This is a genomic window from Maribacter sp. MAR_2009_72 (assembly GCF_007827235.1).
GTDB lineage: Bacteria > Bacteroidota > Bacteroidia > Flavobacteriales > Flavobacteriaceae > Maribacter > Maribacter sedimenticola.
This window is the reverse complement of the sequence record NZ_VISB01000001.1, coordinates 346,028-576,713: the sequence shown is the minus strand read 5'-3', so window position 1 is coordinate 576,713 and position 230,686 is coordinate 346,028. Positions and strand designations below refer to the sequence as shown.

Annotated in this window: 213 protein-coding genes and 2 tRNA genes (2 of these 215 cut by a window edge); 104 read left to right on the top strand and 111 right to left on the bottom strand. The window is 37.1% G+C overall.

Annotated features, from left to right (window positions below; translation table 11 throughout):
* The 9 genes from JM81_RS02360 to JM81_RS02320 all read right to left on the bottom strand — a co-directional run.
* Positions 1 to 687 carry the 5' end (the start) of a hypothetical protein gene (locus JM81_RS02360; RefSeq protein ID WP_144800529.1) on the bottom strand. 1,143 nt of this gene lie to the left of the window's left edge, so only the first 687 of its 1,830 coding nucleotides appear in the window; its start codon is at positions 685 to 687; its stop codon lies off the left edge, out of view.
* Between the two features lie 250 nt (positions 688 to 937).
* Complete coding sequence (locus JM81_RS02355) at positions 938 to 2,488, bottom strand: SDR family NAD(P)-dependent oxidoreductase (RefSeq protein ID WP_144800528.1); 1,551 nt, start codon at positions 2,486 to 2,488, stop codon at positions 938 to 940.
* A gap of 37 nt (positions 2,489 to 2,525) precedes the next feature.
* Positions 2,526 to 3,827: a DEAD/DEAH box helicase gene (locus JM81_RS02350; protein WP_144800527.1), complete on the bottom strand. Its 1,302-nt coding sequence runs from the start codon at positions 3,825 to 3,827 to the stop codon at positions 2,526 to 2,528.
* 27 nt (positions 3,828 to 3,854) lie between these two features.
* On the bottom strand, positions 3,855 to 4,301 hold the full coding sequence (locus tag JM81_RS02345; RefSeq protein WP_058102736.1) for a KTSC domain-containing protein: 447 nt from the start codon (positions 4,299 to 4,301) through the stop codon (positions 3,855 to 3,857).
* Positions 4,302 to 4,397: 96 nt separating this feature from the next.
* On the bottom strand, positions 4,398 to 9,287 hold the full coding sequence (locus tag JM81_RS02340) for a DNA repair ATPase (protein ID WP_144800526.1): 4,890 nt from the start codon (positions 9,285 to 9,287) through the stop codon (positions 4,398 to 4,400).
* Positions 9,288 to 9,346: 59 nt separating this feature from the next.
* Positions 9,347 to 11,413: an SPFH domain-containing protein gene (locus JM81_RS02335; RefSeq protein ID WP_144800525.1), complete on the bottom strand. Its 2,067-nt coding sequence runs from the start codon at positions 11,411 to 11,413 to the stop codon at positions 9,347 to 9,349.
* Between the two features lie 14 nt (positions 11,414 to 11,427).
* Positions 11,428 to 12,132, bottom strand: coding sequence for an OB-fold-containig protein (locus JM81_RS02330; protein ID WP_089260377.1), 705 nt, complete (start codon positions 12,130 to 12,132; stop codon positions 11,428 to 11,430).
* A 4-nt stretch (positions 12,133 to 12,136) separates the two neighbouring features.
* Positions 12,137 to 12,850: a PspA/IM30 family protein gene (locus JM81_RS02325; protein ID WP_089260378.1), complete on the bottom strand. Its 714-nt coding sequence runs from the start codon at positions 12,848 to 12,850 to the stop codon at positions 12,137 to 12,139.
* Between the two features lie 12 nt (positions 12,851 to 12,862).
* Positions 12,863 to 13,258, bottom strand: coding sequence for a molecular chaperone Tir (locus tag JM81_RS02320; RefSeq protein ID WP_089260379.1), 396 nt, complete (start codon positions 13,256 to 13,258; stop codon positions 12,863 to 12,865).
* A gap of 232 nt (positions 13,259 to 13,490) precedes the next feature.
* Here JM81_RS02320 and JM81_RS02315 point away from each other — a divergent pair, with 232 nt between their 5' ends.
* A complete protein-coding gene (locus JM81_RS02315) occupies positions 13,491 to 14,246 on the top strand; it encodes a helix-turn-helix domain-containing protein (protein ID WP_144800524.1) in 756 nt (251 codons plus the stop codon).
* A 55-nt stretch (positions 14,247 to 14,301) separates the two neighbouring features.
* Here JM81_RS02315 and JM81_RS02310 read toward each other — a convergent pair whose 3' ends face one another.
* Complete coding sequence (locus JM81_RS02310; protein ID WP_027075965.1) at positions 14,302 to 14,493, bottom strand: cold-shock protein; 192 nt, start codon at positions 14,491 to 14,493, stop codon at positions 14,302 to 14,304.
* 379 nt (positions 14,494 to 14,872) lie between these two features.
* Between JM81_RS02310 and JM81_RS02305 the strand changes: the two genes are divergently transcribed.
* Positions 14,873 to 15,619, top strand: coding sequence for a hypothetical protein (locus JM81_RS02305; protein WP_144800523.1), 747 nt, complete (start codon positions 14,873 to 14,875; stop codon positions 15,617 to 15,619).
* A 5-nt stretch (positions 15,620 to 15,624) separates the two neighbouring features.
* Here JM81_RS02305 and JM81_RS02300 read toward each other — a convergent pair whose 3' ends face one another.
* The 6 genes from JM81_RS02300 to JM81_RS02275 form a co-directional block, all read right to left on the bottom strand.
* The gene (locus JM81_RS02300; protein ID WP_144800522.1) at positions 15,625 to 16,464 is read right to left on the bottom strand and encodes an aminotransferase class IV; all 840 of its coding nucleotides are present in this window, start codon (positions 16,462 to 16,464) and stop codon (positions 15,625 to 15,627) included.
* 3 nt (positions 16,465 to 16,467) lie between these two features.
* Entirely contained in the window at positions 16,468 to 17,367 is a 900-nt protein-coding gene (locus tag JM81_RS02295; protein ID WP_222430282.1) for a sugar phosphate isomerase/epimerase family protein, read from the bottom strand.
* Positions 17,368 to 17,490: 123 nt separating this feature from the next.
* Positions 17,491 to 18,678 carry a PQQ-dependent sugar dehydrogenase gene (locus tag JM81_RS02290; RefSeq protein WP_144800521.1) on the bottom strand — a complete coding sequence of 396 codons (1,188 nt, stop codon included), beginning with the start codon at positions 18,676 to 18,678 and terminating at the stop codon, positions 17,491 to 17,493.
* A gap of 164 nt (positions 18,679 to 18,842) precedes the next feature.
* Positions 18,843 to 19,478, bottom strand: a complete 636-nt coding sequence (locus tag JM81_RS02285; protein WP_144800520.1) for an SDR family oxidoreductase — start codon at positions 19,476 to 19,478, stop codon at positions 18,843 to 18,845.
* 145 nt (positions 19,479 to 19,623) lie between these two features.
* A complete protein-coding gene (locus JM81_RS02280) occupies positions 19,624 to 20,040 on the bottom strand; it encodes an OsmC family protein (protein ID WP_144800519.1) in 417 nt (138 codons plus the stop codon).
* A gap of 64 nt (positions 20,041 to 20,104) precedes the next feature.
* Positions 20,105 to 21,214, bottom strand: a complete 1,110-nt coding sequence (locus tag JM81_RS02275; protein ID WP_144800518.1) for an alkene reductase — start codon at positions 21,212 to 21,214, stop codon at positions 20,105 to 20,107.
* A 283-nt stretch (positions 21,215 to 21,497) separates the two neighbouring features.
* Here JM81_RS02275 and JM81_RS02270 point away from each other — a divergent pair, with 283 nt between their 5' ends.
* Entirely contained in the window at positions 21,498 to 23,750 is a 2,253-nt protein-coding gene (locus JM81_RS02270) for a TonB-dependent receptor (RefSeq protein WP_144800517.1), read from the top strand.
* A gap of 57 nt (positions 23,751 to 23,807) precedes the next feature.
* On the opposite strand, the gene JM81_RS02265 is transcribed toward JM81_RS02270, so the two are convergent.
* Positions 23,808 to 25,361 (bottom strand): DEAD/DEAH box helicase, encoded by a 1,554-nt coding sequence (locus JM81_RS02265; RefSeq protein ID WP_144800516.1) that lies wholly within the window; start codon positions 25,359 to 25,361, stop codon positions 23,808 to 23,810.
* Positions 25,362 to 25,480: 119 nt separating this feature from the next.
* On the opposite strand from JM81_RS02265, the gene JM81_RS02260 reads away from it, so the two are divergent.
* Positions 25,481 to 26,065: a pseudouridine synthase gene (locus JM81_RS02260; RefSeq protein ID WP_144800515.1), complete on the top strand. Its 585-nt coding sequence runs from the start codon at positions 25,481 to 25,483 to the stop codon at positions 26,063 to 26,065.
* Here the strand turns inward: JM81_RS02260 and JM81_RS02255 are convergent.
* The 3 genes from JM81_RS02255 to JM81_RS02245 all read right to left on the bottom strand — a co-directional run bounded on the left by JM81_RS02255 (position 26,058) and on the right by JM81_RS02245 (position 28,611).
* Positions 26,058 to 26,993 carry an EamA family transporter gene (locus JM81_RS02255; RefSeq protein WP_144800514.1) on the bottom strand — a complete coding sequence of 312 codons (936 nt, stop codon included), beginning with the start codon at positions 26,991 to 26,993 and terminating at the stop codon, positions 26,058 to 26,060. The genes JM81_RS02260 and JM81_RS02255 overlap by 8 nt on opposite strands.
* Before the next feature lie 15 nt (positions 26,994 to 27,008).
* Positions 27,009 to 27,467, bottom strand: a complete 459-nt coding sequence (locus tag JM81_RS02250) for a cold-shock protein (protein ID WP_089260394.1) — start codon at positions 27,465 to 27,467, stop codon at positions 27,009 to 27,011.
* 361 nt (positions 27,468 to 27,828) lie between these two features.
* Positions 27,829 to 28,611, bottom strand: coding sequence for a hypothetical protein (locus JM81_RS02245; RefSeq protein WP_144800513.1), 783 nt, complete (start codon positions 28,609 to 28,611; stop codon positions 27,829 to 27,831).
* 161 nt (positions 28,612 to 28,772) lie between these two features.
* Between JM81_RS02245 and JM81_RS02240 the strand changes: the two genes are divergently transcribed.
* Positions 28,773 to 29,402, top strand: a complete 630-nt coding sequence (locus tag JM81_RS02240) for a GntR family transcriptional regulator (protein ID WP_144800512.1) — start codon at positions 28,773 to 28,775, stop codon at positions 29,400 to 29,402.
* Here JM81_RS02240 and JM81_RS02235 read toward each other — a convergent pair whose 3' ends face one another.
* Positions 29,403 to 30,002 carry a hypothetical protein gene (locus JM81_RS02235; protein WP_144800511.1) on the bottom strand — a complete coding sequence of 200 codons (600 nt, stop codon included), beginning with the start codon at positions 30,000 to 30,002 and terminating at the stop codon, positions 29,403 to 29,405.
* 3 nt (positions 30,003 to 30,005) lie between these two features.
* On the bottom strand, positions 30,006 to 30,497 hold the full coding sequence (locus JM81_RS02230; RefSeq protein ID WP_089260398.1) for an RNA polymerase sigma factor: 492 nt from the start codon (positions 30,495 to 30,497) through the stop codon (positions 30,006 to 30,008).
* A gap of 209 nt (positions 30,498 to 30,706) precedes the next feature.
* On the opposite strand from JM81_RS02230, the gene JM81_RS18365 reads away from it, so the two are divergent.
* Complete coding sequence (locus JM81_RS18365; protein ID WP_179213167.1) at positions 30,707 to 30,853, top strand: hypothetical protein; 147 nt, start codon at positions 30,707 to 30,709, stop codon at positions 30,851 to 30,853.
* Between the two features lie 2 nt (positions 30,854 to 30,855).
* Here the strand turns inward: JM81_RS18365 and JM81_RS02225 are convergent, their stop codons facing one another.
* Genes JM81_RS02225 through JM81_RS02215 form a run of 3 tightly spaced genes read right to left on the bottom strand, consistent with a single transcriptional unit; the run spans position 30,856 to position 33,586 of the window.
* A complete protein-coding gene (locus JM81_RS02225; RefSeq protein ID WP_261374938.1) occupies positions 30,856 to 31,950 on the bottom strand; it encodes an amidohydrolase family protein in 1,095 nt (364 codons plus the stop codon).
* 17 nt (positions 31,951 to 31,967) lie between these two features.
* Positions 31,968 to 32,579 carry a nucleotidyltransferase family protein gene (locus tag JM81_RS02220; protein ID WP_144800510.1) on the bottom strand — a complete coding sequence of 204 codons (612 nt, stop codon included), beginning with the start codon at positions 32,577 to 32,579 and terminating at the stop codon, positions 31,968 to 31,970.
* On the bottom strand, positions 32,579 to 33,586 hold the full coding sequence (locus JM81_RS02215; protein WP_144800509.1) for an XdhC family protein: 1,008 nt from the start codon (positions 33,584 to 33,586) through the stop codon (positions 32,579 to 32,581). The genes JM81_RS02220 and JM81_RS02215 overlap by 1 nt, the downstream gene beginning before the upstream one ends.
* A 203-nt stretch (positions 33,587 to 33,789) precedes the next feature.
* On the opposite strand from JM81_RS02215, the gene JM81_RS02210 reads away from it, so the two are divergent.
* Positions 33,790 to 34,881, top strand: coding sequence for a vWA domain-containing protein (locus tag JM81_RS02210; RefSeq protein ID WP_144800508.1), 1,092 nt, complete (start codon positions 33,790 to 33,792; stop codon positions 34,879 to 34,881).
* A 206-nt stretch (positions 34,882 to 35,087) separates the two neighbouring features.
* Positions 35,088 to 35,909, top strand: a complete 822-nt coding sequence (locus JM81_RS02205; protein WP_144800507.1) for a flagellar motor protein MotB — start codon at positions 35,088 to 35,090, stop codon at positions 35,907 to 35,909.
* A gap of 75 nt (positions 35,910 to 35,984) precedes the next feature.
* Here the strand turns inward: JM81_RS02205 and JM81_RS02200 are convergent, their stop codons facing one another.
* The 4 genes from JM81_RS02200 to JM81_RS02185 are packed head-to-tail and all read right to left on the bottom strand — an operon-like array spanning position 35,985 to position 40,095.
* Complete coding sequence (locus JM81_RS02200) at positions 35,985 to 37,448, bottom strand: M14 metallopeptidase family protein (protein WP_144800506.1); 1,464 nt, start codon at positions 37,446 to 37,448, stop codon at positions 35,985 to 35,987.
* Positions 37,449 to 37,499: 51 nt separating this feature from the next.
* Positions 37,500 to 38,159 (bottom strand): N-acetylmuramoyl-L-alanine amidase, encoded by a 660-nt coding sequence (locus JM81_RS02195; RefSeq protein WP_144800505.1) that lies wholly within the window; start codon positions 38,157 to 38,159, stop codon positions 37,500 to 37,502.
* Positions 38,156 to 38,578: a 3D domain-containing protein gene (locus JM81_RS02190; RefSeq protein ID WP_315897737.1), complete on the bottom strand. Its 423-nt coding sequence runs from the start codon at positions 38,576 to 38,578 to the stop codon at positions 38,156 to 38,158. Before JM81_RS02190 ends, JM81_RS02195 begins: the two co-directional genes overlap by 4 nt.
* Before the next feature lie 5 nt (positions 38,579 to 38,583).
* Entirely contained in the window at positions 38,584 to 40,095 is a 1,512-nt protein-coding gene (locus JM81_RS02185; protein ID WP_144800504.1) for an FG-GAP repeat domain-containing protein, read from the bottom strand.
* A 105-nt stretch (positions 40,096 to 40,200) separates the two neighbouring features.
* Between JM81_RS02185 and JM81_RS02180 the strand changes: the two genes are divergently transcribed.
* Positions 40,201 to 40,602 (top strand): DUF2452 domain-containing protein, encoded by a 402-nt coding sequence (locus JM81_RS02180; RefSeq protein ID WP_144800503.1) that lies wholly within the window; start codon positions 40,201 to 40,203, stop codon positions 40,600 to 40,602.
* Here JM81_RS02180 and JM81_RS02175 read toward each other — a convergent pair.
* Positions 40,597 to 41,472, bottom strand: coding sequence for a pirin family protein (locus JM81_RS02175; RefSeq protein WP_144800502.1), 876 nt, complete (start codon positions 41,470 to 41,472; stop codon positions 40,597 to 40,599). The genes JM81_RS02180 and JM81_RS02175 overlap by 6 nt on opposite strands.
* 42 nt (positions 41,473 to 41,514) lie before the next feature.
* On the opposite strand from JM81_RS02175, the gene JM81_RS02170 reads away from it, so the two are divergent.
* Positions 41,515 to 42,846 (top strand): serine hydrolase domain-containing protein, encoded by a 1,332-nt coding sequence (locus tag JM81_RS02170; protein WP_144800501.1) that lies wholly within the window; start codon positions 41,515 to 41,517, stop codon positions 42,844 to 42,846.
* A 402-nt stretch (positions 42,847 to 43,248) separates the two neighbouring features.
* On the opposite strand, the gene JM81_RS02165 is transcribed toward JM81_RS02170, so the two are convergent.
* Positions 43,249 to 44,091, bottom strand: a complete 843-nt coding sequence (locus JM81_RS02165) for a 1,4-dihydroxy-2-naphthoyl-CoA synthase (protein WP_144800500.1) — start codon at positions 44,089 to 44,091, stop codon at positions 43,249 to 43,251.
* Positions 44,092 to 44,272: 181 nt separating this feature from the next.
* Between JM81_RS02165 and JM81_RS02160 the strand changes: the two genes are divergently transcribed.
* Together JM81_RS02160 and JM81_RS02155 are read left to right on the top strand one after the other, a co-directional pair.
* Complete coding sequence (locus JM81_RS02160) at positions 44,273 to 45,001, top strand: phosphatase PAP2 family protein (RefSeq protein ID WP_089260411.1); 729 nt, start codon at positions 44,273 to 44,275, stop codon at positions 44,999 to 45,001.
* 68 nt (positions 45,002 to 45,069) lie between these two features.
* Positions 45,070 to 45,831, top strand: a complete 762-nt coding sequence (locus JM81_RS02155) for an SDR family NAD(P)-dependent oxidoreductase (protein WP_144800499.1) — start codon at positions 45,070 to 45,072, stop codon at positions 45,829 to 45,831.
* A gap of 45 nt (positions 45,832 to 45,876) precedes the next feature.
* On the opposite strand, the gene JM81_RS02150 is transcribed toward JM81_RS02155, so the two are convergent.
* Together JM81_RS02150 and JM81_RS02145 are read right to left on the bottom strand one after the other, a co-directional pair.
* Positions 45,877 to 46,572: a LytR/AlgR family response regulator transcription factor gene (locus JM81_RS02150; protein ID WP_315897736.1), complete on the bottom strand. Its 696-nt coding sequence runs from the start codon at positions 46,570 to 46,572 to the stop codon at positions 45,877 to 45,879.
* The gene (locus JM81_RS02145; RefSeq protein ID WP_144800497.1) at positions 46,572 to 47,387 is read right to left on the bottom strand and encodes a sensor histidine kinase; all 816 of its coding nucleotides are present in this window, start codon (positions 47,385 to 47,387) and stop codon (positions 46,572 to 46,574) included. The genes JM81_RS02150 and JM81_RS02145 overlap by 1 nt, the downstream gene beginning before the upstream one ends.
* Before the next feature lie 219 nt (positions 47,388 to 47,606).
* Between JM81_RS02145 and JM81_RS02140 the strand changes: the two genes are divergently transcribed.
* Complete coding sequence (locus JM81_RS02140) at positions 47,607 to 48,779, top strand: metallophosphoesterase (RefSeq protein ID WP_144800496.1); 1,173 nt, start codon at positions 47,607 to 47,609, stop codon at positions 48,777 to 48,779.
* 178 nt (positions 48,780 to 48,957) lie between these two features.
* Positions 48,958 to 49,287, top strand: coding sequence for a DMT family transporter (locus JM81_RS02135; RefSeq protein ID WP_144800495.1), 330 nt, complete (start codon positions 48,958 to 48,960; stop codon positions 49,285 to 49,287).
* A 188-nt stretch (positions 49,288 to 49,475) separates the two neighbouring features.
* Here the strand turns inward: JM81_RS02135 and JM81_RS02130 are convergent, their stop codons facing one another.
* The 4 genes from JM81_RS02130 to JM81_RS02115 form a co-directional block, all read right to left on the bottom strand.
* Complete coding sequence (locus JM81_RS02130; RefSeq protein ID WP_261374937.1) at positions 49,476 to 50,714, bottom strand: glycosyltransferase; 1,239 nt, start codon at positions 50,712 to 50,714, stop codon at positions 49,476 to 49,478.
* A gap of 105 nt (positions 50,715 to 50,819) precedes the next feature.
* The gene (locus JM81_RS02125) at positions 50,820 to 52,331 is read right to left on the bottom strand and encodes a DEAD/DEAH box helicase (RefSeq protein WP_089260420.1); all 1,512 of its coding nucleotides are present in this window, start codon (positions 52,329 to 52,331) and stop codon (positions 50,820 to 50,822) included.
* 97 nt (positions 52,332 to 52,428) lie between these two features.
* The gene (locus JM81_RS02120) at positions 52,429 to 53,358 is read right to left on the bottom strand and encodes a 2-hydroxyacid dehydrogenase (protein ID WP_144800494.1); all 930 of its coding nucleotides are present in this window, start codon (positions 53,356 to 53,358) and stop codon (positions 52,429 to 52,431) included.
* A 3-nt stretch (positions 53,359 to 53,361) separates the two neighbouring features.
* Entirely contained in the window at positions 53,362 to 53,871 is a 510-nt protein-coding gene (locus JM81_RS02115) for a DUF6155 family protein (RefSeq protein ID WP_089260422.1), read from the bottom strand.
* 172 nt (positions 53,872 to 54,043) lie between these two features.
* Between JM81_RS02115 and JM81_RS02110 the strand changes: the two genes are divergently transcribed.
* Together JM81_RS02110 and JM81_RS02105 are read left to right on the top strand one after the other, a co-directional pair.
* A complete protein-coding gene (locus JM81_RS02110) occupies positions 54,044 to 54,907 on the top strand; it encodes an RNA polymerase sigma factor RpoD/SigA (protein ID WP_089260423.1) in 864 nt (287 codons plus the stop codon).
* A gap of 759 nt (positions 54,908 to 55,666) precedes the next feature.
* Positions 55,667 to 56,962, top strand: a complete 1,296-nt coding sequence (locus JM81_RS02105) for a hypothetical protein (protein ID WP_144800493.1) — start codon at positions 55,667 to 55,669, stop codon at positions 56,960 to 56,962.
* 57 nt (positions 56,963 to 57,019) lie between these two features.
* Here JM81_RS02105 and JM81_RS02100 read toward each other — a convergent pair whose 3' ends face one another.
* From JM81_RS02100 to JM81_RS02075, 6 genes are read right to left on the bottom strand one after another with little or no spacing between them, the layout of a single operon-like run.
* The gene (locus JM81_RS02100) at positions 57,020 to 58,357 is read right to left on the bottom strand and encodes a YaiO family outer membrane beta-barrel protein (RefSeq protein WP_144800492.1); all 1,338 of its coding nucleotides are present in this window, start codon (positions 58,355 to 58,357) and stop codon (positions 57,020 to 57,022) included.
* Positions 58,357 to 60,741, bottom strand: coding sequence for an LTA synthase family protein (locus JM81_RS02095; RefSeq protein ID WP_089260426.1), 2,385 nt, complete (start codon positions 60,739 to 60,741; stop codon positions 58,357 to 58,359). Before JM81_RS02095 ends, JM81_RS02100 begins: the two co-directional genes overlap by 1 nt.
* Positions 60,742 to 60,749: 8 nt before the next feature.
* The gene (locus tag JM81_RS02090; RefSeq protein WP_089260427.1) at positions 60,750 to 62,180 is read right to left on the bottom strand and encodes a glycosyltransferase family 2 protein; all 1,431 of its coding nucleotides are present in this window, start codon (positions 62,178 to 62,180) and stop codon (positions 60,750 to 60,752) included.
* Positions 62,173 to 64,470: a hypothetical protein gene (locus tag JM81_RS02085; protein ID WP_144800491.1), complete on the bottom strand. Its 2,298-nt coding sequence runs from the start codon at positions 64,468 to 64,470 to the stop codon at positions 62,173 to 62,175. The genes JM81_RS02090 and JM81_RS02085 overlap by 8 nt, the downstream gene beginning before the upstream one ends.
* Positions 64,471 to 64,485: 15 nt before the next feature.
* A complete protein-coding gene (locus tag JM81_RS02080) occupies positions 64,486 to 64,851 on the bottom strand; it encodes a PleD family two-component system response regulator (protein WP_089260429.1) in 366 nt (121 codons plus the stop codon).
* Positions 64,851 to 66,623: an ATP-binding protein gene (locus JM81_RS02075; RefSeq protein WP_144800490.1), complete on the bottom strand. Its 1,773-nt coding sequence runs from the start codon at positions 66,621 to 66,623 to the stop codon at positions 64,851 to 64,853. Before JM81_RS02075 ends, JM81_RS02080 begins: the two co-directional genes overlap by 1 nt.
* A 143-nt stretch (positions 66,624 to 66,766) precedes the next feature.
* Here JM81_RS02075 and JM81_RS02070 point away from each other — a divergent pair, with 143 nt between their 5' ends.
* Positions 66,767 to 68,056, top strand: coding sequence for a dipeptidase (locus tag JM81_RS02070; RefSeq protein ID WP_144800489.1), 1,290 nt, complete (start codon positions 66,767 to 66,769; stop codon positions 68,054 to 68,056).
* Here the strand turns inward: JM81_RS02070 and JM81_RS02065 are convergent.
* Positions 68,053 to 68,457 (bottom strand): acyl-CoA thioesterase, encoded by a 405-nt coding sequence (locus JM81_RS02065; RefSeq protein WP_089260432.1) that lies wholly within the window; start codon positions 68,455 to 68,457, stop codon positions 68,053 to 68,055. The two genes, JM81_RS02070 and JM81_RS02065, sit on opposite strands and share 4 nt — an antisense overlap.
* A 274-nt stretch (positions 68,458 to 68,731) precedes the next feature.
* On the opposite strand from JM81_RS02065, the gene JM81_RS02060 reads away from it, so the two are divergent.
* Positions 68,732 to 69,139 carry a glyoxalase gene (locus JM81_RS02060; RefSeq protein ID WP_089260433.1) on the top strand — a complete coding sequence of 136 codons (408 nt, stop codon included), beginning with the start codon at positions 68,732 to 68,734 and terminating at the stop codon, positions 69,137 to 69,139.
* Here the strand turns inward: JM81_RS02060 and JM81_RS02055 are convergent.
* Entirely contained in the window at positions 69,128 to 69,808 is a 681-nt protein-coding gene (locus tag JM81_RS02055; protein WP_144800488.1) for a DUF2461 domain-containing protein, read from the bottom strand. The two genes, JM81_RS02060 and JM81_RS02055, sit on opposite strands and share 12 nt — an antisense overlap.
* Before the next feature lie 94 nt (positions 69,809 to 69,902).
* On the opposite strand from JM81_RS02055, the gene epsC reads away from it, so the two are divergent.
* Together epsC and cysM are read left to right on the top strand one after the other, a co-directional pair.
* On the top strand, positions 69,903 to 70,694 hold the full coding sequence (epsC, locus tag JM81_RS02050) for a serine O-acetyltransferase EpsC (protein ID WP_144800487.1): 792 nt from the start codon (positions 69,903 to 69,905) through the stop codon (positions 70,692 to 70,694).
* A complete protein-coding gene (gene cysM, locus JM81_RS02045; protein ID WP_144800486.1) occupies positions 70,687 to 71,571 on the top strand; it encodes a cysteine synthase CysM in 885 nt (294 codons plus the stop codon). Before epsC ends, cysM begins: the two co-directional genes overlap by 8 nt.
* A 71-nt stretch (positions 71,572 to 71,642) precedes the next feature.
* Here cysM and JM81_RS02040 read toward each other — a convergent pair whose 3' ends face one another.
* The 5 genes from JM81_RS02040 to JM81_RS02020 form a co-directional block, all read right to left on the bottom strand.
* The gene (locus JM81_RS02040; protein ID WP_144800485.1) at positions 71,643 to 72,182 is read right to left on the bottom strand and encodes a hypothetical protein; all 540 of its coding nucleotides are present in this window, start codon (positions 72,180 to 72,182) and stop codon (positions 71,643 to 71,645) included.
* A 197-nt stretch (positions 72,183 to 72,379) separates the two neighbouring features.
* Positions 72,380 to 73,474: a magnesium/cobalt transporter CorA gene (gene corA / locus JM81_RS02035; RefSeq protein ID WP_144800484.1), complete on the bottom strand. Its 1,095-nt coding sequence runs from the start codon at positions 73,472 to 73,474 to the stop codon at positions 72,380 to 72,382.
* Between the two features lie 36 nt (positions 73,475 to 73,510).
* On the bottom strand, positions 73,511 to 74,296 hold the full coding sequence (gene truA / locus JM81_RS02030) for a tRNA pseudouridine(38-40) synthase TruA (protein WP_144800483.1): 786 nt from the start codon (positions 74,294 to 74,296) through the stop codon (positions 73,511 to 73,513).
* A 214-nt stretch (positions 74,297 to 74,510) separates the two neighbouring features.
* Complete coding sequence (locus JM81_RS02025) at positions 74,511 to 75,974, bottom strand: magnesium chelatase (protein ID WP_144800482.1); 1,464 nt, start codon at positions 75,972 to 75,974, stop codon at positions 74,511 to 74,513.
* A 145-nt stretch (positions 75,975 to 76,119) separates the two neighbouring features.
* Positions 76,120 to 77,271, bottom strand: a complete 1,152-nt coding sequence (locus tag JM81_RS02020; RefSeq protein WP_144800481.1) for a vWA domain-containing protein — start codon at positions 77,269 to 77,271, stop codon at positions 76,120 to 76,122.
* Between the two features lie 582 nt (positions 77,272 to 77,853).
* On the opposite strand from JM81_RS02020, the gene JM81_RS02015 reads away from it, so the two are divergent.
* From JM81_RS02015 to JM81_RS01990, 6 genes are all read left to right on the top strand, one after another.
* Positions 77,854 to 78,603: a DUF1853 family protein gene (locus JM81_RS02015; protein ID WP_144800480.1), complete on the top strand. Its 750-nt coding sequence runs from the start codon at positions 77,854 to 77,856 to the stop codon at positions 78,601 to 78,603.
* Between the two features lie 154 nt (positions 78,604 to 78,757).
* A complete protein-coding gene (locus JM81_RS02010; RefSeq protein ID WP_144800479.1) occupies positions 78,758 to 79,792 on the top strand; it encodes a DUF4198 domain-containing protein in 1,035 nt (344 codons plus the stop codon).
* 6 nt (positions 79,793 to 79,798) lie between these two features.
* Positions 79,799 to 80,470 (top strand): HupE/UreJ family protein, encoded by a 672-nt coding sequence (locus tag JM81_RS02005; RefSeq protein ID WP_144800478.1) that lies wholly within the window; start codon positions 79,799 to 79,801, stop codon positions 80,468 to 80,470.
* Between the two features lie 312 nt (positions 80,471 to 80,782).
* Positions 80,783 to 81,130: a hypothetical protein gene (locus tag JM81_RS02000; RefSeq protein WP_144800477.1), complete on the top strand. Its 348-nt coding sequence runs from the start codon at positions 80,783 to 80,785 to the stop codon at positions 81,128 to 81,130.
* 286 nt (positions 81,131 to 81,416) lie between these two features.
* Positions 81,417 to 82,232: a DUF6597 domain-containing transcriptional factor gene (locus JM81_RS01995; RefSeq protein WP_144800476.1), complete on the top strand. Its 816-nt coding sequence runs from the start codon at positions 81,417 to 81,419 to the stop codon at positions 82,230 to 82,232.
* Positions 82,233 to 82,306: 74 nt separating this feature from the next.
* On the top strand, positions 82,307 to 82,783 hold the full coding sequence (locus JM81_RS01990) for a VOC family protein (RefSeq protein ID WP_261374936.1): 477 nt from the start codon (positions 82,307 to 82,309) through the stop codon (positions 82,781 to 82,783).
* A gap of 58 nt (positions 82,784 to 82,841) precedes the next feature.
* Here the strand turns inward: JM81_RS01990 and JM81_RS01985 are convergent, their stop codons facing one another.
* Both JM81_RS01985 and JM81_RS01980 read right to left on the bottom strand, forming a co-directional pair.
* Positions 82,842 to 83,681, bottom strand: coding sequence for a DUF4249 family protein (locus tag JM81_RS01985; RefSeq protein ID WP_144800475.1), 840 nt, complete (start codon positions 83,679 to 83,681; stop codon positions 82,842 to 82,844).
* 4 nt (positions 83,682 to 83,685) lie between these two features.
* Positions 83,686 to 86,094 carry a TonB-dependent receptor gene (locus JM81_RS01980; RefSeq protein ID WP_144800474.1) on the bottom strand — a complete coding sequence of 803 codons (2,409 nt, stop codon included), beginning with the start codon at positions 86,092 to 86,094 and terminating at the stop codon, positions 83,686 to 83,688.
* Positions 86,095 to 86,319: 225 nt separating this feature from the next.
* Here JM81_RS01980 and JM81_RS01975 point away from each other — a divergent pair, with 225 nt between their 5' ends.
* The 3 genes from JM81_RS01975 to JM81_RS01965 are packed head-to-tail and all read left to right on the top strand — an operon-like array spanning position 86,320 to position 88,482.
* Complete coding sequence (locus tag JM81_RS01975; RefSeq protein ID WP_261374935.1) at positions 86,320 to 86,871, top strand: RNA polymerase sigma factor; 552 nt, start codon at positions 86,320 to 86,322, stop codon at positions 86,869 to 86,871.
* Positions 86,871 to 87,410, top strand: a complete 540-nt coding sequence (locus tag JM81_RS01970; protein ID WP_144800473.1) for a hypothetical protein — start codon at positions 86,871 to 86,873, stop codon at positions 87,408 to 87,410. Before JM81_RS01975 ends, JM81_RS01970 begins: the two co-directional genes overlap by 1 nt.
* Complete coding sequence (locus tag JM81_RS01965; protein ID WP_144800472.1) at positions 87,394 to 88,482, top strand: hypothetical protein; 1,089 nt, start codon at positions 87,394 to 87,396, stop codon at positions 88,480 to 88,482. Before JM81_RS01970 ends, JM81_RS01965 begins: the two co-directional genes overlap by 17 nt.
* Before the next feature lie 66 nt (positions 88,483 to 88,548).
* On the opposite strand, the gene JM81_RS01960 is transcribed toward JM81_RS01965, so the two are convergent.
* Together JM81_RS01960 and JM81_RS01955 are read right to left on the bottom strand one after the other, a co-directional pair.
* Complete coding sequence (locus JM81_RS01960; RefSeq protein ID WP_144800471.1) at positions 88,549 to 89,556, bottom strand: hypothetical protein; 1,008 nt, start codon at positions 89,554 to 89,556, stop codon at positions 88,549 to 88,551.
* A 109-nt stretch (positions 89,557 to 89,665) separates the two neighbouring features.
* Positions 89,666 to 90,178: a VOC family protein gene (locus JM81_RS01955; protein ID WP_144800470.1), complete on the bottom strand. Its 513-nt coding sequence runs from the start codon at positions 90,176 to 90,178 to the stop codon at positions 89,666 to 89,668.
* Positions 90,179 to 90,294: 116 nt separating this feature from the next.
* Between JM81_RS01955 and JM81_RS01950 the strand changes: the two genes are divergently transcribed.
* From JM81_RS01950 to JM81_RS01930, 5 genes are all read left to right on the top strand, one after another.
* Positions 90,295 to 90,615, top strand: coding sequence for a winged helix-turn-helix transcriptional regulator (locus JM81_RS01950; RefSeq protein ID WP_089260453.1), 321 nt, complete (start codon positions 90,295 to 90,297; stop codon positions 90,613 to 90,615).
* Between the two features lie 130 nt (positions 90,616 to 90,745).
* Positions 90,746 to 91,414 (top strand): hypothetical protein, encoded by a 669-nt coding sequence (locus JM81_RS01945; protein ID WP_144800469.1) that lies wholly within the window; start codon positions 90,746 to 90,748, stop codon positions 91,412 to 91,414.
* A complete protein-coding gene (locus JM81_RS01940; protein ID WP_144800468.1) occupies positions 91,414 to 91,602 on the top strand; it encodes a hypothetical protein in 189 nt (62 codons plus the stop codon). Before JM81_RS01945 ends, JM81_RS01940 begins: the two co-directional genes overlap by 1 nt.
* 29 nt (positions 91,603 to 91,631) lie before the next feature.
* Complete coding sequence (locus JM81_RS01935; protein WP_261374934.1) at positions 91,632 to 92,048, top strand: GNAT family N-acetyltransferase; 417 nt, start codon at positions 91,632 to 91,634, stop codon at positions 92,046 to 92,048.
* Positions 92,049 to 92,155: 107 nt separating this feature from the next.
* Complete coding sequence (locus JM81_RS01930; RefSeq protein ID WP_222430281.1) at positions 92,156 to 92,863, top strand: DJ-1/PfpI family protein; 708 nt, start codon at positions 92,156 to 92,158, stop codon at positions 92,861 to 92,863.
* 60 nt (positions 92,864 to 92,923) lie between these two features.
* Here JM81_RS01930 and hisIE read toward each other — a convergent pair whose 3' ends face one another.
* The 22 genes from hisIE to JM81_RS01820 form a co-directional block, all read right to left on the bottom strand.
* On the bottom strand, positions 92,924 to 93,532 hold the full coding sequence (gene hisIE, locus JM81_RS01925; protein ID WP_144800467.1) for a bifunctional phosphoribosyl-AMP cyclohydrolase/phosphoribosyl-ATP diphosphatase HisIE: 609 nt from the start codon (positions 93,530 to 93,532) through the stop codon (positions 92,924 to 92,926).
* A 96-nt stretch (positions 93,533 to 93,628) separates the two neighbouring features.
* Complete coding sequence (locus tag JM81_RS01920) at positions 93,629 to 94,321, bottom strand: aspartate/glutamate racemase family protein (RefSeq protein ID WP_144800466.1); 693 nt, start codon at positions 94,319 to 94,321, stop codon at positions 93,629 to 93,631.
* 174 nt (positions 94,322 to 94,495) lie between these two features.
* On the bottom strand, positions 94,496 to 95,251 hold the full coding sequence (gene hisF, locus JM81_RS01915; RefSeq protein WP_144800465.1) for an imidazole glycerol phosphate synthase subunit HisF: 756 nt from the start codon (positions 95,249 to 95,251) through the stop codon (positions 94,496 to 94,498).
* Positions 95,252 to 95,446: 195 nt separating this feature from the next.
* Positions 95,447 to 95,962: a DinB family protein gene (locus JM81_RS01910; RefSeq protein ID WP_144800464.1), complete on the bottom strand. Its 516-nt coding sequence runs from the start codon at positions 95,960 to 95,962 to the stop codon at positions 95,447 to 95,449.
* The gene (gene hisA / locus JM81_RS01905) at positions 95,955 to 96,686 is read right to left on the bottom strand and encodes a 1-(5-phosphoribosyl)-5-[(5-phosphoribosylamino)methylideneamino]imidazole-4-carboxamide isomerase (RefSeq protein WP_144800463.1); all 732 of its coding nucleotides are present in this window, start codon (positions 96,684 to 96,686) and stop codon (positions 95,955 to 95,957) included. Before hisA ends, JM81_RS01910 begins: the two co-directional genes overlap by 8 nt.
* Positions 96,687 to 96,742: 56 nt before the next feature.
* Entirely contained in the window at positions 96,743 to 97,096 is a 354-nt protein-coding gene (locus JM81_RS01900; RefSeq protein WP_144800462.1) for a four helix bundle protein, read from the bottom strand.
* A gap of 73 nt (positions 97,097 to 97,169) precedes the next feature.
* Complete coding sequence (gene hisH / locus JM81_RS01895) at positions 97,170 to 97,751, bottom strand: imidazole glycerol phosphate synthase subunit HisH (protein WP_144800461.1); 582 nt, start codon at positions 97,749 to 97,751, stop codon at positions 97,170 to 97,172.
* A gap of 83 nt (positions 97,752 to 97,834) precedes the next feature.
* Positions 97,835 to 98,971, bottom strand: coding sequence for a bifunctional histidinol-phosphatase/imidazoleglycerol-phosphate dehydratase HisB (gene hisB / locus JM81_RS01890; RefSeq protein WP_144800460.1), 1,137 nt, complete (start codon positions 98,969 to 98,971; stop codon positions 97,835 to 97,837).
* 26 nt (positions 98,972 to 98,997) lie between these two features.
* Positions 98,998 to 99,966: a DUF2167 domain-containing protein gene (locus JM81_RS01885; RefSeq protein ID WP_144800459.1), complete on the bottom strand. Its 969-nt coding sequence runs from the start codon at positions 99,964 to 99,966 to the stop codon at positions 98,998 to 99,000.
* Positions 99,967 to 99,984: 18 nt separating this feature from the next.
* Positions 99,985 to 101,025, bottom strand: a complete 1,041-nt coding sequence (hisC, locus tag JM81_RS01880; protein WP_144800458.1) for a histidinol-phosphate transaminase — start codon at positions 101,023 to 101,025, stop codon at positions 99,985 to 99,987.
* A gap of 43 nt (positions 101,026 to 101,068) precedes the next feature.
* Positions 101,069 to 102,352, bottom strand: coding sequence for a histidinol dehydrogenase (gene hisD, locus JM81_RS01875; protein ID WP_144800457.1), 1,284 nt, complete (start codon positions 102,350 to 102,352; stop codon positions 101,069 to 101,071).
* Between the two features lie 119 nt (positions 102,353 to 102,471).
* Positions 102,472 to 103,329, bottom strand: coding sequence for an ATP phosphoribosyltransferase (gene hisG / locus JM81_RS01870; RefSeq protein WP_058102627.1), 858 nt, complete (start codon positions 103,327 to 103,329; stop codon positions 102,472 to 102,474).
* Between the two features lie 234 nt (positions 103,330 to 103,563).
* Entirely contained in the window at positions 103,564 to 104,379 is an 816-nt protein-coding gene (locus JM81_RS01865; RefSeq protein ID WP_144800456.1) for a prohibitin family protein, read from the bottom strand.
* 10 nt (positions 104,380 to 104,389) lie between these two features.
* Positions 104,390 to 106,417: a VWA domain-containing protein gene (locus JM81_RS01860; RefSeq protein WP_144800455.1), complete on the bottom strand. Its 2,028-nt coding sequence runs from the start codon at positions 106,415 to 106,417 to the stop codon at positions 104,390 to 104,392.
* A 67-nt stretch (positions 106,418 to 106,484) separates the two neighbouring features.
* Entirely contained in the window at positions 106,485 to 107,234 is a 750-nt protein-coding gene (fabG, locus tag JM81_RS01855; RefSeq protein ID WP_144800454.1) for a 3-oxoacyl-[acyl-carrier-protein] reductase, read from the bottom strand.
* Between the two features lie 106 nt (positions 107,235 to 107,340).
* A complete protein-coding gene (sucD, locus tag JM81_RS01850; RefSeq protein WP_089260468.1) occupies positions 107,341 to 108,213 on the bottom strand; it encodes a succinate--CoA ligase subunit alpha in 873 nt (290 codons plus the stop codon).
* 71 nt (positions 108,214 to 108,284) lie between these two features.
* Entirely contained in the window at positions 108,285 to 109,220 is a 936-nt protein-coding gene (locus tag JM81_RS01845; RefSeq protein WP_089260469.1) for a UDP-3-O-(3-hydroxymyristoyl)glucosamine N-acyltransferase, read from the bottom strand.
* A gap of 42 nt (positions 109,221 to 109,262) precedes the next feature.
* The gene (gene efp / locus JM81_RS01840) at positions 109,263 to 109,829 is read right to left on the bottom strand and encodes an elongation factor P (protein WP_089260470.1); all 567 of its coding nucleotides are present in this window, start codon (positions 109,827 to 109,829) and stop codon (positions 109,263 to 109,265) included.
* A 43-nt stretch (positions 109,830 to 109,872) separates the two neighbouring features.
* Complete coding sequence (lpxA, locus tag JM81_RS01835; RefSeq protein WP_089260471.1) at positions 109,873 to 110,658, bottom strand: acyl-ACP--UDP-N-acetylglucosamine O-acyltransferase; 786 nt, start codon at positions 110,656 to 110,658, stop codon at positions 109,873 to 109,875.
* A gap of 1 nt (position 110,659) precedes the next feature.
* Positions 110,660 to 112,060, bottom strand: coding sequence for a bifunctional UDP-3-O-[3-hydroxymyristoyl] N-acetylglucosamine deacetylase/3-hydroxyacyl-ACP dehydratase (locus JM81_RS01830; protein ID WP_089260472.1), 1,401 nt, complete (start codon positions 112,058 to 112,060; stop codon positions 110,660 to 110,662).
* A 2-nt stretch (positions 112,061 to 112,062) separates the two neighbouring features.
* The gene (gene lpxD / locus JM81_RS01825; RefSeq protein WP_144800453.1) at positions 112,063 to 113,079 is read right to left on the bottom strand and encodes a UDP-3-O-(3-hydroxymyristoyl)glucosamine N-acyltransferase; all 1,017 of its coding nucleotides are present in this window, start codon (positions 113,077 to 113,079) and stop codon (positions 112,063 to 112,065) included.
* Between the two features lie 23 nt (positions 113,080 to 113,102).
* The gene (locus JM81_RS01820) at positions 113,103 to 114,332 is read right to left on the bottom strand and encodes an HD domain-containing protein (RefSeq protein WP_144800452.1); all 1,230 of its coding nucleotides are present in this window, start codon (positions 114,330 to 114,332) and stop codon (positions 113,103 to 113,105) included.
* Between the two features lie 86 nt (positions 114,333 to 114,418).
* Here JM81_RS01820 and JM81_RS01815 point away from each other — a divergent pair, with 86 nt between their 5' ends.
* The 6 genes from JM81_RS01815 (at position 114,419) to JM81_RS01795 (ending at position 119,276) form a co-directional block, all read left to right on the top strand.
* Positions 114,419 to 115,963, top strand: a complete 1,545-nt coding sequence (locus tag JM81_RS01815) for a PglZ domain-containing protein (RefSeq protein WP_144800451.1) — start codon at positions 114,419 to 114,421, stop codon at positions 115,961 to 115,963.
* Positions 115,964 to 115,973: 10 nt separating this feature from the next.
* Positions 115,974 to 116,384 carry a tRNA (adenosine(37)-N6)-threonylcarbamoyltransferase complex ATPase subunit type 1 TsaE gene (gene tsaE / locus JM81_RS01810; protein WP_144800450.1) on the top strand — a complete coding sequence of 137 codons (411 nt, stop codon included), beginning with the start codon at positions 115,974 to 115,976 and terminating at the stop codon, positions 116,382 to 116,384.
* 240 nt (positions 116,385 to 116,624) lie between these two features.
* Entirely contained in the window at positions 116,625 to 116,756 is a 132-nt protein-coding gene (locus tag JM81_RS18560) for a hypothetical protein (protein WP_261374933.1), read from the top strand.
* Positions 116,757 to 116,857: 101 nt separating this feature from the next.
* Positions 116,858 to 117,520 (top strand): hypothetical protein, encoded by a 663-nt coding sequence (locus JM81_RS01805; RefSeq protein WP_144800449.1) that lies wholly within the window; start codon positions 116,858 to 116,860, stop codon positions 117,518 to 117,520.
* Between the two features lie 93 nt (positions 117,521 to 117,613).
* Positions 117,614 to 118,813: an alanine dehydrogenase gene (locus JM81_RS01800; protein ID WP_089260479.1), complete on the top strand. Its 1,200-nt coding sequence runs from the start codon at positions 117,614 to 117,616 to the stop codon at positions 118,811 to 118,813.
* A 79-nt stretch (positions 118,814 to 118,892) separates the two neighbouring features.
* Entirely contained in the window at positions 118,893 to 119,276 is a 384-nt protein-coding gene (locus JM81_RS01795; RefSeq protein WP_144800448.1) for a DUF4258 domain-containing protein, read from the top strand.
* A gap of 1 nt (position 119,277) precedes the next feature.
* On the opposite strand, the gene JM81_RS01790 is transcribed toward JM81_RS01795, so the two are convergent.
* The gene (locus tag JM81_RS01790; RefSeq protein WP_144800447.1) at positions 119,278 to 120,444 is read right to left on the bottom strand and encodes a proline dehydrogenase family protein; all 1,167 of its coding nucleotides are present in this window, start codon (positions 120,442 to 120,444) and stop codon (positions 119,278 to 119,280) included.
* Between the two features lie 111 nt (positions 120,445 to 120,555).
* Between JM81_RS01790 and aroB the strand changes: the two genes are divergently transcribed.
* Together aroB and JM81_RS01780 are read left to right on the top strand one after the other, a co-directional pair.
* On the top strand, positions 120,556 to 121,617 hold the full coding sequence (aroB, locus tag JM81_RS01785; protein WP_144800446.1) for a 3-dehydroquinate synthase: 1,062 nt from the start codon (positions 120,556 to 120,558) through the stop codon (positions 121,615 to 121,617).
* 109 nt (positions 121,618 to 121,726) lie between these two features.
* The gene (locus tag JM81_RS01780) at positions 121,727 to 122,068 is read left to right on the top strand and encodes a hypothetical protein (protein WP_089260483.1); all 342 of its coding nucleotides are present in this window, start codon (positions 121,727 to 121,729) and stop codon (positions 122,066 to 122,068) included.
* Here the strand turns inward: JM81_RS01780 and JM81_RS01775 are convergent.
* From JM81_RS01775 to JM81_RS01765, 3 genes are all read right to left on the bottom strand, one after another.
* Positions 122,065 to 122,589: a DinB family protein gene (locus JM81_RS01775; protein ID WP_089260484.1), complete on the bottom strand. Its 525-nt coding sequence runs from the start codon at positions 122,587 to 122,589 to the stop codon at positions 122,065 to 122,067. The genes JM81_RS01780 and JM81_RS01775 overlap by 4 nt on opposite strands.
* Before the next feature lie 86 nt (positions 122,590 to 122,675).
* On the bottom strand, positions 122,676 to 123,155 hold the full coding sequence (locus JM81_RS01770; protein WP_027066901.1) for an Lrp/AsnC family transcriptional regulator: 480 nt from the start codon (positions 123,153 to 123,155) through the stop codon (positions 122,676 to 122,678).
* 116 nt (positions 123,156 to 123,271) lie between these two features.
* Positions 123,272 to 124,372 carry a M14 metallopeptidase family protein gene (locus JM81_RS01765; protein ID WP_144800445.1) on the bottom strand — a complete coding sequence of 367 codons (1,101 nt, stop codon included), beginning with the start codon at positions 124,370 to 124,372 and terminating at the stop codon, positions 123,272 to 123,274.
* Between the two features lie 254 nt (positions 124,373 to 124,626).
* Here JM81_RS01765 and JM81_RS01760 point away from each other — a divergent pair, with 254 nt between their 5' ends.
* The 4 genes from JM81_RS01760 to JM81_RS01745 all read left to right on the top strand — a co-directional run bounded on the left by JM81_RS01760 (position 124,627) and on the right by JM81_RS01745 (position 127,806).
* On the top strand, positions 124,627 to 124,989 hold the full coding sequence (locus JM81_RS01760; protein ID WP_089260486.1) for a helix-turn-helix domain-containing protein: 363 nt from the start codon (positions 124,627 to 124,629) through the stop codon (positions 124,987 to 124,989).
* A 50-nt stretch (positions 124,990 to 125,039) separates the two neighbouring features.
* A complete protein-coding gene (locus JM81_RS01755) occupies positions 125,040 to 125,417 on the top strand; it encodes a hypothetical protein (protein WP_089260487.1) in 378 nt (125 codons plus the stop codon).
* Between the two features lie 2 nt (positions 125,418 to 125,419).
* Positions 125,420 to 126,226, top strand: a complete 807-nt coding sequence (locus JM81_RS01750; RefSeq protein WP_144800444.1) for a TerC family protein — start codon at positions 125,420 to 125,422, stop codon at positions 126,224 to 126,226.
* A gap of 110 nt (positions 126,227 to 126,336) precedes the next feature.
* Entirely contained in the window at positions 126,337 to 127,806 is a 1,470-nt protein-coding gene (locus JM81_RS01745; protein ID WP_089260489.1) for a Gfo/Idh/MocA family protein, read from the top strand.
* 69 nt (positions 127,807 to 127,875) lie between these two features.
* Here the strand turns inward: JM81_RS01745 and JM81_RS01740 are convergent, their stop codons facing one another.
* The 4 genes from JM81_RS01740 to JM81_RS01725 all read right to left on the bottom strand — a co-directional run bounded on the left by JM81_RS01740 (position 127,876) and on the right by JM81_RS01725 (position 133,932).
* A complete protein-coding gene (locus tag JM81_RS01740; protein WP_144800443.1) occupies positions 127,876 to 128,832 on the bottom strand; it encodes a sterol desaturase family protein in 957 nt (318 codons plus the stop codon).
* A gap of 108 nt (positions 128,833 to 128,940) precedes the next feature.
* The gene (mscL, locus tag JM81_RS01735; RefSeq protein ID WP_144800442.1) at positions 128,941 to 129,369 is read right to left on the bottom strand and encodes a large-conductance mechanosensitive channel protein MscL; all 429 of its coding nucleotides are present in this window, start codon (positions 129,367 to 129,369) and stop codon (positions 128,941 to 128,943) included.
* An 8-nt stretch (positions 129,370 to 129,377) separates the two neighbouring features.
* Entirely contained in the window at positions 129,378 to 132,041 is a 2,664-nt protein-coding gene (locus JM81_RS01730) for a DNA gyrase/topoisomerase IV subunit A (protein WP_144800441.1), read from the bottom strand.
* A gap of 25 nt (positions 132,042 to 132,066) precedes the next feature.
* Positions 132,067 to 133,932 carry a DNA topoisomerase IV subunit B gene (locus JM81_RS01725; RefSeq protein WP_089260493.1) on the bottom strand — a complete coding sequence of 622 codons (1,866 nt, stop codon included), beginning with the start codon at positions 133,930 to 133,932 and terminating at the stop codon, positions 132,067 to 132,069.
* Positions 133,933 to 134,170: 238 nt separating this feature from the next.
* Between JM81_RS01725 and JM81_RS01720 the strand changes: the two genes are divergently transcribed.
* Positions 134,171 to 135,070 (top strand): DnaJ C-terminal domain-containing protein, encoded by a 900-nt coding sequence (locus tag JM81_RS01720; RefSeq protein ID WP_144800440.1) that lies wholly within the window; start codon positions 134,171 to 134,173, stop codon positions 135,068 to 135,070.
* 1 nt (position 135,071) lies between these two features.
* Complete coding sequence (locus tag JM81_RS01715) at positions 135,072 to 135,365, top strand: chaperone modulator CbpM (protein WP_144800439.1); 294 nt, start codon at positions 135,072 to 135,074, stop codon at positions 135,363 to 135,365.
* On the opposite strand, the gene ychF is transcribed toward JM81_RS01715, so the two are convergent.
* The gene (gene ychF / locus JM81_RS01710; RefSeq protein WP_144800438.1) at positions 135,362 to 136,456 is read right to left on the bottom strand and encodes a redox-regulated ATPase YchF; all 1,095 of its coding nucleotides are present in this window, start codon (positions 136,454 to 136,456) and stop codon (positions 135,362 to 135,364) included. The two genes, JM81_RS01715 and ychF, sit on opposite strands and share 4 nt — an antisense overlap.
* A gap of 201 nt (positions 136,457 to 136,657) precedes the next feature.
* Between ychF and JM81_RS01705 the strand changes: the two genes are divergently transcribed.
* Genes JM81_RS01705 through JM81_RS01695 form a run of 3 tightly spaced genes read left to right on the top strand, consistent with a single transcriptional unit; the run spans position 136,658 to position 141,421 of the window.
* Positions 136,658 to 137,236 (top strand): RNA polymerase sigma factor, encoded by a 579-nt coding sequence (locus JM81_RS01705; protein ID WP_089260497.1) that lies wholly within the window; start codon positions 136,658 to 136,660, stop codon positions 137,234 to 137,236.
* Positions 137,237 to 137,292: 56 nt separating this feature from the next.
* Entirely contained in the window at positions 137,293 to 138,306 is a 1,014-nt protein-coding gene (locus JM81_RS01700; RefSeq protein ID WP_089260498.1) for a FecR family protein, read from the top strand.
* Between the two features lie 13 nt (positions 138,307 to 138,319).
* Positions 138,320 to 141,421 (top strand): TonB-dependent receptor, encoded by a 3,102-nt coding sequence (locus JM81_RS01695; protein WP_261374932.1) that lies wholly within the window; start codon positions 138,320 to 138,322, stop codon positions 141,419 to 141,421.
* Between the two features lie 209 nt (positions 141,422 to 141,630).
* On the opposite strand, the gene JM81_RS01690 is transcribed toward JM81_RS01695, so the two are convergent.
* On the bottom strand, positions 141,631 to 141,984 hold the full coding sequence (locus JM81_RS01690) for a 4Fe-4S dicluster domain-containing protein (RefSeq protein WP_089260499.1): 354 nt from the start codon (positions 141,982 to 141,984) through the stop codon (positions 141,631 to 141,633).
* An 89-nt stretch (positions 141,985 to 142,073) separates the two neighbouring features.
* On the opposite strand from JM81_RS01690, the gene JM81_RS01685 reads away from it, so the two are divergent.
* The 7 genes from JM81_RS01685 (at position 142,074) to JM81_RS01650 (ending at position 149,598) form a co-directional block, all read left to right on the top strand.
* Entirely contained in the window at positions 142,074 to 143,135 is a 1,062-nt protein-coding gene (locus JM81_RS01685) for an acyl-CoA reductase (RefSeq protein WP_144800437.1), read from the top strand.
* Between the two features lie 73 nt (positions 143,136 to 143,208).
* Positions 143,209 to 144,273, top strand: a complete 1,065-nt coding sequence (gene serC / locus JM81_RS01680) for a 3-phosphoserine/phosphohydroxythreonine transaminase (protein WP_144800436.1) — start codon at positions 143,209 to 143,211, stop codon at positions 144,271 to 144,273.
* Between the two features lie 68 nt (positions 144,274 to 144,341).
* A complete protein-coding gene (locus JM81_RS01675) occupies positions 144,342 to 145,292 on the top strand; it encodes a D-2-hydroxyacid dehydrogenase (protein WP_089260502.1) in 951 nt (316 codons plus the stop codon).
* 68 nt (positions 145,293 to 145,360) lie between these two features.
* Entirely contained in the window at positions 145,361 to 145,993 is a 633-nt protein-coding gene (locus JM81_RS01670) for a DUF937 domain-containing protein (RefSeq protein WP_144800435.1), read from the top strand.
* Positions 145,994 to 146,058: 65 nt separating this feature from the next.
* The gene (locus JM81_RS01665) at positions 146,059 to 146,526 is read left to right on the top strand and encodes a DUF6146 family protein (protein ID WP_144800434.1); all 468 of its coding nucleotides are present in this window, start codon (positions 146,059 to 146,061) and stop codon (positions 146,524 to 146,526) included.
* A 30-nt stretch (positions 146,527 to 146,556) separates the two neighbouring features.
* Complete coding sequence (locus JM81_RS01660) at positions 146,557 to 146,874, top strand: DUF6787 family protein (protein ID WP_089260504.1); 318 nt, start codon at positions 146,557 to 146,559, stop codon at positions 146,872 to 146,874.
* Positions 146,875 to 147,306: 432 nt separating this feature from the next.
* Positions 147,307 to 149,598 carry a TonB-dependent receptor gene (locus JM81_RS01650; RefSeq protein WP_144800432.1) on the top strand — a complete coding sequence of 764 codons (2,292 nt, stop codon included), beginning with the start codon at positions 147,307 to 147,309 and terminating at the stop codon, positions 149,596 to 149,598.
* Between the two features lie 73 nt (positions 149,599 to 149,671).
* Here the strand turns inward: JM81_RS01650 and JM81_RS01645 are convergent, their stop codons facing one another.
* The 4 genes from JM81_RS01645 to folE all read right to left on the bottom strand — a co-directional run bounded on the left by JM81_RS01645 (position 149,672) and on the right by folE (position 152,370).
* On the bottom strand, positions 149,672 to 150,118 hold the full coding sequence (locus tag JM81_RS01645; RefSeq protein ID WP_144800431.1) for a monoheme cytochrome C: 447 nt from the start codon (positions 150,116 to 150,118) through the stop codon (positions 149,672 to 149,674).
* Positions 150,118 to 151,338: a sulfite oxidase gene (locus JM81_RS01640; protein ID WP_144800430.1), complete on the bottom strand. Its 1,221-nt coding sequence runs from the start codon at positions 151,336 to 151,338 to the stop codon at positions 150,118 to 150,120. The genes JM81_RS01645 and JM81_RS01640 overlap by 1 nt, the downstream gene beginning before the upstream one ends.
* A 54-nt stretch (positions 151,339 to 151,392) precedes the next feature.
* A complete protein-coding gene (locus JM81_RS01635) occupies positions 151,393 to 151,692 on the bottom strand; it encodes a hypothetical protein (protein WP_089260509.1) in 300 nt (99 codons plus the stop codon).
* A 78-nt stretch (positions 151,693 to 151,770) separates the two neighbouring features.
* Positions 151,771 to 152,370, bottom strand: coding sequence for a GTP cyclohydrolase I FolE (folE, locus tag JM81_RS01630; protein WP_089260510.1), 600 nt, complete (start codon positions 152,368 to 152,370; stop codon positions 151,771 to 151,773).
* 217 nt (positions 152,371 to 152,587) lie between these two features.
* On the opposite strand from folE, the gene JM81_RS01625 reads away from it, so the two are divergent.
* Genes JM81_RS01625 through JM81_RS01615 form a run of 3 tightly spaced genes read left to right on the top strand, consistent with a single transcriptional unit; the run spans position 152,588 to position 154,596 of the window.
* Positions 152,588 to 153,268 carry an ABC transporter ATP-binding protein gene (locus JM81_RS01625; RefSeq protein WP_144800429.1) on the top strand — a complete coding sequence of 227 codons (681 nt, stop codon included), beginning with the start codon at positions 152,588 to 152,590 and terminating at the stop codon, positions 153,266 to 153,268.
* A gap of 9 nt (positions 153,269 to 153,277) precedes the next feature.
* Positions 153,278 to 153,835, top strand: a complete 558-nt coding sequence (locus JM81_RS01620; protein WP_144800428.1) for a CPBP family intramembrane glutamic endopeptidase — start codon at positions 153,278 to 153,280, stop codon at positions 153,833 to 153,835.
* Positions 153,832 to 154,596 (top strand): TIGR02757 family protein, encoded by a 765-nt coding sequence (locus tag JM81_RS01615; RefSeq protein ID WP_144800427.1) that lies wholly within the window; start codon positions 153,832 to 153,834, stop codon positions 154,594 to 154,596. The genes JM81_RS01620 and JM81_RS01615 overlap by 4 nt, the downstream gene beginning before the upstream one ends.
* Here JM81_RS01615 and JM81_RS01610 read toward each other — a convergent pair.
* The 3 genes from JM81_RS01610 to JM81_RS01600 all read right to left on the bottom strand — a co-directional run bounded on the left by JM81_RS01610 (position 154,593) and on the right by JM81_RS01600 (position 159,397).
* Complete coding sequence (locus tag JM81_RS01610) at positions 154,593 to 156,413, bottom strand: cytochrome-c peroxidase (RefSeq protein ID WP_144800426.1); 1,821 nt, start codon at positions 156,411 to 156,413, stop codon at positions 154,593 to 154,595. The genes JM81_RS01615 and JM81_RS01610 overlap by 4 nt on opposite strands.
* A 68-nt stretch (positions 156,414 to 156,481) precedes the next feature.
* Positions 156,482 to 158,059, bottom strand: coding sequence for a hypothetical protein (locus tag JM81_RS01605; protein ID WP_144800425.1), 1,578 nt, complete (start codon positions 158,057 to 158,059; stop codon positions 156,482 to 156,484).
* 201 nt (positions 158,060 to 158,260) lie between these two features.
* On the bottom strand, positions 158,261 to 159,397 hold the full coding sequence (locus JM81_RS01600) for a Gfo/Idh/MocA family protein (protein WP_144800424.1): 1,137 nt from the start codon (positions 159,395 to 159,397) through the stop codon (positions 158,261 to 158,263).
* A 202-nt stretch (positions 159,398 to 159,599) separates the two neighbouring features.
* On the opposite strand from JM81_RS01600, the gene JM81_RS01595 reads away from it, so the two are divergent.
* Positions 159,600 to 161,084, top strand: coding sequence for a S10 family peptidase (locus JM81_RS01595; protein ID WP_144800423.1), 1,485 nt, complete (start codon positions 159,600 to 159,602; stop codon positions 161,082 to 161,084).
* A gap of 3 nt (positions 161,085 to 161,087) precedes the next feature.
* Here JM81_RS01595 and JM81_RS01590 read toward each other — a convergent pair whose 3' ends face one another.
* Positions 161,088 to 161,543: a hypothetical protein gene (locus JM81_RS01590; RefSeq protein ID WP_186435512.1), complete on the bottom strand. Its 456-nt coding sequence runs from the start codon at positions 161,541 to 161,543 to the stop codon at positions 161,088 to 161,090.
* A gap of 149 nt (positions 161,544 to 161,692) precedes the next feature.
* On the opposite strand from JM81_RS01590, the gene JM81_RS01585 reads away from it, so the two are divergent.
* From JM81_RS01585 to JM81_RS01570, 4 genes are read left to right on the top strand one after another with little or no spacing between them, the layout of a single operon-like run.
* Positions 161,693 to 162,115 (top strand): hypothetical protein, encoded by a 423-nt coding sequence (locus JM81_RS01585; RefSeq protein ID WP_143815189.1) that lies wholly within the window; start codon positions 161,693 to 161,695, stop codon positions 162,113 to 162,115.
* A gap of 9 nt (positions 162,116 to 162,124) precedes the next feature.
* Entirely contained in the window at positions 162,125 to 162,814 is a 690-nt protein-coding gene (locus JM81_RS01580) for an SGNH/GDSL hydrolase family protein (protein ID WP_144800422.1), read from the top strand.
* Between the two features lie 24 nt (positions 162,815 to 162,838).
* Positions 162,839 to 163,273, top strand: coding sequence for a YybH family protein (locus JM81_RS01575; RefSeq protein WP_144800421.1), 435 nt, complete (start codon positions 162,839 to 162,841; stop codon positions 163,271 to 163,273).
* 59 nt (positions 163,274 to 163,332) lie between these two features.
* Positions 163,333 to 164,898 carry a M28 family peptidase gene (locus JM81_RS01570; protein ID WP_144800420.1) on the top strand — a complete coding sequence of 522 codons (1,566 nt, stop codon included), beginning with the start codon at positions 163,333 to 163,335 and terminating at the stop codon, positions 164,896 to 164,898.
* Positions 164,899 to 165,028: 130 nt separating this feature from the next.
* Here JM81_RS01570 and JM81_RS01565 read toward each other — a convergent pair.
* Positions 165,029 to 165,104 (bottom strand) — tRNA-His (locus JM81_RS01565).
* A 153-nt stretch (positions 165,105 to 165,257) separates the two neighbouring features.
* On the opposite strand from JM81_RS01565, the gene JM81_RS01560 reads away from it, so the two are divergent.
* Positions 165,258 to 167,303, top strand: coding sequence for a tetratricopeptide repeat-containing sensor histidine kinase (locus JM81_RS01560; protein WP_144800419.1), 2,046 nt, complete (start codon positions 165,258 to 165,260; stop codon positions 167,301 to 167,303).
* Between the two features lie 250 nt (positions 167,304 to 167,553).
* Positions 167,554 to 169,641, top strand: coding sequence for a tetratricopeptide repeat-containing sensor histidine kinase (locus JM81_RS01555; RefSeq protein ID WP_261374931.1), 2,088 nt, complete (start codon positions 167,554 to 167,556; stop codon positions 169,639 to 169,641).
* On the opposite strand, the gene bshB1 is transcribed toward JM81_RS01555, so the two are convergent.
* Together bshB1 and JM81_RS01545 are read right to left on the bottom strand one after the other, a co-directional pair.
* Entirely contained in the window at positions 169,638 to 170,354 is a 717-nt protein-coding gene (gene bshB1, locus JM81_RS01550; RefSeq protein WP_144800418.1) for a bacillithiol biosynthesis deacetylase BshB1, read from the bottom strand. The genes JM81_RS01555 and bshB1 overlap by 4 nt on opposite strands.
* 28 nt (positions 170,355 to 170,382) lie before the next feature.
* Complete coding sequence (locus tag JM81_RS01545; protein WP_144800417.1) at positions 170,383 to 171,534, bottom strand: trans-sulfuration enzyme family protein; 1,152 nt, start codon at positions 171,532 to 171,534, stop codon at positions 170,383 to 170,385.
* A 186-nt stretch (positions 171,535 to 171,720) separates the two neighbouring features.
* Here JM81_RS01545 and JM81_RS01540 point away from each other — a divergent pair, with 186 nt between their 5' ends.
* Positions 171,721 to 172,989 carry a M14 family metallopeptidase gene (locus JM81_RS01540; RefSeq protein ID WP_144800416.1) on the top strand — a complete coding sequence of 423 codons (1,269 nt, stop codon included), beginning with the start codon at positions 171,721 to 171,723 and terminating at the stop codon, positions 172,987 to 172,989.
* A 1-nt stretch (position 172,990) separates the two neighbouring features.
* Here JM81_RS01540 and ccsA read toward each other — a convergent pair whose 3' ends face one another.
* On the bottom strand, positions 172,991 to 176,170 hold the full coding sequence (gene ccsA, locus JM81_RS01535) for a cytochrome c biogenesis protein CcsA (RefSeq protein WP_144805547.1): 3,180 nt from the start codon (positions 176,168 to 176,170) through the stop codon (positions 172,991 to 172,993).
* Between the two features lie 138 nt (positions 176,171 to 176,308).
* Between ccsA and JM81_RS01530 the strand changes: the two genes are divergently transcribed.
* The 8 genes from JM81_RS01530 to galK all read left to right on the top strand — a co-directional run bounded on the left by JM81_RS01530 (position 176,309) and on the right by galK (position 185,383).
* The gene (locus tag JM81_RS01530) at positions 176,309 to 177,073 is read left to right on the top strand and encodes a Rossmann-like and DUF2520 domain-containing protein (protein ID WP_144800415.1); all 765 of its coding nucleotides are present in this window, start codon (positions 176,309 to 176,311) and stop codon (positions 177,071 to 177,073) included.
* Entirely contained in the window at positions 177,057 to 177,584 is a 528-nt protein-coding gene (locus JM81_RS01525; protein WP_144800414.1) for a KdsC family phosphatase, read from the top strand. The genes JM81_RS01530 and JM81_RS01525 overlap by 17 nt, the downstream gene beginning before the upstream one ends.
* 12 nt (positions 177,585 to 177,596) lie before the next feature.
* Positions 177,597 to 178,184: a Maf family nucleotide pyrophosphatase gene (locus tag JM81_RS01520; RefSeq protein WP_089260530.1), complete on the top strand. Its 588-nt coding sequence runs from the start codon at positions 177,597 to 177,599 to the stop codon at positions 178,182 to 178,184.
* Positions 178,185 to 178,214: 30 nt separating this feature from the next.
* A complete protein-coding gene (locus JM81_RS01515; protein ID WP_144800413.1) occupies positions 178,215 to 179,165 on the top strand; it encodes a septum formation inhibitor Maf in 951 nt (316 codons plus the stop codon).
* A 4-nt stretch (positions 179,166 to 179,169) separates the two neighbouring features.
* Positions 179,170 to 179,739: a mechanosensitive ion channel domain-containing protein gene (locus JM81_RS01510; protein ID WP_089260532.1), complete on the top strand. Its 570-nt coding sequence runs from the start codon at positions 179,170 to 179,172 to the stop codon at positions 179,737 to 179,739.
* A gap of 80 nt (positions 179,740 to 179,819) precedes the next feature.
* Entirely contained in the window at positions 179,820 to 182,351 is a 2,532-nt protein-coding gene (locus JM81_RS01505; RefSeq protein WP_144800412.1) for a PIG-L family deacetylase, read from the top strand.
* A gap of 111 nt (positions 182,352 to 182,462) precedes the next feature.
* Positions 182,463 to 184,196: a sodium:solute symporter gene (locus JM81_RS01500; protein WP_144800411.1), complete on the top strand. Its 1,734-nt coding sequence runs from the start codon at positions 182,463 to 182,465 to the stop codon at positions 184,194 to 184,196.
* 29 nt (positions 184,197 to 184,225) lie between these two features.
* Positions 184,226 to 185,383 carry a galactokinase gene (gene galK / locus JM81_RS01495; protein ID WP_144800410.1) on the top strand — a complete coding sequence of 386 codons (1,158 nt, stop codon included), beginning with the start codon at positions 184,226 to 184,228 and terminating at the stop codon, positions 185,381 to 185,383.
* Positions 185,384 to 185,458: 75 nt separating this feature from the next.
* Here galK and JM81_RS01490 read toward each other — a convergent pair whose 3' ends face one another.
* A complete protein-coding gene (locus JM81_RS01490) occupies positions 185,459 to 186,304 on the bottom strand; it encodes a DUF2911 domain-containing protein (RefSeq protein WP_144800409.1) in 846 nt (281 codons plus the stop codon).
* An 89-nt stretch (positions 186,305 to 186,393) separates the two neighbouring features.
* On the bottom strand, positions 186,394 to 187,593 hold the full coding sequence (locus tag JM81_RS01485; RefSeq protein ID WP_144800408.1) for a hypothetical protein: 1,200 nt from the start codon (positions 187,591 to 187,593) through the stop codon (positions 186,394 to 186,396).
* A gap of 174 nt (positions 187,594 to 187,767) precedes the next feature.
* On the opposite strand from JM81_RS01485, the gene JM81_RS01480 reads away from it, so the two are divergent.
* Genes JM81_RS01480 through JM81_RS01470 form a run of 3 tightly spaced genes read left to right on the top strand, consistent with a single transcriptional unit; the run spans position 187,768 to position 190,268 of the window.
* Positions 187,768 to 188,265 carry an SRPBCC family protein gene (locus tag JM81_RS01480; RefSeq protein ID WP_144800407.1) on the top strand — a complete coding sequence of 166 codons (498 nt, stop codon included), beginning with the start codon at positions 187,768 to 187,770 and terminating at the stop codon, positions 188,263 to 188,265.
* Entirely contained in the window at positions 188,266 to 188,955 is a 690-nt protein-coding gene (locus JM81_RS01475; RefSeq protein WP_144800406.1) for an SDR family NAD(P)-dependent oxidoreductase, read from the top strand.
* A complete protein-coding gene (locus tag JM81_RS01470) occupies positions 188,955 to 190,268 on the top strand; it encodes a cryptochrome/photolyase family protein (RefSeq protein ID WP_144800405.1) in 1,314 nt (437 codons plus the stop codon). Before JM81_RS01475 ends, JM81_RS01470 begins: the two co-directional genes overlap by 1 nt.
* 2 nt (positions 190,269 to 190,270) lie before the next feature.
* Here JM81_RS01470 and JM81_RS01465 read toward each other — a convergent pair whose 3' ends face one another.
* Positions 190,271 to 191,320 (bottom strand): DUF6340 family protein, encoded by a 1,050-nt coding sequence (locus tag JM81_RS01465; RefSeq protein ID WP_144800404.1) that lies wholly within the window; start codon positions 191,318 to 191,320, stop codon positions 190,271 to 190,273.
* A 249-nt stretch (positions 191,321 to 191,569) separates the two neighbouring features.
* On the opposite strand from JM81_RS01465, the gene JM81_RS01460 reads away from it, so the two are divergent.
* The 3 genes from JM81_RS01460 (at position 191,570) to JM81_RS01450 (ending at position 194,521) form a co-directional block, all read left to right on the top strand.
* Positions 191,570 to 192,997 carry an amidohydrolase gene (locus JM81_RS01460; protein WP_144800403.1) on the top strand — a complete coding sequence of 476 codons (1,428 nt, stop codon included), beginning with the start codon at positions 191,570 to 191,572 and terminating at the stop codon, positions 192,995 to 192,997.
* 82 nt (positions 192,998 to 193,079) lie between these two features.
* Positions 193,080 to 193,523 (top strand): VOC family protein, encoded by a 444-nt coding sequence (locus tag JM81_RS01455; RefSeq protein WP_144800402.1) that lies wholly within the window; start codon positions 193,080 to 193,082, stop codon positions 193,521 to 193,523.
* 14 nt (positions 193,524 to 193,537) lie between these two features.
* Positions 193,538 to 194,521: a pirin family protein gene (locus JM81_RS01450; protein ID WP_144800401.1), complete on the top strand. Its 984-nt coding sequence runs from the start codon at positions 193,538 to 193,540 to the stop codon at positions 194,519 to 194,521.
* 402 nt (positions 194,522 to 194,923) lie between these two features.
* Here JM81_RS01450 and murA read toward each other — a convergent pair whose 3' ends face one another.
* From murA to JM81_RS01430, 3 genes are all read right to left on the bottom strand, one after another.
* Positions 194,924 to 196,231: a UDP-N-acetylglucosamine 1-carboxyvinyltransferase gene (murA, locus tag JM81_RS01440; protein WP_144800400.1), complete on the bottom strand. Its 1,308-nt coding sequence runs from the start codon at positions 196,229 to 196,231 to the stop codon at positions 194,924 to 194,926.
* Between the two features lie 16 nt (positions 196,232 to 196,247).
* Positions 196,248 to 196,907: a DUF4290 domain-containing protein gene (locus tag JM81_RS01435; protein WP_089260547.1), complete on the bottom strand. Its 660-nt coding sequence runs from the start codon at positions 196,905 to 196,907 to the stop codon at positions 196,248 to 196,250.
* Between the two features lie 81 nt (positions 196,908 to 196,988).
* Complete coding sequence (locus tag JM81_RS01430; protein ID WP_144800399.1) at positions 196,989 to 197,276, bottom strand: DUF493 family protein; 288 nt, start codon at positions 197,274 to 197,276, stop codon at positions 196,989 to 196,991.
* An 87-nt stretch (positions 197,277 to 197,363) separates the two neighbouring features.
* On the opposite strand from JM81_RS01430, the gene JM81_RS01425 reads away from it, so the two are divergent.
* The 5 genes from JM81_RS01425 (at position 197,364) to JM81_RS01405 (ending at position 201,892) form a co-directional block, all read left to right on the top strand.
* Positions 197,364 to 197,930 carry an AAA family ATPase gene (locus JM81_RS01425; RefSeq protein WP_144800398.1) on the top strand — a complete coding sequence of 189 codons (567 nt, stop codon included), beginning with the start codon at positions 197,364 to 197,366 and terminating at the stop codon, positions 197,928 to 197,930.
* Positions 197,927 to 199,822, top strand: a complete 1,896-nt coding sequence (locus tag JM81_RS01420) for a RecQ family ATP-dependent DNA helicase (RefSeq protein ID WP_144800397.1) — start codon at positions 197,927 to 197,929, stop codon at positions 199,820 to 199,822. The genes JM81_RS01425 and JM81_RS01420 overlap by 4 nt, the downstream gene beginning before the upstream one ends.
* Before the next feature lies 1 nt (position 199,823).
* Positions 199,824 to 200,771 carry a methionyl-tRNA formyltransferase gene (gene fmt / locus JM81_RS01415; protein WP_144805545.1) on the top strand — a complete coding sequence of 316 codons (948 nt, stop codon included), beginning with the start codon at positions 199,824 to 199,826 and terminating at the stop codon, positions 200,769 to 200,771.
* Between the two features lie 177 nt (positions 200,772 to 200,948).
* On the top strand, positions 200,949 to 201,221 hold the full coding sequence (locus tag JM81_RS01410) for an HU family DNA-binding protein (RefSeq protein WP_089260551.1): 273 nt from the start codon (positions 200,949 to 200,951) through the stop codon (positions 201,219 to 201,221).
* Between the two features lie 110 nt (positions 201,222 to 201,331).
* Complete coding sequence (locus JM81_RS01405) at positions 201,332 to 201,892, top strand: YqgE/AlgH family protein (protein WP_089260552.1); 561 nt, start codon at positions 201,332 to 201,334, stop codon at positions 201,890 to 201,892.
* On the opposite strand, the gene JM81_RS01400 is transcribed toward JM81_RS01405, so the two are convergent.
* Together JM81_RS01400 and JM81_RS01395 are read right to left on the bottom strand one after the other, a co-directional pair.
* Positions 201,889 to 202,746, bottom strand: coding sequence for an aminotransferase class IV (locus tag JM81_RS01400; protein ID WP_144800396.1), 858 nt, complete (start codon positions 202,744 to 202,746; stop codon positions 201,889 to 201,891). The two genes, JM81_RS01405 and JM81_RS01400, sit on opposite strands and share 4 nt — an antisense overlap.
* A gap of 53 nt (positions 202,747 to 202,799) precedes the next feature.
* A complete protein-coding gene (locus JM81_RS01395; protein WP_089260554.1) occupies positions 202,800 to 203,183 on the bottom strand; it encodes an START-like domain-containing protein in 384 nt (127 codons plus the stop codon).
* 138 nt (positions 203,184 to 203,321) lie between these two features.
* On the opposite strand from JM81_RS01395, the gene JM81_RS01390 reads away from it, so the two are divergent.
* The 16 genes from JM81_RS01390 (at position 203,322) to JM81_RS01320 (ending at position 225,252) form a co-directional block, all read left to right on the top strand.
* Positions 203,322 to 203,395: transfer RNA gene (locus JM81_RS01390), tRNA-Met, on the top strand.
* A 338-nt stretch (positions 203,396 to 203,733) separates the two neighbouring features.
* Positions 203,734 to 204,627 carry a hypothetical protein gene (locus JM81_RS01385; protein WP_144800395.1) on the top strand — a complete coding sequence of 298 codons (894 nt, stop codon included), beginning with the start codon at positions 203,734 to 203,736 and terminating at the stop codon, positions 204,625 to 204,627.
* 383 nt (positions 204,628 to 205,010) lie between these two features.
* On the top strand, positions 205,011 to 205,784 hold the full coding sequence (locus JM81_RS01380) for a DUF6090 family protein (protein ID WP_144800394.1): 774 nt from the start codon (positions 205,011 to 205,013) through the stop codon (positions 205,782 to 205,784).
* A gap of 235 nt (positions 205,785 to 206,019) precedes the next feature.
* Positions 206,020 to 206,349: a CCC motif membrane protein gene (locus tag JM81_RS01375; RefSeq protein ID WP_144800393.1), complete on the top strand. Its 330-nt coding sequence runs from the start codon at positions 206,020 to 206,022 to the stop codon at positions 206,347 to 206,349.
* A gap of 141 nt (positions 206,350 to 206,490) precedes the next feature.
* Positions 206,491 to 206,853: a hypothetical protein gene (locus JM81_RS01370; RefSeq protein ID WP_144800392.1), complete on the top strand. Its 363-nt coding sequence runs from the start codon at positions 206,491 to 206,493 to the stop codon at positions 206,851 to 206,853.
* Positions 206,854 to 207,214: 361 nt separating this feature from the next.
* Positions 207,215 to 209,971 (top strand): LuxR C-terminal-related transcriptional regulator, encoded by a 2,757-nt coding sequence (locus JM81_RS01365; RefSeq protein WP_144800391.1) that lies wholly within the window; start codon positions 207,215 to 207,217, stop codon positions 209,969 to 209,971.
* A 263-nt stretch (positions 209,972 to 210,234) separates the two neighbouring features.
* Complete coding sequence (locus JM81_RS01360) at positions 210,235 to 213,273, top strand: SusC/RagA family TonB-linked outer membrane protein (RefSeq protein ID WP_144800390.1); 3,039 nt, start codon at positions 210,235 to 210,237, stop codon at positions 213,271 to 213,273.
* 10 nt (positions 213,274 to 213,283) lie between these two features.
* The gene (locus JM81_RS01355; RefSeq protein ID WP_144800389.1) at positions 213,284 to 214,831 is read left to right on the top strand and encodes a RagB/SusD family nutrient uptake outer membrane protein; all 1,548 of its coding nucleotides are present in this window, start codon (positions 213,284 to 213,286) and stop codon (positions 214,829 to 214,831) included.
* 11 nt (positions 214,832 to 214,842) lie between these two features.
* On the top strand, positions 214,843 to 215,904 hold the full coding sequence (locus tag JM81_RS18555) for a LamG-like jellyroll fold domain-containing protein (protein WP_261374930.1): 1,062 nt from the start codon (positions 214,843 to 214,845) through the stop codon (positions 215,902 to 215,904).
* Between the two features lie 6 nt (positions 215,905 to 215,910).
* Positions 215,911 to 216,642 (top strand): LamG domain-containing protein, encoded by a 732-nt coding sequence (locus tag JM81_RS18550; protein ID WP_261374929.1) that lies wholly within the window; start codon positions 215,911 to 215,913, stop codon positions 216,640 to 216,642.
* A gap of 40 nt (positions 216,643 to 216,682) precedes the next feature.
* Entirely contained in the window at positions 216,683 to 218,041 is a 1,359-nt protein-coding gene (locus JM81_RS01345; protein WP_144800388.1) for a glucoamylase family protein, read from the top strand.
* Complete coding sequence (locus tag JM81_RS01340; protein WP_261374928.1) at positions 218,038 to 219,468, top strand: glucoamylase family protein; 1,431 nt, start codon at positions 218,038 to 218,040, stop codon at positions 219,466 to 219,468. Before JM81_RS01345 ends, JM81_RS01340 begins: the two co-directional genes overlap by 4 nt.
* A complete protein-coding gene (locus JM81_RS01335) occupies positions 219,458 to 220,252 on the top strand; it encodes a prolyl oligopeptidase family serine peptidase (RefSeq protein WP_144800387.1) in 795 nt (264 codons plus the stop codon). Before JM81_RS01340 ends, JM81_RS01335 begins: the two co-directional genes overlap by 11 nt.
* A gap of 22 nt (positions 220,253 to 220,274) precedes the next feature.
* Positions 220,275 to 222,545: a beta-glucosidase BglX gene (bglX, locus tag JM81_RS01330; protein ID WP_144800386.1), complete on the top strand. Its 2,271-nt coding sequence runs from the start codon at positions 220,275 to 220,277 to the stop codon at positions 222,543 to 222,545.
* 39 nt (positions 222,546 to 222,584) lie between these two features.
* A complete protein-coding gene (locus JM81_RS01325) occupies positions 222,585 to 224,216 on the top strand; it encodes a sulfatase (RefSeq protein ID WP_144800385.1) in 1,632 nt (543 codons plus the stop codon).
* A 247-nt stretch (positions 224,217 to 224,463) separates the two neighbouring features.
* Positions 224,464 to 225,252 carry a DUF6090 family protein gene (locus JM81_RS01320; RefSeq protein WP_144800384.1) on the top strand — a complete coding sequence of 263 codons (789 nt, stop codon included), beginning with the start codon at positions 224,464 to 224,466 and terminating at the stop codon, positions 225,250 to 225,252.
* A gap of 37 nt (positions 225,253 to 225,289) precedes the next feature.
* Here the strand turns inward: JM81_RS01320 and JM81_RS01315 are convergent, their stop codons facing one another.
* From JM81_RS01315 to JM81_RS01295, 5 genes are all read right to left on the bottom strand, one after another.
* The gene (locus tag JM81_RS01315; RefSeq protein ID WP_144800383.1) at positions 225,290 to 227,497 is read right to left on the bottom strand and encodes a xanthine dehydrogenase family protein molybdopterin-binding subunit; all 2,208 of its coding nucleotides are present in this window, start codon (positions 227,495 to 227,497) and stop codon (positions 225,290 to 225,292) included.
* Positions 227,498 to 227,508: 11 nt separating this feature from the next.
* On the bottom strand, positions 227,509 to 228,492 hold the full coding sequence (locus JM81_RS01310) for an FAD binding domain-containing protein (RefSeq protein ID WP_144800382.1): 984 nt from the start codon (positions 228,490 to 228,492) through the stop codon (positions 227,509 to 227,511).
* A 1-nt stretch (position 228,493) separates the two neighbouring features.
* The gene (locus JM81_RS01305; RefSeq protein WP_089261314.1) at positions 228,494 to 228,973 is read right to left on the bottom strand and encodes a (2Fe-2S)-binding protein; all 480 of its coding nucleotides are present in this window, start codon (positions 228,971 to 228,973) and stop codon (positions 228,494 to 228,496) included.
* 256 nt (positions 228,974 to 229,229) lie between these two features.
* Positions 229,230 to 230,504 carry a Y-family DNA polymerase gene (locus JM81_RS01300; RefSeq protein WP_144805543.1) on the bottom strand — a complete coding sequence of 425 codons (1,275 nt, stop codon included), beginning with the start codon at positions 230,502 to 230,504 and terminating at the stop codon, positions 229,230 to 229,232.
* Positions 230,501 to 230,686 carry the 3' portion of a S24 family peptidase gene (locus JM81_RS01295; RefSeq protein ID WP_089261316.1) on the bottom strand. The gene runs 177 nt beyond the window's last position, so only the last 186 of its 363 coding nucleotides appear in the window; the start codon falls outside the window, past its right edge; the stop codon is at positions 230,501 to 230,503. The genes JM81_RS01300 and JM81_RS01295 overlap by 4 nt, the downstream gene beginning before the upstream one ends.

The window sequence follows — 230,686 nt, the reverse complement described above, 5'->3', positions numbered from 1 at the left end:
TAATCGAGGTAAGGATTTATCTTGTAAAATTTCTATATTTTCTTGTGAAAGTTGTATTTCCAATGCTTTGATATAACTTTCATTTAAGTTAATAGTCTGGGTTTTGCCATTATAATCATTGTATGCCTGTATAGTTTTATGATCGTTGTCATCATCTACCCGAATAGACATTAATAAACCGTCCCTAAAAAACCAACTTTCAGATTGATCTATACCGTTTACGGGAAACAGGGACCACTCATCATGGGCCAGGCCATCCCGTAAGAATCTACCAATTAAGGTATAATCCTCATTATTGATACTAAAGTTTTGTTGTGGAACGCCATTATCAAAAGAAATGACACTTTTAAAAAGGGTATTGACTATTTCAGAATTTTCTATTTGCTCCTCCAAAATGGTCCATTTGCCATTAGGTTTACCCATATTTATTTTTCCGGAAGCAGATTTTTGAATACCACTTACCAAAACCCTATATTGATAATCTATAATTTCTGACTGACTTTCGGAATTAAATTCCCCGAATTGAAATTTCCAAGGGCCATTGGCCGTACCCTCCACAAAGCTGCCTTTAAATTGAAAAGAGTAATCCTGCTTTTGTAACAATTCTTGAAGATTGGAACGCACCACTAAAAAGTCGCCTTCCAAAACCGTGTCGTTATCAACAATTTTATACGTGTATTTTGCCATACCGTTGTATTTGCCAATCTGTAACGGACCGTTGTAATTTTTGACCTCTTGGGCATTCAGCGAATTTGTAATACCGATACAACAGCATACAACAAAAAATAGTAAAGGGTTGATAGTTAGCCTAATCATGCCGCAAAAAAACGAAAATAGATTCAGACTAGTAAATTAGAAGAGTATGATTTTTAACTTTTTATTAAAAGTTTTTAATCAATTCAGAATGAAGCAATAAAAGCTATTAAAGTTTGTGAAATTACCAATCAATTGGGAAATAATCCTTCAAAAATTTGCCGCACCAATGCTTACCGGTATTTATACCATCGAATAATGGATCCATAACCCTGGCTGCACCATCAACAATATCCAAAGGGGGCTGAAAATCATGTACTTCTTGTTTCTTTTTCGCTAATTCCGCAGGGTCCTCATCGGTAACCCAGCCGGTATCCACAGCGTTCATAAAAATACCATCTTTTGCAAGTTCGCCAGCTGCGGTATGCGTTAACATATTCAATGCGGCTTTCGCCATATTGGTATGCGGATGGCGCGACTCTTTAAAGAAACGGTGGAATTTACCTTCCATGGCCGTAACATTGATAATATGTTTTTGACCGGTGTTTTCTTTTTTCATCATTTCCGCCAAACGATTACACAGTACAAAAGGTGCAACGGAGTTGACCAATTGAACCTCGATCATTTCGGTAGTTTCTATCTCCCCTAATTTAAGTCGCCAACTGTTGGTTTTACGTAAATCTACTTGTTGAAGATCGGCATCTAATTCGCCCGTAGGGAAAACCTCTTGGGCAACCAATGCATTGTCAAAACTATACGGTATTTGTGATAGTTGAGCAGAAGCTCTCAAGCCAATACCGGGTTCTGGTCCGTGCCATGTAACCGGCATGTTTTGGTTTGGTGATGCTTTTGAGCTGAATGTTTTAAGCTCTTCCAAACAGCTTTCATGGTCGCTTAAAACCATTTGGGCAAATTTTGGCAACGACGAGAAATCGCGTTCTTCGTTCTCCATTAAGTGATGGTAGAATCCTGCCGGTCTACGCACTGTTTGCGCAGCATTATTGATCAAGATATCAAGTTTATCATATTGCTGTTCTACAAAATTGCAGAAGATTTCTACACTGGGTATATGACGCAAGTCTAGACCATGAATTTTAAGTCGGTGCCCCCACTCCATAAAATCTTCCTCCTTAGAAAAACGTAATGCAGAATCTACAGGAAAACGTGTGGTAGCAATAACCGTTGCACCTCCACGAAGTAACATTAAGGTAATATGATAACCAATTTTTAAACGTGAACCGGTAATCACCGCTACCTGACCTTTAACATTTGCAGTCTGAAATCTTTTGGCGTAGTTGAAATCCCCACAATCTGTACACATGGTATCATAAAAATGGTGAAGCTTTGTAAACTCGGCCTTACACACATAACAGTTGCGAGGGGTAGTAAGCTCCGGCAAATCTTTACTGGCCAATTCGGCTGCAGGTAGTAATTTTGGCGCAACAAAGACATGTGCTTCACGCGCACTACGAATTCCGGTTTCTTTACGGGCATGTTTGTCACGAACAGCCTGCTTTCTTTTTTCATTTCTTTTGGCGTCCTTTACCCGTTTAGCAAATTCTTGTTTGCTAGGGCGAGATAATTGACCGGCAACTTTAATTAAGGCAATACGTCTATCTTCAGGAATTTCAAAAATCTGGTTGGTGTCGTTTACCAAACGATTTAAAATATCAATACAACTTTCAATCTCGTTTAAGTCGATTTCTGTTTCTTTATACTGCTGTTCTTCCTTCATGATACTACCTTAATAAGGGCAAAAATACTAACAATGCTTAAAGTACGGTAATGCGTACTTTCTTCTTTTTTAATCGGGTGTTGTTCAATTTATTCGCAAGTTCTTTTGATAGACTTTTAGGTACCGCAACAAAAGCGCAATCTTGCTTTAGTTCTATATCTCCCAATTGGTCTCTATTTAAGTCGCCTTGCTTAAAGAAAAGTCCCGCAATATCACCTTTGGATATTTTATCTTTTCTTCCGCCGGAAATAAATAAGGTTTCCCAAAACGGATCGCCTAATCTTTTTGAGGAATTGATTTTAATTGGGGTCGATGCTTCAATAAACTCGGGTAATTTTTCCTTATCCCATTTTAAAACATAGGCTGTTCCCAATTCATTTACACGCGCAGTTCTACCATTACGGTGGGTAAACTCTTCTATACGATGCGGTAATTCGTAATGAATGATGAATTTTAATTCGGTAATGTCAATGCCCCTAGCAGCAAGATCAGTTGCCACTAAAATTCTGCTACTACCAATTCTGAATTTAATAAGCGCACGTTCGCGATCTCGCTGTTCCATACCACCGGAAAAGCATTCGTGCAATATACCTTGTTCGCTTAAAAAAGTGCTTACACTCTCAATACTATCCTTGTAATTACAGAAAATAATGCCGGGTTCTTCACCAATAAATTCAAGTAACTGAACCAAAGTGTTCAGTTTGTTTTTTTCTTTGGAAACAACAGTACTAATGGTTAATTGTGATGGAATTTCCTTTTTTAGAAAATTAATTCTTCTTGGATTTTCCATACCCACAAATTTTGGAATTTTAACGCCCTCGGTCGCAGAGGTGAGAATGCGCTTTTTAAGGTTTGGCAATTCTAGCAAAATTTCTGTCATCTGCTCTTCAAAACCAACTTCGAGCGATTTATCAAACTCATCAAGTACAAGCGTATTAATATGGTCTTTGGTGAAACGATCTGCCATAAAATGATCTAAAATTCTACCAGGTGTACCAATTAAAATGGCAGGTGTATGTTTTAGTTCAATCTTGTCCTTGGACATTGCCCTACCGCCATAAATAGCATTTACCTTAAAACCGGAACCCATATCACGCAGCACTTGTTCTATTTGTATGGCCAGCTCACGAGATGGCACTAAAATGAGCACTTGCACTTCAGGATTGTTTGAATCCAAAAGGTCTAGGACCGGTAATAGAAACGCCAAGGTTTTACCAGTACCCGTGGGTGAAAGTAATATGGTGTTGTTAGACGAAGAAATGGTTTCTAACGCCAATTCTTGCATAGGATTTAACGCATTGATATTCAATTTTGATAAAATATCCTTTTGATTTTTCATGCGTTATAACCCTTTGAAAATATTATATTATGCTTCTTGAAGATCTCGTTTAGATTTTCTATATAAGTAATTTGGAAAAATACTTCTTTTGGCAAATCTGTTTAATTTGTTGGCATTGATCATCTTTTGGAAGATAGGTTTTGTTACCCCAAAATATTCGTATGTAGCACCATCAACAAAAGTAACTTCTAAAACAAGACCGTTATGTTGAAAATCTGCAATGCCAGAAGTAATGCTTTCTTCGTAAGCTTCTTTATTAGCTTCTTTGGTTTCTGGAGCAATACTTACTAGAAAATGGTAGCCGTCAATAATTCTACGACTTTGCACTTCTGCCTCTTCCCTCTTTTCATCACCCTCTTGAAATTTATCTGGATGCCATTCTTTAACCAAGTTTCTGTACTTGGTTTTTAAGGCTTTAAGTTCAATTTCCTTCTCTACCCCAAAAAGTTTTTTGTATTCGTTGATACGTTTCATAACACAGCTTTTTTGCGGCTGCGAAACTACGTCATATTTTTATGTGAACACCTATAAGATCTTGAAATAACGAAAAATAGAAGGGTTTTAATTCAACTAATCTTTTTTAAGTCCGTTTTGTAATACCGACTTAATACCGGCAAGATTTTCTGAAAACTCCATCATTTGCGATAAAACTTGTGCCATTTCGTTGGCATTGCCAAAACCTTTGATCTTATTATTCTTTACAAACTGCTCTTTTATGGCAGACCATCTTTCATTTTCATCTGTAGAAAGTTGTCCAATTAATTCATTATATTTCAATAAATTAGCCTCTGCTGACCCGGTAAGTGTCTGTGCTTCGTTTTCATAATGAGATCGTAATAAGGTGTTTAGCTCCTTATCGTTCATTATTGGAACAATTTGGGCAACAAGTTTGTTCATATCCCTATATGAACCTTGTAGTTTAAAAGCAGGCTCGGTTCGGTATTCATCTTGCATGGCTGCACTTTTAATATAGGTGGCATTTACCTTTAAAAGCACATCTCTAACCTTAAGGACCTTTTCCAATACTTTTTTGTATTCCTCAACCTCTTGACTAGAATGGTTTCCTATTAACTGACCTTCATCTGTTTTAGATTCTATTTGGTTGACCAAGGTATAGACATCTTCAAACTCCTTGCTTGCCAATTGTTGCAAAATAGGGTTTGCAGTGAGCGAGTTTTCAATTAAACTCAATCTGAACAGATGTTCGGTTTCTCCAATAATATCACCAAGGTTATAGATATCTGCACGGTTTGCCAACATATCTGGAATCTTAAATTTCTCTCCACTTTCGGTATAAGGGTTACCCGCCATAATCACACAGAACTTTTTGCCCCTTAAATCATAAGTTTTAGGTTCATTGTCATAAACCCCTTCTATTTTACGGGTACCATCTGATAGTGAGATGAATTTTTGAAGAAACTCTGGATTACAGTGTTGAATGTCATCTAAATATAACATAACATTGTTTCCCATTTCAAAAGCCAAGTTCAGCTTTTTTAGTTCTTCCCTTGCCGCACTATTATTTGCAGATGCGGGGTCTACATTGGTGACTTCATGACCAATTGCCGGACCGTTGATTTTTACGAATATTAAGCCCAATCTGTTGGCTATATATTCCATTAACGTGGTTTTTCCATAACCAGGTGGAGATATTAAAAGCAACATACCCATTCTATCGGTACGTTTATTGGCTCCTACAGTACCTAGTTGTTTTGCCAGGTTATTACCGAAAATGGGGAAATACACTTGGTCTATCAACTTATTACGAACAAAAGAGGTAAGAACCCTAGGTTTAAACTCTTCCAGTTTTAAATCGTTTTTAAGTTGCTCCGTTATTTCTAATTTGGTTTTTTTAAATTTTTGAAATGCCGGAACCTCGCTGGTTACGAATAATCTCATTCTAGAAATAAAATCATGGTAATTAAAGATATACGTACCATTGTTTATGGTAGTATGAGAACCTCTTAACTCCTTAATGGTTTCGTTAGGTGAAACGGATTTAATTTTTGAGGCAGATTCATCTCTGAACAATAAAGCTCCAACAATTTCATGCGTATACCTTTTAAGGTCTATTCCTTGGCTTTCTTTTTCTTTGGTTTTCAAGAATGCAGCCACCCATTGTTTAGCTAAACGAACTTTGTCCTCTAAACTAACAGTATCTTCAATGCTCTTTTTAAATTTTAAATCTGCCTGATGTGATTTTAGGAATTTTATAAAGTCTTCTTTCAATTGTATTGCCACACTGCTGTAAACAAACTCAGAATCAGATTTAAGTTCTTCAAATATATAGGAAGCAACATCTTCACTCAGCAATGGGTCATATAGGGTAGTATTTTCTCCAAATTGAGCTACTAAACCCTGTATTTTTTCAACAACAGAAGCATATTCATTAGATGTTGGAAAGAACTGCAGAACCTCCCCTGCTGTTTTTAGACTTTTATCCAACTCGTTTTTCACCTCTTCATTTAAACTGTTCCAGAAAAATTGGGCGTATCCTCTTATTTCTGGTCGGTAAGTAAGCAAACCTAATTCATGATGTTTGTGAACCAATAGCTTTAATAATCTTGATGCATCTACATCATGAACACCTTTTACATAACCTTCAGAATAGTCATTTCTACTCTGTTCTTGAACTACCTTCAATAACTCATCGTCATTTAGCGATAGTAACTCATCTTCGCTAAAGTTGGAAAACAATTTATAGGCTAAGTAGGCACCTCTATAGATTTCATCGGTTTCAGATACATACTCTTGGTTCCATAAATGTCTATTGTTTACAAACTCCTCATTATCCAATTGTTTGTAGAAATCGGTCCCCGTTAAATGATAATTTAGTTCATTGTCATGAAAAACAATGGTTAAATCCAATTGCTGCTTGTTAACACCAAATTTGTGCTTTCCTAACCTAATGACACTGTCGCCATCTTCATAAAGATCAAGTTTATCCTTTAACTTTCTAAGTGCATCCTCTCGGGCAGTTTTAAGTTGGGTCTCTATCTCTTCAGCCTTTCCGCTATCATCTAACTCTTGTAGTTGGGTAATGATGTCACGAAGCTTATTGATCATTAGGTCCGATGCAAAATACCCATTGATTTCAACCGCGGTATTAAAACTCTGTGCCTTCTTTTGTACTCCTTTTAAAATACGTTTAGAAGCATTGGTCAATGCGCTTGACTTCTTATTTCGTTTTTCAATCAAGGAATTTTTTCGGGCATCAAAAGCAGCATATACCTCTTCTCTTTTTTCAATGATGATTTCAATAAATTCTTCAAAATCCGTGAATTTGCCCTCAAGCTCCTCGAGTTGAATAGATGTTTTCGTTTGATATTCATCGCACTTCTCAGGAGTAGTTGCCATATCAATATAATTGATGATACTTTGATCAATCAACTTTAATTGAGCGGCAAATTCTGCCTTTGCCTCAGATATGCCCAAAGAATTTCTTTTGTTCTTTAAAGCCGCCTTTAGCTCATTTATCGTGGAAAAAATCAACGATATATCATCTATTATTTTGGTGGAATGTGCAGTATCCTCTATATCTAAATTTGAAACAATATCAATCAACATTTCAAGATCGGTACTGATTTCATTGATTTCCTCTTCCTTTTTCTTGGCTTCTATTACCTTATCAACGGTATCTATAAAACTCTTTTTTTCTTCTAAAGCTTTATGGTAAGGTTGTAAGGCATTCGGATTCAATAAAAACTGTACGCAGCGCTCAGATATTTTTTTAGTTTGAGCTTCAATTTCTTCTTCTAATGATTTAAGAAATTCCAGGTCAATATATCTAACCTCTTTTAGCGAAATGACCTCACCCCTAGTGGATCGTAAACGTGTTAAAAGTGCTACGAATTCATCAATACTTTTAAAAGATGTACTCTTAATTTTATTGAATAGTTCCGATGAGTTTTTTTGAATTTTCTTAGATTGATTTTGAGCGTTTTTACGAAGCTGTACAACCTTCTCAAATTCATCTATAGCGGCATTGGACGCTTTATTGATTTCCTCTATAGGAACATTAAGCTGATGCGTTTCCGGTTCTGGCAACCAGTAATATGCATCTATAATATCTTTTGAAAACTTGGCGATATCACTGTAGAGACCCGCATAGTTGTCATTTTTGTTCAATAAGGTAATTAAGCTGTTTACTTCAGCCATTGCCCGCACAATGTCCTTATTGCCAATTTTGTACAACAAAGTATCTTCATGTTGCGATGGCATATAATCACCTTTCAAATAAGGAGTTTGCCAAATTTGTACTACGTGGTGTTTGGTCTGCTCCTGCTCTGTCTTAAAATAGCATAGTTCACCATTTTCTAAAATGGTAAATCCGTTACAAATTATTGGTGTTTTTATAACTTGACTAATGATGTTGAAGGACATAAGATTATAGAGTCCTTCATTAGCTGCATAAAACACGTAAAGAAAATCTTCACCGTTAGGCGATACAATGCGTTGCTGAAATTTTACATTCGGTATAGCATTGTCAAAAATGTGATATTCTCCGGTTTGTAAATAATATCCGGTTGGGAAAATGATTCCTTGATCATCGGGAAGAAGAATACAGGCATCTTTTACAGAATCAATTTTCTGTACTTCTTTCATTTTATCGTTAAAAACAAAGTAACGAGGCGACTCTTGAAATGGTTTTATTTCTAGAACCAACAAGTTTCCTAAATCTCCAAAACGATACTGACCATCATCTAAAGTCTGGTCTACATACTCAACCGGTTCATCAAAAATACCTTTGCCTTCTTCGGTATTATCTTCAATTTTTATGGTTAGGTCACCACCAATGGTTTCAACAAATACACGATCTTTAATAGAAACATGTGAGTGCACACCATAGCGGTGCATATCCCTACTTGCCTCTTGCCACTTAAATTCTTGCTGAACAGGAAATTTATATTCATGTTCACTTCTGTTGTCAACATATTTTAAAGTGTTGTTAACCAATAACCATTTAAAGGTTTTTATATCTGTAGGGCTATCGCTTAAACGAAAGACCATATGCAGATAATTACCAATGATGGCAAAATTGGAGAATATAGTATTTCTGTAATACTTGTACAGATTGGTAAAATCTGTTTTAAAAGTATCATCCTCTAAAAGACCAAGGTCTATTGCCTTAAAGCTATTGTCCTCAAAGTGATAACAACTAAAAACATCTTTAATGTTGATGTCCGTCCTTAGCCCAAAATGAACATTATAACCAAACAGACACGTATTGCCAAAAGAAACAATATCCCGTGCAATACAGTTGTTCTCCGTATTGATGCGGTCATTAGCAATAAGCTTGGTCTCCAATGAACCAAAAACTGTTTTTCTGTCGTTGTTAAGGTCAATTAACTTGTTCTGTAACAGCTCTTTTTGCTTCTGTAATCTATTTTTGATAACATCATATGTGCCACCGTCCAATACATGCTCTTCCGTAGTGTCTGTTTGGGTATGCTCTGCCATAAAAATTCTTAGGCTTTTAAATCACATTATTAATTTAGTTGAAGTAATAAGCTTTGGTGTTAACGCAATTTCTTATCACTCATTCCCAAACCTTTGGCAAGGTTGAATAAATTGCTGAACAAGGTTTGCTCATCATTATCGCTGGACTTAGATTTTAGGTCCATCAATAAATTTGCAATGGTTAAATTCTTAAGATCATCTGAAGAAATGCCATATTTATCAGCGAATTCTTTCACCTTTTCCAATAGGTTGCCCTTTACGTCATCACTACCTAAAATAGCATCTTTTATATCTTGTATGTTGGTACTGTTAGCTACGAGCCTGTCATAACCTTTACCTTTGGTAATTTGCCCAATAATCTGGTCAAAGAACATTGTTTCACCACCAACAATATCAATTTTAGCAGCTTTTAACGCATCTCCAATAACTTGAGCTTGAGCATCGGCAATATCTTTCTGGATATTAATTTGAGCCAGGTCAATTTGTAATTCTTTGTCTAAACGCAGCTTAAACTCTTCATGCTCTTTACCAACGCCATCTAATTTTTTCATGGCATTCGCTTTTTCTTCTATACCGGCAGCATCTGCTAAGGCTTTCTCTTTAATTACATCGGCTTCTGCCAATCCATCCTTACGTTTTGCTTCGGCTTTAGCTTCAATACCTGCAGCTTCAGCTTTTGCTTTTTTCTCAATGATAAGCGCCTGTACAACACCTTCACGCTCATAGGCATCTGCTTTGGCATGCATTACTTGTGCTTCGGACATACCAACGGTAGCTTCCTCTTTAGCTTGAGCTTCAGCCAAAATCTTACGTGCTTCGGCTTCTTTCTCACTAGCTTCTTTATGTGCTAGTGCTTCAATATTGATTTCCTCCGCTTTTTGCTTGGCCGCTTCTTTTTGAGCTTCTGCCGCTTTGATTGTTTTGATCAAATCTTCTTGTGCATTAGCCTCTGCAATGGTAATCTTAACTTGTTTTTCACGATCTGCAGTCTTGAAAGCCTCAATGTCTTTCATGTTCTCCTGCTCTTCCACTACTCCTTTTTCTAGGGTAACACGATCACGAATAACATCTTGAATGTTCTTCTTTTCTATTTCTACTACCTTTTCTTTTTCAATTTGCGCAAGTGTAACAACTCGCTCTCTTTCCGTAGCCTCTAATAAACGGTCTTTTTCAACTCTTTCGGTTTCAACAGCATCTGTACGTTGTTTATTTTTCAACGCTACAATGATTTGTCGCTCCATATTCTCTTCGGCAACCTTCACCTTTTCCTGTGTTGCAATACGTGCGGTTTCAGACTTTAAACGCTCCTCTTCGGCTACTTTTAAAGTTTCTGCTTCTTCGCGAGACTTTATGTTAGAGATTTCTCTTTTTTGTTGCTCCTCTTTTTCCGCTAACTGCTTGTCCAGCTCAAGAATGGCCTCACGAGCTTCAACATCTTGTTTGCGGATTATTTTCTCCTCATCGCGCTTAATAAGGTTTGCTTTAATGTTTTGTGCAGCGGTTAGATCGGTAATTTTTTTGATACCTTCAGCATCTAAAATATTATCGGCCTTTAAATGGGCAACAGCAGTTTGTTCCAAGTAATCAATGGCACAATCTTCTAAAGTATAGCCGTTTAGGTCAATACCAATAATATCAACAATTTCATCTCTAAACTCTCTACGGGCTTCATATAATTGAATAAAATCGAATTTTTTACCCACGGTTTTTAAAGCTTCAGAGAATTTGGCTTCAAAAAGTTCTTCTAATGTTTCTTGTCTAGACGCTCTTTGTACACCAATAGTCTGCGCTACCTTTTTAATAAGGTCAACCTCATTGTTTACCCTAACAAAGAATGCCACTTTAATATCTGCACGCATATTATCCTTACAGATAAGACCTTCTGTAGCCAGTCTTTCTATTTGAATTTTTTTTACCGAGATATCCATTACCTCTACACGGTGAAAAACAGGAACCACATATAGACCTTTATCGGTGGCTACCTTTGTGCCACCAAAACCAGTTCTTACCAAGGCTTGACCTTGATGAACCTTTTTGTAGAACATGGCAATAATTGCAAAATAAACGATGATAAGGAAAAGAAGAACTCCTAGACCTATACCAATAATTGAAAAGATGGATTCCATAAATGATTTAAGATTTATTGATTATAAGATTGAACTAAAAAGTGTGTGTGATCCGCAGATCTTTTAATAATAAGTACAGAACTGCCATAGGACAAAGGTTTACGGTCTAACGATTTTACGTAAATAGAATGACTGTTACCATCTGCTTTTACTTCTGCATTACCCAGTTTATCTTCACTAATACTGGATAACATAATTGCTTGTCTCCCCAAAAAATCTACCGGGGCGTCACCATCCTTATTCAATTGCTTAAAAAATCCTTTAAACGGAGTGGTAAGAATTTTATTGATAAACAAAGCAGGAATAAGAACCGCAATCATTATGATAAAACCAATGTAGTTTTCATAGGTACCTGTAAGTGTTGTAAGCATGGTAGTAGCAAACCACCAAACGAAAATCCAGAAGGTAAAGGTGAACATGAACGGCAAGCCAACAAAGTTGAAATAAATGAGAAATATTTGCCACTTTTTTAAGGGTTTACGTTTCTTACCTATAACATCGTCTTTATTGACTTCTGCATTTGAAATGTCCTCAAAATCTAGATTTCCGCCTTCAATACCGGCATCAAAATCTATATCTGCATCTACCTCTATATCTACATCAAGGTCATAATCAAGACCACCGATCATGGTAATGATCCAGTAGATAATTAGAAGTATCAACAGTACGGTCAGCGTAATGTTTACTTCAGAAAATAATATGTCGGTTAGTTGATTCAAGTTCTTATTTTTTGGATTTTGTGAACCCTAATTGTTCTTTTAATTTTTGAAGTTCGTCATCTGCAGCAGCTTCTGTGGTATCTGCAGCTTTATCTAGTTCTTCATCAATAGATTTACTAGCATTGGCAATATCACCATACGCTTCGGCCAAGGCCTCTTCTTGCGCTATTTTTTCTTTCATACGCTCAAGCATAGAAACCGTACCACTACTGTCCAGCTCTGCCATTTGCTTGTTTAAATTTTTGGTAGCATTACTTACTTTAACACGCGCTTTTAACGTTTTAAGTTCGTTTTCCCAATTATTTATATTCGCCTTTAATGCTTCAACGTTGCCTTGCATTTGACTTACATTGGCTTCGAACTTTTCAGTTTCTACCTTTGTAGCCTCTAGTTGTTTCTCATTGGTCTCTTTTTGAATTAAAGCTTCTTTTGCCAACCTGTCCGCCTCATTAACATTTAATTCTTTCTTCTGTGCCTTTTTAAGTATTATGATTGCTTTATCTTGATATTCTTTAGCTTTGTTTTTAAAGATATCCTGGTCATTTTTTGAACGAATTGCCAAGGCTTTGACTTGGGCCAAGGCTTCTAGACTTTTTTCCAAATCTAGTTTCATATCCCTTATTCCCTGCTCCGTCATTTTTATGGGATCTTCCATTTTGTCTATTGCTGAATTTGTTTCAGCTTCTCCAATTTTAAATAGTCTTTTAAATATATTCATGATGTTATTATTTTAATATTTAGAAAATTCAATTATTTGTTCAGAGTATTCACTCATTAAAAGGCTTAAAGAATTTAAACTAGCTTCAAATTCGTTTAAATCCATATTTTCAATTTGAAGTGTATCCCTAAAAATAACTTTGCTTGCAGATTCATCTAAGACAAAAGCACCATGTATGATGTCACGGTTCTTTTGAAGTAAGCTTTTAAAAACCTTTTCAGATTGATTATGAACGGAAAAAATAAATTGTTCCATAATCAATATTGGAGGGGAAACTCCCAAAATCAAATTTTTGATTCCGAAATCTTCTTTTTCCACGACCATGATACCATCTAGCCTATTCTCTTTAACGATGCTAAAATTTAGTTCTAGAAGATAATCTCTAGTTATATTATAGTGATTTTTCATATTGTTGGTTTTGTAGGTGGTTTCTTTATTATCAATAATACAAAATTTAATTGGTGTCCTTTATGAAATTGACAGTAGGAACGCTAAAACGTAAATTAAGACGATGAACATAATATTGATTTTAAATAATGTTAATATTGGCTCAAAACAATAGCAATTAAAATATTATTGCTAATATTGTTAGACAAATATAATACAATATTTGTAAATTGCAAATTATATTAGCAATATTATGTCGTATTTTGGAAAAAACATTCGGAAGATTAGAAGTTTAAAAAGTTTGAGTCAACAGGCATTCGCCGAGCTTTTCGACTTAAAGAGAGGTACCTTAGGCGCATACGAAGAAGGTAGAAGTGAGCCTAAATTGGAAACACTGATAAAAATTGCTAATTATTTTAGCATACCTATAGATGATTTATTAACATCAGAGTTAACGGTTAATAATTTATTGAAGTTTAAAGGTAATCTTACCATAGAGCAAAATATTGGTGAGCAAGAATATTTTACTAAAGTACCCTGTATAACTACTTTAAATTTAAATGATTATGTAAAATATGCCGATAAAGAATCTTTTGTTCAAGAATTACCCTATTTAACCCTACCTATTAATTTAGATAAAAAATTTAGGGCTTTTACAGTTCAAAATTTGGAAATGAGTAAAAATGACTTGGGTATGTTTCCCAAGGATATAGTAATTGGTGAACTTACACCCTTAGAAGTGCATTCCAAACTAAATAATGGTACATTAGTTTTTATTGTAACGCAAGATGATATTATTTTAAGACGATTATTTATTAGTAGTGGAGCAATAGTACTAAGGGCGGATCATAAGAATGTTGAAGATATCGTACTTACATTAAAAGATATAAAGGAGATATGGCGTGTTAGGTATGTGTTTTATCATAGAATTCCAGAAACAAACTTTAGTCTTGAAGAGAAATTGGAACAACTGGAAAAGGATTTTGATATATTGAAAAATAATAAATAATAAAAAAGCCCTTCACATTGTGAGGGCTTTTTCTTAAACTAGAATGTATATATGTTTAAATAACTTTTACGTTCACTGCGTTTAATCCTTTGTTTCCTTCTTGAAGATCAAATTCAACTTCATCTCCTTCACGAATTTCGTCTACTAATCCAGAAATGTGTACAAAGTGGTCTTTTTCAACTCCTTCTTCAGTGATAAAACCGAATCCTTTTGTGTCGTTGAAAAATTTTACTGTTCCTTTACTCATTGTAATGTATTTTAATTTTTATTACTTATTGTTGCGCAAAGATGACGCCAATAGTTGACATAGGACCCCTTATTTACATTTATATGCATTAATTGTGATATATTTATGAGTTTATATCTCTAAAACATTGAAATTGAGATTAATTCATTGTTTTTACTTTCATTTTTTTTTGGAATCATTCTTCCAAATCCATAAAATTCTCACACCTATTTAATACAATTCCTCAATTATAGTAGTGTATTTTATAATACTTTAGTAGCAACAACTAAATCACTTTAACAACATGACAAATTCTTTAGCGACAGTACGTACGCTGTATTTTCTTTTCTGCGCCATCCTCGTTAACTGCAACGTAATGGCGCAACAAAAAAATTTTGATATGTCCAAAGATTTACTTTTGGTCCAAATGGATTGTAAGACGGATATAGATGACTTGCATACCGCAGCTGGTTTAGCAACCTTGGTGCATCATGTTAAATATGCAGAATTAAATTATTTGCCAATTGTAGGTACATATGGTATACAGGAAGGATTATATGTTCCTCCAAACGAATTGATGCAACTAGCCTTTGAAAAAAATTGGTTGGATGCCCATAAAAATTGGAAAAAAGCAGTTAAAAAAGTCGTCAATGAAGTTCATAAAATAATTGCCAAAGGGGGTGATGTATGGGTGGCAGAAGCTGGCCAATCAGAATTTACCGCAGACTGGGTTCAATTACTTATGGAAAAAAATCCTGATATTGAAATTAGTAATAGGATTCATGTGGTACAGCATAGTGATTGGAACGAGTCAGCTACAGACCCCGATAAATTGGCCTATGTTCAAAAAACTACCGATTATCATAAGATTGCAGATGGTAATGCCGAAGGTAACGGTACACCTGGACTTAAATCTGAAGGTGAAATTGATTGGCAGTCCTATATTAACGATACCCATTTAATCGATATTTGGAATACTTCTATACGATTGGGCAATCAATACAATGGAAAAGATGGAAGATATTTGAACGAAAGCGTCGCTGATGGTGGTTTGGATTTCTCCGATTTGTCAGAAGTGTGCTATATACTTGGTGAAATGAAAATTGTAAATGCAGTTGATTTCTTTAAAGATTTCAAGGTTAAATAACTATTTTATTTAAGATTAAAAAAGGCCTCTTGCAATTTTTTTGTAATGGGGCCTTTTTCATTTCCCATATACAAGCAATGATTGTCTATTTGACTAATGGCCGCAATTTGCGTGCTCGTGCCCGTTAAAAATGCCTCATCCAATAAAGCAAGTTCCTTTAATTGATATGGAATTTCTTTTAGCGCTATTCCAAGGGATGTACATAGATCTTTAACGATTGCTCCGGTAATGCCGTTCAATATGTATTCATTTGCCGGATGTGTATACACTACTTGATCCCTGACAAAAAATACGTTACAATGGGATGCTTCGGTAAAAAGGCCATTACGGTACAGCAAGGTTTCAAAACTACCATGTTGCATAGCTTCTTCGTTCAACATGACATTACCCAAAAGTGAGGTCATCTTTATATCGCATCTAGACCACCTAAAATCTTCTCTGGTAATAACTTTGGTATTTGCCTGATTGATAGCGGGCAATATTTTAGGCAATGCATACATCATCACCGTTGGGTGTATATCTGCAGGATATGAATGTTGTCTTGGAGCAACCCCCCTGGTTATTTGCATATAAAGTAAACAGTCCTTATCCGTTAAAGAGCTTGCTTTGAGTAGCTTAGGTATTTCTGTTGTCAGTGACCCTACATCAAAATTGATGTTAATTTTATCCAGTCCTTCCTGCAATCGATCCAAATGTTTCTGACCATAAAAAAAAGAACCATTGATCTGTACCATGACCTCATAAATTCCATCGCCAAAAATAAATCCGCGGTCAAATACTGATATAGTGGCCTCTTGCGCATTTACAATCTTACCGTTTAGATATACTTTTTCAGGGTAAGACATAAGTTATAAATAACGTTGAAGATGTTTTTTAAAATACTGGGCACTATCCGTTATGCTTTGCATGGAATTCTTTGCAAAATTACCGCCTTGTTCTAAATAATAATACTGTAAATCCTCTTTATTGATATTGGCCAAGATTTGTTTATAGTCAATTGATCCATTTCCCATTTCAGAATAATCCCGCGTAATCTTATCCATATCCTTAATATGCCACATAACATATCGTTTCGGATTTTCCCGTATTAAATCATGAATGCTTTTGGTGGAAGAATGCTCAACCCAATACATGTCCATTTGTAATTTTACCAAATTGGGGTCGGTTTCCGCTAAGATTATAGCATTCCCTTGTTCGCCGTTATGATCGGTAAATTCAAAATCATGATTATGGTAGGCAAACTGCAGTCCGGCATTGTTGACCTGCTCCCCTATTTTATTTAATTTATAGGTCAATATTTTAAAATGTTCTATAGTTCGGTATTCAGGTGCCAACCATGGCCAGGTTATATATGTGCTTTGTAAGGTTTTTGCACCTTTTATGCATTGGTCCACATAACGCATAAGTACATCTTCCGGTTCATTGAATAGATTAGAAAAATTATAGTGGCCGCTAGATATCGTAAAATCCAGGTCATCTAATTGCTTTTTAAATTCTTTGGAAGGTATACCATAATAGCTATCATTTTCCCCATCATAACCATATATTTCCCCATCCTCATATCCCAGCCCTCTTGCATAAGCTATGCTACCAATAGGATCGTTTGCCATAGCATCACGAATAGTAAATAATTGTAATCCCATTTTATATTTATAATCCAATGGCAATACCGATAGCGGTAACATGGAACTTACGGACAATACACCTGTTTTTTTCAAAAAGGTCCTGCGAGAATTGGGATTATTCATACGTATAGATTTAAAGCTGTACTTGTGATTAATAAATATAAACCATAGTCATTAAAATTAATATGATACGCATAAAAAAAGCGACCATATTGATCGCTTTTTATATTTACTTCAACATTACGTTTACTTTTGTGCTAGCGCACTTTCGCTATAGGTGACTCGGTAAATGGCATCTCCAAAATCATCAGAAATCAACATGGAGCCATCCTTTAGCATCAACATATCTACTGGTCTTCCAGATGCTTTTTGCTCTACATCATCTAACCAGCCATCTATAAATACTTCGTTGCCTATAACCTCCCCTTCTTCTATATCTACCATCATTATCCTATATCCTACTTTTTTGCTTCTGTTCCAAGAACCGTGCTCTGCAATAAATGCCCTGCCCTTATATTCTTGGGGAAACATGGTGCCGGTATAAAATTTGATACCTAAGGGAGCCACATGAGCTCCAAGTTGAAGTGCCGGCGAAACAAAATCCGAACACTGACGTTCGTCACCAAATTCCGGATCTTTTACAATACCACCATGACAAAACGGATACCCAAAATGCTGACCAGCTTCGGTCACCTTGTTCAGTTCACAAGGAGGTATGTCATCACCGAGCATATCCCTGCCATTATCCGTAAACCACATTTCCTTGGTTTCTGGGTGCCAAGTAAAACCAACGGAGTTTCTAACGCCACGGGCATAAATTTCACGATTGCTACCATCAGGGTCCATTCTGGAAATGGTCGCAAAACGTTCATCTTCATTGGTACGGTTGCAAATGTTACAAGGTGCACCTACCGGCACGTATAATTTATCATCCGGTCCAAAAGCAATATATTTCCAACCATGATGAAATTCAGTTGGGAAATCATCATATACCAATTCTTTCTCCACAGATTTGCCCAATTGGTCTTCTATACTGGGATATTTCCAAAGACTACCTACCTGCGCAACATACAGATCCCCATTTCTAATGGCTATACCGTTTGGAACTTCCATGGTATCCAGTATAATAACATTGTCCGCTTTAAAGTCGCCATCATTATCCTGTATGGCATACACCGTGTTTTCATTCCTAGTGCCAACAAAAAGGGTACCGTTATCACCCATAGCCATTGAGCGCGCACCATCTATTCCTCTAGCATACACTTCTATATTAAATCCTTCTGGTAGGTTTAATTCTAGCAAAGCTAAGTCTGTACTGTCCATTACTACTTCATTGGCTACCTCTGTAGCCTCTTTCTGTTTTTTATCCTTGCAGGATAAAATTGCAATGATCAAAATGGCCAGCGATATAATGTTATAAATTTTAGTTGTCATAAGGGTTCGTTTTTGTTTATACGAAGATACATAACCATAGGTTGTTTTAAAACAAGGCACTCTAGTCAATTAAAAGCTGTTTTGAGAAAATGATAAACGAATATAAAAAAAGCTAAGTTCCGTCAAGAAATTAGCCTTAATTGTAAACTAATCAATAAATAGGTTTATTGAGCGGAAACGGCATCCAGTGCCTTACCGATCAGGGTTTCCCCATTGATAATTTCAAATGTTTCGTTCTTGGCAGAATCATCATGTAAAGAGCTCACCAAAGTTTGGGCAACATCATCTCTGGTAATAGAACCTTTTTCCCCAAGCTTGGACTGTAATTTGATTTTTCCTGTACCCTTATCATTTGTTAAGGATCCTGGTCTTACTATGGCATGTACAAGTTCTGTAGATTTTAAATATTCGTCCGCATTATGTTTAGCTTTTAAATACTCCTGTAAATCTTCCGCTTCTTCTGGACTGTCTGCCCCCATTGAGCTGAGCATTACAAATTTTTTGATATTTGCTTTTTTAGCCTCATCGATCAATCTCTTTGCACCTTCTTGATCTACTTCCACTACTTTTTTTCCACCTGACCCAGCAGCGAATATGACCTTATCAATATCCTTGACCGCATGTGAAATATCCTTTTCCAAATCACCTAATACGGTCTTAATATTCTCTTTTTTAAATTGGTCTTGTTGTTCTTCTTTTCTAACCATGGCCACTGGAACAAAATACTGTGAAGCTTTTAAAAGGTTTACAATTTTTTTTCCCGTAGTACCATTGGCACCGGCAACTAATACATTTTCCATTTTCCTATTGTTTTTTATGCAAGTTCATGATTGTCATTGGTATTGATCAATGCAAATACCTATTTAATTGACCTGAATCATATAGGGACTATAGTGCATAAAAAAAGGCGGCCATGTGGCCGCCTTATAAAATCTATTTTAAAATTTAAGATAAACTGGCATTAAGAACTACTTCGGCCTTTAGTAATTTGGAAACAGGACATACTTCTTTAGCCTTATGGGCAATTTTCTTGAATTGTTCTTCCTTAATTTCAGGTACGTCACCTACGAGGTCCAAAGTTACTTTCACGATCTCGCCATCCTTGAACGCTACTTTTGCCGCTAAGTCCAGTGTGGTTGGCGTAAAGCCTTCCTCACCCAATAAAAAACTCAATTGCATGGAGAAGCAACCTGCATGGGCCGCTCCAATAAGTTCTTCGGGGTTTGTACCCTTTTCATCTTCAAATCTTGTATTAAAGGCATAAGGGGTATTGTCTAAAACGGTACTTTCAGTGGACAACGTTCCTTTGCCCTCTTTGCCACTACCTTTCCATTGTGCCTTAGCATTTCTTGTAAAATTCATTTTCTTATATTTTAATTAATAATGTAGTTTATCTGATTTAAGTGCTATTCCCCAATACTATGTATTAGACAATTTGCGCTTTTTCTTGATATGTGGGATAATCCAAGTACCCTTCTTTTCCAGGTGTGTAAAAGGTATCCTCGTCCCATTTAGATAATTCATGGCCGTTTTTAAAACGTTCCACCAAATCCGGATTTGAAATATAAAGTTTACCATAGGCCACCAAATCTGCATTGCCCTCTTCAATTACCTTATTGCCGCTTTCTTGGTCAAATCCTGCATTTATCATTAGAGTACCATTATACAATGGTCTAAAGTGTTTTGCAATATGCTGCACAGCATAAGGTATATCGGAAACATCGGTGAATGGTTCTGACATATGAATATAGGCCAAATTGTAGTCGTTCAATTTTTTAATGATATATTCAAAAGTAGGAATGGTCTCCTCGTCCATAGTCATACCAAATAAACCATTTAGAGAGGGATTAAAGCGCACGCCTATCTTTTCTTGTGGAATTACCTCTTTAACGGCATCAAGCACTTCAAAGAAAAAACGAGTTCTGTTTTCAATAGAACCACCGTACTCATCTGTCCTTGTATTTGACGTGGCGTTAAAAAATTGATGAAACAGATATCCGTTTGAGGAATGGATTTCTACGCCGTCAAATCCGGCCTCTACCGCATTTTTTGCCGCATTGACAAAATCTGTTACGGTTGCCTTGATTTCTTCCTTGCTCATTGCCTTAGGGGTAACGGTATCCTTGAAACCCTCTGAGGTAAACGATTTTGCATTAGGGTTGATGGCTGATGGTGCTAAAGGTAAATTACCATTATGAAAATCTGGATGAGACATTCTGCCAACATGCCAAAGCTGTATAAAAATGGTACCTCCTGCATCATGTACCGATTCTGTAACTTTTTTCCACCCTTCTACCTGGGCCTTGGAATGTATTCCAGCAGTGTTTACATAACCTACTGCAGCTTTAGAAACTTGGGAACCTTCAGTAATGATAAGTCCCGCAGAAGCCCTTTGCGTATAATAAGGTACGTGTAAATCCTCCGTAGGGGCATTCTCTTCATTAGCCGCCCTACTCCTGGTCATGGGTGCCATAACGACCCTATTTTTAAGTTGAATGTTTTTATGATATGGTGTTAATAATATTTCTGTATTCATAGTTATCATTTGTTATTTGAGAGTTCACAAAAGTCTAACATTATCGGCATGATTATTAACTCGTCTCAATAAAAACTTATCATATATGAAAAAAGGACACTGCAAATCTTTACTAGGTTTTACCATAAATTAATGCTATTGGGAATACTAAATAAGGGTGGAAAAAATAATTGCTGAGGATGTGAAATTTAGGTGTCTACTATAAATTTGCAGATTTACAAAACCTTATTATTTTTTTGTCGTAGGTACGTTAAAGACATTCTTTAACCTAAAAAATATAAAAATGAACTATAGCTACAAGTGGGCACTTAGGCTGTTACAAGTATTAACCATAATTTTAATATCCACTTCAGTAAAAGCACAGAACATTAAAGGTAAGGTTACCGATTATAATGGCACGGCCTTGGAAAATGTCGGTATTTTCAACCAGACTTCAGGCCAACATAGCCATACCAACTTATCTGGGGCATTTTCACTTCCTGCTACCCATATAAACGATTCCGTATACTTTTCCAATTTGGGCTATAAAACTTTTGTTCTAGTCATAGAACCTAAACATTTTAATGAGCAGGTACAGATTACCTTGGAGGAGTCCAGCATAAACTTAGATCAAGTTGTTGTGGTGTCCAAGGTAGATGCAATGAGTAAAGTTGTGAATATAGATGTACAAAATGATCCGGTAAAATCTTCCCAGGAAATTTTACGAAAAGTACCAGGGCTTTTAATTGGCCAACATGCAGGCGGCGGTAAGGCAGAACAGATTTTTTTAAGAGGTTTTGATATTGACCATGGTACGGATGTAGCCATTAGTGTAGATGGTATGCCGGTGAATATGGTATCTCATGCGCATGGACAGGGCTATGCAGATCTACACTTTGTGATACCGGAAACAATAGAACATATAAATTTTGGAAAAGGATTGTATTATGCCGATAAGGGAAATTTTAACACCGCTGGGTACGTTGACCTTGGCTTGAAAAAAAATATTGACAAAAGTATGGTATCCTATGAAACCGGACAGTTCAATACCAATAGATTTGTGGGACTTTTTAAGTTATTGGAAGGAAATAAAAGTGATGCTTATTTTGCTTCGGAAATTTATCTTACCGACGGACCGTTTGATTCCCCACAAAATTTCAATAGGATAAATATTTTAGGACGTTATAATTATAAGGACCTTGGTAAGGAAGAGCTTACCTTGACCGCCTCTCATTTTCAAAGCAAATGGGATGCCTCGGGACAAATTCCTCAAAGGGCGGTTGATCAAAACATTATTGGCAGGTTTGGCGCCATAGATGATACCGAAGGAGGACAAACCAGTAGAACAAATTTAATGTTGAACCATACCAGATTTTTGGGCGATGACCAGTTTTTAAAGACGAGGGCATTTGTAAGCAAATATGATTTTGAATTATTCTCAAACTTTACATTCTTTTTAGAAGATCCGGTAAACGGAGATCAAATTCGTCAATTTGAGGATAGGACGGTTATGGGTGCTGAAACAGCTTTTGAGCAAATCAATATTACGGTTGGTGAAAATGATATGGTTGGGTACAAAGCAGGAATAGGTTTTAGAAATGATAATGTAGATGATGTGTCCCTATCACATACCTTAAACAGGAAGACCACTTTAGAGCAGTATGCATTTGGGGATGTCGATGAAACCAATATATACGGATTTTTGGATGGCACTTATAAAACCGGGAATTGGACTTTTAATCCCTCTGTACGTTTAGATTATTTTAAGTTCGATTATGAAAATAAATTAAGCGAAGCTTACGATAGCAGAAGTGAAAACAAAGCAAAAGTTAGTCCAAAACTTAATACGTTATATACGGTAAACCGCAATTGGCAAATGTTCTTAAAAACAGGTTTAGGATTTCATTCTAACGATACACGTGTTGTAACCGCGAATGAAGGTAGGGATATATTGCCAACAGCGTATGGAGCAGATTTGGGTACTATAGTAAAACCTGTGGATAAACTTGTATTGAACGCTACGTTATGGGGACTTTTATTAGATCAGGAATTTGTGTACGTAGGTGATGCCGGTATTGTTGAACCTAGTGGAAAGACACGTAGGTTAGGAATTGAACTAGGAGCCCGTTATCAATTATTGGACTGGTTATATGCATATAATGATATTAATTATACCTACGCCAGAAGTACGGAGGAATTAGACGGAGAGGATTATATTCCACTTGCGCCGGATCTTACCTCGGTTGGTGGCTTATCCATAAGTGATTTAGGTAACTTTTCCGGGTCATTGAACTACCGTTATTTAGGGGATAGGGCTGCAAACGAAGATAATAGTATAGTAGCGGAAGGTTATTTTGTAACCGATTTAAACTTGAATTATCATATTAAAAATTGGACATTGGGTCTGATAATTGAGAATTTATTTGATACGGAGTGGAACGAGACCCAATTTGCTACAGAAAGCAGATTGTTTAATGAAACCGCATCTGTTGAGGAAATTCACTTTACTCCCGGAACACCATTCTATCTTAGAGGCAAAGTATCGGTAAGGTTTTAGGAATTTTGCAAGTATCTACAAGTAATAAAAAAATTGAACGTATAAGTTAATCGAAATTTAATCCTCTGGCGGATATCCATGAATGTCTTCAAATACGGTATCGAAATTTTCTCTTAGGTATGCGTTCAATTTCTTTTGGTAGTCGTCCTTTAACCAGCTTAGAAAGTTATAGGTACTTTTACTTATACATTTTCCGTACACATGTATACGATTATCAATATCTTCTTTCAGCAATTTGGCCAATGCAAGTGCATCATAAACATCTTCACTGTTTTCAATACACATATGGGCATGTTGGGCTATGGAACGCTCTAGAACCACTTTAGATGATTCTCCTGCAAACGTAGCGGTTTCATACGTTTCCTTGATATCAAAATAGGTCTCCTTTGAGTTTTTGAATTCTGCTTTGACCTCTTCGGACAAATCCAGTTTAAAATCACTTTCAATATCCTCATCATCCCTAATACGATCCATGTAGAAATTAGGTGATTTGAAAATAGCGCCCCAATCTAGGTCCGCACCCCAAGGACCAAAACGATAAAGGTTGTTCCCTAGGTCAATTACGGTGAATTTGGATTTATTGTTCAATACCCTAGAGCCCCTTCCGATCATTTGATAGTACAGGGTAAGTGATTTTGTTGCCCTATTAAGGATAATGGTGTCAATGGTTGGTTCATCAAAACCGGTTGTTAAGATACTTACGGATGTTAAGATGGCATCTGGCGTTTCCCTAAACCACCTTAATATTTGTTTACGTTGTTTTTTGGTCGCCGTGTTGTCCAAATGCATAATGGGTAATCCTACGGCTTTGAATGTATGGTATACTTGTATGGACGTTTCTATACCATTATTGAAAATTAAAGTTTTTTTACCTTTGGAGTGTTTTGAATAAGCTTCTAATAGCTTGTTCAGCATAGCCGGGCTAGTATAAAGATCGGCAGATGATTTTACGGTATAATCACCATTAGAGCCTACTTCTAACGAAGTTAGCCCCATATCATAATGAAACACCTCTGCCCTAGCCAAGAAATCGTTCTCTATAAGGTTTTCAATACTTTCCCCGGGTATAAGTTCATCATAATTCTTGTTCATGGGCAAGTCCTTATTGGAACTTAAAGGAGTGGCCGTTACACCAAGAACAAATGAATTTTCAAAAAATTTGAACAGTTTGGTAAATGAATTGTAATGCGCCTCATCTATGATGACCAGGCCAACATCTGAAATATCCAGCTGGTCGTCGTTTAGACGATTGTTCAAGGTTTCTACCATGGCCACATAACAACTGTAACGTTCTTGGTCATCCAAATTTGCCTTACTGTTAACCACTTTGTTAACGACGCCAAAATTGGTGAGCATTTCAGAAGTTTGATTACAAAGTTCTATACGGTGGGTCATCACCAAAACTTTCTTGCTATGGTTTTTAAGGTACTGTCTTACTATTTCGGAGAAAATAACAGTTTTACCACCACCGGTTGGCAATTGATATAAAAGATGGTAATCTTCACGTTCAGAATCGAACTTGTCAAAAATTTGTTGAATAGCACCCTGTTGGTAGCTATATAGTTCCTTATCGGTTTTCTTATCCTGTAGTTCAAAAACTGTCTCTTGCATAAAATCTTTTCTGGAAGTTGCAAAGGTAACATTATCAATAGTAGATTACTAATTCATGGGTTAAAAAGGGTATCTTTTGCGACCATTGGTAAGCAATTTTTTACAGACCATACAAAATAATGAAACATTGCCATTTTAAAGTGTATAAACCATTTGGAATGTTGAGTCAATTGACTTCCAACGAAGAACGGCAGTTACGCAAGAAAAAGTTTTTAAGTGAACTTTATCCGTTCAATTCTGAAATTATGCCTATTGGTAGGTTGGACGAGAAGTCAGAAGGTCTTTTACTCATGACAACGGATGGTAAATTAAGCGATATCATAAATCGTAAAGGAGTAGAAAAAGAGTATCTGGCACAGTTAGATGGACTAATTAGTACACAAGCCATTATAGAACTAAGTAGCGGGGTAAATATTGGACTTTTTGGCACTACCTATGGTACAAAACCCTGTACGGTAGAGCAATTAATGACTAACCCCACATTACCCGAACCCAACGCTAAGCTCCGTATTGGAAGGCATAGACCAACTTCATGGATACGAATTATACTGACCGAAGGTAAATTTAGGCAAATACGCAAAATGACGGCTGCGGTCGGTTATCCTACCATACGACTTGTACGTGTACGTATAGGAAATATCTATTTGGGACACATGCAACCCGGACAAGTGGAGCCAATAACCTTAAATACGGATATTATTTAGAAATTCTTTTACCTGAAAACCTAGAGAAAATCGTTAAACTCTTTTTGGTATTGATAAAATAGACCCCGGTCAAAAGCACTATTGAGGCAACTATGGATTGTAATGTAATCTGTTCATTTAAGAAATACCAGCCTAATACCATAGCAATGATCGGGTTAACGTACGAAGAAGTGGCCACCTTTTCTGGAGAAACAAACCGTAACAGATAATTAAAGGCCGTAAAGGTTACAATACTGCCAAAAATAATAAGTAATAACATAGACCAAAGTACCGGTATACTCCATTGTGATGGCCAAGACCAAGTCTCTCCAAGTAAAAAGCTAATAATAATGAGGGAAAAACCACTGGTCAACATTTGATAGCCGGTATTGACAAAAAAGTTTTGTGGTAAATCTGCCTTACCGACAAATAAACTTCCATAGGACCAACTCAACATACAGATAAAGATGAGGAACATTCCCAATAATGCACCTTCTTGGGTTATTATTTGCTTTTGCCCAACCAATAGAAAAATACCGGTAATACCCAATATTACACCTATTACGGACATGGGTTGAATTTTTTTACCTTGCAACACACGCATCATCAATAAAACTACCAAGGGCTGTGCGGATACCTCCAAGGCCGCAAAACCGCTATCTACGAATTTCAAGGCCCATACCACTACCCCATTTCCAAAAGTTAAAAAAAGAAACCCTGCAATAAACGTATTCTTAAATTGTGTTTTTGTAATGCCTAAGGGTAGACCCAAAATTTTGGATATGATGAAAATTAAACTACCGGCCGTTAAAAAACGAATACCTGCCAGCATAAAGGCAGGTAATTCCGTTACCGCAATTTTGTTCCATAAATAAGTAGATCCCCAGATGAAGTAAATGGCAAAGAAAGACAATACTACCAGAACGGTATTGCGTTGCAGTTTTGCCATAGGGAAATGTGTTGGCTATATTTTTTTGACACGAACGGCATTCATACCCTTCATTCCTTTTTCAAGCTCGTACGAAACCTTGTCATTTTCCATGATTTCATCGATAAGACCGCTCACATGAACAAAATATTTTTCATTGTTTTCAGAGTCTATTATAAAACCAAAACCTTTAGAAGTATCAAAAAATGAAACCTTACCGTTTCTTACCGGATCAAATTCCTCAACATCACCTTCTTCTTTTTTAGGAATACCCAAAACAATATCCTCAGCTTCTATCTCTACCTTCATGGCAGGATCTGGCGGTGTATCTACCAAATTGCCATTGAAGTCCACATAGGCCAATGGTATGCCAGAAGTTCCACTTTCCTTCGCCGCTGCCTTGCGCGCGAGCATTTTTTTCTTTTTCTCTTCTCGCTTTTTTAAGCGTTTTTTTTCTTTTTCAGTTTTATTAAATGTCTGTTGTGATTTTGCCATTCGAAATTTTAATGATAATACTTGAATTTTACTGTAAAGGAATTGAAATACGTGGTGACGTATAGAACCAATGGTAAGTTTTTTGAGTAAACTATGCTGCCATTTGTTGTAAGGCCATTGCAAGAATCATCTGCACCCCTTTAAAGTCCAACAAAGATATGATTTGTATTTCAATTATTTAGCATTACGGGGCATCAAACTATTAAACTTTTAGAAGAGTTTACCATTATTTAATAGATAGCCAAGAAATATGGATTGTAAGATGTCATAATACAGGAAATAATAGTCCTGAAAATGAAAAGAGGAGTTTAAACTACTGTCGTTTAAACCCCTCTTTTAAAAAATTAATATGATATATACCCTAATCCTTTAGGGTAATTTCTTCTTGAACGCCGTTAGGATAGGTCATAGTGGCACTATCATCACAAGTACCATCACCAAATGCTACATTAACGGTAAGTCCATTTTTGGAGATATCCAAATCACCTGCAGCAATATAGGTACAGCCTAAGTCGCTTTTTAAGGGGGAATTTACCTCAATTTTATACGTGTTTCCTTCATATACCACGGTCCACTCCCCTGTTACACTATATGAAGCCGTTTCATCAAAAGTAATGGTCGTACTTTTTGTTCCGTTATCGGATATTATTGAGCCATCTTCCATTTCTACAGTTATATCGCTTGTAACCTCAAAAGTTATGGCACTTTCGTTATCATTACCACTGAACACATAAGATCTGGAACCGTTGACCTTGATTTCCCCAATATAAAAATCCACATAGCTTGCGGTAAAGGAACCTTCTTCTCCCTGAAGGTCATAGGTCACGGTCAACGTACCGTTTACTTGATCCGTTCCGTTCAATACACAATTGTTGAATACCGCTGTGTAGCCGGTATCCGTATATTCTGCGGTATAGCATTCTTCATTAGATGATTTTCCCGAAGAACCTTGGGCAGATGACATGTTGTAAAGTGCAAGGTCCACACCGTCCAAATAATCATCGGTGGTTAAAACTGCTTGCAATTCTGTTTCTGTAATAACTACTTCTTCATCCATAGCATTATCATCGCTACAGCTATAGGCAATGAATAATACCGGAAGTACGGCAGATAATTTTCTTAAAATTAATGTTACTTTTTTCATATTGTTTGCTTGTAGGGTTGTGCTATAAAAACGTACAAAAACACCATTAATTATAAAGACCGTCAATTTTATGCCGTGTTCTCAGAATATAAAAACCACAACGTATACGAAAACATGAAAATATTCGCTTATAATCATATACGATATACTATTTTTGACTCATGTTGGTAAAAGTAAACTTAAGGGACCAAGTAAGGGATTACCTTCTTTCTCAGATGATTACCGGAAATCTAAAAACGGGCAAAACCATTAATTTGGCGGCCCTTTCGCGCGATTTAGATGTTAGTGTAACCCCAATTAGGGAAGCGTTGGCACAATTGCAGCAGGCACATATCATCAAGGCCGTACCTAACAGAGGGTTCATCATTGCCGAACTGGATGTTAAAGAAGCCGAGGACCTTTATGGCCTAGTGGCCAATCTAGAAGTAATGGCCATTGAAAACACGGAGTTTACCCAAGAAGACATTGAACAACTAAAAATGCAGCAAGAAGTATTTGAAAATGCCAAAGATGCCATTTCCCGGATACAAGCGGATTTGGAATTTCATAGGCTACTAACCAAGGGCTATGAGAACGATTTGGCCTTACAGATACTAAACGACCTTAAAACCCGTATTTTCTTTTATGAAAGGGCCTTTACCAATGATGACTCCTTCTATAACAAATCCGATAACCAACATGAATCCATAATAGCCGCCATTGCCGATAATAACGTTCCTACGGCATCACTGCTATTGAAAATGAACTGGATGCTTATCTTAAACTACATCCAGAAAAAATTGACCGAATAATTAATCCAGTTCTTTCAAAATTTCTTGTGCAGATTTGGTCAATCGCATATATCCTCTATAACCCCATAAGCAAAAAATAAGGGTAATCACTAAAGTAATAGTTAGGAATATCCATTGTGTAGATCGTAAACCTTCCATAAAGATATCCTTGCCTGAACTAATTTTTGAAAAAGTAGGTAAAATAAATACCATACCAGCCATTCCAATACCCATAGCTATCTGCTGTATGCGCAATAGGCGATTTTTAGATTTTAAATAATGGGTAAGATTGGCTTTATAGCTACCGTTTAGAAGGTCTAAATTTTTAATCCTACGCAAGGCATACAATACCAGAACTGGAAAAATAACCATATAGCCTATGGTCAAAATTCCACATAAACGTAAGTACCAAGTATCCAAAACATTGAATTTATATAAGAAAAGTAAAGCCAGTGCAAAGCATACTATAGCACCTATTGTTTCTAGGGTTAGTGCGCTTTTAAATTTATTTTGATATTTCGCTTTGGTCATGTTCAAGATAATTGTATTCGTCAATTTTTTCTGCCGTTCCAGTTCGTTGCCCATTTGCACCCAGGCAGATTGTAATTCCTCCAGTTCCATAGATTATGATTTTATCATGTTAGATTTTAATTTTTGTTTGATTCTTGAGATTCGCGTTCCCACATTACTGGCCTGTAACCCTGTTATTTCTGCTATTTCCTTATAGCTTTTTGCCTCTAGTAGAAGAAAAATCAAGGTTTTGTCCAAATGATTTAAATGCTTTAAATGTGCATATAACAACCGTAATCGCTCTTCATATACGTCATCATTGCCAGGTTCCATAATTTGTGAAACTGTATCTGCCATAGAAACGGAATCCGGTCTTCTTTTATCTTTTTTTAAAAAAGTAATGGCCGTATTCATGGCAACTTTATACATCCAAGTGGTAATTTTAGACTCATTCCTGAACGAATCAAAGTACTTCCATAACTGAAATACCACTTCTTGAAAAAGGTCTTCTTGGTCTTGTTTGGTATCGGTATATATAGAGGTAACCTTAAACAACAAACCTTGGTGATCTCTTATCAAATTGGTAAATTCAACTTCTTTGGACATGTACAACCGTTATTTTCCCTATTGGTATATGAACAAACCTTTTTGTCACAGATAATTATTATTTTTTTGTTATTTGCTATCGTTTGGTTCGTATATAATGACTATCCCATTATGTGTAGAATAAAGATAACCAGCTGTTTAGCATATATTTAAAACTATCTATGCAACATAGGGCACAAATGTTCGTTTTATTTAAAAATTATTAGGTTATGCAATTTTTAAACAAGGAAATTGAGGCTTTGACTAAACGTAAAAAAACCGCTGCACTAGCCAAAAAGCAAATATCATGTGGTATTTTTCAAGATACTAAGGATATCCCTGTCAAAGCAGAGGATGTAGTATTGAAAAAAGTGTAATCTTATTCCTGAAACAAGGATTTATCCAGTCCTGGAATGAGATTTAGCGCATTTTTATAATATACTTTCTTCAACACATCGTCGGGTAGATCAAGCCCGTACATTGCCCAAAAGGCATGATATTTCTTGTAATAAGGAAAGTATTCATCATTGCTCTCCAACACCCTAAAATATGTCGGAAATTCCTCTGGTTTCCAACTATCCTTACCAAATAGGATACGGTCTTGATATTTAATAAAAAATGCCCTTGCATGCTGTGGTTGTCTACCCAACTCCGCAATAACGGCAGATATACCTACATTCATATTGGGCATTGCATCAAGTAACTCGCCTAGCTTTTCCAAATTATTGGCATGCCATCCCATATGTGCATTAATAAACTTGGTCTTAGGATGTTTTTTAAAAACGTTATGCTGCTCCTGTATAATTTGTTCAAAAGGTGCCGGATCTCTGTCAGACCTTTTTCTTCTAGGATGTGTTTTTAATTCTAGCCAACGCTCGTTTTCCGCATTCATTTCGTCCCAAAATGATTTGGGGTCAGCTGCATGAATCAATACTGGGACGCCCATTTCAGCACATTTTTCCCAAATAGGATTTAATCTGTAATCGTCAATAGCCAAACGATTTCCATCGGCATCTTTATTACGCAAACCTAGACTCTTAAAAATCTTTAAGCCTTTAGCCCCGTTCTTGATATCCAGTTCCAACTGGGCGGCAGCCTTTTTGCCCCACTCCAAATCTTTTGCTCCCTCAAAATCCACATTAGCAAAAACAACAAACCTATTGGGATAACTTTTGTTGATATTGTCAACTTTGTCTTTAAGACTTTCACCTGAACGACCACTTAAGTTCACCATTATGGCTTCGTTCATGGCGTTCATATCCTTTACCAATGCCGTAAGTGCTTGTACTGACATATCCCTTTGGTGGCTATGCACATCAATAAATGGAAATTTGGCCGTTTTAATTTCTTTGCCCGGTATGACCAATGTTGAAATAGGGTTATACTCTTCAAATCCCATTTCTTGGGAATATGCAAAATTAACTAGAATAAGGAAAACACTGGAGATTAGTATTGCTTTAAGGTGGTACATCATATTAATTATTATGTTGGTTATTGGGTATCTATAATTAGTTGTTCGTATGCCGCTTTAGTGTCTATATCAATAATTCCTTTTCCTGCATTTAGGCCAATGGTCTCTTTTCTATAACGTTTCAATATTTCTTTGGCCCCATAATCATCTTTAAGCTGGGAAAGTTTTTCATAAAAGGTAATAGGAAACAAAGCCGGTACACCCGTTTTTTGGGTATAATTGGTAGCAATTATTCTATTTGGATTTTGTATAAAATTTTCCACCATTAAATTTAAATAATCGGATGTCATTAATGGTTGGTCCGCAAGACAAATTAAAATACCTTGCGGTCTGGATGCCAATGAAAGTAAATGGTTTATACCATATGCTATACTATTTCCCAAACCCATTTGCCAATTGGGGTTTATCATATAATCAACATGGAGGTCGTTGAGGGAACATTTATCCACAATACGCTCTGCATGAGCGCCCAAAACAAGTTGTACCGAGCCTACCCTACTATTTTTGGCTGTTTTTATGATTTCTAATAAGAAATTGGAATCTTTCCACGGTAAAAGTTGTTTAATATCCTGCATGCGTTTAGATTCCCCTGCGGCCATTATTAAAACGGTTATGTCTTTTCCAGAAATCATTAAACCGGTTTTTGTGCCCTGTTTTTTAGCATCATGGGTTCGGTTTTCCTAATAACCGTTAGTATTTCCGCTAAAATTGAAATTGCAATTTCCTGAGGGGTTTCTGCACCAATATTTAATCCGGCAGGACCATGAATAGATTCAAGGAAATCTACAGAAATGTCCATATCCTGTTCCAATAGATGGTCCAGTAATTTTTCCCTCCTTTTAATAGGTCCTAAAACACCTAAGTACATAGGCTTTACATTTTTTAAGGCCATTAGATATTTTAAATCCTTGGCAAAGCTATGCGTCATAAGTACCACAGCCGTTTCTTCATCTATTTGTTCAACGGGGAATAGTTCGGGTTCATAATTCAATAATTCATCTATACCCTTAAAATCCAATATGGACTTGTTCTCTTGTGGAGTCACGGCCACCCTTACTTCCCAACCCATACCAACTCCAAAATGAGCTAGCTGAACCGCGTCATGTTCTCCACCTATAAGTAATAACCGTTTGCAAGGAGGCATTGTTTGTTCAAAGGAATGTGCGTTAGACTGTTGCTTGGTATAAGGATTTAAAGGATATGTTTTTGCACCTAGTGTTATAAAGGTGCCATAACCATTTAATTGCCCATATTCTTTCTCATATGTTGTTGATAAAGTAAAGTCCGTTCTATTCTCTATTACCTTTTTAAAGGCATGTACAAGGGATTCGTTGGGAGAGAAAATTTCCAACATAATGTACAAGATACCTTCGCACCCTAAACGAAAGCGACCGTCATAGGTCATTAATTTGGCAGAATGGTCCTTAAAGACGGACTGTGACTGAAAAAGTACTTCTTTTTCCACACAACCACCACTGACTGCTCCGATCATTGTATCATCTTCACGAATCAGCATACGGACACCTGGTTTTCTATACGAAGAACCTTCAAGAAAAACTACGGTTGCCAAAACACAACTTACATTTTCCTCCTTTGCCAATTCGTACGCATTAAAAATGGTCTTAAGTTCGTGGGTCATTTATTGTATTATGTTTAAAAGTACCATTTTATATAGCTTAGGACTCTATTAGATTTGCTATAAAGCTACTAAAATTATAGGCTTTTAATTTTTCAATATAAACAGGCAATTCACCTTTAACAATCTTTAACATTAATTTTAAAATCTTCTATAATTTAAATACACTTTGTCCGTTCTGCTAGTTGAACGTATAAATATTGAATATGAAAAATTTTTTAAAGACCTTCAGTGTGTTTTTTGTACTGTCTTTACTGGTTTCGTGTGGTAATGCAGATGATGATGTAAGTTTGGATCTGAACCTTGGGGATGGTCTAGGGAAAGGAGAGCCGGTAGATGATTGCTTAGGATTGGAAGAGGGCGAGTTGGTGCTTTCCATTCAGGAACAGTATACCACATTGCCGGGAAAAGTGTCCGTTTTCTTTAGAGTATCCGATACTAGCGGAAATCCCGTTCCAGGCTTAACGGCAAATCAATTTACCATTTATGAGCAAGGACGTAATGATGATTGTTTCAAAACCATTTCTACCTCTGAGTCTTCTGCAAGAATTTCTCCCAATTCCCAAATATTCTCTAACAATACCTTATTGGTGTTAGATTTAAGTAATAGCGTGTTGAGCAGTAGCTTGCAGGAATTAAAATTGGCCTCAACCAGTTTTATTGACGCCGTAATGCCATCTACCACCCAAGAGTCCGTAAAAATGGCTATCTATTGGTTTGATGGTGAAGATGAACTTCACCTCTTGAACGCTTTGACCCCTTCTAAAGATGAACTTATCGCATCTATAGATGGTATAACCGATGATATCAGTAACGATCCATCTACAGATTTATATGGTGCGGTAATTAAATCTACCGATATAGCATCGGATTTGGTAAAAACTTCTACCGCAGGCGGTAAAATTGGAGCTGCCTCCGTTGTTTTATTTACGGATGGTACGGATCAAGCATCTCGTTATACCGAAAGCGCCGCCCTTAAAAAAGTGAACGAAGCAAATGCCAACATTTCTTTCTTCAGTATAGGATTAGGTGGTGAGATCGATACAGAGGTATTGACGGATATAGGTAAGACCGCCAGCGTATTTGCACAGAACAAAGATGAACTGGAACGTACGTTCAGGGATATTTCAGAAAAAGTATCCGAAAGGGCCAATAGCTATTATTTATTTGAATACTGTAGCCCTAAACGAGATGGTAGCGGTGATAATAATCTGGCCATAGAACTTAATACCGGAGCCAGAAAAGGTGCGGTACAGACCAAGTTCAGTGCCAACGGATTTACTGGAGGTTGTGAATAAGTTTAATATGAAATGATAAGGAAAGAAGCGTATTTACGCTTCTTTTTTTTTGTTTTATTCCAGCACCAACAACATGTTGATACTCATTTTGTTGACGTTAAAATCACACTTAATTTTAAGGTAGGTGCATGGATACAAAACGTCCGTTTACCGATTTGCCCCGTATATAAAACCGATTACACAATTATTAATTTAAAATATATAAAATGAAAAGATTATCCTTGGTTACTATATTTTCGGTAGCATTGCTTACTTCATGTGTTTCTAAGAAGAAATATGTTGCCTTAGAAGACAACCTTTCACAGACACAGAGCACGCTTCAAAAAACACAGGTTGAAAAAGAAGAATTAGAGGCTCAAATGTCAAAAATAGAAGCCCGTGTAGAAGAGTACAACGCTAAGATCAATTCATTGAAAGAAATGAACGATAGCCAATTTACCAGCGTTGACGATGTTACCGTAATGAGTAACAACACCAAAGCCAAAATGAGAAATACGTTGAAGAATGTAGACCCGGCAAAATTGGCAGGCGCAAAAACACTACAGGATTCTATGAACTTGGCGGTGTCCTATAAACTAAAACAATCCATATCAGATGAGGATGAGGATGTAAACGTAAGTATTGATAAGACGGTAGTGATGATCAATATTTCTGATGAACTTTTGTTCAATACGGCCAGTTATAATGTAAGCAGCAAGGCAAACTCTATTTTAAAGAAATTGGCAGATGTCATTAAATCAGAGCCAAGTATGGAAGTAATGGTTGAAGGCCATACGGATTCTAGAACTATTAATACCCCAATGGTTACGGATAACTGGGATTTAAGTGTAAAACGTGCCACCTCTATCGTACGTAAATTACAGAAGGAATATGGTGTTGACCCATCTCAATTAATTGCATCGGGTAGAAGTAGCTATTTGCCATTGGTAGAAAACAATTCTAAGGAAAACATGGCAAAAAACAGAAGAACCAAAATTATTATTCTTCCTAATTTGGATAAGTTCTTTGCATTGTTAGATGCGGAGTAATCTTCTTATTAGGTTTTAAATTTAAAAGGGATGGTTAAACCATCCCTTTTTTTATATTCAATATTTTTTGAGCAATCATTTATAGATCATGCCATTGGGCACCTCAATATTTGATTGTGATAGATTGACCAAAAAGCCGTTAATAACCGCATACTCCAAACGGCCATCTTTTTCCAGAAAAAAGGTTGGGTTTATACCTGGTTGTAGTTTAAGTTCCGGTATTTTATAATTGGCACCAATTAAATGAACCGGAAAAGGCGAGTTAAGTTGTTTGGCCGGTATTGTGGACATACGAACATAAGCGTGGCCATCTTTCAATAACTGACCAAAGTCCAAACTTTGTACCTCGTTGAGGGTATTTAGGGTTTTTGGATACGCTGTAGCTTGTTTTATGGTGTAACCGGTAGCATCCAGGGTTTCATAACCATAATAGGTAGAAAGATCTCCCTGATCAAGAATTCGGCTACTGTACCAGAAAGAATTATGGTCTGCATAATCCACTTCAACCTGATGGATGCCTACATCAATTTTATATGAATTCCCCATTAAGTTATAACTGGCATTGGTTATTTTTAAATCGAAGAGTTTACGGTCGTTTTCCGGAATTTTTTCATATTCACCTATAGCTATTTCTTTATAGTTCTGTTTGGCAATGGTATATATTGCGGAAAGAATGGACACATAGTTAAGTTTTCTTATTTCCTGTTTTTCGGTATCGTTAGGATAGCCTCCAGATTCTATTAAAATAGTACTTGTACCCCATTTTTGAATATTGTCACCAAAGGCACGTGGTTCAAAATCATCATTGTAGCGACCAACTTGTCCCGGAGTATATTTTTGAAGGATGGAATTCATGAAAACTATTATTTTCATGGCATTGCCACGTACTTCGTTGATATCCTTTTCATAGTTGTAAGCTGGTGCCAAATAGGATATCGTTGCCGGTTTGTCGGTCCGTTCGGCATTGTAGTAGGTACTTTGGTCATGAAGGTTAAAGCCAAAATCCGCCGCTAGACTATCCCGAACCCTTTTTAAGGTTTTTGATTCGGGCGATTGTAACCTAAGCGCATCACGGTTTATATCTATGCCCAACAAATTACGTCGTTGAAAAAGTTCAGCTCCATCAGGATTTAGCATTGGTAAAAAATGGATGCTGAGATTGGATAAAATGGCCTCTTTTTCTTCTTTAAAATCCTTACTGTCAAAAAAATTCAGAATATCGAATATAGCCTGTGTCGCGGTAGGCTCATCACCATGCATTTGTGACCAAAGAAAAACATTGACGTCTCCCGTACCCAAACTAATTAAGCTTAACTCCTTCCCTCCTATTGATCGGCCCACGGTAGAAACCTTGAATTTGGGGTTGCTACGATACGTAGCTATTAGTGGCTGTATATCGGCTCTTTTGATCCTTCTCTTCCCAATTGAACCCTCTTTATAATTTTCGTAGGTATCATATAATTGGGTGGTCAATGCGGATGATTGACCAAGACCTAGCATGGGTAATGCGCATAAAAGTGCCAGTGCTATTTGTTTCATATGTTTTATTATTTGTTCTTATTGATTAATAGGATAAAAATACGATTTGCTTTACTGTGCCGGCAAAGGTTTAAAATCTAAATCCCTGACCGCTCTGCGCACTTTTTTCATAAAGTCATCACCCGGATCGGTTTTTATAGTCCTGTACCCCTCATCTTTTTCTAGCCACAACGGATGATTTTCAAAACGGGTATATTCATAATGGCCTATTAAATAATCAATATCATATTTCTTCTTCAGATAACCTACCAGCCATATATTGGCTTTTAATTGGGCCTTGGTCAACGGCAATTCATTTGTTCCGCCTACATTTTCAATACCTATCGCACAATGGTTAAGGCCAATGACATGACGTGCCATGGTAGTTTCCGGTAATAGTTGATAAATGGTACCGTCCCTATCTACCATAAATTGTGAAGACACGTTCAACCCACTTATATCCTTAATATCCGGACGCCAATTAGGCAGTATTTCCAGGTCAAAAGCTTCAAATGATTCCTTAAAAGTGGGAATTACCGTCCAATGCAAAACGATCATCCTTGGTATTATTTTAGGAGTTTCTTGTATGAGGCCATACCTATCTTTTAAATAATTTAACGTCAGTTGTTCACGCTGTTCCTTGAAAGTAATGGGATGCTCCAAAATGGTTTTGCTCGTTGAGCAGGATGCAAATAGTAGAAATAGGGCTAATAGGATAAAAAGACGTTTCATGGATTGGTATTGTTAATAGTGTCCTTTAATACGGCATAGGTAATGGTAATTTTTCGTTTTCCCCATTCTTTGGCTTTTTTTACATCTTCGTCCATATAGATATCTATGCGGTTTCGCCAACGGGAATGCATTTTATCCTTTACAAGGTAAATACCTTCCAAAGTATCTATTTTCACCATGGTATTATACGCTAGGCCTTTTTTCAATAAATCCCTAGATACGGCAATCCATTTTACACCTGGTTTTATGGAATCTCCCCACGCAGTTATTGCCGGATGCTCGTATGAGGTCTGGTTTGGTAAGGAATTATAGGCCGTAGCCGTAACCTCTAAAGGTATCCATTCATATTTTTCTACCACTTTTGGACTACATCCCAAAGCGAGTAAAAAAATGGATATAACGAATACCTTGTACTTCACAAGCTCTAATGTAATTTATTTTCCAGAATTAGTAGATCGGTATAGCTTTCTTTCCAAACCTTGTTCAAGGTTTCTGTTGCCGGGGTAAACCCAAACGACATAGCACTCAGTACAATATCAATATCACCATCGGCATCTGTGTCCGCGGCATCCATCAAGAACCATCTTCCCAAGGCTATATTGGCCAAATGTTGCTGCTTAAATGCTATGCTTTTACCGTTCATATTTTCCAAATAAACAAAATTATAATCCGGATAGTTTTCATAATCTGGAAATGTTGCCAGTAGAGCCATATCTATATCCCCGTCTTCATCAAAATCTTTTGCAATTACCCGGGTGGCCCCGTTTAAAGGATGAAAATAGTGTTCCTTAAAATTATTTTTTCCATCATTGATATGAATGCGCATGCCGTGATACGGTTTGCTAACAAATGACTTATCCGCATTATCCCCGTTAACGGTAATAATGTCATCAAAACCGTCCCCGTTAAAATCGACCAGCTCAAACCAACTGGAGCCATATACGGGACTAAACCTAATTATCTTTTTCGCTTTAAATTGTAAGGCTTCCTGCTGATAAAATATATACATTGCTTCATCACCTTGTGCCATCAATACCACTAAATCATCCTTACCATCCTTATCCATATCCCTTACAACAACACGCAAGGCACCAGGGAGGTTCAATAGAATGTTCTTGGAATAAAAACCGTATTTGTCCTTTACCAAAACGGAAAGATTACCGGTAAGGTCTCCAAATTCGCAAAGTAGAATTTCTTCCGTACCGTTATCATCTAAATCTGCATAAATGGTCTGCACCGGTCTGTGTAAGGAATCCTGTAAGATAGCCGTGGCTTGCCCATGTCTTAATACCGTGCTTCCCCTAGGTATTTCATTAGGATCCATAACGCCCATATTGGTTACATAAATACTATCCCCCACAAATCTGGCCGTAGTAATAGCCTTATCAAAATATCCGACATTTTGGGCTGTATGTGTGCTTAGGTCATACGTCATTAACTCACCAAACCTAGATCCCGTAACAATCTGTTTTCGTAATGTATCTACTTCCAAAAATGTTAAATAGCTGCCCTTTACGCTATCCAGAGTAACCGGTTGTTCATTGAACTGCGTAAGGGGTATACTATGGATAGTATCTGATCTTGAAGGCAAATTTTCCGGAGCAAGCTCAATAATATAATTTTTTAAAAGTTCCCAGTCCTTTAAATCGATTATAGGTTGATAAGGATAAATACCTGTTTTAATAATGGCAGATTGTTCATTGAACGGAAGTTTATAATAAGGATGGTTTTCTTGGGTTATAATACCCATACGCGCAGCCATAGCCGGTAGTACGTTATCCTCCCAAATATGTTTTGGTAAATCTTGAATATCTGGCGCCATATGACAGCTGGCACAATAGTTTTCATATAATACCACTTCCTTAGGTTTGTTTTCTGTATTGCATGAAAACAGGGCAGCAAAAAATAGAAAGAAAAGTGTTTTTTTAAGGATCATTAGCAAGGAATATGTTACCTAAAGGTTCAATTAAGAATGGAAGATACCTATACCCTAATAATCTAACAAGGGATAAATGCAGGCTTTTCTTAAATTTGTACTGCTATGAAAAAAGATATAAAACCGGACTATGTAGTCTACAATGAGGAAACACAGGAATATCATGGAAAATTACTGCCATTTGCATCTGGTGTTTCCGCACCAAAAATAACCCCGCCAGACGTAACTTCGTGGAAAAACAGCCACATTATCAGTGCCAATAACCAAATTAAGGCACAATATGAAGAGCTGGAAAAAGCCTATAGGGTATTAATGGAAAATTATGAATACAATAATTTGGTCTATAGTGCAAAGTTCAATTTTGAACCTATAGTGGGAAAAACCTACCACCTATATAAATCTAATGATGAGAGTACATTCTTATCCTTAATTCAACCGCACGAGTGTAATTTTGACCATTTGGGCAACTTTAGGCTAACGGCCGATAAGATTTGGGAGAAACTATAGACCGGGCAATGGAATATAACTTTGCTCACCTTTCATCATAGGGAACGATCTTTGTGCCCATTGTTCCTTAATTTTCTCTAGGTTGGCCTTATCATGGGAAACAAAGTTCCAAAATATATGGCGCTCTTCCGGGAAAGGTTCCCCACCAAATAAAAGAATATGGCTACCTGCACGAATACGCGTTTTGCAGGTGTCCGATACTTTTGCTACAAGTATGTTACCTTTTCCTATTTCTTCCCCACAGGCTTCAATACTTCCTTCTACAATACAAATACCAATTTCACCGCTTAGGTTGTTCATGGTGTCCAATTCATACGGCTCATCGGTCTTTATTTCTATCATGAACAAAGGGGAATGTACCGGTACGGGAGATGTACGCCCATAACCTGAGCCCGCAATCAATTTAAATGAAGCGGTATGGTCTGTCCATTGTGGCAATTCCTGCGCTGTAAAATGATGGAACTCAGGTGCTATTTGCTCCTTATTCTTAGGTAATGCTACCCAAATCTGGTAACCGTGGGCAATAAATTCATTGCCCTTTCGTAGGCTTTCCGGTGTACGTTCCGTATGGGTTGCCCCTCTACCGGCAACCATCCAATTTACTGCACCGGGACTTATAACCTGCTCAGTACCCAAACTGTCTTTATGAAGAATTTCACCCTCGAGCATAAAAGTAAGGGTAGATAGGCCATAATGTGGATGCTGGTCTACATCCATATAGTGGTGCGGACCTAATTGCGTAGGGCCCATATGGTCTATAAAGATAAAAGGGCCTATCATTCTCTTCTTTCTAAATGGTAACAATCTACCCACAAGAAAGTCACCAATATCCCTACTTCTTTCCTCAATTATTAATCCGATGTTAGACATACGCTTGCTTTTGATAAATTTACATAAAATGAAAAGTTGCGCATGAGAAAAATAAAATTACTTCTGGGTATTATACTTGTAGGGGTCGTAGTACTGGTTTATTTTAATTATCCCAAACTGAACCTTATTTCTGGTTATGCGGCAAAAAATATGGCATCTAGCGTGTACGTAGCCGATAGAAGTACTGAGGATGTGCAATTTTATGATCATGACATGCCCTTGATAAAATTAGCCAATGCAACGGTTTCAGATCAAGCACATACGGCCAGTGCCAAAGTCTACGGATTAATGGAAAGAACGGCATTTTATAAAGAGGGATTGGGTGCGGTATTGACCAATGAAGAATATAGCCAACATGCGTTCAATACGGTTCCTCACAGAAAAACAAAAAAAGATACCTTACCTTTTCCCTATGGAAACAATGGCCTGACCGATACCCTATTGCCCAATGTTGATTATGATCAGGTGGAGGTGGCGCTAAACAATGCCTTTCAACATCCCGAGGAAAAAACTAGAACATTATTGGTAGTCTATAAAGACCAGATTATAGGTGAACGGTATATTAATGGATTTACGGAGGATACTCCAATTCTAGGGTGGTCCATGACAAAAAGCGTTTTGGCAACATTATACGGGATATTGCAATACCAAGGACAAATTGATGTAACTGCTCCAGCTCCCATTAAGGAATGGCAAAATGACGGGAGAAAAGCCATTACCATTAACAATTTGCTACGTATGCAAAGCGGATTGGCATGGGAAGAGGATTATTTTAAAATATCCGATGTTACGAAAATGCTGTTTTTAGATTCTGATATGACCCTTGCACAACGCAAGAACGAAATGATTGCCCCACCCGGTGAAATCTGGAACTATTCCTCGGGCTCCAGTAATCTTTTATCGGGTATTCTTCGCAATCAGCTTGGTAGCCATCAAACGTATTTAGATTTTCCATACAAAGAACTTATTGATAGAATTGGAATGCATTCCATGTTACTGGAAACAGACTTGGTGGGAAACTATGTTGGCTCTTCTTACGCTTGGGCCACTACGCGAGATTGGGCCAAATTTGGACTTTTGTATTTACATAACGGTAACTGGAACGGTGACCAACTGTTTTCAAAGGAGTGGGTGGACTATATCACTACACCAACACAAAATTCCGACGGTAAATATGGTGGACATTTTTGGTTGAATGCCGGTGGAATTTTTCCGGATATACCAACCAATGTATATTCTGCGAACGGATTTCAAGGTCAGCGTGTTTTTATCATTCCCTCAAAAGATATGGTTGTGGTTCGTACCGGCTTGGAAGAACAAACCGATGAACAATACAATACCTTACTGTCCGAAATTTTATTGGCTATTCAATAAAAAACAAAAACTTTAGCTTTTTTCCTACAAAACCACATTTTTGAGCCCTTTCACAACAGAATCCTCTAATGTGGCAACAATAGTTTCACAAAACTAAGGATCATTTCTACATTTACAGTGTTATAAAAAACGAATTAAATTTTTTCATTTTCATATAGTGTTCTCGTAAAAGAGTCTGACCTTCAAATGGTTAGACTCTTTTTAGTTTAGGGTAATTCAGTTTCCAGTAGCAGTAGTCAGTTTTTGGAGACATAAATGATGTACTCGGTATTATGTATCACTTAAAGTGTACAAAAACGCGAAGCGTTTTATACTAGCAACCATTAACGGACAACCATCAACGGACAACCATCAACGGACAACCATCAACGGACAACCATCAACGGACAACCATCAACCAACCTACGGTAGCCAATTGTCTTTTCCAAAATCAGGTTTACGCTTTTCCAAAAATGCGTTTCTACCTTCTTTGGCCTCTTCCGTCATATATGCCAAACGGGTTGCTTCACCCGCAAATACTTGCTGGCCTACCATACCATCATCTGTGAGGTTCATGGAGAATTTCAACATTTTAATTGAGGTAGGCGATTTTTCCAATACTTCTTGGGCCCACTGAAAAGCGGTGTCTTCCAATTCTTCATGGGGTATAACGGCATTTACCATACCCATTTCAAAGGCATCTTGGGCAGAATAGTTTCTTCCTAAAAAGAAAATTTCACGTGCCTTTTTTTGTCCCACCATCTTTGCGAGGTAAGCAGAGCCATATCCGCCATCAAAACTGGTAACATCGGCATCGGTTTGTTTAAATATGGCATGCTCCTTACTGGCTAATGTCATATCACATACAACATGCAGGCTATGTCCACCACCAACGGCCCATCCCGGTACTACGGCAATGACCACCTTTGGCATAAAACGGATCATACGCTGTACTTCTAAAATATTAAGACGGTGTTGCCCATCAGCACCCACATATCCTTTTTCTCCCCTAGCCTTTTGATCACCACCACTACAAAAAGACCAGATTCCGTCTTTCGTGGAAGGTCCTTCCGCAGATAAGAGTACCACACCAATTGACGTATCTTCCTGCGCATCATAAAAGGCCTTGATCAGCTCGCTTGTAGTGTGCGGTCTAAACGCATTACGAACATTGGGTCGGTTAAAAGCAATACGGGCTACACCATTACATTTTTTATAGGTAATATCATCAAATTCAATAGCAGTTTTCCAATTGGGTGAATTCATAGTCTATAACAGGTTTTTTAAGGTATAAAGATACGGTTTAGGCGCTTACCCAACCAAAAATACCTATATCGCCAAACTATTAAAATTTCAAAATAACACGTAAAAGAGTCATTTATCCAATGCATTGTACTATTAGATTTAAGCAAATACCGCTAAGTTTACGGTCTTATTATTGTTGATTATGAAGCAATCACTTTTTACGTTTATAAAGAAACTACGGGAGTTTTTAGAAAAAAAATTACATCAGTACAATACAACCTTACCGTATGTCATTACGGTTGTCGTTGCCTTAATTTTAGTAGTAGGTGGAATAAACCTGTTTATTGAACTTACGGATACCTTAAAGACCGAGACCTTGGCCATGTACGATACTCAGATTACCGATTATATAATTTCATACCGTACACCGGCATTGACAAAATATTTTATATTCATGACAGATGTAGGGGATTTTCACGGTTATTTAATTGTTCTTGCAATTTTTTTGTTACTGTCACTTTTGGTTTTTAGGCGGTGGAAATACGTAGTACAGGCTACGTTAGTGTTAGGTTTGGCAACAGTTTCCAATATGATGTTGAAACGATTTATTGACCGTGCGCGCCCTGGAATTGAACATTTGGTCTCCGTAGAAACATTAAGTTACCCCAGTGGTCATGCCATGAGTGCCATGGCATTTTATGGTTTTCTAATGTTTTTGATGTATAAATTCAACATACAAAAAGTGGCAAAGGTTTTACTTATGTTTCTTTTGGCACTTATAATTCTAAGTATTGGCATCAGTAGAATCTATTTAGGTGTCCATTTTCCATCTGATATTGCCGGTGGTTTTATAGCCGGTGCCATTTGGGTAATTTTTTGTGTTTTAGTTTTCGATTTGATCGAGCTGTTTAGAAGAGATCCAAAGACCTGAAATCCATAATCCGGGAGAGGGCATATTTGATAACTATTTTTAACTTTGATACCATAAACTATTGAAACATGGAAAAGCGAAAAATAGCATTGGTAACAGGAGGTAGTAGAGGGTTGGGAAAAGAAATGGCACTGCGCATTGCGGAAAAAGGTTTGGATGTCATACTTACCTTCCATTCCAATGAAGATGCCGCAAAAGATACGGTGCGTTCTATTGAAGATATGGGGCAAAAAGCAATAGCCTTACAATTGGATACGCGCAAAGTAGCGGAATTTGACACTTTCTTCAAGAACATATCTACGCACCTAAAGGATACGTTCCAGCAAAATACGTTCGATTACTTGATCAATAATGCGGGAACGGGTATCTATAAGCCATTTTTGGATACCACCGAAAGTGATTTTGATGAGATGATGAACATTCATATAAAGGGTGTATATTTCCTTACCCAGCATGCCGTACCCTTGTTGACCGATGGCGGGGGAATCATAAATATTTCTTCAGGATTGGCACGTTTTTCATTGCCTGGCTCGTCTGCATATGCCAGTATGAAAGGTGCGGTCGATGTATTTACAAGATACTTGGCAAAAGAATTAAGCAATAGAAAAATCAGGGCCAATGTTGTTGCTCCAGGTGCTGTGGCCACAGACTTTGGCGGTGGCGAAAATAAAGAGAACGATAAAAAAAGAGCCTTAATTAGTCAAAATACTGCATTGGGCCGCGTTGGCGAACCAGAGGATATAGGTGGTATTGTAGCATTTCTATGCACCGAAGATAGCTGTTGGATCAACGGACAACGTATTGAGGCCTCTGGAGGAATCATGTTGTAATACTTACTTAAACAAGAGAAAAAATCCGAGTATTTTCAACAATAGTCACAATTTTAGACTAGTCTTTAAATTATCTTTATAATGTTTCCCAATGGGGATTATAATATCATTTATAAGTATTCTGTTTCCTTCAATCGTTTGTAAATGATTCTTAGATATTATAAAAGATTTATGTACTTGTATAAATTGGCTTGAAGGAAGCAGTTCCAGAACATCTGATATTTTTTCTCTAATTACTATGGTGCTCCCTGTTAAAACTACTTTCGCATAATTGCCTGCGGCCTCAACATATAAAAGGTCTGCAAGCTTAACGTGCACATGTTTCTTATCACTATACAGAAATATGCTATTTTTTAATGATGCATGTATTGAATTGGTAGTTGAGCTAGCCGTGGGCGACAATGCCACTTTGTTCACCGCCTTTAAAAATCGTTCAAAACTGAACGGTTTTAATAAATAATCGGTAATGTTTAATTCATACCCTTCAAGAGCATGTTCTTGATATGCGGTCGTAACAATAACATGTGGTGGCTCGCTCAAGGTTTTTAAAAACTCAAAACCCTTTAATTTGGGCATGTTCAAATCTAAAAAAAGCAAGTCTACCGTATGCTCACGTAAATAGTCGAGCGCCTCCAACGCATCATAACAATTCTTCATGAGTTCCATATGCGGTAATAGGTCACAATATTCTTTAATAATATCATGTGCAATGTGCTCATCGTCTATAATTAAGTACCGCATTATAAAAGTAATTCAAGTTTAGCGTTATAGATACCGTTTGTAGAAGTAATTGAAAAATTATGCTTCTTAGGATACACCAAATATAACCTTAGTTTCAAATTCTTTAGACCTATCCCCTCTTTTGTTGATGTATTCTTAGCATCAAAATTATTTTCAATTTCAAAAACCACTCTTTGTGCATTACCTGTAAGGTTAATATGAACATACCCATGTTCGGTTAAATTCTCAACACCATGCTTAAATGCGTTTTCTACCAGAATTATGAATAACAAGGGCATAATACTAGCATTTACTTTAATAGCTTTTTTAAATTGAATGTCGATGGGCTTATGATATCTAATTTTTTGTAAATCGATAAAGTTTTGAATATAAGCGGCCTCTTCGTCTAACGTAACCGTAGTCCGTTCCCCTTCATAGATACTATACCGCATAAGTTCAGATAGCTTAAGAATTAACTTCTTGGTCTTTTCGGCATCTTTATCTACCATTCCATATATATTGTTGAGCATATTGAAGAAAAAATGCGGATTTACCTGTTGTTGTAAATGCATGATTTCATTCTTCTTGGTCTCATTACGTAAGGTCAACAAAGACGATAATTGAGAAAGTATCCAAAGTATACCTAGTACTAAAAGAATGGTGTAATATATAATAATTAGAATACCGATGGCAATTGGGTAATCTTCTAAAAACACAACAGATTCATTACCGAGAATAATAAACTCATAGGCCATAATCCCTAATGGGAAGGCGATAGAAACAAGTGCAATAATCTTTACAGCAAGCCAATTCCTTTTTTTAAGTATCGAAATCATAGTACAAAAGTAATAGAATCTATAAGGTCTACTTGTAATTGTGATGAACGTACTTCTTTGAAGGACATACATCGTTTAGCATCCTATAAATAAACTTTACGGACCAATTTTTTTATGTGTCCCTCAAATGCGACTACTCATCACAAAAATTTAAGTATACAGGTTTGTCCCTTCATCTTTGTCATCATCAAAAAACGAACAGTTATTAAATAAATCCACATGAAAAAACAAATTCTCCGCTATTTTAAACACATTTTCGCAACCATTTTTATAGTATTAGTAATCGGTATCATTGTCGTCATATCTATGCACGGTAGTATCGGATACGGCACCAATTCACAAAGTACACACCTAGATAAAGAAGGGCCTTATGTATTCTATGAGAATGACAGTACAATGGCCGTCAACTATATAAAAGGAAACAAGAATGATGGTTTTTATTTGGATGAGCAACAGTACGCATCAACCCAAGAAATAAAGGCTAGTTGTTTTTTTCCATTGGATTCAACCACGTTTCGGTTCATTATAAAATCGGAATTTAAAATCCCACAAAGTACCTATTATGATGATGAACCCATTTTAGCAATTTCAGATATAGAAAGCGGATACAAGACCTTTCGTGATTTTCTTATTCAAAATAAAGTGATCAATAGTCAATTAGATTGGACTTTCGGCAAAGGGCATCTGGTTTTAGTTGGTGATTTTGTAGACCGTGGGTTTTCGACCACTCAAGTATTATGGTTCATTTATAAGCTAGAACAGGATGCTAAAAAACAAGGTGGCAACGTTCATTTTATTTTAGGCAATCATGAGCTGTACAATTTACAGGGTAAGTATACATCGGCATCATATAAGTTTTACGGAGTTGCCTCTATATTAGGCAAGCAGCACCACGATTTGTATAATGAACAATCATTTTTAGGTAGGTGGATGGCAAGTAAAAATACCTTAGAACGTATTAATGGCGTATTGTTCGCACATGGGGGTATAGATCCAGAAATCGCTAATCATGATATAACTATCGAGCAGGTAAATACTATTAATCGTGCGTACTACCGGAAATCTTACTTTCCAAAACCCGAAGAAAATATTGCGCAATTAATAATTTCAAGTAAGACGGGAATATGTTGGTATCGCGGTTATTTTAAAGATGCTATATCGCAGGAAGAAGTTGAAAAAGGCATTCGAAAATTTGGTGGAAAAGCCATTGTAGTAGGACATACGATTCAATGGAAACCAAAAAAATATTTTGAAGGAAAAGTTTTGGCCATAGATGTAAAACACCCTAAAGATTATAATAAAAACTGGCCCTCTAAAAGTTCTGAAGGCCTATATATTCATAAGGGCACTTACGCAAGAGCTTTGGCTGACGGAACTAGAAAAGAACTTTAATACGAAAATCTCATTCAAAAATAATACTATCATGTGGCTACTTGTACTCCTTATATTGAGCATATTACTGTGATTATAACGTACTTCATTTGTTACGTAAAGATTAAAGCATTTTTTAACCGTTTTAAATTTTTTAATCCATTGTAATTTCGACCTTTGCTGTATAATCATTTGATGAATGAACTGGATTATCTTAATTATTGCCGGCCTGTTTGAAGTAGCATTCGCTTTTTGTTTAGGAAAAGCAAAATTAGCCACTGGAAACGAAATGTATATGTGGTACGGCGGTTTTTTGGTTTGTTTGTTGGCAAGTATGACCTTACTGATAAAAGCAACGGAAAGCTTGCCGTTAGGTACTGCTTATGCCGTATGGACAGGTATTGGTGCCGTAGGCACGGTGTTATTGGGCATTTTAGTGTTTAAAGAACCGGCAAGCTTTTGGAGAATCTTTTTTATCGTGACGTTAATAAGCTCCATCATTGGGCTTAAGGTGGTTTCGCATACTTAGTTTTCACACAAGACCTTACTAGCTTTATATTAGTATTAGTTAATAACTTCTTACAAAACAGATTACTAGGCACTTGACCAACAATTTCAAAAAAGCGATTTTCGTTATCAACCGCTAAAAGGACTATGTACTGAGCTTGCCGAAGTATTGAAACTACCCTTAGCCTTGACGATAACCAATCCCAACCATCAACCCTTATTCTTCTCTTCTATCCATTTGCCCATAAACTTTGTTGCGCTCATGGTCTGGTGCTGTAAAAGGCCACCGATAAAATTTTGTGTTCGGTGATGTTGTAAACCTGTTTGGAGTTCCGTTACTTTCTGTAGTAGTAGATGTGCTAGGCTCGCCTCTGAATATAAAGTGTTTACAAGGGTCTTGCCCTGTTCTTGTGCTTTGTTCCAAGCAGTGGGTATGGTATATAAACGTACTGCCGCTTCTACAAATGCGGTATGGTCATTTTCTATATAGCCGTTCCATTCCAAAATACCGTACATGCCTTCGGCACCAATGGTAGTCGTTACACTTGGCGTACCATTTGCCATAGCGGCTACTAATTTTCCTTTGATTCCAGCTCCAAATCGTAGCGGTGCCAAACAAACTTTTGCAGCAGCCATTACCTTATTTACATCGGCTGCCCTACCCTTTACCAAAAACCTTTCTTTGGGGTTATGCATTTCAACAATTTGTTGGGGTAAATAAGCGCCATAAATATGCAATTTTGCCTCTGGTAATCGTTCTTGTAACAAAGGCCAAATGGTATGTTTAAGACATTTAATGGCATCTATATTGGGAGCATGTTTTCCGCCACCAATAAAAAGGAAATCCGTTCGTTGTTCAAAGGGTTTCAAACTAGGATTTTCCGGTATTTCCGGCAACATAAAAGGGAGTAACAAAAGTAGACTATTGTCTATTTTAATAATATCGGTCAACAATTCTAGTTCATAGCTAGAAATAATCAATGAAAGGTCGCACCGATATATACTTGCAATTTCCCGCTTTGTTTTATCGTCCTGTAACCAGGCATCGGTCGTAAATTCAACATCCTTTTTAAAACAGGTTTCCCGTACATGACGCAGTGAATGTAAGTCTTCGGTATCCAGAATTCGCATTACGTTTGGGCACTGTTTTGCCACACGCCATCCAAATTGTTCTTCGGTCAAAAATCTGTCGAACAACACCGCATCGGGATTCAATTCCGCCACAAAAGCATCAAACGAGCTATCGTTCATTTGTATAGCCTTCGTTTTATATCCGCAGGACCCTAAATCTGCCGAATGTTCAGACGTAGTTGCGGCCGAAGCAATGGTAATTGAATATCCGTCTCGTTTAAATACATCTAATAATTGCATCATACGCACTCCCGCTGCCGTAGAAGAAGGTTCCGGCCATACAAGGGCAATTACGAGTAAAGATTTAGAATGATTCAAGGAGCTGATTTTTCGAATTGATTATGCGTGCTTTTTAAGAAATACAAAATACGTGAAACAATAATCAAATAGCAATTTACAGTTAACGATGACGATAATCAAATACTACATTTTAGCAGCAAACTTTTTGGAGATTTTTGAACGTAATTTACGCTCATAATCTTCCTCTAGCCACTCTTTATAATTCTTGGTATTGTTCATGATGCAGTATGAATACTGACGAACACGGTATTTGATTTCCTCTTTGAGCTTTTTCGCAAGAATACGGGCATCAAATACATCCTCAGAATTTTCTACACAAATTTTTGCGTGCTGTTCAATACTTTTCTCTAATACCAGTTTTGATTTTTCACCGTTGGCAAAACTCTTTTTGTATTCTGCCTTGATGTCAAAATCTATATCTGTCGATTTGGCAAACTCCGCCCGTAGATCCGCCGGCATTTCATATACGAACTCACGTTCAATCTCTTCATCGTTCTTGATGTTCTCCAAATAAAAATCCGGAAAATGAAATATTTCCTGCCAATCTATCCCGGCATTCCACAATCCAAAACGGGCCACATTGTTACCCATATCAATAACGTTGAACTCCTCTTTGTTGGGTAAATAGCGCGAACCACGACCGATCATCTGAAAATACAGTGTCAACGATCTTGTGGCCCTGTTCAGTATGATGGTTTCTACACTGGGTTCGTCAAAACCAGTTGTCAGGATACTCACGGAGGTTAAAATGGCGTCCGGTGTTTCTTTGAACCATTGTAGAATTTCACGACGTTCGCTGGCACTGTTCTTGTTGTCCAAATGCCTAATGTTATACCCAGCCTTTTTAAACGTTTCGCAAACATATCTAGAGGTATTGATACCGTTGTTGAATATCAATGTCTTTGTACCTTTTGCAATATCATTATAAGCCGATACCAGTTTGTTGAGCATATTATGGTTCCCGTACAGCTCATCTGATGATTTCACGGTATAGTCACCACTAATACCCAATTTAAGGGTCTGGAGGCTTACATCGTAATTATACATATTGGCCTTGGCCAGAAACTTTTTCTGAATCAAGGATTCTATGGACTCCCCAACGATCAACTTCTTATAGTTGTCCTTCATGGGCAATTTAATATTTGAGCTAAGCGGTGTGGCGGTAACCCCAATGATCACACTTTCCTCAAAATATTTAAATAGTTTTCTAAACGAATTGTAGTGGGCCTCATCTATGATGACCAGTCCAATATTATTGATTTCAATTTTTTCTTCCTGTAGCCTATTGTTCAAGGTTTCTACCATGGCCACAAAACACATGTATTCGTTCTGGTCCTGCCATTCCTTGACTTCACTGTTAATAATTTTGTTCTTGACCCCAAAACCTTTTAGCATTCTAGAGGTCTGTAGGCTCAGTTCAATACGGTGTGTAAGGACAATGACCTTTTTTTTGGTTTTCTCTATATATCTTTTGGCAATCTCTGAAAACACGACAGTCTTACCTCCGCCCGTGGGCAATTGATATAATAAGTTGGAATTATCCTTGTTCTCGTCTAAAAACTTAAAAATGCTGTTTAGATCGTCCTCTTGATAATCGTACAAGGTTTTTTCCGTAGTTTCTTTTTGTAGCTTCAAAAGGGTTGTAGGCGTTAATAGGTTAATAATGCAAAAACCTTATAAAATTATGTGATTTTTATGGGTAAAAGAAATATAAATCCTGAATTAAGAAATATTAATAGCCCTTGTCCATATCTATCTTGTTTTTTAGCTCCTCCCCGTTTTCCAATCGATAATAGTTCTCTATCAGTTGCGGGACTACGGAATCTGTATCTGACACACTTGCATAATGCGGGGTCATATGAACCTTTTTATGGTTCCAGAAAGGATGTGCCGTTGGTAAGGGCTCTTTATGGTAAACATCTAGGTACGCACCGGATAAATGTCCGTTATCCAATAGCATTAATAGGTCTCCATCAACCAAATGTCCGCCACGTGCCACATTGATAAGATAGGCTCCTTTGGGAAGTTGTTCCAAGAGCGATTTGTTTAAAAAACCTTCCGTTTCCGGAGTCAATGGTAACAAGCATACCAATAGTTGTGTAGAAGTAAGGAAAACGTTGAGTTCGTCTTTCCCGGCATAAGTGGTCACATGGTCAATAGTTTTCCTGCCCCTGCTCCAACCTTGGACCTTAAATCCTACTTTGGCCAAATCCTTCGCGGTTAGTGCCCCTAGTTCCCCAAGACCTAAAATACCTACGGTGGTATCCTTGATCCGTGTATACTCCACGGGCTGCCACAAATTGGCCACTTGTTGCTGTTTGTAAAGATTTAAATTTTTAATGTGTGCCAAAATTACAGCAAGCACATGTTCAGACATATCACTGGCCAATAAGGGATCAACGATACGGGTAATTGGAATGTGCCGTGGACGTGTTGGATCCTCAAATATATAATCTACCCCTGCACCGGCAGAGGCTATACATTTTAAGTTAGGATAACCTTTGAGCGAACCGGCAGGATGCTTCCAGATGACCGCCATAGTAATTTCCTCCTTAGGATGCTCTTCCAGATAGCTATACACTTTTAACGAACTGTCATCTTTAAGGAGAGCATTCTTCCAAAGTGCTATTTTTTGGTCTTGACGAATGATAACTATTGCCATATACTATTCTATTATATCCAAGGCCTTTGAGAAATCTTCCTCTAACGGCCAACGCTGTTGTTGGGTTTCTTTATAAATCTTTACTATTCTAGTCTTAAAATCAGGGAAAACACCTTGGTTTACCGTAAACTGTATTACTTCATTAAAGGAATTGAGCATACTTTTATAAAAGGAATCCGCTACATTTCTTTCCATGGAAAATGTTTGTGCGATTTCCAAATTATAGCACATTACATCTGCAATTAAATTGGGTTCTACCCCTAATTTTATAAAATGTTTAATGAATTTTTGGGCTACGGAACGCCGTGCCCTTGGGCGCTTTCTTCTAACAGGAAAATATTCATTGGATATTTTGGCCTTGGCCTCCTGTATCAATTTGTCCTCTTTAGGATTAAAGGCAAAATCGTAATAGGTCTTTACCGCAGGAAATTTTGTATACAGTTCCAGAATCTGTTCTTCCAACGCTTTTTTTGGCATTTTGGAGAGGTATGTCTTTAAGGCCCTTTTACTCATAAAATACGTCTGTAAAACATCAAAAATACACCATACACGGCTAAAGACCTAAATACCTAAATCTTTGTTAAAGCTAATAAATCCTGTAGAACTATAATGAAGTTTCCTTGGTAAAGACAATAAATTGTGGTATACTGTAAACTTGTATAACTTCTAAATTCCATACACACATATGAGGCAACTAAAGATTATTAAGCAGGTAACGAACCGTGAATCAAAATCACTAGACAAGTACTTGCAAGATATCAGTAAAATAGATTTGATTACCGCAAATGAAGAAGTAGAGTTAGCACAAAAGATAAGGGAAGGTAGTCAAGCAGCTTTGGAAAAGTTAACGACAGCGAATTTAAGGTTCGTAGTATCCGTTGCAAAGCAATATCAAAATCAAGGTTTAAAATTACCCGATTTAATTAACGAAGGAAATTTAGGATTAGTAAAGGCGGCGAAAAGATTTGATGAAACAAGAGGTTTTAAATTTATCTCTTATGCGGTATGGTGGATCAGGCAATCTATTCTACAGGCCTTGGCAGAGCAATCAAGAGTTGTACGTTTACCATTGAACAAGATAGGTTCTATCAATAAGATCAAAAAGACATTTTCTTATTTGGAACAGGCGCATGAACGTCCGCCATCTCCAGAAGAAATTGCAAAAGAACTTGAAATGACCGTTTCCGAGGTGAAACAAAGTCTTAAGAACTCTGGCAGGCACGTATCTATGGACGCACCGTTACGAGAAGGGGAAGATTCCAACCTTTATGATGTTTTGCGCTCAGGCGAATCTCCTAGGCCAGATAATTCCTTATTGCAGCAATCCCTAAATACCGAAATTAATAGAGCTTTGGATACCTTGTCCCCAAGAGAGGCAGATGTTGTAAAACTATATTACGGTATTGGTGACCAACAGTCCATGACATTGGCAGAGATTGGGCAAACGTTTGATCTGACCAGGGAACGAGTTCGTCAGATTCGTGAAAAGGCAATCCGTAAATTGCGTCATGCCTCAAGAAGCAAATTACTGAAGACCTATTTAGGCTAATAACAACCTATTACCACAAATAAAAAAAGCGTCCATTATAGAATGGACGCTTTTTTAGTTAACAGGGATATAAACCTACGAATAGGTTAATTTACTGATATTAAAATTTACTAGAATGTCATTTAAATCCTGAATAAAATTCTGATAGGATGAAAAATCTTGGTTTTGATGTGCCATAGGTTTGTTTTTTGGTTGATTCAATTGGAAAACATTCTACATGTAATCCAATTCGGCTAATTCGTTTAAACTTAAAATTTCATTTAAATCTTGAAGAAACACTAAGTATTCTTCACCGTAGGTGTCATAAAGCATGTGCGTAGGTTTAATTAATATTAATTTGGGTCATTAATTTCAATGAAGTAAATATAATTGTAAGACCATGCTGCGACAATTAATTGTGGTGAACTATTTTAATTTTGTTGTAAAACCTACAAAAAAGTGATGTTTGAGTTTTTAAAATCGCCTTGAACCCTTATAAAATAGGGGTTTTGAGGGGTACCGTTTATCTATGATATTGGTTTTTTATCGATATTCCATCGCATTGGCGGCGATATATTTCATTATTAAATATGTACTTGAACCACCAAATAATTAAAAATAACATACTTAATCCATTTATTGTCCTAAGTTTTTGCAGGTAAAAGGTACGTAATGCACGAATAATATAATGGCTTGTATTACAACAATATGAACCCCTATTTTCCGTTAATTATATAATCATTTTACCTAAAATATAGAAGTAAACAATTCCGTATATCAATGAAAAAATTATCCCCTACCCCTATCCATTTTATACGATTTACATTGGTGTTACAAGTTGTAATGTTATGCGCTTTTTTTCAAGGATGGGCCAATGTAATTGAACCTTCGCAAAAAGAAGGTATTTCATTTGCAACCTTAGAATTGAACAGTCATAGTTTTAATGCCAAAAAAAGAAGCTCGTTTAATTATTTATCCCAACAGGAGCATTTGGAACGTGGTCTTACCATTATTCATTTTATAAATGCCGACCAACTTGAATACAAAACATTTGACACCTATGGAAGTAAGGACGAGGCGCAAGAATTTATAACAGTCTTAGGCACTATGATTGCAGATGACGCAAATATGGCCATTTTAGCACATGATTCCGCTGCAGCCAGTCTAGGTGATATTACTAAGGCCTTACAGGACTTGGCGTTCGTACAACTAAGTAATTTAAAGGGCAGACAAGCATATATCATGCATAATTTTAATGCAACGATTACAGAAGAAATTCATGATACCAGCATTATTAAAACAGTTGAAATACCTTCAAGTATTGGTAATCAAAAGGAATATTTCCCTAAGATCAAATATGAATTTGAACCCAATATAAATCGATATATTGCCCATGCAGGTGGTGAGGTCAATGGGGTAAAATCCACGAACACCAAAGATGCCCTAGATCAAAACTACAAAAGAGGGTTCCGCTTATTTGAATTGGATATTATTACCACTTCGGACGGGCATTTGGTGGCTGCACACGATTGGAACATGTGGGCCAGGTTTACAGATTATACAGGTAGCCTACCTCCTACACATGAACAGTTTATGAAACAAAAAATTTATGGGGACTATACTACCATGGATATGCATGGCATCAACGCATGGTTTAAGTCACATCCAGATGCAATTCTGGTTACGGACAAGGTAAATGACCCCATTGCTTTTGCCGATGCCTTTATTGACAAGGACCGTCTTATTATGGAACTTTTCAGCGTTATGTCCGTTGAAAAAGCTTCTGAACATGGTATCCAAGCCATGATATCCCAAGAACCGCTGCTTGCCATTAAGGGAGACAAGATTAATTTTCTAAAAGTAAACAATGTTAAATATGTGGGCCTATCCAGAAGAATGATAGCCAGTCAAAATAAACTGTTATTGAAATTAAAGGAAGCCGGCATAAAGGTTTATGTATACAACGTAAACTTTGATCCCGGCAAGGATGAGCAATATGTTCAGGATAATGAATTGGGATTGGTCTATGGTATGTATGCAGATAAGTGGATTACCGATATGAAAATCCCTAAATAGAGTCTTTTTCATACAAGATTTTTGACTTAAAGTAGGATTGATAAAAAGGATAACCTATTAAAAATTAAATTGATAGGTCAATCCTGCAGAAAAGGAATAAAAATAGGTACCTGGTGCAAATGATTGCTCTTGTCTAAGCACTCCTACGTTGGTACGGTAGGCGCTAAGATTGTTCTTGCTCGTAAATTGATATTCAAAGCTCAACCGTTGAGATTCAATATATAGCAAGGTTTCTGCCAATAACTGATCTCCTGAAGAGAATTGTCTTAATTCCGGTGAAAAACCAATACCAAAATTAAGACCCATGTAATTTTCCGCATCCTTTAAATATTTACGGACCAAAATATTTCCTGAGGCTTTGGTCAGCTCAGCTTCCTCTCCGGGCGTAATAAAGGAACGTAATGAAAAATAATAGTTGCCCCTATAATACCCTAGTGAATTGGTAATCGATTTTACATTTCTGGTGGCAAAGTTGATAAAGCGCCCACCACCGGAAAATTCTACACCACTCTTATGGTTGTAATATACATCTCCTCCTACCTTGTGATTGGGGAATAGTTCTGAATTTGAATACCCGTAATTAACATAGGCATAGAATCCTTTGGCAATTTTGGGGTATATATCAATATCATATTGAAGGCCGTTCTTTCCTTGACGGCTACTAAAGTTTAATCGTGGAATTATACTGCCAAATTCGGTTTGCCGTTTAAAGGAGATACTTGAGGAAGTAATGGGGTCAAAACGCTGGTCAAATACGGTAACCGAACTATTTACCGCTACCCTATTTTTCTCTACTTCTTCCGTCACAGGAGTTTTTCTGATACTATTCTCCTTGTTTTGCGAGGCTACCTCATTTTTTGGTTTACCAGCATTATCCATTTTCTTTTTAGCTTTCCCAAAAGTGGTGATTTTACTATCCACATTATACCACCCATTTTCTGGATACGAAGTTCCTTGGACATTTTGAAAGGCTAAATCCTTGAGTCGGACAAGTTCGGTATCATCATTTATGTTCACCAATGCCTTGTTGGCCAATCCTAAGGCCGTGGCATAATTTTTGGCGTAAAGTTCATTTTTAATAGCGGAAATCCATGCTTCTCTATTTTTCTTGTCCGCACTTAGCACTTTGTTGAACTCGTTGCGAGCTTGGTCATAACTCCCCTTCCAGCTTAACGTACTGGCCCAAAGAGCGGTCACTTTCGTATTTTGGGGCTGTTCCTTGGCCAAATTGCCCAATATGGTATTGGCCTTGGATGTTTTGCCTGCAAACGCCAAGTCATAGGCACTATCATAAGTAAGGGAATACCCGGTTGAATTTTCTTGAGATTGCGCATAAATGCCTCCTAAGCATAGGATGAAAAACCAAAGAACGATATGTTTCTTACTGCTATTCATTATTTAGTTGCTGCCAAGGAATTAGATGCCGTTAATTTGGTTTTAGAAGCAATCTTAATACCCGCTTTTCTTGCCAATACTCTTGCACGATCGATCTTGTCCTTGATTTCATGGGCGCTGGCACTATTTTCCTCAACGATGTACGTTAATTCCAGTCCTTCCTTATAATGGTCTGACCAGTAATAAATATCAAATAGAGCTGCATAGGAGTCTATATAATTGGGATTTACTTCAATACATTCCTTTAAGATCTTAATGGCTTCCTTATGGTTGCCTTTCCAAGAATTGACCCTTCCCATAAGGATTTTGGTGTCAATATGGCTAGGCGCTTCTGAGAGATTATAACGACATAACAAAAGTGCTTGGTCCCATTTTTTGTTCCATGCCAAATCCCTGGCCTTAAAGTAACCCTTGTCAGAATCTTTTCCGTCATAAACACTATTGAGCCATACCGTTTCGCTATCCGTAAATTTTTCTTTTTGTATCGTAAAAATGGCCAAACTGTCGGGGATAATTTTATTTTCGCTCGTAACGTAATGGTTCATGGATTTGAAGGATTCTAGTTGCGATTCTATCTTGGACCCACTACTGAACGAAGAACTTACGTTCATATTATCCTCCAGCTCCACTACATCGCCATCCGTGTAAAGATTATCGCCACTTATATATTCCTTCAATTCATTCTTATTACGCATTAAGGGAATATTTTTGGTTGATCTGAATGAAGTTTCCATATCAATGGCACCGCCCATCCAAGCTACTTTTTTGGGCATTTTTAATTCATAACGATTTTTGAGCATGGATAAAATAGTTGGCGTCACATCAAAATGAGAAGAAACCGAACTCATCTTGCGCGTACGCTTTAACATAGGGCTGTACATGATCAGCGGTACGTGAAAACGGCTTATGTTATTTCGTTGCGGAATAGGAATTAGCCTATGGTCTCCTGTGATTACGAAAATGGTATTCTCATAATTAGGTTGTGATTTATAGGCGTCCATGAACCATTTTATGGACTCATCTGTATATAAAAGGGTTGCGAATACATTATCGTTCTTTTCAATAACATTTTCTACCCTGGAGTCATAATTTCCTTTTTTCAATAACTTGGCGACTTCCTGCTCATAATAGGCTTGGTTTGGCGGAATAAAAGGCTCATGGGTACTAATGGTCATATAGACCTCTAGCCTTGGCTGTTTTTCCGCTCTAGGTAAACTGATGCTTTTCTTGAACAGTTCCTTATCAGGATACCCCCATGAAGAACCGGCGGCATCCTCTGCCTGTTGTTGGTAATTGACCCCAAAACCAGATTTGTCCAGCACAAAGTCTATGTTTTCACTCTTAAGAAACCGGTCTACCTTATCAAAAGAACTATTGGTTCCTTGATAGAACGAGGTATGGTATCCATTGTTCTTAAGGACACTAAAAAGGGTCAACTTATTTGGAAATTCATCCAGTTCCATAAAACCACTTTTACCGAACGGCAAGGAACCCAATAAGGATGGCAATACGCCAAAGGTTCTTCCGGTATTGCTCAAGAAGTTCTCCCAATAGAGCGACTGTGTGCTCAAGGAATCCAAGAAAGGTGTAAAGCCACCATATTCTGCCCCTTCACCCATAAAATCACGCCCAAGACCTTCTACCATTATAAAAACGATATTTGGTTTTTCCTCTTTCAATTCAAAATATTCACCAAGTACGTTCTCTACCGTAGGGTTTTTAATAAGTGGATATTCTTCATTTGAAGTGTAGGTATTGTCCTCCGTACTACTGTTATAGAGGTTTATTGCCAAATACTGTGTTTTATTTTGGTTAATGGGTTTACCATCTGTAAACAATGATCCTAAAAATAAACTGAACAGAATGATCGTAAAAGGATACATGCTGCTTATACGGTGATAAAATTTGGAAGTGACCCTATACAATCCTAAAAATATACCGATTAGGATAACTATACCAATAAATAGGTAAATGGAAAGCATTAATCCGCCAGAATTGGCAATGGTGATTTTAATGTCGGAATAGCTATACCCCAGAAGATCAGATCCCAATGGAACCAATGTGGTACAATAATACCCTATAAGCATGGCTTCAATTATAAGCACAATGCCCAATAACACAAAGACCAGGTTAAAACCATATCTAGGCCTTAAATTTTCCCAGAAATTAAAAGGAAATACCATAATGATGCCCATTAGCGCGGTAAACCCTATTTGGTGAATAATCGCTTTCAACAAGCTGGTAGACCAAATGGTATCCAAAACACCCTTAAAATAGAGTATGCCGTACTGAAAAAGCGTTAATACGAGCAAGCATCCAAAAAAGGATATCATAAGCCTGGTGTATTGCTTTAAGGTATATCTATCTAACTGACTTGTATTCATTTATTCGCTTAACTAGCTTTTGCAAATCCTTTGCGAACCTGTGAGCCCCATCCGGATTTAACTTTAAACAATTTTTTATAATTACCTCTAACCGCTGCATAGACCACAATGGGGTGGAATATGAAAGGCTCTAAAAGGGCAAGGCCCATAAGAATCAAAATATCCTTTGTTTTCTTGTATTGGTTATAGGAATATACATCCCATAATATGGCATAAAAGGAGATCATTATGGAAAAAAGATATATGGCCAAGGATATGGAGATAAAAAATTTCCAATTCAATATGCCCAAATAGGCAAACATAATCACCGTGAAAAATCCAAAGAATTCCAATAATGGGGACAGCCATTCGTAAAAGAACCAGTATGGATAGCTTAAGAGGCCCAATCTACCAAACTTGGAATTGAACAACATGTCCTTATGTTTGAACAGTGTCTCTAAATTGCCACGTGCCCAACGATCGCGTTGGTTGACCAAAATTTTTAAATCTTCCGGTACCTCTGTCCAACATAATGGATCCGGTATATATTCAATGGTGTAGGGCTCCTTACGTTCGTGCATATAACGGCGCATCTTAAAGATAATTTCCATGTCCTCCCCTACGGTCTTAGTATCATAACCGTCTACGGCCAGGGCGATCTCACGTTCAAAAAAACCAAATGCACCGGAAATGATCAATAAACTATCTATTCTTCCCCAGGCCATTCTGCCTAGAATAAAAGAGCGTGTATATTCCAGTAATTGAAATCTAGCCAACCAATTTGTAGGTAATCTTATTTCTTCCAATTGCCCACCGTCTATAATACAGGAATTGGCAACCCTGATTACGCCACCAACCGCAATCACTCGTTTTTGGGAGCGTTGAAAAAAAGATTTTACCACATGCAGCAAGGCATCCGGTTGTAAGAGACAATCTACATCTATACAGCCTACATACTTGCTTGTGGACAATGAAATACCCGTATTGAGCGCATCGGATTTTCCTCCGTTCATTTTATCCACTACGGTCAATTTGGAAAATGCCCTATTGTTGGATCTATAAATTGCCTTTACAGGTTTACTTTTCCAGTCAGGATCCATTTCCACATCGATCTTTACAAGGTCATAGGCATCCTTTAATTTTTGTAAAGTGTCATCCTTGCTACCGTCATTGACCACCATTACATCATAGTTTACATATTGTAAGGACAATAAGGAACGTATATTCTCAACAATAGTCAATCCTTCATTATATGCCGGAGCAATAATGGTAATTGTCGGCGCCAAGGGAGAGGCCATAATTTTGGAAACATCCGTGAAACTGTTCTTGTTTCTATAGTGAATGGAATTTCTTGTGGAAAAATAAGCCATGGCAGAGAACATGATAAACAAGATCATGGTAAACATGAAGAATACAAAATTGATGTATTCCAGTACTATGCCAAATAATTCACTATCCATTCTTTTTAGTATAAAAGCTGCTAGACATTGCACACAGATGGTCAAACAAGGTTGAACCACCTTCTTTTAACGAATTAGCGCTATTACTTTTAGTTGCCGATTCCAGTTCCAATTCAAAATCCAATTGAAACAAATTATTCTCCATTTCATCATCGCCACGTTTTTCGGTTTTCGCCAAATTATCCGTTACGACCTGTAAAACTTCTTCCGCTTTTTTGGCTAAAGCTTCATTGTTTCCGTTTATCAGGCTTTGTAAGAGTGCCATTTCTTTTTCATCACCTATCTTTTTTATTTCATCTAGAAGTATGAATTGGGTTTCTATATCCGATAGATGGAAAATTTCGGCAAACACACTTTCCGATAATGCGTTGTCCGGGGCAAATAGTTCTGCCGGTCTAGGCATTTCATAGCTGAATTTCTGAATAAGTTCATTGGCCCGATCGGCAATAATTGTTGAAATACTATTGTCCAGTATGTTCTGTAGTACCGGAAGTTCCCTATTATCGCCCATATCGGCTATATTTTCAAGAAGTACCATTGTTTCAAGCTCCTCATCATCAAGAAAGTCTGCACTTAAGCTGAGTACATTGGTTCTAGATGTATTATTAAAAACTATGGCATCAGTAGTTTCTTGCATGGGTAATTCACTGACATCTTCAGTTAACGCTACCCAATCAATTTCCTTAAAGTCCAAAAGTGATTTGTTCAACACCTGTTGTACTGTAAGCTCCTCCTCTTGCAGTGGACTATCTTCAAGGGCAAAATCAAAATCCGGTTCATCAATTCCTTCATTTAATAGAACCGGTTCTTCTTGTGGCTCATCAATGACCAAGGGCAGAAAATCCAAAACCAGCTCTGTTTCAATATTTTCCTCTAAGTCTTCTATAGGTTCCTCAGTGTTTTCTTGTGGTAAATCGATTAACTGATTTTCCATTTCGGTAAGTTCATTCCCCATTGTTTCCATCGGCATCAAGTCATCCAAAACCAAAATTTCCTCATCCATGTCATGCGTTTCTGGCGTAATTTCCTGAACATCCTTTATTTCTGGGATTGTAAGTTCTTCATATTCAGAAGTTTCCTTCTTCTCTGAAATCAATTCCACAGGTTTATTTACCTGTTCCGTCTCATCTAACTGGGTGGCCAATTGTTCTATTTCCTCTTCTTGTTGAACTATGATCGTTGGTTCAATATCCTCCTCAATATCTGATGTGAAAAATGCAGTTTTCTTGATATTACTTGTTGGCAGTATACTTTCCGGATCGATCTTGTTAATGGTTCCAATGACCTTACTCTTAATATTAAAATTTCGTTCCTTGGAATGCCAATGCTGTAAGAACTGTAACTCGTTCTTGGTGCCAATTTCACCAATAGCATCTAAAATGGCAATCTTTACGTCATTGCCTGCTTTTGGGTAAACTAATTTTAAAGTGGGTATGGCATTTATAAAATAGAATTCCTTGATACAATCAATGGCCTCTAATTGTATAACTTTCTTTTTATGCTTTAAAAGGGTGATGATAGACTTTTCGGCATTATTCTGTTTAAAATATTTTATGAGTCGCAAGGAAAAAAGTACTACATCCACATTGGTAGAAGTCAACCACAAACTAAATTGGGGAGGTACAAAATCACTCTTATGTCTTAAAATATCTAACAATTTAAGCTGTTGCCATTCAGAAATCCTATACTTGGTATTGTCCAAGAAATAGCAAATTCCTTCTTCTTTAAGGCTTACCACCGCCCTTTCTGCCTGTTTACGGATAGTACTCTGCCTATGGTTTATGAATTTAATGATTAGCGTATACCCCTCGTGCACCTCCATGGCCGTTAGTTCCAAAATTCCACTGGATATGATTTGCCACCTTCTGCTTGAAAGTTTGTCGTATGCCGTAATATGCAATCCTAAGTCCTTGTACAATGCCATTAACACATCTTGGGATTGACCTGAAAGATCTTTACGTAAATCTAATAGGACTTCTGTCAAAACGTTTCTATCAAAATTATTCTTAATGGATTCCCTTATTTGGACCTTTAAGTTGAGGTATGTTTTCTTTTCCTCCTTGGTGTTGGAATCCTCGTAGAACAAAAATTCACTGATCATAGGTGAAAACTCCATTTTTTTGTCTTTGGTAAGTGCACCCTGAGAGCCCAATTTATTACGGATCAAAAACGTTCCCAAAAAATACAAAACCGCTAAAACCAAAAATACCACGGTCAGCCACCCTAAAAATTCAGCATTGAATTCCGGGGCCTTGATCAGCGGATATATGATTTGTTTAGGGGGAGTCAACAAAACAGTTTTTATTTATTTATTTAATTCTCTTGCAACACGTACCAATAATTCTGTGGGACTAACCGGTTTAGTGATAAAATCATTTGCGCCTAGTTCAAAGGCACTAAGAACGTTCTGTTCGTTACCTGCGGAGGATATGATGATGATCGGGGTACTTAGTTTTAAGTCGTTCCTCACAAAATCTATAAGCTCTATACCAGAAAAATAGGGCATCATGATATCGCTTACGATAATATCCGGTCTTTGTTTGGTAAGGTATTCCTTTACCTCCCTACCGTTAGAGGAATGGTGCACCTCATAACCGCCTTTTTTGAGCCTAAAATTCAACAATGAGGCCAATAATTGGTCGTCATCTGCCAACAGCACGTGTTTACCCATTATTTTTTATTTAGCATGGTTAGGTGGTAATCTATATTCTCTTCCAATCTTGGATAATCCAACAAAAACATCTGGTATAAATTCTTAACCTTTTCCAGGTTCCCGGCCTTAGAGTTTGCTTCAAGGTCAACGATCAATTGTCGCATGCCATTAGCCTTAAGCATGGCGAATCCGGCCTTTAGTTTATGGGCGGACAATGCTATTTCTTGCAAATTTTCCGTTTTAAGATGCATCTTAACATTTCCAATGAATTCCAGAGCGTTCAATTTAAACAGCTTAACGAGTTCGTTAAGCATATCCAATTCTCCAAAACAATCGCTTAACAAGTTGTCAAGGTCTACTTTTGTGGTTTCCTTAGGTTCTATCATTTGTTTCTCAAGCATTTTTTTTATCGTTGTTCTTTTCGTCTTTTCTCTTTTATTGTTGAGGATGACGGTCATCAATTCATTTAATGTGTACGGTTTTAACAGAAAATCATTAATGCCAATATCCTTACAGTCCTTACTATCCTGTTCGGTAAAATCTGCACTGAATGCTACAATGGGCACTGTGTTTATTTGAGGGTTTTTATTTTGGCGTATGGCACTGGACATTTCAAAACCGTTTATGTTAGGCATTTTTAAATCCATCAGGACCAAATCAATTTTTTTGTTCGCCAATACGGCCAGCCCTTTATTAAGGTTAACGTGGGTGTGCACTTTACAATCCCACTTCATCAACTGTTCCTTGATCAAATGCTGATTCATTAAATTATCCTCAAATACTAAAATTTCTGTTCCGGCAAGTAATTTTTTGCCATTTTCAATATTGGAACTTTCAATTAGGTTTGAGGGAATGTTTTTTGCATTTCCAACCGCATAGGGAATGGTAAAGCTAATTATGGTGCCCTTACCTTCTTTACTCTCAATGGTTATTGAGCCTTTTTGCTTTTCTACGATTTCTTTGGTTATGGACAAACCAAGTCCCGTACCACCATATTTTATAGCCGTGTCTTCTTCTGCTTGGGCATATCGCTTAAATACTTTTTTAAGTTTTTCCTTTGATATACCAATACCCGTATCCGTTACGGTAAACTTCAATTCATGATGGTCCTTGTGCGCTTTTTTTACAGAAACCGATAATTTTATAAATCCCTTATTGATGAATTTTATGGAATTGCCCAATAAGTTCAACAATACTTGGGATAATTTGGTTGGATCACCCTTAATAATGCTTGGAACGTCATCATCGACATCAACGATCATTTTTATGTTATTATCCAACATGAGGGTCTGACAGAGAAACATTACATCATTGATCAAGGATGATAAATTAAAATCAATGGTCTCAAAATTGATATTTCCCGATGATATTTTGGAATACTCCAAAACCTCGTTAATGATTTTCAATAAAGAAGTTGATGCAAATTGTATGGCCTGTACCTTTTTATCTTGACTTTCATTAAGATTTTCTTCCTTCAATAAATTCGCAAAACCAATAATACTGTTCAAAGGAGTCCGTATTTCATGGCTAACATGTGCAATAAATTGATTTTGGTTCAATAGTTTTTTTTCTATTTCCTCTTTCTCCTTGTTCTTGATCTCACTACCATTGGTTTTTTTGCCGGTTTTTGGCGTGTATATGTGATGCTCTATGCTATTTCTAAAGCTATTAAATGACAACTGAAGTTCTTTGGCATCTTCAGCACTCAATTCCTCAAATGAAAATTCACTTACCGCTCGCTCCAAATTAGATAGTTGACCAATTAAATCCTTAGTTTTTGAAATGGACATGACTAATGGTTCTTTAATTATTTATGCTCAATTAGTTATTTAATTTAAAAATGGGCCTTTATACCCTTGTCGGCAATAAAATGTTTCCTAGGGGTGGTTATTTGTTGTGAATACTCTTAAATTGTAGGTCTAAAAAATAATCAATGAGACCGATCATCTATTTTATTTGCTTGCTAACGATTTTTTCCTGTGCAGAAAAAGCTGAAAAACCTATTGAAAACACCTTGAAAAAAGCAAAACGAATACATGAAGAAGTAATTACGATTGATACCCATAACGACATCAATATCAAGAACTTCACGGACAGCGTCAATTATACGCAACGTCTTAAAACCCAGGTAAATTTGCCAAAGATGAAAGAAGGAGGCCTGGATGTATCTTGGTTAATCGTTTATACGGGACAGGACAGTTTAACGGAAATAGGCTATCAAAATGCAAAAACCAATGCCATGCAAAAGTTTGAGGCCATTCATAAACTGACAGAAACTATAGCACCTAACGACATATCAATGGCATTAAACTCCAGCGATGTCAGGAAAATAATAGCTTCTGGAAAGAAGGTTGCCATGATCGGAGTAGAAAATGCCTATCCTATGGGTACTGATTTGGGCGAATTTAAACGATACCATGACCTAGGCGCCAGATATATTTCGTTGGCCCATAACGGCCATAGTCAATTCTCTGATTCCAATACGGGAGAAGCAGATGGTATATGGTTAAATAATGGTTTAAGTGAATTGGGCAAACAAGCTGTTAATGAAATGAATAGATTGGGAATTATGATAGATATTTCTCATCCTTCCAAAGAAGCCATTAAGCAAATGCTTGCCCTTTCAAAGGCACCTATCATAGCATCACATTCCTCTGCAAGAGCACTTTGTGATCACAGTAGAAATTTGGATGACGAATTATTATTGAAATTAAAAGAGAACGGTGGTGTGGTACAGACCGTTGCTTTTAGTTCGTATCTAAATACCGAAAAGCATAACGCAAGATCGGAATACATGAAGGCTATTTATGTAACTGTAGCCGATTCCTTGGGGATTGAATGGTATGAACGTTCACAATTTTCTACACTTAGCGACGAACAGAAAGAAGCATTTATGGAAAATTATCCTAAAGTGATGCAAATAGGAAAGGAATTGGCCAAAAACCGTCCCGATGCACCAGAAGCCGTCAACGTAAAGGATTTTGTGGACCATATTGATTACATGGTCAAACTTATGGGAATAGACCATGTGGGTATTAGTTCAGATTTTGATGGCGGAGGTGGTATTGAAGGTTGGAGCGATGCGTCCGAAACCTTAAACGTAACCTTAGAACTGGTTGAACGGGGCTATACCCAAGAACAAATAGCCAAACTATGGGGAGAGAACCTTTTAAGGGTACTGGACGAAGTACAAGAAGTGTCCCAAGAACTTAACAAAGCTTAATCTTCTTCTCCAAGGGCGGCCAAACGGTCTTTTACAAACTCTATCTTAGTTTTTCCATGTGGCTTGGGCTTACCGTTTTCCCCTAAATTTACCATGATGATATTGTCTACCGTAACAATGGTTTCATGGTTCATTTTATTACGCACTTCACAATTTAGGGTCAAGGACGTTTTGCCAAACTTTACGACCTCTATTCCAATTTCAATAACATCCCCTTTTTTTGCTGCGCTCATAAAGTTGATTTCGGACATATATTTGGTAACAATCTTACCGTTCTCCAATTGTATAATGGTATAAAGTGCTGCTTCCTCATCTATCCAAGCCAAAAGTCTTCCTCCAAATAGGGTTCCGTTAGAATTTAAATCGCCAGGCTTCACCAATTTTCTAGTATGAAATCTCATGTCGTAGTGTTTTACTTTTTACGAGTACAAAGTTATACGTAAAAATAAGAATACATCTACTTAATTCATTCTGGACATCAGAATTGTCAATACCAAAATGGGCTCTAAGGTAATTTTAGATTATGATAATTAGCCAAAGAAGAAATTGGATTAAACCTAAAATATCAATATAAATACTACTATATAATGTTGTTCATAACAGGTTTAAAACTTCTACAACGTCTCCGTCAATAGCCTAAACTAATATGTACCTTTAAGTAAATTCTATAATGTTATGGAAAGAACCCAGAAATTACTCAATATTCGCCCCACTATTCCCTCGGCCCAAATTCTTCCCAACATGAGTGTAGAAGAACGATTTCAGAACCAAACCTTACGGCCCATATTAAAATTACAGAACGATCTGTTCCTCATATCCTTTCAAAATTATATTAAAAAAATGAAGAACACATTTTACGAATATGGTCTAGAAAAGCAGATGAACTACATTGCAAACGCCATTCAAAAAGACATCAAGTATCGTAATGCGTTAAAGGGAATGATCATTGGTCAATTTACCCAAGATGAATATGAAACGTATATCCTGAATTCATCTGCGTACAATAAGCGTATGATGAATATGGTCATAAAACGTTTACAGGACCAGATTCAATATTTTGACAAACTGCAATTAATCCAATAAGGATTCCCCATTAAGATTCGTAGTTAAAATTGAGCTCATTAAATCAAAATACGGGCGAATGATTTTGAAACTTGTATTGATTTCTTGAGCAAAATTGTTGGAAAGCACTTCTGCGTCGGTAAATTTTCTGGTAAATACAAACTGTTTTTTTCTAATATAATCAATATTGGGGTCTTCCTTGTCAAACCCTTTGGGTGCGGTTTTTAGTTCATCGCCTGTCAATGGGCCCCACACTTTTTTAAATTGAGGTTCGTTGATGATTTGCTCAAGTTCAGAAACATCCAGTTCCCATTCCTTTCTAATACGCAACAAATCGTCCTTTTCCGGATTCCAGAATCCGGTAGCAATAAAGCTGTTTCCTGGTTCTAAGTGCACATAATATCCCCCACGGCGGTGAAGACCCGCTCTAGCATAAGATGCTGAAAAGCTATTTTTATAAGGCGTTTTATTCTTGGAAAAACGAACATCCCTATATATCCTGAACACTTTTAACCGCTCTATTTCATCATGGGCGCTTAACAGTTCCAAAAGATGGCCAAAGAAACTTTTAGTAGCCTCATTTTCTGCATTAAATTGTTTCTTATGTTCAGCAAACCAGTCCCTATTATTATTCTTTTGTAGTGATTTTAAAAATTGAAAGGTACTCTTTGTAATATTTGTTTCTAACATACGACCTAGCTCTTGTGATTTTAAGCTAAAGTTAACCAATAGACAGGAAGTCCTTTTATTTATTTGGTTAATTTTGGGGAACTAATGCATAACCATGGACCATCGATCAATAATCGAAAAAATAAACGCCCACAAAAAGCAACCTAATTTAAGGTTTCGTCTAAAAAGAAATGTAGAGGAATTTACGGATTTACTTTTTTATACGCTTTTTGATATAGAAACCCCGGTTGCCGACAATTTGGGTAAGTTACAATCCCAGTTTGATGACCTTGTGGAATTGGCCTGTTGGGAAAGTGACAAACCCTGTAAAAAAGTTTGGGAGAATTATGTAGAGCAGTTGCCTAATATCTTGGAGAGCTTGAATTTGGATGCGGAAGCGACCGTAAATTGCGATCCTGCATCATTATCCATAGAAGAGGTATATATGGCCTACCCCGGATTCTATGCCATATCCGTATATAGATTGGCACATGAGCTTTACAAATCTGGCTTTCCTTTGGTACCCCGACTAATGACGGAGTATGCCCATAGGCAAACCGGTGTAGACATCAATCCTGGGGCACAAATCGGCAAATCGTTCCACATAGATCATGGTACCGGTGTAGTAATTGGTGAAACCGCCATTATTAAGAATGATGTTAAAATTTATCAAGGGGTAACCCTTGGCGGCTTATTTGTTGCCAAGAACCTACAAAAGACCAAGCGGCACCCAACAATAGAAAACAATGTAACTATTTATGCAAATGCCACTATATTAGGAGGTGATACCATAATTGGCGCCAATAGTGTTATTGGAGGAAATGCTTGGATAACCGCTTCCGTTCCACCCCATTCTACTGTTTTCCACACGCCTGAAATAAAAATTAAAACCTTACCAAATGTCTAATACCATAGAAGCATTAATCGGTAATACACCGTTGGTGAAGTCAAGGGTACTTAACACTAACCCCAATGTAAGCCTATATTTTAAAATGGAAGGTCATAATCCCGGAGGCAGTGTAAAGGACAGGGCAGCCTATAATATGATTAAAATGGGCTTGGAGCGCGGTGATTTTAACGAAAACAGCAAATTGATCGAGGCAACAAGTGGCAATACCGGTATTGCATTGGCCATGATCGCAGGTATATACGGATTGGATATTGAATTGGTCATGCCAGAGAATGCGACCAAAGAACGGGTACAGACCATGCGCGCCTATGGAGCAAAAGTTACCCTTACCCCAGCAAATATTGGTATTGAAGGAGCGCGTGATTATGCTGAGGACAAGGTACGGAACGAAGGATTTATAATGATGAACCAATTTGGAAATAATGACAATTGGCAGGCACACTATAAATCTACCGGTCCAGAAATTTGGAACGATACCCAAGGTAAAGTTACCCATTTTGTTTCTGCTATGGGTACTACCGGTACCATTATGGGAACATCTACCTATTTAAAGGAAATGAACCATCAAATTCAAATAGTAGGCGTACAGCCTACGGATGAGTCTAGCATACCGGGCATACGAAAATGGCCAAAAGAATATCTGCCCAAAATTTTTGATAGTTCCAAAGTAGACCGAGTTATGGAAGTAAGTGAGGGTGAAGCTAAGGAAATGGCGAAACGTTTAGCCAAGGAAGAGGGTATTTTTTCAGGTATGAGCAGTGGTGGCGCCGCTACAGTAGCCTTAAGACTGGCAAACGAACTTAAAGAAGGAACTATAGTATCCATTGTGTGCGACCGTGGGGACCGTTATCTTTCCTCTGATCTTTTCGGTTAATAACAACTCCATAATTTGAATAAAAAAAAGAGCCATTATAGGCTCTTTTTAAATTTTGGTAATAGAATTGTTTATCTACTGGAAGTGCTTGTATAAGATCTATTATATTCTTCCACTAAAAATTCGATATTTTCACCTTGCTCGTTGGTAAAAATATAAGTAGCCTTATCATTATCCATTTTCTTGGATTTTAAATTTAGGTTCTCTACGATTTTTAGATTTTCACCATCGTCCATGGCAACGACCAGTTCATCGTCTTTAGAGACCAACACAAAATCCTCTGGCGTTTTAGATTCATAACTGAACACAATTTTCTCATCAAAATCATCGTCCTCATCATTGTCTATTCTAACCGTTTTTACAATTGTGGCAATACTATCCACTACCCTGGCCTGATCTATTTTCCCTTCGTCCTTTTCGTCCCTTTCTATAGTATTTAGTCGCTTTGTGGTAATTTCAACGGTGTTTTTAATGAGTTTTTTACCATCGTTAATCGTATACGATTTAGATATTTTCGTATCAAGAACCTCTGGGTCAACTTCTTGGGCCGTTACATGTATACTCGTTAATAATAGCCCGGTCATACAAAGTGTAAGAATTATCTTTTTCATAGCAATATTCATTTTTTAGTTCTACGTATACCAATATGGTATACCCAAGACTATTTGCCAATGACATAGCATAAAATTCAGAAGAATCTTACCATATAGTTTCTATGTCAGCATAGCCTACGTGCAAGATATGGTGCAACGAGCGTATGGGCTGACCCAAATGAACAAACCTTTAATTGAATAGAATTTTAGGTGGCCTATAGCCATTTCTTTTTTTTGAAATATATAATCATACCAATAAAAAGAACAATCATTACTGCCCAAACGGCATGGTAGCCATATTTGTAGTGAAGTTCCGGCATATGGTCAAAATTCATACCGTAGATACCTGCAATAAAGGTAAGGGGTATAAAAATGGAAGCCATTATGGTCAATACCTTCATGACTTCGTTCATTTTATTACTCATATTGCTCATATACATTTCCATTAAACTCATGGACATTTCACGATAAATTTGCAAACTCTCGTTAATCTCTATGGTATGATCCTGTACATCGCGTAAAAATAACTTTGTATCTTTTTTTATTAGATTGTTTTCCGTGTCAATAAGCCTACTGATCAATTCCTTTACCGGATAGATCCACCTTCTTACCTGAAGTATCTCTTTTTTAAGCAATTGAATATTCTTGGCAACATCCGGTGCCGGGTTATTGTATACTTCGTCTTCTAATTGCTCTATCCTATGGTTTAGATTTTCTATGACAAGAAAATAATTGTCTACAATGGCATCCAACAAAGCAAAGAAAAGATAATCTGCCCCCCTACTTCTAATACGGCCCAATTTACCCGTAATACGGTCCCGAAGCCCGTTGAATACATCTTCCTTAACTTCTTGGAATACCAGTACAGTATTTTCCAACAGTACCAAGGCAATATGCTCCCCCACTACTTTTTCCTCTTCTGAGATATATAACATTTTGAATACCCCAAAAATATAATCCTCGTATTCATCTATTTTTGGTCTTTGTTCCGTATTCACTACATCTTCAAGTACCAAAGGGTTTAAATTAAAGTGTTTGCCCAATTGTTCTATGAAAGGCTCATCTGATATACCTACAATATTGACCCATGAAATTTTTTCGCTACGATTAGAAGCCAAAAAATCATCTAGAATGTTGAATTCCTGTTGTTCAAAACCCGATGGATTGTATAAAATATTGAAGATGGTACTGTCCGATCGCTCTTTATTGCCCATATAGCTCACCGTACCGGGAGCCTTGCCCATTTTATTATATACACGGGATTTTTTCTTTTTTCTCTTGGGGAATGCTAACTTTTTACGAAGCGCCATCTAATTTAATTTTCTTAAATATACTAAAACTGAAATCTACCCTTTAAAATTTACTTGGTTTAATAACAAACCAGAACCAGGGGCAATACTGGTAAGTTTATGCTCGCTACCCGGTTGTAAGGCCGACTTAATTTGGTCAAGAGTCAGTTCGTTTCTGCCCAATTGTACCAATGCGCCCATGATCAGTCGTATTTGGTAACGCATAAATCCTTCACCATGAATTTTTAATATGTAACTATTATCCGGAAAAAAATTGGCCTCTAAAAGGGTGTTTTTAATAATACTACATGAAGTTATAGTCCTTATTTTTTTATGCTTGGGCTTATCTGCCGTTGTAAAGACCGAAAAATCATGTTTCCCTTGAAACAAGGTAGCACCCTCTTTCATTAGATCAAGGTTTAATGGTTCTACATAATTGGTAATAAATGGAGCACTGAACGGATGATTTTTAGTCCCGAACGAAAAGAAATAGAGATATTCCTTGATTTTGCTGTCCTTGATAATATTAAAATCCTCACCTACAGGTTCTATGGAAACCAATCTGATATCCGAGGGTAAATTCTTATTGAAGTCTTCAAGAAATATCCCCAAATCTGGTAATTCATTGATTAAAAAAAGCTCAAAAGCGGCATCTAAGGCAGAAACCTTGGCATCCGTACGGCCTGCTCCCAATATTTTAAAATCTTGGTCGGGAAAAAGAAACACAAAGGTTTTTTCAAGCATTCCTGAAATTGTTTTGTGCTTGGGCTGAATTTGCCAGCCACTATATCTAAACCCTAAGTATTGTAACCGGACAATATAACGATAACGGTACTTGCTCATAGGTGTAAATGTATATACAAAAAGTAGATTTTTGAACGAAGGGGCCGTACAAAACTTAAAGGAAACAAGTTTTACCTTAAAGAGTATACGGGTTTAGAAACAATACCATTTAAAAATTGATAATGCTAAGAACTACTATAATCCAACAAATGTACGATATATTACATGGCCCTTTCATTAATGAAAGGGCCGTATAGATTTTGAAATCTTGTTATTAAATACCCTTTAAAAAACTACTGTACAGGTCCTTGAACTCATAACCGTCCGTAAAACGTTGCTTGTTTAATTTCTTATGGGATACAAGGCCCCATAACAAAAGTTCCTTTAGAAAATACACATCTTTTTCTGGGTATTCAGGTTGATGGTCCTTGATCAATTGGTTTAATGCAGGTATACTGTCCAAGGCGCGTTTGTATTCCTCATCGGTAAAATCATCTAACAGTTCAAACCCCTCTCCTTGAAAAAACCAATGCAGCAACTCGTCATATACGGTTTCTTCGTCTTTACGTTCTAATTTATTGATTTTTGGGAAATACTGTGGAAAAAGGGATTTTACGGCATCATCTATTAATATTTCGGCTACACCGTCCGCACCCTCCTGTTCACCTTCATAAACCAATTCTATCTTCCCTGTAATTGCAGGAATAATTCCCGTAAAATCACTTAACCGTACCATGGTCGTATCGGCTCCGTTCAATAAGGTTCTACGTTCGGCCGTACTGAGCAAATTTTCAAATGCCGTTATACTGGTACGTGCACTGACCCCACTTTTGGCATCTACATATTCACTCTCACGAGCCTCAAAACTTACCTGCTCCAATAAATCCTTGGCCAGGCTGGGCACATAAATACTTTCTGACTGACGCGCATCCAATTTTGCCTCTTGCTCGGTAATTTTACGAGCCGTTTCTATATCCTCAGGGTAATGTGTTAGAATCTGCGACCCAATTCTATCTTTCAATGGGGTAACAATACTACCTCTGTTGGTATAATCTTCCGGGTTTGCCGTAAAAACAAATTGAAGGTCTAACGGTAATCGCAACTTGAATCCCCTAATCTGAATATCACCTTCCTGTAAAATATTAAAAAGCGATACTTGTATACGTGCCTGTAAATCGGGCAATTCGTTAATGACGAAAATACAGCGGTTGGCACGGGGAATCATTCCAAAATGAATAACACGATCATCTGCATAGGACAACTTTAGATTAGCAGCTTTAATAGGATCTACATCACCAATTAAATCGGCCACGGTAACATCTGGAGTAGCCAGTTTTTCATAAAAGCGGTCTTCTCTATGTAACCATGAAATAGGTGTATCATCCCCTTTTTCAGCTATCAGTTCTAACGCATAGCGAGACATGGGCAACATGGGGTCATCATTAATTTCAGAACCTTCTACAACGGGAATCCATTCATCCAACAGATTGACCATTAATCTGGCCAAACGAGTTTTTGCCTGACCCCGTAATCCCAATAGGTTAATGTTATGGCGGGAAAGAATGGCACGCTCCAATTCCGGAATAACAGAATCCTCATATCCCCAAACTCCTTCAAAGCTATCTTTTCCTGCTTTTATATTTTCACGAAGGTTATCACGTAATTCGTCCTTTATTTTTTTGGATTGATATCCGGACTTGACCAATTGGCCCAAAGTTTTTATTTCTGTATGCTTCATATATTTGTTAATGGTTGATAGTTGGTTGTTGACGGTATCACCGAACCAGTTTCAACCTTTGAATGTTATATTATTTTCCTTTTACTTTTAAATCTTATCTGTTCAATACTTTTATATAATTCTACTATTAGCCGACAACGAACAATTATTTAAGTCGCTTTTTCCTGTTCGCCTCATAATCCTCAAAAATCATTTCCCCCAAGCCTTTCAGTCCCGTAAAAAACGCTTTTCCCTTGTTCGCTTCCGTAAAATGACGAATAAACTGCATTAAATACGGGTCTTGCGCAATCATAAAAGTAGTAATGGGAATATGTAATTTACGCGCTTCCCTGGCTTTATTGTAACATTTTTCCACAATAAAGTCATCTAGACCCACACTGTTCTTATAATAGGTACCGTCTGGCATGCGCAGGCAACTAGGCTTTCCGTCGGTAATCATAAAAATCTGTTTGTTAGTATTCCGTTTTCTACGTAGCATATCCATCGCCAATTGTAGACCGGCCACGGTATTGGTATGGTACGGACCCACTTTTAAATACGGTAAGTCTTTAATGGGTATGGGCCACGCATCGTTACCGAACACCAAAATATCCAGTGTATCCTTTGGGTAACGCGTGGTAATCAGCTCGGCCAATGCCATTGCCACTTTTTTTGCGGGCGTAATGCGGTCTTCGCCATAGAGAATCATACTATGGCTAATATCGATCATGAGTACGGTACTCATCTGCGCTTTGTACTGCGTATCCTCTACCACTAAATCCTCCTCACTCAATTGAAAACTGCCTATACCGTGATTAATTTGGGCATTTTTAAGGCTCTCGGTCATCGAAATATTATCTAGACCATCACCATAACGGTACTCCCTAAAATCGCCCGTATGTTCGTCTCCTTGCCCGGATTTACCGGTCTTATGGTTGCCAGCACCACTTCGCTTTAGTTTTCCAAAAATTTGGTCCAAGGCACGCTGACGAATAATACGCTCCATTTTAGCGGTAATAGAAATGTTTCCGCCATCACCGTTATCCGTACCTTTTTCACCGTCACCACCACCATCTTCAAATTCTTCGCGTATGTAGCCTTTTTGCTTAAGCTCCTCTATAAAATCGTCTATAGTGTAGTCTTCGGTGGTCAGTTCATATTCCTTGTCCAACTCGCGAAGCCAATCGATAGCCTCGTCAAAATCACCTGAAGTATGTGTGATCAGCTCTTGAAAAACATCAAATAGCCGCTCAAAAATTGATTGTTCGGGTGCTTCGTATTTCTGAAACCGATACCCTTTTCTTACGTTCATAGCCATACTATAAAATTAACACTTTTACCTTGGATGCCCTCGGCTTTTGGGAAATGTTAACGTTGTTGTTTAAGATTGGTTGTTGGTTATTGGTTGTCAGTTGATGGTTGTCAGTTGATGGTTGTCAGTTGATGGTTGATGGTTGTTCGTGTTGAGTTGAACGCTGGTCGCCGAACGCAATACGCTGTTAGCTTCTCTCTTTAGGATAGTTGCTGACGAAAAGCGAAAGGCGAACCGCGATTAGCGCTTGGCAAAAAAGAATTCGTATTTATGAGGAGCTTTTTAGCGTATAAACAATCTATTTGTTTCGTGGACTCAAGGTTCAATTATTATGCAGGTAAGCGATATGTGTATAGCGCGTAGCGAAAAGCGACAGGCGAAAAGCGTATAGCGTATAGCATGCAACGTTTTGTGCGTAGCGTTTTAAAAAGTAACTTCGGCTACGCTCAGTTACCGGTATTCAGCAACACTATTTACAAAAAACGGACAACCAAGAACCAACAGTTAAAAAGATAAACCATCGACCAACAAGCAACAATCATCAAACAAATACAAGGATTTTTAAGCACTCCACCACTTTGGGAAGGTGTGCAGTTTGGTGTATCTCAGTTTCAATTTCCTGATGTGGCGGCAGACAGTTTTGTGGTAAATGGAATACCGGAGAAATTGCGTTTGGGACATCAAATGGAATTTGTGTGCAAACAGTTGTTAGAAGCTAGTAATGCGTATGATGTTCTCCTGCACAATTTGCCCATACGGGAAGAAAAACGGACTATTGGTGAAATAGATTTTATTGTTCAGGAAACCGCTACAAAGCAGCTAATTCACATAGAATTGACCTATAAATTCTATCTGATCGACACCCATGTTAAAGAACCCATACACCAATTGGTAGGTCCTAACCGGCGCGATGCCTTTTATGCCAAGCTAGAAAAGATAAAGAACAACCAATTTTCATTGATTCACACGCCTATTGGGCGCTCCGCATTGTTGGAAAAAGGAATTGATACCGGAAACATGACGCAGCAAGTTTGCTACAAAGCCCAGTTATTTCAACCTTATTCAAGTGACACATTATCCATTGCACCGTTAAACAACAATTGTATTATAGGCTATTGGTTACGCTTGGCAGCATTTCATACGGCTGACTTTACACCACATGCATTCTATATCCCTACCAAAAGCGAATGGGTTTTGCACCCCATGGACACCGTAGCATGGCGCTCACACAAAGAAATTATTATAGCTATTATAGAACGCTTAAAAAACAACAGTGCACCCATGGTTTGGATGAAGAAAAACAATTTGTTTGAGAAATTCTTTGTGGTATGGTGGTGAGAGATATTTTTAAGGATAACTATGGTATTTAGCATTCCACAATAGTAAAATCTCGCAAATACTTCTTTTTAGATTATCATTTTTTCTATTCATTTCATAGATATTAAAACCCTAAGTACATTTACTTCGTAAATTTTAAAAAAAATCCAAACCAATGCGAAAAATAACTTATCTATTAGCTCTTGTTCTACTCTGCAGTCATAACCTATATATCAAAATTGATAGCTACTTTTTACAACCGGACCAAGAGGCAACTTTAAGTCTTTTTAACGGCTCTTTTGATAAAAGCGAAAATATTATAACCCGTGACCGATTCATAGATGCGTCTATTTTAGCGAACGGTAAAAGAATAGCCATAGATACGGCTCAATGGAAAGATAAGGACAGCACCATTACCCAATTAAAATTTAGCACTGACAAAGAAGGTACATATGTAGCAGGGGCCTCAACCAAAGCAAGAAATATTGAACTTGCCGCCGAAAAATTCAACAGTTATCTCATAAATGACGGTATTGTGGATATGATGGAAAAACGGACCAGTAAAGGCTTATTGAAGCAGGATGCGGTTGAAAGTTATCAAAAGCATGTTAAAGCTATCTACCAAGTTGGAAATACTAAAACCAAAGATTGGGAAACCCCGTTAGGATACCCTATTGAGTTTATTCCACAAGAGAATCCCTATGAAAAATACAGTGGGGAAAACCTAAAGGTAAAATTACTATTAAATAGTGAACCTTTAACCAACCAAGTAGTATATGCCAATGTAGAAAGTAATGACCACACACATACTTCCAATGGCGAAAAACACGAACATAATAATAATCATAACGATGAACATGCCACTGATGGACATTCCCATGATACCGAATCAAATAGTATAAGCGATGAAGGGCACACCCATGATTTAGGTCAAAAACTACGCACCGATGATGATGGTATTGTAACCATTGATTTGCCAAAAGATGGAATTTACTATCTACGAACTATATATATGACCGAAGTAGAAAACAGCGATGTCTTGACCCATGAATCTAATTGGGCGACAATGTCTTTTGGTGTAACCCATAAACATGGTGCCGATACTCATGTGCATGGAGAAGAACATGAGGAAGGTATACCTACCTGGGTTTTTATTCTTGGTAGTATATGTTGTATCGTAGTTTTGTTTTTTGTCTTCAGAAAAAAATAAATAAAAATGAAGCGAAAACATGTATTGCCACTATTGCTATTATTTCTACCCATAATGGCTTCTGCACATAATGTTACAAGTGCCGATCAAGAAGTATTACGCAATGGTGGTCTATGGTCTTATATTCGTGTAGGGGCAACACACATGCTTACAGGATATGATCACTTACTATTCCTAGTGGGTGTCATTTTCTATTTAAATAGTTTTAAGGATATATTAAAATTTATTACTGTATTCACAATAGGACATTGTATAACCCTCATTGGCGCTACCTATTTAGGAATTACCGCCAATGAACACCTGGTAGATGCCGTAATTGCGCTTAGCGTGTTTTATAAAGGTTTTGAAAATTTAGGTGGTTTTAAAAAATTTCAATTAAAATCACCTAATCTACTGTTTATGGTAGGGATATTTGGACTAATACACGGTTTTGGATTATCTACAAGGCTACAATCATTTGATATTGGTGAAGGCCAGTTTATTGCAAAAATTTTGTCATTTAATATTGGGGTTGAAGTGGGTCAAGTATTGGCGTTGATTCCCATTGTTTTTGTTATTACCGCTATGAAAAAAAGCAAAAATTATACTCCCTTTTATAAGGCTGTAAATTCCTATTTGATCATGGCAGGCCTGGCTTTGTTTGTATATCAACTATATGGCTATTGTACCGGTCATTAATAACTTGTGTTTTATAAATGCCGTAATATACTTCGGCACCATTGAATTCTGCATACAGCTTAGTGTAACTCGTACACAAGAAAATTACTATAAGATTTAATTGAACAGCGATACACCCATGGTTTGGATGAAGAAAAACAATACGTTTGAGAAGTTCTTTGTAGTATGGTGGTAAGCATTATTTCTTAGTTTAAATACCACAAATACCTGTTAATAACTGTTGATAGGTCTTTTTTCATGTGGGTGGGAATTAGATTACTTTTATAGATGGAATATGTGCAATTGTGTACATATACAATTATCGTAGCAAATATGAAAAAACTAGATTTCGATTTTATACCATTAGGAATTTCCATAATTCTAATTCTAGTTTCATTAGTGGTAATTGCTACCTCCAATTATGCTCTAAGCTTAAAAAACTATATAGGCATTGGATGTGTGGTGCTTTCAATCTATTTCTACATTAAAAATAGAATGACTTACTACGTACTTTATGGACTAACTCTTCTGATTGGGATATTCGGGCTTCTTGACTTTTACTATTCAACTTTCAAAGTTGGATTTGGAAGCTTCGGAATTAACCCGATTTTGGCTGGCCTTTTAATATTACATATTGCGCTAGTATATCAAATTGTGGATAAATTCGATAGAGATAAATAATCCTGTTTAACTTTTAAAAGCTCTAATTTGCGTATAAATAATACTTGCTATAAACAACCTAAACGTAATGCGGACTTATGGTCTAATTCGAAAGGTCTGTGTATATTTATGCAGTTGCTAATTATTATGGAGTTAGCTTTGTGCAAGGAAAAACTAAACTAAACCTGCCTGCTTGTACACAGGCAATAAGCTCTAGCTTCCTGCTAAAACGGTAACTAAAGGTTTCCTTATTACCGCACTACGCTTACCCAACAGCTACATTCCAAACCAATATCATCCTAAAACAATGAACTACCAAACATTTCAACCACATCAAGATCTGGAAGCTTTGGTAAGCTGTTATTGGACTTTGGAAATTCCTGCTGAATATAGTGCAGAAAGACAGCGCATAGTACCAGACGGTTGCATTGAAATGGCGTTTATTCTTGGGGATGATATTAAACGCTATACTTCGCAAGATGAATTTATATTACAACCACGTGCCATGGTACTGGGGCAAACCCTAGCACCATTTTGTATTGAACCTACGGGCTATGTAAACACTTTTGCCATACGTTTCTACCCTTATGGCTTTGCCAATTTTGTTACTACACCCATTGAACAGTTGGCAAATAAAGAAACCCCGCTAACCTCACTTTTTGATGCTTCAATTGTCAATGAACTGGAGCGCAGCATTATTAATGCAGAAGACACAAAACAACGCATTGCAGTTATTGAAAAATTCCTTTTAGAAAGGTTGAATGAACAATCTACCATTGATACTATTGTAAAGCAAACCGTAGATGCCCTTTTAACCTCAAACGGTACTGCGACTATTACCACCATTCTTAAAGAAGATTTGTCTAAAAGAAGACAATTGGAAAGGAATTTTAAAAAGCAGATTGGCGTTAGCCCTAAACAATTGGGCAGGGTCATACGATTGCAATCGGCATTAAAAATGCTACTGAACAAAGAAACGGACAGCCTTACCAAAATTGCCTATGAAAGCGACTACTTTGACCAAGCCCATTTTAATAAGGATTTTAAGGAATTTACCGGCATTAGTCCCACAGCATTCTTAAGCAATGAACAAATGGCACTCTCTACCTTGTTCTATAAATAGCCTGCGTGTCGCATTTTTACAATTTATTAGTTGAATACTATTCCATATTTGTATTTTACATGTAAACACTACAAATGAAAAAGGCAATACTATTAAGTGCGGTATTATTTTCTTTTTGGGGAATTGAGTGTAATGCTCAAGATAAAGTAATGGATACGCATACCACTGAAAACAAAAGCAATATGAAAAGTTTTATTTCCATTTTTGAAATTCCGGCTACGGATATTACAAGGGCGGTAAATTTTTACCAAGCTATTTTGGACATAGAAATTGAAAAAATGGAATTTCCGGAAATGCAAATGGGTATATTCCCCTATGAAAACCAAATGGTCACGGGTGTTATCATGAAAGCGGAAGGGTATACGCCTTCTGCAAACGGAATAACCATTTATTTAAATGGCGGAGATAACTTACAATCTATACTCGGCAAAGTCGAAATCAATGGTGGCGAAGTTATGGTTCCAAAATCACTTCATGCAGACGAAAGCGGTTATTACGCTATATTCCTGGACTCTGAAGGCAATAAAATGGGTCTGCATTCACCAAACTAAATGAAAAACCAAGCACTAATTGCTTTAGCGCTTGGTTTTCTGTTCTTAAAAATATCTTCTACTCTACCGTATAACTTACCTTATTGGTTTCCGTTACCCTAAAATAGCCATGGGCATAATTATCTGGGTTGGTCGTATTAATGCAATTACCGCGAACATCTACCGGTGTAGCCTCAAAAATACCTACGCCGCCCATTTGGTCTATAACAATATCCATGTAATTATAGTAAGCTCTAGAAATACCGTGCATACTAATATTTACTACATCACCAGGTAATAACGGTTTTATTTCTTCGTCCTCATCATCATCGAGCTCATACCACCAGTCCACTTCGTTCCCGTTTATAAACTCATCATCGCCCGTTTCCAAAGTAGGTAACAGGTCTTGTGGTCTTTCGAACTTAAAAAGGTAATTATCGCCCTCTTCCTCAAAATCGTTAAATACAATATGCAACTCAATGGTTTCATCATCAAATCCGTCTTCCGTATCCTGGTAAATATCGGTAATATCAGGCACGGGGTTCATGGTGTCTTCGGCAACATATCGTTCGCCATCATACAAAATCTCTAAGGTATAGGTCGCTTCTAATTGTGGTTCAAAAGTACTTGTTGTGTATGTGCCGTTATTCTGGTCGGTAAAAAGAAAGACTTCTCCCGTAGCGTTATTGGTCACGGTAACTTCCGCCCCTGTAACATTGGTGCTTTCGGTTTCAAAAAAAGGTGTTGACGTACGTAGCGTAATCTCTTGATCATTACCCGTAGTTCCTTTTTCCCAGTCTAAGGAAGCTTCCACCACCAAACGTAAGGTATCTGTTTGAACGTCAACATCTATAACATCTGTACAACCCGTAAGAATAATGGTGAACAGGGCTATTATTGATTTTATATAATTTTTCATCGTATTAAAATTTAAAGTTATAGGTAATGGATGGTACAATTCCGAAAATAGCGGTTCTGGTAGCCTCATTTGCCCCCGTTTCTATATTCTGCCCAAAGGATACAGAAGCAGCATTCTTGCGGTTATAGGCGTTATAAATACCTAGCACCCACTCCCCTTTTAATTTGACATTTGGCTTTCTGTTGGGCTTATAATTGACCGACAGATCTAAACGATGATACGCAGGTAAGCGATCGGAATTTCTATCGGAATAACTAGCAATGGAAACGCCCTCATACTCATATTGACCATTAGGATACGTAACCGGTCTACCCGTTTGAAATACCAAATTGGTACCAAAACTCCATTTATCGTTTAATCGATATGACCCGGATATAGAGACATCATGCGTTCTATCATAAGGAGTGTTGTACCAATTACCATCATTAATACCCAAACCACCGGCATTACCACCGGGAGTGCGCTGCTCTGACTTGGATAGCGTATAGGAAATCCACCCCGTAAATTTACCCTCGTTCTTACGGAATAAAAGCTCTAATCCATATGCCCTGGACTCCCCTTTTAATATTTCGGTTTCAATGGTATTCTGCCCAATAAGATCAGAACCATCTATATAATCGATTCTATTATCGGTATTCTTATAATAGATCTCAGCCTCCATGGAATACGCCGTGTTCTTAAAATTACGGAAATAGCCCAAGGCATATTGATTGGATAATTGCGGGTCTATGTACTGACCGCTTGGTGTCCAAACATCTAATGGCGTAGCAGAAGAAGTGTTGGATAATAGATGTATGTATTGTGCCACCCTAGAAAAGCCTGCCTTTAAAGAAGAATTGTCATTTATGGTGTATGCCAATGACGCCCTAGGCTCCAAATTGCCAAAGGTCTTAATGGCGTCTCCCTTTTCGTATACCGTTTCACCAATAGCTTCACCACGTTCATAAATACCTAGGTCCTCATTATAGACTACCGGTTGATTATTGGCATACTCCGTCATAGGCTGCCCCCCAAGTCTGGAAAATGCACTGTAGCGCAAACCATATTGTGCAGTCAGCTTCTCCGTTAATTTATGTTCCGCATTTACATACACTCCAGTTTCCAACGCCCTTTTTTTATCCAATACCAAAGGATTGACAGATGACGTTTCGGTCGTAGGAATAATTTCCCCGGGATCAAACTCATAATGTATACCGCTGGCTCCAAAATCGAGCTTAAATGCATCGCTGAAATAATACTTTAAGTCATATTTTAGATTGTAATTGGTAATGGACGAAACCCAATCGAACTCCGCAGAGGTAATACCCAGCTCGTAGTCATACTTACTATAAATAGCGGACAGGTTAGAGAAAAGTTTGTCGTTAAAAATGTGGTTCCAACGCAGGTTAGCTGTTGAGTTCCCATAAGAACTACTAAAATTTTCTCCTAGTTCAAAAGCATCGCGCCCAAAATAACCGGAAAGAAAAAGTCGGTTGTTCGTATTGATCTTATAATTAGTTTTTAAGTTTAGATCGTAAAAACTTACGCTATTATCTTCCCCCGCAGCTTTTAACAACAGATCGGCATAAGAACGACGACCAGCAATTAAAAAAGAACCTTTTTCTTTAAACAAAGGCGCTTCCAGTGCCAAACGGCTAGATATGATACCGATGCCGCCCGTTGCAGCCAACCGTTTGCTGTTACCGTCTTTCTGCCTAACATCTAACACCGAGGAAACACGCCCACCATACCTTGCCGGTATACCACCTTTGTACAGTTTTACATCTTTAATGGCATCTGCATTGAAGACCGAGAAAAAACCGAACATGTGCGATGTATTGTAAATGATAGCCTCATCCAACAGAACCAGGTTTTGGTCGCCCGCACCGCCACGTACGTGAAAACCGCCGGTACCTTCACCGTTATTGGTTACCCCTGGAAGCATTTGTAGCGATTTTAAAATATCTACCTCACCCAAAACCACGGGCATTTGTTTTACCGTCTCAATATTCATTTTGAGTACGCTCATTTCCGGTTTACGCAGTATGGCGCGTTCAGGTTCATCCGCTATAACCTCTACTTCATCCAATTGGGTGGAAGCTTCGGATATTTCAAAATTGAATTGTTGATTTTGGGTTAGGTTAATTTCCTGTTGTATATCCGTATAACCCATGAAAGTGACCAACAACGTGTATTTTCCTTCCGGTGCGGTCAACGAATAAAAACCGTATTCATTGGTAACCACCCCAATAGAGGTTCCTTCCAAAAAAACCGATGCCCCAAACAGGGTTTCGCCATTTTTAATATCACTTATCTTACCGCTAACGGTATAGGTATTTTGCGCAATGACTTGGGTACTAGTAATCATTAGCAGCAAGACCATACTAAAGAATAGCCTTTGACGCCAATAATGCGTTTTTAATTTTACTGTCATGTTATATATTTTGAATGATGAACACCCTATTGACAATTGAAAGCAAGAAAGGTTGCATTCACACGATATTTTAAGGAAATAATAACATTAGACAACATACAATAACCTTTAGCCCACTTAATCATTTACTTACTTTAGTGCCTAAATAATGAACGTGATATGCAACCTTATATAAATTTGGTTGTCTTTATAACAGTAGCGTGAATTAGCCCATAAACAACCCTCTTGAAGGAACTGGATACCAACATACGTTTTACGCATAAATCCCTTGTCGAAAAAAGTAAGGCAGGTGATAGAAACTCGCAGTACAAACTGTACGAGCTCTATGTAGACGCCATGTATAATATAGGGTTACGCTACTTGCGCATAAAGGAAGATGCAGAAGATATTGTACAGGAAAGTTTTGTGGACGCTTTTAGAAACCTGCATACCTTCAAATACGAAAGTACGTTTGGGGCATGGCTTAAAAGAATTGTAATCAACAAAAGCATTAACCATTTAAAGGTAAAACGTCTTGCCTTGGCCAATATGGATGATCATGACCATCATCTTACGGATGAAGAGGAAACAGTAACGGAACTTTCTTTAGCGCTGGAAAAGATTAAAACAGGCATACAAAAATTACCCTTGGGATATCAGCAAATTATTAACCTGTACTTATTGGAAGGGTATGATCATATTGAAATTGGAGAGGTTTTGGGCATAACCACATCCACCTCAAAATCACAATACCATAGGGCAAAAAAGAAATTAGTTCAAATTATAAATGCATTGTAATGGATAGTCTTGAAAAATATATAAAAGAGAACAAAGCATTCTTTAACGACCAAAAAGCAGACCGCGCCAAACTATGGGAAAATATTGAGGCGGAACTTAGTCATACACAGCCTAAGGTCATTCCGTTATGGAAGTCTCCACTGTTTAAAATTGCGGCCAGTATATTGATACTAATAGGTATTACGGGAATACTTGGCAGCATCTTTTTGGGCAACAATGCACAAGAACATCAATTTGCATCTCAGGAATTAAGGGATATTGATATGCATTACCAAGGATTGGTTTCTTACCAAATACAACTTGTGCATAAAAACGAACAATTATCCGAGACGGACAAGGCCGAGTTTTTATCCTTTATTGATGAATTGGACCAAGAATACGAGGAATTGCGGTTAGAAATGCAAAACAACCTGGACAATGAACGGGTATTGGAGGCCATTGTAGCAAATTATAGAAAGCGCATAGAATTGATAGAAAATCTATTGCGACAATTAAACGAGTCAAAACTTAAAGATGAGGAATATGGATATACTTTATAAAAGGCTGCTGTTTTTTACCATGGCATTGGTCATTGGCCACATGGTTACGGCACAAGAAAGGGTATCTAAAAAAGTTACGAAGTCCTATGCTTTCGCAACGGGTGACGAACTCCATTTAGAAAACAAATACGGAAATGTCACGGTCTATGGATGGAGCAAAAACGAAGTTTCCATTACTGTTCATATGACGGTTACCCATAAGAAAAAAGAAAACGCCATTGAACTATTGCATAGAATTGCTCCTATCATTAAATCCGGTGACAATTATTTATCCGTGAGTTATGAAATTGCGGACAAGAACTCAGGGTTCTTTGCCAATTTGTTCGAAAAAGCCAATCCGTTCGATTTTGACCGTAGCAATGTTCAAATCGATTATAATGTTCATATGCCATTTAAGACCATTCTGAATATCAGCAATAAATTTGGCGATGTATTAATTGAAGATTGGGACGGAATCTTGATAGCGGATATTCAACATGGTGATATCTACATCAATAGAAACATTACCAAAGCCGAACTTTCCTTAAAGTACGGAAAACTGAAAGCCAAGAATATTATAAACAGTAATATTACCCTTAATAACGGAGAACTTGATATGGATGATGCGTATACAATGTATATTAATAGTAGTGGCAGTGCAATAAGAATACAATCTTCATCCAACTTAGAATTACTTTCAAATAAAGATGAAATTACCCTTCAAAGTGTAGAAAACATTAAAGGATCACTTAAATTTTCCAACTTGGTTCTTCATGAGCTAAAAAGCAATGTTATGCTTGACATGAAAATTGCTGATTTTAAAATACACCAGATATTAAATCAAAATTCTAAAATAGATATTGAACAAGAATCCAGTGAAGTCAGTTTGAACATTAGCCATTTTGCACATCAATTCTCGGCAGTCTTGGAGGAAGGTTTGGTACGTTTGCCGAAAACATTTTATGATGTAGATTCTAAAATGTTGGACAATGGTAAAAAATTACGCGAAATAAATGCCAAATACGGAAATAACGGAAACGGAAAAATTACCATTACAGGTAAAAAGGGAGTTGTTTTATTAAAAGAAATTTAATGGAGCTATCTTCACAAGAAACAAGTTATAATGACCTGGCCTGATAAGTTATGGGACAATAAACGTTCAATTTGCATATTTACCTTCTGCAAAAGCGGCCAATATACTGCTATTGGGCGTTTTGCAATTTTGGGGATAGTCATAAAAATAAATACATTTTGGCAATCCTTTTTCAAAGGTTATGCGCACAGAACCTTTACTATTACCGCTAAAACCGGAAAAGTTATAATAAGCACTTAGTTCCTTAGGCCTACCTTCACTATCCTTTAATGACGCTTGAACATTAGAAATACTACCAGCGGTATATTTATTGAAAGCCCACGTTTTAGATTGATCATACACCAAGTCATCAATTAATTTATTGAAATTTTGGTTTCCGGTAGGACCTCCAGATTTTTTCATGGTAGTATATTTACTGGCCTCTTGCATTCGTATAGGTGCTTTGTTCAATGCAAATAATTCTAAATTCTCTTCAAAACGCTTTAAACCAGCACTGCTACAGGCATTCATTTGAAAAAGTTTTACCATATCATTATTGAGTCCGTTTGTTTTATGAATCAAATCGACCGAATTTCCCATGCTATTAGGGTTGGTAATCATATCCACCATGGTACTTAAACCTTTAGAGCGTTGTATTTGATCAATTTCCGCATAGGCGGTATAAAGTTCCGGTTTGGCATACAGACCACTGCCTACCCAAGTATACTCCACACAAACCCTACTAACAACATCTCCCCATCCATTTTTTGTAACCTCTTCCGTCTTACAGACTTGATTTAAAATTTCAACCTTACCTGCTGGTAAATAGCGATCGCATTGCCCACCGTAAGCACGTAAATACTTATCGAAAATGACTAAAAAGAACATATCGTCCCTTTTCATTTCCAGATTCTCAAAATGACCACGAAAAATATAATCGTAAAATTCGGCAAAATAGAGTCCGTCTGTTTTAAACTCCAATTCTTCCGATACCTTAGGATTAGAATAATGATCAAAAGATTTAGAATGGGAAATAAATAAAAGCCAGGTAATAATTAAAAGAATAAAACGATAAAATGGAACAGATAATTTCATGGAAGAAAGGTGGTTTTATAATGAAACAGTCTGAGGGATAAGTAAATATAAATAAAAAGCGATTGACAATCAATAGATCACCAATCGCATTTATTAACATCTAAAAAAACTATTCTGAATATGCACCGGACGAATAGGTTAATTCGTAACTGTGCGTATATACTTCAAAAACAATTCCGAAAGGGTCTTCAACATAGCACATTTTATAGGGTTTGTCATTTGGGTAGTAAGAACGTATAGGCATACGTTGTTTGCCCCCATGTGCCACAATTTTAGCGACCAAATCTTCTATATTTGGGTCTTGAATGCAAAAGTGAAATAATCCCGTATTAAACGGATTGAATTCCGGTGCTTCTTTTACCCCATGAAGAAAAGAGAACAATTCTACGCCTATGCCATCAGAAGTGGACATATGTGCAATTTCAAACTCTTCCCAGTCATCACCAAAAACATCGATACACATTAAACCGATCGCTGTTTCTTTTTCTTTTTTAATTTTTGATGGTTTCATGATAACGTACCAGCCCATTACTTCTGAGTAAAATTCTACTGCTTTTTTCAAATCCGGTACTGTAATACCAATATGCGAAAATGATTTTGGGTATTCTTTATTCTTATCCATAGTTCTAATTTTACTACAAAATAAATCTATATTTGCCTTATGGACAATAACTTACCTAAAAGTACTATAGTTACCAAAAAGAGTATATTGTTGATTATCAAATAATTAAAATTTAAATGAGTTCCAAAAAATATTGCCCGTTAGACCATACGATGAACCTAATTGGTACCAAATGGAAACCTATTGTACTTTTTCATTTATTGGATGGCCCATTACGATCCGGAGTACTTCAGAAAAAAGTGCCGGGAATATCCAACAAAATGTTTACCCAAACCGTACGTGAATTGGAAAAAGATGGTTTGGTAGAACGTGTTGTGTATCCTGTTGTACCACCAAAAGTAGAATATGGTTTGACCGAACGTGGAAAATCCCTTAAAACTATTTTGCTTGGTCTGGATTCATGGGGTGCAAATGATACTACTAACAATCTTGTTTAAAAACAATTAGCAATAGTTTTGCACAACAAAATCCAGATTTATTGGTTTTTATTAAAAAAATAATGGTTTTTGATGCAACTATTTGTTGCTTAGGTTGTCTATTAGATAATCAATCAAAAATCGAACAGTAATGAAACCACTTCAAATTACCCTTCTTCTGTACTTTTTTCTTTCCGCATTTTACAGTCATGCACAGGAGGAAACTGGCGATTACCTTGAATTCAATGATCGCAAGAATGTAGTACATGGAGTGTATTTGGGGCTGTCCACACGCTTAGGTGAAATTGATGGTAATAATACATATGTAGGAGAACTTAAGGTTGCCTATGTTGCCAACCAGCAGTTTGAAGTAGGATTTGCAGGAAATTTTCTGTATTCTGAACAGGATATTTATAACGATCAACGCGGCAGATTTGAAGATATCATTGTTGCGTACGGCGGCTTACACCTAGAACCAATCTTTTTCAGTAAAAAACTGGTCAATCTATCTTTCCCCCTTTTAATAGGTGCTGGCGGTGTTGGTTATGTTGAGAACAATTTCCGCGACCCTGATTATATTGAAGAGGACCTAACAGGGGATGATATCAATGCAGTATTTGTGGCAGAACCAGGTGTAAGCGCCTTGTTCAACATCTCTAGGTATTTACAGCTTGAGGCTGGCGTTAAATATCGTTTTTCCAGTCGCATTAACCTTCCACCTACTCGTACGGTTAATATCAACGGTTTTTCTGCCGGTATAGGAATTAAGGTTGGGGTATTTAATATGGGGCGCAACAGATATAAAAAAAGTATACAATAATGGCAAAATCTTCAAAACGCAGTAGATACGGTCAAGTAAAGATTGTTGCAAAGCATGTATTCTGTGCAAACAATCAAGTATTCGTTAGAGAACATTCATCTCAAACAAACCACCAAAATGCAGAATGGTCACCCGTATCGTTTGAATGGGAAAAAGTAGGAAAATTTCAAGAAAATCTGGTTTTATAATATTCTATTAAACTTTATATTTTTGATAAATGCCGTCCTATACCATAAAGCAAATAACTATAGAGGAAGCCTTACCCATACGGCACAAGGTCATGTGGCCAAATGAGACAATTGATTATGTTCGTTTGCCCGAAGATGATGAAGGCACACATTACGGATTAATCATAGATAGCAATTTAATTGCTGTAATTTCATTGTTTAAAAAGGGTAAAGAAGCACAGTTTCGGAAATTCGCCACACTCCATGAATATCAAGGAAAAGGCTATGGAACAATTTTGTTGAATGCAATCATGAATATTGCTGCAGAAAACAACCTTACCAGAATTTGGTGCAATGCACGGACCTCAAAAACAAATTTCTACGCTAAGTTTAATATGCAGCTGACCCCTGTTGAGTTTATAAAAGGTGGTTTAAATTATGTAATTATGGAGCGAAATTTTCATTAAATTCATAAATTCCGCCCTACTTAATTCCACAATCTTCATTTCATAAGTACCCTGATAGTAGTACCTTAGGGAAGGTAAACGAAACGAACTGCTGAAAAACTAAATTAATGATACCCACACCAACCTTTAAAAATTTTACTCCAAAAGTAATCGCTGCTATATTACTATTGATGAGTTGTAGTGCGTTTGCGCAGAATCAATCAACAGACACCATGGAAAAGAAAGAAATCGCCTTTTTGCTGTTCGATAATTACGAAACGTTGGATGTTTTTGGTCCCGCAGAAATATTTGGCAGATTGACAGACCACTATATTTTAAGATTCTATTCGCTGAAAGGTGGGGTTGTCACGAACCGACATCGGGTACCGATCATGACCGAAAAACTATCAACCATAAACAAAAAACCATTTGCCTTTTTAATTCCTGGAGGTCTTGGAACCCGGATAGAAGTTAAAAATGAAGTACTTATCAATAAAATAAAGGAGGTTTCTCTATCTAGCGATTATGTATTAACGGTTTGCACAGGAAGTGCCCTATTGGCAAAATCTGGACTTTTAGATGACCGTAAAGCCACCTCAAACAAACGGGCCTTTTCTTGGGTAATGACCAACGGACAGGAAGTTGAATGGGATAAAAAAGCTCGTTGGAAGGTAGATGGAAATTATTATACCTCCTCTGGAGTAAGCGCTGGTATGGACATGGCACTAGGTTTTTTAGCCGACCGTCATGGCATTGATTTTGCCAAAAACGTTGCCTGGGAAATTGAATACAACTGGATCGAGGATAAGGATAATGATACGTTTACGGCAGAATGATATAGTAAGCCAACGAACTAATATAAATCTAATACTTTGTGCATTTTAGTTAATACTATTTTACTTTTTACGTTTCATCAATTCAGCCTCAATATCTTTAAGCGTAAAACCTTTTGCCTGTAAGAGCATTAGATAATGAAACAATAGGTCGGCACTTTCGTACAAGAAAAGTTCATCATTAGTATCCATAGCCTCAATTACAGTTTCAACGGCCTCCTCTCCCACTTTCTGGGCTACCTTATTAATCCCTTTTGCAAATAAGGAAGCTACATATGATTTTTCTCCATCAGCATTCATACGTCTTTGCTCAATAGTTGATTCCAATTCAGAAAAGAACCCGAAGTTTGAATCATTGCTTTCTTTCCAACAAGTATCGGTACCTGTGTGGCATGTAGGACCTATAGGATTTACCATTATTAGTAAAGAATCTTGATCACAATCATTTTTAATGGATACCAAATTTAGAAAATTACCACTTTCCTCACCTTTGGTCCATAATCGGTTTTTTGTTCTACTAAAGAAAGTAACCTTACCCGTTTCGGTGGTCTTACTTAGGGCTTCAGCATTCATGTAGCCCAACATTAATACGTTTTTAGTACGTGCATCTTGTATAATCGCAGGTATTAATCCGTCGTTTGTTTTATTCCAATCCGGTGTTTTAAACTCCATATATACTATCTTCTATTTTTACTTTATATTATTCTAAATCTTGGTAACTGTAAGGTAAACTCAAAATGACATGCAGTTTTGAAAATTGTCTGCTTGTTACCCTAATGCAAACTCAACGGCAGCTTTAGCATGCTCCTTTGTTGTGTCAAATGCAGGTATGTCACAATCTGCTTGGGAAATTAACAATGGTATTTCCGTACAGCCTAAAATTACGGCTTGTGCGCCTTCCTTCTCCCCTTTTTTGATGATATCCACATATTTTTTTCTAGACTCATCTTTAATCACACCTTTTGCAAGTTCATTATAAATGATATTATGCACCGTATCTCTATCATTTTCGTTTGGCACCAAAGCTTCAATACCAAATTGATCTCTAAGGATATCCTTGAAAAAATCCATTTCCATGGTATACCTGGTACCCAACAACAAAACCTTTTTACGTCCTTTGGCTTGTATAGCCTTACCGATTACTTCAACAATATGTAGCACCGGAACAGTCAAACTTTTCTTCATTATTGGAGCACTTAGATGCATGGTATTGGCGCAAATAACGATAATTTCTGCACCGGCATCTTGCAGCCTTAATGCAATATTCGTCATTTCTTTATGCAAAGCATCCCAATCTCCTGCAGCTTGTTTTTTAGAAAACTCAGCAAAGTTCACAGATTCAATAATGCAGTGACAAGAACTTTGTCCACCAAGTTCTTCTGCCACCATTGTATTTATCAATTGGTAGTACAACTGAGTAGACTGCCAAGTAATACCACCTATTAAACCTATTTTTTTCATTGTATACTTCTTCTTGTTGACCCTATTTTTATTCAGTTCACTCAATGTAACCGATGTGAAAAATCGTGTCCTAAAGCCTTCTAAAGCGCCTGTCTTTGTAGGTAATTTCAGGAGACATTCTGGTTACTGAGAACTGTAACTGCCTACTAACCACTTAGCGACTACTTAGTGAAACTAAACCCTTACTGGAATCCCGTTCCCTTGTAATTCAAGTTTCAATTCCTGAATCCCTATTTCCTTAAAATGAAAAACACTTGCCGCCAAAGCTGCATCTGCTTTTCCTTCTATAAAAGTATCCGAGAAATGTTGCATATTACCTGCACCACCAGAAGCGATAATGGGTATGTTCAATTCTGCGGATAATCTAGCCAAAGCTTCATTTGCAAATCCATCTTTGGTACCATCATTATCCATTGATGTGAACAGTATTTCACCAGCACCACGCTCTTCAACCTCCTTAGCCCATTCAAATAACTTACGCTCTGTAGGTACTTTGCCACCCACTAAATGCACGATCCATTCACCATCTATTTGTTTGGCATCTATAGCCACCACAATACACTGTGAACCAAATTTAGCCACCAAATCGTTAATCAACTGCGGATTCTTTACTGCCGATGAGTTTATAGACACTTTATCGGCACCATTTTGCAATAGAACATCTACATCTTCTACAGAGGAAATTCCGCCACCTACGGTAAATGGGATATTCACTTTTTCGGCAACTCTGTATACCAAATCAGCCAATGTTTTGCGTTTTTGTTCCGTTGCTGAAATGTCTAAAAAGACCAATTCATCAGCCCCTTCTTTACTATAAACTTCAGCAAGTTCAACAGGGTCACCGGCATCTCGTAAATCAACAAAATTCACGCCTTTAACCGTTCTACCGTCCTTTATATCCAAACAAGGAATTATTCTTTTTGCAAGCATTTTTTTTTAAAAGTATTAAGTACTAAGTAATTAGTACTAAGTTTTTTATAATAAATATTTTATTCTAACATCAAATTACTTTTTATAACTATCCAAAACGTATAACTAAGTACTATACGCACTTTGTACTTGATACTTTGTACTTGTTACTCTGTACTTTGTACATTATACTTTGTACTCAGTACTTTTTTCGCATTACTTATTTTTTATATTCAAATCTACTCCGTCATAAAAGCCAAGGTCCTTATTCTTCAGCTGTTTTACCCAAAAGGCTATTTGCCCAGTATGATATGAGTAGTGTTCTACTACATGGAGAATAATACCTATTCCAGAAAAAGAAAATCCCTGTACCGAACGTTTTTGAACCAATTGAGCTGTTGAAGCATCAAAAACGATTCTTTTTGCCGAGTCTAGCACATCATCCAACTTTTTTAGCAACTCTTCTTTGGTGTAACCATCGGTAGCAGCAAATTCTACATCACGATTTCTTGTATCTTCATTTTCTCCTAAAGACGATATGGCATATTGCGATATATTACCACACAAATGAAGAATTAAATTTGCAATGCTATTTAAAGAAGCATTCGGTTTTTGCCATAGTTCTTCTTCAGAAATATCAGCAAGGCTTTTCTTGATCATACGTGTACTTTCATCCATACGATACAAGGCATTTTGCTTTATCTCTTCAATAATATGAAATTCCTTATCCATTCCTTAAAATATAAGATTCCAACTGTTTTAAACTAATTCTGTTCTCGTAAATAGCCTTACCTATAATTGTACCTTCACAACCCATTTCGGCTAATTTAGGCAACTCATCAAAAGTAGATATTCCGCCACTTGCAATCAGTTTTATTCCAGATTCTGTTGAATTGATAATTTTTGAATATAAATTAAAAGACGGACCTTCTAACATACCATCTTTGCTAATATCGGTACAAATTACGTATTGAATTCCCTTTTCTTGGTACGATTGTATAAAAGGAATCAACTCTTCTTTAGATTCTTCTAACCAGCCCGAAACAGCTACTTTTTCATCCATAGCATCGGCTCCCAATATTATTTTATCGGAACCATGCTTTTCTATCCAACCAATAAATGTTTCAGCATCCTTAACAGCAATACTACCACCAGTAATTTGCTTGGCACCACTTTCAAAAGCGATACGTAAATCTTCATCAGTCTTCAATCCGCCACCAAAATCAATCTGTAGACCGGTTTTGCTTGCAATTTGTTCTAGCACTTTATGGTTCACAATATGCTTAGATTTTGCACCATCTAAATCCACTAAATGCAAGTGTTTTATTCCGTGCGCTTCGAACTCTTTCGCAACTTCTAACGGGTTTTCATTGTATATCTTCTTGGTATCATAATCCCCTTTGGAAAGGCGTACACACTTACCGTCTATGATATCTATGGCTGGTATTATTCTCATTTTAATAGTTGTGTTAAGTATTAAGTCCTTAGTATTAAGTACAAAGTTTGGAGTTGTTATATCCTTAATTTCTTTTGCAATGCAAAGTTCATATTCTTTATTTCTTTGCATAATGCCAAAGCATTATTTATATCTGTTTCTAGTAAAAATTTCAAGTTTACGGTTAGTATTAATTGTGTTTCAAGTTCTGTGGTTGAGCCATTTGCAATACTAAGAAAATGGGCGAATTCTTTATTTGAATTTCTACCTGCTCCCTCTGCAATGTTTGATGGTATAGAAACACTACATCTTTTAATTTGAGAAGTCAAACCAAATTTTTCATCATCCGGTAATTTCTTTGATAAGAAATAAATTTCCTCAACAAGCTGCATCCCTTTTTTCCAAATATGGAGTTCTCTATAATTATTCATCTACTTAATACTCTGTAGTCTTTACTTTGTACTTTTTACTTTGTGCTTAATACTCTGTACTTACGACTAAACATTACATTTTTAAAAAGTTCTCTAAAATTTTCTCACCAACATCACTAGATTTCTCTGGGTGAAACTGCGTACCGTAAAAATTTCCTTTTTGTAATGCTGCGCTATAGTTGAGTCCGTACGAACATTCAGCTATAGTTTCGCTACACAACGGGGCATAAAAGCTATGAACCAAGTAAATATGCTCATCCTCGGCAATGGAGCCAAACAAATTTGATTTTAGGTTCGATATTTGATTCCAACCAATTTGGGGAACCTTTACGCTAGTGTTAAATTTAATGACATCAACATCAAAAATGCCCAATCCTTTGGTATTCCCCTCCTCGGACGAATTACACATTAATTGCATGCCTAAACATATACCTAAAACAGGCTGTTTTAAGGTTGGTATTATGCTATCCAGACCACTAGTCAACAGCATTTTCATGGCACTACTTGCCTCGCCCACTCCTGGAAAAATTACTTTATCGGCATTTTGTATTTCCTCGGCATCGCTACTTAAAACCGCATCAAAGCCTAACCTTTTGATGGCAAATTTTATGCTCTGTATATTCCCAGCGCCGTAATTTATAATTACAATTTTCATTAAAACTAGTATGAAGTACTCAGTATGAAGTACAAAGTAAATCTTAGAACGATTTAATACTTTATACTTAATACTTTGTACTATTATAGAACTCCTTTAGTACTTGGTAACACCATCTTTTCAACATCTCTTTTTACTGCCATTTTAATGCTTTTTGCAAAGGCTTTGAAAATAGCTTCTATTTTATGATGTTCATTGGTGCCTTCAGCTTTAATGTTCAAGTTGGCTTTTGCTCCGTCTGTGAACGACTTAAAGAAATGGTGAAACATTTCAGTTGGCATGTCGCCCACCATTTCACGCTTAAAGTCTGCATCCCATACTAGCCAATTTCTGCCACCAAAATCAATAGCGGATTGCGCCAAACAATCATCCATAGGTAAACAGAATCCGTAGCGCTCAATACCCAATTTATTCCCTAAGGCATTATGAAAAACTTCACCTAAGGCAATGCCGGTATCTTCAATAGTATGGTGTTCATCAACTTCTAAATCGCCATCAACCTTAATGGTTAAATCCATTTGCCCATGACGAGCCAGTTGGTCTAGCATATGGTCAAAAAATGCTAATCCCGTTTTAATATCACTTTTACCGGTACCGTCTAAGTTCAATTGTATGGAAATATCGGTTTCATTGGTCTTTCTATGAATTTCAGCCGTTCTATCATTCAGCTTTAAAAACTCATATATCTTTTCCCAATCATTACTTTCAATAGCAATATGGTTATCTAATTCGTCACGCTTTACTGTGATTTCACCAGTGCCAAGATTCGTATTATCATTGATGAAAATTCCTTTAGAACCAAGGTTTTTAGCCAATTCCATATCCGTTAATCGGTCACCGATCACAAAAGAATTCTCCAGATCATAATCCTCAGAAAAATATTCGGTCAATAATCCTGTGCCAGGTTTTCTAGTGTCGGCATTTTCATGGGGAAAAGTACGGTCAAGAAAAACTTTATCAAAAACAACGCCCTCATTCTCGAATGATTTAAGAATGAAATTATGAACCGGCCAAAAGGTATCCTCTGGAAATACATCTGTACCCAAGCCGTCCTGGTTGGTAATCATGACCAATTCATAATCCAATTCTTTCGCTATTTTACCTAAATATGTAAATGCCTTAGGATAGAAAATCATTTTCTCAAATGCATCGATCTGCTCATCTACAGTTTCTTTTATTATTGTACCGTCTCGGTCTATAAATAGTACTCTTTTTTTCATTTTCATTTCATATATAATGTTCTAAACTATACCTCTGGGTCACTATTTTTGGTGTCGATAGCAATTTGTTTTTCTTTATTAGACCCAAAAAAGTATTTTTTCACACCACCGAACAAAGCAATTGCCCCTACTGCGATGAACTTCCAAAATTTTAGAATTACCGCAAAGAAACCAGCTTTCGCTAATATTTTACCAGCTATTAAACCTCCAATACCATAAGCTGCTACATCATCAAAATCCGGATCAAATTCAGAATACTTATAGCCAGTATTAAAAGATACACTACCCAGAATTGGTTCTAAGTTAGCTTCCACATCGTTCAATGTTTCCATATTTCCAATAACATTAAGGTTCATATACCCCTTTCTACCTAATACCCTAATATTATAGTTTAAGGTGCTACTCTCCTCTTCTTCAAACAAGAGTTCTTTGGCCCAGTACAATTTTTTATCATCTTGATCATAATATGGTTTAGAAGCCCAACCAAGTAATTCAACAGTAGGGTAACCTAATCTTGATCTTTCAGGATTTGCATTTTTAGCGTCTTCTTGCATTTCGCTCAAAAGGTCATCATAATCTAAATCTTTGGCATCATCATCTTTAATATAACCTTCTTCAGCATATGAAATTTCTATGGCATAACTAGTTTCAACGGGAGTCTCATCTTCTTTAAGTAATAATCCCATCACAGAATTATCAACAGGGTTGCCCCAAATATCAGATAATACACGCTGTGCTTGTGGCTTATCTAAAAACTTGTATCCTTTGGGCACAATAATTTTAGCAACATCACCATTTAGCATGGACCTATCATAGATATAGGTAAAAGTACTTTCTAAACTATCTGAATATTGCTTAAAACTAATAAGTGCCTCGGTTTCTTCATCACTTAAGTTTAAACTATCGGCAATAAATTCAAGCCTTTCAATATCTTGGGCATTAGAAAAGTTAATTGCAAAAAACAAGGAAATAACAAACAATAAATTGGTTTTCATCTGGTTTTGGTTTGATGGTTATATCCTTTTTAACGCCTCAGCAAGTTTTTTATTTTCTGCTGAATTACCCACTGTAAACCTCAAAGTATTTTCACATAAAGGTTGCGTTGTTCTATTTCTTACCACAACCCCTTCTTTCAACAGTTGATTATAACGTAGGGTAGCATCATCAACTTTAGCCAAAATAAAATTAGCATCGGTAGGATAAATGGCAGAAACAAAAGATATGGTTTTCAATGTTTCCATTAACTTTTCACGCTCTGCAAGAATTGAAGCAACTTCTGTTTGCACGGCTTTTTGGTCGGACACTCTTTCAATAGCCTTGTCTTGGGTAAGCTGATTGACATTATATGGTGGTTTAATTTTGTTGATTACCGCAATTATCTCAGCAGATGCCAGGCATATGCCCAGACGAATACCTGCCATACCGTAAGCTTTTGATAAGGTCTGAGTAACAATTAAATTAGGATAATCTGCTAATTTCGATGACCAGCTCTCTTCGGATGAAAAGTCGATATACGCTTCATCGATAACCACTAGCCCATTAAAAGAATTTAAAAGCTCTTCAATAATTGCAGTAGAGAAACTATTGCCCGTAGGATTGTTGGGAGAACATATAAACAACAATTTTGTATGCTCATCAATTGCCTTTTTAATTTCTGCAATATTCGGCTGAAATGCAGTAGTCAGTAATACTTCTCTATTTTCGACTAAATTGATACCCGAAAGCACCTTATACATGCCGTATGTAGGCGGCAATGTGATAATATTATCCTGTTTAGGCTCACAGAAAGCCCTGAACAACAGATCCAATACTTCATCACTACCATTGCCTAAAAGTATGTTTTCTTCGTTAATTCCTTTCTGTGCAGCTAAAATTGTCTTTAGACTACGTTGTTGTGGATCAGGATATCTATTGACACCGTTTTCAAACGGATTTTCATTGGCATCTAAGAAAACCATGGTAGAACCATCGGACACATATTCGTCACGTGCCGAAGAATATGGACTTAAACCCTTAACGTTTTCCCTCGTAATATTGTTTAAATTGAAACTCATTAGTTCAACATTGAATTGGTCATTGAGCATAGCCAAAATGACATTATTTTAAACTGTTTAATCTTAAGGTCACAGCATTTTTGTGAGCCTGCAAGCCTTCTGCCTCAGCCATAAGCTCAATTGCCTTACCAATGGTTTGGATTCCTTTTTCATTTATCTTTTGAAAGGTCATACTCTTCATAAAACTATCCAAGTTTACACCGCTATATTGCTTGGCATAACCATTGGTAGGTAAGGTATGATTGGTACCCGATGCATAATCACCGGCACTTTCAGGCGTATAATTTCCTATGAATACTGAACCTGCATTTTGGGTGTTGTCAATGTAAAAATCTTCATTTCCTACACAAACAATGTAATGTTCCGGTCCGTATTCATTTATTAAATCAATAGCATCTTGATCGTTATCAACATATATTAATTTACTATTTGAAATTGCTTGCTTTGCGATATCCTTACGTGGCAATTCTTCCAATTGCACGGCTACTTCCTTCTCAACAGCATTGATCATACTTTTTGAAGTCGATACCAAAATCACTTGACTATCCACCCCATGTTCAGCCTGACTCAATAAATCCGAAGCAACAAAAGCGGCGTTTGCAGAATCATCTGCAACCACCAATAATTCTGAAGGACCTGCCGGCATATCTATGGCTACACCATACTTGGTGGCAATTTGTTTGGCAACGGTTACATATTGGTTACCCGGTCCAAATATTTTATACACTTGCGGAATAGTGGCCGTACCGAAGGTCATTCCTGCAATAGCCTGTATACCACCTACTTTCACTATTTTGGTAACACCACATAAATTTGCCGTATAAAGAATAGCAGGGTTTAGTTTACCTTCCTTATCCGGTGGAGAGCACAATACAATTTCTTTACATCCAGCTATAGTCGCAGGAACCGCTAGCATTAAAATTGTTGAAAACAAAGGAGCTGTGCCTCCTGGAATATATAACCCTACTTTCTGTATAGGTCTTTTCTCCTGCCAGCAAGAAACTCCCACGGCTGTTTCAACTTCAATACGCTCGGTTTTTTGAGCTTTATGAAAAACCTCTATATTAGCTTTTGCAAGCTTTATAGCTTCTTTCAAATCATCCGAAACCAATTTTTGTGCCTCTTCAATTTCGGTCTTTGACACAAGCATATTTTCCAAGACCACCTTATCAAATTGTTCGGTATACTTTTTAATGGTATCGTCACCATTTGATCGTACTTCTTCAAAAATACCATTCACCAAACCTTCAATATCAGCAACGGTTTGCGTAGGTCGTTTTAAAACGTTGTTCCAATCTACTCTCTGTGGATTATATATTTTATTCATTATTTATTTAGTTGTTCGTTGATAGTTGTTCGTTTTTGGTTTACGAAATGTAAATAGAACAACGAAGATTTCCATCTAATATCAATTCCAAATAATACTACTTAATACTTAATACTGTTTTACAATACCATCTTTTCAATTGGGCAAACCAAGATACCTTCTGCACCGGCCTTTTTCAATTCATCAATCACTTCCCAAAAAGTATCTTTATTGATTACGGTATGCACAGAACTCCATCCCGCATCGGCTAAAGGTAAAACTGTAGGACTCCTCATGCCCGGTAATAATTTCAAAATACCTTCCAATTTTTCATTAGGTGCATTCAACAAGACATATTTTGAAGCTCTTGCACGTAAAACCGATTGAATCCTGAATTGTAGTTTTTCAAGCAATTCTCTTCGCTCGTTAGATATTTTTGGAGAAACAGCCAAAACCGCCTCACTGGTAAGCATTACTTCTACTTCTTTCAAATTATTCTTGAATAAAGTACTACCGCTAGATACAATATCACAAATGGCATCCGCAAGCCCAATATTGGGTGCTATTTCAACAGAACCATTAATAATGTGTAAATCTGCCTTAACTCCTTTATCTTTCAAATAGTTAAGTACTGTATTTGGGTAGGAAGTAGCAATACGTTTACCCTCAAAATCCTTTACCGAATTATATTTAACGGATTTAGGTACGGCCAAGGAAACTTTACATTTAGAAAAGCCCAATTTTTCTGCAATGGAAATATCTTCTCCTTTTTCGATCAATACATTTTCTCCTATAATAGCAATATCTACTACACCATCTCTTAAATACTGCGGAATGTCACCATTTCTTAGATAAAAAACCTCCATTGGAAAATTTCTTGAAGATGCTTTTAACTGATCTTTGCCGTTATCAATTGAAATTCCGCAGTCTTTTAAAATTTGAAGGGATTCCTCATTAAGTCTTCCCGATTTCTGAATAGCAATTCTAATTTTAGTCATTGTTTTAATTTAATGCTTGGCAACCAAAAGAGATTTAAATACAAAACCCGTTTGATTGCTCAAACGGGTTTTTAAATATGTTGTTCTACTACAATACATTCCTACCTCGCCTGAGCGTGTGTATGAATATGATGATGTGTAGTTCTGTTTTTCATTCTGTTGTAAAAGTAAAAGGTATTTTTCATTTCACAAAACAAAAGTTTAAAATGAAACAAAAATAATGCGCTGCGTGTTTTAGTTATTACCTAAAATTAAAGGAAGGCCAGATTCACCACCACCAACTACTATAACCTTGGTATTGGGAGACTCAGAAAGTTTAAGCGTTGCATCGATTCCTTTGTCCTGCAATATCTTATCGGTCAGGGAAGCACTTAATATTCTGTTGGCATCGGCTTTACCTTGCGCCTCAATCGTTACTTTTTCTGCTTCTTTCTTAGCCGTCACCAAACGAAACTCATATTCTAAAGATTCTTGTTCTTGACGAAGCTTTCTTTCAATAGCCTCTTTAATCGTCGGAGGCAAGGTTACATCACGCACCAATATTTCATTTAATTGTATGTACTCATCTTCCACAATTTTTTTGGTCTCCTCAAAAATCTCTGCTTGAATTGCATCTCTTTTGCTTGAATATAACTGCTCTGGTGTATAACGACCAACTACCGAACGAGCTGCCGATCTTATTGTTGGTAATAAGACGCGCTGCACATAATCCTCGCCTTTTTCTTGATGTAATTTTCCTAACTCATTGAATTTAGGTTGAAACCAAGCTGAGGCATCTAATTTGATATCTAGACCATTGCTAGAAAGCACATTCATTTTCTCAAAAACTTCTTGCTGTCTAACTTCATAAACAAAAACTTTATTCCAAGGGGCCACAATATGAAAACCCTCACCCATTGGGGGCTCATCTGTTACTACACCGTCTCCAAATGTTTTATATAAAACTCCAGCCTGACCAGACCCTATGGTGACCGTAGATTTAGAGAAAATTATTACTAGTACTATTAATGCAAATATTGCAGGTAATGCAATCTTAGGTAATTTATCCATGAGTGTTCAATTAAATTAATCCGTTATATTTTCTGATAAACCATTCTATCGCAAATGCCATTATAATAATGGCCAGCAATATTTTGAAATCTATCAAAGATACGATATTTTCAGTGCTTTTCTCGATTGGTACATACCTATCGCCACTTATAAGTTCCTGCAAAAGGTTATTTAACTGAGATGGATAATATGCTTGCCCGTTGGCATTCAAAGCCACTCTTTCCATTTGTCTTGAATTACTGGATACAAACTGATTTTCCATATCAAATTCAGAAATTACAAACGTCCCCGATGCTGACCTGGATTCATTTTCGACCGTTACCAAAAAATCATATTCCCCCGCGACCAAATTGGATAGGTCAGCTTCAAAATATCCATTTTTTAAGATCATAGGATTGGTCAAGCTTTTTTGTGTAGTCTTATCCGTAACTTTAATATTCATTTTGGCATTGGGGTCAAAAATAAAGGCTTCATCAAAATAGGTTGCAGTAATGATGGTATTGCTACTACCTTCATAAACCTTTTCATAATCTACATTTAAACGCGCCTTATTCTTGGAACTGGTCAAATACCGAATTAAATTACCTACAAATGCATCAAAATTGGCAAAATCGCCGGTATTTCTAAAAGTTTGCATTCTCCACTTCCACAAATTTTCACCCAATAGATATGCATTCTTGGTATTTGCATTTTCTACAACCATTAAGAGAGGTTCTTGCATATCAACACCCTTAATTTGTGTACCTAATAAAGTCTCAAAAGGAGATGTAATCAATACAGGTCCGGCATCACTTAACAAAGGAGGAAAATCCTCCATTTCAAAAGTAGAAATATCATACTTGGAAAAGGCATTGTTCATTACACCGAACACTTCTTGTTGCGGATAGCCATTTTCTACTTCAATACCAATCTTTAAACTATTCAAAAAATTAAAATCGGAATGTGTTCCCGTAATAAAAAAACTATTGGCACCTTTATCCTGAATGTAATCGGTAATCCTTTTAAAACTGGACGTTGGCTGATAGCAGATAAATAAGTCAATATCGTCCAAAGCTTCAGTAGGTACATTAGATGCCATGATAACAACTTCCCGTTGCTCATTACTTTCAATTGACTTTTTCAAGGCTCCAATATCCGGATGTAGCATATTGCTGACCAAGGCAATTTTTGTTTTCTCATCAATTACCTCAATACGGGTACTCCTTTTATTGTTTACCCTATTTCTTTCTTGGGGAAGCGTTGATGCCTCTACGACCAAATTTTTTAATCCTACAGAATTCGCGTCAACTTGTACTGTAATGGTTTTTAGGTTATTCTGATCGCTTAGGTTAATCTTTTCCCTATGGATTACCTGGTCATCCATTTTAATGGAAACTACCGTAGAAACTGCTGTTTTACCTTGATAGGACACATAAGTCTCCAAGGGAAACCTATTTTTCAAAAACGCATACGTATTCGTTAAAACAGGCCCTATGGAAATATCCTGATATTTGGTAGTATCCCCTAAAACAACACTGTAAATGGTAGTACTGGGGTCCGGTTTAAAATAACTATAATCTTGACCAACGGTCTGGTTACCATCGGACAACAACAATGTAACGGTCTGCTCACGGGCGTAGACCTCTTTTAATGACGAAAGTGCTTTATGGATATTCGTGACTTTATCGTTGAACAAAAGACTATCGGTTATTTCAAGGTCAGTCCCAAACCCGTATTGAGACAGGTTAAACCTTTCCTTGATATCATTATTAGCCTTTATTGTGGCAATAAAATTTTGAAGTTCCTCTTTGTTCTTAGCATTGGAAACGGAATTATCCACCAAGAGCACTAAATTGGGTTGTTCCAAGGTATAGCTCTTTTGGCTGAACTTTGGATTGATCAAAAGCAATAATAAACCAAATATTCCTATAAAACGTAAAAAGGCCAAATACCAATGAATTTTGGTTTTAGCCTTTTGCTTATAGAAGTATTGAAAAACAACGATACCCAGTGCTACAATAGCAGCAAGAATACTAAACAATATCGTTTTGCTTTCCATTTATATCCTTAAGATTATTTCTTAGAAAGAACATTACGGACAATGCCTTCCCCTTTAAACGAAGTATTTATGTTAACATACCACCATCAACGTTCAGTACCTGCCCTGTAACATAATTGGACAAATCCGATGCAAAATACAAACACGCATTAGCAATGTCCTCAGTAGTACCTCCACGTTTTAATGGAATGCCGTCCCTCCAACCTTGCACTGTCTTTTCATCCAGTTTTTCAGTCATTTCCGTTTCAATGAATCCTGGTGCTATAGCATTGCACCTAATGTTTCTTGAGCCTAGTTCCAATGCTACAGACTTTGTAAAACCGATCATACCTGCCTTTGAAGCCGCATAATTTGTTTGTCCCGCATTACCTTTTACACCAACCACACTGCTCATATTGATAATAGAACCTTTACGTTGCTTTAAAAGGGTACGCTGTACCGCTTTGGTCATGTTGAATACAGATTTTAGATTGATATCGATTACCGTATCAAAATCAGCTTCTGACATACGCATGAGCAAATTGTCTTTGGTAATGCCCGCATTGTTGATCAACACATCTATTCTTCCATCAAAATCTTCTAATACCTTGGCAACCAATTCTTCAGCTTCCTGAAAACTAGCCGCATTACTTTTATATGCTTTTGACTTAACCCCTTTAGCTTTTAATTCCTGCTCCAATTCCAACGCAGGGGCTTCGCTTGAACTATAGGTAAAAGCAACATTAGCACCGTGATCGGCAAAAACTTGTGCAATGCCCTTGCCTATTCCCCTACTTGCTCCAGTAATAATTACATTTTTATCTTCTAATAATTTCATAAGTCCGTTTTTTAAAACCGATGTTTATCAAATATACCTCTTGTTTCATTTATAGGCTAAAAAAAATCCCGCTACTAACGGGATTCTTTCTATGTTTTATGGAGTTTCAACCCATTACTTCCTTCACTTTCATACCAATCTCGGCAGGAGAATCTACAACGTGTATACCACATTCCCTCATGATACGTTTTTTAGCTTGGGCAGTATCGTCGCTACCACCAACAATAGCACCAGCATGACCCATTGTTCTACCGGCAGGAGCAGTTTCACCTGCGATAAACCCAACAACTGGTTTTTTACTTCCACTTGCCTTATACCATTGTGCTGCATCAGCTTCCAATTGTCCGCCTATCTCTCCTATCATCACCACACATTCAGTGTCCGGATCATTGATTAAAAGCTCTACGGCCTCTTTAGTTGTGGTTCCAATGATTGGGTCACCGCCAATACCTATAGCAGTAGTAATACCTAAACCTTGACGAACCACTTGATCGGCAGCCTCATACGTCAATGTACCGGATTTGGAAACGATTCCTACATTACCTTCCTTAAAAACAAAACCAGGCATAATACCCACTTTTGCTTCGCCCGGAGTAATTACTCCCGGACAGTTAGGACCGATCAATCTGCAATCTCTTTTGTCAATATAATTGGCCACTTTGACCATATCCGCAACAGGAATACCTTCAGTAATGGTTATAATAACTTTTATTCCCGCTTCAGCGGCTTCCATAATAGCATCTGCGGCAAATGCAGGCGGAACGAAAATAATACTAGTATCTGCACCCACTTTCTCAACAGCCTCGGTAACCGTATTGAAAACAGGTTTTCCTAAATGCTCTTGACCTCCCTTGCCCGGAGTAACACCACCAACGATGTTTGTGCCATACTCTATCATTTGTTCGGCATGGAAAGTACCTTCACTACCAGTGAAACCTTGTACGATTATTTTGGAATCCTTATTTACTAATACGCTCATACTACTGTAGTTTTTATTTTTAACAGAACAAAAATATAGGTTTGTTAATGAATTTTAAAGCATTAACACGCTTATTTATCGTTCATTTTTTTAATTATTTCCGGAATCTTCTTAATGTATGCCAATTGTTTCAATTTTTCCCTGGATTCTTCTATAGGTGTACCAAAATAACTCTTACCACCGGCAACGGATTTGGTTACTCCAGTTTGTCCCATAATAACGGCATTTTTTCCTATGGTAATACCGCTATTGGTCCCTACTTGCCCCCAAAGCGTCACTTCATCCTCAATGATCACACATCCGGCAATTCCCGTTTGCGATGCTATGAGACATTTTTTACCAATGACCGTATCATGGCCAACATGTACCTGATTATCCAATTTGGAACCAAAGCCAATGGTAGTATCTCCCGTTACACCCCTATCTATGGTACAAAGCGCACCTATATCCACATGATCTTTGATAACCACTCTTCCACCTGACCGCAATTTATCATACCCCTCCGGTCTTTTTTTGTAATAAAATGCATCTGCTCCCAATACACTTCCCGCATGTATGGTTACATGATCACCTATTACACAATTGTCATAAATGGTAACATTACTGTGAATGGTACAATTGTCTCCCACAATTACATTATTACCAATAAAACTATTGGGCTGTATGACCGTGTTTTCCCCTATAATGGCCGATATGGAAATTGGCTGCTTACTGGGTACAAAAGGCTGAAAAAAGGCCGTAAGCTTATTGAAATCCCTAAAAGGGTCTTCAGAAATAAGCAAAGCCTTTCCTTCAGGGCAATCCACATTTTTGTTGATTAAAATGATCGTGGCCTTGGAAGCCAGCGCCTTATCATAATATTTTGGATGATCCACAAAAACGATATCTCCGGGCTCAACGACATGAATTTCGTTCATGCCCAGCACTGGAAAGTTATCGTCGCCAACATATTCACTGGATATGATTTCGGCTATTTGCTTTAAGGTAAAAGAAGTTGGAAATTTCAAAGGACCGCTTTAAGTCTATTTATTGAACCAATATGGTCGTTATTACTCCTTAACACGTTCCATGTAAGAACCTGTAGCAGTATCTATCTTAATTTTATCACCTTCATTAATGAACAATGGCACATTTACTTCTGCCCCTGTTTCCACCTTTGCCGGTTTAGTAGCGTTCGTAGCTGTATTGCCCTTTACGCCTGGTTCGGTATAAGTTACTTCCAATATAACACTTGCAGGCATATCAACGGATAATGGCATGCTGTCCTCGGTATTGAACATTATCTTAACGACTTCCCCTTCCTTTAATAGACCGGGAGCATCAAGTGAGCTTTCCTGTAAAGTGATCTGGTTGTAGTCATCAGTATTCATAAAGTGATATGTTTCACCTTCTGGATATAAATATTGATACGAACGGGTCTCTACACGAACGTCCTCTATTTTATGGCCAGCAGAAAATGTATTATCCAATACTTTACCTGTAGAAACGCTTTTTAATTTAGTACGTACGAAAGCAGGGCCTTTACCCGGTTTTACATGTAGGAATTCAATGATCTTATAAATATCATTGTTATATCTGATGCATAATCCTTTTCGTATATCTGATGTAGATGCCATGAGTAATTGTTGTTATTGTAGTTAACTAAAAGTTTATAATAAATTAATTGTTGCTGAAATATCCTTTCATTATTCCACGTTGGGAATCTCTTATAAACTGAAGAATTTCATCCCTCTCCGGGGTTGCTTCCATTTCAGCTTCTATAATCTGAACCGCTTGGGTATTATTATAGTTTTTTTGATATAGAATTCTATAGATATTCTGTATTTCCCTGATTTTATCAGATTCAAACCCCCTTCTTCTTAACCCTACGGAATTAATACCAACATAGGATAAAGGCTCACGCGCTGCCTTTACGTAAGGTGGGACATCTTTTCTAACCAAAGATCCACCCGTTACAAAAGCATGTTGACCTACGGAAACAAATTGATGCACGGCCACCAAACCGGCCAATATGACGTTATCACCAACGGTTACATGACCTGCCAAAGTAGAATTATTTGAAAAAATACAGTTATCGCCTACCAGACAGTCATGGGCTACGTGGCAATATGCCATAATCAGGCAATTTTTACCAATTACCGTTTTCATACGGTCCGCAGTTCCCTTGTGGATCGTGGCACACTCCCTAATGGTAGTATTATCACCAATGACCACGGTAGTATCCTCATTATCATATTTAAGGTCCTGTGGTGAAGCGGATATGACGGCCCCTGGAAAAATATTACAATTTTTACCAATACGGGCCCCTTCCATTATCGTTACATTGGAGCCGATCCAGGTACCATCACCAATAGTGACATTATTATGAATTGTAGTAAATGGTTCTACCACAACATTTTTAGCAATTTTTGCGCCCGGATGTATATAGGCCAATGGTTGGTTCATACTATGTTCTTTTAACTATTTGTGCCATAAGCTCTGCCTCACTGACCAGTTTGTCGTTGGCATAGGCGTATGCTTGCATATGACAGATACCCCTTCTTATAGGGGTTATTAAGCTACAATGGAATATCAATGTATCACCAGGTAGTACTTGGCGCTTAAATTTAACTTTATCAATTTTCATGAACAGGGTTAAATAGTTCTCCGGATCAGGTACCGTACTCAAGACCAGGATTCCGCCGGTTTGGGCCATTGCCTCTACCTGTAGAACGCCCGGCATGACCGGTGCACCAGGAAAATGACCTACAAAAAAAGGTTCGTTCATGGTAACGTTCTTCATACCAACCACATGCTCATCTGAAAGTTCTATAATACGATCGATCAACAAAAAAGGAGGCCTATGTGGTAACATATCCATAATCTGATGGATATCCATTAACGGCGGAAGGTTCAAGTCGTATTTAGGAACTTTGTTTCTTCTTTCTATTTTTATGATCTGAGCCAATTTTTTAGCAAACTGGTTATTTACATAATGCCCAGGTTTATTGGCTATGACCTTACCACGAATACGTGTGCCTATCAATGCCAAATCACCAATAACATCCAGTAATTTATGTCTGGCGGCCTCATTTGGATGATGAAGGGTCAAATTGTCCAAGATACCGTTGGCCTTTACGGATAACTTCTTTTTATCGAATGCCTTTTCCAGTTTCGTCATCGTTGCCTCAGAAATTTCCTTGTCTACGTATACAATGGCATTGTTTAAATCTCCTCCCTTTATAAGTCCGTTTTCCAATAGCATTTCCAACTCGTGCAAAAAGCTGAAAGTACGGGCATTGGCTATTTCTGACTTAAAATCGGATATATTATCTAAAGTAGCATTTTGGGTCCCCAGTACTTTGGTCCCAAAATCTACCATGGTCATAAGTTGGTATTCATCAGACGGGATAATGGTAATCTCACTTCCCGTGTCCTCATCCTTATAGCTTATGACCTCCTTTACGATATATTCCTCCCGTTCAGCTTCTTGCTCCACTACCCCGGCATCTTCAAGGACCTTTACAAAAAATTTGGAGGAGCCGTCCATTATAGGTGGTTCGGCCGCATTCAATTCAATGAGCACATTGTCAATTTCCAGACCCACCAAAGCGGCCAATACATGCTCAGAAGTCTGTATCTTAACACCGTTCTTTTCTAGGTTAGTACCTCGTTGTGTATTCACTACAAGATTGGCATCTGCAGGTATTATAGGCTCTCCCTCCAGGTCTACCCTTTTAAACTTATAGCCGTGATTTTCCTCTGCCGGCAAAAAACTTATAGTGACATCGCTTCCCGTATGTAAGCCAACTCCTGTTAGACTCACTTTTTTTCCTATGGTTCTCTGTTTGTTGTTTGCTGTACTCATCGTCAGTCTTTCTTTTCTAAAGTGTCGATTCTACTTATTATTTTTGGTAAGTTCTTAAAATGCACATAGGATTTATTATAATCGCCATAATTTAAAGCTGGCGAACCCTGTAATACCTCATGATCCTTAACGTTTCTTCCTATACCGGACTGAGCCTGTATCTTAACATAATCTCCAATGACAATATGGCCTACAATACCTACTTGGCCACCAATCATACAATGTTTCCCAATTTTTGTAGATCCCGCAATACCCGTTTGGGCCGCAATTACGGTATGTTCACCAATTTCTACATTATGGGCGATCTGTATTTGATTGTCTAGCTTTACCCCTTTTCTCAATATAGTAGAACCCAGAGTGGCACGATCAATGGTAGTACCCGCACCAACGTCTACATTACTTTCCAATATTACGTTCCCCGTCTGCGGAACTTTGGTAAATTCACCAGATTCATTTGGGGTAAATCCAAAACCATCGGCTCCTAAGATTACTCCGCTATGAACTACACAATTGTCTCCGATAACTGTTTCTGAATATATTTTGGCACCAGCAAAAATGGTTACATTGTTCCCAACGGTAACATTATCGCCAATATATACATTAGGATAAACCTTTACATTATCGCCCAAACGAACATTGTTGCCCAAATAACTAAAGGCACCCAAATAAATATCCTGTCCGTATGTTGCGGAATCTGACTTAAAGATCGGGGCTTCTATACCCAACTTGTTGTTTTTGACCTGATTGTAGTATTCCAATAATTTTGAAAAGGATTTATAAGCATCATCTACCTTGATTAAAGTGGTAGTAATATCCTGTTCTGGAACAAAATTCTTATTTACAATAGTAATTGAAGCCTTGGTCTTATATATAAAAGAAGTGTATTTAGGATTAGCCAAAAAGGTAAGGGATCCATCTTCCCCATCCTCAATTTTTGCAAGTTTGTACACGGTAATATCTGGATTTCCATGTACTTCTCCTTCTAAAATACCCGCAATTTGACCGGCTGTAAATTTCATGTGCGTAAAAGTAACAAAAATAGTTAAACTGCCACTTTGGGGTAGCAGATATAATATTTGGTGACCGTTTTGGAAAGTGCGTTGAGATTTAGATGATCTGACAGTTTGGCAACATCTGTAATTTTGCCATTTTTTCTAAGAATATTAATGTTTTGATACTCCCTATCGTAAGCTTTATTAGTTAGTTCCCCCTTAAAAACAAAATAGGAGGTTTCCTCATCGGTCAATTTATATTTCTCCTTTATTTTATTGAATTTTATACTGAATTTACGATTGCTTATAGGTTCTTTCTTAAGTTTTATATGCAACAATTTTCTATCTATGATCATTTCACAAAGTGATGAGAGCACAAAATCCTTATGATGCTGCCACTCCTTTAAAGCAGAAAGAATATCGATATCATCCAATTTGGCAAAAGTGTTCAAGGTCTTAGTATTAAAATTATCCTTATTTATTGCATGCGTCAGGAAATAAAGTAAAGGTTGTGAACAGTGCAATTCTTGACCTTTATTTAAAAGAAAACGAGCCCTTTTTAGGATATTGATTAAGATCTGCTCTGCAGCAACACCTGTTTTGTGCAAATAAACCTGCCAATACATGAAACGCCTGGCCATTAAAAATTTTTCTACGGAATAGGTACCTTTTTCCTCAACGACCAAATTACCGTCCACAACGTTAAGCATGGTAATCAATCGTTCTGCATTGGTATTACCCTCTGCCACACCGGTATAAAAACTGTCCCGCTTTAGATAATCCAACCGATCCATATCCAACTGACTGGAAACCAATTGAATTAAAAACTTTTTAGGATGTTTTCCGGTGAATATAGAAATGGCTTCCGTTAAACTTCCGTTAAATCGGTCGTTGAGTTCTTTCATGAATTGTAGCGAAATAAACTCGTGGCTTACCCCTTCAACAATACTATGTTCCATGGCATGGGAAAAAGGACCATGCCCAATATCATGCAAAAGTATAGCCTCCAATAAACCGTTTTCCTCTTTATTATTTATTTCAACCCCCTTAAAACGAAGCACTTGAATAGATTTTTGCATAAGATACATACAACCCAAGGCATGATGAAAACGTGTATGGTGCGCCCCTGGATAAACCAGATACGAAAGGCCAACTTGAGAAATTCTGCGAAGTCGTTGAAAATAGGGTTCAGCAATCAGGTCAAATATGCGTGTATTTGGAATTCTAATAAATCCGTAAATTGGATCATTAAAGATTTTCAGTTTGTTCGATGTTTTCAAGATAGGTATGTCTTTTCTGCAATTAACAGTTCAAAGTTATACAAAAGCATCAGCATAGAATTTGATAATCGTCAAATAATAATTGAATGAACAAAATAAAAATATTATGGGTAGATGATGAAATTGATCTACTCAAGCCCCATATCATCTTTTTAGAATCAAAGAATTATGAGGTAATTACCTGTTTAAGTGGGCAAGAGGCTTTAGAAGAGTTAGCAAAAACTAGGGTAGACATCGTTTTTTTAGATGAAAATATGCCTGGTATTTCTGGTTTGGAAACCTTATCTGAAATTAAGGTTATCGATAGCTCTTTACCTGTTGTAATGATTACCAAGAGTGAAGAAGAATTTATTATGGAAGAGGCTATTGGTTCTAAAATCGCCGATTATCTTATAAAACCTGTAAATCCGAATCAGATTCTGCTTTCCTTAAAAAAGAACTTAGACCACTCAAGATTAGTTTCAGAAAAAACTACTAGCAACTACCAGCAAGAATTCAGAAAGATAGCGATAGATCTTTCAATGGTCAACTCGTATCAAGAATGGGCAGATTTATATAAAAAACTAATTTATTGGGAATTGCAGTTAGAGGAAATTGAGGACAGCGGAATGTTTGAAATTTTAGAATCTCAAAAAACGGAAGCAAATCAACAATTCGGAAAATTTGTAGAACGTAATTATGAAGATTGGTTTACAGATTCAGATGCGCCAGTAATGTCTCACACCATATTTAAAGAATGGATTGCGCCCGAAATCAAAGATTCAAAAACCTTATTGATAGTAGTAGATAACCTACGCTATGATCAGTGGTATGCTTTTGAGGAAACGGTTAACTCTTTTTATAAAAAGAAAAAAGAAGACACCTATTACAGTATACTGCCAACCGCTACGCAATATGCACGTAATGCGATATTCTCAGGTTTGACTCCCCTTGACATGGAAAAAAAATATCCAGAATGGTGGAAAAACGATACAGATGATGGCGGTAAAAACTTATTTGAAGACAAGTTTTTAGGTGCACAGTTAAAAAGACTAGGTTTAGATTTAAAATGGGAATACCATAAAATCAGCAGTTTAAAACAAGGAAAACATTTAAGTCAGAATTTTAAATCGCAAAAAGATAACGACTTAACGGTGATCGTATACAATTTCGTAGATATGCTTTCGCATTCTAAAACGGAAATGGAGGTAATAAAAGAATTGGCTTCTAACGATAAATCTTATAGGTCTTTAACCACAAGTTGGTTCAAGAATTCACCTATGTTAGAGATTATTCAACAGGCACAGACCTTGGGTATGAAATTGATTATTACCACTGACCATGGCACTATAAACGTAAAATCACCTTCAAAAGTCGTTGGCGACAGAGATACAAGTTCTAATCTTCGTTATAAAACTGGCAGAAGTCTTACGTATGAAAAAAATGAAGTGCTAGCTGCAAAGGATCCAAAATCTATATATCTACCAAGTATAAATATGAGTAGTTCTTATATTTTTGCAAAAAATGACTTTTTCTTTGCTTACCCAAATAATTATAACCACTACGTAAGCTACTATAGAAATACCTACCAACATGGCGGAGTTTCATTAGAAGAGATGATTATACCTTTTGTAGTTTTGGAACCTAAATAGATTTGAATACATGGAACTTATTTATACGGAGCAGGACCTACCTTCCATTGCTAGGACCATACTTGAATATATGGATAGTAAAATATTGGCCTTTTATGCTCCCATGGGTGCAGGAAAAACTACATTGATCAAAGCTTTGGTGAGAGAATTGGGCAGTACGGACAATGTGAGCAGTCCTACTTTTGGTATAGTGAACGAGTACCAATTAGATAATGGCGAACTATTAGCTTATCATTTTGACTTTTACCGTTTAAAAGATGAAACCGAAGCACTCGATATGGGACTGGATGACTATTTACAGTCCAACGCATGGATATTTATGGAGTGGCCAGAAAAAATACCCAATTTAACACCCGAAAATATGCACACCCTCAAAATAGAAATTTTAGACCAAAAAACTAGAAAACTTAGGTTGGTGTAACCAAAATGGAATAGAATTAATCCTTTGCATGGTGTGTTTTCAGTGAACAAATAAAATTTCCTACATCGTTTTACATCGATTTTTATTGTGTTTAATCGATGAATAGCACGGAATTCGTTAAAATGTATATTTTTTCCGTTAAAATGCATAATTTTAACGTTCAAATACTTCATTGTAGTACATTATTTCTTACGTTTGTAAGGAGAACTAAATATTTGTATAACCAAAAACCCCTTGAAAATGAAAAACAAAAGAACATTCTTAGCAACTATCGCTTTAGGCGTATTCCTTTTAGCAATTGCAGCACCAATAGTTGACATTGATAATCAAGGTTTAAATGTTGACAAAAGGAAGTTGACCAAGAAAATATAACGATTATATTTTTTTATTAAAAAGAGCAATTTAATTGCTCTTTTTTTTTACATAATAATTAACAAATATGGTCGTTAACATATAGTAATACTATTTTGTCAATGACTAATAAAACAAATAAAAAGAAAGCCAAGAAGAAGATATTTTTAGAATCTCTTCTGGTATTTTTTATTGCAATTTCACCTTTTCTTTATAAAACATATGATTATCTACCATATGATTCAAATGGTGAAGTTTCAATTTTAGGTTTGACTTTAGACGGAAATGGATTTTCTGATGCTTCAACATACTTATGGTTTCTAACCTCTAAAGTAGTTCCATTGTATTTATTTATTTTTTGGTTTCTCACCTCTCGTGATTGGTGGTATCACATAATTATTATTCCAATTGCAATGTATGCATTTCAGTTATTCGAGGTTATATATGATTCGGATAACTATGTGGATACTGAAAATATATGGTGGTTAATTCCGATTTGTATGATTACAATTCCCTTTGTGTATTTCATTAGGATTAAATTGTATGACAAGCATGTGCACGGTATTGACTTGGAGGCCATGGATGCAGAATTGGAAGAATTAAAAATGAAAGGAATCCAAGCTGAAGACCAAAATACTAGTGTTGATAATACTGTTGAGAAAGAGGATGAAAGCACCATGTCTTTGGCCGATAAAGTAAACACTAAACTTTCAACGAACAGTATTGAAACTTTCCTAAAAGGAATTCAGGACCGATTACAAGGATGGTTGAATTTTAAATTCTAGGTTATCTCACGTGATATAATCCCTATATAGATTATCTTAAAAATTGTACATTTGAGTTTCAGGTCTTAGATTTGAACAACGTACATTTTTCTTATGAACCAACCCGCTTCCCCATTTAGTAAACAACAATTACTTCCACAAGAAGAAACGTTAGAAGTATATAGACAAAAAGGAGAATTGTTTATAGGTATTCCCAAGGAAAATCAAAATCATGAAAAACGTATTTGCCTAACCCCGGACGCCGTTAATGCAATAACTTCTAACGGCCATCGTGTTTTAATAGAGTCAGGAGCAGGTGAAGGAGCGCATTACTCTGATTTGGATTATACCAAAGCGGGAGGCGAAATCACAAGAGACACTAAAAAGGTATTTGCCTGTCCTTTAATATTAAAGGTTGAACCGCCTACCTTATCTGAAATAAGCCATATAAATCCACAGACGGTAATTATTTCTGCCTTACAGATAAAGACACAGTACAAGGCCTATTTTGAAGAACTTGCCCGTAAGAGAATTACGGCAATTGCATTTGAATATATTCGTGATGAAGAAGGCAAATACCCTGCCGTACGTTCACTAAGTGAAATTGCAGGAATTTCTTCGGTATTGATCGCGGCGGAATTAATGGCGGCAAATAACAAGGGCAACGGTCTAATGTTTGGGAATATAAGTGGCGTACCTCCTGTTGAAGTAGTAATTATAGGTGCTGGTACCGTTGGCGAATTTGCGGCACGATCCGCCATAGGAATCGGTGCCAATGTTAAGGTTTTTGACAATTCTATTACCAAGCTTAGAAATATACAGACCAATCTTAAACAAACCGTTTACACTTCTACCATACAGCCAAAAAATTTGTTGAAGGCCTTAAAAAGGTGTGATGTAGCCATTGGCGCAACACGTGGTAAGGATAGGTCACCGGTCGTAGTATCCAGTACCATGGTGGAACACATGAAAAAAGGGGCTGTAATCATTGACGTAAGTATAGATACCGGTGGTTGTTTTGAAACAAGCGAGATTACTACGCACAACAAACCCACAAAGGAAAAATTTGGGGTCATTCATTATGGCGTACCCAATATACCATCTAGATATCCAAAAACAGCATCTGTAAGTATAAGTAATATATTTACACCTTATTTGTTGAAAATAGGTGAAGATGGCGGACTTGAAAATTCGTTACGATTTGACAAAGGACTGCGCAACGGCCTTTATATGTATCACGGTATCCTGACCAATAAATCCGTAGGTGAATGGTTTGACCTTCAATACAGCGATATTAACTTCCTTATTTTTTAGATTAACCAACACTTTATTTTTCCTATCCTTTAAAAAGACATAATTTCGCGGTCATTAGATTAAATAATGATAAGCTAGCATGGATTTTTTAAAACGATTGGGTTTTTATTTGGTGGGTATGTCCATTGGCATAGTATTCCTAACCATGTTTTTAAAGAAGAAATCTGATGAGACAGGCGTTTACTTTTGCTATTTACCAAACTGCAGGACGTTAAAGGATATACGCTCAAAATCAATGTATTATAGTGATGAAGCCTTGCAAAAACTTAAGGAATACCAATTAGACTCAACGGACGTTACCTATATTTTGACCGAAGGGGATGTAGATTTCAGTAAAAGTGACACCGAGTCCGTTCCCTGTAAGACATATGTTATTGAGGCTGAACGCAAACAAAGCAACTATATTTTTACCGTTCAAAACTGTAGGGAAAGGGCCACTATACAAAAGGTAGCGACCCAGTAAATTACATTTTACGACGTTTACGCTCTTTTTTCAATAATGTCAGTTCCCTACTGGTCTGACCGGCAACAGATGTATTTTCATCGGCCCTTCTTATCAAATAAGGCATAACATCACGAACAGGGCCAAATGGTAAATATTTGGCAACGTTATATCCATTGGCAGCCAAATTGTAAGAAATATGATCACTCATTCCGTACAATTGACCAAACCATATATGCTCATTATTTTTGTTAATTCCCTTTTGCTGCATTAACTCCATCAATCTATAACAACTTTCCTCGTTATGGGTACCTGCAAAAATGGAAAGAGTCTCCAAATTATCGATCATATATGCAATGGTATTATTGAAATTATCGTCCGTTTCTGACTTACTTTTGCAAATAGGCGAAGGATAACCATTTTCCTTGGCTCGCTCGTTTTCCTTTTCCATATAGGCACCACGAACAACTTTCATCCCTACAAAAAAGCCTTCCTCTTCCGCTCTCTTCTTCAATTCTTTTAAATACGGCAAACGATCCCATCTATAGGTTTGCAACGTGTTGAATACTATTCTTTTCTTTTTATTGTATTTACGCATCATATCCTCGGCCAAATCATCTGCAGCATCCTGCATCCAACTTTCTTCACCATCGATCAGCAAGGAAACTTCCAAATCGTGTGCTTTTTTACAGACCTTGTCAAATCTATTGACTACCCGCTGCCATTCTGCTTTTTCATCGGAAGTCAATGTTTTCTTTTCGCTTATTTTTTGATACAGCGCAAAACGTCCAAATCCTGTTGGCTTAAATACCGCAAACGGAATAGCTTCCTTTTCTTTGACAAAATCCAAAATTGTCAAAATAATTTCCGTAGCCGTATCAAAAGGGTCTTCCTCCTCTTTACCTTCGACCGAATAATCCAATACGGAGCATACCCCTTTTTCCCACATACGATCAACGACCGGAAGGCAGTCGCGCTCATTGACTCCACCACAAAAATGGTCAAATACAGTGGCCCTTATCAAACTTTCTACAGGTAAGTTTGCCTTAAATGCAAAATTGGTAATTACCGAACCTAATTTTACAAGAGGTTCGTTTGAAATCATCTTAAAAAGAAAATAGGCTCGTTCTAATTCTGAATCTGACTTTAACGCAAATGCTGTTGCAGTATTTTCAAATATCTGGTCCATTTATTAAGTTTTCTACAGCTTTCAAAGATAATCACAGATTTTATAATCCTAAGACTAAAAATTACCTTTATTTTGCGTATAAATAGCTAATAAATTAAGCCATATTTATTGATGGATTCAATCATTTCAGATTCTTACGCGGTACATTTTAACGAGGGAGCCTTTGAGGCATTAAATGCCCACTTATCAGAAAAAAAATATTCTACTGTTTTTATTCTGGTCGATGAAAACACCCATGAACTCTGCTTTCCAAGTTTTATGGCAGAAATAAACGGTGAGCATAATTTTGAGATTATTGAAATAGAATCTGGGGAAACGAATAAGAATATCGATACCTGTATTGGTGTTTGGGAAGCTTTATCAGAGCTGGGCGCCGATCGCAAAAGTGTCATGATCAATTTGGGAGGTGGTGTACTCACGGACATGGGCGGGTTCATTGCTTCTACATTTAAGAGAGGAATAGATTTTATTAATGTACCTACTACCCTATTATCCATGGTAGACGCTTCTGTGGGTGGAAAGACCGGAATAGACCTGGGCAACCTAAAAAATCAAATAGGGGTAATTAACCAACCGGTCATGGTACTGGTAATTCCTGATTTTCTTGATACATTGGAAGAAAGACAGGTACAAAGCGGATTTGCCGAAATGTTAAAACATGGGCTTATACAAGACCCTCTGTATTGGGATACGCTAAAAACGGTCAACGGTCTTAAAGAAATGAAAGACCATATATTAACTTCTATTGAAATAAAGAATAAAGTAGTTCTACAGGACCCAACGGAACAGCATATTCGTAAAATCCTTAACTATGGGCACACGCTTGGCCATGCAATCGAATCTTATTTATTGAGCCATGATACCAAAGAAATGCTTTTACATGGTGAGGCCATTGCCATTGGTATGATTTTAGAAGCCTTTTTATCCCACAAATTACTTGGCCTTGAGCTATCATCAATGGATGATATAAAAACCACATTTTTAGAACGCTATACAAAAATTGATTTTTCTAACGAGGATATTGACAATCTATTGAAACTCATGAAGTACGATAAGAAAAATTCTCATGGAAAAGTAAATTTTGTACTTCTTAAAAAAATTGGTGAACCCGTTGCTGATATTGAAATTCCCGTAGAATTGTTCAAACAAGCATTTGCTTACTACAAGGAATAAAAACTTCATATACCAAAAACCGTACTTTCACAACTCTTTAAGGCCGTTAATCGTTTTAATGACTAGTTTAGAATAAAGATAACCACAACCTTCTAAACCTAAACCAGTTATGACCAGACGACTTATTGACCACAGGAAATTAGACCACAAATTAGCCACACTCCTTATAGAAAAATATCCTTATGGATATGGTGATGACGATATCATAACCTTTAAGAACATTAATGGGGATTACGTGGAAGCCGTAGAATTAAAAACAGAGGATACTTTGTACTTGGTAAAGATCAGTAAAAGCCTTTCTAACTTTATTGCCAATTTTGAAGAGAATATTGATAAAGAGCTGGAAAGCAAAACGGCCGAAGAAGTTATGCAATCAGACGATTTGACTAAAGCCCTTTACTTAAACTTTGAAAAAGGCTCCGAATCTGAAATGGACCTTGAACTAAATTAAACGACCAAATAGCGGTCTCGTAAAATATGTTCATGATGTTTCTGGTGCCCGCTAATGGCTAGTCCTAAAGCGGCAACTGACCAAGGCATTCCACTTGCCGTACCAATTTGCTGTAGCTTATTACGGCTCATATTCTTGAATAAATTAATTGAGGCATCACGTACAGCAAGGAAATCATTTAAGATATCTTCTTTGGACAGTTGATCGCTTTCACTTTCCAAGACATAATCATCCTGTTCAAAACCAGGCAATGGAGTCTTGTCATTTCTGGAAATTCTAAAGGCACGGTATTGAAATACACGTTCCGTATCCACCAAATGAACAAGCACTTCTGCTATGGTCCATTTACCTTCTCCATATTTGAAAGCCAGTTGTTCTGCGGAAATCCGCTCCACAAATGACTGAAACCATTCTCTACCTTGTATTAATGCCATTAATAGATCATCTTCCTCGTCCAACGTTCTAAGATAAGTGGCATAAAAGTAATTAAACTCGTTTTCCTGAAGGTCTGAAATTCTCATAATTCCGGTACTTAATTAAACACTCAATAAAATAAAAAAGCTCAATTATAGAACAATTGAGCTTTTACAAATTGGTATTAACCAAATTATAATTCGTTAAAAATAGTATGCATCAAACGTTTCTTATCATTAAAGCTTTCCTCTAATGAAATCATAGTTTCCGTTCTACTTATACCATCAATATCGTCAATTTTGAAAATAATGTTCTTGGCATGCGTGGTATCTTTCGCCCTTATTTTACAAAATATATTGAATTTGCCCGTAGTAATGTGAGCAATGGTCACATTTGGTATTTGGTTCAATCGTTCTAGTACAAATTTAGTCTGATGCGTTTTTTCCAAGAAAATACCAACATATGCAATAAATGCATATCCTAGCTTTACATAATCCAATGTAAGGGAAGAACCTTTAATGATTCCTGCCTCTTCCATTTTCTTAACCCTAACATGTACCGTACCCGCAGAAATCAAAAGTTTTTTTGCAATATCAGTAAAAGGAGTTCTGGTGTTATCAATTAACATATCCAGAATCTGGTGGTCTATTTCGTCTAATTTGACTTTGCCCATTGTAATATTTTTTTTGCCAAAAATAATTAATTATCACATTAAATGCATCAAAACTCTATTTTTTTTAATGAAAATGTAAACAATTTTACTTTTTCAAAGAAATAAGATAATGAATATCAATTAAGTAGTTTTAATATGCCATGCTCTTTCAGCCAATTTAGGTCCTTATCATTAGAAAAATCAATCATTTTATGCCCAAAAACTACTTGGGGAATTTTTTCAAACTCATGAAGTTCTGGCTTAAACAAAAGCTGTGCGTTTTCTAAAACCTCCTTATACTGTACGGCTATTCCATTTTCAATACCGGGCCCTTTTAATTTACCTGATGGGTAATTGTATATTAATATATCTACAAATTGTTTACTATTTTCAGGTATGGTCAAATATTCATTAACCTTATAATGATCTAAAGTATTGTCGGCAATTGTAGTTATCGCTTTTAATAAGGCATTGAAAATATACATACGGGTATGCTCCCTGGAGTAATCATCGGGATAGTGACCGGCTTCGAATAAAATGGTCGGAATTCCTTTCATTTGAAATGCATCTCCTACACAATTAGCATTAAAGCCATCATCATATCTTCCTATTTGACCGGGAATTAATTCATGTAACGTTTCGTTCATGGCAGCTATCAACTGCATGCTGCGCGCCCTAGAAGGGGAATTGTTTCGTTCTTCGTCAAAAGCTGGTGCTAGAAAAGAAACTGTTGCTGGTTTGTTGGTATCACCAACATTAAAGATGGTGCGTTGGTCATGTAGGTTAAAACAAAAATTAGGTGAAAAAGAATCAAACTGTTGCTTTAAAATAATACTTTCCGGTTGTGAGAGGTCTTGGGCATCTCTATTAAGATCTATACCATTTGCATTTACCCGGGTATAATCCCTAGCTCCATCTGGATTAAGTATGGGAATTATTCTTAAAGTACATGTTCGCTTCAGTTCATCATTGTGTTCCAAGTAACGAAGTAAATCCAGAACGGCTTTTGTTGTGGTCGATTCATTGCCGTGCATTTGTGACCACATTAAAATTTTATTTGGCCCTTGACCAAAAGTAATACTCCTTACTTCCTCACCACGAACGGATTTACCGATCACTTCATTTTTAAAAGTATTGGGTAACTCATTTAGAAAAGAATTAATAAAGTCATAATGAACATACCTTCCTTTAATTTCAGATACATAAAACAAATTGTACTCTTTATCTACTAGTGCCATAAATTATTAATAAACCACAAAAATACTACAGCTTAAGTTTACAATTGTAAACAATTTCACTCTACTAAATAAGGGTCAAAATACACAAATGACAACAAAATAATTGAAAATATTAAACTTAACACTTAATATACTATAAATCAATATTATATATTTGATTATATGAATTTATAATTCAAACATATTTTCTAAAAAAATACCTAATTTATAATTTTTAACATTAAAAATATAACATAAAACTTAATTTTGTAAACATGCTGGATTCCGCTTCATTTATTAAAAGAACAAAAGCACTACTGGAGTATTATAATTTGTCCGCTGCAGCATTTGCAGATGCAATACATGTTCAGCGTAGCAGCATATCACATTTATTAAGCGGTAGAAATAAACCTAGTCTAGAATTTGTGATGAAAATTCACGAGGCATTTCCAGAAGTAGCCTTGCCATGGCTTTTATATGGTAAAGGCACTTTCCCCACTTCATCACAAGAACAAATTGAACCACATACTGCTGCACAAACGCTCGCCCCCACAACCCAAGCAAACGAAAAAGGTCTCATTGATCGTATAATCATTTTTTATAAAGACGGCACATTTAAAACCTACAGCGAGAAGTAAGTGCACATTTTTTTTTAATTCCAACGCGCTATTTTCCCTATTTTTACATCATGATTAAAAATTTTTTTATTGCTATAGGAATTTGCGCTACCCTTACTTCCTGCTACGAACCTGAACGAAATTGTAAAGCTTATAAAACAGGCACGTTTACGTTTACCTATGAAATTAATGGGCTTGAAAAAGAGGGGAAATTTATAAGGGATGAAAAGTATAGCGTAGACTATTATGAAGATCAAATAGACAGTGCTACCGTAAGGTGGTATAATGACTGTGAATTTGTTCTTCAAGATATTAACAGTAAAAATGCCATTCAATACAAAATAATTAGCACTACTGACTCTACCTACACTTTCCAGTATAAAAGTGCCGTCAAGGACCCTAATAAGGAGTTGATCGTAAAAACAGGAACCGCATATAAAACCAACTAACCATGTTCGAAATTTTCACCCATCCAGATGCGTGGATCGCATTGCTTACCTTAACATTTTTAGAAATTGTATTAGGGATCGATAACATCATTTTTATTTCCATTGCAGCAGGTAAACTTGAACCCGCACAGCGTAAGAAAGCGACCAATTTAGGATTGGTATTGGCTATGGTAATGCGTATTGTCCTTCTGTTCGGTATATCCCTGTTAACTTCAATGAAAAAGCCTTTTTGGGTTTTTGACAGTGAATGGATAACCGGTGGTATAAGTGGGCAAGGAATCATTTTATTTCTTGGAGGATTGTTTCTATTGTACAAAAGCACCAAGGAAATACACGAAAAAGTAGAAGATAAAGGCCATGACGAACGTGAAGTAAAAAAAGCTAGGTCCACATCCTTGACCAACGCTATTATGCAGATTACCGTCATTAATATCGTTTTTTCATTTGATTCTATTTTAACCGCAATAGGTATGACCAACGGTATTTCTCCCAACCCTAATGATGCACTGGTCTTAATGGTCGTTGCTGTGGTCATCTCTGTTATTATAATGATGCTTTTTGCCAACCCTGTTGGAGAGTTTGTAAACAGGCATCCTTCCATTCAAATACTAGGCCTTTCATTTTTAATCTTGATCGGTTTCATGCTTATTGCCGAATCTGCTCATCTAAGTCATTTAATTGTATTTGGCAACGAAGTTGGCACCATACCCAAAGGCTACCTTTATTTTTCAATTGCCTTTTCACTTATGGTCGAGTTTTTTGACCTAAGAATGAAAAAAAACAAAAAACCTACTGCTCCTATAGACTAAAGACATACTTACCTATTTAAGACCCTTGTAATCAATACTATCACAATTGTTTTACAAGGGTCTTTTGCGTATATTGGATATACTTATTTCAACGCAAAACAAATCCAACCATGAAAAACAACAATAAACCAAAATCCGCAGGTTTTAACCGTAGGGATTTTGTAAAAAAATCCGCTTTGGCCTCCTCAATTTTTATAGTACCAAGACATGTCCTTGGCGGACCCGGTTTTCTTGCTCCAAGCGACCGTTTGAATATAGCGGCCATTGGCGCTGGAGGTAAAGGCATCAGCGATATTAAAAATGCTTCCGTAAATGGTAGGGAACGTGTAGTTGCCTTATGTGATGTTGATTTCTCAGGAAGCGCCGCAAAGAGTGTTGAAAATTTCCCTAAAGCAAAACTATATGACGATTTTAGGGTAATGCTCGATAAAAAGAAAAATATAGATGCGGTAACAATTTCAACTCCGGACCATGTACACGGGCCTGCCGCAAAATGGGCAATGGAAAGAGGTATACACGTTTATGTTCAAAAACCAATGACCCACAACATTAAGGAAGCACGGGCATTGACGCAAATGGCCAGGGACAATAAAATAGTCTCCCAAATGGGGAACCAAGGAGGCTCCAATCCACTATTGGGCATGGTGCAACAATGGATAGATGACGATAAAATTGGCGCAATTTCCAAAGTTCAGGTATGGACAAACAGACCTGTCTGGCCACAAGGTATTGAAATGCCACAACCTAACGCCAGTTTAAGACCAGACGCATTAAATTGGGATTTATGGTTAGGCCCTGCAACGGAAAGAGAATATATACCAAATCTGCACCCATTTAATTGGAGGGGCTGGTGGGATTTTGGTACAGGTGCATTGGGCGATGTAGGATGCCATTTAATTGATATACCGTTTAGGACACTGAACTTAAAATATCCAAAAGATGCAGAGTGCAGTGTAGCTTCTGTCTTTTCAAAAATGTGGACTCCGGATTATTACCCGGAAGGCTGCCCTCCTTCCTCTTTTATAACCTTACATTTTGATGCCACGGAAAAATCAAAATCACCCATTGAAATGACTTGGAGCGATGGCGGCATACGTCCATCACACCCGGATATTATACCGGCAAATGACGATATTGGCGGTAAAGGCAGCGCCAATGGAGTATTGATAATTGGAGAGAAAGGTATTATTTCCACAAATATCAATGACAGTTCGCCTTTAATGCCCAAGCTTTATTTAAATGACGGTACTACTGAATTTGGACCTGAAACGGAAGAAAACCTTGAACCGGAATATGGGCATCAACGCAAGTGGGTAGATGCCTGCAAAGCTGGTTTTGGAAGTGAGGAACATTTAGGACTTACATCTTCATTTGATTATGCCGGTCCTATGACAGAAACTGTACTCATGGGCAACTTGGCCATTAGAAGCTATATGCTACAAAGAGAAAACTCAGAAGGTGCAAAAGAATTTTTTGCACGTAAAAAATTACTTTGGGACGGTGAAAACATGAGAATTACCAATATGGAAGAAGCCAACCAATTTGTTGGAAGGCAATACAGAGAAGGCTGGGAAGTATAACAATCCGCAAACTCTCAACTAAAAAAAGGAGGCGATTTGCCTCCTTTTTTTTTTAAGTATCCAATAGTGTTAATTTGGCCTATTGAAAGCCACCTTAGGATTAGTTTCCTTTTGCTCTTTGAACAAACGCTGCTGTTGCTTAACGGTCATTGTGCTGCCATCATGGCTCCAACCAGGAGGCCCAAAAATATACATTAATTTATGACTTAGCTTTTTTGATTTTTTAACATCCGCCCAAATATCCTTAAACTCATGAGTTAAGATTACAATTGGATTGTTGGAATTAGGCGCATGGATTACTCCAAATTTAACATCTATTTCTTCATCATATTCTTTCCAAGTTCCAAACATTTTATCAAAAATATTTAAAAACCCTCCATGATTTTTGTCCAAATATTCCACATTCTGAGCGTGGTGAACCTGATGCATGGTATGCGTATTGAATATTTTCTCGATAAAGCCCATTTTAGGAACATATTGGGAATGTAATTGAAATTGCCAAAAGGATTCAATTGCCAAACACACTACGACCATTTCTACCGGAAAACCAACAATTGGCATCCAAACATAAAAGAACGGCTTGTACAATAAAGTGAACCATCCGTTTCGGATAGCCGTACCTAGATTAAAATTATCTGATGAATGATGTACTATATGTGCAGCCCAAAGAATACGTATCTCATGGTTGGCCCTATGAAACCAATAATAGGTAAAATCATCTGCCAATTGACATAGCAACCAAACGTACCAAGCATAACCAAAAGACTTATACCCCATAATATTGGTCCTAACGCCATCTACCAAAGGGTTAAAAAGTTCATAGGCATACTCAAAAAGTACAACTAACAAAACTACTTTTAACAAAGGTCCAATAATTGCAGAACCAATGCCCATTACACTGCTAGCCGCAAAATCCTTCCAATCATAGAGGTCATCGTCCCCATGGGTTTTGCTATATGTAAGTTCCAATAAAATAAAGGCTATAAAAGCGGGCGCACCGTATACCAGAGGGTTGGTAAAATCCATTAATCAAAAAATTTAGGTAAAGATAGTTATAAAAGCTTCCATTCTATAAGTTGTCTAATCTTATGTGCCTATTTATGAATAGGCAAAATTAATGATTGAACAAACGTGCTATTTTTGTTTTCTAAGAAGTTCATTTTGTTCCTTAAGCAGATTCTCCATACTTGACAATAAAGCAATATTTTTTGGTGTCTCCACCTCTTTGTTAGCCGGATCTTCCGATTTTTCCTTGAATCTATTGATAAACTTTACCATTACAAAAATGGTAAAGGCTATTATTCCAAAATCAATTAAGGATTCTATCAGTTCCCCATACCCTACAGCAACTTCCTCAACAGTATCGGTAGCCTCTCTTAATACCCACTTTTTATTGGATAGATTTACATCATCCGTCAACAAAGATAAAGGGGGCATGATGATGGCAGATACAATGGTACTAACCACTTTATTGAATGCCGTTCCAATAATGATACCAACAGCAAGGTCTATCATATTGCCTTTAACAGCAAAATTTTTAAACTCTTGAAAAAAATTCTTCATAATTCCGATTAATCAAATAGTGTTTTGGGTTCTTCTGGCGGAAGTTCTTTTCCGTCCGCTGGTTTAACGATGTTGTCATTGGACCCTATGGCTTCCTCATCTACCACTTCAATATTTTCTGGCTTTTGGGGTTCAACGGGCTCATAGGGCAAAGGATCAAGGCTATTGATGCTCTTTACCTTTTCTGTTATTAATTGGTTACCTAAAGCTTTTATTCCTTTAACCGATATAAAATCTTCTAAATCAACCTGTTCACTTTCCTTGGCTTCTTTGCCTCTTGGCTTAGGGAACTCAATTTCTATCATTGGTCTCCAATCTGTCGACACCAATTCCAAATAGGATTTTGGATGCTCTGAAATGAACATCTCCTCCTTATTTTCGTTTTCTATTAGAAATCTTTTGACATAAAATCGTTCTTTTTCACCTTCCCAATAAATGGCCGATATCGGCTTTTCGGGAATCCATTTTTCCAATACGATCATATCATCGTCAAAATGTGAGGTCAGGACCGGCAAGAATGTCTTAGCTATACCTTTTTGGTTGATGACCAATAGTAGGTCATCCCCTTTAAATTCACCCAATAAATCACCTCTACCATCAACATTTAATCTTCGTACCACGTCATCAAACCAAATTTTTCTTGGTTTTAGCGTGGAAACCCCTTTCTCCTTTAGCTCTATACGCTTTACGGAATATTTAGTGACAATATTACCTTTTGAAGCCCTACCTTTTATAAGTACATCTGAAAAATCTACGTCCCATTTCAATTTTTTGATACTACCTACCTGGCGCAATAAAACGGTAACAATTTCCGCCTCACCATTAGGGTTGGCAGAAAAATATAAAACCTGAGACCCGGCTTTACCCGTTGTTAAATCATATATTCTATCCCTGGTTACGCTGGTGACATTAAATCGTTTTATATAAGTAGGTCCACCTTTTCCATCCTTATAGACCATATTATATGTAGTACGCTTGTCTTTTTTCTTGAATACGGCCACATGTATAATACCCTTACCTACAAATAATTTTGAATCCACCTTGGACACCATCATTTTACCTTCATTGGTAATGACGATAATATCGTCAATATCACTACAATCGGTCACGTATTCATCCTTTTTAAGGGATGTACCTACAAAACCTTCTTCCCTATTTACATAAAGTTTGGTATTACGTATGACTACTTTAGTGGCTTCAATATCATCAAAAACCCTAATCTCCGTCATTCTACCCCTATCCTTACCATAGGTTTCCTTAAGATTTTTGAAATAATTTATAGCAAACTCCACTAAGTTTGCCAAGTTGTGTTTTACCTCTGCAATGCGTTTCTGAAGGCTTTCTAAATGTTGTTGCGCCTTATCCAAATCGAACTTGGAAATTCTTTTAATACGTATTTCCGTTAACCTAGTAATATCTTCTTCAGTTACAGGACGCTTTAAATGTTTGGTAAATGGCTCCAGTCCTTTGGCAATGGCACTGATGACTCCCTCCCAAGTTTCTTCTTCCTCTATATCACGATATATCCTATTCTCAATAAAAATACGTTCCAATGATGCAAAATGCCACTGTTCCTCAAGCTCGTTCAATTGAATCTCAAGTTCCTGCCTTAACAGATCAACGGTAGAATCCGTAGACCTTTTAAGCATTTCAGTAACACCTATGAACAATGGTTTGTTATCCTCTATAATACAACCCAATGGTGAAATGGAGGATTCACAGGCCGTAAAGGCATAAAGGGCGTCTATGGTTTTATCTGGGGATATTCCGGCAGGTAAGTGAATCAATATCTCAACTTCCGCTGCGGTATTATCCTCAATTTTCTTAATTTTTATCTTCCCTTTTTCATTGGCCTTTAGAATAGAATCTATTAAACTACCGGTATTATTACCATAAGGTATCTCGTTGATTACCAGCGTATTCTTGTCTAACTGTGATATTTTTGCGCGAACCCTGATTTTTCCACCTCTTAAACCATCGTTATAATTGGTAACATCTATTATACCCGCCGTAGGAAAATCTGGAAACAACTTAAATCGTTGCCCTTTTAAATGCTTTATGGAAGCGTCTATAAGTTCATTGAAATTATGGGACAATACTTTAGTAGAAAGACCTACCGCAATACCCTCTGCTCCTTGCGCCAATAACAAGGGAAATTTTACCGGCAAATTTACAGGCTCTTTTTTTCTGCCGTCATATGATGCCTGCCATTCGGTTATTTTGGGACTGAACACTACTTCCAGTGCAAACTTGGACAACCGTGCTTCAATATACCTAGACGCCGCGGCCCGGTCACCTGTTAGAATATTACCCCAGTTTCCCTGAGTATCTATCAACAGGTCCTTTTGTCCGATCTGCACCATGGCATCTGCTATACTGGCATCACCATGGGGGTGGTATTGCATGGTATGACCAACTACATTGGCCACTTTATTGTAACGGCCATCGTCCAATTCCTTCAACGAGTGCATAATACGGCGCTGCACGGGTTTAAATCCGTCTTCAATTGCAGGAACCGCCCGCTCTAAAATTACATAGGATGCATAGTCCAAAAACCAATCCTTATACATGCCAGATACCCTGGTCAACGCTTCGGAATTTTCAGTATTTACACTATTATCCTCAGAAAGATTATCGTTAATTTCTTCGTTCAAATCGTCATTTTCTTCCATTCAGAAGTAATCGTATTTTCTTAGTTTATATTACTTTATCTTCAATTAAGTCAACTTCAACTTTAAGATTGTTTATAATAAATTTTTGTCTGTCGGGTGTGTTTTTACCCATATAAAAACTTAACAATTCTTCTATGGACATGGCCTTGTCCAACATAATGGGCTCCAACCTTATATCTTCACCTATAAAATGCCTGAACTCATCTGGGGAAATCTCACCCAATCCTTTAAATCTTGTAATCTCCGGTTTTCCGGATAACTTATTGATTGCATGTTGACGCTCTTCATCACTATAGCAATAAATGGTCTCCTTTTTATTGCGTACCCTAAATAATGGTGTTTGTAAAATGTACAAATGATTTTCCTTAATAAGTTCCGGAAAGAACTGTAAGAAAAAAGTAATCAATAACAACCGTATGTGCATACCATCCACATCGGCATCGGTCGCGATAATAATATTGTTATAACGTAAATCCTCAATGGACTCCTCTATGTTCAATGCCGCTTGCAACAGATTGAACTCTTCATTTTCATATACAATTTTTTTGGACATACCATAGGAGTTCAAAGGCTTACCCTTTAAACTGAATACCGCTTGTGTATTTACATCTCTGGATTTTGTAATTGATCCAGATGCGGAATCACCCTCTGTGATGAACAAGGCACTTTCCAATCTACGGTCATGTTTCATATCACTTAAATGCACTCGGCAATCGCGTAATTTTTTATTATGCAGACTGGCTTTTTTGGCCCTATCCCTAGCCAACTTTCGTATTCCGGAAAGCTCCTTGCGCTCTTTCTCGGCCATCATAATTTTACGTTGTAGCTTTTCTGCCGTCTCCGTATTTTTATGAAGGTAGTTATCTAGGTATTTACCAATAAAATCATTGATATAGGTACGTACGGTAGGAAAATCTCCTCCCATATCCGTTGACCCTAGCTTAGTTTTGGTCTGACTCTCAAAAACCGGCTCCATAACTTTTATGGAAATTGCGGAAATAATAGATTTTCTTATATCCGATGCATCATAATTTTTACCATAAAAATCACGAATGGTCTTAACGATAGCTTCCCTGAATGCAGCTTGGTGCGTACCTCCTTGCGTGGTATGCTGTCCATTGACGAATGAATGATATTCCTCACTGTATTGTGTCTTGCTATGGGTCAGTGCTACCTCAATATCCTCTCCTTTTAAATGTATAACAGGATAAAGCAAGTCTTCCATATTATTATTGTCCTCGAGAAGGTCTTTCAATCCGTTTTCAGAATGAAATTTTTCCCCATTAAAGACAATGGTCAAACCTGGATTTAAATATACATAGTTCTTGAGCATGCGTTCCACATACTCATTTCTATATTTATAGTTTTTAAATATCGCCTCATCAGGAATAAAGGTAACTTTTGTACCTTTTCTTTTAGAAGACTCTTCAGGACCAATTTCGTTCTCTAAATTACCAGAACTGAACTGAGCTGTTTTAACCTGATTATCTCTAGAAGATTGTACCTCGAAAAAACTAGACAAAGCATTAACCGCCTTTGTACCTACACCGTTTAGACCTACTGACTTTTTAAAGGCCCGGCTATCATATTTTCCACCGGTATTCATTTTGGAAACTACGTCTACCACCTTACCAAGAGGTATGCCCCTACCATAATCCCTTACCTTGACCACTTTATCCTTAATTGAGATTTCAATGGTTTTACCCGCACCCATGACAAATTCATCAATACAGTTATCAATAACCTCTTTTAAAAGTATATAAATACCATCATCGGCAGATGAGCCATCTCCCAGTTTACCTATATACATACCAGGCCTTAATCGGATATGTTCTTTCCAATCTAGCGAGCGTATATTGTCTTCTGTATATTTAGTAGTGTCTTGGGACATGAAAAAAAAATTTATGAAAGTGTTGCTAAAGATAATGCCACTGGACAAAACATAAAACCCCTAACTGTTAAAGTAATTAACAATAAAAACTCCTTTATTGTTGATAGCCACTACCATTATACAAAATCAGGTTTCGATAATTGCGATAAAAATCAAAATAAATGAGTCAGTTTTTAATGATATAAGTCATTGTAAAAATATAAACCATTTTTTACTTTTAAATACATATATCACACTTATGGAATTTATAGACTATTACAAAATTCTTGAAATAGACAAGAAAGCCACACCGGCTGAAATAAAGAAAGCCTACCGCAAGCTTGCCCGAAAATTACATCCAGATTTAAACCCAAATGACAAAAGTGCCCAAGAAAAATTTCAAAAGGTCAATGAAGCCAATGAAGTATTGAGCGACCCTGAAAAAAGAAAGAAGTATGATGAGTATGGCAAAGATTGGGAACATGCAGAAGCCTTTGAGCAGGCCAAACGGCAACAACGTAATTCCCCGGGAGGTAATAGAAGAACCTATACCGGCAATACAGGGTCTACTGAAGATTTTTCTGATTTTTTTGAATCAATGTTTGGCGGTGGAGGCTTTAGTGGTGGTGGCGGTAGACGAACAACCCAATTCAAAGGCCAGGACCTAAACGCAACGTTAAAGCTAAACCTTCTGGATATCTTAGAGGATCAAAAGCAAACCTTGGATCTTGGGCACAAGAAAATAAGGATCAACATACCTGCTGGTGTAGAAGACGGACAAACAATAAAAATTACAGGTTACGGTGGCGAAGGTGTGAACGGTGGACCAAAAGGCGACTTATATTTAACTTTTGAAATTATAAATAATACCGATTTTAAAAGAGTTGGCAATGATTTATATAAAAATGAATCAATTACTCTTTATGATGCCATTTTAGGTAGCACTATAGAATTACATACTTTGACCGGTAAGGTAAAATTAAAGGTAAAACCAGAAACGCAAAACGATACCAAGGTAAAATTAAAAGGAAAAGGAATGCCTGTTTATAAGAAGAAAGGTTTGCATGGAGATTTGTACATCACCTATAAGATAACTATGCCAACCAACCTTTCTCAAAAAGAAAAAGAATTGTTTAAACAACTATCAGAATTAAAATAATATGGACACAAGTAGATATATACAAATAGAAGTGTACTGCGAACGCACCCAGACACCACTTGAATTCATAGAAGACCTATTGGAATTTGAAATGATAGAGATAGAACATATTGAGCACAAGAAATATATTCAAACCCAACAAATTGTAGAAATTGAACGTATTCATAGACTACGTAATGACCTAGGAATTAATTTGGAAGGTATAGCGACCTTAAACAATATGTTACAAAAAATAAATTCTTTGGAAAAAGAAGTTAAGTTATTGCAGGACCGTCTTATGATCTATGAAACCTAGACATTAAAACGGAAATGCATTACATCACCATCTTTAACAATGTATTCTTTTCCCTCAACTCTCATTTTACCTGCTTCTTTAACTTTTGCTTCACTTCCATAAGCAACGTAGTCGTCATAAGCAATAACTTCCGCCCTAATAAAACCTTTCTCAAAATCGGTATGGATAACTCCTGCCGCTTGTGGTGCTGTAGCGCCAACAGGAATAGTCCAAGCACGGACCTCTTTGACACCTGCGGTAAAATAGGTTTCAAGGTTCAATAATTTGTAAGCCCCTCTGATCAATTTTGCAGAACCTGGCTCCTCAAGCCCTAAGTCCTCCAAAAACATTTGGCGCTCATCATAAGTTTCCAGCTCCGTAATATCCGCTTCCGTGCCAACAGCTAGAAAAATAACTTCTGCATTTTCTGCGGCAACGGCTTCTTTTACCTTATTTACATAGTCATTACCGGTAGCGGCCGCATCTTCATCTACATTACAAACATACATAACAGGCTTGTCGGTAATGAATTGTAGGGGTTTAACAAATTCTGCCCTAGCCTCATCATCAATTTTAATTGCCCTAACGGATTTTCCTGCCTCAAGACCGTTTTTAACGGAAAGAAGCACAGCCTCTTCCTTTTGGGCATCCTTATTACCGGTCCTTGCCGCCCTTTTAACTTTTTCAAGCTTTTTTTCTACGGTTTCCAGGTCTTTTAGTTGTAGCTCCATATCAATGGTTTCCTTGTCCCTTATTGGGTCAACGCTACCATCCACATGAACAATATTATCATTATCAAAGCAACGCAGTACGTGGAGAATTGCATCGGTTTCACGAATGTTCCCTAAAAATTGGTTCCCTAACCCCTCTCCTTTACTAGCTCCTTTTACCAACCCTGCAATATCTACAATTTCTACCGTAGCGGGCAACACCCTTTCTGGATTAACCAGCTCCTCTAATTTTTCCAACCTAGAATCTGGTACATTGACCACACCAATGTTAGGCTCAATAGTACAAAATGGAAAGTTTGCACTTTGTGCTTTTGCATTGGACAAACAATTAAAAAGAGTCGATTTTCCAACATTGGGCAATCCTACAATACCTGCTTTCATAATAAAGAATATTTCAAGGGTGCAAATATAGTTTTTAGTTGAACATTTTAAAGTCTAAACAACTGCTAAACTTCCAAAAAAACCTTTACTAATATTTTGATTAATAGTCAAACTTTTTAGCCATACGCAGAACAAAATATACACAATTAACACTTTTTAAGAAAAAATTCTATACTTTGTAGCCAGAATACATGGAAAATTATGGAATTACATTCTGATGAAACCTTATGGTATTTTTTTAAAAAAGGCGAGCACAATGCGTTTTCGTTACTTTTTAAAAAATTCTATCCACAGTTACATGTATATGGAACAAAGATTAGCAGTTCCCCTGCAATAACGGAAGATTGTCTTCAAAACTTCTTTATACAATTGTTTGAGGAACGGGATAAACCAAGGAACATTAAAAATTTAAAGGCCTATTTATTTGTATCCTTTAAAAGAAGATTAATTAAGCAATTGCAGAGCAATCAAAAAAATGTACCTATTTCAGAAGCACAATTATTCAAGACAAACTTTAATTTTTCTGCTGAAGAGATTTCCATTCATCAAGAGGTACAATTTTTATGTACCCGCACCCTAAACAGCTTGATCAATCAATTATCTCCACGACAAAAAGAAGTTATCTATTTAAAATATTATAGTGAAATGAACATAACGGACATTGCAGAAGTTATGGACATGAATTATCAAAGCGTACTGAACACCTTACAAAAGGCAATGAAAAAACTACGCGTATCTTCTGAAAATCAACAGATTAAAACAATTTTGAAAAAAAATTAAAAATAATAGGGTATATAATTAAGATTGAACACTCTTAAGTATGAACACCCTATTAAATGAAAAACAACGACCTTAATTTATCTTTCTTCCTAGAAGATGCCTCGTTTGAAAATTGGGCCAGAGGGCTTAACAAGAATGATATAGAATACTGGAATCTTTGGATTAGGAACAATCCACAGCATATAGAGACAGTAGAAAGCGCTAAATCTATTATACTAGGTGTAAGTTTTGTCCAACAATATCCAGATAAAATAAAGGTTGATCATGAGCTTGCCAAAATCTTGCCCAAATTAGCCATAGAAGAACCTGCGGTAAAGCCAAAAAAATCTTTACGCTCGTCCCAAAAGATTTTTTTGTTGACAACGGCAGCTATTTTCCTAATACTTTTAAGCTGGAACGGGTTATCATTGTTCAATAATTACAACACTACAACACATAAAACAAATTTTGGGGAAATTATTGATTTGAAATTACCAGATGGCACCTCTGTAGTTTTGAACGGTAATTCCAAGATATCCTATAATAAAAATAATCCTAGATTAATTACTTTGGATGGTGAGGCCTATTTCAAGGTAAAATCCATTCCGAGCACCAATGCCAAATTTTGGGTACTAACGGAAGACCTTAAGGTAGAGGTCTTAGGTACGCAATTCCATGTAAACACAAGAAAGAAAAAAACCAATGTAGTCCTAGACGAAGGGTCTATACATTTGGAGTTCAACAACGGTACCGTAACCAAAATGATTCCGGGAGAGCTGGTATCATTTTCCAAGGAAAGCGAAAATCTTATCCATAAAAAAGTTTCCGTTAAGACACCTTATGCACTATGGAGGGGTGGCACTTACGCTTTTAATGAAATTCCTTTAAAGGAAGTTATGTTCAACATAGAAAATACATATGGCATTAAGGTGCTTTATTCCAATGACTCATTAAAAAATATTCCTATATCCGGAGGTATTCCTAACCAAAACCTAAAAATTTGTATAGCGGCGATCGAAAAAGCGACCGGCACTAGAATTATTCATAAAAATGACACTTTACAAGTAACAGAAAACCCTATTAATAACTAAAACTATACTATTTATGAGAACGAACAAATTAATAAAAACACTGCTTGCAGTACTGCTTATTTCAAGTAGTATTAATATGACAGCAGCTAATAAGCTCGACAAAGAGGTGACTCTAGACGAGTTTTTAAACGAGATCAGTGAAAAGTACGAAGTATTTTTCACCTATAATCCTACATTGGTAGCCAGTACCAGTTTAAACCCTGAGGAATATAAATTTCCAATATTGGACAAGATTATAAATAAATTGGAGCGTAAAACAAGTTTTGATTTTGAATATCTGGGCAATAAATATTATGTAGTTTATCATAAAAAAAATGAACGTGCCAAAGTATTGAAGGTTGATTCATATAAGAACGGCCTTTCCGCACTAACACTTAACGAAGAAGTGCAAAATACGATTACAGGTAAGGTAACGGATGCCTCAGGTATGCCACTTGCAGGTGTAAATATTGTAGAAAAAGGTACTACCAACGGTACAACATCAGATTTTGACGGTAATTATTCCATAAATATTACAGATGACACCAAGTTGGTTTTTAGCTATATAGGATTTGCTACACAGGAAATAGCCACTGCGGGCAAGAGCACAATCAACGTGCAATTGACAGAAGGTATGCAATTGGATGAATTTATTGTTGTAGGATCAAGAACAGCACCAAGAAGTAATACGGATACTCCCTTACCTGTTGACGTTGTTGGTGTAAAAGAATTAAATTCTACCGGACAGGTTACTTTTGATAAAGCGCTTCAATATAGAATACCTTCATTTAACACCGTGCAAACACCTGTTAACGATGCAACTTCATTATTAGACCCTTATGAAATTAGAAATATGGGTCCAAGTAGAACCTTGATATTGATTAATGGCAAACGTAAAAACTTAAGTGCGTTATTGTACACACAAACTTCACCAGGTCGTGGTGAGACAGGAGCGGACATTTCCGCAATACCTACAGATGCGATCAAAAGAGTTGAAATTCTTAGAGATGGTGCATCTGCCCAATATGGCTCTGATGCAATTGCAGGTGTAATGAACATTATTTTAAAAGATTCCCCAAATGAAGGGTCTGCAACTGTTCGAACAGGAATTACCTCTGAAGGAGATGGTGAAATGTTCGGTGTTGCGGTTAATAACGGTTCATCCATAGCAGATGACAAAGGATTCATAAACTATACGGTAGATTTCTCAAAGGTTAATTTGGCCAATAGGCCGGGTACGGTCAATGCAGCTGGTGAAGCGGCAGATTTTGGAGCTGATATTGCCGATGTACAGTCATTCCTTTCCAGAAGACCAGATGCCGGTAACATTAACGGGTCACCGGAAACCGCAGCAGCCAAATTTTCTGCAAACTTTGGATATGATTTAAGTGAGAATACTTCATTATACGCAAATGCAGCCTATGTATACAAGGCCGTAAATAGTTTTGCCAACTACAGAACACCTTATTGGAGAACGGTTGAGGATTTTCCTTATTTAGCTGATTTCTTTCCTGGAAACAATCCTAATACCCCAAATGGGTATGATGGTTACGTACCAACCTTTGAAGGTCTTTTAAGCGATTATAATGGTACTGTTGGTTTTAAATCCACCATAAACGATTGGAATATAGATGCAAGTTTTACCACTGGTGGCAACTTGCAGACATATAAGGTAAACCAATCCCATAACAGAAATGTGGTATATTCCCCATCTACTTGGGTAGATGCAAATGGTAACGGTTCTGTGGATGATGGTGAAATTACCGAAGGCTCTCAATTATACAGGGAAAATAGTCAACAATCCTTTGATCCGGGAGGAACCAAGTTTACGCACAATGTAGGTAACATTGATATTTCCAGGTTACTTTCAGACAAAGTGAGTATTGGTGTTGGTGCAGAGTTTAGAACAGAGACCTTTGAAGTTATTGAAGGTGAACTAGCCTCTTATGACGGTGGTGGTGCAGATTCATTTGCAGGAGCCTCTCCACAAAACTCTGGTAAATTTAACCGATACAATATTGGTGGATACTTAAGTTTGGATTATGATGTGACTGATGCGTTTTTATTAAGCGGTACCATAAGAACTGAAAATTATTCGGATTTTGGTAATGCATTCGTTTATAAGTTCAGTTCAAGATATAAGGTAAACGACGCATTTACCTTAAGGGGGTCTATTTCTTCTGGTTTCAGGGCTCCTACCCTACACCAAATCTATACCCAAAAAGCACAGTACAGTTTTGTACCTGGACAAGGTATTCAAGTAGGTGGGTTGATCAACAATGTATCTACACAGGCAAAGCTTTTAGGAATACCACAATTGGATGCTGAAACATCCACAAACTTTACAGTAGGTTTTGGAGGCAAAATAGCAAACAAGTTCAGCTATACCTTGGATTATTATAATATAGCCGTTAAGGATAGAATTGTTTTAGGTTCTGAAATTGGTCCAAGTGGTGACGCTAACAATCCGTTGGATATCCTTTTGGCCGATAACAACTTAAGCGATGTTAGCTTCTTTTCCAATGCTATTGATACTAAAACTTCTGGTATAGATGTAGTATTGGCATATAAAGGAATTGATTTAGGAGCTGGAAGTCTTGACCTAAACCTTTCTGGAAACTATACCATACAGAATGAAAGAGACGGACCTGTAAAAGATGTTCCTTTGGTTGCCAATTCTGGACAATCTGTAGTTAACGAGACTCAAGAAGCTTTGTTCTTCACTTCTCGTCCAAAGACAAAATGGATTTTAGGTGCAAACTACGATATCAATAAATTCGGCATCTCTTTGAACAACACCTATTTTGGTAAGACTACCTTTCAACAACAAGGTATGGACAATAATATCTTTACCGAGTTTACACCAAAAATTGTTACTGATTTAGGAGTTAATTTCAGCGCTACGGATAAGTTGACATTGGCATTGAACATCAATAATATTTTGAATGTTTTACCAGAATGGAGCTTCAAATCCAAAAACGCAGCCGGAGACGCTATTTTGGCCGATCCTGCACAAGTACAGAATCAGTCTAACTTAATAACATTTAACCAACGGTATTCTCAAATGACATATGATGGATACCACTTTAGCCAATTAGGAACCATGTTCAACCTTTCGTTGAACTATAAGTTCTAGTTTGAGTTAGTTTATTTTGAAAAGGCCACCTGTGCATAGGTGGCCTTTTTTTTTGTTATATTGATCAATGTGAAATTACATGGTATTTTATAAAAAAATATAACTAATAGTAGGTGTAGTTCGTATCGCTATAAATAGCACATATAAATTAATACGTACAAAAAAGGCCGCCCTTACAGGCAGCCTTTTCCAATATTGGTAAAAATATATTAATCTTCCGGGTGCATAAATTTTTGTTTGGCCAATAGCACCTCTTCAGATTCTACATGGTCATCGTCCGGAACGCAACAGTCAACCGGACACACAGCTGCACACTGTGGTTCTTCGTGAAAGCCCATACACTCGGTACATTTGTCCGGAGCAATGTAATATACTTCATCACTAATAGGTTCCTGTACTTCATTTGCATCAACCTGTTTTCCATTCGGTAATACAACTTCCCCTTCTAATGAGGTGCCGTCACTATACCTCCATTCATCCGCACCCTCATATATCGCAGTATTTGGACATTCTGGTTCACAGGCCCCACAATTAATACATTCATCGGTTATTATAATCGCCATAATTTCTTCTACATTAAAATGCCCAAAAAAGAACGGGCATGCTTATTTTTGCACAAAGGTAATTCCTAGTGGATTAGTATACAAATATAATGAGCGATCACAACCTTACTATCAAAGCTTTTGTTAAACTTGGTGATTTTTTAAGATCATTTTGTGAATATATTGAATCCGGAAATAGATTGGACACTACTGATGATGAATGGTTTTCCATATTCAGGACCGAGGTTGAAATGGCCCATCATTATAACGGATGGTTCACCAAGGATAACTGTATTCATGCCTTTAGCACTTGGGGCAATACACTTACACAACCAAATCTGGAGAACTGGTTAAGCACTTATGATCTTGAACGTAACCAAAAAAAGACGGTAGCCTTAATTATGGCAGGCAACATACCCTTGGTGGGGTTTCATGATCTATTGTCCGTTCTGGTAACAGGCAACAAGGCATTGGTGAAACTGTCTAGTAGCGACCAAAAACTGATTCCTTTACTAATACGATACTTAAGCTCCATAGAGCCCTATTTTAAGGACAAGGTTGTTTTTACCAAAGAGCGCCTAACCCATTTTGATGCGGTTATAGCAACAGGAAGCAATAATACAGCACGGTACTTTGAGTACTATTTTAGCAAAAAACCCAATATAATCAGAAAGAACAGAAATTCTGTTGCCGTTTTAAGTGGAAAGGAATCGCACAAAGAACTGACCGCCCTAGGAGAAGACATTTTTAGGTATTTTGGACTAGGCTGCAGGAGTGTCTCAAAAATTTTCCTTCCTAAAAATTATGAGATCGATCAATTTTATAAGGCAATGTTCAATTACAACGAGATTATCAACCATAATAAGTACGCGAACAATTATGACTACAATAAGGCCGTGTACCTCATGAGCGAATTTAAGATATTGGACAACGGATTTCTTATCCTAAAAGAAGATGAAAGTTATGCATCCCCTATATCCTCCTTATTTTATGAGTATTATGAAGATGCTGCTGAATTACAAAAAAGGCTGAGTGCAGACAGTGAAAAAATACAATGCATAGTATCCTCTAATTTTCTGGATGCTGAAGTGGCATTTGGTACAACGCAGACACCTTCCTTAACGGATTATGCAGATGGTTTGGATACTGTTGAGTTCCTGTTGGCAACCTAACGAATTAAATACATTTCAATATCGCTGATTATTGAAAAAATCCTGACCTTTGCTTCCCTAAATTACACCCAAAATGAAAAAGCACAATTTTAGCGCAGGTCCTTGTATTTTACCAAAAGAAGTTATTATAAAGGCATCGGAAGCCGTTATGGATTTTAATGGTTCCGGATTGTCTCTCATAGAAATATCTCACAGAAGCAAAGACTTTGTTGCTGTAATGGAAAATGCACGTTCCTTGGCATTGGAACTTTTAGACCTTAAGGATAAAGGGTACCAAGCCTTATTTCTACAAGGTGGTGCCAGTTTGGAATTTTTAAGGGTAGCCAATAATTTAATGGAGACCAAGGCCGGGTATTTAAATACCGGTACTTGGAGCGATAAGGCCATTAAAGAAGCCAAACTATATGGTGAAGTTGTTGAAGTTGGCTCATCAAAAGATGAAAACTATAAGTATATACCAAAAGGCTATGCAGTTCCAAATGGATTGGATTACCTACATATAACATCAAACAATACCATATACGGTACGCAGTTTAAAAAATTTCCGGTAACGGATGCCCCCTTGGTATGTGATATGAGTTCCGATATTTTTTCAAGACAATTGGATTTTTCAAAATTTGATTTGATATATGCCGGAGCCCAAAAGAACATGGGCCCAGCAGGTGCCACATTGGTAGTTGTAAAAGAGGAAATACTGGGCAAGGTCTCCAGAACAATACCTTCAATGCTAGACTACCAAGTACATATTTCCAAGGACAGTATGTTCAACACACCTTCTGTATTTGCAGTTTATACATCCATGTTGACTTTGGAATGGCTTAAAAAACTCGGCGGTATAGCGGCCATTGAAGAGATTAATGAGAAAAAAGCACGCTTACTTTATTCGGAAATAGATTTAAATCCGGTATTTAAAGGATATGCAAATACAGAGGACCGTTCCATAATGAACGCTACTTTTAACCTGACCGATGAAAGTTTAAAATCCACTTTTGAAACGTTATTGAAAGAAGCAGGTATTAATGGGCTCAACGGCCATCGTTCCGTTGGTGGTTATAGGGCTAGTATGTACAATGCCCTGTCTTTGGAAAGTGTAGGTGTATTAGTGGACGTAATGAGTGAAATGGAGCGTAAGGGATAGTTCTCAAAAAGTTGTTGAAGATGTCGATAAAGGCTGTACGGACTCTATAATTAAATGATTAAAAAGAAATGAAGATTTTAGCAAATGACGGTATATCCAAAAATGGGATAGAAGCTTTGGAAAAGGCCGGGATGGAAGTTTTGACCACAACGGTTGCCCAAGAACAACTGATCAACTTTATAAATGACAATAATATAGATGCCTTGTTGGTCAGAAGTGCCACCAAGGTCAGAAAAGATGTTATTGATACGTGCACAAGCCTTAAATTAATTGGCCGTGGTGGAGTTGGTATGGATAATATTGATGTAGACTATGCAAGGGCAAAGGGTATACATGTAATCAATACTCCTGCTGCCTCTTCAGAATCTGTGGCAGAATTGGTTTTTGCACATTTATATGGTGGAGCTAGATTTTTATATGATGCCAATAGAAATATGCCCCTTGAAGGAGACACCAATTTTAAAGGTCTTAAAAAGTCTTATTCAAAAGGAACAGAATTACGCGGTAAGACTTTGGGCATCTTTGGTTTTGGCAATATTGGCCAAGCTACAGCACGTATAGCCTTAGGTGTGGGCATGAAAGTTGTCTATTGTGATCCAGAGGTAGAAAGTGCACAGATCAATCTATCTTTTTATGATGGCCAACAAGTAGCGTTTACCTTGCAAAATACACCTAAGCAAGAGCTTTTGAAGCAATCTGATTACATTTCTCTCCATGTACCGGATCAACAGGATTATATATTGGGTAAAGCGGAGTTTTCCCAGATGAAACAAGGTGTTGGAATCATTAACGCCGCTCGTGGTGGCGTATTGGATGAGGTGGCACTGGTAGAAGCATTGGAGAACGGCACCGTGGCATTTGCCGGTTTGGACGTTTATGAATCAGAACCAAATCCAGAAATGCGATTATTGATGCATTCAAGTATTTCGTTGTCCCCACATATTGGCGCAGCAACGCTAGAAGCACAAGAAAGAATAGGCCTTGAACTGGCAGAACAAATAATTTCCTTATTAAAATAAGTGCTCAATAGCGTTTTTTTCTAACTCTTTTTGTACTTTAAGCCGCGAACATTAAATTAACTATAACAATGGCAGGATTATTAGATCTATTGAACAGCCCAATGGGCAAACAATTAATAAGTGGGGTTGCAGGGCAAACCAACCAACCCGAAAGTAAAACAGCAGATGTGCTTAGTATGGCAATGCCTTTAATATTAGGTGCAATGAAGAAAAATGTATCTTCTCCAGAAGGGGCACAAGGATTAATGAGTGCACTTTCCGGTAAGCATAATGGAGGAATATTAGATAATTTAGGAGGCCTGTTTGATGGTGGCGTAGATGACAATGTAATACAGGACGGTGCCGGTATACTTGGCCATGTCTTTGGTAACAAACAACCACAGGTAGAAAATGCACTGAGCCAAAAATCTGGATTGGATGCCGGTTCTATTGCTCAAATATTAAAGATTGCTGCACCTATTGTAATGGGTTACCTAGGAAAGCAAACCGCACAAAGTAATGTTAGCGATTCCTCTGGAATGAACGCCTTGCTTGGAAGTATGCTCGGAGGTCAACCCCAAGAAAACCAAAGTTTGATCACTACCTTATTGGACGCGGACGGTGATGGTAGTATATTGGACGATGTTGCCGGTATGGTAATGGGCAGTAACAAAAAGCAAGGGGGCTTAGGTGGCCTTTTAGGCGGATTGTTCGGAAAATAAATTAACGGTTACCTGTATAAAAAAGCCGCTTGCAATTGCAAGCGGCTTTTTGTATTTTAAATCCTATGAAAAAGAAACAAATTTATAAACTGACATTTTCAATATTTTCCTGCATCTATGTATTTTTTATATCCAGTTGCGGTAGTAGCAAAGAAGCGGTATCTATTTCCAGTGCTGAGAAAACGGTATTTGAACAAGTTAAAGGTGATACAATAACGATTGCAAGCGATAAGACCGAATATGAAATCATTATAATAGAACCCGGTTTTAACACTTGGCTGAATTCCATTGCCAAACCAGAAGGTTATTATTCACAGGAATTTTTGGAAAATAGAAATTATTTGATGGTCGTGGAATGGAACCAGCGCGTATTACAACCTATGCGCTATAACCCCAATCTTTATGAACTTCAAATAGATTACAATCAAAATATTGATTATGGATACGAGGTGAACTACAAATTATACAATTATTTTATTTATTTCCAAAGAAAGTACAATCAACGTTTAGGTCCTTTTTTACCACGTATTTAAGAAGTATCTTTACAGCCTTTAAACAATAATATGCAAAGGTTAAAAGAACGTTGGGGCATTACCAACAATTTTCAATTGATTATCATATTCTTCGTATTTGCCATTACCGGCTCTTCATCTGTATACGTCGCTAAGCCTTTTCTGGATTTTATAGGACTAGATCAAGCAAATTTTTCTGAAACTTGGTGGGGAAACACATTATATATAGTTTTGCGGATTCTTCTGATTTTTCCCTTTTACCAGGTGTTATTGGTAATTTATGGCTGGTTATTTGGACAATTTAAATTTTTCTGGGCTTTTGAAAAAAAGATGCTAAAAAGAATTGGACTAGGTTTTTTAGTGACATAATTTAATAGTTCTTTAACAGTTTTTTGCAACATGCATGGGTTAGATTTGCAAACATGAGTTTAACAAAACACAAAATTGTAAATTCTATAGTGGCCATCATCTTATTGGTCGGTTTACTAGGGCCTTATTTTGTGAAAATTTCGCATGCAATGCATGAACATGAAAATGTTCAATGTGTTATGAAAGGTGAATTACATATTCACGCCGTAGAGTTTAACTGTGATTTTGAACATTATCATTTATCTACATTTTTTAATCCAGAATTTGATTGCCTTAACTTTATCGCTCCTTCTTCAATTACCAAGGTAATTACTAATAACTATTACTTTTTAAGTAAATATCAACAACTACATTTTGTATTAAGAGGTCCCCCAACTTGTTAGAAAAATCCTAGCAACACTTTTAAATCTTAATATCTTAATACAATTTTATATGAAAAATATACATATAACAATGCTATTTGCATTGTTAGCACACTTTGCATTCGCGCAAAATAGTTTGAACGGAACTATTAAAGACAAAGAAAACCAAGAACCTCTAGAACAAGTATCCATATATTTTCCACAGTTGGAAAAAGGTACGGTTACAAATGCTGACGGTTATTATGAAATCAATAATTTACCTACCGGAAAGTTTAAAATAGTAGTCTCATATATAGGGTACCAAACCTATTCGCAAACTCTTGAGATTTTAAATAAATCTACGAAGCTTTCTTTAGAATTAACTACGAGTGCCATTGAAATGGAAGAAGTTATCGTATCTACACCATTTCATAAATTACAGCGAGAAAATGTAATGAAAGTTGAAAGAAGCAGCATAAAAGAGTTGCAAAATGCCGGAGCAATTAATTTAGCCGAAGGTCTAACGAACATTCCTGGTGTAGAAAGTGTATCTACGGGGGTTGGTATTGGCAAGCCAGTAATTAGAGGTTTAAGTTCAAATAGAGTATTGACCTATACCCAGGGTATACGTTTAGAAAATCAACAATTTGGTGATGAGCATGGGTTAGGAATTAGTGATGCAGGTATTGAAAGTGTTGAAGTAATTAAAGGTCCCGCTTCTTTATTATATGGTTCGGATGCTTTGGGCGGTGTTCTTTATCTTAATCCTGAAAAATTCGCAAATATAAACGAAGTTGACGGAGATATAAATCTTAATTATTTCTCTAATTCTCAAGGAATAAATGGTAATGCAGGTATAAAAGCATCTTCAGACAAACTTAAATTTTTAGCCCGCTTTGGCGGAAGCTCTCATGTTGATTATAAAACTGGAAGTGATGAACGCGTGACCAATTCGCGGTTTAATGAAAAGGATTTAAAAACAGGTTTAGCCTACCAAATGAGCCATTTTAAAACTGAAGTTCGCTATAATTACAACAATTCTGAGCTAGGTATTCCAGAGGAAATAGGTGAACAATCTACGGACAGAAATGCCATAGAACCTTTTCAAAATATTACCAGCCATATACTGAGTTCAAAATCTAATATTTACTTTAATAATTCAAGTCTACAGGTCATTTTAGGCCTTACCAACAATAATAGACAAGAATTTGAAGATCACCACCACGAGGAAGAAGGAGAAGAACACGAAGAAGGTGAAGATCATGAAGAAGAAGAAGAAGGTGAAGATCATGAAGGTGAAGAAGCTGCTTTAGACATGAAATTGCAAACCTTAAGCTATAATATTCAATATAATTTAGCGAAAATCGGTGCCGTTGAAACTATTGTAGGTGTTCAAGGTATGAACCAAACAAATAAAAACTATGGTGAAGAAGTTTTAATTCCTGACGCAACCACGAACGACATTGGTGTTTTAGCTACTTCTCATATACATTTCAACAAAAGTGATATACAATTAGGTATTCGTTTTGACAGACGTACTATTGATGGAGAAGAAAACGGAATCATAGGAGATGAAGGGTATATAGCAGCATTAAAAAGAAGTTATAACAGTTTTAATTTAGCTGCAGGTTATAAAATTGATTTGAGCAAGAATATTATAAGCCGACTTAATGTGGCTTCTGGTTTTAGGGCTCCCAATCTGGCAGAATTAACTTCCAATGGTTCTCATGAAGGTACAAATAGATATGAAATTGGTAATGAAAATTTAGACAATGAACGTAATGTACAAACAGATTTATCTTTAGAATTTCAAAACGAACATTTTGAATTTTATATCAACGGATTTTATAATTCTATCTCCGACTATATCTATTTAGAGCCAAATGGAACTACTGTTGACGGTGATGCTGTTTTTCTATACCAACAACAAGATGCAAATTTATATGGCGGTGAAGCCGGGCTTCATTATCACCCACATCCATTAGATTGGTTACACATGGAAAGCAATTTTTCCATCGTAAATGGAGATTTGAAAAATGGTGGCAATTTACCTTTAATTCCTGCAAATAACTGGACAAATACTTTACGATTTGAATTGGCTAAGGTCAATGAGAATTTGTATAATGGTTATGGTTTTATTACTTTAAAATCTTATTTCGCCCAAACTAGGGTAAGTGATTTTGAAATGCCAACAAGTGCTTACTCATTATTGAATCTAGGCTTTGGTGCTACTGTTGCCATTTCTAACCAACCCATTGAAATAAAATTGAGTGCAAATAACATTTTAGATAAAGAATATATTTCTCACTTATCAAGACTTAAATCTGATGGCATTAGAAATATTGGAAGGAACATAAATTTAGGTGTAAGTATCCCGCTGTAGATACATATCATGAATAGATTTAAGAAAAAGCCCCTATTAGTTTACCCATTAGGGGCTTTTATATATTTGAGAATTATTCATCGAGGTTATACCAATCAATATTGGTGAGTGCAGGTCTTCTACCCTTTTTAAGTGGTGGATAATTTTTTACCAAATAGTCTACAATTACTTTTTGATTATCGCCCAATGGCCAAAGTCCCTGTGTTTTTTGCATCCAACGAATGGTTGCGTTCCATTGCTCCTCTCCCATTCTATTTTGAATAATAAGTTGTGAGGAGTGACAGGTGGTGCAATTGGTTATTACGGCCTGCAAACCTGGTGCGTCAATAAGTCCTGTACGCAAATGTATTCCATTTTCAATAGCTTCAGGACTACCTTCTTCTAACGCTACTTGAGTTTCCTTTGGACCATATAACATGATTGCCAAAGCGCCCAAAACCACAAAACTTATCAATATTAAAATGATAATTTTAAAAACAGGCTTAAAAATATTTCTTTCAGTTTCTTTATGTTCTTGCATCATACAACTTTTACGGCAATTCTATGACAAGCATTGTTCAAATATCCCTTAGGGTTCCATCCAGGTAATACCATGGGTTGTTTAGTACCATTTTCATCCGTGGCCCTGGCCCAAATTTCATAATATCCCTTTTTAGGAAAGGATACACGTGCGCTAAAAGATTGCCAGGCCAACCTATTGGTAGGTGTATCTAAATTTGCGGTATTCCAAGATGATCCAAAATCTATTGAATATTCCATTTTTGCAACCTGTAATTCCCCTGCCCATGCATGACCGTTGATTTTCAACATTTTACCTTCTGTTAGCAGTGCTCCTGACTTAGGATAAGTAATTAAGGATTTTACTGGCATGGACTCTATGATACACATTTGATCATCCGTAACCGTTTCCCCCGGCGCCACGGTTTCACAAGGCACCCTGTATGAGCTCCCACCCATTTTCTCTCCGTCATGAACTTTATTTCTTACACTTATACCGGTCAACCATTTTCCGGACGTTGAAGCTGGCCAGCCACCACAAACCAATCGTAATGGAAAACCATGAACTTTTGGTATAGGCTCGCCGTTCATTGCAAAAGCTATTAAAGTTTCATCTTGCATGGCTTCGGCTATGGGCACTCCCCTAGAAATAGGTTCTTTATTCGGGTTTTTATTTAAATGTTGGTCAGCCGCATGATAGCCTATATAAACGGCATCATCTTTTAGGCCAACATCTGTCAAAAGGTCTTTTAACCTTATTCCTGTCCAATTGGCACATGAAACGGCACCAATAGTCCATTGATTCCCTTTTGCCGGTGGATCAAACTCACTTCTGCCATTACCGCCACATTCCAAAGTAAGTTGATAGGTATAATGTTTAAACTTAGTTTTTAGATCTTGAAGCGTATAGGTCTTAGATGCTTTAACAGATTCACCGTTAATTGTAAGCGTCCATATTTTTTCATCAATTGTTTCAGGAATGAGTCCGTTGTTACGAATAAACATATACTTATTAGGCGTAACCGGATCATTTAACAAATGTGCCTGGGCTTCCATATTCCAAGGTCTATCATTAAGAACAACCATGGCTTCGTCCTTTTTAAATAAGGTAAAAGGATTTACATCTTGATAGGCCAATGGCGTATAACCAGATGGCATTAACGCTCCGTAAACAATATCTATTCCGAGAACACTGGACAGACCTGCCAAACTCGATTTGGTGACAAAACTTCTTCTTTTCAAAACATTTCCGATTTGAGTTAAAGTTAAGCCATTTACAAATTTTTAGAAAGTTAATTAGACCTCAATAGTCTTGCCTTTTTCTTCACTCTTAAAGACATAAGTATATAACCACATTAACGTAAAGGAGGGTATAATGTCAAAACCTGGTATAATCTCCTCTACAAATGTAAATATACCCGCTGCCTGACCAACTTTACCTTTATACATTCTGGTCATTAGCCATCCTGACAAAGGTGCCCAGACAATGTCGGAGAACTCACCTACAAATGGTATGGCAAAAGACAGCATACCAATACCATCGAACAACAGCCCCATAAGGAGTTGTTTATATTTTTTATTTTTTAAAATAGACATATTGAAAATTTAGTTAATCTTTATGTGGTATACAACAAAGATGCCAAATTTTCATAGGTTTTAAATCAAAAAAAAGGACTAGGAAAGTTTAGCACTTATGAGTTTTAGAAATTCGTTCCGGGTTTCTATTTTCTCAAACTGCCCTCTAAATCCAGAAGTAGTAGTGACCGAATTTTGTTTCTGCACTCCCCTCATCATCATGCACATATGTGATGCTTCTATGACTACGGCAACCCCTTTTGGCTTTAAGGTAGTATTGATACATTCTAGAATGTCATGTGTTAAGCGCTCCTGTACCTGTAACCTTCTTGCAAAAACATCTACCACTCTAGGTATTTTACTGAGTCCTACAATATGGCCATTGGGTATATAAGCAATATGGGCCTTCCCAAAAAATGGTAGCATGTGGTGCTCGCATAAGGAATACAATTCAATATCCTTTATAATGACCATATCATCATAAGACTCCTTGAACATGGCCCCTTTGAGAATTTCAACGGCATCCTGTTTATACCCTTGGGTTAAAAAAAGCATAGCCTTTGCAGCACGCTCAGGAGTTTTTATAAGTCCTTCCCGCTCTACATTTTCACCAATTTCTTCAATAATGGAAGAATACCTGCTTCTTACTTCATCGGTTATTTCAAGATTATATTCTTCTAAATTTCTATAAGAGGACATATAGTATAAATTATGTTTAATAAAATTTTATTTTCGTTGAACAAAATTACGTAATCTTTTTTCAATTACCCTACTTATTATTCATAAAAGCAACAAAATTACTCATTTTGAAATTCATTCTACCAATGAAAGCTTTTGTAAAAGTATAATTGCACATAGTATTTTTCGCAAGCGCTATTTTCATTAATTTTGAACACATATCTAAATAACCTCATCTATGATCAAAGCTTCTAACATTCATAAATATTACGGAACATTAGAGGTTTTAAAAGGTGTAGACCTGCATATAAAAAAAGGAGAAATTGTATCTATTGTAGGTGCTTCCGGTGCAGGAAAAACCACCTTGTTGCAAATCTTGGGAACATTGGATGTACAATCCAATAGAAATGACAGCAATTTATTGATCAATAATATTGAAACCACCAATTTAAACGACAAAGAGCTGGCAAAATTCAGAAACGAACATATTGGTTTTATTTTTCAGTTCCACCAGCTGTTACCAGAATTCACGGCATTGGAAAATGTGTGCTTACCCGCTTTCATTAAAAAAACACCAAAAGCTGAAGCTGAGAAAAGGGCGAAGGAACTATTGACTTTCCTAGGTCTTTCTCATAGAATTGATCATAAACCGGCAGAATTGTCGGGAGGAGAACAACAACGTGTAGCAGTTGCCCGGGCACTGATCAACAATCCATCAATAATTTTTGCGGATGAGCCAAGCGGAAATTTAGATTCTGAAAGTGCGGACAATCTACACAAGTTATTTTTTGAGCTTCGTGAAAAGTTTGGACAGACTTTCGTAATCGTTACCCATAATGAAGAATTAGCTGAAATGGCCGACCGTAAACTTACCATGGTCGATGGCAAAATTGTGGATAAAGAAATTATCATAGCATAATTATATAATATGCTAGAAGAACTTTATGAATTTGCAAAGCATCCTGAATATCAAATAGATGCCAACAAATCATCTATTTATAGATGGGGGAGATTAGTTCAACTTTTATTCATCTCATTGGCATTAAGTGTATTGCTCTTGACCATTGCAGGAGTTGTACAGCAAATTTTTGATTTGGACATGGGCAAACATGCCGTTGAGGATTTATTTGCCCAATATTCACCCATGACCATATTTTTTTTAGCAGTAATCGTAGCTCCCATACTAGAAGAGTTAGTTTTTAGAGCACCATTGGTTTATTTTAAAAACAAGACTTCTTTCCCAAAAATCTTTTATGCTTTTACAATATTGTTCGGTTTGGTTCACATCAGTAATTTTGAATGGTCTACACAAGTAATTTACTTTGCGCCCCTATTGGTAGCACCACAAATCTGTGCAGGATTCATATTAGGGTTTATAAGAATCAAGTTTGGTCTATTATGGTCCATAATACTGCATGGGCTTTACAACCTTATTTTATTAGCCCCTGTTTTGATTGTAACCATACTAAAAATTGACATTAAATGAACAAGGCGGACTTAAAGGAATTTATGGATGAAAAAGTCATTGCTTACAACAATAAACTGTTTTTGGACACAGACCCTATACAAATTCCACATATGTTCACCATAAAGGAAGATATTGAAATCAGTGCTTTCTTAACAGCTACAATTGCCTGGGGAAACAGAAAAAGTATCATTAACAATTCACATAAGTTAATGGAGTTAATGGGCCAAAGTCCTTATGATTTCATAAGTAATTACAGTGAAAAAGATTTGGACCAATTAGCCAGTTTTGTACATAGAACTTTTAATGGAATTGACTTAACCTATTTCATAAAAAGTTTAAGGCATATCTATAAAGTATATAATGGACTTGAAGGAATCTTTACCAAATACCAGACATCAAATTCATTACAACCTACGATATCTAAATTCAAAGAGCTTTTTTTTGAACTACCCCATGAAACCAGAACAACCAAACATGTATCTGACCCATTAAAAGGTTCTGCGGCAAAACGCATTAATATGTTTCTAAGATGGATGGTTAGGGATGCAAGTACTGAAGTTGATTTTGGTTTATGGGAAAATATACCTTCCTCAATATTATCATGTCCCTTGGATGTACACTCCGGTAACGTAGCACGTAAACTAGGTCTGCTAAAACGTAAACAAAATGATGCCAAGGCTTTAGCAGAACTAGATGCCAATTTAAGGAAGCTAGATCCAGTTGATCCCGTAAAATATGACTTTGCCTTATTTGGACTCGGCGTTTTTGAAAAATTTTAATAATTGGTGATTTTGGGAACGTCTGTCAAAGTATTCATAAATGCTACCAATGCATTTTCCTCAATACTAGTCAGATCCAGTTGATCAAAAGGTAGTGTTTGGTGCGGTAGATCAAAGCCCAAACCTATACCTCCACCAAGATTGTAAAAATTAACGACTTCCTCTAGGGTATTATAAACACCATTATGCATATAAGGAGCAGTAACACCTACATTACGTACCGTTGGGGTTTTGAACATTCCTTTTTGTAGGTCTTTTTTGGATATTGCATAAAATCCTACATCTTCATCCAGTTGTTTATTATTGGCATTGGCAGGAACACCAATAATCTCTTTCTCATGTTCCGCAAAAAATGGTGGTACGGTACCATTGGTCAAAGGTATAAAGTGGCAAGTAGCACAAAGGGCCTTTCCCGTAAACAGATTAAATCCTAATTTTTCCTCCTCTGTATATGAATTTACTTCTGCCCTAATATTTTTATCAAACTTTGAGTCAAATCCGTTAAGGGTGGCTATATAGGAAGATATCGCTTTAACCATATCAATATTTTTTATGGATATATCTCCGTAGGCCTCTTTAAACAAGAGCCGATAACTATCGTTGATCATGATCTCGTTAGAAAATTTATGAACCGAAGAAGCAAATTCTTTCTCATTAGTAAACACAGCGGATACTTGAGCTATTAAATCTGGTGAACGCCCGTCCCAGAATTGACTTTGCTGAAATGTAGCATTGATCAACGTTGGTGTGTTACGGTCTAAATCTTTTCCTTCATTATCCTTATTCAATACCACGTTATCCGCCCAACCCTTATTTGAATTATGACAGGTGACACAGGCCATATCCTTATTTTTAGATAGATTTTTATCGAAAAATAATTGTTTTCCTAAGTCTATTTGCTGTTGGGTCGGATTTTTATTGGTGTTCGATATAAAAAAGTTTGGGTTAAATGAATTGGATTCAAAAAAAGTGGGAGCATCAAAATTAAATGGAAAGTTATCTACCGGCTCCCAACTACTAGATGCTTTTCTAATGGCCAGCCAATTTCTAGTTATAGGATTAAAATAATCCCTAATGAATATATACCGGTCAAAAGTCTCAAAATTGGGATTGTCCCCAATAAAATTGATTGCCAAAGAAACGGTTTTTTCAAAATCCTCATTAAGTTCTGGTGCCCGCTCTTTTACAATATGTGCCAACGACGTACTATATACATTAAATAAACTGTTGAGCGATATTTTGGTTTCTTCAAGTCCTAGTTGACTTACAGGGGTGTCAAAACCCGTTATACCCAAACTTACAATTCTCATAAGCTGTTGATGGATACTTATAAAAAAACGTTGGGAGGTAAGAGTACGTTTTGGGATATAATTGCGTAAAACTACCATAAGCCCCTTGGTCAACTCCAACTCGCGCTCATAAGTTTTCTCATCATCTATGCCTGAATAAATACTCTCCTCAATCTTTTGCAGTCCAATGGGTGCAAGTACTTTTTGGGTATCTTCGGTCAGAACCGGTAAAGCCGGTCCGTTTACCCTATGACCAACTTCCGGTTTAAGATAGGACGCGTATGGCTCCGCTTTTTTGAAAGCGGTACGGACCTCTTTAAAATATTGCTTTGCCAAAGGATCATCTACCTTGACCATCATCAATGAATCCATATAGTTAACGGCCAAAACCATGTTTGAATAATAATAGTCTTGAGCTTTAGTAAAATCTGGCACCTTATCCAAAGTTTCCGTAGTGGTGATTGATACATCCTTACATGAGACCAACGCAACCCCAAACACCAATAGATAACAAATTTTCTTGAACATAAACGTATTTAAATTAGAAAGGACCTCCCAAAAAATTGGGTAGGCCCTTTCAGTTGATTAAAGAAAAATTATCTAGGTAACCCCTTAAGGATAACGATCTGTCCACCTTGATTATCTTCATAATCCGTGTTTACATGTCCATCACGCCCCTTAAATGAATCATCTTGCCAGTAATGTGGCTGTAAGTTTAAAATGAATGTATCCGGAAACCCTATTTTGTCGGAAATATCTATAAGCGCACCATATTCGCCACCATCGCCATCTCCAACATTTAGCGATCCATCAGCGGTAAGATCGGACCTAAGCACTAATTCAAGAACCGGACGTATACTGTTACCATTTAAATCTGATTGATATATATATGCAGCATGGCCCCTGTCAAAAGAATTAGGGTCTTCCTGAAAGTATACAAAGTTTTCCGTAACACAGATATTATCCGGGCTTTGCAACATGCTTAGGTTCCCGTCCGCGTTGTTACTATCGGTATTTCCACTAACGATCTGCGTTAATTTTCCAGTCAATGGCGATTCTTCATCAAGCTCCAGTTTATATACCGTACCCCAGTCATTATACGTGCCAGCACCAGGTCCCCTACCGGTTACAGCAAAAAATACGTTTCTTCCCTTTTCATCTGTTCCTTTTTGATAATCAACATCCTCTACCCTCATAAATGCAGATGCATATACCGCTACGGAAGCGTCTTCCATTTCGTTCTTGGTCATATCCGCACCATCCACAATTTCAACAAACTCTACATCATAGGTGGTTTGAAAGTCCAAGTTAGATTCGTTATATATGGTTTCAGGAGTAGCATCGATAACACCCCCCGATCCATCGGACACTTGCTTAAAACGAAGTACATAGATTTTTCCTCCGGTAAGATCTGCATCACCATCCTCCGAGTAATATAATGAAACTTGGCCTTCAGAGCCACTGGAATCATCGTCCCCGCCTAAAATAACCGTTTTACCAGGATAGGCATTCTTTGGTAAAGGCACTGCATTCTCCCATGAAAATTCACCAAGAGCATCCAAACCAAAATCTGCGGTCGGTGTAGGTGTTGCTACATAGGGATCAATTCCCTTTACATCGTAATTAATACTTTCAGAAGCAGAAAGAAATATATCTGACCCACCGCCATGTATATCTGCTTCCCACATGGTAGCGGAGCATTGTCTAGCAAAATCGGCCACACCAGAATTCAATAACCAATCCCCACTAATAGGATTAAGGTTGGCGTCTAATTTAATCCTGCTCACTGCATAGGCATCTTCAGAATTTACCACATAGATATAACCATCACTTTCAGGGTCTTTTAAAAACCCTGCACCGTCCTGTGCCCCTACCAATTTAAAATCATTGCTTAAAGTATCAGAGGAGCTTATCAATGAATATGCCTCCACATAATTGAACTGGGGCATCATGGCTACTAAAGGAGCTAAGTTGGACTTGTTTTCGAACATGGTTGCCGGTGGTGTAAAATCCTCACCATCTTTTCCATCTTGGCCATCTACCCCGTCTACGCCGTCAACACCATCTTTACCATTTATTCCATCAATTCCATCCTCAGGGTCGCAACTCAGTACGGCCATACCAATACATGATAGCAACAAGGTTTTTACTACTACGTTTTTTGTGATTTTCATTATCAATTTAGTTTTAGGTTATCTACTCCACAAAACTATATTGACATCTTTGTTTTAAAGTACCCTTAAAATTAGCATTGCTTTATGCTTATCTTAAATTAGTGTTACAATGTAAAATTTAGGTAATGATAGAATTACGTAACATTGAACTAATTGTTAACCGCAACGATTAAAAAACATAACACATTGTAAATCATACATTTAACTTACAATGCCCATGGTACCTAAATTTAAGGGTTGTGTTTTGCCGCCATTTACAATAGATGCATAAATTGCTTCGGCAATAATCATGTCACGCTTTCCCATTTCACCAGGAGCAACGTTTTTGGTACCTAACAGAATATGTCTTGCAAAATCATCCATCTGTAATGCTTGCTGACTTTGATAAGGAAAGGAAATAGTATTTCCTTTTGAGGTTCTACCATTGATCGGTCCGTAGTTATGGGCAGGATCTAGCTCAAACCAGCCATTGCTACAATGTACTTTTAGTCGGTTCCCGTTTGCATTATGGGAAGTCATCATATGGGCTACGGCACCATTGTTAAATGTAAACTGGGCAGTAATGGTCTCATCCGTATCCTTAAAATATTCTGGTCGTGTACTAAACTCCTGCGCAGATACACTTGTGGGATTTTCTCCTACCCCATAGATACTGGTCTGTATTGCATAAACACCCATATTAAGTAGAGCCCCACCGCCCGACAATTTCTTTTTCAACCTCCATTGATCTGGATTTCCCCTAGAAATATAAGCGGCATCGGAGGATACAAAATGAACATCGCCAAAGGTTTTTTCCCTTACATATTTTTTTACTTCCTGTGTATAGGGATCACTTTGCATTCTATACCCTACAGATAATTTTACATCCGCTTTTTTACATGCGGCCATAATGGCATCACATTCTTCCACGCTGACCGCCATAGGTTTTTCACAAATTACATGTTTTCCTGCTTTGGCGGCCCTTATACTAAAATCTGCATGCATGCTATTGGGCAACACCACATATACTATATCGATATCATCATTATTGGCTATCGCGTCAAAATTTTCATAGTTATAAATATTCTTTTTTGGAATATTATACTTATTGGCCCATGCGGCCTCCTTTTCTTTTGTACCCGTTACTATGCCCGCCAAATAGCAATATTCTGTCTGGACAAGTGCCGGAGCCAATTGGTAAGTACTATAACTACCCAGTCCTACCAACGCAACACCAAGTTTTTTAGTTTCATTCCCCTTATTCAAACCCATAGCCAATTGTACGGACCCAAAAACGGCAGCGCCAAAAAAACCTGTTGTAGCCAGCTTTCCAAAATTACGTCTTGTATAGTGCTTCATGTTCTTCGTGATATAGCTTGAGTATTAAATTAATTAAAATTAACAGATAGGACATTAGAATACTAAAAAAACTGAAAACTTTCCTTATCCATAGATTATCGAAATGAATCCAAGCTGTAAATGAGTTTAAGTATTCAATAAAACACACTAAATGATCCCTGTAATATTCTTATTTTCGTATACTCACCAACACCAAATGAACATGAAAAAAATTGTACACCTTTTCTTCTTAGTTTTTGCTTCGGCAGTATTTGCGCAATCGCGTACCATACCTGTAGATACGGTAATTACCACACAGCACAATGCAACGATAAACGGTAGTACCTTTTCATATACCGCAGCTACCGGCACCCAACCCGTTTGGGACAGTAATTCCAAACCCGTTGCAACTTTACATTATACGTACTATACCAGGAATAATATTAAAGATCGCGCCGCTAGACCTCTATTGATCTCATTTAACGGAGGTCCGGGTTCCGGATCCGTATGGATGCATTTGGCTTATACAGGACCTAAAATATTAAAAATAGATGATGAAGGTTATCCTGTACAGCCCTATGGTGTAGATCAGAATCCACATTCCGTTTTGGATGTTGCCGATATAGTCTATGTAAATCCCGTAAATACAGGATATAGTAGAACTATTCCGGAAAGCGGAAAAGAAGTTGACAGGGATAAGTTCTTTGGAATTAATGCCGATATTAAATATTTAGCGGAGTGGCTTAACACATTTGTGACCAGAAATAATAGATGGCGTTCCCCAAAATATATCATTGGGGAGAGTTATGGCGGTACAAGGGTCATGGGCCTTTCCTTAGCTTTACAAAATCAACAATGGATGTATTTAAACGGGGTAATCATGGTTTCTCCCGCAGATTATAAAGTCATCCGTAATAGCGGCCCGGTAGCGGAAGCAATAAACTTGCCCTATTACACAGCGGCGGCTTGGCACCACAAAGCATTGCCAAAGGCATTACAGGAAAAAGACCTTCTTGATATTTTACCGGAATCCGAAGATTACACCATTAACCAATTAATACCGGCATTGGCCAAAGGTGGATTTTTAGATGCATCTGAAAAGAAGAAGGTGGCTGAAAAGATTGCTTACTATTCCGGGTTAGATCAACAAGATGTTATTGATCAAAATCTATCCGTACCAACATCCTTTTTTTGGAAAAACCTTTTAAGGGATAAGGGTGGATACACCGTAGGCAGATTAGATTCGAGATATTTGGGCATAGATAGGCAAATGGCCGGAATGAGACCTGATTACAATTCTGAACTAACTTCCTGGTTACATAGCTTTACCCCTGCCATAAACTATTATTTACAAGAGGAACTTAATTTTAAGACCGATGTAAAATATAACATGTTTGGCCCCGTGCACCCTTGGAACAATGAAAACGACAATACCCGAGATGATTTAAGACAGGCCATGGCCCAAAATCCATATTTGAACGTAATGATTCAATCTGGATACTATGACGGTGCAACCAACTATTTCAATGCAAAATATACCATGTGGCAAGTTGACCCAAGTGGAAGGCTAAAGGACCGTTTTAGTTTTAAGGGATACCGTTCCGGCCATATGATGTATTTACGTAGAGAGGACCTAAAAACTGCTAATGATGATGTAAGGGAGTTTATATTGCGAACAATGGCCAACGGAAAAAGTGCCAAATACTAATAATTATTTACGCAATACGGTATTGGACATACCTAGTACGTGCAACGAATTTATTTTTAACTCTTGTACTGGGTATGTTTCTCTATCGTAGTTGTAGTTTTCTCCAACTGCATCTTTGAAAATCTTATCGCGTTTACGTTGCTTTCTTTTTTTGAAAATATCAATGGTGAAACCTATAGTGGCACCACCCAGTACAGTGGCAATCAAATCTGCATTGTCCCAACCTCCATACTGCTTTTGATCAATACTTTCCTTGGCCACACCAATTAACAAACTACCGCCTACTGCTCCAATAAAGGTCCAGGTTCTATCTCCATCAGAAATTTCATTTGCAATACCGGCTCCAACCAAACCATACAAGTTTCCACCCAAAAAATGCAAAGCCTTATCACTTTCAATTTGTCCTTTAGCCGTATGCATGGTTAAAAAGACAAGTAAGACCAAAATATATTTTACCATAAGTCCACAAAGATAATTATTCTAATTTCCTAAATTTCATAAAATCCTAAGTTTGCAACTGCACCTATTCAATAGAGTTTATAATTATAGTATCTTACCATTTTAAATAACATATGGAACTAAAAAATTTTATCAAAAGTCTCTCTATTATGCATTTATTCCTTGTAGCAGGTTTAGGCATATTTACGGTTTGGATAGTGTTGCAAATAAATAGCTTTAATACAAGTACCAATGGCCAGGATATCTTTCTATTCATAGTTCCTGTTTTGGCTCTTTTAGGTTATTTTGGCAGTCAATGGGTTTTTAAAAAAATGACCTTGAACATACAGTTAAATGAGCAATTGGCAGATAAACTCAAAAAATATCAATCCGCGTTACATATAAAATATGCATTGATAGAAGTACCTGCCTTTGCAGGGTTATATGCATATTATAAAACGGGCAATGCGCTGCCCTTGGTCATCGTTATTTGTCTATTGGCCTATTTATTTGTTCAACGGCCCAATAAGGAGAGCATCATTAAAAATGTTCCGCTAACCGCAAATGAAAAATCTGAAATTCAAAAAACATAATTAATAAATATGAAATCTGTATATCAACTTAGTATTGTGCTTATGTTATCCTTGCTAGGACTTACCAAATTGCATTCTCAGGATTGGGCAGACCTCAATCGTTTTAAAGAAGCCAACAACAATCTCCCTGAAATCAGCGATAATGAGAATAGGATTGTTTTTATGGGTAATTCCATTACCATTGGTTGGCTTAATTCAAGACCGGAATTTTTCAAGGGAAAACCTTATATTAATCGCGGTATTAGCGGCCAAACTACCCCACAAATGCTTATTAGGTTCAGGCAAGATGTGATAGACTTAAACCCTAAAGCTGTAGTACTATTGGCTGGCACTAATGATATAGCCGGAAATACAGGTCCGTCTACCATAGCAATGATTATGGACAATATTAAGGGAATGGCAGAAATAGCCACAGCCAATGATATAAAAGTAATTTTAACCTCTACCCTACCCGCATATGATTACCCATGGAAACCAGGTTTGGAACCAGCTGAGAAAATTATTGCACTTAATAAATTGATCAAAGAATATTGTGATGATAAAGGCCATATTTATGTGGATTATTTTTCTGCTATGGCCGATGAGAAAAATGGCTTGCCCAAAAAATATGCAGAAGACGGTGTACACCCAACCGTAGAAGGTTACAAAATTATGGAACCTTTGGTCGAGGCGGCTATTGAACAAGCTTTAACAAATTAGTTTGCGCCCCTTTGTGTTTCAAATATGAGAATTGTACATATACTATATATAAGCCTCCTCATGTTATGCTCGTGTCATAAAGAGCCTAATGCGCAAAATGATATAAAGGAGATTACCCACATAATAGCTCAGCAGCAAAAAGATTGGAACAACAATGATTTAAAAGGTTTCATGGAAGCCTACCACCAAACGGATTCCTTATTTTTTTATAGTGGAGCCCAATTAAAAACAGGGTGGACATCCACATTGGATAGTTATAAAAAAAATTATCCGGATGCGTCCCATACTGGAGAATTGACCTTCACTATTGCTAAGATTCATCCTATTAACCAAGATTCCTATTTTGTAATGGGCGAATATATGCTAAAGCGAACGGTAGGTGATGCTAAGGGCACGTTCATGATTATCTTTAAAAGAATTGACGGTAAATGGAAAATCATTGCCGATTCTTCCTGCTAATAACTTCTAATCCTAAGGTTTTGATTATTTTTGATAAATTTTTATCAAAAAAAAAGAACATGAAAAAAGCACTGATCTTATTGGTCTCATTGGTCTTTTCCTGTAATTCTTCACAAAAAACGGTGACAGAAAAAGCAGAAGCAAAGACCACAGAAAAAGTATCTCCCACAACGTATGCTACTTCAATCACTGAAAATGAATTAAAGGACCATCTATACATTTACGCCTCTGATGAATTTGAAGGAAGGGAAACGGGACAACCGGGCCAGAAAAAAGCTATTGAATACATCAAGGCTCAATATGAGGAATTAGGTGTACCTGCCGCAAAACCAAATGGAGATTATTTTCAGAACGTTCCTTTAGAGGTAAGCAACTTACCCACCGGCAAGTTAAGCGTCAACGGCAAGGATTTTGGTATTGGTGACCACGTATTAACCTTTGGAGCTGCACAGAATGCATTTGATAATATTGTATATATAGCCTATGGCATTGAAGATGAATCTTATACAGATTATGGAGACTTGGATATTACGGATAAAATTGTACTATTAAAATCTGGTGAACCTAAAAATGAAGACGGTTCCTATAAGATTTCCGGTAGTACGGAGCCATCCGTTTGGAGCAACATGTCAGAATCATTGACCAAAAGAATACAGATAGCGGTAGAAAAAGGAGCTAAAGGTGTATTGTATTATGATGCCCAAAATTTTGATCGTTTTAAACGCAGGTATCAGTACATGGAAACCAATAATAGTGGCAGAATGGAACTTGTAGATCCCAATGCCACTGAATTCTATAGTCTATTTATTGACCAAAATTTGGCAGAAGAAATTTATCCATCAATCAATACGGACGAATCAGCTAAAATTTTAACAACAACGTTAGAACTTAATTTTGAAAGCTCTAATGATAAAATATCCTCAGAAAATGTTGCCGCCATAATAAAGGGCACTGAAAAGCCAGAGGAGTATTTGGTTATTTCGTCGCATTTAGATCATATTGGAATTTCAAGTAACGGAGAAATCAATAATGGTGCGGATGATGATGGTTCTGGTACGGTTTCGTTATTGGAAATTGCAGAAGCTTTTAAATTGGCAGTGGACGCCGGTCACGGGCCAAAACGTTCTATAGTTTTCTTACATGTTACCGGAGAGGAAAAAGGTTTACTTGGCTCTCAATATTATACGGATTATGAGCCACTTTTTCCTTTGGAACAAACCGTAGCCAACTTAAATATTGATATGATCGGTAGAATTGACCCACAAAGAGAAGGTGACCGTAATTATATTTATTTAATTGGGTCGGATAAATTGAGTACGGAATTACATGAGTTATCTGAAGAAATCAATGCTAAATATGCAAATTTAGAACTTGATTACACCTACAACGATGAAAACGACCCTAACCGTTTTTACTACAGAAGTGACCATTATAACTTTGCAAAAAATAATATTCCTATTATTTTTTATTTTAATGGAACCCATGATGATTACCATAGACCAAGTGACACCCCGGATAAGATAAATTATGACCTATTGGAAAATCGTTCAAGATTGATTTTTTACACTGCATGGGAAATTGCTAACCGCAACAACAAACTTGTTGTTGACAAGGCAACGGAATAGTAAATAAAGAAGTATAAAAAAGCCTGATGGTTACCATAACTATCAGGCTTTTATGCATTTATACCATTTTTAAAATTGACCCAAATAAAAAAGTCTTGAATATATATTCAAGACTTTCTATCTGCTTTTAGGGTGGAAGACCGGGTTCGAACCGGCGACCCTCGGTACCACAAACCGATGCTCTAACCAGCTGAGCTACAACCACCATTTGTAAGCGAGTGCAAATGTAAATTTTTTATATATTACCCGCAAATAATAAATCACTTTTGAATAAATATTTCATTTTTACACTTCCCTACCTAATTTCTATCTAAATTGAAAAATAGTTTTAATTTAATGACCTATAACAGGTTACCCCTATGACTTTCAAAAACCTATGTAAATTTTTTCTTCTTGGTATATTTTGCTTTAGTAATTGCATTAAAGCTTTTGGGCAAGTAGATAGTATCCAAATTTTTAAAAACCAGATAAAAGATTTTAAGCAACAACCAAATTTCACCGAAAACTCTACCCAATATGTAGATTTATTAAATGGTTTAGCATACCAACTAAGGTATACAGCAAAAGATTCTATAAACATACTTGCTCAAAAAGCACTTGAAATTAGTGGGGCCATAGATTATAAAGAAGGAGAACTAGAAGCATTATCCAATTTTTCAATGTTTCACTTATTTAAAGGTGAGATGGAGAAAGCTATAGATTTTGGAAACAAAGCCATAGCGGACATACACCTATCTGAATATGCCCAAACCGAAATGAAGGTACATAACCAATTAGGACAAGCATATTTTAGTCAACAAAACTATCCGTTGACTTACACCCATTTTTTACATGCGCTAGCTATAGGTGAAAGAAAAAAAGATGATTTTTATGTGTTCAGAATGAACATGAACTTAGGGACTATGTTCAATCTACTGGAAGATTTTGATGAAGCTCACGGCTATTACGCAAGTGCAAAAGAAGCAGCTCAAAAATTACAAGATGGCAGTATGATAGCCATGATTTCCAGTAATTTAGCCTATCTCTATATTCAACAAGATAAATTTCAGGAAGCAAAATCATTGTTACAAAATAGTATTACCTATTTTAAAAAACACAATGATGAGTTGTGGTTGGCATTTTCCTATGGCACCTATGGTCAATTACTTTTAAAGACCGGAAATTATCAGATGGCTAAGTCCAATTATACAAAAGCTCTTAATTCACATAACTCCGTCAATGATATAAAAGGTAAGGCCGATGTATATTTTGGTCTTGCCAAGGCTAACTTTAAATTGAACGACATTGACACTTCTGAGGATTATGCATATAAAAGTCTTGACCTGTACAAATCATTTAAATTAAATACAGGCTTAGAAAAAGTGTATAGATTATTATATGAGATAAACAAGCAACAAGGTAATATTGGTAAATCCTTGGAATATTTGGAAATGACCGAGAAATTGGCCAACGACATTTCCAAAGAAAAGAATCGTAGAAATTTAACTATGGTCAACGCCAAACTTAATCTTGAAAAGGAAAAAGAAGCCCTTAAGGCAAAAAATACCCTTGAATTAGAGCAACAACGCAAATACGTTAGATGGTCCCTCATAGCTTTGGCTATCTTGTCCATAATAGTTTTAATCATATTGAGCATCAATAAAAGGGAAAAATTATTGAATAAACAATTGGAAAGTCAAGCAGTGGCATTAAATGAAAACCAAAAAGAACTAACAACGATCAATAGAAATCAAGATCGGCTTTTTTCAATCATTGGCCATGATTTAAGGGGACCTATCATTTCCCTGAAAGAGTTGCTAAAGTTTTATTTGGAAGACCCTGAAGGTAAAGTTTATTTTGAAAAATTTGCTCCACAATTAAAGGAAGAACTAGAACAAGTTCAATTTACAATGGATAATCTTCTACATTGGGGAAAGGCGCAAATGAACGGGAATCAAATAAATCCGGAAACAGTACAGGTGAAACCGGAATTAGATATTATTTTACAATTATATAAAAATGAACTTCAAAAAAAATCCATTAAACTTATTACCGGCATCAAAGAAGTTCATACCGCTTTTGTAGACTGGGACCATTTCAATATTATATTTAGAAACTTAATTAGTAACGCCATTAAATTCACCCCCAACAATGGTGAAATTAAAATATTGACCGAACTGATTGATGATTCGCTCAAAATATACGTCATTGACAATGGTGTTGGCATGAGCAAAGATGCCATTCAAAACATTTTTAATGACAATGAACATTTTACAACCTATGGTACCAACAGGGAAAAAGGAACTGGATTGGGACTACGATTGGTAAGGGAAATGGTGTTGGCAAACAATGGCAAAATACAGGTAGAAAGTACATTGGACCAAGGCAGTATATTTTCTGTGGAACTACCTATGAAGAAAATTTAAAAATAGTAGAATAATTACAAATAATTATTATAATATACTGATTATCAAATATTTATATATTAAATAATATTCTTTACCATTAAGTAATATCGTAAGATTTTACGGATTAAATTTTTGTATAAATCCACAAAATCATCGACGAACTACACATTTAACCCGCTGAAACACACAATATTTAGCATTTCACAACATATTTTCTTTATCTCACTACTTGTAAGTTAATTTTAGATCATAATTTTTGATTCTATTTATGAATTATAAGGTTTTGAGAATATGTTCCGGGTATAAAAAAGTATGTCGTGTCACGGCATTCATTTTTATGCTATTGGTCTATTCCAATACTTTTGGACAGGATTTAAGAAGAAAAATACTTTTGGGCGAATTAGAAACAATTAGAAACTACCCAAGCTTTAATTCTCAGGACACCCTTTATATAAATAAAATCATAGACCTAGCCGGTGAATACCGTTATCATAATCTAGATAGTTTATATAGTTTAAGTGATGAAAGTCTAAGGCTAAGTCAGTCTTCATCATATATTAACGGGGAAATCTATTCATATATTAATATAGGTGGGTTCTATTCTGACAAAGGCCATATAGATCAAGCGATATCCTATTTCAGCAAAGCCCATGATCTGGCTACAAAATATAAAGAACTTAGGTTAAAGGTAAAATCGCTCAACGTACTAGCTAAAGAATATAGCTTTCAGGGCAATTATGCTTTGGCTCTAAAAGGATATTTAGAGGCTATTGGAATTTCTGAAAAGCAAGATTATAAAAATTACCTTTCCATTATCAATGAAAATATTGCAGAGTTGTACTTATCCCAGGAAGATTACAACCATGCCATGGTTTTCTTTAAGAAAGTAAAAGCGATAAATGAGGAAATAGGTAATCCTATATATATTGCCGAAACCATGAGCAGTATGGCAGATGCCTATGCAGACATGAACGAACTGGAATATGCCATGTTCAACATCAATAGCGCTATTACCATATTTGAACAAGAGAAAATCTTAGAATGGCTTGCTTATGCCTATGAGGTTAAAGGTAAGATCTATTTAAAAAAAGGTAAGAATACTTGGGCGTTATATTGGTACAAGCAAAGTGAATTACTTCATGAAAAAATTGAGGACGATAGAGGTAAGATCGCTCTTCTTAACGGTATGTCAGAAGCTCATTTGAATACCAATAATGACAGTATAGCGCAAGTGTATTCTTTAGAAGCCTTTGAGTTGTCCAAAAAAATAGGCTACAGAACAGGAATTAAGGATTGTACCTATCAGTTGTTCAAAATACACAAAAACAAAAAAGAATATAAAAAATCGCTTTGGTACCATGAGATATTTCAGGTGACTTCAGAATCCTTGACCAAAAAAGGAAATGAAATTGCCTTGGACATGTTGAAGACAAAAACGGAATACAATAGGCAAAAGCAACAATTGATATTAGAAAACGAAAAGGCATTGGCCAAACAAAATATTGTTATTTATCTTATTGCAATAATTCTCATCATCTTTGTCGTCATCACCTTTATAATTCAACGAAATCAGCGAATACAAAAAAAGCTGAATGCAGAACTTTTATCCAAAAAACAAGATTTAGAGGAAAAACAGGCTTATTTAAACGAGCTGAACCAAACCAAGAACAAATTGTTCTCTATCATTGGTCATGACCTTAGGGGACCTATAGGCGCATTTCAAGGACTATTGAAATTATTTAAGGAAGGTGAAATGACCAAGGACGAATTCTTGAACTTCGTCCCCAAATTAAAAGTGGATATAGATACTATTTCTTTTACGCTCAACAATTTACTGTCTTGGGGCCAAACCCAAATGAACGGTTCTGTAACCAAGCCATCTGTTACCAATTTAATCACTATTGTTGATGAAAATATTGCACTATTATCAGAAATTGCACAATCTAAGTCAATAACCCTACAAAATAGAATAGAACCTAATTGCCAAATATGGTCTGATCCTAACCAAATAGATATCATTATTCGAAATCTTTTGAGCAATGCCCTTAAGTTTACACCAAATAACGGACAGATCGTTATTGGTGCCATACAAAAATTAAAAACATGTGAGATATATGTGAAGGATAATGGTATGGGCATGAGCGAAGAGACCATGGGTAAAATTTTCCAAAAAGATGCCAACCATACTACCTATGGCACCAATGATGAAAAAGGAACAGGACTTGGACTTTCCTTATGTAAAGAAATGGTAGAGAAAAACAAAGGTAAAATCTGGGTACATAGCGCTCTTGGAAAAGGCTCCACCTTCTACTTTTCCATTCCCCGTGTTAGGGAGGAATATAAAAAATCTGCCTAAATTAAATTATCCAAGGATTTTACGGCAACCATTCTTTCAACCGTAAAGCCTTCTCCATAATCTACACCAACCAATCTTCCCAAATCCTTAGCTCTATAGTGTACACTTTCTATAAAGGTTTTACTACTAATTGGTGTTTCTGGTTCATTGCTGTTTGGATCGTGAAATTGTGAAGCATAGGCTTTGATAGCATTGGTCTTTGAAGTAATATAATCACTAATATCTACAACAAAATCCGGTTTAAGGTTCTTCCATTGTATGTAATGGTATACTAATTTTGGTCTCCATTCCTGTTGGGGCTCCTCCCCTATTTTTGTTTCAATACGTCTCAACCCACTTAAAAAACAAGCGTCACTTACAAGTTTACTTCCTTTACCATGATCTATATGCCTATCATCTATAGCATTACATAATACGGTTTCCGGTCTATATTTTCTTATGGCCTTAATAACCTCCATTTGGTGGTTTTCATCATTTACAAAAAATCCATCCTTAAATTTTAGATTTTCCCGGACGGCAACACCCAATATCTTTGCAGCGTCCGCGGCCTCTACATCACGTATTTCCGCCGACCCCCTTGTACCTAACTCACCACGGGTTAAATCTATAATACCTACTTTCTTGCCCAAGGCAATTTCTTTGGCAATGGTACCACCTGCACCTAACTCCGCGTCATCTGGATGTGCTCCAAATACTAAAATATCCAATTTCATGCTATTTCTTTTATTATGATAAAGGGTGTTATTTAACTTTTTCTATCGCTTGGAGAATATCAGCTTTTAAATCATCCACCTCTTCAATACCAACGGAGAAACGGATAAGTCCATCTGCAATTCCTTGACTTGCCCGCACTTCTGCGCTCATTAACGCATGTGAGGTTTTTGCAGGTGAAAGTAACGTGCTTTCCACCCCGGCCAAGCTCATGGACGGCTTAATTAATTGCAAGGCTTTCTGAAATTTTGAGGAATCTATACCAGGCTTTAATTCAAAGGAGACCATACCGCCAAAACCTTTCATTTGTCTTTTTGCAATATCATGATCTTGATGGTGGGGCAAACCAGGATAGTACACTTTTACGATATCATCATTATTTTCCAAAAATTGGGCCATGGCCAATGCATTTTCATTTTGTGCCCGTACACGGATTCCCATTGTTTTTATACTACGCTCTAAAAGCCATACCGTATAATCACTTAAACTACCACCAAAATTTTTGGCCAGTTGAAAAATGCGATCAATATTCTGGGTATTGGAGGCAACTGCTCCTGCGCAGATATCTGAATGACCTCCCATATATTTGGTAGCACTATGAATTACAATATCTATCCCAAAATCAATAGGGTTTTGATTCACCGGACTAGCAAATGTATTATCTATCATAGAAACGAGTCCGTTTTTTTGTGCTAGTGCCGCAACGGCCTCCAAATCAGTTATTGTCAATAATGGATTAGAAGGGGTCTCTATGTAGATTACTTTAGTATTATCCTTGATTTCCGCTTCGAAATCTTTAGCTGTCCAACCTTTTGTAAAGGAATATTCAATACCATATTTACTAAATTCCTCATGAACCAGGTTATAGGTGCCACCATATAGGGTTTGTTGTAAAACTACATGGTCACCGGCCTTTAAAAACGCCATTAATGCACTGCTTACCGCAGCCATGCCGCTACCAAATATCAAAGCAGCCTCTGCATGCTCCAGAGCTGCTACTTTTTTACAAAGCCCTTCTTGATTTGGTGTATTAAAATAACGTGGATAACGCTTAACATCAACATCTTCGTAGGCATATGAGCTACTCATATAAAGAGGAGATACCGCCCCTCTATATTGTTTATCCTCTAACTCCCCTACATGTGTACAAATAGTATTTAACCCTTTTTTATTGGAATTCATGCATATTAAATTAAAGGGAATAAAGGTAATGAATACTGATCTAAAAATCTTTGATCGATTTGATAAGGTTGCTACAAGTAGATTGAACCGAACATGATACAACTGTGAATATTTGATTTTAGATTTATAAGTTATAAGTTTACATTTAGCAGATTAATAGTTAGTGCAACCCATAACCAACAGGCCATGATAAAAAAACTACTATCTACGATTTTCATATGTTATTTAGTACTTTCCTGCACCAATCAAAAACCCGTTACAACCGGTTATCAAGGTCAGGGCAAAAGTGCCATTGTATCTACATTGTCCAAACCCGTACAAAAACAATGGAAAGGAATTTGGTCCTTTGAAGATGGAACAACCTTTTTTACCAATGATTTTGAAAGTGGAAGATTAAATGGCATCGCCTATGATGGCAATGACCACTATACCGCACTGATTACTGCAGAAAATACACCGATTAATGTAAGCCCATGGTACGCCTTTAAAGTTTGGTCAACAACTCCCAAAACGATAACCATTAAAATGACCTATCAGGATTCTCGCAGTAGATACTATCCAAAACTTAGCACTGATGGAATACATTTTACGCCATTGGACAGTGCAAACTTCAATGCAATTAATGAAGGAACGGGAACATTTGGTATAAAAGCAGTACCGGAGTTCGTTGAAATCAAGGTGAATATAAGCGAAAAGCCACTTTACATAACTGCACAAGAACTATATGGCTCTACCAGGGTAAAGCAATGGGTAGATTCTATGTCAACAAAACCCTATGTCACCACTTACGAGATCGGCAGAAGCAGAGAAAATAGGTCCATGAATGTAATGCAGATCAAGGAAGGAAGCCATAAAAAGGCCGTAATGGTCATTTCCAGACAGCATCCTCCGGAGGTAACCGGATTTTTAGCAATGAAATCCTTCATTGAAACGTTGGCAGGCGATTCTCCAGAAGCACAGGATTTCAGGAACAATTATGATTTATTCGTGGTGCCCTTAATGAACCCAGATGGGGTTGATAATGGTCACTGGCGACATAATATGGGCGGTATTGATCTGAACAGGGATTGGGAAAACTTTAATCAACCCGAAACAAGAAGCGTACGGGATTTTCTGGTACAAAAGGAAGATGAAGGATATGAATTTGTATTTGGAGCCGATTTTCATTCAACTTGGGATGATATCTATTACCCTATTGATTCTACCATTATTGGCAAAAAGGGCGAAATTATTTTTAATTGGATAGAAAACATAAGCAATCGCCTTCCCCAAAAACATACCAATATAAAACCCTCTACGGATATAAAACCCACAATGGTATCCAGAAATTACTTTTACGTAAATCATGACATGCCGGCCATAGTCTTTGAATTGGGCGACAATACACCACGAGATTTCTTAAGACTAAAAGGTAAAATTGCGGCGGAAGAATTAATGAAGCTTTTACTTCAATAATTTATTTGGAATAATTTACCTTATACCTCCAATAACTTAAGGCACCCAAGACCAAAACACCCGCAACCAAATAGTAAATAAAAGTGGGCGTTATCACCTGTGCTCCACTAGCATAACTATGCAGGCCTACCAAGTAAAAGTTGACACCAAAATAGGTCATCATAATACTTCCAAATGCCACCACACTCATAAAGTTAAAGGTCCATTTGCCTCTTAATCCGGGAACCAGTCTGGTGTGGATTACAAAAGCGTATATCATAATTGAAATCAAAGCCCAAGTTTCCTTTGGATCCCACCCCCAGTAGCGTCCCCAACTTTCATTGGCCCATTGCCCTCCTAAGAAGTTACCAATGGTCAACATTACCAGACCAGTGGTCAGTGCCAGCTCATTGATGATCGTTAATTCCTTTATGTTTATTGCCATTCTGGCCTTATTCTTCTTAGTGGTCAAAATCATTAGAATAAGACTTACAAGCCCCAATATCATTCCAACTGTCAAAGGTCCATAACTACCCACAATTACGGCCACATGGATCATTAACCAATAACTGTCCAAAACGGGTTGTAAATTGGCAATGGACGGATCGATCCAACTTTGGTGGGCAATCCACAACAGCATAGAAGTTACGAACGCGGATGAGGCCAAGGTCATATCACTTTTTCTTCCTAAGGCCAAACCAATTCCCATGGTAGCCCAAGCAACATATAAAATACTTTCATAAGCATCACTCCAAGGAGCATGACCGGAAATATACCATCGCAATATCAAACCTGCAGTATGCCATAAAAATAAGATGATAATGGTTCCCTTAAAAAAGTAAATGGCGACACGCCAAATAGAACGATCTTTAAAAATTTGAAATATAAGTGTAAGAAACATCAATAGTCCAACAAGTGCATAGTATTGATATAGCTTATTGAATATATTCAGTCGGTTGTAAATCACCTCGGTCTCTATCTTCTGTTTGGAAGGTAAAACCTCGCTACCGTGGTTTATTTGGTTCTGCTCAAACGCCTCCAATAATTTATCTGCTTGTGAATAATCTCCACTTTTTTGAGCCTTTCCCAAAGTCATTAAATAATAAGGTAGGGCATTCTTAACAAAATTTGCGTACAGCGAATCCCTTATTTCATATTGTCCTCCTCTATATTCTATGGCGGAAATCCATTTGTTATTTTCGTCATCCAAAAGAGGAAAAATTTTGACAATATCCTGACCAAGGGCTTGGTTCAATAAACTTAACCTAATATTAGCATCCTTAAAATCTTGCTGAAATTTATTGGGATTGGTGGTAGCGGTAGCCTCCCTTAAATAAGGCTCTAATTTGTACTGCCCCTTTTCATCAAAAAAATCAGTGGCCTTCACATATTTTTGTCCACTTGGAACCCCTATAATTTTTCTAATACTATCATTCTGCGCTTTTTTGTCCAATGCAATGAACTCTGTATTGTACCAGACGGCAGGGTTCATCATCATGGAGAGCAGAATCTGGTCAGAATTGTAACCTAGGTACGTATCCTTTAAACTGAGTTTACGTAGTAATTCAGATGAAAACGTATTTATAGGTTTCATACGCCCTCCATCATCCTGTATGACCAACCTTCCAAATTTATCGGCATGTTCCTTACCAACCATACTTGACTTTACCAACGAGTCTATCTGTTCAGAAGTTGGTGTAGTCACATGTCCTTGGCTAACGGTATGATTTTCTTGGGAGAATGAGGTGTTGACCAACAATAGCATTAACAAAGCGCTACCGAACATTTTTTTCTTTTTATCTTTTATTTTATCCAATGTATCCGCTAAATCCCTGAACCTTGTTTTTCCAAAGAACATAATTCCCATTAAGCCAATATAAAGCAGAAAATATCCAATATAAGTTATCCAAGTACCCCAAAAATCATGATTTACCGACAGTACCGTTCCTTTCTCATCTGGATCAAAGCTAGATTGAAAAAACCGATATCCTTTATGATCTAGGACATGGTTCATGAAAATATCATAATCAAAAGGCCGTTCATCCGCAATTGAAACTTTACTCATATATGATGAATATCCTTTTTCCGTACCTGGATATTTTTCCGCTATAAAATCATTCAATTTTATACCAAAAGGCAGCTCATATACTTTAGAGCCATACCGTACGGAAAAGTCCAGGCCACCAATATTGACCTTTTCACTGAAATCTGACGGGCCTTTTGTACCTAAGACCTTAATTTGCCCAGTCTCCCCATTGGCACTTATATCAAGCACCATGGCATCTTGGTCCATTTTAGTCTGCTCGGCCTTTGGAATCTCAACTATGCCATAAGAACCTTTTATTAGGGAATCAGGAATTACGAACTGCATACCTGCGGTGTTATATAAAGACCTTAACTGTAATGGCTGTAAACTATCCTTGACCAAAGTACCTTGGAACTGGTCTGCCATTCTCATAAAATTACCATCAAAAGGAGCAAATATTTGGTAAATGGAATCTGTAGTCTTAATATTTATTGCACCTTGAGTTTCTTTGTTCAATGCAAACAGTACATTATGTATACTTGCTACTTTGCCATCTTCTAAATAATGCTCGTGACGTTGACCGTCACCGGCTTCAACAATCTTTAAATAAGCATTCCCATTTTCATTAGGAATAAGTCCTTCCTTTGCACCTTCTATAAAATCTACGTAAGAAATTTCAAAAGCTTGGCCGTTAAAATCAGAATTCCAGGGTAGATTAGATTTTATGGCTTCCGACGTTACGATCAAATCATCTTCTAAAACCTTTCGCCTAGGCTCTCCATTGATTTCACCATCCACATAGACGGTCAAAAATGTTTTGTCAGAATAAAACACTCGCTCCGTCTTGCCCTCCCTAATGGGCATCATCCCTTCAAAACTAATATATCTGGTAACAAATGCACCAATGATGATCAATATCCATGATAGGTGTAATGTTAATACAGGCCATTTTTCCAATCGCAATAAACGGTACCGTGAAATATTACCAATAAAATTAATCACAAAGAAGACCATTATTGCCTCAAACCAAAAAGCATTATAAATCCATATACGCGCAGTCTCCGTACTATACCAGCTTTCTATGAATGTGCCAAATGCCATGGCCACCGCAAAAACAATAAATAAAATGGACATTAAACGCGTAGAGAAGAATATTTTCTTGAACATTTCCGTCATGAAGGAATGGAGTTGATTTTCAAGTTGCAAAAATACGGTCTTTTCACCATTTACGTATAGCTATTATACGTTTAAAAGTTAGTCAAAACTGTTAATTTTATGCTATTGCCCCATAAATAATCTTCGTATTTTTACCCCATGATATCTGTCGTTTTAGTCGGGACGGGCAATGTAGCCCAAAATCTCTTTCAAGCCCTTGATAAGACGGCGCACGTTAAAATTGAACAGGTATTAGGTAGAAATCCAGAACATCTTACGTTTGCCATAGACAAGGCCCCTCTAAATACAAATTTTGATGATATACCTAATGCGGATGTATATATATTGGCGGTATCGGACAATGCAATAGCCACAGTTGCAGAAAAATTCAAAAAAAAGAAAGGTTTGGTAGTACATACCTCTGGTGCAACTTCTATGCAAGAGTTGAAAGATTGTGATCGGTATGGGGTTTTCTATCCGTTACAGACATTTACAATAGGCAAAACAATTTCTTTTCAGGATATTCCTATTTGTTTGGAGGTAAACAATATCAACGACCGGCAATTAGTGCAATCCTTAGGGAAAAGTTTAAGTAATAATGTACAATTCATAAATACGGAAGAACGCAGAGCCTTGCATATTGCAGCGGTATTTGTCAACAATTTCACCAATTACATGTATACGATGGGTGAGGAAATCTGTATGGATAATGGTGTAGACTTTAGCCTATTGTTACCATTGATCAAGGAAACTGCCGCTAAATTGCACAACTTGCCCCCTCTTTTAGCCCAAACCGGTCCTGCAAAAAGAGGTGACCAGAATACCTTACACAACCACTTAAAATTTTTAAAAAACAAACAGCAGCGGGAAATATATACGCTATTGAGCAATGCAATTAAAAGAACACATGGAGAAAAGTTATAAAGAGTACCTTAAAAACATTACCACCTTTGTTTTTGATGTAGATGGAGTTTTCACGGATGGCAGTGTCATCATTACCACAGATGGTGAAATGTTACGAAAAATGAGCGTTAAGGACGGCTATGCTTTAAAAGTAGCTCTTAGCAAAGGTTATAATGTTTGCATAATCACAGGAGGCACCAACGAGGGTGTAAGAAGTAGGTTACGCGGTCTTGGAGTAACAGATATCTATATGGGAGCCCACCATAAGATTGATGCCTTGGAAGAATACATGGACATTTATAATATAGATGCCGAAAATATTCTTTACATGGGTGATGACATTCCGGATATACCTCCAATGAAAGAAGTAGGTATTGCTACATGTCCCCAAAACGCCGTAGCCGAAGTTAAGAGTGTAAGCAACTATATTTCGCATATTAACGGCGGACATGGCTGTGTGCGCGATGTAATTGAACAAGTACTTAAAGTTAGGGGCGACTGGGCAAGTCACTATAGCGCTACAAACGATTAAGGATGATTAAGGATGATTAAGGAACAGTTTAAAAATTTCAACATCATTTTAGCATCCGGTTCCCCTAGAAGACAACAATTCTTTACAGATATGGGACTAGATTTTGAAGTCCGATTAAAATCGGTCGAAGAACTATATCCGCAACACCTAAAGGCTGCAGAAATATCCGATTTTTTATCCCAACTAAAAGCAAAGGCATTTGTTAGCGATTTAAAACCGAACGACATTTTAATCACTTCAGATACCGTTGTTTGGCATAATAATGAATCATTGGCAAAGGCAAAGGATTTTCTTGAGGCCAAGGAAATGCTCACGAAATTATCGGGCAACTGGCATCAGGTCATTACTTCCGTTTGTTTTACTACAGCCAAAAAACAAGAAATAGCCCATTCCATAACAGAAGTAAAATTCAAGAAATTGACATCTGAGGAAATAACCTATTATATTGAAGAGTACCAGCCTTACGATAAAGCCGGAGCTTATGGCATACAAGAATGGATAGGATTAATTGGTATTGAGGAAATAAAGGGATCTTATACCAATGTAGTAGGCCTGCCAACACAATTAACCTATAATACCTTGTTAAATATGGTAAAGTAGGTTATCTTAAATAGCCTAAAAGATCGAGTCATGAATAAAATTAAATTTGCACTTACCTGCTCCATTTTGGTAATCTTGGTAACCAGTGTACAAATTTCCTGTAAACAGCAGGATACGGAAATCCAAGAAGAACAAAAACAGATAGCACAACAAACTGATGCACCTTTCCCAAAAAAAACCTTATCCAAGGACTTTAAGGAATATTGGTATTCAGGAAATGCGGAGATTACTTCTTATGCCCTGGAACAAGCCAGGTATGGGGAATTACGAAACGGCAAAGCGGTAATGATTTATGTAACAGAGCCTTTTTTACCCGATTTGCAAGTAAAAGCGGACCAAAAATCTCCGAAAAATGTACCTGTTTTAAAACTAAATGCGACCAAAAATTATTTAACAGGAATTTATCCTTATTCTATCATGACCAGTAGCTTTTATCCGGTACACGATAATCAACATGCCCTAAAACTTTCTTTTTCCGCACAAGAATGGTGTGGCCATGTATATGCCCAATTAAACAATAGAAATGATTTTGAAATCATGTCCCATTCCTATTTTGGTAATGAAGCAGACCAGAATGTTCATTTATCAAAAACACATTTAGAAAATGAAATATGGAACAAGATACGGATAGACCCATCAGCGTTACCTACAGGTTCATTTCAAATGATACCTTCATTGGAGTATATTAGGCTTACCCATAAAGAATTAAAACCTTACGATGCTAAAGCAACCATCAGTACTATGGATGGTTATACGGTCTATGAAATTTCATATCCTGCATTGGAACGCACCCTGCAAATAACCTATTCATCTACCTTCCCTTATACAATAGAAGGTTGGACGGATAGCTATAAAGGTGGATTTGGGCAAAATGCTAAAATTTTGACATCTACCGCTACAATAATTAACAGGATTACAACACCCTATTGGCAACAAAATTCGAATAAGCATTTATCTTTGCGCGATAGTTTAGGGTTATAGATTTATGAGAAACTTTATTGCCAATCATCACAGCGAGTTAATTTACAGTCTTGTTGTATTCATTATTATTCTTGTATTAAAATTTCTTTTCACTACAGCAGTCCGCAAAGTCAGTAAATTAAGTGATTTTAATCCGGTAAGAACCAACCTGATCATTAAATTTATAAATATTGCGCTTACCATTATTGCCGTTATAGCCCTTACCTTGGTTTGGAGCGTTAATTATAAGGAGTTGGGTGTTTTGCTATCCTCCGTTTTTGCAGTAATAGGCGTAGCATTATTTGCACAATGGTCTATTTTGAGCAATATTACCGCCGGTGTAATTATCTTTTTTTCTTTTCCTTTTAAAATAGGAAATACCATACGGATATTGGATAAGGAACTTAACGATTCCGAGGCCGGTAACTTAGACACCTTTGTAATTGAGGACATTAGGGCCTTTCATTTGCATTTAAGACGTAGCAATGGAGAAATTTTGACCTATCCCAACAATTTGGTACTACAAAAGGGAGTGGTTTTAATATCTACTTATCGTGAAGGCGAGTTTTTAACTACCGAAGAAGAAAAAGCCTGATTTTGTTAAAGAAGTCGTAAAAAAGCAAGGTTGGCAGCTAATCTTATTATATTTGATTTTACGACCAAAACCACCTTAACATGCGCCATTTATTAGGATTGTTATCCTGTATCCTTTTAATTAGTTCAACCGTTTTATCCCAAGCTCCAAAAACATCTTCCCCAGCAGATATTTACCATTCCATTGAAAAATTAAATTTTTTAGGTACGGCCTTATATATTGCGGCACACCCGGATGATGAAAATACAAGGCTAATATCTTATTTATCTAACAATGTCAAGGCCAGAACCGGTTATTTATCCCTTACCCGTGGAGATGGTGGACAAAACCTTATTGGAACGGAATTACGTGAACTTTTAGGAGTTTTGCGTACCCAGGAATTATTGGCGGCAAGACGTGTAGATGGAGGAGAACAACTTTTTACACGCGCTAACGATTTTGGATATTCCAAACACCCTAAGGAAACTCTTGAAATATGGAATAAGGAAGCCATTTTGGGAGATGTGGTCAGGGCCATAAGGAAATTTAAGCCAGACATTATTATCAATAGGTTTGACCACCGTACTCCGGGCAGTACACATGGTCACCACACTTCATCGGCAATGTTGAGTGTAGAAGCGTTTGACTTGGCAAATGATACCAATGCATATCCTGAACAGTTAAGTGCCACAAATCCTTGGCAACCAAAAAGATTATTTTTTAACACCTCATGGTGGTTTTATGGTAGTGAAGAAAATTTCAAGAAAGCGGATAAGACCAATTTATTACAAATGGATGTTGGGGTATACTATCCTATGTTGGGCAAATCCAATAATGAAATAGCGTCATTGGCAAGTAGTCAACATTTATGCCAAGGATTTGGCAGACTGACCACAAGAGGTTCCGAAAACGAATATATAGAATTGCTTAAAGGGGATTTACCCAATGATAAATCAAATATTTTTGACGGAATAGATACGAGTTGGTCAAGGGTAAAAGGTGGTAAGGAAGTTGGTGATATACTTTACAAAGTAGAAAATAACTTTAATTTCAAGGACCCCACGGTTCATTTGCCCGAGTTGGCAAAAGCCTATGGCTTGATTCAAAAAATCCCTGACACCCATTGGAAAAACCGGAAAACCCAAGAGTTGGTTGCTATTATGACCGCAATTATGGGACTTCATTTAGAGGCTACCACAAAAACACCTTCATCTACTCCTGGAGAAACAGTTTCCATAGACCTTGAAGCATTGAACCGAAGTGCTTTTAAAGTAATATTAAAATCCGTTCGTATCAATGAAGAAAAAGTCTCTACGACACCCATAACACTTCATAATAACAACGCCTATAAGAATGGTGTAAACTTCAATATACCAACAAATACATCATTTACCAGTCCGTATTGGTTGTTGGAAAAAGGTGATTTAGGCATATATAAGGTTAAGGACAAGGAATTAATTGGCCTACCGGAAACACCTAGGGCTTTTACCGTCAATTTTACTATAGAGCTTGCAGGAGAAACTATCCCTATTTCAAGACCTGTACGTTATAAATATGCAAGACCGGACAAAGGGGAATTGTATCAACCGTTTGAGATTTTACCCCAGGCTACCGCAAAATTCAAGGATAAGGTTTTAATTTTTGCCGATGCCGCCCCAAAGCGTATTCCAGTGACCATAAAAGCACATAAGGACAGTATAAAGGGCAGTATAGCGTTGACCTTTGGAGCAGGATGGCAGATAGATAAATCCCAACAGGAATTCTTCATAGCCAAAAAAGATGATGAACAGACGGTTTACTTCACCTTAACCCCCCCGGCAACCGAAAATGAAACTTTTATAACACCTATACTAAAACTTAACGGCCAGGAAATCAAAAAAGAATTGGTAACCATAGCCTATGACCATATTCCTACGCAAACCGTGCTATTGCCATCAGAGGCCAAGGTCGTCAGGTTAAATATTGAAAAGGCAGGTGAAAATATAGGGTATATAATGGGTGCCGGAGATGAAGTACCTACAAGCTTAGCGCAAATAGGTTATAATGTGCAGCTTATTGACCCGGCTTCTATCACTGCCGAATCTTTAAGTAAATATGATGCCGTTGTTATGGGTATTAGGGCATATAATGTTGTAGACGAACTGGAATTTAAACAAAGATTTATTCTAGAATATGTAAAGAATGGCGGTACGGTTATTGTGCAGTATAATACGGCAAGTAGGTGGCGCGATCAATTTGAGAAAATTGCACCTTATGAACTTACTATTTCCAGGGATAGGGTCACCAATGAAAACAGTGAAGTCAAAATCATAGCCAAAAACCATTCCTTGGTAAATTTCCCTAATAAAATTACCACAGATGATTTTAATGGATGGGTTCAAGAGCGCGGGCTATACTTCCCTAATGAGTGGAGTCCTGAATTTACACCAATACTAGAAATGAGCGATCAAGGAGAGAAAAGTACAAAAGGTAGTTTATTAATTGCCCCATATGGAAAGGGAAACTATATTTATACCGGACTAAGCTTTTTTAGGGAATTGCCCGTAGGTGTGCCAGGCGCATACAAACTATTCTCCAACCTATTATCCGTAGGTAAGGATAAGGTTGTATCCAAAGAAAAAATAAAAGGATGAAAACAGAACGTGATGAAAATACTACATGGAAGAAAGAATACACAATAGTATTGGTCCTCAACTTTATTTATGTTCTTGTTTTTTATTACGTAATGACTTCATTTAATTAATATGAAGGAACTAGATTGGTTCATATTGGCCGGTACCCTATTGTTCATTGTAATTTATGGGGTATGGAAAACCAAAGGCAGTAAGAACGTAGATGACTATGTTAGAGGTGGCAACAACTCTAAATGGTGGACTATTGGCTTATCCGTAATGGCTACCCAGGCCAGTGCAATTACATTTTTATCTACCCCGGGACAGGCTTTTCATGATGGTATGGGCTTTGTACAGTTCTATTTTGGATTGCCATTTGCAATGATAATTATATGTATGGTATTTGTTCCCTTATACCATAGAATGAAAGTCTATACGGCATATGAATTCTTAGAAGGGCGCTTTGATTTAAAAACACGCTCCTTGGCCGCAGTTCTTTTCTTGATACAAAGAGGTCTTGCAGCTGGTATAACCATATTTGCACCATCTATAATTTTATCGGCAGTATTGGGTTGGGATTTAAGAACGCTGAACATTATCATTGGGACTTTGGTAATTATTTATACCGTATCCGGCGGAACCAAGGCCGTGAGCGTAACCCAAAAACAGCAAATGTTCATTATCATGACCGGTATGTTCATTACCTTTTTCTTTATATTGGGCTACCTTCCTTCGGACATCACCTTTAGCAAGGCCATGAAGATTGCAGGTGCCAGTAATAAGCTAAATATTTTAAATTTTGATTTAGATACCTCTAGCAGGTATACCATATGGAGTGGTATTACTGGGGGACTTTTCCTTTTTCTGGCATATTTTGGTACGGACCAAAGTCAGGTACAACGATATTTATCTGGAAAATCTATTCGTGAGAGCCAGTTAGGTCTCGTATTCAATGCCATTTTTAAAATACCTATGCAGTTTTTTATATTACTGGTAGGGGTTATGGTTTTTGTCTTTTATCAATACAATCCTTCACCATTAAATTTTAATCCATCGGCGACGCAAGCCGTTATGGAATCTCCATTGGCAGACGATTACCGGTTACTGCAAGAAGGACAGATAGCCTTGGAAGCTGAAAAAAGAATTGCGCAAAATAAATTTTCCTCTGCTCTGGAGATTAAGGAATTTACGGCCGTGGAAGAAGCAAAAATGCAAATCATACGCATTAATCAAAAAGACAGCACCAATCGCGTAGCGGCCAAATCCTTAATTAGTCAGGCTAATAGTGTAGTGGAGACCAATGATAAGGATTATGTGTTTATACATTTCATTCTCAACAATCTTCCTACAGGTTTAGTGGGTCTATTGCTTGCGGTTATCCTTTCTGCCGCAATGTCCTCAACCGCTTCTGAGTTAAATGCCTTGGGAACCATAACTGCCTTGGACCTTTATAAAAGAAACCGTACGGGAGTATTTACTGAAAAGCATTATGTTAAGGCCTCTAAGTATTTTACCTTGTTATGGGGAGTTGTAGCCATATTCATTGCGTGTGTAGCCAACTTATTTGATAATTTAATTCAACTGGTCAATATTATTGGCAGTATATTCTATGGCAACGTTTTGGGTATATTTTTAATTGCGTTCTTTTTTAAGTTCATTAAAGGGAATGCGGTCTTTTTTGCAGCCATTATAACACAGATCATTATTTGTATAATTTATTACTACCTTATCCACATCTATCCATCCGGTCAGGAAAAATTAGGATATTTATGGTTAAACTTTTTTGGTGCGGCATTGGTAATTATAATATCATTTGTATTTGAAGCGTTTGATAGAATGTTGAAAAAGCCGTTATCCACAAATTAATCACCAAAAAACACGTTCAGCCCCAATTTATGGTCCAAAAAGAAATTTCCTCCTATTTTACAGAACAATATCACTCGCAACCCTTATTGATTAAAGCACCAGGAAGAATTAATCTTATAGGGGAGCACACAGATTATAATGAAGGGTTGGTACTACCGGCCTCCATTGAGAAAGCCATATATTTTGCGGTTTCCCCTAATGAATCCGGCACCATACAAATAGAAACCTTTTTGACCCAACCGGAAAAGATAACGTTTCAATTAAACGGAAATCATGATAAGTATGCACGTTTTTGGGGTAACTACTTTAAAGCGATCATTGATATTTTAGTAGCTGAAAATTATCCGCTTAAAGGAATGAACTGCGTTTTTGGCGGTGATATTCCCATTGGTTCAGGACTTTCTTCTTCCGCAGCACTTTGCTGTGGCTTTATTTACGCTATCACAAAAGTTTCAGGCAAAGAACTTCCCAGGGAAGACATAGCGTTGATTGCTCAAAAAGCGGAACATAAGATTGGTCTTAATTGCGGTCTAATGGATCAATATGCGGTACTCTTTGGAAAAAAAGGAAATGCTTTTTTTCTAGATTGTAAAGATTTGAGCCATAGTTACATCCCCATAAATCTACAAGGCTATAGTTGGGTTTTGGTAAATTCCAATATTAAGCACAATTTGGCCGTGGATTCTGAATACAACAAGAGAAGGGTATCATGTGAAAATATTGTGGAACTGGTACAGCAGATTAAAAATGGGGTGACTTCTTTACGTGATGTAACAGTAGAAGATTTACATCATATATCCGAGAAAGCAAATGAAACCGATTTAAAACGCGCCAAATATATTATAGATGAGAATTCACGAGTTCTGAACATGATGCAAGCCTTAACGGATGGCAATGCGCAGCAAGTTGGAGAAATTCTAAGGCAAGGCCATTGGGCCATGTCATTACAATATGAAATTACAACACCAGAACTAGATATCTTGGTAAAGATTGGTGAGGAACTGGACGGTGTAATGGGTTCTAGAATGATGGGTGGCGGTTTTGGAGGGTGCACCATAAACCTTGTAGAAACCAATAAATTGGATACCTGCATTACGGCACTACTCCAAAATTACAGGGAGCGCACCGGAATAGGTGCAGAATATTATCACTTGGCCATTGATGATGGTGTAAAGGTAATTGCCTAATAAAACTAATAAAACAATCTTATAAAAAAAGTCCGTGCAATGAATGCACGGACTTTTTATTATGGAAAGGAAAGCTTACTTAGCCCCCCACTCTTTTAATGAATCTGTATTCATTTTAACATAATCATCGTTACCGGCTTCTTTAGCTCCTGCCAATGATTTTTTGGCTGCCTCTATTGCTCCTTTTTTGTCCCCTGCCTTTGCCAATATCAAAGATTGCTGCCTTAATTGCCAAAATGCAGGTTTTTCGGTCATTGACATTGCTTTGTCCATCCATTGCTTTGCTTTTTGTATATCCTTGCCTTCACTAGAATAATATACCGCCGCTGCATAGTAATCACCTGCAGTAGGACCGTTTAATGCTTTATCTATATTTTGCATTACAGTTGCATCCGTTGGTACTGAAAAAGGAACGGCAACATAGGTGTTCTCCCATATGATGCCAATGTTTGCTCCATTACTCGTTACATCATCTATAGTAATCGTAAACGTTTCAACAGGCATATCCATTTTGTAAACCGGAACGTTCAATTGAGCTACAACCTTTTCTTCTTCCCAAACCTTTGGCGTTCCTCCACCATCAATATCGGTGTAAAAAAACACTTCCCAAGAAGAAGCTCCAGGTTTGGTAAAAATTGAATACGTACCAGCTTCCACCGCACTATCAGCAATGGTAACCTTAGTATCAAAAGTAACTTTGGTATAAGCATTGGCCCCTGTTCGCCATAGCTTGTCAAAAGGAACCAAATTACCATAAACCTTACGACCTCTCATGGAAGGTCTAGAATAATCAATGGTTACTTCAGTTAGGCCCACAGTCTGTATTAATTTTGAAGACGGACTTGGTGCCGGAGTATTAATTTGTGCTTCAACCGTAAATGACGCTACGATTGCCAATAAAAAGAGTACTACTTTGTTCATGACTTTAGTGATTAGTTTATACCTACGAAATTAGAGATAAACATACCTTTAAATTGTTAATAAAATCTTAAATACGGAGCGATGCTGAATTACTTAAATACAGCAAAAGGTTTTGCTATGACTCCATCTTCTAAATACATGGCCATATAGTATATTGAGGTTTCCAAGGATACATTAATAACACCTTCTTTTTCAACCTCATTTAAATTTTCCCATACCCGTTGTCCAAGAACATTATAAATGATCTGCCCATAAATATCTTTGGTAGTGGTTATAGAATAATGGTAAATATTACTGTTATCATCTTTATAAATAATAAGTTGGTCCACTAGTTCCTCTTGAGGTGTTTCAGGTTCTTCCGGCTCTTCTGGCGTTTCGGGTTCTTCCGGTTCCTCTGGAATTTCAGGTTCTTCGGGTTCTTCATCTATGAGTTGAAATGAAAACAACCTTGAACTTGACTCAATAGTAGGACTTTGCCTGGAAAAATATTCCGAGGTAAAAAAGTAATTTCCTGATGTAGTATTCGTAATACCTTCAGCTTGAACAAAATTCAATCCCAAGGAATTAATTGAAAGTCCGCTAAGGACATCTTGGGAATCCAAAATGTCAACAGTGCCTATAAATGGACTTAAAATGGAAGAATACCCCAAAATTACCAAAGTATTATTTGTACTATTAAAGGTGGCATCCGTAACTAAACCTATATTCTCTATTGCTCCCACCCTTTCTGCTACATGGTTTCCTGGAAATTTAGGAATTGCATATGCTACACTTCCCATACTTTGCCATTGTTTGGTAAGAATGATCAATTCATCGTTCAAAACAAAAAAAGCTTCTGCATCCCAATCGCTATTTCCACTATCCGAAAAATCAATTTGGTCGGCATAGGAAAAAAAAATGGTAGTTGCCTGAACTTCATCAGAGGCCAAAAAGTCCGACTTTGCAATTCTATGGATTGCCAAATCCGTTCGGGTACCGACATTGTTGCCAAAATCACCTATATAAATATATTCCCCATCTTCCGTAATAGCTTCCCAATCCGTATTTTCCACGTTCGTAACCGTTACAGTCCTTACAACGGATAGGTTCAATGTATCCAGTTCATATAAGACAGGCTCATTACCGGAATCATTATGTGTAATTAAATGTCCATTAAAAAATAACAATCCTGAGCTTTCCAGTACTTCACTGGGGAGTTCACCAATGGTTTGCAAGTTTTGCTGTGCGTAACTATGCATGGTCGTTACGACCATAATTACACATAAAAAATAGTGAACGGAAATTTTCATAGATGCAAAATAAACTACAATAAAGTTAAAACCTTCAGCATAAGCGATGTAAATTTAAATTAATCGTCAAACCATCGGTCTAAAGGGCCAAATATCTATTAATTTAATTTTTGTTTAACTTATTTAGATTTTAATTAAACAAATAATGGTCATACCTTTGGACAAACAGCGCACATGAAATTATATCAATTACATTCTAAGCAGGCTTTACCCATATCCAAAGGTGAAGCGTGGAATTTTCTATCGGACCCTAAGAACTTAAAGGTAATTACTCCTGAACATATGGGTTTCAACATTTTGTCCGGAGCGGACAGACCTATGTTTCCTGGTCAAATAATACAATATACCGTATCCCCGTTTCCTGGTTACACAACAAAATGGGTAACGGAAATTACTCATGTTAGGGTTGGTGAGTATTTTGTGGACGAACAACGGTTTGGACCGTACGCCCTATGGCACCATAAACACTTTATCAAAGAAATAGAACATGGTATTGAAATGGAAGATATCATTGATTACAAGATTCCTCTAGGCATTTTAGGCCAAATTGCCCATCCCCTATTGGTAAAGAAACAATTACTGACCATTTTTAAATATAGGGAACAAAAATTAAAGGAAGTTTTTGGTGCAATAGAACATATTCCCAATCAATTATCACTAAACTCTTTTTAAATGAAAAATATATTACTTATTGGAGGTTCGCACGGTATTGGCTTAGCAATAGTGAATGAATTAAAGGACAACCACCAACTTTTCATAGCCTCCAGAACCGCAGATACCATTGCCCATAAAAATATAACCCATATACCATTTGATGCCACCAAGGATGAACTGGACCTAGGTCAACTTCCAGAAAAGATAGATGGTTTTGTATATTGCCCTGGCAGTATAAATTTGAAACCTTTTAAAATGATGGGCGTGGATACCATAAGACAGGATATGGAAATTAATTTCTTTGCTATGGTAAATGTGGTCAAGAATATCATCGGTAAAATGAACGAAGGTTCAAGCATGGTATTTTTTAGTACTATTGCCGTAGGTACAGGAATGCCGTTCCACACAAGTGTTTCTGCTGCCAAAGGAGCAATAGAAGGTTTTGCAAAGTCTATGGCCGCTGAATACGCCCCTAAAATTAGGGTTAACGTAATTGCTCCTTCCTTAGTGGATACTCCCCTTGCAGGTAGGCTATTGAACAATGAAAAGAAAAGAGAGGCAATGGATGACAGACATCCTTTAAAGCGTGTTGGCACTGCAAACGATATTGCCCAAAGTGCCATTTATTTGTTAAGCGAGAAAAGTGCTTGGGTAACGGGTCAAGTTCTTGGTGTAGATGGTGGTTTATCAACTTTAAATATACATTAATGTCCAATAAGAAAGTTTCTATATTTTGGTTTAGAAGAGATTTAAGATTAGATGATAACGTGGGCTTTTTGGAAGCCTTAAAGGGAGATTTTCCCGTACTACCCATTTTTATTTTTGATACCGAAATATTGTCCAAACTTCCCAAGGATGATGCAAGGCTGAATTTTATATACGATACTTCACAGCAAATGCGTAATGAGCTCCAAGAGAACCACAACAGTTCCTTGGCCATGTATTATGGAAAACCCAAATCTGTCTTTGCTGAACTATTAAAAGAATATGAAATAGAGTGCGTATTCACAAACCGGGATTATGAGCCTTATGCAAAAGTACGTGATGAACATATAGAAAAGTTATTAGCCGATAATGATATACCATTTAAAACTTTTAAGGACCAAGTAATCTTTGAAAAAGCGGAAATTGTAAAGGATGATGGCGAACCTTATGTAGTCTATACACCCTATAAAAATAAATGGAAAGAAAATTTTGATGCGGATAAGAACCTAAAAATTCATTATACCAGTCAGCATCTACATAATTTAATAGCCCATACCAGATTACCAAATCTATCACTAAGTGATATTGGATTTGAAAAATCTGAAATAGAAGTACCGGATTATGATGTTACGCCCACATTGATCGAAAACTATGAGGATACCAGAAATTTTCCTGCCTTGGATTATGGTACATCACATTTGGGTCCCCATTTAAGATTTGGTACGGTATCGGTAAGGAAAATGATAAAAAAGGCCATAGCGGAAAAGAACGAGGTATTTTGGAGCGAGCTCATTTGGCGAGAATTTTTCATGACCATTCTTTGGCATTTCCCACATACGACAGATAACGCTTTTAAACCCAAATATGACCGTATTGAATGGAGAAACAATGAAGATGAATTTGATAAGTGGAAAAATGGAAATACCGGTTATTTACTTGTAGATGCGGGTATGCGTGAACTTAACAACACGGGATATATGCACAACCGAGTAAGAATGCTGGTAGCAAGTTTCTTATGTAAACATTTGTTGATAGATTGGCGTTGGGGCGAAACTTATTTTGCAGAAAAGTTGTTGGATTATGAAATGAGTTCCAATGTTGGTAATTGGCAATGGGCAGCGGGTAGCGGCGTAGATGCTTCGCCATATTTTAGAATTTTCAATCCTATGACACAGGTAGATAAATTCGATAAAAAAAAGGAATATATTAAAAAATGGATTCCAGAATATGGCACGGATGATTATCCAGAAAAAATGGTAGACCATAAAAAGGCAAGGGAACGGTGTTTGGAAACCTATAAGAATGCCTTAAATTGATATTATTTTGCCAATTGACGATTTAATTCTTGTTGATCAACGACCCTTCTTTTTAGTGTATTGACATAGCGTAGTGCTTCCTTAGTACCATAGTCCGTGTATGCTTTAGAGGCAAACTCTATAGCACGGCTTAAATTGCCGTTAATTTCGTTACTTATTGCCATATTAAAATGGGCTCTACCGGCAACTTTTAATTTAGGATTGTTTAACTCCGCATCCCAAAGTTCTGCTGCGCCGTCCCAATTACCGGTCAATGCCCTTCTTTTTGCCATCTTGAAACTATCACTTCCTTTTACAAAATATTCCCTAGCGATACGAACTTTTGCTGGCAAGGTAAAACGGGCATAATTAGCCCCTAAATTTGTACTGATATCCATCACAGCTTCTTTTCTTCCGATCACGGCTTCAAATGCCTTTACAGGATTTATTCCTTCTCCCATAGAATTTACCTGATTATTAGTGATGTACTCATCAACGATAATTCTATTGGCGGCATCATAGACACGCCATCCATTTTTGATCAGTGTATTTAATTTAATTCTATGACCAGGTACTTCTGCCAAAATACCTAAGTTGTTAGGAATTTTCACCATGGTCATCTCATAATCTGCTGCGGTATCAGTATCATAAAATTCTAGAGAGAACAATACATCCACACCATTTTCTTTACAAATTTTGTCTACAACATCCCATGAAAGTGCTGCAGGGAAAACACCTAATCCCTTTTCAAAATCTTTATTACCGTCAATTATTTTTATCGTTTCAAACCTATTACCACGCTCTAATTCAAATCGTAGTCCAGATACGGCTTTTTGCGCCCCTTCTTTGTCCATGTTCAATCCTTCCAATGAAAGTATCTTATCAATATTATCTACAACTTTATTTTTTTCCGAAGCTTCACTCCTGTTGATAATTCCTATATGCAATACATCAGATGCTATTGAAACTTGAGCAGGTTGGGTAATACCCATGGTTAATCTATTTGTAGAACTACAAGCTAGAAATGAAAATGAAACAGCAAGGCAGAGCATATAGAAGTATAAACTTTTCATAACTGAATGAATTTTAAACGTAATGATTTGAGTATTAACGAAAAATGAGACATTAAATTATACATTATATCAAATATTAGCTGCCGTATTATCAATAGTTTAATTGTGTGTTCATAATTTTTATATAGCATAATGGTACAGGTTTATAATGTAAATTGAACTTCATTAAAACCTAGTATATCGTTATATTTACTACAACAATCGACAATTGTTCGATTAATAACTGACTACAAACCAACTTTTACGAAAATGAAAAAAATTACACTGCTCGCCTTATGCCTGTGCATGGGTACAACTGTATTTTCTCAAAAATTGAGTAAAGACAAAAAATCGCTTATTGAATCTGTTGAAAAACATAAAGATGAGCTTATTAAAATAAGTGATTCTATTTGGGCCTTGGCAGAGACTGCTTTTGATGAATCTGAATCATCCAGAATACTAGCTGATTATGCAGAGAAAAATGGATTGACCGTAACAAGGGGCGTTGCGGATATCCCAACTGCCTTTACCGCCACCTATGGTTCCGGAAGTCCGGTAATAAGTATCCTAGGAGAATTTGATGCACTACCCGGCATATCACAAAAAACGACACCGGTAAAAGAACCTTTTAAGGAAGGTGCCGCCGGTCATGGGTGTGGTCATAATATGTTTGGCACCGCCAGTCTGGGCTCTGCCATTGCCATAAAGGAATTAATGGATGCCGGTAAAATAAAAGGCACCGTAAAATTTCTAGGCACACCTGCGGAAGAAAAGTATTTTGCAAAGGTTTGGATGGTAAAAGCGGGGCTTTGGGATGATGTAGATGTAAATATAAGCTGGCACCCTTCTGCTGAAATAGAGGCCGATGTACAGAGTGGACTTTCATTGATCGATTTTATCGTGGAATTTTACGGACAGACCGCCCATGCTTCAGCAGACCCTTGGAACGGCCGTAGTGCCTCTGATGCCTTAGAGCTATATACCACGGGCATCAATTATTATAGGGAGCATATATTGCCCACTTCTAGAATACATTACCATATTCAGGACGGAGGACAAGTAGTGAACGTAGTGCCAGATTATGCAAAATTATGGGTAAGGGTACGTGACCCCAAAAGGTCAAAAATGTTGCCCACCTATGAACGTGTTAAGGAAATGGCGGAAGGTGCCGCCATCATGGCCAATGTAGACTATAAAATTTCATTGGTTTCCGGTATTTATGAAACATTGGTCAATCGTGCCGGCGGCGAAATTATGCAGGACAACTTAGAATTATTAGGTCCCATTACATACACGGAGGAAGAAACCGTTTTTGGAAAAGCAATACAAAAAGCAACCGGTAAACCAGAAATAGGAATGGATGGCGCCGTGCATCCATTAAAGGAAACCGAAGAAAATCCCGGTGGTGGTTCAACGGATGTAGGCGATGTAAGTTGGAACGTACCCAATATTAACTTAGGTGTAGCCGTTGCACCAAAAGGTACTCCTTGGCATTCATGGGCCGTTGTGGCCTGTGGTGGTATGTCCATTGGTCATAAGGGAATGATTCATGCTTCTAAGGCAATGGCAATGACGATGTTGGATCTTTTTCAAGACCCAAAACTAGTCACAAAGGTAAAAGAGGAGTTTATGACAAGAAAAGGAGACGAGGTCTATGAGCCAATGATAGATGGTCCACCGCCACTTAAAGGAAAATAAAACAAATAGGAAAAGAAGCTATCATAAACGGTAGCTTCTTTCATTTTTAAGTATCTTGAAAGCTGAACATATCTATATTACCATGAAAAATTGTATTGTCGCATTCCTTTTATTTTGTACCACTTTTTGTGTTGCCCAAAAATTTCAATTTCAATTTGATCACCAATCCATTGTAGTTTCGGATGTAAATGCCAGTGCGGAATTTTATGGTAACATATTAGGATTAAAGGAAACTGAACATCCGGACAATCCTTCAAATATTCGTTGGTTCGTTGTAAACGGGAACTCACATGTTCATTTAATCGAGCGCGAATTTGTACCGTTCGAAAAAAATAAATCCATGCACTTATGCCTATCAACCCAAGATTTAGAGGGCGTAATAGCACATTTGGAAAAAAATGGGATAACCTATTGGGATTGGCCCGGAAAGAAAAACGCCGTAACCACTAGAAAGGATAAAGTTCGTCAAATATATATTCAAGACCCCGATGAATATTGGATAGAGATCAACACTGCGGTACATTAAGTAAATTTCTAAACATGAAGATTTTTCAATTAAGTTTTCCTTGGCAGACACAAGATCCATTTTTGTTCTGTGTATATCATTTAGACCATTACCCCAAAGGAAATGGAGCATTGGGCCCTGCGGATTCATTGGAGGGCAGACCTTTGGGCAATGACTTCATAGGCAAGGATGGCTGGCGAATGTACCATGGCACTTCAATTCCCGGGTTTCCAGCACATCCCCATCGTGGATTTGAAACCATCACCATTGCGAACAAAGGTTTTTGTGACCACTCCGATTCTTTAGGAGCTGCAGGCCGTTTTGGCGAAGGGGACGTACAATGGATGACTGCCGGTAGAGGTGTACAACATTCAGAAATGTTTCCTTTACTGCATACGGATAGGGAAAACACCTTGGAACTCTTTCAAATTTGGTTGAATCTGCCCCAAAAAAGTAAATTGGTGCCACCCCATTTTAAAATGCTTTGGCATGAGGAAATACCTATAGCCAAACTTCAAGGGGCTACAATTAAGGTCATTGCAGGAAATTATAACGATTATAATGCCTTACCACCTGCACCCGATTCTTGGGCCGCGGATTTGGATAATGATGTTGCTATATGGAATATCCATATCCATGCCAATCAATCGGTTAAATTGCCCAAGGCAAAACATGGTACGTTGCGAACCATATATTTCTATGAAGGTAATACGTTACGGATTATGGATGAAACCGTCATGCCCAATCATGGAATAGAAGCAGATGCATCCAAACCAATGACAATAAAGGCCATAGCAAAAGATGCTTACCTATTGGTTTTACAAGGCAGACCGATCAATGAGCCCGTTGAAAAATACGGTCCGTTTGTTATGAATACCCAAAAGGAATTGGAACAAGCCATGGATGAATTTAGATTGACTCAGTTTGGAGGTTGGCCTTGGCGCTATCCCGATCATGTACATGATGCTGAACGAGGACGTTTTGCCCAATACCCTGATGGCAACATAATTGAAAAATAATGTTGGATCTTATACGTCTTATTTGCGATACAGGGTTGGTTGTTTTGATTTGGATGGTACAGCTTATAATTTATCCGAGTTTTACATACTACCCACATAAAAATCTTTATCAATGGCATAATAAATACACCAAAAGAATAGCCATAATCGTAGTTCCGTTTATGACAGGTCAATTAATAACCACTACCCTTCAAGTCTACAAAGAATTAGACTTGTATACACTTATTAGCAGTGTACTTGTGCTAAGCGTTTGGTTGTCCACATTCCTACAATTTGTACCATTACACAACCAGATAGCCAACAAAATTGAAATTGACAAAACCCTTATTAAACTAAAACTCCATAATTGGCTACGGACCATCTTATGGAGTTTGTTATTTATACTTACGATTTATATTAAGATTAAACCCGTGTAATCTTGGCTCCTATTGCCCGTAAGCGCTCATCTATATGTTCATATCCACGATCAATTTGTTCAATATTGTGAATAGTGGAAGTTCCTTTTGCCGATAATGCGGCAATTAATAATGAAACACCGGCCCTTATATCAGGGGAAGTCATTGTAGTGGCCTTTAAGGTAGATTTGAAATCATGTCCTATTACGGTAGCCCTGTGCGGATCACATAAGATAACCTTAGCTCCCATATCCAACAATTTATCCACGAAGAATAAACGGCTTTCAAACATTTTTTGATGTATCAACACCTCTCCTCTAGCCTGTGTCGCTACGACCAACATAATACTTAAAATATCAGGAGTTAATCCTGGCCAAGGAGCATCGGCAATGGTCAAAATGGAACCGTCTATATAATTTTGGATTTCATACCCATCTTTATGGATGGGAATATAAATATCATCACCTTTCTTTTCAACGGTTATGCCCAGTTTTCTAAAAACGGTAGGTATTTGACCCAAATCGTTCCAACTAACATCCTTAATGGTCAATTCACTCTTGGTCATTGCCGCCAGACCGATCCAGCTACCTATTTCGATCATATCCGGTAACATTCTATGTTCCGTACCACCTAATTTATCTACCCCATCAATTACCAAAAGATTAGAGCCTACCCCCGATATTTTGGCGCCCATTCTATTGAGCATTTTACACAACTGCTGTAAATAAGGTTCGCAAGCGGCATTGTATATGGTTGTCTGGCCTTCTGCCAGAACAGCTGCCATTACAATATTTGCAGTACCGGTTACGGATGCTTCATCCAAAAGCATATAGGTACCGGATAATTTTTCGGCCTCTACCCCGTAAAAATATTCCTCACGGTTGTATCGAAACTTGGCGCCTAATTTTATAAAACCTTCAAAATGGGTGTCCAAACGTCTTCTACCAATTTTATCTCCTCCTGGTTTGGGTATATACCCTTTACCAAAACGGGCCAATAATGGTCCTACCAACATGATGGACCCACGTAATCCCCTACCATCTTGTTTAAACTGATCGGACTGTAAATAATCCATATTTACATCGTCTGCCTTAAACGTGTATGAGCCTTTTCCCTTCTTTTGGATCTTAACGCCTAAATCCTCCAATAAGGAAATGAGCTTATTGACATCAACAATATCCGGAATATTGCTAATGGTTACTTTTTCGTCTGTTAACAGTACTGCGCAAAGGATTTGAAGTGCTTCGTTTTTTGCGCCCTGAGGTGTTATTTCACCAGATAACTGGTGCCCTCCTTCAATTTTGAATGTTCCCATCTAAATAAGTGGAAATTTAATAGCGTTTCTTGCCGCGGTTATTATTGTTTCTTTGATTTTTCTTGCCAGAATTATTTGACCTCGGCGTTTTGGCAACTCTATTTTTAAGGAACTGGCCACTGTCCGTAAGATTTACTTCCTCAGAAGCCAAATCTATTTGACCATCGCTCAACTCGTACAAATGTTTAAAAATAGTTTTATCGTCTACCACGTCCTTGTTCCAATTAAGGTAACATTTCTTCATATGGTTTGCAATGGCATATTCCAAGCCCGATCTTTTGTCCCCCTTTTCCCATTCCACGGCTACATCCACCATTCGTTTAATATTATTGCCGTAAAAACGGTATTTTGGAAAATTCTGTGGATATTCCAAAGGTTCTGGTCGTTGTCTAAGGATTTCCTTGGACGTAATAGGAAACGGTGATTCCACATCCAATTTAAAATCTGACATAATGAACAGCTGGTCCCATAGCTTATGTTGAAAATCTGGCACATCACGTAAATGTGGCTGCAGGTTTCCCATTACACTGATTATGGCCTGGGCTATCTTATTACGTTCTACCGGATCCTCTATAGATACGGCATAATCTACCATTTTTTGAAAATGACGGCCATATTCAGGTATAATTAAATGTGAACGTTCCGTATTATATTCTAGGTTTTCTACTAATTGCAAATTGAAAATTTTAGCTTAAAATGTTTGAGAAGTATTCTTATAACGATGCCAAATTAATAAAATTATAGCTGAAATACTATTTTAGAGCGAGATTACCCCTCCTATTTTACCTACTTCCTTGTATTTTTTGATAACACTGTCCGGGCTATCCAAATTCACGGTAATGGAAACACTGGTATATTTTCCCGTTTTGGATTTTCTTGAATTGATTACCGCGCCCATATTATCAAATATACGGTGAATTTGCCCTACTTTATCCGTATCGCTCTTTACTATAAATTTATATAGATAATTAGTGGGCCATTTTGATGTTTCCTTTAACTGAACCCTTAATTTTTTATAAAATTCTTCAGGATTATTTTCATCCATACCTTCAATTTTAAGCAAAGATAAGGGTAAACCATCAGTTTTTTTATACTCTGGGTTTGTGTACTTTTGTCAGCTAATTGTAAGAAATTGAAAAACAAAAGAATAGTTGTTACAGGCGGGCCCGGAACAGGTAAAACTGTACTGATCTCATCTTTGGAAGAACATGGTTTTCATTGTTTTCATGAAGTGATCAGGACCATGACGTTGGATGCCCTTGACGGCAAGGAAGTTGATGATCAACTGGTAAACCCTATTGATTTTGTGGATGATGCCAAAAGTTTCAACGATCAACTTATAAATGCCCGTTTAAAACATTTTAAGGAAGGTGAGATCATACAACGGCCACATCTATTCTACGACCGTGGACTACCGGATGTAATAGCCTATATGAATTATTTTAAACAACCTATAGAATCTTACTATTCCAATTTATGTTCCCGGCACAGATACGACGAAGTACTGATCTTACCACCATGGGAGGATATTTATGTTCAGGATAATGAACGTATGGAAAATTTTGAACAGGCCTGTGGCATTCACGCCCATTTGGACCAAACATATACGGCATTGGGTTACCAACCTATTGAGGTTCCTTTTGGTACAATTGAAGAACGTTTACAATTTGTTATAGACCATATAGAGAAGACAGGGTGAACATTACACCAAAAGACATCTTAAATAAATATTGGGGCTTTGAAAACTTTAAGGGCTCGCAAAAAAGTATTATTAACGCCGTCCTGAACGGTGAGGATGTTTTAGGCCTACTGCCCACAGGTGGCGGAAAATCCATTTGTTTTCAAGTACCCGCTTTAATGAAAGACGGTATATGTATTGTCGTATCTCCCTTGATTGCCCTGATTGAAAACCAAGTGGACAATTTGCAAAAATTGGGCATTAAGGCCTTAGGCTTTAAGGGCGGACTTAAATTTGAGGATGTAGATAAATTATTGGATAATTGTATCTACGGCAATTACAAATTTTTATACCTCTCACCAGAAAGGTTGCAACAAGAGCTTGTGCAGGAGCGTATAAAGTCCATGAACGTATCTATAATCGTGATAGATGAAGCACATTGCATTTCTGAATGGGGACATGATTTTAGGCCGGCATACCTAAATTGCGCCATTCTAAGGGATTTTCATCCACAAGCCCCTGTTTTGGCCCTTACGGCAACGGCTACAAAAAGAGTAACGGAAGATATGGTCAATTCTCTTGAGCTCAAATCTCCCTTAGTAGTAAAAGATTCGTTCTTCAGAAAAAATATTGGATTTGGAATTATAGCCACCGAGGACAAAAACGGTTACTTAAAAAGATATTGCAAACAGTTAAAAACTAGTGCTATTGTCTACGTTAGAAGCAGAAAAAAGGCAGAGGAGCTATCTTCCTTTTTACAGCAAAACGCCATCAAAGCTACTTTTTATCATGGTGGTATGGACCAAAAACTAAAAACGGAAAGGTTAGGTACGTGGTTAACTAATAAAGCACAGGTTATGGTTGCCACAAATGCATTTGGCATGGGCATTGACAAGCCAGATGTAGCATTGGTCATACATTATCAAATACCGGATAGTATTGAAAATTATTTTCAAGAAGCAGGAAGGGCCGGTAGAAACGGAGATAGGGCCAAAGCTATATTATTGACCAATACAACGGACAAAAACCTGGTTAAAAAACAATTTTTGGATGTACTGCCAGATACATCATATGTAAAATTGGTCTACAAAAAACTCAACAATTATTTTCAAATAGGGTTTGGCGAATATGTAGAAGAAAAATTTCCACTCAATTTTAACGAGTTTTGCAGCACCTATAAACTGAATACCTATTTAACGTACAACACCCTTCAGTTACTGGACAGGAATTCCGTTATATCGTTATCAGAGAATTTTTCAAAGAAAACCACGGTCAAATTCAAAACGGACAAATCAGCCATTTATCGTTATTTTCATCAGAATCCGCAGTTAGAGGAATTTGTCAAAATAGTTTTACGCACCTATGGAGGACTTTTTGAGTTTGACACCCAAATTAATACCTATTTATTGGCAATGAAAAGTAATAGACCAGAATCTGTGGTTCAATTGAATCTTGAAAAATTAGCCAAAGATGAGATGATTATTTACCATAGTTCTCCTACTGATCTGGAAATTACATTTTTGGTACCACGGGACGATGACCGTACTATCAACAGATTTTCCAAGACTATCGTTGAACAAAATCAAGTAAAAACTGAAAAAATAACAACAATTCTAGATTATATAGATAATGTAGACATCTGTAGAAGCATTCAGTTATTGGATTATTTTGGTGAAAAGCAACGTATTGCCTGCGGTATTTGCGATGTTTGTGAAAGAAATAAGATAGGGAATACCGATATACAGAAACTAAAAGAAGCTATTCTAGGAATATTACAGGAACAAAGCGCCTCTTCTAGAACATTACAGGAAAAATTGGGCGCGGAACAGGAAAATCTTATCACTGCCCTACAAGAACTATTGGAAGAAAAACAACTATCGTTAAACGCTATAAACGAATATGAACGCAGATAATATGGAAGCATTGAGAATTGTATTTATGGGAACCCCGGATTTTGCCGTGGGAATTCTGGAACAGCTCGTACAAAAAAAATATACGATTGCCGGGGTAATAACCGCTCCGGATCGGCCCGCCGGTAGAGGTAGAAAACTCAATGAGTCTGCGGTAAAACAATTTGCGGTAAAACATGGTTTAAAAATCTTACAGCCTACCAATTTAAAAAATGGGGATTTTTTGGCCGCTTTAAAGGACCTGAACGCTAACATACAAATTGTGGTCGCCTTTAGAATGCTACCCAAGGTGGTTTGGAATATGCCCAAATATGGAACTTTTAACCTACACGCTTCATTATTGCCACAATATCGTGGTGCCGCTCCAATAAACTGGGCCATAATAAACGGAGAAACAAAAACCGGAGTCACTACTTTTTTTATCGATGAAAAAATAGATACTGGCGAAATTATTTTACAAGATAAGGCAACCATAAATTTTACTGACAATGTTGCGGATCTTCATGACCGGCTTATGCATTTAGGTGCAACGACCGTTATAAAGACTTTGCAGAGAATTCAAGAGGGTAATTTCAATACCACAAAGCAAGAAAACCTTGACGACCTTAAACTTGCTCATAAAATTCATAGGGAAACGTGCGAGATAGATTGGAACAGGCCGCAGATGGATATCTATAATTTCATTAGAGGGTTAAGCCCCTACCCTGCTCCTTGGACAACCCTGTACAACGCAGACCAGCAAACTATTACCAAAATCTATAAAGCCAACATAGAAAAAGCTGAACATGAATTGGCAAACGGAACCTTAGTCTTTTCCAAAAAAGAATTAAAGGTTGCTGTACAAGATGGGTATATACTTTTGGAAGAAATGCAATTACAAGGCAAAAAAAGAATGCATGTTAAGGATGTTTTAAACGGTCTTCAACTCCAAGAAAATGCTAAAATGGGTTAAACCCCCGTAGTTATTGGGCTGGGCGAAATGTAAAAAAAGACCTACTTTATTAACAAACCTCTTGAGTTATCAACAAAATAAGGGATTTCCGCCCATTTTACTTGTGTTGGTCATAAATCCATATAAATTTGTTATCAGGTATAAAAATTATATTAATCACAATTAATTAATCACATTATGAACAAAACAGAATTGATCGATGCAATGGCAGCTGACGCTGGCATCACAAAAGCTGCGGCAAAAAAGTCATTAGAATCTTTCTTAGGAAATGTTGAGAGTTCTCTTAAAAAAGGAGATAGAGTTTCTTTAGTAGGTTTCGGTTCTTGGTCCGTATCTAAAAGAAATGCAAGAGAAGGTAGAAACCCATCAACAGGAAAAACTATCCAAATTGCTGCTAAAAATGTAGTTAAGTTTAAAGCTGGAGCTGATTTAGGTAAAGCTGTAAACTAAGATTTGCATACATATATTATGAAAAGCGCCCATAGTGGCGCTTTTTTATTTATTGATTTTTGAAATTAGGAGGATTTATCTTACATTAGGTTTATAATAAGTTAATATACATGGTCTCTTTAAAACCAACTAAGGGTAAATTGTTGATCGCAGAACCAACGTTAACGGGTGACGTATCTTTTAATAGGTCCGTTGTGCTGCTGGCGGAACATAATACTGAAGGTTCTGTTGGCTTTATATTAAATAAGCCTTTGGAGTATCAAATAAATGACTTGGTTACTGAAATTGAGTTGCCCTTTCAAGTATATAACGGTGGTCCTGTAGAACAGGATAATTTATATTTTATACACAAGGTCCCACATCTAATCGATAATAGTGTGGAAATTTCAGATGGTATTTATTGGGGTGGTGATTTTGAAACGACCATAGAACTGATCAATAAAGAGATAATTTCAGAAGATGATATCCGTTTCTTTCTTGGATACTCCGGTTGGTCTTCGTTACAGTTAGATGAGGAATTGACCTCTAAATCCTGGATCGTAATAGAGAATGAGCACGAAAGTAGAATTATCCAAAAAGCGGCCAACGCCTTTTGGAAGGAAAATATGATACAATTGGGCGGTAATTATCTGCTGTGGTCCAATGCTCCAGAAAATCCTAGTCTTAACTAGACCGTTTTAGTCAAGGATAAACGTGCCGCTGCATTTAATTTTCCTATCAATGCCTTAGCTGCCACATCATTGAAATTTTTCTTTCTGTATTTGGTAATGGACACGATACCATCAATACTATTGGTTAGAAATATTTCGTCCGCTTTTTGAAGTTCAAATGGTGAAATACTCTCTTCTAACAGTTGGTAATCCTCAAGTTTGGCAATTATATCCATTAATTTTTTCCTTAAAACCCCATTTAAACAACCATCTGTCAATGGCGGAGTTTTAATACATTTATCTTTTACCAAAAAAATATTGCCCTTTAAGGTTTCCACAACCTGCTTACGTTCGTTCAACAATAGACAATCATCGTAATCGTTTTCGTTTGCGTAAATTTCGGCAACGGTGTATAAAATTTTATTGGTGGTTTCCAGATTGGAAAGCATTGTTGAATTTTTATAAAAATCCTTATATAGCTCAACCTCATAATCACCGGTGTTGATTGTAAAAAAGGTATGCTCCAATTCTTTGGCTGTAATGACGTAAGAAATGGAGTTTACGTTTGCAGCATCCTTTTTTGTACTATTTCTGTAAACTGTAAATTTAATTTCATACCCTTTATCCGCATTTATTTTTGATATCAATCTTAAAATTTCCGCTTCCATAAATTCCATGGTGAAGTTCATGGGTATGACCATCCTCAATATTCTCATGGACGACATTAAGCGCAAATAATGCTCCTCTAAAAAAAATACATCACCGTTGACGACCCTTAATCTTTCAAAAAGAGCATCTCCAAACTGTAAGCCCCTATTGTCCGCATTAAGTATAGTACCATTGCCCTCTACCAATTCACCATTAAAATTGACCATAAAAAAAGCCTTAAAAATTTTAAGGCTCAAAGATACTGTAATTAGGAATATTATTAGGAAGAACCCAATACTTGCTTTAAATCCGAAACTTGGTTGGTCCATAGCATTTTAGATTCGTCTACTTCATCTTCATCCGCAAAATCTGTTATGAACAGTGAAACATCCTTTGTAATTTCATCTACAATAATTTTCATTTCAAAATAGCTATTGTCCTCGGCTTCGTCCCATGCAAAGCGCACGAACTCATCTGTTTTCCTTTTCAACAATTTAGCTTCTTCCTCTGCGCCGTCCCAGATAAAGGTAAATGTCTCTCCTCTTGAATTTACATTGTCCGCAAACCATTCTGACAATCCAGATGGTGTAGCCAAATATTGATATAACATTTGGGGTGAAGACTGAATTACAAACTCTATTTCGAATTTTATTTTATCGCTCATTTATCTACTACTTTATTCAGAGCAATATATATATTTCTCAATGATAAAAAAATAAATGAACGCTATAAATTTTTTAAGTGGGTTTAGTTGAAGAACAAATAAATTACCACTATATTTGCAGCCGTTTAAAAATAATACGGCGAGGTAGCTCAGTTGGTTAGAGCGTCGGATTCATAACCCGGAGGTCGGGGGATCGTGCCCCCCTCTCGCTACTAAGATTAAATTCTTTACAAACAGCGGTTTAGTGTTCACTAAACCGTTTTTTTATGTCTATTTTTCTGATAGTCTAAAGAACCGCACGAAAAATTTAGACAGTTTAGAAATACTTTTTTTATAGAATCTTGGTGTTTTTTTGCTTGGAGGCCCAATTACCAAAAAAGATGCTCTAAAAAATGAACATGTTCTTTTGAGAAGTTTTTGTATTTTCAATGGTGTCGAAGTCTGAAGCTTCACCGCGTATAATAACCTTAATTCTCTCTTTTGTTCATTCTAGTTATATCAACAATTTACTTAGAATCAAGCTTAAGACGTAGATAAAACAGACTGAACAATGAAAAATATAATACTAAAAATCTCAGTATTTATATGTGTGATTTTTTTTAATGCCTGTAAAACTGAGAAATCTGAAATTACTGAGAATGATTTTTCATCAGAAGAAAACGTATACCTTGGATACAAACCACCAGGACTAGTTCCTGAACTTTTTATTCCTGAAAAGAGTACTTCTACTGATTGGACGTTAGGAAATGTGGACTCTTTAGATATGAATGAGTTTTACTTTACTTACACAGGGAACAACCCGTTTGAGGATCCTGTAGTTGTGTATAGGAATGAAGGTAGTTCTTACCGTGTAAACAAGTATAGTTTCAAACATAATCCTAGCGATAGTAATATCTTATATTCCAGATGGAATTACATAGAACGTACAGATTCTGGTTGGTCAAAAATAAAAAGTCTAGGTCCAATGTTTGAGAGGGAAGATTGGGACATTATGGTGATGTCGGTATCCTCTAAAGGCACTTTTGTCTTTGATGACTATAAAAGTAATGACGTAATCAGAATGTCAAGAATTTTAGACGGTAAGCGTGAAGAACCAAAATTACTCGGTAAGCATATTAACACAGGTAAATGGACATGCCACCCCTTTATAGCACCAGATGAATCCTTTTTAATATGGGGTAGTGAGCGAGAAGATGGATATGGCAAGTCTGATAACTATATTAGTTTTCGGCAACTAGATGATTCATGGGGGCCTGCCATTAATATGGGAGATAAGATAAATTCAGAGCTCGTAGAAAATGGAGCTTTTTTAACGTTGGATGGAAAGTATTTGCTTTTTTCAAGGCATGAAGAAAAAGTAAGGGAGAATGGTAGTACCTATTGGGAATCCAATAAATATTGGGTTGATACCAAGATTATTGAAACCCTTAGACCTCAAAAATGATTTCGTGCAAGAATTGATAAGAGTGTGAGAATAAATTCGCTACTACTCAAATAGGCAACCTTTGGCAACGATAAATGACGACAACGAAATAAATTATCTTTCAAATAGAGATTTAAAAACTAATATGATCTATGACCAAAGATCATTTTAAAAGACAAATTATATATAGTTTATTCATATTGGTATTTTATAATTCTTATGTTGGTCAAGTCAAAATTGAATTGGCGCCCACTAATGACGTATAAAAAGCAAATCAAATTTAATTATCTTTAAGTTCTCCCCTACTAAAACATAATATTCACATTTTAAAAATCCGTCTCTAGAATAGACGCTCTATTTATTTGCAATTCCATTACACTTCATGTTAACCAACCACTAAACCAATGATAAAATTCTTTAAAAAAATTAGGCAAAATTTACTGTCAGAAGGAAAAACGGGAAAGTACCTTAAATATGCCGTTGGCGAAATTATGCTTGTCGTAATTGGAATTCTAGTTGCATTATATATTAACAATTGGAATGAAAACCAAAAAGAAGAAAAGAGTGAAGCATTAATACTCAAATCTCTTCAAAAAGACTTTATTGAGAACAAAAAAATATATTCATATATAGTTGATAATCAGATGCTTGTTGTTGAGAACTGTAAGTCACTTATAGAATGTTTGGAAAGAAAAGATTTAAAATACAAGAGAGATTCTATTATTTCCTTTATCTATTATGGAGCTTTTAATTATTATAGAGCAGAACCTATCTTAGGTAGTTATCAAGCTTTGATCGGAAGTGGAGATTTAAAAATATTAAAAAGCGAAACTCTTAAATCAAAATTAGCGTTCTTCTCATCTGAAATAAATCAAGGATTTGAAGATGAAACATTATCCATGAATTTACTGAATACACTACATTATGAATTTAAATCAATTGGAACGTTATTTTTAGATAATAAAATTAGAAATACTATTGGTTTAAGCAAGGTTAAAAAAGATATTGGGTTACAGGATAAAAAATTAATGGAGCTATATCAAAACCCAAATATTTTACACCCGTTAGCTATGAAAACAGGTGTTGAAAATAATAGATTAAAATTGTATGTTAAAATGTTAGAATACTCCAGTGAGATATTAAATTTGCTTGAGTCTGAACTGGAAGAAAAAAAATAACGAAAGCACAATAACGTAAATAAAACATACTTAGTAATTGTTAATTAAAAAGTTTAGTGCTTAATACAAAGACTGCCAAGTTTTTTATGTTTGGTTCTGTATTCGCCAGTAAATCAAGTGCCATTTTTATGCTACGGTTTATACACACGTCAGTTGCACAAAATAAACTAAGATGATTAGTTTTTAAATACTAAATGCTATTTTAATAAAAAACATTAATATTTTAAATTTGAATATGAAGCAATCTAAATTACCTAATAGCAGATTAATATACGTTCTAGCAATATTGAGTTGTACACTATTTTGCTTTGGAGGATTTACTATTGTCTTCGCTATTATATCATATGCACTAGCTATAAAATCTGAAAAAATTTATAATCAAAATCCTAGTATATATTCTAACATTAAGAATATTAAAAAAGGTAAGATCATTGCTATTATTGGTTTAATACTAAATTTAATAATAATTGGAATTACTATTTGGACATTGGCAACAATAGGTTGGGATGCTTGGACAGATGAGTTTATTAGAAGATGGAACGAAGGATTACAAAATAATAGCTGATAATTTAAAACATAGCATAACATTATATTAAATTACATCCATTTTCTAGACTTTAAAATTCCATATATATTTTATTCGATTTGCATCTTAAATATTCTGAAACATACCACAATTCATATTAATAGCCGATGAAATTAATGAATGAATCCCAGAATGCAGGAAGAACCCTTAATATTTAAGCATAAAGAATTTCCTATCATAAAGGTATTTGACAAGCATTTTGAAATTAAAGCTATAGATTATTGGGAATATAGAACTTTTAAATATTCTGAAATAAAGGAAATCTCACATTTTAATCCTAATGATAAATGGTGGAGTCAACTTTACCTTTTGGCCTCACCTATTAATCTATTATTCTCTAAAAATGACCAATGGGTTTTAAATATAACTAAAATTAATGGTGGAGATTGGACTTATAATACTTCAAATAAATACAACTCCAACTTTAGAAAAATTATTGATCTTTTAAAAAAGAAAATAGTTGATACACAAAGTAAAAACTAATTCCCACAATCTATACGCAATACGAAAAATGGTGCTTATAGCCTGCCGTGGTTCAATTTTAATGGTTTTGTTGTAAAATCTTAAAAAATAACATTACTAATTACTACTCACCAAATTTGAGTACAAAAATTCTTTTAGAGTTTAGCTTTTCTACAACTTAAAAGTGATATTATCATTTTCAATTATTGTTTTAGGCCAGGCGATCCTAAATAACATGTGAAGATTTCCCTACTGTGATTTTTAATTATATGTTTATTTAAATTATGGCCCAAAATCAGTTGGTTTTATAATCATAAAGTTTTAATGAAAGTTCGTTTAACTTACCTTTAGAGTCTTCTTTTAAAAAATGCTTTTCCAAAAGATGAAAACCAGTCTACTCTTTATCATACTAATGTATATGTTTCCTTTTTGGAGTATAGGACAAAATCTATCTCCACCAATACAACATTACAGTAGCTATGAATACAATGCCGCTAGTAAAAATTGGGGCATAACAATGGATAATAATGGAGAGTTATATGTGGCCAACAATAATGGCCTTTTACATTTTAATGGGGAAAATTGGACCTTGAACAAATTACCCAATAAAACAATAATTCGTTCAACTGCTTATGTAGATGGTAAGATTTTTACAGGCTCTTATGAAGAGTTCGGGTATTGGAAAATGAATGCTTACGGCTCTTTGGAATATACCTCTTTAACCCATTTAATCACTGACCATGAATTTACGAACGAAGAATTTTGGCAAATTATACAACTGGACAATGCGATTATTTTTAGGTCTTTCTCAACCATTTATCTGTATAAGGACAATGATATTCAAGTATTGGATGCTCCCTTCGTCGTTACCAATATTGCAAAGCACAATGGTCAGATTATAGTTGCCGGCGAACAACGAAAACTTTTTTACATTAAGGATAATGAATTGGCCCCTTATGTATCTCACGATATTTTAGAAGGCAAGACCATTATAGATATGGTTTCCTTTGGAGAAAATTTATTGATTGGCACCAAACTGAACGGATGTTTTTTGCTTGTAAATGGGCAAGTTCAAGTATTGGATGACTCTATAAACAAAGAATTAAAAGAGCATCAATTAAATAAAGTATTGGTTATTGACCAAAACACCCTAGCTTTTGGTACGATTAAAAACGGAATCTACACCTACAATATCAAGCACAATACCTTCCAAAACCTGAATAAAGCGCTAGGGCTTCAGAATAATACGGTTTTGGCCATGTTACAGTTTAAGGAACAATTATGGTTAGGCCTTGATAATGGCTTGGACAAAATACAATTGAAAAATCCCATTACCTATTACACGGACCACTCCGGAGTTTTAGGAACTGTTTATGATCTTGTAGACCATAATGGACAACTTTATTTAGGGAGTAATACAGGTATATACTATTTTAAAGAAAACCAATTACAATTTGTACCCGGCTCCCAAGGTCATGTTTGGGATTTGGAAATTATTGACGGTGATCTCTTTTGTGGCCACAATACGGGTACTTTCATTTTAAAAAATGGTAAGTTGACCAAAGTGTCAGATATTTCTGGGGGCTACCAAATAGCAAAGGTTCCCGAAACAAGATCTTCCTATATTCAAGGTACTTATACGGGTCTGGCCAGCTTTAAGAAAAATGAAAACGGAGATTGGATCACTAGTAGGGTCTCTGGTATAGATTTTCCCGTTAAGCAATTTTGTTTTGAAAATGCTACAAATATTTGGGCCGCTCATCCATATAAAGGTCTTTTTAAAATAAAAATGGACAATACCCACACAAAAGTATTGTCGTTTACGGAAATAAAAACTGGTTCTATTCCCAACACCTACAATATAAAATTATATAATATTAAAAATCAGATCGTATTATCAAGCGAAGGCAATTGGTACAAATATGATCCTATCTCAGATGTTATTTTGGAGTTTGATGAGTTTAAGGAGTTTAAAAATATGGATCTTGTAAACTACAATGCATCAAACTATTGGTTTTTTGATAATGATAACCAGAAAAAAATAATCCATACCGACCTAATCGATAATCAATTTACCTTGGATGATGCCCAACTTAGAAAAAGATTGGCCATAGAAACCAAGACCATTGTTAATTACAATGATTCCATATATTATTTTACCCTAACGGACGGCTTTGGAAAACTAAATCTTAACCAATTTGAAAATGAGCTAAAAAATGTAGAGCTACCAACTCCCAGATTAAGTTCATTCAAAGATGAAAACACCACCTATACAATAACTAATTCCAATTTTAAAATTCCCTATAACCAATCTAAATCCTTGGGTATTAATTTTTCCGCCGGTAGTTTTAAACAGTATACCTATTATTATGAACTTAAGGGTGCAATTGATCAATCCAGTTATTTGGACAATGGTTCCATAAATCTCCAAAATTTAACTTTTGGTGAATATATCTTACAAATACATACAGTAAGTATAGGAAATGAACTTTCGGCTCCAAGAATAATAGATTTCAAAATTTTAAGACCATGGTATTTTTCCAATTGGAGCTTATTTGGCTATTTAGTATTAATCATTGCCGGTATTCTTTTAGTTCGTTGGTATAACAGGCAAAAATTGGCAAAAAAGCATAATCTACTAAAAATTAAAATGCAGCGGGAACAGGATGAACGCTTGGCCCAAATGGAAAAAGAAAAATTAGAAAAAGAAATTAAAAGAAAACAGACCGAGCTTGCAAGGACTACCATGAGTGTGGCTAAGAAAAATGAACTGATTTTAGAATTTAAAGACCTTATTGCATTAAATCAAGAAGCATTTAGCAACAAACAGCGTTTTAGATCACTATCCAAGAAATTGGATAGCTCCATGAATGAAGATCAGGATTGGAAACATTTTGAAGTCAGTTTTAAAGAACTACATGAAGATTTTTTCGAAAATCTTTTAAAGAAGTATCCAAAGCTGACCCCTAAAGATCTGCGGTTATGCGCTTATCTCAAAATGAACCATACTACAAAAGAGATAGCTCCACTAATGGGAATATCCATTCGTGGTGTTGAGATCCATAGGTACCGTCTTCGTAAAAAATTGAACATTGACAGCTCCCAAAACCTTTCAAACTATCTAATAAAGTTTAAATAAAACAACTTTACTTCTTAATCAAAACTACTTCAGGTATTAAGAGTGCGTTAATTATCTACATCAATACTACATCATTACGTTAATTTTTACTAGTAATAATACGTATCCACAACTGCAAAAGCCCATAATTAAGGGTGTTCAGGCTACACATTATCTTGATGTACTTTTTATGTAGTTCTATATAATTCAACCGCTCCTTGTTTTGATAACTTGCTGCTGAAATTAACAACTTGATAATTTTACAACTCAATTTTTAAACAATTATGAAAATAGGAATCAAATTTTTAACATTCTGCATTTTAATGACCCATTTGGCGATTTTTGCGCAAAATGGAATTTCGGTTTCGGGAACTGTAACTGACAATGATGGTCAACCATTGCCAGGTGCCAGCATTATTATTAATGGTACTACTACAGGAACCCAAACTGATTTTGACGGTCTATATGCATTGAACGACGTACCGGAAAATGGTACACTTGTCATCAGTTACATAGGGTATGCAACACAAAAAATATCTGTAAACGGTCAAACAATTATCAATATTTCCTTGTCCGAGGATTCCCAAGCTTTGGATGAAGTGGTGGTCGTGGGTTATGGTACACAGAAAAAGGCGGATCTCACAGGATCTATTACGACCATTAAAACAGAAGATATCACTAGAACTCCTACTAGTGCGGCCATGCAATCCTTGCAAGGTAAGGTAGCCGGATTACAAGTTGTAAGCAGTGGTGCTCCCGGTACCGGACCTACAATTAGGGTTCGTGGTATTGGATCTTATGTAGGTGGCGCGTCTGACCCTTTATATGTAGTCGACGGTACCTTTTTTGATGACATCGATTTTCTTAATACAGAGGATATAGAAACCATCTCTGTACTTAAAGATGCATCTGCCTCCGCAATATACGGGGTACGTGCCGCTAATGGTGTAGTATTGATCGAAACCAAATCGGGTAAGATCAACCAAAAACCGGAAATTACCTATAATGGGTACCAAGGGGTTCAAATAGCGCAAAATGTAGTTACCCTTTCCAATACCGAACAGTTTGCAACTGTGGCAAGGGAATCTGGATCTGCCGCGGAAGCGCAGTCAATAGAAAATGCCATACAACGGTATGGTAGAAGTAGAATAAATCCTAACGTACCTAATGTCAATACAGATTGGTACGATTTAATCTTACGCCATGCCCTACAGCAGAACCACAGTATAGGTGTTGCCGGTGGTACGGAGTCCGTAACCTACTCATTGGGACTCAACTATTTTGAGCAAGAAGGTATTTTAAAAATGAAGAATGATTATGAGCGATTCAATATACGCTCTAAGGTCAATGTGGAAATTACCGATCGCTTGGATATAGGTATCTCTACCCTTTTTAGCAATGCTACCAGATATAGACCGGAAAACACGGTTTTTGCCTTGGCATATTATGCCACCCCTACCATGCCCATTCTTGACCCATCAAAAACGGAAGCATATCCCAGACCATATGCAAATGCTCAGGATTTAGGATACAGAGGTACGCAGAATCCTTTTCCCGTAATGGAAAATACAGAAAACAGGGATAAGATTAGAAATACCTTAACTACAGTAGATTTAAACTATCAATTAATACCGGATAAACTAACGCTCAAGACTGCGTTTTACCACAACTTTGAAACTACGGAAACTAGGGAAGTACGCTTACCGTACTTTTTTGGAAATGGAAACGCGTTTAGGGAAAATGCAGAGTTGGTAAAAAGAAACCAAACTTTTTCCGAGCAAACATGGGACAATACGTTAACTTATGATGACAATTTTGGCAAACATAATTTAACCGCATTAGCAGGTACATCATATAGAAATAGATCATATGAACAATTAGAGGCAAAAGGTCTTAACTTCCCTAATGGTCCTGGTATTGGCGATGAATCATATTTCTTGGATTTAGCAAAGACTATTGATGTAGACGGTGTAGGAGATGATGGTCTAAGACAATATTTTTTCTCATACTTTGGGCGTATTGCCTATAACTTTGATAGCAAATACCTGCTTTATGGTACGTTTAGAGCTGACGGAACAAGCAAATACCAAGAGAAATGGGGCTATTTTCCAACTGTTGGTGTAGGCTGGGTCGTTTCGGAAGAATCGTTCTTGGAAAACAGCAATATCATTGACTTTTTGAAATTAAGAGCCAGTTGGGGCGAGTTAGGTAATGCCAACGTAGCGGCAAGCACCGGTGGCATAACTTCAACAGAGGTAGATGCCGCTTTTGGGGATGTTCGCTATCCGGGACTTGTAACCAGTAGTGATTTTGAAGCTTTAAAATGGGAGGTAACGGCCGAGACCAATGTAGGTTTGACCGCTAGATTATTCGATAATAAATTAACCATAGATTCTGATTACTTCGTAAGGGAAACCCGTGATGCTGTAATTCCGGTCTCTAGATTGTTAGTACCGGGCGAAACCAGACAGAACGTGGGCGTCATTAGAAACTCCGGTTTCGAAATAGTTGCCAATTGGAACCAGAAAGTATCGGACAACTTTAGCTTTAGTGTTGGGGGTAACTTCTCAACTCTGGATAATGAAGTACTTGACTTAGCGGGTCAAGAAAATCTAACTTCAGGTGGCGATACTGCCCAACGTACAGTTGTTGGCGGCACCATTAACCCCTTCTTTGGTTTACAAGTAGAAGGTGTTTATCAAACAGATGAAGAAATTTCATCTGATCCTGCAGCACAAGCTGCAATTGCCAATGGATTGACCGTAGCGCCCGGCGATTTAAAGTTCGTAGATCAGAATGGTGATACGGTAATCGATGCACAAGATAGAGTGGACCTTGGCTCCTATCTTCCAACGTATTCCTTCGGGTTCAATTTGGGAATGAACTACAAAGCATGGGATTTTAATTTAAACGTAATTGGTCAAGGCGGTAATGTCATCGCCAACCAAAAACGTTTCGCCATTCGCCAAACACCGGACACCAACATAGATAGGGATTTCGCCGTAAATAGATGGAACGGCCCAGGGAGCACCAATAGTTACCCATCTGCAAGGGGAATTAGAAATCCTTGGAGCAACCAGTTTCTGAACAGCTTTTTTGTAGAAAAGGGAGATTTTGTGAGATTACAGAACGTAACCCTAGGGTATACGCTACCAAAGCTTAATAGCAAGTTCAATCCTGATATTAGATTCTATATCACCGCAGAGCGTCCATTGACATTCTTCAACTATAACGGATTTACCCCAGAAGTTTCAGATGGTAGGGATACCCAGACGTATCCTATACCCGGTGTGTACACATTTGGCGTAAATATTAAAATTTAAACATACAGCTATGAAATATATAAAAGTTAACAAACTAACAGTGCTTTTAGCCTTTCTAGGTACTGTACTAATGGGTTGTTCAGATGAGCTGGACCAACCGGAACTGAACAATAATTTTGCAGGAGGAACGGACTTCTCCCAAACCGATGATATGATATTTTCATTGATCGGGGTATACCAATCTGTCGCTGATAGAGGTTGGGAACAACCCTTGGTTGTTTCCACTAGAGGTGATGATGTCAATGCCGCCGGTGATCAACAAGGGTTAAAAAACCAAGACCGTTATGTGTACGATAATTCATTCTTTGGATCAAGAACCCTATGGGAAACTTATTATGGTGATATCATAGGTGCACATACCGGTATGGAGCAGATAGAACGATATATGGAGTTTGCAGATGATGAAGGCATTGCCTTAGGTAACCAATATATTGCAGAGGCAAAAGTATTGCGCGCCGTGTTACTCTTTCAATTATCCCAAGTATATGGTTCGGTATTTATTCCAACTTCTTCAGATTTAAATGATTTTGCAGATGTGACATCGGTACCTAGTAAGGATGAAGTTATGCAACATATCTCTGACCAAATGGACGAAGCAATTCCGTTCTTACTTGATCTCAGACCAAATGAGCGTACGGATTTACCTGGTGGGGTTACCAAATACACCGCTTTAATGCTAAAGGCAGAAGCCAATCAAGAATTAGAAAATTACCAAGCCGTAGCAGATGCTACAGGTGAAATTATAGCTTCGGGCAAGTTCAGTTTGTTCCCAGATTATTATGAGTTGTTCAAAACTCCTGGTAAACTAAGCAACGAAAATTTATTTGAATTTCAATATTCGGATTTCGGCAACGGTGAAGGTGAACGTGTAAGTCACTTGTACGCTCCTTATGGTCCTAACTCATGGAACCCAGAAGTTGATGGTTCCAGTAACGGATGGGGATTCTTTGAACCTACCTTAAAATATATTGAATTTATGTTGGACAGAGGCGAGACCGATCGTCTGGAAACTTCGGTTTTCTTTAGCCAAAAGGGTATTGACAGTTTGATCGCCACAACGTCGTATACGGCAGAAACCCTTCCTTCGTTCGTATCTCCCGTAACTAGGGATGGTGATGAAAACACATCAACGGTTCGTTCAATATTTTCCAGTGGTAAACATTATTTACCTACCAATCAATTAATACCGGGCCGTACGGCTTATGGCAGTAACAAGAACAATATTGTTTTCCGTTACTCGGAAACATTGTTAATGTATGCAGAAGCTTTGGTCCAAGGAGCCAATAACTCAGTAATGACTGCAGATGAGGCGGTTAACCAAGTACGGGCAAGAGCCAATATGGCTCCATTAAGTGGTGTTACCCTAGATCATATCGTAGATGAAAAATATGCAGAGCTTTCAATGGAATGGGGAAAACGCTTTTTCGATATGGTAAGATTGGGTAGGTATGACGAGCTAAGTTACGATGGAAGAACCTTTACGGAAGATAAGGCCTTTGTAACCTATCATCAAGATCAGATAGACGAGTTTCCAATATTAGGTGAAATAGCAAACTAAAAAAAACAACCATGAAACATTTTAAATACGTAATTACCCTCTTGATGGCCGCCTTTCTTTTGGTTGCCTGTGAAGATGGTATTGATTCACTTACCGAGGTTGACCCAGGCGCGGATGAAACGGCTCCCAGCATTACCATTACCTCCCCTACTGAAGGTTTAGCGGTAAAGGTCAATGAAGAACTGGCAACGATTACCATAAAATTTGAAGCAAAAGATGATATAGAATTGGCTTCGGTACAAGTAGCCCTGGATGGTACTATTTTAAAGACCTATTCAAACTTTCTGGATTATAGGAGACTTGTGGTAGATGATTTGGTTTATGACCAACTGGCGGACGGTAATCATGTGCTCACCGTAACGGCAACAGACCTAGAAGGCAAAACAACAAATGACACGGTCAATTTTACAAAAGAACCTGCCTATGTCGTTAAATATCCTGGAGAAATTTTATATATGCCCTTTGATGGCGCTTACGTTGACCTGATCAGCTTTGAGGAAGCCCAGGAATTTGGAAGTCCTTCTATTAGTGAAGATAATATTGCCGGAGACGGATCATACCAAGGGGCAACAGATACCTATCTGACCTTAGACCCTGAACGCTTCAAGAATGCAGAATTCAGTGCTATCTTCTGGATGAAAATAAACAGTACTCCCGATCGCGCAGGTGTATTGACCATGAGTCCACCTTTAGTGGATGGTACCAATAACGACCTTACCAAAGGATTTCGTTTTTTCCGTGAAAACACTAATGGCAATCAACGCTTTAAATTAAATGTAGGTTCTGGTGATGCCGGTACTTGGTTTGACGGTGGTGAAGCTGCAGATGTAGACCCTTCTACCGGAGAATGGGTAAACTTCGCTTTTACTATTTCCGGTGCTAAAGCTGTAGTATATATTGACGGTCAAATTGCTAGCGAGGGTGCTTTTAATGGAATTGATTGGACGGATGTCAACGTGCTATCCATTATGTCGGGCGCTCCTAACTTTACACAATGGAACCACTGGTCTGACGAAAGTTTAATGGATGAACTACGCATCTTCAACAGGGCTATATCCCAAGAAGAAATTTAGCAAATAATGGCAGATGATTCTGGGGAATTTGTATCAACCTACCCTCCTACTTTTGATGGTGAAATGTTCTATATGCCTTTTGATGGCAATTACAACGAACGTTTTAGGGACATTGACGCTACCGTTGTAGGTACACCAGGTTATGCCGGTGAAAGCGTAGAAGGTGATAATGCCTATGCCGGTGCAGCAGATTCTTATTTAACGTTTCCAACAAATGAATCCGGACCGCTTACTACAGAAGAATTTAGTGCAACTTTTTGGTACAAACTAAATGCCGACCCAACCCGTGGAGCAATTTTGGTTATGGGTCCAGAAGATGTGGATAACGCAGCTTATCCCGATGTACAGAACAAACGTACCAACGGATTCAGGTTTTTCAGAGAGGGCGATGCCACACGCCAAGTATTTAAGTTGAACGTTGGTAACGGTGAAGCAGATTCATGGTTTGATGGTGGCGATGCCGCTGCACTAGATCTTACCACCACAGACTGGGTGCATTTGGCCTTTACCATTTCTGGAACCGAATGTGTGGTCTATTTTGATGGTGAGGTTGTTTCTCAAGGCAATTTTTCAGGTGTGGATTGGACAGGGTGCGATATCCTTTCCATTGGATCAGGAGCCCCAAGGTTTACGGAATGGGGACACGGTGCCGACCTAAGTTTTATTGATGAGCTTAGATTATATAACAAGGCATTGACCCAACAGGAAATTCAAGATATAAGACAAGCAGGTCTTTAATAAATAGTGTAGTTTAATTAAGTTAATGTAGTAGATTTTTATGAGGTTATTTCTAATTTCAATGACCGTTGCAGCTTTGTTAGTGGGCTGTAACGGTCAATCCTCAAAGTCCAAGGACAATGGGCAAGAGGAGTCCAAAAAACTTACGGAGATTACGGATGAACAATTATTGGATTCCGTACAAAAACAGACGTTCAATTATTTCTGGGAGGGTGCAGAACCCACATCAGGTCTGGCAAGGGAAAGAATTCATTTAGATAATATATACCCGTCACATGACAAGGATATTATAACCATTGGTGGATCAGGATTTGGTGTTATGGCCATTTTAGTAGGTATAGAAAGAGAATTCATAACGCGTGAAATGGGTCTGGAACGACTTGAAAAAGCGGTAAATTTCCTTGATAAAGCCGATCGTTTTCATGGTGCATGGCCACACTGGTTGACCCCAGATGGCAAAACGACACCTTTCAGCAAAAAAGATAATGGTGGAGACCTTGTAGAGACAGCATTTCTTATAGAAGGTTTGTTGACTGTAAAGGAATATTTCAAAAACGGTAATGAACGAGAGCAAAAATTAGCCCAACGAATACAGCAATTATGGGAAGATGTGGAATGGGATTGGTATACCAAAGGAGAAAACGTATTGTACTGGCACTGGTCGCCAGAATATGAATGGGATATGAATTTCCCCGTGGGTGGTTATAATGAAGCGTTGATCATGTACATTTTGGCAGCGGCATCTCCCACCCATCCAATAAAAAAAGAAGTTTATGACAAAGGTTGGGCTAGAAATGGGGCTATAACAAAAGATACCACTTTTTATGGTCTATCCACTATTTTAGACCATTACGAGCATGATGCCTCTCCGGTAGGCCCAATGTTCTGGGCACACTATTCTTTTACAGGTCTAAACCCTAAAGGCTTAAAAGATCAATATGCAGATTACTGGGAATTGAACAGTAACCATACCATGATACAGTACAAATATGCGGTAGATAACCCTAAGAATTATAAAGGGTACGGAGAAGACTTATGGGGCCTCACATCAAGTTACTCCATGAAAGGTTACGCAGGTCATAGACCAGATAGGGATATCAGCGTTATTTCGCCAACTGCAGCTCTTTCTTCCATGCCCTATGCCCCAAAAGAGAGCATGGCATTTTTAAGAAACCTGTATACGAAACACGACACGCTGATTGGTAAATACGGCCCATATGATGCGTTTAGCTTAGAAGAAAATTGGGTGTTGCCCAGATATTTGGCCATTGATCAAGGACCTATTCCGGTGATGATCGAAAATCATAGAAGCGGACTGTTCTGGATGCTTTTTATGACCAATAACGATGTTCGTAACGGATTGGACAAACTTGGGTTTTCAGTTGTATCTCCAAAATGAAGGTAACTAACCTACATAGATGCAATAAGAATAACTTCCAAAAGATACTTGTTGTATTTTTTGGAGTACTGACGATGTCCATAGTGGCCTGTTCAACATCGGAACCCGATGCCCCAACTGGGCAATCTAAGCTGCCGGAAATACCTACACAACCAGACCCTGAAGTACCCGAAATTACAGATGAGGAACTTTTAGACCTTACCCAACGAGAAACCTTCAAATACTTTTGGGATTATGCCGAGGTAAACTCTGGTGCGGCGCGTGAACGTTTTCATCCTAACGAACTATCAAACGACCCTAACACCGTAAGTATTGGTGGTACAGGTTTTGGTTTAATGGCTTTGATTGTAGGAGTAGAAAGAGGTTTTATAAGCAGAAACGAATCTGTAGAACGTATTGATCAAATCTTAAGTTTCTTGGAAAGTGCTGATCGTTTTCACGGTGCATGGCCACACTGGTTAGACGGCACCAATGGTACCGTTCGACCTTTTAGTGAAATGGACAATGGTGGCGACCTTGTAGAAACCGCATTTTTGGCGCAGGGCTTGATCTGTATTAAGGAATATTTTAAAGATGGTGACGATACCGAAAAGTCTTTAGCGAATAAAGCTGACACCCTTTGGAAAGGGGTTGAGTGGAACTGGTACACGCAAGATAAAAATAGCCTTTACTGGCACTGGAGTCCTAATTTTGGTTTTAACATCAACTTAGAACTTAAAGGGTATAATGAAGTAATGATTGCTTATATAATGGCTGCCGCGTCACTAGAATATTCCATTGAAAAAGAGGTATATACCAATGGTTGGGCATCAAACGGAGCTATTAATGATGCTGCCAGTGCATATAACATTTCATTAGTGGTGGATCACGCAGGAAATTCCCCTAACGGCGGACCATTATTTTTTTCGCATTACTCTTATTTAGGGCTGCGGCCACAAAACTTGAACGACGAATTCGTTGATTATGGTGCCGCGGCCATCAACCATGCTAAAATCAATTATCTGTACTGCGTAGAAAATCCTAAAAATTTCATCGATTATGGCCAAAATTGCTGGGGATTATCAGCCAGTTATACCAGAAATACAGATGGTTCCTTAGGGTATAACGCACATAGTCCAAGTAATGACACAGGCATAATATCTCCTACAGCAGCAATCAGTTCCATTCCTTACACTCCGGAAGAATCTCTAAAAGCGCTACGCTATTTTTATCAGCATAAAGATAAATTATTAGGTCCGGCAGGATTTTATGATGCTTTTAGTCCGCAAAACAACTTTTGGGTTGCGGAAGCCTATTTGGCAATTGACCAAGGACCTGAAATCATAATGATAGAAAATTATAGAACAGGCTTACTTTGGAATCTTTTTATGCAGAATGAAGACATTCAAAACGGTCTTAACAAACTAGGTTTTACGTATGAAAAATAAACACTTGCTTCTTCTCGCCATAATTCTTGTGTGCAGCTATACAGCTTTTGCACAAGATACCAGCTTATTTGAAAAGAAAGAATTGATCGTAAAAAGTGATACGTTGCCATATCGAATGCTATACCCAGAAAATTTTGATACGGAAAATACTTATCCGTTGATCTTATTTTTACATGGTGCAGGTGAAAGAGGCAATGACAACCAAAAACAATTAACACATGGTAGTGCTTTATTTCTTGATCAAAACAATAGAACCAAATTTCCTGCATTTGTAATTATGCCACAATGCCCTACAGATGATTATTGGGCTCAGGTAAACGTAGATCGTAGCAACTACCCTGTTCAATTGGACTTTCAATTTAAAAAAGGACCAACCAAGGCAATGGACCTTGTGCTGCAATTATTGGAAAATTATGAAAAGGAAGACTTTGTTGATAAAAACAAAACTTATGTCATGGGGCTTTCAATGGGCGGTATGGGCACCTATGAACTTTTAGCAAGACAACCAGACCGTTTTGCTGCCGCAATTGCAATATGTGGAGCGGGCGACCCAACTTACGCAACAAATTACGCGAAGAAAATTCCTGTATGGGCATTTCATGGTGCTCATGATAACGTTGTTGCCCCTTTACAAACAATGGAAATGGTTAGTGCTTTACTACATGAGGGAGCGTTCCCCCGGCTTACCTTATATGACTTTGCCAACCATAATAGTTGGGACCCTGCTTTTGCAGAACCAGATTTATTACCATGGCTTTTCTCTAACACTTTGAACAAAGAATAAAAGGTCACTAAACCCGATATGTATGACTCAAACCTATAAATTACTACCATTACTCCTATTGTCTTTTGCCATTTCTAAAATGTCTGCGCAAGAAACCATACCTGAAATTGAAGCCTTATTGAGCAAAATGACTTTAGATGAAAAGATAGGACAGCTAAATCTATTGACACCTGGTGGCGGTATTGCTACAGGGTCTGTTGTAAGTGAAAATGTTGAAGCAAAAATAAAAGCCGGTCAAGTAGGTGGTTTGTTCGGTGTGTCAGGACCGGAGAAAGTTAGGCAGGCTCAAGAAATAGCCATTAAAAATTCGAGATTAAAAATTCCTTTATTAATAGGTTCCGATATTATTCACGGTTACAAGACCACCTACCCTATTCCATTGGGTGTGGCTTCTAGTTGGAATATGGAGCTAATTGAAAGTGCCGCAAAAATGGCTGCAAAAGAAGCTACCGCAGATGGTATTAACTGGAATTTTTCACCAATGGTAGATATATCCCGCGATGCAAGATGGGGAAGAATTTCTGAAGGTTCCGGTGAAGACCCATATTTAGGCTCAGCTATTGCAAAGGCAATGATGAAAGGTTACCAAGGTAAAGATTTAAAAAATGAATTTACCATGATGGCCACGGTTAAGCATTTGGCATTGTACGGTGCCGTTGAAGCTGGTCGTGATTATAATTCGGTTGATATGAGTAAGGTGAAAATGTACAACCAGTACCTTCCACCGTACAAAGCAGCTGTTGAGGCCGGCGTAGGTAGCGCCATGACATCTTTTAATGATATTGACGGTATACCTGCAACGGGGAACAAATGGTTGATTACGGACCTATTAAGAAAGCAATGGGGCTTTAAAGGTTTTGTTGTTTCAGATTATACTTCTGTAAATGAAATGATGGCTCACGGATTGGGAGACCTGCAAGCTGTTTCAGCTCAATCACTGAATGCGGGACTAGATATGGATATGGTAGGCGAAGGTTTTTTGACCACACTCAAAAAATCTGTACAAGAAGGCAAGGTAACCGAAGAGGCTATTACCATTGCCTGTAGAAGGATTTTAACCGCAAAGCATCAATTGGGACTGTTTGATGACCCTTATAAATACTCGGACACTTCAAGACCTAAAAAGGATATCCTGACCGCAGAAAATAGAGCAGCTGCCAGAAAAATTGCCACACAATCCTTTGTACTTCTTAAAAACGAGAACAAAGTTCTTCCATTACAAAAGGATGCCAAAATTGCATTGGTTGGTCCTTTGGCAAATGATAAAAACAATATGCTGGGTACATGGGCACCTACGGGAGACCCTCAATTATCAATTCCTGTGTTGGAAGGTTTAAAAAATGTAGCTCCAAAAGCCAAAATAAGTTACGCCAAAGGCGCAAATATCACTAATGATACGGAGCTCGCCAAGCGTGCCAATGTTTTTGGGCTACGCGTAGATATTGATAAACGATCGCCAGATGCCATGATTGCAGAAGCTCTGCAAAACACTAAAAATGCAGACGTCATCGTTGCCGTGGTCGGGGAAGCTTCAGAGTTTGCTGGGGAAGCAGCTAGTAGAACCGAAATATCAATACCTAAGAGTCAAAAAAAATTAATCAATGCCTTGGCAGATACCGGCAAACCTGTGGTACTGGTACTTTTTAGTGGAAGACCACTGACCATAGCAGAAGAATTTAACTTACCGGGAAGTATTCTGCAAGTTTGGAACCCTGGTGTTGAAGCCGGTAACGCTATTGCAGATGTGCTTTTTGGAGATTATAACCCGTCAGGTAAATTAACGGCAAGTTGGCCTAGAAACGTGGGGCAAATTCCCATATACCACAGTATGAAAAATACAGGAAGACCAGCACCTACCCATACATTTGAAAAGTTCAAATCCAATTATCTGGATAGTGAACTATCTCCCCTTTTCCCTTTTGGTTATGGGCTGAGTTATACCACATTTGAATATAGTGCAATAGCTGTTGACAAGAAAAAAATAGCACAAGATGAAGCTGTAAATATCTCGTTTACCGTAAAAAACACTGGCAATTATGATGGTGAAGAAGTAGTTCAACTCTACTTAAAAGATGAGGTCCGTAGTATAACACCTCCAAAAAGACAGCTTAAGGGTTTTAAAAAAATATTCCTGAAAAAAGGGGAAAGCCAAAGAGTGACTATCTCCCTTTCTGCAAATGATTTAAAATTCTATAACAGTGAATTAAAATTTGTAGCTGAACCAGGGAAGTTTATTGTTTTCGTAGGTGGAAATTCCAATGCTGAGATGTCTACTGAATTTGAACTGGAATAAATCTTTTATCCAATATTTAGTATAAAATTGAATTCGACTATGCGACTAGGTATACTAACGCTTATTGGGTTATTGACCATTGCTTGTAATTCCAAAAATACGAGCAAAAAGACTGCACAAAAACCCAATATCGTATTTATCATGGCAGATGATCATGCCATTCAAGCAATAAGTGCTTATGGTCACCCCATCAGCAAATTGGCAAATACTCCTAATATTGATAGGATTGCCGAGAATGGAGCCATATTCCAAAACAGTTTTGTTACCAACTCCATTTGTGGTCCTAGTAGAGCAGTTATCCTCACCGGAAAACATAGCCATATAAACGGGTTTAGACAAAACGGAGATCACTTTAATGGTAGTCAGCCCACTTTACCTAAAATGCTACAGCAATCTGGTTATAACACCGCAGTATTTGGTAAGTGGCATTTACATGGTTATCCAGAAGGATTCGATCATTGGAATATTATTGTAGACCAAGGAAACTATTATAATCCTGATTTTATTGAAAATGGAGATACAACCCGTATAGAAGGCTATGCTACCGATATTATTACCAATGATGCCTTACAATGGCTGCAACAAGACCGAACAGATTCACTTCCCTTTTTCTTAATGGTACAGCATAAGGCCCCGCATAGAAATTGGATGCCCGCACTGCGACATGCAAACCTTTACGATACTATACAATTTCCATTACCCGATAGTTATTTTCCTGATTTTAATAAACAATGGGCTTCTAAAGAGCAACTACAGACCATATATAATGACATGTACGAAGGCCATGATTTAAAAATGACCAAATCTTTTGGGAGCACACAACTCCTGAATAATCCATGGACCACGGACTTTGATAGAATGACCCCAAAACAACGTGACGCTTGGGACGCCGCTTACTTAAATAAAAACAACGACTTTCATAAAGCTCACTTAACTGGTAAAGATTTGGCCATTTGGAAAGGTCAACGTTACCTTCAAGATTATATGGCAACTATTGCAGCAGTAGATGAGGGTGTCGGCAAAATTCTTGATTACTTGGAAGAAAGCGGTATTGACAAAAACACGCTAGTGGTCTACACTTCCGATCAAGGTTTTTGGATAGGTGAAAATGGTTGGTTCGATAAGCGTTTTATGTATGAAGAATCTTTTAAAACTCCACTACTAATACAGTTACCTGGTACCATTAAGCCTGGTACCAAAATCAATGCCATGGTTCAAAACTTAGATTTTGCACCTACATTTTTAGAACTTACCGGGTTTTCCTATTTAAGTAAAGAGATGCAAGGAGAATCTTTTTTCGGATTATTGAATGGAACACTTAACGAAGATGATTACAGAGATGTAGTATATTATCATTATTATGATTATCCCGCATTTCACATGGTAAAGAAGCATTACGGTATACGAACCAAACGTTATAAACTAATACATTTTTATGATGATATAGATACTTGGGAGTTATACGACCTTGAAAAAGACCCAAATGAAAAAATTAATTTGATCATGAATACCGATTATGCCCAGGTCTTACATCGAATGCATATTAAACTGGATAGTGTACAAACACATTACAAGGTTACCGAAACTGAATTTAAAAAAGCTCCTAAAGAAAAAGTGGACAAAGCCTACGAGCAATTTAAACGATTAAGGGGCACTCCGGCTTTTGAATAATTGCTCCAGCACTACATCTTCTAAAGTACTGTTATGAAAACAGTTGAATCATATTCTTCAACCTGTAATTAAATGTGCTATATTTAATGGTCTTGCATATATGGAACGTCATGTTTTATAAGATTTAGCTTTCCTAATCAATAGAAAATAGCATAAAATAGTACAGATTATGTATATGGGGAGAATCAAAAAGTTTATCATGTGCTACCTCTTTTTCATTCGTTCCAAAGTAGTATAAATACCAAACATGAAAATTTTAAGAAAATTTAGACAACGATTACTTGAAGAAAGTAAATTCAGCAAGTATATCATTTATGCTATTGGAGAAATAGTATTGGTGGTCATTGGTATTTTAATAGCGTTAGCCATTAACAATAAAAATGAAGAGCACAATATTATTGAACAAGAACAGGTAATTTTAAAACAAATTAGAGCGGACTACAGATCAAACCTTCAACAGTTGGAAAACAAGATTGAAATGAGAAGAAAGTTGATTTCAGAAAGCCTTACAATTTTGGATATCATATCAAATAATATTTCCATAAGTCAAGATTCCCTTTCAAAAATATTTGCCACCTTTTTTATGGATCCCACTTTTGACCCCATAGAAAATGATTTAATGAATCTGGAAAACATTAAATTGATTCGAAATGATAGTTTAAAACAACTACTCTCCCATTGGACATCGGATTTTAAAGCCTATAGTGAATCTGAACAGATACAACATGAAAATTATATTTCCGAAATCATTCCGTTTATGAAAGAAGTTGGTATAATGAGAAACGCCAATCATGTATTTTGGAAAGCACAAGAATTAAGAATGGGCTTTTTGGACCAAGGACAGAATACAAAAATTTTAACCTTGGGTAATAGTCCAAAAGCTATAGACGTACCTTCCATTTTAAATGATCATAGGATTGAAGGGTTGGCAACCTTTATTTTTACATTTTCCCAAGTGTGTAACTTAGAAGGGGAAACACTTAAGAATAAGATGCTCACCACTTTAAATATGTTGGAAAGCGAAATTATGGACTAAAGAAAACTGGACTAAAATCAAACAAAGTTTTCCACACTTATTCCAATAGCTTATCCAAAGTAATAGGTAAGTTGCGCACCCGTTTTCCAGTAGCATCAAAAACGGCATTGGCAATTGCAGAGGCAACTCCAACAATCCCTATTTCCCCAAGTCCTTTTGCCCCTAACGGATTTACTATATCATCATGCTCTTCTATGAAAAGTACATTTAGCTGTTGTACATCGGCGTGGACTGCCATATGGTACTCCGCAAGATTGGCATTCATGATTCTACCACTGCGGTCGTCTATCATACCCTCTTCTTCCAAGGCCATACCAATGCCCCATGTAATAGCACCCAAGATTTGGCTCTCTGCCGTTTTAGGATTAATGATTCGTCCACCCGCAATTGCACTGGTAACCCTTGGTACAGTAATCATACCTAAATCCTTATCAACATGGACCTCAACCATAACACATGAATGCGCATAAGAAGAATATTGTTCTTGGCGTTCTTCAGGCTCTAATGCATTTTCAGCCTCAATGGAATCAAGTCCGGCCGTTACCAATAAAGTGCTTATATTGACCAATGTACCGTTTGGAAAAATCAATGTTCCATCAGTACAGGATACCTCATCATAATCAACATGATCCAAATCTTCGTCAACGTTAACCTTTGCCAGATCTATCAATTGTTTTTTTAAATGATTACAGACAGCCTTTACCGCGGAGCCTACTGAAGATACCGTCCAGGAACCCCCTTCTATAGGTGCTTTGGGCAATGAGGTGTCTCCTAATTGAAATGTAATTTCTTCCATAGCAATACCCAAGGTATCCCCGGCAATCTGTGACATCACCGTATAAGTTCCGGTACCAATATCCGCAGTACTTGAACTGACCACTAATTTACCGGAAGAAGTAAGTACAGCCTTAGCAGATGATTTTTGTTGCATAGCTTCCCAACATCCTGTTGCCATACCGTAACCCACTAATATGGAATCATCTTTTATTTGAGTATTGGTATGTCTATTAAACCAGCCAAAATGCGATGCCGCCTGCCGGTAACATTCCCTTAATTCTTTACTTGAAAAGGGTTTGTCCTCATTTTGGTCCTTATCCGCATAATTTAAAAGCCTAAATTCCAACGGGTCTATATTTGTTTTTATGGCAAGCTCATCCATTGCACATTCCAGGGCAAACATACCCGTAGCTCCTCCTGGAGCCCTCATATCCATTGGTGTATAGACATTTACAGGTATTAGACGATATTCCAGTTTAACATTTTCGCACTGATACATCATACCTGACCAATCTACGATAGTTTCATTATATTTTTCAAATTTTGAGGTTTCCCCGTATGCCTTATGAATAATGGATTTCAGTTTACCTTCCTTGGAAGCACCCATTTGTAGTTGTTGAATACAGGCAGGTCTATGACCAAAGGAAAACATTTGTCGCCTTGTCAAAGAAACCTTTACAGGTCTTTGAAGTTCACGTGCTGCCATGGCCGCCAAGAACAGCTGATACTGAGGACGAAGTCCAGAACCAAAACCTCCGCCCACGAAAGGTGATAATATTTGAACATTTTCCGTATCCAAGTTAAATATTCCGCATATATATTCCTGGCTACTGTTTACACCCTGTACTTTATCATAAATTTTAAAGGATTGAGTTTTTGCGTTCCATTCCGCTATAGAAACATGAGGTTCCATAGGATTATGGTAATGTCTAGGCTGACTGTATTCCACATCTATCCGTACAGCGGCGTTAGCATATGCTAGTTCTGCATTACCTCTGTCCGGTGCGGTATCCTCTACACCTTCTGTGGTTGCATTGCCCATATTTTTTTTAATGTCCGTAGTACATTCTTCTGCTAAATACTCCACCTCGACCAAGCCGGCGGCATAACGTGCCAATTCAAAGCTTTCCGCTACTACCAATGCAATAGGTTGACCGTTGTATAGTACCTGGTCGTTATACAAAGGTCTAAAAGGATGACCGGGTGGGGACAACGGGTCCGTATAATCAACATTTTGCCGTACATCATCCGGTAGGTTTTCGTGGGTGAAAATGTCAAGTACGCCATCTATCATTTTTGCCTTACCGGTATGTATAGCCACAATTTTTCCATTGGCAATGGTACTGTTCACCACATAGCCATGAACCAATCCTTCAGGTTTAAATTCGCCTGCATAGGTTGCCGACCCGGTAACCTTCTTTACTCCATCTACCCGTTTCCTAGATTTTCCTATATATGCCGTATCCATTTGCAATTGTGTTATCGTGTCCTGGCCTCGTTCAAAGCCCTAATTATTGTTTTATGCGCCAGATTTATTTTAAAATCATTATCACCAAAACCTTGGGCCCCGTCCAATAATTCTTCAGCTAGTTGTTCAAAATTTTCGTTATTGGCCTCCTTACCCACAAATTTCTCTTCCACTTGCGGCAAACGCCACGGTTTATGGGAAACACCACCTAAGGCTACCCTAATGTTTTCAATACGATTATCCGTAAGTTTCATTGCCGCTGCTACGGAAACCAATGCAAATGCATAGGAAGGTCTATCACGGACCTTGATATAGGCAAAATTTTGATTATATGTTTCTGCAGGTAAATCAATGAAGGTGATTATTTCATTGGACTTGAGATGGTTATCCTTTTGCGGAGTATCACCAGGTAGTCTATGAAATTCCAAAATTGGTATTCTGCGCTCCCCTTCCCCACCTTGCACAACAATCTCCGCATCCAAGGCCGCCAAGGCCACGCACATATCCGATGGATGTGTCGCAATACAGGTTTCGCTAGTCCCTAAAATAGCGTGAATTCTATTAAAACCCCCAATTGCGGAACAACCGCTTCCAGGTTCTCTTTTATTACATGGTGTGGCCGTATCATAGAAGTAATAGCAACGAGTACGCTGCATAAGATTTCCACCATTGGTTGCGGCATTTCTTAATTGCGCCGAAGCACCGGACAGGATGGCTTTGGACAATAAAGGATAGTTTTTTTCCACCAACGAATGGTACGCCGTATCTGCATTAGTCACCATTGCGCCCAAACGTAATCCACCGTTAGGAGCTTCTACGATTTCTCGATAAGGCAAACGATTGACATCTAACAGATAGTGCGGATTCTCTACCCTATATTTCATTAGGTCCAACAAATTGGTGCCTCCAGCTATGGGTTTTGCATAATTTTTTTTGGTCAGGTCATCTACCGCTTGCCCTATATCCACGAACCTACTATAGTTAAAATCATTCATATCAGTTATTTTTTGCTACCATTGCTTCCGCTACCTTAAAAATATTGGCATAGGCGCCGCACCGGCATAAATTACCGCTCATAAGGTCCCTGATTTCCTCCGGTGTTTTTCCTTTGCCCATTTTGAGCATACTTACCATTGAACATATTTGTCCTGAAGTACAATAACCGCACTGAAAGGCATCGTTTTCAATAAAAGCCTGCTGCACTTGGTGTAAACCATCATCGTTTGCCAGACCTTCTATAGTTACGATTTCCTTATCATCGTTCATAACCGCCAATGAAAGACAAGAATTTATGGCTTTACCATCTACTAGGACGGTACATGCTCCACATTGGCCATGGTCACACCCTTTCTTTGTACCTGTTAAATTCAGGACTTCCCGTAGAGCGTCCAAAAGAGTAGTACTGATGGGTATGGTAATTTGATGTTTTTTACCATTAATGTGTAGTTCAATATCATTTTCGCTTAAAAATCCCATGGTCTATATTTTAAATAAAGTACAGAACCACCATGGACGAAGAATTAATTAATTGTGATATAATAAATTACACACCACATGTTATTTATTCTAAGCTGAGTAATGGTTTTGCACGATGCATAAAATTAGCCTTACCCTAGGTTTTGAATTGTCCTATAAAATGTTTTATTGACCCATTAAGGAAAGTGGGTTTGCATTCTTTTAGAATTTATGGAACACCAAAAAATAACCGTATACCACAATTAAAATGAAGATATTATAGGGTACGCCCAATGGTTAAAAGTTCATTCCATTGGGTAGTATATCTTGGACTTCTGTGCTCTTTGATAAGTGCCCATTCCTTATCGCGGTTGCCTACAGTGGCTAATTTAATCTTATTCTTTCCATACTTATTGTTCAGATTATCCATTACATTGGTAATTGCTTCACTTTCACTTTTATGGGGGGTATGGAATAAATTGGTCTGCACTTCGTTTTTTTGTACTAACTGCGTTAAGTTGATGCCCACTTTTTTATAGCGATATCCCTGCCGGAATATTTGGCGAAGACCTTTAAGCGCTTCTTTGGTTAATTTTGCGGTACTATCCGTGGGGGTATCCAAGGTAATGACGATTTTATTACGGTATTGCTTATCTACCGCACTATGCTGATTGGTCTGTAAGGATACTTCAATTTGCGCTGCAGCGCTTTGTTGCTGCCTTAATAAATCAGCTACCTCAGCAACATAGTAACTACATGCTTCCTCTATCAAAGTATAATCCGTCAATTTATAGCCAAACGATTTTGCGGTTCCTATACCTTTCTTGGCATTGGGTTGCAACACGAGTTCCAGACAGGGAATATTGTTCAGCTCCCGCCACAAGCGCTCTCCAATTACCGTCATCTCTTTCCTTACCCAAGCTACGGGCATATTGGCAAAATCCAATGCAGTGCGTATATGGTTGTTCTGCAATCGAATAGCATGCTTTTTGCCTATTCCCCATATGTCCTTTACCAAAAGATTGTGTAAAAGAAATTTTCTTTTTTCTTCAGAATCCACAATGTAGATATTATTGTTGGATGCTACTTTCTTAGCATACTTGTTTGCCAGTTTGGACAGGGATTTGGTCTTTGCAATACCTACACCTACGGGTATGCCGGTATTTTTGACAATGGTATCCTTCATTCTTTGCGCCAATGCTGTTAACTCTGCTGGGTCATAATGAGACAAATCCACAAAACTTTCATCAATACTGTACTCTTCTACTAAAGGAGAAAATTGTTGCAAGGTCTGCATTACCCTTTTTGACATATCACTATATAACGTGTAATTGGAAGAGAAGTAAGTAACCTCATGGGCATCTAACAATTTCCTGATTTTAAAGATAGGTTGAAACATAGGTATTTCCGTCAAAGCCTTGGCCTCCTTATTGGCCGCAATAATACACCCGTCATTATTACTTAATACTACTACAGGTTTATTTTTAAGGTCAGGCCTAAATACCTGTTCGCAAGAAGCGTAAAAACTATTACAATCTACCAACGCAATCATATTACCGATTTTATGATATAGGTTATTACGCCCCATAAGTTTAATGGATCTCCTGCTTTACCTACACGCATGATATGAAATGCATCATCCACACTGGCCAAGATCAACTGCGCCGGTTTAGGAACCAAGGACTTATCTACAATAAGTACATCGTTCTTGGCAATACCGAAAGTTTGAAAGGA

What these genes read in the sequence shown, in the direction of transcription:
- efp (WP_089260470.1), bottom strand. Translation starts at nt 109,829, where the DNA reads ATGGCATCTACATCAGATATACGAAAAGGATTATGCATCAGATATAAC.
- JM81_RS02320 (WP_089260379.1), bottom strand. Translation starts at nt 13,258, where the DNA reads ATGAAAAATCACTATAATATAACTAGAGATTATCTTCTAGAACTAAAT.
- JM81_RS01980 (WP_144800474.1), bottom strand. Translation starts at nt 86,094, where the DNA reads ATGACAGTAAAATTAAAAACGCATTATTGGCGTCAAAGGCTATTCTTT.
- JM81_RS01755 (WP_089260487.1), top strand. Translation starts at nt 125,040, where the DNA reads ATGATTAAAAATTTTTTTATTGCTATAGGAATTTGCGCTACCCTTACT.
- JM81_RS02215 (WP_144800509.1), bottom strand. Translation starts at nt 33,586, where the DNA reads ATGACCCACGAACTTAAGACCATTTTTAATGCGTACGAATTGGCAAAG.
- JM81_RS01455 (WP_144800402.1), top strand. Translation starts at nt 193,080, where the DNA reads ATGAAAAATTGTATTGTCGCATTCCTTTTATTTTGTACCACTTTTTGT.
- JM81_RS02020 (WP_144800481.1), bottom strand. Translation starts at nt 77,271, where the DNA reads ATGGCTATGAACGTAAGAAAAGGGTATCGGTTTCAGAAATACGAAGCA.
- mscL (WP_144800442.1), bottom strand. Translation starts at nt 129,369, where the DNA reads ATGAAGAATTTTTTTCAAGAGTTTAAAAATTTTGCTGTTAAAGGCAAT.
- JM81_RS02245 (WP_144800513.1), bottom strand. Translation starts at nt 28,611, where the DNA reads ATGAAAAAAGTAACATTAATTTTAAGAAAATTATCTGCCGTACTTCCG.
- galK (WP_144800410.1), top strand. Translation starts at nt 184,226, where the DNA reads ATGGTCCAAAAAGAAATTTCCTCCTATTTTACAGAACAATATCACTCG.
- JM81_RS02355 (WP_144800528.1), bottom strand. Translation starts at nt 2,488, where the DNA reads ATGAAGGAAGAACAGCAGTATAAAGAAACAGAAATCGACTTAAACGAG.
- JM81_RS01815 (WP_144800451.1), top strand. Translation starts at nt 114,419, where the DNA reads ATGAACAAAATAAAAATATTATGGGTAGATGATGAAATTGATCTACTC.
- JM81_RS01685 (WP_144800437.1), top strand. Translation starts at nt 142,074, where the DNA reads ATGAGCGATCACAACCTTACTATCAAAGCTTTTGTTAAACTTGGTGAT.
- JM81_RS18550 (WP_261374929.1), top strand. Translation starts at nt 215,911, where the DNA reads ATGGCAGATGATTCTGGGGAATTTGTATCAACCTACCCTCCTACTTTT.
- JM81_RS02100 (WP_144800492.1), bottom strand. Translation starts at nt 58,357, where the DNA reads ATGAATAGCAGTAAGAAACATATCGTTCTTTGGTTTTTCATCCTATGC.
- JM81_RS01620 (WP_144800428.1), top strand. Translation starts at nt 153,278, where the DNA reads ATGCTAGAAGAACTTTATGAATTTGCAAAGCATCCTGAATATCAAATA.
- JM81_RS01460 (WP_144800403.1), top strand. Translation starts at nt 191,570, where the DNA reads ATGAAAAAAATTACACTGCTCGCCTTATGCCTGTGCATGGGTACAACT.
- JM81_RS01405 (WP_089260552.1), top strand. Translation starts at nt 201,332, where the DNA reads ATGGTCTCTTTAAAACCAACTAAGGGTAAATTGTTGATCGCAGAACCA.
- sucD (WP_089260468.1), bottom strand. Translation starts at nt 108,213, where the DNA reads ATGAGCGTATTAGTAAATAAGGATTCCAAAATAATCGTACAAGGTTTC.
- JM81_RS02025 (WP_144800482.1), bottom strand. Translation starts at nt 75,974, where the DNA reads ATGAAGCATACAGAAATAAAAACTTTGGGCCAATTGGTCAAGTCCGGA.
- JM81_RS01360 (WP_144800390.1), top strand. Translation starts at nt 210,235, where the DNA reads ATGAAAATAGGAATCAAATTTTTAACATTCTGCATTTTAATGACCCAT.
- JM81_RS02115 (WP_089260422.1), bottom strand. Translation starts at nt 53,871, where the DNA reads ATGAGTAAAAGGGCCTTAAAGACATACCTCTCCAAAATGCCAAAAAAA.
- JM81_RS01400 (WP_144800396.1), bottom strand. Translation starts at nt 202,746, where the DNA reads ATGGTCAATTTTAATGGTGAATTGGTAGAGGGCAATGGTACTATACTT.
- JM81_RS01465 (WP_144800404.1), bottom strand. Translation starts at nt 191,320, where the DNA reads ATGAAAAGTTTATACTTCTATATGCTCTGCCTTGCTGTTTCATTTTCA.
- JM81_RS01580 (WP_144800422.1), top strand. Translation starts at nt 162,125, where the DNA reads ATGAAATCTGTATATCAACTTAGTATTGTGCTTATGTTATCCTTGCTA.
- JM81_RS01635 (WP_089260509.1), bottom strand. Translation starts at nt 151,692, where the DNA reads ATGTCTATTTTAAAAAATAAAAAATATAAACAACTCCTTATGGGGCTG.
- JM81_RS01730 (WP_144800441.1), bottom strand. Translation starts at nt 132,041, where the DNA reads ATGGAAGAAAATGACGATTTGAACGAAGAAATTAACGATAATCTTTCT.
- JM81_RS01795 (WP_144800448.1), top strand. Translation starts at nt 118,893, where the DNA reads ATGGATTTTTTAAAACGATTGGGTTTTTATTTGGTGGGTATGTCCATT.
- tsaE (WP_144800450.1), top strand. Translation starts at nt 115,974, where the DNA reads ATGGAACTTATTTATACGGAGCAGGACCTACCTTCCATTGCTAGGACC.
- JM81_RS01720 (WP_144800440.1), top strand. Translation starts at nt 134,171, where the DNA reads ATGGAATTTATAGACTATTACAAAATTCTTGAAATAGACAAGAAAGCC.
- JM81_RS01715 (WP_144800439.1), top strand. Translation starts at nt 135,072, where the DNA reads ATGGACACAAGTAGATATATACAAATAGAAGTGTACTGCGAACGCACC.
- JM81_RS01610 (WP_144800426.1), bottom strand. Translation starts at nt 156,413, where the DNA reads ATGTTCAAGAAAATTTGTTATCTATTGGTGTTTGGGGTTGCGTTGGTC.
- JM81_RS02175 (WP_144800502.1), bottom strand. Translation starts at nt 41,472, where the DNA reads ATGTCTAACATCGGATTAATAATTGAGGAAAGAAGTAGGGATATTGGT.
- JM81_RS02200 (WP_144800506.1), bottom strand. Translation starts at nt 37,448, where the DNA reads ATGAAACAAATAGCACTGGCACTTTTATGCGCATTACCCATGCTAGGT.
- JM81_RS01695 (WP_261374932.1), top strand. Translation starts at nt 138,320, where the DNA reads ATGAGAACGAACAAATTAATAAAAACACTGCTTGCAGTACTGCTTATT.
- JM81_RS02120 (WP_144800494.1), bottom strand. Translation starts at nt 53,358, where the DNA reads ATGGCAATAGTTATCATTCGTCAAGACCAAAAAATAGCACTTTGGAAG.
- JM81_RS02065 (WP_089260432.1), bottom strand. Translation starts at nt 68,457, where the DNA reads ATGAGATTTCATACTAGAAAATTGGTGAAGCCTGGCGATTTAAATTCT.
- JM81_RS01410 (WP_089260551.1), top strand. Translation starts at nt 200,949, where the DNA reads ATGAACAAAACAGAATTGATCGATGCAATGGCAGCTGACGCTGGCATC.
- JM81_RS01575 (WP_144800421.1), top strand. Translation starts at nt 162,839, where the DNA reads ATGAGAATTGTACATATACTATATATAAGCCTCCTCATGTTATGCTCG.
- JM81_RS02270 (WP_144800517.1), top strand. Translation starts at nt 21,498, where the DNA reads ATGAACTATAGCTACAAGTGGGCACTTAGGCTGTTACAAGTATTAACC.
- JM81_RS02280 (WP_144800519.1), bottom strand. Translation starts at nt 20,040, where the DNA reads ATGAATTTTACAAGAAATGCTAAGGCACAATGGAAAGGTAGTGGCAAA.
- JM81_RS01395 (WP_089260554.1), bottom strand. Translation starts at nt 203,183, where the DNA reads ATGAGCGATAAAATAAAATTCGAAATAGAGTTTGTAATTCAGTCTTCA.
- JM81_RS02010 (WP_144800479.1), top strand. Translation starts at nt 78,758, where the DNA reads ATGCGAAAAATAACTTATCTATTAGCTCTTGTTCTACTCTGCAGTCAT.
- JM81_RS02195 (WP_144800505.1), bottom strand. Translation starts at nt 38,159, where the DNA reads ATGAAACGTCTTTTTATCCTATTAGCCCTATTTCTACTATTTGCATCC.
- JM81_RS02040 (WP_144800485.1), bottom strand. Translation starts at nt 72,182, where the DNA reads ATGAAAAAGATAATTCTTACACTTTGTATGACCGGGCTATTATTAACG.
- hisA (WP_144800463.1), bottom strand. Translation starts at nt 96,686, where the DNA reads ATGAGAATAATACCAGCCATAGATATCATAGACGGTAAGTGTGTACGC.
- JM81_RS02325 (WP_089260378.1), bottom strand. Translation starts at nt 12,850, where the DNA reads ATGAATATATTTAAAAGACTATTTAAAATTGGAGAAGCTGAAACAAAT.
- JM81_RS01500 (WP_144800411.1), top strand. Translation starts at nt 182,463, where the DNA reads ATGAAGGAACTAGATTGGTTCATATTGGCCGGTACCCTATTGTTCATT.
- JM81_RS01740 (WP_144800443.1), bottom strand. Translation starts at nt 128,832, where the DNA reads ATGGATTTTACCAACCCTCTGGTATACGGTGCGCCCGCTTTTATAGCC.
- folE (WP_089260510.1), bottom strand. Translation starts at nt 152,370, where the DNA reads ATGTCCTCTTATAGAAATTTAGAAGAATATAATCTTGAAATAACCGAT.
- JM81_RS02090 (WP_089260427.1), bottom strand. Translation starts at nt 62,180, where the DNA reads ATGGATAGTGAATTATTTGGCATAGTACTGGAATACATCAATTTTGTA.
- JM81_RS02310 (WP_027075965.1), bottom strand. Translation starts at nt 14,493, where the DNA reads ATGAGTAAAGGAACAGTAAAATTTTTCAACGACACAAAAGGATTCGGT.
- JM81_RS01940 (WP_144800468.1), top strand. Translation starts at nt 91,414, where the DNA reads ATGGCAAAATCTTCAAAACGCAGTAGATACGGTCAAGTAAAGATTGTT.
- JM81_RS01775 (WP_089260484.1), bottom strand. Translation starts at nt 122,589, where the DNA reads ATGAGAATTTCAGACCTTCAGGAAAACGAGTTTAATTACTTTTATGCC.
- JM81_RS02210 (WP_144800508.1), top strand. Translation starts at nt 33,790, where the DNA reads ATGAAAAATTTTTTAAAGACCTTCAGTGTGTTTTTTGTACTGTCTTTA.
- JM81_RS02005 (WP_144800478.1), top strand. Translation starts at nt 79,799, where the DNA reads ATGAAGCGAAAACATGTATTGCCACTATTGCTATTATTTCTACCCATA.
- JM81_RS02165 (WP_144800500.1), bottom strand. Translation starts at nt 44,091, where the DNA reads ATGAATTCACCCAATTGGAAAACTGCTATTGAATTTGATGATATTACC.
- JM81_RS01600 (WP_144800424.1), bottom strand. Translation starts at nt 159,397, where the DNA reads ATGAAGCACTATACAAGACGTAATTTTGGAAAGCTGGCTACAACAGGT.
- serC (WP_144800436.1), top strand. Translation starts at nt 143,209, where the DNA reads ATGAAAAAGCACAATTTTAGCGCAGGTCCTTGTATTTTACCAAAAGAA.
- JM81_RS01470 (WP_144800405.1), top strand. Translation starts at nt 188,955, where the DNA reads ATGTCCAATAAGAAAGTTTCTATATTTTGGTTTAGAAGAGATTTAAGA.
- JM81_RS01930 (WP_222430281.1), top strand. Translation starts at nt 92,156, where the DNA reads ATGATACCCACACCAACCTTTAAAAATTTTACTCCAAAAGTAATCGCT.
- hisF (WP_144800465.1), bottom strand. Translation starts at nt 95,251, where the DNA reads ATGCTTGCAAAAAGAATAATTCCTTGTTTGGATATAAAGGACGGTAGA.
- JM81_RS01485 (WP_144800408.1), bottom strand. Translation starts at nt 187,593, where the DNA reads ATGAAAATTTCCGTTCACTATTTTTTATGTGTAATTATGGTCGTAACG.
- aroB (WP_144800446.1), top strand. Translation starts at nt 120,556, where the DNA reads ATGGATTCAATCATTTCAGATTCTTACGCGGTACATTTTAACGAGGGA.
- fabG (WP_144800454.1), bottom strand. Translation starts at nt 107,234, where the DNA reads ATGAAATTATTAGAAGATAAAAATGTAATTATTACTGGAGCAAGTAGG.
- JM81_RS01625 (WP_144800429.1), top strand. Translation starts at nt 152,588, where the DNA reads ATGATCAAAGCTTCTAACATTCATAAATATTACGGAACATTAGAGGTT.
- JM81_RS02135 (WP_144800495.1), top strand. Translation starts at nt 48,958, where the DNA reads ATGAACTGGATTATCTTAATTATTGCCGGCCTGTTTGAAGTAGCATTC.
- JM81_RS01960 (WP_144800471.1), bottom strand. Translation starts at nt 89,556, where the DNA reads ATGAAATTATCTGTTCCATTTTATCGTTTTATTCTTTTAATTATTACC.
- JM81_RS01340 (WP_261374928.1), top strand. Translation starts at nt 218,038, where the DNA reads ATGAAGGTAACTAACCTACATAGATGCAATAAGAATAACTTCCAAAAG.
- JM81_RS02110 (WP_089260423.1), top strand. Translation starts at nt 54,044, where the DNA reads ATGAGGCAACTAAAGATTATTAAGCAGGTAACGAACCGTGAATCAAAA.
- JM81_RS02250 (WP_089260394.1), bottom strand. Translation starts at nt 27,467, where the DNA reads ATGGCAAAATCACAACAGACATTTAATAAAACTGAAAAAGAAAAAAAA.
- JM81_RS18365 (WP_179213167.1), top strand. Translation starts at nt 30,707, where the DNA reads ATGCAATTTTTAAACAAGGAAATTGAGGCTTTGACTAAACGTAAAAAA.
- JM81_RS01300 (WP_144805543.1), bottom strand. Translation starts at nt 230,504, where the DNA reads ATGATTGCGTTGGTAGATTGTAATAGTTTTTACGCTTCTTGCGAACAG.
- JM81_RS01335 (WP_144800387.1), top strand. Translation starts at nt 219,458, where the DNA reads ATGAAAAATAAACACTTGCTTCTTCTCGCCATAATTCTTGTGTGCAGC.
- JM81_RS01345 (WP_144800388.1), top strand. Translation starts at nt 216,683, where the DNA reads ATGAGGTTATTTCTAATTTCAATGACCGTTGCAGCTTTGTTAGTGGGC.
- JM81_RS01595 (WP_144800423.1), top strand. Translation starts at nt 159,600, where the DNA reads ATGAAAAAAATTGTACACCTTTTCTTCTTAGTTTTTGCTTCGGCAGTA.
- bglX (WP_144800386.1), top strand. Translation starts at nt 220,275, where the DNA reads ATGACTCAAACCTATAAATTACTACCATTACTCCTATTGTCTTTTGCC.
- JM81_RS01705 (WP_089260497.1), top strand. Translation starts at nt 136,658, where the DNA reads ATGGAATTACATTCTGATGAAACCTTATGGTATTTTTTTAAAAAAGGC.
- JM81_RS18555 (WP_261374930.1), top strand. Translation starts at nt 214,843, where the DNA reads ATGAAACATTTTAAATACGTAATTACCCTCTTGATGGCCGCCTTTCTT.
- JM81_RS02295 (WP_222430282.1), bottom strand. Translation starts at nt 17,367, where the DNA reads ATGAATAATCCCAATTCTCGCAGGACCTTTTTGAAAAAAACAGGTGTA.
- JM81_RS01650 (WP_144800432.1), top strand. Translation starts at nt 147,307, where the DNA reads ATGAAAAATATACATATAACAATGCTATTTGCATTGTTAGCACACTTT.
- JM81_RS02150 (WP_315897736.1), bottom strand. Translation starts at nt 46,572, where the DNA reads ATGCGGTACTTAATTATAGACGATGAGCACATTGCACATGATATTATT.
- JM81_RS01520 (WP_089260530.1), top strand. Translation starts at nt 177,597, where the DNA reads ATGATTAAGGAACAGTTTAAAAATTTCAACATCATTTTAGCATCCGGT.
- JM81_RS02305 (WP_144800523.1), top strand. Translation starts at nt 14,873, where the DNA reads ATGTCCAAAGATTTACTTTTGGTCCAAATGGATTGTAAGACGGATATA.
- JM81_RS02095 (WP_089260426.1), bottom strand. Translation starts at nt 60,741, where the DNA reads ATGAATACAAGTCAGTTAGATAGATATACCTTAAAGCAATACACCAGG.
- JM81_RS01945 (WP_144800469.1), top strand. Translation starts at nt 90,746, where the DNA reads ATGAAACCACTTCAAATTACCCTTCTTCTGTACTTTTTTCTTTCCGCA.
- JM81_RS02170 (WP_144800501.1), top strand. Translation starts at nt 41,515, where the DNA reads ATGAGAAAAATAAAATTACTTCTGGGTATTATACTTGTAGGGGTCGTA.
- JM81_RS02255 (WP_144800514.1), bottom strand. Translation starts at nt 26,993, where the DNA reads ATGGCAAAACTGCAACGCAATACCGTTCTGGTAGTATTGTCTTTCTTT.
- JM81_RS01805 (WP_144800449.1), top strand. Translation starts at nt 116,858, where the DNA reads ATGACTAATAAAACAAATAAAAAGAAAGCCAAGAAGAAGATATTTTTA.
- epsC (WP_144800487.1), top strand. Translation starts at nt 69,903, where the DNA reads ATGGACCATCGATCAATAATCGAAAAAATAAACGCCCACAAAAAGCAA.
- JM81_RS02230 (WP_089260398.1), bottom strand. Translation starts at nt 30,497, where the DNA reads ATGTCCAAAGAAGTTGAATTTACCAATTTGATAAGAGATCACCAAGGT.
- JM81_RS01995 (WP_144800476.1), top strand. Translation starts at nt 81,417, where the DNA reads ATGAACTACCAAACATTTCAACCACATCAAGATCTGGAAGCTTTGGTA.
- JM81_RS02240 (WP_144800512.1), top strand. Translation starts at nt 28,773, where the DNA reads ATGTTGGTAAAAGTAAACTTAAGGGACCAAGTAAGGGATTACCTTCTT.
- JM81_RS01830 (WP_089260472.1), bottom strand. Translation starts at nt 112,060, where the DNA reads ATGAGTACAGCAAACAACAAACAGAGAACCATAGGAAAAAAAGTGAGT.
- JM81_RS02260 (WP_144800515.1), top strand. Translation starts at nt 25,481, where the DNA reads ATGAAACATTGCCATTTTAAAGTGTATAAACCATTTGGAATGTTGAGT.
- JM81_RS01385 (WP_144800395.1), top strand. Translation starts at nt 203,734, where the DNA reads ATGAAAAATATAATACTAAAAATCTCAGTATTTATATGTGTGATTTTT.
- JM81_RS01790 (WP_144800447.1), bottom strand. Translation starts at nt 120,444, where the DNA reads ATGGACCAGATATTTGAAAATACTGCAACAGCATTTGCGTTAAAGTCA.
- JM81_RS02155 (WP_144800499.1), top strand. Translation starts at nt 45,070, where the DNA reads ATGGAAAAGCGAAAAATAGCATTGGTAACAGGAGGTAGTAGAGGGTTG.
- JM81_RS01955 (WP_144800470.1), bottom strand. Translation starts at nt 90,178, where the DNA reads ATGGATAAGAATAAAGAATACCCAAAATCATTTTCGCATATTGGTATT.
- JM81_RS01505 (WP_144800412.1), top strand. Translation starts at nt 179,820, where the DNA reads ATGCGCCATTTATTAGGATTGTTATCCTGTATCCTTTTAATTAGTTCA.
- JM81_RS01760 (WP_089260486.1), top strand. Translation starts at nt 124,627, where the DNA reads ATGCTGGATTCCGCTTCATTTATTAAAAGAACAAAAGCACTACTGGAG.
- JM81_RS02140 (WP_144800496.1), top strand. Translation starts at nt 47,607, where the DNA reads ATGAAAAAACAAATTCTCCGCTATTTTAAACACATTTTCGCAACCATT.
- JM81_RS02275 (WP_144800518.1), bottom strand. Translation starts at nt 21,214, where the DNA reads ATGAATACAGAAATATTATTAACACCATATCATAAAAACATTCAACTT.
- JM81_RS02225 (WP_261374938.1), bottom strand. Translation starts at nt 31,950, where the DNA reads ATGATGTACCACCTTAAAGCAATACTAATCTCCAGTGTTTTCCTTATT.
- lpxD (WP_144800453.1), bottom strand. Translation starts at nt 113,079, where the DNA reads ATGAAATTTACAGCCGGTCAAATTGCGGGTATTTTAGAAGGAGAAGTA.
- hisC (WP_144800458.1), bottom strand. Translation starts at nt 101,025, where the DNA reads ATGAGTTTCAATTTAAACAATATTACGAGGGAAAACGTTAAGGGTTTA.
- JM81_RS01865 (WP_144800456.1), bottom strand. Translation starts at nt 104,379, where the DNA reads ATGGATAAATTACCTAAGATTGCATTACCTGCAATATTTGCATTAATA.
- JM81_RS01885 (WP_144800459.1), bottom strand. Translation starts at nt 99,966, where the DNA reads ATGAAAACCAATTTATTGTTTGTTATTTCCTTGTTTTTTGCAATTAAC.
- ccsA (WP_144805547.1), bottom strand. Translation starts at nt 176,170, where the DNA reads ATGACGGAAATGTTCAAGAAAATATTCTTCTCTACGCGTTTAATGTCC.
- JM81_RS02145 (WP_144800497.1), bottom strand. Translation starts at nt 47,387, where the DNA reads ATGATTTCGATACTTAAAAAAAGGAATTGGCTTGCTGTAAAGATTATT.
- JM81_RS01990 (WP_261374936.1), top strand. Translation starts at nt 82,307, where the DNA reads ATGAAAAAGGCAATACTATTAAGTGCGGTATTATTTTCTTTTTGGGGA.
- JM81_RS01545 (WP_144800417.1), bottom strand. Translation starts at nt 171,534, where the DNA reads ATGAATTCCAATAAAAAAGGGTTAAATACTATTTGTACACATGTAGGG.
- corA (WP_144800484.1), bottom strand. Translation starts at nt 73,474, where the DNA reads ATGGCGCTTCGTAAAAAGTTAGCATTCCCCAAGAGAAAAAAGAAAAAA.
- JM81_RS01355 (WP_144800389.1), top strand. Translation starts at nt 213,284, where the DNA reads ATGAAATATATAAAAGTTAACAAACTAACAGTGCTTTTAGCCTTTCTA.
- JM81_RS01645 (WP_144800431.1), bottom strand. Translation starts at nt 150,118, where the DNA reads ATGCAAGAACATAAAGAAACTGAAAGAAATATTTTTAAGCCTGTTTTT.
- hisD (WP_144800457.1), bottom strand. Translation starts at nt 102,352, where the DNA reads ATGAATAAAATATATAATCCACAGAGAGTAGATTGGAACAACGTTTTA.
- JM81_RS01670 (WP_144800435.1), top strand. Translation starts at nt 145,361, where the DNA reads ATGGCAGGATTATTAGATCTATTGAACAGCCCAATGGGCAAACAATTA.
- JM81_RS02055 (WP_144800488.1), bottom strand. Translation starts at nt 69,808, where the DNA reads ATGTTAGAAACAAATATTACAAAGAGTACCTTTCAATTTTTAAAATCA.
- JM81_RS02300 (WP_144800522.1), bottom strand. Translation starts at nt 16,464, where the DNA reads ATGTCTTACCCTGAAAAAGTATATCTAAACGGTAAGATTGTAAATGCG.
- ychF (WP_144800438.1), bottom strand. Translation starts at nt 136,456, where the DNA reads ATGAAAGCAGGTATTGTAGGATTGCCCAATGTTGGAAAATCGACTCTT.
- JM81_RS01480 (WP_144800407.1), top strand. Translation starts at nt 187,768, where the DNA reads ATGAAATTATATCAATTACATTCTAAGCAGGCTTTACCCATATCCAAA.
- JM81_RS01900 (WP_144800462.1), bottom strand. Translation starts at nt 97,096, where the DNA reads ATGAATAATTATAGAGAACTCCATATTTGGAAAAAAGGGATGCAGCTT.
- JM81_RS01985 (WP_144800475.1), bottom strand. Translation starts at nt 83,681, where the DNA reads ATGAAAAATTATATAAAATCAATAATAGCCCTGTTCACCATTATTCTT.
- JM81_RS01700 (WP_089260498.1), top strand. Translation starts at nt 137,293, where the DNA reads ATGAAAAACAACGACCTTAATTTATCTTTCTTCCTAGAAGATGCCTCG.
- JM81_RS01590 (WP_186435512.1), bottom strand. Translation starts at nt 161,543, where the DNA reads ATGGTAAAATATATTTTGGTCTTACTTGTCTTTTTAACCATGCATACG.
- JM81_RS02185 (WP_144800504.1), bottom strand. Translation starts at nt 40,095, where the DNA reads ATGATCCTTAAAAAAACACTTTTCTTTCTATTTTTTGCTGCCCTGTTT.
- JM81_RS01375 (WP_144800393.1), top strand. Translation starts at nt 206,020, where the DNA reads ATGAAGCAATCTAAATTACCTAATAGCAGATTAATATACGTTCTAGCA.
- JM81_RS02070 (WP_144800489.1), top strand. Translation starts at nt 66,767, where the DNA reads ATGAGACCGATCATCTATTTTATTTGCTTGCTAACGATTTTTTCCTGT.
- JM81_RS01765 (WP_144800445.1), bottom strand. Translation starts at nt 124,372, where the DNA reads ATGGCACTAGTAGATAAAGAGTACAATTTGTTTTATGTATCTGAAATT.
- JM81_RS01365 (WP_144800391.1), top strand. Translation starts at nt 207,215, where the DNA reads ATGAAAACCAGTCTACTCTTTATCATACTAATGTATATGTTTCCTTTT.
- bshB1 (WP_144800418.1), bottom strand. Translation starts at nt 170,354, where the DNA reads ATGAAATTGGATATTTTAGTATTTGGAGCACATCCAGATGACGCGGAG.
- JM81_RS01725 (WP_089260493.1), bottom strand. Translation starts at nt 133,932, where the DNA reads ATGTCCCAAGACACTACTAAATATACAGAAGACAATATACGCTCGCTA.
- JM81_RS01935 (WP_261374934.1), top strand. Translation starts at nt 91,632, where the DNA reads ATGCCGTCCTATACCATAAAGCAAATAACTATAGAGGAAGCCTTACCC.
- JM81_RS02340 (WP_144800526.1), bottom strand. Translation starts at nt 9,287, where the DNA reads ATGGCAGAGCATACCCAAACAGACACTACGGAAGAGCATGTATTGGAC.
- JM81_RS02160 (WP_089260411.1), top strand. Translation starts at nt 44,273, where the DNA reads ATGAAGCAATCACTTTTTACGTTTATAAAGAAACTACGGGAGTTTTTA.
- JM81_RS01750 (WP_144800444.1), top strand. Translation starts at nt 125,420, where the DNA reads ATGTTCGAAATTTTCACCCATCCAGATGCGTGGATCGCATTGCTTACC.
- JM81_RS01525 (WP_144800414.1), top strand. Translation starts at nt 177,057, where the DNA reads ATGGAGAAAAGTTATAAAGAGTACCTTAAAAACATTACCACCTTTGTT.
- hisG (WP_058102627.1), bottom strand. Translation starts at nt 103,329, where the DNA reads ATGACTAAAATTAGAATTGCTATTCAGAAATCGGGAAGACTTAATGAG.
- JM81_RS01570 (WP_144800420.1), top strand. Translation starts at nt 163,333, where the DNA reads ATGAAAAAAGCACTGATCTTATTGGTCTCATTGGTCTTTTCCTGTAAT.
- hisH (WP_144800461.1), bottom strand. Translation starts at nt 97,751, where the DNA reads ATGAAAATTGTAATTATAAATTACGGCGCTGGGAATATACAGAGCATA.
- JM81_RS01370 (WP_144800392.1), top strand. Translation starts at nt 206,491, where the DNA reads ATGAATCCCAGAATGCAGGAAGAACCCTTAATATTTAAGCATAAAGAA.
- JM81_RS02235 (WP_144800511.1), bottom strand. Translation starts at nt 30,002, where the DNA reads ATGGAACTGGAGGAATTACAATCTGCCTGGGTGCAAATGGGCAACGAA.
- murA (WP_144800400.1), bottom strand. Translation starts at nt 196,231, where the DNA reads ATGGGAACATTCAAAATTGAAGGAGGGCACCAGTTATCTGGTGAAATA.
- JM81_RS18560 (WP_261374933.1), top strand. Translation starts at nt 116,625, where the DNA reads ATGAAAAACAAAAGAACATTCTTAGCAACTATCGCTTTAGGCGTATTC.
- JM81_RS02000 (WP_144800477.1), top strand. Translation starts at nt 80,783, where the DNA reads ATGAAAAAACTAGATTTCGATTTTATACCATTAGGAATTTCCATAATT.
- JM81_RS01605 (WP_144800425.1), bottom strand. Translation starts at nt 158,059, where the DNA reads ATGAAAATCACAAAAAACGTAGTAGTAAAAACCTTGTTGCTATCATGT.
- truA (WP_144800483.1), bottom strand. Translation starts at nt 74,296, where the DNA reads ATGAGCAAGTACCGTTATCGTTATATTGTCCGGTTACAATACTTAGGG.
- JM81_RS01555 (WP_261374931.1), top strand. Translation starts at nt 167,554, where the DNA reads ATGAATTATAAGGTTTTGAGAATATGTTCCGGGTATAAAAAAGTATGT.
- cysM (WP_144800486.1), top strand. Translation starts at nt 70,687, where the DNA reads ATGTCTAATACCATAGAAGCATTAATCGGTAATACACCGTTGGTGAAG.
- JM81_RS02290 (WP_144800521.1), bottom strand. Translation starts at nt 18,678, where the DNA reads ATGACAACTAAAATTTATAACATTATATCGCTGGCCATTTTGATCATT.
- JM81_RS02285 (WP_144800520.1), bottom strand. Translation starts at nt 19,478, where the DNA reads ATGGAAAATGTATTAGTTGCCGGTGCCAATGGTACTACGGGAAAAAAA.
- JM81_RS02180 (WP_144800503.1), top strand. Translation starts at nt 40,201, where the DNA reads ATGAAAAAAGATATAAAACCGGACTATGTAGTCTACAATGAGGAAACA.
- JM81_RS01920 (WP_144800466.1), bottom strand. Translation starts at nt 94,321, where the DNA reads ATGAAAAAAATAGGTTTAATAGGTGGTATTACTTGGCAGTCTACTCAG.
- hisB (WP_144800460.1), bottom strand. Translation starts at nt 98,971, where the DNA reads ATGAAAAAAAGAGTACTATTTATAGACCGAGACGGTACAATAATAAAA.
- JM81_RS01585 (WP_143815189.1), top strand. Translation starts at nt 161,693, where the DNA reads ATGCATTTATTCCTTGTAGCAGGTTTAGGCATATTTACGGTTTGGATA.
- JM81_RS01540 (WP_144800416.1), top strand. Translation starts at nt 171,721, where the DNA reads ATGATAAAAAAACTACTATCTACGATTTTCATATGTTATTTAGTACTT.
- JM81_RS01910 (WP_144800464.1), bottom strand. Translation starts at nt 95,962, where the DNA reads ATGGATAAGGAATTTCATATTATTGAAGAGATAAAGCAAAATGCCTTG.
- JM81_RS01690 (WP_089260499.1), bottom strand. Translation starts at nt 141,984, where the DNA reads ATGGCGATTATAATAACCGATGAATGTATTAATTGTGGGGCCTGTGAA.
- JM81_RS02060 (WP_089260433.1), top strand. Translation starts at nt 68,732, where the DNA reads ATGGAAAGAACCCAGAAATTACTCAATATTCGCCCCACTATTCCCTCG.
- JM81_RS01800 (WP_089260479.1), top strand. Translation starts at nt 117,614, where the DNA reads ATGAACCAACCCGCTTCCCCATTTAGTAAACAACAATTACTTCCACAA.
- JM81_RS01310 (WP_144800382.1), bottom strand. Translation starts at nt 228,492, where the DNA reads ATGAATGATTTTAACTATAGTAGGTTCGTGGATATAGGGCAAGCGGTA.
- JM81_RS02315 (WP_144800524.1), top strand. Translation starts at nt 13,491, where the DNA reads ATGTCGTATTTTGGAAAAAACATTCGGAAGATTAGAAGTTTAAAAAGT.
- JM81_RS01510 (WP_089260532.1), top strand. Translation starts at nt 179,170, where the DNA reads ATGAGAAACTTTATTGCCAATCATCACAGCGAGTTAATTTACAGTCTT.
- fmt (WP_144805545.1), top strand. Translation starts at nt 199,824, where the DNA reads ATGGAAGCATTGAGAATTGTATTTATGGGAACCCCGGATTTTGCCGTG.
- JM81_RS01380 (WP_144800394.1), top strand. Translation starts at nt 205,011, where the DNA reads ATGATAAAATTCTTTAAAAAAATTAGGCAAAATTTACTGTCAGAAGGA.
- JM81_RS01965 (WP_144800472.1), top strand. Translation starts at nt 87,394, where the DNA reads ATGGATATACTTTATAAAAGGCTGCTGTTTTTTACCATGGCATTGGTC.
- JM81_RS01315 (WP_144800383.1), bottom strand. Translation starts at nt 227,497, where the DNA reads ATGGATACGGCATATATAGGAAAATCTAGGAAACGGGTAGATGGAGTA.
- JM81_RS02335 (WP_144800525.1), bottom strand. Translation starts at nt 11,413, where the DNA reads ATGGAATCCATCTTTTCAATTATTGGTATAGGTCTAGGAGTTCTTCTT.
- JM81_RS01970 (WP_144800473.1), top strand. Translation starts at nt 86,871, where the DNA reads ATGGATAGTCTTGAAAAATATATAAAAGAGAACAAAGCATTCTTTAAC.
- JM81_RS02350 (WP_144800527.1), bottom strand. Translation starts at nt 3,827, where the DNA reads ATGAAAAATCAAAAGGATATTTTATCAAAATTGAATATCAATGCGTTA.
- hisIE (WP_144800467.1), bottom strand. Translation starts at nt 93,532, where the DNA reads ATGGAGTTTAAAACACCGGATTGGAATAAAACAAACGACGGATTAATA.
- JM81_RS01665 (WP_144800434.1), top strand. Translation starts at nt 146,059, where the DNA reads ATGAAAAAGAAACAAATTTATAAACTGACATTTTCAATATTTTCCTGC.
- JM81_RS01950 (WP_089260453.1), top strand. Translation starts at nt 90,295, where the DNA reads ATGAGTTCCAAAAAATATTGCCCGTTAGACCATACGATGAACCTAATT.
- JM81_RS02105 (WP_144800493.1), top strand. Translation starts at nt 55,667, where the DNA reads ATGAAAAAATTATCCCCTACCCCTATCCATTTTATACGATTTACATTG.
- JM81_RS02205 (WP_144800507.1), top strand. Translation starts at nt 35,088, where the DNA reads ATGAAAAGATTATCCTTGGTTACTATATTTTCGGTAGCATTGCTTACT.
- JM81_RS01615 (WP_144800427.1), top strand. Translation starts at nt 153,832, where the DNA reads ATGAACAAGGCGGACTTAAAGGAATTTATGGATGAAAAAGTCATTGCT.
- JM81_RS02220 (WP_144800510.1), bottom strand. Translation starts at nt 32,579, where the DNA reads ATGATTTCTGGAAAAGACATAACCGTTTTAATAATGGCCGCAGGGGAA.
- JM81_RS02345 (WP_058102736.1), bottom strand. Translation starts at nt 4,301, where the DNA reads ATGAAACGTATCAACGAATACAAAAAACTTTTTGGGGTAGAGAAGGAA.
- JM81_RS01325 (WP_144800385.1), top strand. Translation starts at nt 222,585, where the DNA reads ATGCGACTAGGTATACTAACGCTTATTGGGTTATTGACCATTGCTTGT.
- JM81_RS01320 (WP_144800384.1), top strand. Translation starts at nt 224,464, where the DNA reads ATGAAAATTTTAAGAAAATTTAGACAACGATTACTTGAAGAAAGTAAA.
- JM81_RS01770 (WP_027066901.1), bottom strand. Translation starts at nt 123,155, where the DNA reads ATGGGCAAAGTCAAATTAGACGAAATAGACCACCAGATTCTGGATATG.
- JM81_RS01430 (WP_144800399.1), bottom strand. Translation starts at nt 197,276, where the DNA reads ATGGATGAAAATAATCCTGAAGAATTTTATAAAAAATTAAGGGTTCAG.
- JM81_RS01860 (WP_144800455.1), bottom strand. Translation starts at nt 106,417, where the DNA reads ATGGAAAGCAAAACGATATTGTTTAGTATTCTTGCTGCTATTGTAGCA.
- JM81_RS01660 (WP_089260504.1), top strand. Translation starts at nt 146,557, where the DNA reads ATGCAAAGGTTAAAAGAACGTTGGGGCATTACCAACAATTTTCAATTG.
- JM81_RS01675 (WP_089260502.1), top strand. Translation starts at nt 144,342, where the DNA reads ATGAAGATTTTAGCAAATGACGGTATATCCAAAAATGGGATAGAAGCT.
- JM81_RS01490 (WP_144800409.1), bottom strand. Translation starts at nt 186,304, where the DNA reads ATGAACAAAGTAGTACTCTTTTTATTGGCAATCGTAGCGTCATTTACG.
- JM81_RS01305 (WP_089261314.1), bottom strand. Translation starts at nt 228,973, where the DNA reads ATGGGATTTTTAAGCGAAAATGATATTGAACTACACATTAATGGTAAA.
- JM81_RS01780 (WP_089260483.1), top strand. Translation starts at nt 121,727, where the DNA reads ATGACCAGACGACTTATTGACCACAGGAAATTAGACCACAAATTAGCC.
- JM81_RS01745 (WP_089260489.1), top strand. Translation starts at nt 126,337, where the DNA reads ATGAAAAACAACAATAAACCAAAATCCGCAGGTTTTAACCGTAGGGAT.
- JM81_RS01515 (WP_144800413.1), top strand. Translation starts at nt 178,215, where the DNA reads ATGAATAAAATTAAATTTGCACTTACCTGCTCCATTTTGGTAATCTTG.
- JM81_RS01530 (WP_144800415.1), top strand. Translation starts at nt 176,309, where the DNA reads ATGATATCTGTCGTTTTAGTCGGGACGGGCAATGTAGCCCAAAATCTC.
- JM81_RS02075 (WP_144800490.1), bottom strand. Translation starts at nt 66,623, where the DNA reads ATGTCCATTTCAAAAACTAAGGATTTAATTGGTCAACTATCTAATTTG.
- JM81_RS02080 (WP_089260429.1), bottom strand. Translation starts at nt 64,851, where the DNA reads ATGGGTAAACACGTGCTGTTGGCAGATGACGACCAATTATTGGCCTCA.
- JM81_RS01560 (WP_144800419.1), top strand. Translation starts at nt 165,258, where the DNA reads ATGACTTTCAAAAACCTATGTAAATTTTTTCTTCTTGGTATATTTTGC.
- JM81_RS01450 (WP_144800401.1), top strand. Translation starts at nt 193,538, where the DNA reads ATGAAGATTTTTCAATTAAGTTTTCCTTGGCAGACACAAGATCCATTT.
- lpxA (WP_089260471.1), bottom strand. Translation starts at nt 110,658, where the DNA reads ATGAACCAACCATTGGCCTATATACATCCGGGCGCAAAAATTGCTAAA.
- JM81_RS01475 (WP_144800406.1), top strand. Translation starts at nt 188,266, where the DNA reads ATGAAAAATATATTACTTATTGGAGGTTCGCACGGTATTGGCTTAGCA.
- JM81_RS02265 (WP_144800516.1), bottom strand. Translation starts at nt 25,361, where the DNA reads ATGCAAGAGACAGTTTTTGAACTACAGGATAAGAAAACCGATAAGGAA.